Consider the following 228775-nt stretch of genomic DNA (forward strand, 5'->3'; position numbering starts at 1 on the left):
TGTTTGTGTTGTGTCATCAGTTGTTTGTGTAGTATGTTCTGTAGAATATTCAAAGAAATATTGTGCATCAGTTTCAGCATAATGTGCTTTTATCGAATATGTTCCTTCAGCTTTAAAGTTTACGCCATCTTTAACCAAAAAGCTTGTAGAAAACTCTAAGTCATTGTTTATGTTTCCAAAATAAAATCCAGCAGGAGTTCCAAACGGATCATGAATACCAATTAAGACAGTAGGCGAATCTAAAGTAGATACACTTCCAAAAATTTTGATTGTGTCGCCATCAAAATAATGGTCCCTTTCAGTATAGAAAGATGTGATTTCAGGAACTATTACTTCTTGAGGAACAATTTCAGGTTCAGATTCAACAGAATTCGCCTGAATTACAAAGTTATGTTCTTCAGTTACTTGTCCATAGTCCAATTTTATGAGATAGTTACCAGGTATTTCATAAAATGGTGATTCCAAAGAAATTGTTTTTGAGAAGCTTCCATCAGATGCAAGTTCCAAATTATTTGCAGATAATATTTTCGCATCAGGATCAAATATACTCATAGCAATTACAGGCATTCCAAAATCAATTACCTGTCCAGAAATTACTAATGTTTCACCAGTTTGATAGATACTCTTGTTAAAACTTACATTAAACGAATCCGCAAAAATATCATTGAATGCAAGTGGTGCAAAAGCTGTTAACACTAGAGTTATCCCTAGGATGAATCGCATCACAATAAAAAACACGTAATTTTCTATTTAATAATCACGTATAATTGATACTTTTTCATTCTACGGAAATGGATCTTGTGATCGAATCAGATAATGCAGTTGGATCTTTTAGTGAAGTCCAAACAAATGTTTCAACGGTATAGTCTCCAGGATTTTTTGGAATCCATGATTGAGAAACATCAAGACTTTGTCCAGGAGATAACTGACCTTGAATCCACGAAAGAGATTCAACATGGTTTTGAGAATTTCTCACTTGAAAGAGATAAACAAATTTTTGATCATAATCTTGCAAATTTGACAAACTACCAACAATCTGAACTTGTCGTTCAGAAGAAATGGTTGTAAGATGATTTCCAAAACTATCAGAGATATTGATTTCAGAATTTTCTAATCGTTGAGTTGAAGGAACGGATGATTCTACTCTTGATTGAGCCTGAATTTCCAAATTATCAGATTCAGAATATGGTTTTGGAAGAGTATAATCACGGTATTTGGCAGAAATTGTGTCACCAGGAATTGCATAAAGTCTATTTCCACTTGATGCAGAATTTTGAGTAAGAGATATTGTAGAAACAAAAGATCCAGAGTCTTCAGATGTTTCTATTGCATTTGCAGTGATTCCACCAACATCAGAGTCTGAAAAAACTTCAACTTCAATTTGATCAATTGCCTCAGGGTTTAGATTCATGTCAAGATCAATAACTCTAACCATCACAGAATCATCATTAAAGAAAACATCATTAACAAATGCTATAGTTCCAAGATTCCAGGATATTGGTACAGACTCAGATAGCACTACACCATCAGCGAACTCAAAGGATACTGTAACTGCAGAATCTCTTTCAACTTCCAAGAATCCACTTGTAGGACCAGTTCCAACAGTCCTAGGTGTTGTATCATAATCACCATCACCATCTACATCATGTAAGAATCCAGTGAGAATTATTTCACCAGTAAATATCCCACTAGATACACTTGTTTCAGTCAGTTTGTATGGTTCTAATGAATGACTTCGTGTTGAAATTTTAATTGGGTTTTCATTGTCATCACCAATTGAATCAATCAAGTCTTTGTCAGTATTCCAACTAGGGGCAATTATTTTGATTTGAATTTTGTCAGTCCAAGAATAAATCGGTCTGTCAAAAAATATTGGAGCATATGGTTTATCATAATCTGGAATCTCTTGAGCAGTTGCAAACGGCAAAATAAAAATTAAAAATAAAAAATCAAGCAATTATTTTTCTTAAAGAACATTAAGATTTATGAGTTGTTAGTTTGATTCCTCTTCAGGAAGAGATATTGCCAAAATATTGTCTCCACGAAGCAAAACCTTGCCTAGTTGTTTTTTATTGTCTTCAGAAACATCTTCAGCGTTTTCTAGTGTAAGATTCATGTGAATATCAAAGTCTTTGAGAACTCCTTGGATTGTCTTGTTGTTTCTTAATCTAAGTAATACAACTTTATCTTTGGAGTTTGTCATTAATGTTGAAATTTCATCGGCCATAATTATCATCCAGTTATTTCTTCTTGCTTACTTGCATGTACAAGTCAACAGTTCCACTTCCAATTGGAATGTTGCTTCCAACAATTACGTTTTCAGTAATACCTTTGAGTTGTTCAATTTCTCCGCCAAGTGCAGCATGTGCAATTGTTGGAACGGTAATCTCAAATGCTGCTCTTGCCAAGACACTATCTTTAGTTCCAGCAATTCCGTGTCTTCCAATTTGTTGCATGTAACCACGAGAACACATCAAATCGGCTACTAACATGATGTATCTGTTGTCAACTTCAAGTCCTTGGTCTTCCAGAGTGCTGTTAAGTTCATTGATTAATGCATTTCTTGCAGCTTCAATACCAAGTGTTCCTGCAATTTCAAAGACGTTGTTTGTTCTAACGTTTCTCTTATCAATTCCTTTAACCTCCAAGACTTTGGCAACATTAGAACCAGTTGTTTGGATAACCCACTCATCATCTTTTTGGACAAGTGTTACACGTTCAATGTCAGGTACGCCCTTGACAGTAGTGTTGAGAACCTTGTTTCTAATTGCAATTACTGTTGCAGTATCAGATTCCTCAACTAGTTTTAGAGTGATTAGTTCACCAGTTGTCTCCATCTTGAATTTCTTGTTAGAAGACAATGCTGCTTCTACTTCTGCAATAGAACAGCCTCTTTCTTTGAGTCTATTTTCACTTAAAATTAGTTTAATTTCAGTTGCATAATCAGTTTCACTGTCTGCAATCAAAGCACTTACTTTGGTTTGCAAAACATTTCTTGCAACTTCAATTGCTTTTTCTCTTGATTTCTTTGATTCCTCATCAAGATAGATATCCATAGTTGGTGTTACTGGTTTCTTTCTTGCATCAACAAGTTCAATTAATCTTGGAAGACCCAATGTAACGTTTCTTTCTTTAATTCCTGCAAAGTGGAATGTTCTTAAGGTCATCTGAGTACCAGGTTCACCAATTGATTGTGCAGTGATAATTCCTACTGCTTGTCCTGGTTCTACTTTGGCTTTGTTGTAAAGTAGCAATCCCTTCTTACATACTGCTTCAATACCATCTTTACTTAATTCTGAATTTAGTAATGTCTCAGTTACAAGAGAAGTTAATCTAGGATTGAATGTCTTTGTGTATTTTTTGGCTAGTGTTTCAATTTCGTCTTTTGTTGCCTTTTTACCAGAGTCAACAATTTTTTGAGATTCAATTAATCTACTAGGGTTAAATGCTTCACCATGATCACTCTTTTGCACATCAATTCCATCTTCACCATAAAGGAATTGTACAATGTGTCCGTGAGGATCTCTAACTGTTCCATCATATTCTAATCTAATGTGTTCTAATGCGTTGATTAATCTACGCTGCATGTAACCACTTTGTTGTGTTCTAACTGCAGTATCTACAAGTCCTTCACGACCTCCCATTGCGTGGAAGAAGAATTCAAGTGCAGATAGACCTTCTCTATAATTGGATTTTACAAATCCATGTGCGTCTGGATTATTGTCATGTTCTTGATAATGGGTTAATGCTCTGTTGTTGTAACCGTCATGTAGTCTGTTACCTCTTCTTGACTGTTGTCCAAGTGCTCCGGCCATCTGACCTACGTTAAGTGATGAACCTCTTGCACCAGTGGTAGCCATTATTTTTCCTGCATTATCTGCTGGAAGACAATCATTTGCAGTGGAGCCTGCTTTGTCTCTTGCTTTACCTAATTCATTTACAATGTATGCTTCTAGTGCTTCTTCAGGTCTCATACCTCTTGTTAGTTTCAATGTACCTTTGTTGAATTGATCAGTCAAGTCATCTACTATATCATAAGTTTCTTGAATGTCATCGAGAATCTGTTGTTTGTCTTTATCAGGTACGATAAGGTCGCCATAACCATAACTGAAACCATAGTGAGTGATGAATTGTTTTACCATGATGAGAATAGAGTTGAGGAAACTTTTTCCTACAGCATTACCATAATCTTTTGCAATTCTGTGAAGTACACTTTCAGGTTCTTCTGCACCAATTGAAGATTTATCAATTACGCCGCTGATTAATTCACCGTTTTTAATTACAACATCTTTTGCTTGGCCTTTGGTTCCCTTTGACCACTTTGATGTAATGACATAGTTGAAGTCTTTTGGTAGGAATAACGAGAATAGTTGTTTGCCAGTATAAGCTGGACCATCTTTAGTTTTAGTTGCAGGTTTTGGCAAAGGATCTGTATATCCACCAAGCATTGCAAGGTTTGAGAATTCTTGAACTGATAATGTTGTATCATCTTTAGTTAGAAGATATGCACCAGTTACAAAGTCTCTTAGTGCACCAATAATTGGGCCACCATATCTTGGTGAGATTAATTGATCTTGAACTCTCATCAAGAGAATTGCTTCTGCTCTTGCTTCCTCACTTTGAGGAACATGAAGGTTCATCTCATCACCATCAAAGTCTGCGTTATACGGAGGACAAACTGATGGATGGAGTCTGAATGTTTTTCCTGGAAGTACACGTACATAATGTGCCATAATTGACATTTGGTGAAGTGATGGTTGTCTGTTGAACATGACAATGTCACCATCTGCAAGGTGCCTTTCTACCAAGTATCCAATTTCAAGGGTTTCAGCAATTGTAGAACGATCTTCTACGAAATCAAGTCTAATCTTTACACCATCTGGTCTAACGATATAGTTTACACCTGGGAATTTCTCAGGTCCATTAATTACAAGTTTTCTCATTCTCTCAATATTCCATTCTGTAACAATTTCAGGAATGGTTAGTTTCATGGCAACTGCTTCTGGAACACCAACCTCACTCAAGTCTAAATTAGGATCAGGTGAGATTACAGTTCTACTTGAAAAGTCAACTCTCTTTCCAGATAGTGAACCTCTGAATCTTCCTTCTTTTCCTTTGAGCCTTTGAGTTAAGGTTTTGAGAGGACGTCCAGAACGATGATGAGCTTGTGGGATTCCAGATACCTCGTTATCAAAGTATGTGGTTGTATGATATTGTAATAGATCTACCAAGTCTTGAACGATAAGAGGAGGAGTTCCTGCATCTTTACTTTCTTTTAGTCTCTGATTAACTCTGATGATATCTACCATTTTGTGAGTCAAGTCGTCTTCTGATCTAATTCCAGTTTCTAAAATAATTGAAGGTCTTACAGTTACTGGTGGAACAGGGAATGCTTGTAATACAAACCATTCAGGTCTTGCAGTAATCGGATCATAGGATAATAGTTCTAGATCTTCATCAATGATTTGTGAGAATCTTTCTCTAATTGTAATTGGAAGTAATCTGTGTTCTCCGATTTCTGTTTTTTCTACAAAGATAGTTGGTTTTGTGAATATTAGTTCGTATTGTGTTTTACCGCAATGAGGACATTCTTTTGCTTTCTTTGCTTTTTCAATAATTTGTTCTGGAATGCGTTTTTGAGAAATTACAGTATAAGCTGCATGTTTTTCTTTGATAGTTTTGAAAACGTTAAGATCTTCTTGCGGAACTTTGAGTCTAGCACAAGAACGACATGTTGATTGTAACAGTTTGTAGATATTATCAATAAATGCAATGTGTAAAACTGGTTCTGCTAATTCCAAATGTCCAAAGTGTCCAGGACATCTTGCTGCAGTATTTCCACAGGTTAGGCATTTTTGTCCAGGCTCTAATGTTCCTAGTCTGCCATCCATCAAACCTCCTTGAACAGGCATTCCATCCTCATCATAGGTTTCTGGAGCAGTGATTTCTGCAACAGAATATTTTCTGATTTCAGTTGGAGACCAAACAGAGAATCTAATTCCGTCGATTGCTTTTACTGCTTGAATGGACATTATAGTTTCTCCTTGATTAACAATCTTGGTGCAACATTGAGACTCTGCATCTCTTGTAAGAGTAGTTTAAAGGCATATGCAACTGAAACAGATGAGACTTTGGCTTTGTCACCACAGACTCTACAAACATATTTTCTTTGTTTAACATCATGATAAGCTACAAGACCACATCTCTCACAAACAAAGATATCAGATTTATCAGATTCGTCAAGTAATCTGTCTTTAAGAATCATAGAAGCACCATAAGCAATCAAACAGTCTCTCTCCATTTCACCGAATCTAAGACCACCGCCTCTTGCTCTTCCTTCTGTTGGTTGTTTAGTTAACATCTGAACTTGTCCACGTGCTCTTGCATGAATCTTGTCTGCAACCATGTGGTGCAGTTTTTGATAATATACAACTCCAATGAATACCTCAACTGGGAATGACTTTCCAGTTCTTCCATCATACATTATTTCTTTACCAGAATATTCAAAGCCATGTGCATCCATTACTTCTCTTACTTCATCCATCTTTTCTCCAACAAATGCAGAACCATCAAATCTCTTTCCACGTAATGCGGCAGATTTTCCACAGATAGATTCCATCATCATACCTACTGTCATTCTAGATGGGAAGGCGTGTGGATTAATCAAAACATCAGGAGACATTCCACTTGCAGTATATGGCAAGTCTTCTGCTTTAGCTAAAATTCCTAAAATTCCTTTTTGTCCATGTCTTGATGCAAATTTATCACCAATCTCTGGAATTCTCATATCTCTTGCTCTAATCTTGTACATCTTTCCACCTTCGTTTGATTGAGTCATAACTACAGTATCAACAACTCCAGTTTCTGAGGGTCTAACACCAATTGATGTATCCCGTCTGTAAGGTCCAGATGATTCAAACTCTCTATATTCTTCCATGAATCTTGGAGGACTAGTTTTTCCAATTAAGATATCTCCACCTTTAACTGGTGCTTCTGCTGCAACAACACCGTCTTCTTCCAGTAATCTGTATGCACGTTCTCCTTTGTAGCCTCGGATGTTATCTTCAGCATTTGGAATTTCAAACGCATCACGCATTCCACCAGGATATTGTTTTGCTTCAGCATCATAAATTCTAAAGAAGAATGTTCTTCCAAGACCTCTATCAACTGATGCTTTACTAAGAACAATTGCATCTTCAATGTTGTAACCATCAAATGGCAATACTGCAACTACACAATTCTGACCTGCAGGTCTGTCTTCCAATCCCAAAAGTTTCATTGCTTTTGTATTAACAATTGGAACTTGAGGATATAGCATAAAGTGTTGTCTAACATAGGTACTGGTATTCATCATAGGTGTTGAGAATCCTAAACTCTGTTTTGCCATTGCAGATTCGTATGTGTTTCTTGGAGATTGATTGTGTTCAGGATATGGAATGATTGATGCACCTGCTCCAAGGATTGCGGGTGGGAAAACTTCAAGGTGAGTGTGTTTCTTTGTGTCTTTTTCATCTAGTGTTACATAGCAGTTCTCTTCTTCATTTGCGTCAATCATTTCTAAGACACCCATTCTCAAAAGATCAGTCCATGAGATGAGTTTCTTTGAAATTTTATCTAGTAAATCAGCAGTAAGTAATGGTTTGTTATCTTTGATTATGATTAACGGTCTTAAGACACGTCCTGCATTACAATTAACATAAAGTCTTCTTGTAGAACCTTCAATTTCAGATTTATGAAATGATACACCCACATGTGGATGAATCTTTGAGTTTCTTCTCAAGTCTCTAAGGGATTCTGCTAGTTGTTCACCATCTTTGTAATATCCAATTAGTCTACCATCAACAAAGATTCTAGTTCCATCTTTCTTCAAATCTTCTTTTGCATCAAAGAAGTGAACAGTTCCAAGATCATAGAGTTTCTCTACAATTTCTTCAGATGGAACGTTTACAGAAATGATTCCAGATAATGCCAGATTCTTTACAAGACCACAGTTTGAACCTTCAGGAGTTTCACTTGGACAAATTCTTCCAAAGTGTGTTGCATGCAAATCTCTTGCTTCAAAGTTTGGCTGAGTTCTACTAAGTGGAGATTGAATTCTTCTAAGGTGACTGATTGTTGAAAGATAGTTTGTTCTGTCAAGTAGTTGAGTAACACCTACTCTACCTCTACCCCAGTTTCCTGTGGCAATTGCATTGTTTAATTTATCAGTAATAATTCCTGGACGGATGGCAGCAGCTACTGCATTAATTCCACGTTTTTGTCCAGAACGTTCTAGTTGGTATTTCATATCACGAACAAGATTTCTAAATGCAGTTCTAAACAAGTCTGCAAGCATCTGTCCTGCGAATTTAATGACTTTGTTTCCATAGTGGTCTTTGTCATCAGGTTTAATCCAACCAAGTTTTAGTTCTAATAATTTACAAGCTGCTTCTCCTAAGAATTGTGCTTTTTCTTTTCTGTTTTCAGGATGTTTTCCCAAGTGAGGTAACAGACCCCAATCAAGTAAAGTTTCAGCACGTTTAATCTGGAATTCCTCTAGCATTCCCGGAGCAATTCTCTTACTGATGTAAACAATAGCATCTTTTGCAGTTGGAACATCTCCTGCTTTTTCAAAAGAGCCTTCTAATTCATCTTGGAGTTCATCTACCAAAGAAACTGCGGCTGCAATCTCTCTATCAGATTCTAATCCAAGTGCTCTCATCAAAGTAACTACTGGAATGTCAACTGGAGAACCTGGAATTCTGGCAACAATTAATCCGTCATTTTTCATGACAAGTTCTAATTTTGCACGATAACCAACAATGGAAGAATATACTTTGGCTTTATGGACAATGTTTCCACCAACTGTCTCTCTGTCAACTATAATTTTGTTGTAAGAGAGATCCTCTAATCCAACAATGACTCTCTCAGAACCATTGATGATAAAGTAACCACCAGGATCATTTGGATCTTCGCCGTGTTCAACTAATTTTTGAGTAGAGAAATTATGTAAGATACATGCATTTGATTTTGCCATAACTGGGACATCACCAATGTGTACAAATCTTGATTCCAGTATTTTCCCATCTTCAACAACACTTGCTTCCATCATTACAGGTGCAGAGTAAGACACATTTCTCAATCTAGCTTCTGCAGGAGTGATATGTGTAATAGAACCATCAAGCTCCATCATTCTTGGTTGTTGAAGTTTAACTTTACCTAGTTGAATTTTGTAAGGATATTCAGCATTTTCAATATCAATCTGACCAACTTCGTTGATTATACTTTGTAATCCTCTCTCTAAAAATTCATCAAATGAGTTTAGATGTTGACGTGCAATACCTTCTCTCTTCAAGATGTCTTGAATTACTGGCCAACGTTTGGTTGAAGGATCTGCCATCTAAACTTCCACCACGTATCTATAATACAGACTTTCACCAGCAGTTGGACTTTTTCTTGTGATTTTTATCATATCACCAGGTTTTACACCAAGCCCCAAGATTGCGGGATCGTTTACAAAGATTAATGGTAATTCAGTTGGCTTACAGTTGTATTTTTTTAAAACTTCCTCAGCTTCTTGTTTTGAAATGATTTCATGTTTTGGAACATAGATATGATCAGGTACAAGAATCTGGTTTTTCTTAGTTGCCAATTACAAAGCCCCCACGTTGAACATTAAATGTAACAGTAATGAATACACACAAACTGTCAAAATCTCACGCTCAGGTTAATATATATCTAATCTGAAATTCGTCAAGAAAATAGTGTTTTTTCTATTTTGTCAATTAATCTTTTCACAACCTTAAATAGGATAAATTTAGGCGTAAAATCAATGAAATCACAATTGATGGTGTTTGCATTATCTGCAATTCTAGTTGCAGGTATTGGTATGGCACCAGCATTTGGACAAATACAAAATACGATTGTTGTTACTACAGATAAAACATCCTATTCAGAGGGTGAAGTTATTATGGTAACAGGTGAAGTCAGAGATCTTTATTCAGGAACTCCTGTAAGTGTCATTGTTAAAGCCCCAAACGGTAACTTGGTATCAATTGCTCAAGTAACAGTTGGTGCAGACAAAAAATTCAGTACTGAAATAACTGCAGGAGGTTCATTGATGAGAGCAGAGGGATCATACACAATTACTGTTCAATATGGTAATGAAAATAGATCTGCTACAACATCATTTGAGTATGGAGGATCTACAGTAGTTACACCACCAACAAACATGGGTAAGGTAACAAACACAACTGTTGAAATTGAAGGCTCATCAGACTTGATTGGATATAAGATCACAGGTGCAAAATTACTTGGAATTATACCTGATGTTGATGCAAATTCATTGATCATCTCAATTGATGCCATGGAAGATGGTTCACTCACTTTAACAATCCCTAGATCAGTATTAGATGCTACAATTAATGGTGCAGATGATGACTTTTTCGTTCTAGTTGACGGAGAAGAAGTAGACTTTGATGAAACAGCCACATCATCAGATAGAACACTCACCATAGCATTCCCGGCAGGGGCTGAAGAGATTGAAATAATCGGTACCTTTGTAGTCCCAGAATTTGGTACAATTGCAGCAATGATTCTAGCAGTAGCAATTATCTCAATAATTGCAGTATCTGCAAAATCAAGACTTAGCATTATGCCAAGAATCTAAAATTTCATCTTTTTTCTCTTTTTAAATATACATAAATACCAAGGTAACTTGGGGAAAATTAGGATGAATTTTAAACGTTCTACAACATCGATGGCAATAGCCCTTTTGGCAGTGTCATTAATTTCAGTGACCTCAATTCAACAAGATGCATTTGCTCAAACACAGGGAATGACCCTAACAGCTATGGCAGACAAAGGTTCGAAAACAATTACTGTAACAGGTAAAACAGTTTCAGGATATACTGATGTTTCATTTACTGTTAAGTCTCCAAGTGGAAATAACTTAGTTGCAGCTTGGCAAACAACACCAGATGCTAATGGAGAATTTGCTACAGAATTCAAAATAGGTCCAACATGGACTGAAAATGGATTCTATGAAATCAAAGCACAACAAGGCAACACAGCATTGTACACAATGGCAGTTCTTGTTGAAGTAAATGGTGGAATGGCAGAAAAAACTTCTGTAACTGAATCCAATTTCTCTTCAGATGTGTTTGAACCAATCGAACCAAATGTTGCAAGAGATGCAGGAATTGAAATTAGTACCGCCGAAACCGAAATGGGATCCGATACAATTGTAGTTACTGGAAGTACAGATAGAGTAAGTGCCGACATCACATTAACCGTAACTGCTCCAAATGGAAATGTAGTATCAATTGATCAAGTATCACCAATGCTTGATGGAGAGTTTACAGCAACCATCACAACAGGTGGACCATTATGGACACAAGATGGTATTTACACTGTTACAGCACAACAATTTAACGATCCAAAATATACTGCTTCAGCTGAAGTAGATATTCAAGACGGAGTGGTAGTGCCAGAATTTGGTACAATTGCAGCAATGATTCTAGCAGTAGCAATTATCTCAATAATTGCAGTATCTGCAAAATCAAGACTTAGCATTATGCCAAGATACTAAAATCACATCTTTTTTCATTTTTTAAATATACATAAATAGAGACAGATTCAATTCGCAACAAGATGAACAACCGTACGTCGTTCGCGCTACTAGCCGTTTTGACTGCAGTCGGTACTTTAACCATGTCATCAGCATATGCAGATGAAATTCCACAAGCATGTGTTGGGTGTACTATGGATGATGCAAGAGCAACAGCAAACAAAATGTTGCTTGGAGACATCCCAATATCTGTTTGGACAGATAAGACAAGTTACAAACAAGGTGACATGATTAGGGTAAATGGGCAAGTAGCAAATGTAGCATCTGGATTTCCAGTTACAATTACTGTTGTGAGTCCTCTAAACTCCATTATTGCAGTTGATCAATTCGCTGTAGCAAATGATGGTAGTTTTGAGACAACTATAAACACATCAGGTAACATGTGGAAATACGACGGTACTTACACCATTAAGGCAAACTATGGCAGTGCTGATAAAAAGAACAGTGTCAAAGTTGAATTAACTGGTGGAGTTGCATACAAACCAACCTATGAAACACCAACAACGTCCAAACAATGTGGTTCAAATGAAATTACTGCAAATGGTCATTGTGTACCATTTAGTATTTCAGGCGGTTCAATTACAAGTGCAACTCTCAATACAGACGATAACTCAATTGTTATCAACATCAGTGCCACTAATGATGGAACATTAACTGTAACTCCATCAAAGACAGTCCAAGACGGTATCTTCATGGTACTAGTTGACGGAGAAGAATGGGATGATGTTGAGATTGTTGCAAACAAAGTAACAGTCATGTTCCCAGCAGGAACTGAACAAATTGAAATAATCGGTACCTTTGTAGTTCCAGAATTTGGTACAATTGCAGCAATGATTCTAGCAGTAGCAATTATCTCAATAATTGCAGTATCTGCAAAATCAAGACTTAGCATTATGCCAAGATACTAAAATCACATCTTTTTTCATTTTTTCATTTTTGATAGTAAAAGAAATATACAAACATGTCATTCAAAATTTGTGGATTCTAGAATATTATACGGAGTGATTTCTTTATTAATAATTTCTACAGTACCTGCTTTTGCTCAAGAGTCATTGATTTCAGTTCAAACAGATGATAAAAATTATGATGAAGGAGATACAATAGTAATATCAGGACAAGTTTCAACGATAGTTGGTGAAACACCAGTAACACTTCAATTATTCACAGAGGGGAATTTAGTAGATATAGCGCAAATTACAGTAGCCCAAGATGGAACATATTCACACACAGTTATTGCAGAAGGTCCATTATGGAACAAAGCAGGAGATTATCTAGTTAGAGTGTTATATGGGGAAGGCAATATTGCTGAATCTGAATTTAGTTACACACCAAAATCAGATGTAGTTGAAACCACAACTAATTTTGAAGTTGATGCTGGAAGTCACGGAACATTTGATGTGGAATACACAATCAAAGGAGGAGTAGTCAAAGACATGATAGTTGATTCAGATATTTTTGCATTAATAGTTCAAATTGATTCAACAGATGAGGGGAAAATTGATTTGGACTTGCCAAGAGAATTCATAGGAGCTGAAAAACAAGATGGGAAAGATGATACTTTTATTGTTTTAATTGATGGAGTAGAGGTAGCATATCAAGAATCAGTTGTACATTCAGATTCAAGAGTAATTACAATCAATTTTGAGCAAGGAGATTCAGATATTGAAATTATTGGAACCTATATTGTTCCAGAGTTTGGAACAATTGCAATGATGATTCTGATAGTTGGAATTATGGCAACAGTAGTCTTAACAAGAAACAGATTTCAAATGAAAATTTAGTTTTTTGAAAAAGAATACTTTTCTTTAAACGGTGATACAGATCTCAATTCATCTACAACTTTTTTTAGAATTTCCACAGTTTGTTCAATTTCTTTTTGATCATTAAATATTCCAGTTGTCAATCTTAGCGAACCAGTAATTTGCTCATGAGAAAATCCCATAGCCTGTAAAACATGAGACGCTTTTTGAGTGTGAACAGAACATGCTGAACCAGTAGATGCGGCAATACCATACTCATCAAGTTTGATTATTAGATCTTCACCATTTACACCAAGAAAAGTAAAATGAGCATTATTTGGCAAATGGGATTCAGGATGACCATTAACAGTTACCTGAGAAATTTCATTGGACACATTTTGAACCAAAGTATCTCTAAGTTTTTTCATATGGGAAATATTCTCATTTAGATTAGTTTTTGCAATATCACACGCCTTACCAAAACCAACAATATTTGCCACGTTTTCAGTACCAGAACGCAAACCATGTTCTTGTCCACCACCTAAAATCATAGGATTGAGCATGACCCCTTTTTTGATATACAACGCACCAATGCCCTTTGGACCATATAGTTTATGAGATGAAATAGACAACAAATCCACATTCAATTCATGAATGTCAATTGGTATTTTTCCTACGGCTTGTACAGCATCAGTGTGAAATACAACACCATGTTCATTACAAAGTTTAGCGATTTCTGAAATTGGTTGAATTGTACCAACTTCATTATTTCCAAACATAACTGAAACGATTCTAGTGTTTTCAGAAAGATATTTTTTTAGATCAGATAGACTAATCATACCAAACTTGTCAACTGGAAGATAAATCACATCAAAACCATCTTGAGATAATTTTTTACAGGGTTCTAAAATTGCATCATGTTCAATTGAAGAAGTTATAATTTGACCAGAGGAGTGTTTAGTTGCAATCCCTCTTAATGCAGTATTATTTGATTCAGTACCCCCAGAAGTGATAAAAATTTCAGAGGGGTCAGCATTGATTAAAGATGCAATTTGTTTTCTTGCTTTTTCAACTGCCTTACGAGATAATCGCCCATAACGGTGAATGGACGAGGGATTTCCATATTGTTCTTTGAGATATGGAAGCATTGATTCTAAGACATCTTCATGAATTTGAGTGGAGGCAGCATTATCAAGATAAATCAATCTGCAATCACATTAATTTTTCCTGGTTTATACCCTTCTTGATCAATTTCAACTGAAGTAAATCCTATCATCTTTAATTTTTCTGTGATTTTATCTAATACAGCATCATTGAATTCAGAAATATCATTTTTTTCTACTTCGATTTTTGCAGAGCCATTTAGATCACGAACACGAACTTGTTTAATTTTGGTTAATTGTTTAACAACAGTTTCACCAAATTCAATTCTAGTAAGTTTCTCAGCAGTCACTCTTTGGCCCCAAGGAATTCGAGATGCCAGACAAGAATTAGAAGGTTTATCATGAACAGATAATCCAACTGATTTTGCGATTTGTCTAATTTGAGATTTTGAGAGATTTGTTTCAACAAGAGGACTCAGAATGCCATTTTGCCGTAATGCATCAATTCCAGGCCTATAATCACCTAAATCATCCAAATTTGTTCCATCAACAATCACATCTATATGATGTTCTTTTGCCAATTTTAGTAGATGATCTCCTAATTCAAGCCTACAATGAAAACATCTAGTAGAATCATTTTTTGTAAACTCTTCATTTTCAAGTTCATCATAATCTAAGAAAAGTTGTGTTATTCCTATTTCAGAACAGATTTTTTTGGCTGTTTGTAGTTCCTCCTCAGAGAGGGTTTTGTAATCAGCAGTTACTGCAATTGCAGAATCACCTAGTTTTTGATATGCAGCATACGCAACAAGTGCACTATCCACACCGCCAGATAATGCAATCATAACTTTATCTTTATTAGCAAACCAATTTTCTAGTTCATCTAATTTTGTCATTTAGTTCTCCAATTTTTCAATCTCTTTTCGAAGTAAAGAGTCTGTTTCTTTAATTGACTTCTCAATAGTGTTTGAGATATACTTTAAATCATCAAACTCTATTTTGAAATCAGTTTTTCCTTTGAATGAGGATTTTTTGTATCTTACATCAAATGATTTTCCATTAATTGTCAATGAAGTATTTTCACTAGTTCTAGGTACAATAAATCTACTAGATTCAGATATTCTAACACCTAATGTACCAGTTTCAAGGACCAACGTATCAACAATTTCATCAATATTTTGATCATCACATAGTACAGAAATTAGATTTGTAGGTCTTCCTTTTTTTGTAATCCCGTGATAGATTGAGACATCTTTAGCACCTTTTTGCATAATTTTTTCAATAAGATTTCCAAGTATTTCACCTGAAACATCATCAACATTAGTTTCGATAATTTTTACAGAGTCACTTTCTAAATTATTTGTGGAGCCTCGAACTACCTTTAACACATTTGAAAAATTTTGAAAATCTTTTTGTCCTGCACCATAACCAATTGAATCAATTTTCATGGTAGGATAATAATCCATACAAGTATTAGTCAAATTAGCCAAAATGCAGGCACCAGTAGGAGTTGTCAATTCCTCATTAGCATCATTGCCTTTAATTTTGAGATAAGAGTTTTTGAAAATCTCAAGAATGGCACTTGCAGGATTAGACATTGTTCCATGTGAAAAAGTTACACTTCCACCACCTACAGAAACAGGCATGGAAATAATTTTTTCATCAAATAACTTCAAATCATCTAAAGCAATTGTAATTCCAACAATATCAATTAGTGTATCAATACTAGATGCTTCATGAAAATGAACAGAATCTTCCGAGACCCCATGTATTTTGGATTCTGAAGAAATTAGTGAATTAATACAGGATTCAGCAAAGGTCTTTGCCTTCTCTGAAAGACCCAAGTTTTGTGTAGAGTCATTAATTGCTTTTTTAATTTCAGATCCTTTTCTTTCATGAGAATTCTCATCAACATCTAAAATTAGTTGAAGAGCTTCAATTCCTCGTTTTTTGGTTTTTTGAAAATCAATTTCTTTAATGGTAGAATCTGAAAAAAATTTTTCAGATTTTTTGATTCCATCAATTACCTTTTCTTTATTGGCCCCCAAATCAATTAAAGATGAAAGAAGCATATCTCCAGATATTCCAGCAATTTGCGGATCAATTACCAAAACCATTGATTAAAAATTATCAAAAATGCTTATAAATTCGTCTGATCGGTATGAAATTTCACTAGATTTAATTATTGAAAATTAACAGCGAATTTTATGATTACTATAATTGGTTCAGGCAAAGTAGGCGGAGATGCTGCATTATTTTCAGCACTAAAACGACTAGATGATCAAATTTTGTTATTAGATGTTGCAGAAGGCCTACCTCAAGGAGAGGCAATGGACATCAACCATATGCTATCAGAACAAGGAATTGATGTCGAGGTTAAAGGTTCCAATAATTTTGAAGACATGAAAGGTTCCAATATTGTTGTAGTAGTTGCAGGTTCTGGAAGAAAACCAGGAATGACCCGTATGGACCTTTTGAAAATTAATGCATCAATTGTAAAAAGTGTAGTAGAAAATGTCAAAAAGTATGCAGATGACTCCATGATTATTCCAGTAACTAATCCATTAGACCCAATGGCATACATCACATACAAGGTATCAGGATTTGATAGAAGCAGAGTATTTGGAATGGGAGGTATGCTTGATTTATCAAGATTTAGACAGTTTATTCATGAAGCAACAGGACACTCTCGTGATTCTATTAGAGCACTTGTAATTGGAGAACATGGTGAAAACATGTTACCTTTACCAAGATTTTCATCTGTTTCAGGAATCCCTCTATCATCATTTCTACCAAAAGAAAAATTAGACGAGTTAGTTCAGAACACAAAACAAGTTGCAGCAAAAGTAATTGAATTAAAAGGTGCAACAGTACATGCACCAGGAAATGCAATTTCTGCAATTGTTGAATCTGTTGTAAGAGATAGAAAACAAGTGATTCCAGTAGCAACTTATCTTGATGGGGAATATGGTCATTCAGATGTAACAATTGGGGTTCCAGCAGTAATAGGAAAGAAAGGCGTAGAGAAAATTATCGAACTAGATCTTAATGATGATGAAAAACAGGTCTTTAACAAAGCAGTTGAGAGTGTTAAAGGTGCAATTTCAGGTATTGAAATCTAAGCCTTTTTTTATCGATAAAAAGAAAAACCATCAATGGAAACTCATGAGATTCTAAAAGCTGTAAAATCAGGAAAGATTTCAGTTAATGATGCAAAAAGACTACTATCATTATATTCTATAGAAGAGATAGAAGGAATTGCCAAGATTGATATCAATAGGAGAAAACGAAGAGGAATCCCAGAGATAGTTTTTGCAGAGACAAAAGAACTAGATGAAATTAAAAAAATCATAAAAAGAATTTTAGAAAAATCAAATTCTGTAATTGTTTCAAGGTTAAAGAAAGCAGACTATCCAAAAATCCAGGCATTTGCAAAGAAACTAAAAGTCAAAGTCAAAACAGGAAAGAAATCATCTACATTATTGTTGTTTAAAAAACCAATTAAATTTCAAGGAGGCAAAGTAGGAATTCTTACTGCAGGAACTTCAGATATTGGAGTGGCGGAGGAAGCAAGAATTGTCTGTGAAGCAATGAATTGTAAATGCATCACAAGTTACGATGTGGGAGTAGCAGGAATTCAAAGAATTTTTCCAATTTTAAAAGAAATGGTAGAAGAGGATGTGGATTGCATTATAGTTGCTGCAGGGATGGAAGGAGCACTTGCAACACTAGTTTCCACACTAGTAGATATTCCAGTTATTGGAATTCCAACATCAGTAGGATATGGTTATGGTGAAAAAGGAATTGCAGCTCTTGCTTCGATGCTTCAAAGTTGTTCATTAGGACTATCAGTTGTAAACATAGATAACGGCATTGCAGCTGGTGGAATTGCAGCCAATATCGCAAATAGAACAATAAGAAAAAGAGAATAAGTGAAAAATACAATTCAAGAGGCAAATTAACCTCGTAAATGATATATAACATAGTTAAACGAAATGTGATAGTTGGCTGGCAAACGTGTTGTACTTACTGCTGATCGTAGTTTAATGACAAATTATAGAGGAAATTTTCTTTATGGATTTATTGCATGTGGACCATATGAGGTTCTTCCTGAATGGGTTTTTGATAAGGTATTTTGTCCATCAGTTGAGACAGACCCAATCACAGGAGAGGCAAAGGTTGCACAAATTGGATTAAGAAGAATTGAAAGTTCATTGATTCAAGGTGGTTATAAGAGAGAAGACGTGTTCATCGGACATCCAGACATGTTACACAAATCAATTGGACCAGATACCAAAGTTGTAGGTATCAACGTAATGGATCCATTAGGAATGGCACCAGTTACTACAACAATGTCACCAGAAAAATTGTCATATGTTGCAATGAAATTTAAAAAAATGTGTGCAAGTATTATCCAACTCAAAAAGAAATATGATTTTAAAGTTGTTGTTGGTGGAAATGGAGCATGGGAATTAGCAAAATCAGATAGAATGAAAATTCATGGAATTGACACAGTAGTAGTTGGCGAAGCAGATGAACTAGCAGTTGATCTATTCCAAGATTTAGAGAAAAATGACGCACCAGAATTAATGCATTGTTTTGTAAGAAACCTTGAAAACATTCCAGTTATCGAAGGACCTACAATCAATTCTTTGATCGAGGCGATGAGAGGATGTGGAAGAGGTTGTGACTTTTGTGATGTAAATAAAAGATCAAAAAAAGATCTTCCTATAGAAAGACTACAACATGAGGCAAAAACCAATTTAGATTACGGTTTTGATTCAATTTGGTTACATTCTGATGAAATGTTACTTTATGGATGTGACAATAGAGACTTTGTTCCAAACAGAGATGCAATTACAGATTTGTGGAAGTCATTAAAAGGACTTGGTGCAAACTTTATTGGAACAACACATATGACATTTTCTGCAGTTGCAGCAGATCCTACATTGATGCAACAAATTTCACACATTAACGGTCAAGATAAATCAGGAAGATGGCTTGCAACTAATTTAGGAATTGAAACAGTTGCACCAGACATGGTAAAGAAACATCTTGGTGTAAAAACAAGACCATTTTCAACAGAAGAGTGGGGTAGTGTAGTTAGAGAAGGCGCAAAAATTCTTAATGAAAATCACTGGTTCCCAGCTGCTACAATCATTATTGGTTGGCCAGATGAAACACCAGATGATATTCAATATACGATTGATATGATGAGTGACTTTAGAGAGATGGACTTTAGAGGATTGGTAGCCCCATTGTTGTATCAAGATTTTAGTGAAAAGAATTCAATGCATTTTGGAAACTTGAATGAGGCTCAATTTACTCTGTTTTGGAAGTGTTGGGAGAATAATCTACGAGTAATCAATGATATTATTCCAATTATTCTTAGAAACAAGACATATGGTCCACCAATGAAAGTTTTCATGTACGGAATTTTGAAAGCAGGAACTTGGGCAATTATGAGGTATCTAAGAGGATTGTGTAAAGATCTCTTTAATGGAAGAACCCCTGATGAAATAATTGACAAATATGCCAGAAGTAGATCAGTATCTGCTCCTAAAATTCAAACAAAGAAACTATAGTTTTTCTAGTGCTACATCTGCAATAGTATTTCTTTTCGGTGTTAAAGAAACAAAGTAAACTTTGTCTGCCCTTTCAATATTATCTACTTTTTTGTAAGATTTTGAGTGAACATCAAATTCATAGATTCCAGGTTCCAATGAACCTTTTACATATAACATCAGATATGTTTCCCCAGTAGAAGGACTAAGTGGAATAAAGGACATCACATGATCCTTGTAAGAGTTAATCGGAATAGTGTTCTTCATTGGAGGTGCAGCTGATGCCAAATACATGAAAATATCTTCAATTGAATCAAATTCTTCATATTCAATATGCATGAAATAAGATAAAGTGCTTCAGTATAATAACCTAGAGTAATTCTAGAAGATTATTTTCTAGATTTTAGAGATTTGTGAACTTTGAATCCAATTAATGCAGGTGCTGCAATATACATTGCCAAGTTAAGTGCAATAACAGAAATTCCTAATCCTAAAACTTCAACTTCTGAACCATCATCAGCCAATGTCATGATAGACAGTGTTGAAATCATTGGTGTGATGAATGCTCTAACTGCTTCTTGGAACATTGGGTTCTCTCTTTCCCAATCAGCAATTGTTGGGGAGAATGAATAGTATAATTGGTTAAATCCAGTCATAAATGATGCACCAGATGCAGTATTCATTACAGTATTATCTCTAATTTCTCTTAAGAATTGAACTTGTGGTGCCAATTCAGTTCCATATGCGGCAGTTGCAATAAGACATCCACCACCACTTGACTCTGGCTCATCAGTTTTGATTACTTGACACATTCCGTTTACTAATTCTGTTCCAGGTCCACATGTTGGTTCTGGTTCTGGCTCAGGTTCTGGCTCAGGTTCTGGCTCAGGTTCTGGCTCTGGCTCAGGTTCTGGTGTTGGTTCTGGTGTTGGTTCTGGTGTTGGTTCTGGTGTGGGAGTAGATTTTCCACCAGTATATTCTACAGAAACATCACCTTTAGTTGGACCATAGTAAAATTCGATTGTGTAATCTCCAGAACTTTTCCACAGAGGACCACCTGCGATTAAAGTGGTAGTAAATGAACCATCAGAATTAACAGCATTTACAAGTTGATTTACGTATACAATACTATTATCAGGAGATACGATTTTTAGAACAAGTCCATTTCCTGAATCTTCATAATCTACAATTGTACCAGATAATGCAATAGTTCCACCATTAGCAACAGTACTAGATGCAGTTGAAACATCAATGTAAGAATTGGCTGCAAAAGCAGGACCTGTCATTCCAAAAGTCATAATTGAGACAGCTAATAATGTAAATGCATAGATACTTGCAGACCTCATTTTCATTTTGATTCATGGGTTGTGAGTATTTATGTATTTGATGAAAGAAAAATTGACCAGATTATATTCGAATTATACCTTTTTTGACCAAGTATTGGATTGACTTTAGGAATTCACCTTCTGGAATTTGATCGTCTGTCCACCACTTTGCAGTGTTTTTGATCCAATCAGGGATTTCTTGTTTTGCTGAACTTCTTTCTGAGGGTTCAATAGAAATTACACCAGTTTCAATCAGATGTTCTATTCCATCGATAAATTCGCCATCAGAGATATTGTCAGAAGACCACCAACGTGCATTATTTTTTACCCAATCAGGAACATTTTCAGAAACTACATCAAAAGAAAGAATTCCAATGTTTTTCCCATCATAGGAAAGATAAACAAAGTATGTTCCAGGCAAAGTGTTTGCATGAACAGTAAACATAGAACGATAACCTCCACTATTACTCAGAGATGCAGCAAAGTTTTGTTTTGTACCATCAGGATTTGTTAGTTCTATTGATAATGGAATACCTCGTTTATGATTTTCAATACTTCCTGTCAAAATGATTTCTTTAGAACCAATTATTGGAATTGTCACTTTTTCTGAGCTTAATTTAGCAGGAACATAATATGATACAGAAGATTTTGAATCAAGTAAACTGAAAATATTTGCATTTCCAGAAGCATCACGAGAATCATAATAACGAACATCAAGACTTCCACCAGAAGTGTAGATTAGTTTTGAGCCTGTTTTATCACAAATCTGAGATGGCATTTTGAAGACTCCTGTAAAAATTCCTGTACCAGGTCCTGTTTCTATAAGTGTAAATCCAGTAGAAGCCAAACCTCCATGTTCAACTCCATTTATAGTGCATCGTTTGTAACGAACATCTTTGATTTTTATCTCTAACAAAATTTCTCCATCTTTTCCTATAGTATCTACATTGTCAGAGTTAGGATCATTGATCACTTGATAAATTTCAACTGTGTCACTTTTCAAATTAAGATCAGAATCACTTAGGGTAATTGTCACAGGTTGACCAAATCGAAATGTTGTTGAAGTTGTAGAAACTTTTCCAGAGTTTGTTGCAACATCAGTTTTACTTGTTGTTGTAGTTGTTACCCCAACAGAATCTAAATCAGCATAAGATATTGCAACTCCTTCTTCATCAATTAATCTATCAGTAATGATAATTTTTATTTCATCATCAATTGTTTGTGCAATTCGAATAAAATCAGGATCAAGAATGTTTAATTGATTTGTAACTGCATATTCAAAAGTACCTTCAAAAATAGATGAGTTATCTTGAGTCTCTTCTAATTCAAAACGATAAATAGAATTGTTTATACTATCACTGTTTTCCAATCCAAATGAAAAGAAGTCAAAAACGATTGGAAGTTTATTTGATTCATTAGAAACTTTAACTGTATCAGAAGAATCAAAATCAATTATTAGAAATACACTACCAGTTTTAGTCTTAATATCCTCTACATCATTATTATCAATTTGAATAAATCCTTGAGATGAAGACACATCACCATCATCAGCAATTACAATTTGAGGAGTGGAATCACGAGAACCAAATGCAAGAGCAAATGTGGTACTACTAAAATCAGAAATTTCTAGTTCATTTTCAAGGGATCTTAAATCATAATTGATCCAATTTGTACCTTCAACGTTAGATTCTGAAGAATCAAGAAGAGATGATGCTAAAGATGAGGCAGAAATACCTAGATTAATTGAAATCATCTCATAGGAAGCATTTGAAACATTTGAGGTATCAATTAGTAAGATGTCAGAATTTGAGTCAGGAACAGAAGATTTGGAATCATCACCTCCAGATAGAGAAGGAGATAATGAGTGAAATTCAACGCTATGTGCATGCTCTAATGTGATAGGATTTCCAATGGTGATTGTAGGAATAATTGCAGAATCCCTAAAGACATCAAGATCATCTCTAGCACCAGTGTTCAAGTTTTGATCAGGATCAATCAATAGTATTGGATATTCAGTACCAGGTCTAAGAGAACCACCAGTTCCAATTGTTAGAACAGGATCTCCATCAAAAGACACAGAAGCAGTGGAGGATCCGGTAACAACAGAGATAGATTCTTTATTGTATGTTATTTGTCCAGTTTGTCCTCTAGGTGCGTTATCCAAAATACCAATTATAGATTGATCATTTGAATCAGAGCTAGAGAAAACTCCAGAGTTTGGTTCTTGTTCAGTTAAAGTAACTATGTTGGAGTAAGTGTTTGGAACTGCATCAGATACTGATAGATGGGGTTGATCATTATTTGTTTTTAATTCCATAATATTACCAAGATTTAGAGATAATTTTCCATTATCTTCAAATCCCAAATTTGAAAGATGAGGAATCAGATTGACTAACCCTGCATTTCCATTTGCATCGTTATTACCAGAATTATCAAATGCTTGGTAAAATGTACTTGAAGTTGAATTAATATTAAATGTCCAAGAATCTTCATCAGTTGGATCTTGATTTAATTGAATATCATTAAGAGTCAGAAAAACTTCAGAATTTTCAGGATAAAGTTCCCTATCAAGTTCTAAAGAAATATTTTGAATTTCATCATAATCAAGATATACTTGTTGAGAAGGCCCACCAGGGTTGTATTGTATTGTTACATCATCAAAAGAATAAAGTTGGATTAATGGCCATGCATCAGCATCTAATCCAATTTGCCCAGAGGGGATATTGGAGTTTGTGTTGATAGATTTTGCATTTCTAACGACATTATTATGATTAGAAGTGTTTGTAGGACTAGAAGTGCATTGAGAGAAAGATGAATCACCATTAGTAGAACCAGAAACAGAATCAGGCCTAGGAATTGCAAAACCATCAGTTTCACTAAGAGAAATTCCAAAAACAGATGTTGCAGTATCACGGCTGCAAAACTCCCCAAAGTCTAATCCTTTTCCTGCTAAACCAACAGTTGCATCAGCAATTTTTGCCTTGTCAACATTTGCAAAATAAGCATACCAATTTCCATCTGTTGCTTGTACCATACGAAGGGTTTTTCCATTGAGGGTAACATCAGGTTCACCTTTTCCTTCGTCAGTATCAGAAATATTGGAATCACGGATAACTACTTCAATTACCATAGAACCTGCAAAAACATTACCAAATTCTGAATTTTCAGCAGATACGGATAGATTAGGATTTGAGGCATGAGCATCCATTAACGGGATAAGCATAATTGAGAAAAAGATTAGCAAAAATAACCAATTTTTGTCCAATATTGAAAATGAGGTCTCTTTCCAAATAACGTTATCGCACGATTCATCCTTAGAAACTTGTAATACATGATAGAAATTATTAGAAAATAAGAAAATGTTTGTACAAAGAACCAAGGTTTTACAGATTTCGCTTTTAGCGATTTTTTCGGCATTTTTGGTAGAGTTAATTTTTGGTCTTGTTTCAAATAGTTTGGCACTAATTACAGACAGTATTCATGCATTACTAGATAGTGTAGTAACTTTGGTATTACTCTTAGCTGCTAGAATGGCAATAAAACCACCAGATGCAGAACATACCTACGGTCATGGAAAAATTGAATCATTAGGAGGGCTAATTGGAGGAATTGCAATTTTTCTGATTGCATGCTTTTTCATTTATGAGTCCATTAACAGAATACAAAGTCCTCCACCAAACATATTGCCTGGAATATTTGCAATAATTGGCGGATTATACACAATAGGAATTGATATTTTTAGAATAATTCTTTTGAGAAGATCAATTCAAAGAATTGGCGGAACGACTCTCAAAGCAGATTTTTATCATGCATTCATGGATCTTGGTTCAACACTAGTAGCAATTATTGGAATTGTTTTAGCATCTTACGGCGTGTATCAAGGTGACTTTGTTGCAGCATTGATTTTAGGAGGTTTGTTAGCAGCACTTAGTGTTAAACTGGTTTACAAAACAGCTCTTGATTTGACAGATATTATTTCACCAGATCTTGTCAAAAATGTAAGAGGTATTGCTGAATCAACAGAAGGGGTAATTGGTGCAGACTCGGTATTAATGAGACGTTCTGGAGATACAATTTTTGCAGATGTTACAATATCATTAAGAGGAGACACCAGTTTTGATAGAGCACATGAGATAAGCAATAATGTTGAGAAAAATATCAAAAATGAAATTCCAAATGCTTCAATTACAATTCATTTTGAGCCGGATTGGGAAGATGTTCCTTTAGATGCAAAAATTCTAGATATTGCCAAAAGTGTAGAAGGAGTAAAAGGAGTACATAATGTTAGTACACATAAAACCAAAGGAAAGACATTTTCTAACTTGCATGTGATGGTCGACAGAGAGAAAAATCTATCATCAGCTCACAAAATTTCAGAAGTTATAGAACAAAGAATTCGAGAAAACATTCCTGAAATAGAGCATGCCACAATTCACCTAGAGCCATTTGTTACAATGCCAGAAAATTTTAATCTAGAAGATAAGGTCACTGAAGAAAAGATCAAGAGGATTTTGGAAAAATATCCTGAAATTAAAAAAATTGGAAGAATTGTATCTTTGAATTTTGAGAACATACTCAAAATTGACATTGATTGTTCATTTGACAAAGAATCATCAATTGAAAAAGTTCATGATTTGACATCAGAAATAGAACATATCATAAGAGCAGAAATTAAAAATTCAGTAATTACGATTCATCCAGAACCAAACTAAACCAAAATACTTGTCAAATACATTACAAGCATTCCTACAGCAAATCCAGATGCGACAGATGCACTAGATAGGTTTCTGTCACCTTCTTCTCTTAACCATTTCATCAATACCACAATTACTTGAAAGATAGCACCGGCCCCTATTGCCAGAAATATCACAGAAGTGAATGGGGAATAAACAAAGCCTCCAATCCAAGCACCAAAAATTGCAGGAGCTCCTGCAATCATTCCCATAGCAGCAAGTTTTCCAATCATCAATTTACCCCTAGACATAGGTGCAGCAATTGCAATTCCTTCAGTAGTATTATGAAGTGCAAATCCAACAATCAAAAATGTACTAAATGCAATGGAGCCCATGCCTACTGCAGCCCCTATTGCCAGTCCTTCACCAAAATTATGCAATCCAATTCCAATAGAAATCATCAAAGCTATCGCAACGGGTTTTGCAAGTTTTGAGGAATTTGCCCTTTGGACTAATTTTTCGCCAGAATAATAGAGTCCTAAGAAAGAAAGAACAACAGCAGTTGCAACTAACAATGATCCATTAAAACTTCCAGCTAAACTTTCGTCAGAAACTTCAATTGCTTCTTCTATAGAATCAAAAGCTAAGAAGAGTAGCAATCCAGCAGTTAATGCCAAAAAGAAATGATATTTTGATTTACTAATTTTTTTGATAAAAGGTAGCCAAAGAAGGCCAATCATAACAGGAATTATTCCAACATACGTTCCAATAATTGCAAAAAATACTGCAAGATCTAAAGTGGGTTGTAATGCAGGTGCAGCAGCTTCAATCTCTTTTTCAAATCTAGTTCCATCACCAACAGTAATTCCAATAATGTATGGTTCTGCTTCATTCCATTCAAATGGAATTCTAACAAGTGCTGCCTCATATCGTTCTAGAAATCCATCAGGTTCTACAGCTGCAGGATGAATCCTATCATTAACATCAGCCATTACAACTTCAACAGGAATAGGGCCAGTATTCCTCACAGTTGCTTGAATTTCAGAATCAACAAAATCTATCTTTTCAATAGTTATTTCGGGTAATGGGATTCCGAAATCAAGCAAGTCAGATCCAGGTCCAAAAATATAGGCCATCATGATAATGACAAAAGCAAAAGGAATGATTCCACTTGCGATTACTTTTACTCTAGATGTGTTATTGTTAAGTTCCATAGTCTAGTTCCTGAGAATTATTTGGATTGTCTTGTACAAGGAAAATTCCAACCCATCCCTTTTCAGAAAATTCTACTTTATGTGCGTGAAACAGATATTTTCCAGGATATTCATACTCAAATTCCATGATTCCACGCTCAGTTTGAGATAAAGTTATCATATCAGTGTAAAATGATGGAACTACGTCAGTTCCTGTTGGATAGTATTTGTACAGATTTCCATGTAAGTGTAGATTGTTTATAGGATCAAATTCCACCATATTAACAACGTAAACTCGAATTAATTCATGAGTGTTGATTTGAATTGGATGGTGTTGATAATAGAATGGAATAGTGTTAGCTGCATAGAAATTATTTTCAGTATCAAAATCAGTATCAAGACCATTTAGAACCATAACCATTTCATCAGCTGGTGCGCGACCTTCTTTTGGATCTACAATAAAGACACCATACAAACCGTGTACAATGTGTTCTTCAAGAGGCATAACATGGCAGTGATAAGGATGTACACCTACAGGGCCTGCCTCAAATTCATAAACAAATTGTCCACCATTTCCACCTACAGGTTCAAAGACACCATCCATTCCTGCAGGATGTATTCCATGAAAATGCATAGTGTGTTCCTTTGAACCATTATTGATAAAGTGAATTCTAAGAAGATCTCCTTCAGTTGCTCTTATTGTTGGCCCAGGAACAGTTCCATTAAAGGTCCAAACATTGTAAAATACACCTGGAGAAATTTCTTGTATTTTATCATCTTCTGCAATTATGGTATATTCTCTAATGGTTTGACCAGTTTCAGAAGTAGACACTCGACCGTATTCAAAATTTCGTAAAAATTCATCAGGATCAAAGTCTACAGTTGAAACAGTGTAAAGCGGATCAATTACGTCACCAGAAGTTGTGATAACTGCACCTGAATGTGTGACAAATGTTTTTTGTTCTGATTGAGCTTCAGAAATTGTTGGAAATACTGCAATCAAAGAAAGCCCAACAGTAATTGAAACAAGCAAAATCATTGTATTTGAACGAGTAATTTTCATAAATCAACAAGGGAAATTCTTTATTTAAATTTAACCTAAGCTAACTTTTTTAGCCTAATCTAACTTTGTTAAATTGGGTTAAATTAGCAAATAAGGAAAAACTAGGTTTAAAGTAAAGAAAAAAAGTTCAAAATTATGCAAAAAGCTGGAATCATCCTAGTTGTTTCAGGGGCATTAATTGCAATAGGATTAATCTTACTTGCAGTTGGAAATCAAGTAATTCTAGATGGCGTATTTCAAGGAAATGGAAAAATTAGTTCAAACCAAGATTTGATCATCTCAGGAAAATTTAACTCAGAAGAATCATCCAGAGGTGTTTTTGCAGTACAAGTAATGGAGTTTAAGGAAAATAGAATTTCGGCTAAAATATTAGATCCGTTTGAAAATGAAATAGTTTCAAAAAATATAGATGATGAAACTATTGAAGAGGAATTTGATATTTTCGACACAGGAGAATACAAACTGATCATTCAAAGTGATTCTAGTGAAGAAACACAAGTGTTTGGTGCAATAGGACCACTTCCAGATGCAGGAAAAAAATCACTTAGTTTTGTTTCAGCATATATTTTGATAATCGGAATGGTTGGTTTGGTAGGTTCTGGAATTTACAGAATTAAAAGTAAGAAAAAATCAGTTTAGATAGCTATCCATTTTTTCAAGACCACTGATGGTTTGATCAAAATTATCACTGCTTTCAACAATACTACTAAGTTTGTCAGAATTTGCAGAAAGGGTAATTTCACCATCAGTGTTTTTTAGGATAAATCCATGTTCTATCAAATAAGACAATCTTTCTAAAACTTCAGATTCAGGAATGGAGGCTTGCTTAGCCAAAAAAGAACTTGTTTTTTCACCATCTTCTAATTCTGCCAAAATCGAAGAGGTTATTGGATCAAACATACAATCTACAACCTTTTCACGATCAAACGTTTCTGCCATTTCAATAGAAATGAAGATGGGGAAAGTTATAACTTTTCAAAATCCAATAAGATAATTAAGAAAAAAACCCACAAGAGACTATGCAAAAGCTTTGTGGAAATGACCCATCTGGAAAGGGAGAACATTGTTTCTGTATAGATATTGATGCCCAACGAGGTGTCAAAAAATGCTGTCAATGCAATCAATGGAACGTTCAAGGTAACGATTGGACAAAGGATGAAGACTTTAGATAATCAAAACGATCAAGCCTACATACAAGAATACAATGTAAAAACATCAAAATTCACTCAAAATAGTGCCTAGCATGGTTTTTATCGGGGTTTCTTTGAATTTTGGAATACTTGAGCACTCAAGAATATAGACACATTGTTAGGATTGTGGGTAATGATATCCCAGGAGAGAGAAAAATGCTCGTGGGGCTAACTCAGATCAAAGGTATCGGATATAATTTCGCTACAGCAATTCTTGATACATTAAAAATTGATTCAAATTCCAACATAGGCCATCTTACTGATGAAAATGTTCAAGCAATTGAGAAACTAATCTCAAATCCTGTTGAAGGTAATTTTCCAACATGGTTCCTTAACAGAAGAAAAGATATTGAAACTGGTAGCGATTTACATTTACTAACATCAGATATTCCATTCACATTAAGAAATGATATTGAAAGAGAGAGAATTACTGCAAGTTGGAGAGGTTATCGTCATCTCAGTGGTCTCAAAGTAAGAGGACAAAGAACAAGAACATCTGGAAGAAAAGGAGGAGCAGTTGGTGTTGCAAAAGGCGGCATGGCAGCTCCTGCAAAGAAATCATCTTCTGATGCTCCAGCAGCAGTCGCAGCCCCAACAGCAGCCGCAGCTCCAGCAGCAGAAGCACCAGCTCCAGCAGCAGAGGAGAAAAAAGAATAGGTGTTTTGAATGGGAGATCCAAAATATCCACGTAGAGTTTGGAGAAAACCAAAGAGACCTCTTAATTATGAATTAAAAATGGAAGAGTTGAAAACTCTTGGAACATTTGGATTAAGAACTAAAAGAGAATTATGGAAAGCACATACAGAATTATCTAGAGTAAGACAACAAGCAAGATCATTACTTTCCTTAAGACAAGAAGTCAGAGCAGAAAAAGAACCAGTTCTAATGAATTCTCTTGCAAGAATTGGATTAGTTAGTGGTGATGCAACATTAGATGATGTACTCAACCTGACTCCAAATGATTTGCTTTCAAGAAGATTACAAACTATTGTTACAAAAAAATTAGGATTCAAAACACCATATCAAGCAAGACAAGCAGTAATTCATGGTCACATTATGATTGGTGAAAGAAAAGTGGATATTCCATCATATACAGTTACAGTAGAGGAAGAAGATAGTATTCATTTTGCCCCAGAATCAAAAATTCCAGCAATGCTAGAAAAGACAAAAACAGAAACACCTGCTGAAACAACAACAGAAGACTCTGCTGAAGAGAAAGTTGAGGCTCCTGCTGAAGAGAAAAAAGATGAAAGTTCTTCAACAGAACAATAGAATAATTAGGCTTATCAGTAAATAACCCCCAATTATCAGGTAGAATAGTTATGTGTTCAATTATCGGTTATTACGGAAAAGGAGTCGCAGCCCCCATTATTGTGAAGGGTCTAAAGAGAATGGAATATCGAGGATATGATAGCGTGGGAGTTGCAACAGAATCAGAAAACCAAATTGAATTAAAAAAAGGAACAGGTAAAGTACAAGAAGTTAATTCAAAAGTGCAATTAGAGACACTTCCTGGAAAGATTGGAATTGGTCATACCAGATGGGCAACTCATGGAAAAGTAACGGATGCAAATGCACATCCACATCCTAGCAATTCAGGAAAAATTGCAATTGTACATAATGGAATCATAGAAAATTTTGAAGAATTGAAAAAACAACTAGAAGATGAAGGGTATGTTTTCAAAAGTGAAACTGACAGTGAAATTATTGCAAATTTACTTCAAAAGAATTTTGAACAAACAAACGATGTTAAAGAAACAATTCTAAAAACAGTTTCAGTGTTAAAAGGGCATTATGCATTTGTTGCAATGTTTGAAAACGAACAATTAGCAGCTGCAAGATTTCATGAACCACTAATTATAGGAGTAGGAGAAAGTGATTTCTTTTTGTCAAGTGATGTTTTAGGTTTTATCGAATATACAGATAATGCAATTTACATGGAAAATGGAACTTTTGTGATATTAGACAAAAACAAATTCGAAATTTTGGATTTTGATGGAGAGAAAACAGGGTATGGAGTTACCAAAGTTTCAAAAGAATTTGGAGATGCATACAAAGGAGATTATGCACATTTTACATTAAAAGAGATTTACGAGCAACCCGATACAATTTTGAAAGCAGGAGAAAAAACAATTTCCGATATTGAAAGGGCAACAGATTACATTAGACATTCAAAGAACATCTACATTACAGGAAGCGGGACTAGCTATAATTCAGCATTAATTGCAAAGCAAATTTTGTCAAAATATGTAAAAATCAAGGCGGAACCAATCATGTCGAGTGAACTACAATTTGCTCCAAACGCTATTGAAGAGAATTCCATTCTAATTGCAATATCGCAAAGTGGAGAAAGTGCAGATGTTTTAGAAGCAGTTAAAATTGCAAAAAATTCAAATTGTAAGATTATTGCGATTGTTAATCTATTAACATCATCACTTGCACGAGAAGCAGATGTTGTAATTGGTTTGAATTGTGGTCCAGAAATAGGTGTAGCAGCAACAAAAAGTTTCACATCACAACTTGTAATATTATACAAAATCGTACAGAAATTAAGTAACAATGACATAACAATTGATTTTGAAAATTTTTCAAAATCAATTTCAAAAACATTAGACAATCCAAAAAGCATTCAAGAAATTGCAAAAGAATTGAAAGATGTTTCAGATATTTACATTCTAGGACGTGGAATAAATTATCCAATTGCAACAGAATCAGCATTAAAACTCAAAGAATTGACATACATCCATGCAGAAGGAATCGCAGGAGGGGAATTAAAACACGGACCTCTTGCCCTAATGGATTCCAAAGTATTTGTAATAATTCTAAATCCAAATGATTCAACATATTCAGATACTCTTACTAGTGCAAGAGAAATCAAAGCTCGTGGTGCAAAAATCATCGGAGTGTCAGATGTGAAAAGTGATGTTTATGATTACTGGATAGAAATGCCAAAAATCAGCGAAGTGTTGTATCCAATTTCAGAGATAATTCCAATTCAATTGTTATCATATTATGCAGCACTAGAAAAAGATGCAGACCCTGATTATCCAAGAAATCTTGCAAAATCAGTCACAGTCAAGTAAACAATCTTTGATATTCTTTTTCAACTAAACTCAAGAAATGTTCAGAATTATTACCAGTTTTTAGCATTGAAGAAATAATACTACCACCAGCACCAACTCCTTCTTTTACAAATCCTTCAGAAAATGCCTTTAGACCAGAAAATTGGGAATTTTTCATGCCTGGATCTACAGAGATAACAGGAATGTCTGCAATATCATGAACCAATTCTTTGAAGTTTGCAGTCTTGTCATTTGTGATATAAGATGTAGTTCCAATTGCAGTGTTTTCTTCATTGAATCCAATTTTTGATGCAAATGCTAAAACTGCAGCCATCTGCGTTCCACCTGCCAACATTACTTTAGACACACTAGAAGCAGAGCTTAGCATTCCAGCAACAAAGGGAATCATAGGATCACCTATTTTTGCAACAATACTGTATGGATGTTCAGAATCAATTCTCTTAAGTGCAGAATTTACAATTTGATTTTTTAATTCAACAGGATTATCAGGTATGCTTGAACTAACCTTTGCATCATAATCTAATGCTTTTAACAATGCCAAAGCAGTAGTTGTTCCACCAGGGACACATTCGCCAATTATCAGACAATCGGTTAATGACGCTAAACTTCTTCCAATAATTTGTCCATATTCAACTGCATGAGAAACTACAGTGTCAGTCATTGCATCTTGAATTGATATATTTTTTCCAAAAGGCAGACCAGATTCAATAAACGGTAATTGAGGAGCAATTTTACTTCCAGCATTAATTGTTAAATGAGAAATACTTGCAGATTCTAGAGCAGTTTTAGTTAATACACCAGGAGTTGGTTTTCCATCAGGAGTCATTGGAATTTTATCAATAGTCTTACAATATCCATAATGAAGATATTCTGCATCAGCTGGAGGAGTAAATTGAATGGAATCCTTATCAGATCCAGCAAAAGTTATTCCAGGAATTTCAGAGGTTTCAGTATACGAAATAACAAATGAAAAAAGAAATCTACCGGATTTTACAGAATCAATGAAACTTTGAGCCAGATCAATATTTCCATGTAATTCAAAATCTTCCAAAAAATCACTAACCCATCATATCAAGAAACTGTTGTTCAGTCCTTTTTTGCATTACCATGTTTGTAATTTTTTCTTGCCCTATTGTAGATGTCTCTTTATGACCATAATTATGTCCAGGATATAGAACCAGATCATCATCTAATTGGTAAAGAACATCAAACAGACTATGATAGAGTTCTTTTGCACTGCCACCAGGCAAATCAATACGACCACAATTTCCAACAAATAAGGTATCACCTGAAAAAATTTTCCCATCACCTATCAAACAAATGCTATCTTTTGAATGACCAGGAGTGTGGAGAACTTTTAATTTTGAATTACCAAATTTAATAACATCCCCATCTTTTACAGCAACGTCATGTTTTAATTCTGAATTTTCATGTTGAATGATTGGAGCTTTGGTAGATTCTACCATTGCTTCATTTCCAAGAGTATGATCAAAGTGGTGATGAGTGTTAACAATGTATTTGATTTTCAAATTATTTTTTTTAATTATCATCTCTAACTCAATAAGATCCCATGATGGATCAATTATGATAGATTCACGAGTATCTTCATCCTCAACAATGTAACAGAAATTTTGCATGTTTCCAACTTGGATTTGATGAACTATCATAAAATTCCCTCCTCTGCTTCTGGTGGAATTCCAATTTTTTCTGCAAATAATTCACCTGTCAAATCTTTTCGTTTTGGAATTCCTTGTTTCATTTTGTGAAATGTTACAGTCATATTACATTTTGTGAAAATGTTTGCAGTTTCGCCTGTCTGAGGATCCAATCCAGATGGGACATCAACAGCAAATTTGTAACAATCAGTTTGATTGATATAATTAATTGCAGATGCATATGGTTCTCGTATTTCTCCAGAAATACCAGTACCTAAAATCCCATCAACGATTACATCAGGTTTAAAATTAAAATCAGTAGAACCACCGGTCATTAGTTTTACAGAAGGCATTTTTTTCAAAATAGACCAATTCCAATTACTCTCCTCAGTTTTGATATTTTCAGGATTTCCAAGAAGCATTACAGTAACTTTTGCACCATATCCAGCAAGATGTCTTGCCATAACTAATCCATCACCACCATTATTTCCCATTCCAGCAAAAATCAAGATATTTTTTGAATCTACGTTTCCAAGTTTTCCAACTAATCTTTTGACTGCAGCAGCACCTGCATTTTCCATCATGAATTTTTTTAAAAATCCCATATCATGACCTTTATTTTCAATATTGTACATTTGTTCAACAGTAATTTCCATAATTTACCTGAGAATCATATCCAAAATAAGAGCTTTGAAAATACGAAATATGGCTAAAATAGGCTAATTTTTGTAAATTTTCCTAATCTCATTCTAAGGGTTACTGGAGTACAGTTACAGGTTTTTTGAATACTTGTTTGTAATTTCTCTTTTGGCCATCTTTGAAAACAGTTTTTGGATAATGTTTCATGGAAAATGCAGCCATTTGATCTATAATTCCTTGGAGATCTTTTCCTTTTTTTGTTAATGTATACTCTATTCGTATAGGGGTTTCATCATAGACAGTTCTTTCAATAAGATTTGTTTCTTCTAATTCCTTTAATCTCAAAGAAAGTGTTTTAGGATTGATATTTTCTATTCCCAAAAATTCATTGAATCTAGTTTGATTTCTCATGGCCATATTTCTAATAATATGAAATGTGAATTTTTTTCCAATTATTTTAAAAGTATTATCCACTGGACAGTTTTTTATCATGTGTTCTAAAGTGGCATTAGTCATGATTATGAAATTATCAAAAGTGTATTAATACTTACCTTAGTATAGTTACTAATAAAGAGTAACTAACCTTATAGTAATCAAGTATAGAGTTGTTCCCTTTCTGCTATAAATATAGTATTGATAGTAACTAACCTTAGGTAAGTAAGGTGAGAACAACTCAAACAAAAATTGCAGAAAAATCATTTGATGAATTGATTGAAATTTGTAAAGAATATTCATCAATGGTCGAAGTTATCACAAAAACGTCCCCTACATCAGTTGTTCAAAATCTAACTTCCTTTGAAAATATAGGAGGTGAAACATAGTATGGCATTATTTGGAATATACGGAAGACATGAAATTGACGCTTGCCCAATCAACAACTCCAAAAATAGAGAGATGATGGTAAAAATTGGAAAACGAGATATGAAAGCAGTCTGCTCTAATTACAAAATCAACAAGATAATTGGCAGATTCCATTCTGCACTAGAACACACATTCTTGTGGATAGTTGATGCAGAAGATCCTCATTTAATTCAAAAACTAGCAATGGAAGGAGGAGTTGCAAGCTTCAATGAAGTCAAAATCGTACCACTAATCGAATTTGAAAACGTGGTAGAAATGTTAGAAAAAATGGACAAATAGACAGGATTTTTTTCCTTCTTTTTCTTTTTTTAGATTTGAATCAGTTGAGGTTAAAAATACAATTTTAGGAATAGAGTGTATAGTATTCCTAAGAGCTTTGAAAGTAGTAATTATGGCTAAAATATCAATTTCAGACTTGCAAATCAGATACAGAATTTTATGGTAAAAATCATTATTGTGTATAATGGCCTTTGAATTTGATGTTGTTCCTACAATTATAGGAGTATTGTTTTTGGTCTTACCTGCACTTCTTTTAGGAAGACTATGCGCTCGTTTTAGAATATCCGAAGTGATCGGATTCGTATTTGCAGGAATTATTTTAGGTCCTACTGCATTAGGAGGAGTAATTCCAATTTTTGAAAAACCCATTGTAGAACTGAACGAAGTGATGTTAGGATTATGGCAGATTTCTGGAATCATAATTTTGTTTTCTGCGGGATTACACTTTACATTTCATGATCTAATTAAAGCAGGGCCAAAAGCTGCAATAATTGGGATATTTGGAGTCATTGTTCCTCTAGTGTCAGGATACTTTGTTGTTTTATTGATGGGATATGATTGGACTGTTGCTGTATTGATTGGTGCAACACTTAGTGCTACAAGCATTGCAGTGTCTGTTGTAATTTTAGAAGAACTTGGAAAAGAAAAAACCAAAGAAGGAAATATTTTGGTAAATTCTGCCGTATTAGATGATGTACTAGGACTTGCGATACTTTCAGCAGTAATTTCTATTGTTGTGATGAAGACAATTCCAACCATAGAATCAGTTGTAATAACTACAATTACTGAAATTGGATTTTGGGTATTGATATTGTTAGGGGCAGTATATCTATTACCTAAGATAGTACATGTGGTTTCAAAAACACATCCATCAACGTTAGAAGATAGAGGAACAAGACAAGGAGTTGCTTTGGGTTCAGCATTTGGTTTAGCTGCAATTGCAGCTAGTGTTGGATTGAATCCTATTGTTGGAGCATTTGCAGCTGGAATGGGTTTGGCAGATTCTAAACTAGCAATTCAGGTTCGTGAGTTTGTTGGAAGATTAAAGGTGATTGTAGCTCCTTTATTTTTTGCAGTAATTGGGGCACATGTAGATATTACACAGATTTCTTTAATCAATTGGTTTTTGTTCATAGTGATTTTAGTTGTTGCAATATTTTCCAAAGTTCTAGGATGTGGAATTCCTGCATCAATTTTACTAAAAAGCAAGAAAAGCGGTTTTCTAATTGGATATGGAATGATATCTAGGGGAGAAGTTGCGTTTATTGTTGCAGGAATTGGATTAGCATTTCAGGTTCTTTCAGATGAGATTTACTCTACAATTATCTTTGTGATTTTAGCAACAATTTTCATTGCGCCAATATTGCTTAGAAAGTCATTCAAATCAATTGAATAATTTTCTGAACTGTTTTTCAGAAATAGAACAAACATTCTTCCTAAGAGTTTAGAAAACGGCTTTATCCGGGTTATTACAAACATCAGATATGACATTAAAAAATGTAAAACCATCACTTAACAAAATTGCAAAGTCTTTAGGCGATGTTCAAGATTCAAGAGAATTTTTATTAAAAAATACCAGAGAAATTATTGTTCTTTGTAGCAGATCAATAATTGCAGTTCATAAAAATGACACAAAGACAGGAAAAAGTAATCTAAAAAAAGCAGACATATTATTAAAAAAATACAAGAAAAAAGCAACAGGAGATCTTAGAAGATATATCATTACATCTGAACAGGAATTTGTAGAGGCAGCATGTCTAATTGCAGTTGTAGAGAAAAAAGAAATCCCATCAGATAAAAAATTAGATGTCATGCCAGAATCATACGTTTTAGGATTACTGGATTGTGTTGGAGAGCTAAAGAGAATGACATTTGACAAGATAAGAATTGGTGAAATTGAAGAAGCCACAAGAATTTTTGAAATAATGGAAAACTTGTATCTTCAACTTTACACTTTCTCAATGTACGATAAAGTTGTAAAAGAAGCTAGAAGAAAAATTGATGTGAATAGGATTTTAGTCGAGGATGTTAGATCTGCAATTACTGAAGAAAAGAGAAGAACAGAATTAATCAAAACATTACAAAAATTTCAAAAATAGTTTTCAAATTTGTATGCGGGCGATGGGATTTGAACCCACGAACTCCTGAGAGACTAGCCCCTCAAGCTAGCGCCTTTGGCCAGGCTGGGCGACGCCCGCAAAGAAATTTCCATGTATGGTTTTTATAATCCTTGATTACTTTTTCGTTCGTATGTTAATTCCTGTTAGATGTTTTACGTGTGGAAATCTGATTGCTGACAAATATGATGATTATCAAAATAAAATCAAAGCTGGAGAAGATCCAGAGAAAACTCTAGATTCCGTTGGAGTTGAGAGATATTGTTGTAGAAGGATGTTACTAACTACTGTTGAAACAATTCAACAAGTAATTCCATTCTATGAAGCAATTCAGAGAAGAAAGCAAGAAGTTCAATCTGAGTTAGAATAACTTGGCCAAGATCACTTCAATTGAAGGACGTATTCTATACAATAGTAGAGGAAGTAAAACAATAGAAGTAGATGTTGAATCTGATGGAAAATACTTGGGAAGAGTTTGCGCTCCATCAGGTGCAAGCGTTGGAAAATATGAGGCAGTAAGTTTTCGTAATGGAAAACCTGAAGAGAGCCTTCAAATCTTAAAAGAAAATTCTCAAAAATTTATTGGTTTAGAGTCATCAGATCTAAAAGGAATCCACGATACTCTGAAAAGTTTTGATAATTCATCAAACTATTCTGAAATCGGAGGAGCACTTGCTTTTGCAGTAACAATTGCATCCATGGAATCAGCCTCAAAAGCACTCGAACAGCCACTATTCAAAACACTATCAAATGAATCATCATTCAAATTTCCATTTCCTTTAGGAAACATCTTAGGAGGAGGAGCTCATGCAGGACCAGGTACACCAGATATTCAAGAAATTTTGATTTGTGCAACAGGTGCAAAAAATATTGAAGAGGCAATTGAAACAAACTTAGCAGTACATAAAGAATTACGTAGTGTTTTAGAAAAAGAGGATCCTAACTTTACAAATGGAAGAGGAGATGAAGGAGGATGGGCACCGAAATTAGAAAATCAAAAAGCATTAGAAGTTTCGGCAAAAGCTTGCGAAAACTTGGGATTTACTTTAGGAAAAGAAGTATCATTAGGAGTTGATTTTGCATCATCAACACAATGGAATGAAGAAAAATCAAAATATGTTTATGATAGAGCAGGTTTTGAAAATACAACATCAGAACAAATTGATTTTGCAGCAGACATTATTGAAAAATTCAAATTAATTTATGCAGAAGATGCAGTTCATGAAGAAGCATTTGAAGACATGTCAGAATTAACAGCTAAATTTCCAAATACTTTGATTACAGGAGATGACCTGACAGTTACAAACAAAGGTATTCTTTCAAAAGCCATTGAGATGAAATCATGTAATGCTGCAATTTTAAAAGTTAATCAAGCAGGAAGTCTTTTTGATGCTCTAGAATTTGCAAATCTAGCAAATGAGAACAATATCAGATTAATCACATCACACAGATCAGGCGAATCTACAGATTCACAAATTTCCCATATTGGTCTTGCAACAAAGTCAAAAATGCTCAAAGTTGGCGTTGTAGGAGGGGAAAGAGTGGCAAAATTAAACGAATTATTACGCCTATCAGAGCATGATTTAATACGCGGTATGGCAGAGATTTAAAATCGCTATGAGTCAACAAGCAGAAACAACAGACATCAAGAAGAAGATCCTATCTACAGGAATCAGAGTAGGTACTCAAGTTAAAACAAAATTCATGAAACCATTCATCACCAAGGCCAGTCCAGAGGGACTCTACATGCTTGATTTAGATATTACACTAGACAAGATTAAGACTGCAGCCAAATTCATCAACAGATTAGGGGTAGAAAATCTCATTGTTTGTTCAGGCAGACAATATGCAGAAACACCAATTGAAAAATTCTGTGAAACATTAGGTTCTAAAAAATTACTGGGAAGATTTATGCCAGGAACCTTGACAAATCCATCACTGCCATATTACATTGAACCAAAATTAGTTTTAATTTCAGATCCTCAAGTTGACGAACAAGCAATAACTGAGGCAACTAATGCAGGCATTCCAGTAATTGGAATTGCAAATACAGACAACATAACATCAAATATCGATGTAATCATTCCAGCAAATAACAGAGGAAGAAAAGCATTAGCTACAGTTTATTGGTTATTGGTACGTCAAATTCTCATTGAAAAAGGAGAATTAAAAGAAGATGATCCAATGAACATTGAAATTGATGATTTTGAAACAAAGATTACCGAAGAGGAAATCGAATAAATAAATCAAAAACTTAAAGTGTTTAGTTGAAATCAAAAGCATCTGCTCCAGGAAAAGTTATTCTTTTTGGAGAACATTTTGTTGTGTATGGAGTAAAAGCAATTCTTTGTGCAATTAACAAAAGAATTACAGTTACTGCAGAAGAGATTAGTGAAAGAAAAATTTCAATCAAATCCAATATAGGTGAACTTGAATTAGAACCAAACAAAGAAATTTTAGAAATTGATTCACCACTAAAACCATTTTATTATTTAGCAGATAAAATAATTCAGAATAAAAATTCTGGAATCAAGATAGAGGTAGAATCAGATATTCCATTAGGAGTTGGCTTAGGTTCATCATCTGCTTGTTGTGTAGCAGGGGCAGCCGCAATTTCAAAATTGTTTAAAGATATTTCAAGGGAAGAGATTTTAAAACTTGCAATAGAGGCTGAAAAAACAATTTTTCAAAACACTTCAGGTGCAGATTGTACCGTTTGTACTTTTGGAGGATTAATGGAATATGACAAGAAAAATGGATTTTCCAAAATTGAATCTGAGGCTAATTTTCATCTAGTTATTGCAAATTCAAATGTTGAACACTCAACAGAAAGTGTTGTGGCAGAAGTAAGAAAATTCAAAGAGAATAATGAAAATGAATTTTCAAAATTATGTGAAGATGAATCAGATCTAATAGAAGATGTATTAGGATTGCTCAAAGAGAATAATGTTAAAGATTTAGGTCAAAAAGCAATTCAAAATCAAGAATATCTGGAGAGAATTGGAGTTTCAAATGATAAACTCAGAAACATGATTCAGATTGGACAAAAAGCATCATTTGGAGCAAAAATCACAGGGGCTGGTGGAGGAGGTTGTATTTTTGCCCTCACGGATGAATCAAATTTAGAAAACACCATAAAAGAATTCAATGAAAAAAAATACGAATGTTTTTCTGTAAAAATTGATTTCAAAGGACTGGATACTTTTTAATTATATAGATAATTTGGAACAACATGATTCTCATAAAATTAGGCGGCTCAATTATTACAAATAAAGAAAAACCACTATCTGCAAGAAGAAAAACAATAGACAGTCTGGCAAAGAGCCTCAAAAAGATCAATGAGTCAATAGCAATAGTTCACGGCGGAGGGTCTTATGGACATTATTGGTCTGTCAAATACGACATGCATACTAAAGAAAGAAAATATGATTTGAGAGGAGTTTCAATTGTAAAAAATTCCATGATAGAACTAAATAAAATAATTCTAGATTCATTTCTAAAAAATAAATTAAATCCATATTGTCTACCACCTACAGATTTTATGACAGGAAACAAACCAATAACAAAAAAAGTAAAAGAAGTCGAAAAAATTTCAAAATCAGGCTTGATTCCAGTGACTTTTGGAGATGCATTATGGTATGGACAAAATAAGACATTCATTTTATCAGGAGATAAAATAATGACTCATTTTGCGAAAATCCTAAAACCCAAACTTTGTATTTTTGCTTTAAATGAAGATGGGGTATATTCTGATCTTAAATCAAAAAAACTAATTTACGAATTAAAAGGAGAACTCCCATTGATTTCTGAAAATAAAATGGATGTGACAGGAGGAATGACAAGAAAAATTGAAGAAGCATCAAAAATTTCAAGGATGGGAATGAATGTATTTTTTGTAAATGGAAACAAACCTGAAAGAATCGTGAAAGCGATTAAAAATAGGAAATTCGAAGGAACACTGTTTAGAGGAAAATAATGACTGAAGAATTTGTTATATTGGTTGATGAAAATGACAATCCGATTGGAAAAGAAGAAAAAGTGAAATGTCATTTACCTAACGGAAAACTCCATAGAGCATTTACTGCATTATTGTTTGATGAAAGTGGAAGATTGGTTTTAACAAGAAGAGCAAAAGAAAAAATGTTGTGGCCAGGAGATTGGGATGGCACATTTGCAAGTCATCCCAGAGAATCAGAAACTTATGTTTCATCAGGGGAAAGAAGAATGCCTGAAGAATTAGGAATTAAAGGAAAGTTGGATTATTTACATAAATTTGAATATCATGTACCCTACAAAGATGTAGGTTCAGAAAATGAAATTTGTGGGACGCTAATTGGAGTCATTGACAAATCTACAGAGTTAAAAGAGATCGAAGGAGAAATAGATGAAATTAAATGGATTTCAGCCAATGAATTGATTTCAGAAATCAAAACAAACCCTCAGATCTATTGTCCATGGATGCTAATTGCATTAGAACTACTAGATAAATCAGAAAAGTCCATGTTAGAAAAACATGCAAATATCTTATCTACATGGATGACCAGTGAGATTCATGAAGGATTGCAAAATGCAATCAAAACACATTTGCCACAAGAAAAATGGAGATTAGTAAATGAAAAAAACTAAACAAATTGAAAAAAATGCAAAAATTGTAAACAAGTATCTTAAATCAAAATTAAAAGGGAATCCAAAAAAACTCTATGATGCTGCCGGTCATCTTATCGTTCACGGAGGAAAAAGACTTAGACCATATATGGTGATTAGAAGTTGTCAAATTTTAGATGGGAAGGTTTCCAATGCAATGCCAGCTGCAAGTGCAGTTGAAATGGTTCATAATTTTACTTTAGTCCATGATGACATCATGGATAATGATGAGATGCGTCACGGAGTTCCAACTACACATAGGAAATATGGCATGCCAATTGCAATTCTTGCAGGAGACGTATTATTTTCAAAAGCATATCAAGTAATTTCAGATACTAAATTATCACCAACTGCAACAACACATCTTATTTCAAGACTTGCAAAAGCATGTGTAGATGTTTGTGAAGGACAATTATTGGATGTCAAAATGGCAGAAGAGAAGAAAATTCCAACACAATCACAATACATTACAATGATTGGAAAGAAAACTGCAGCGTTATTTGATGTATCATGCGCAATGGGAGCTATATGTGCAACAAACAAGACCAAAGACATTTCAAATCTTTCTTCATTTGGAAGAAATCTAGGAATTGCATTTCAAATTACTGATGATTTGATCGGAGTAATGGGAGATCCTAAAATTACAAAAAAACCAGTGGGTAATGATCTTCGAGAAGGTAAAAAATCACTTCCAATTTTAATGGCAATAAAGCTCGCAAAAGGTAAAGACAAAAAAATTATTTTGAAGGCATTTGGAAATCCAAAAATTTCAAGAGGTGAACTAAACAAAGCAGTAGGTGTAATTCGTTCCTTAGGCATAGAAGACAGTGTTAGAAAACAGGCACTAAAATATGCTGAAAAAGCTGAAAAATCACTCTCAAAATATTCAGGCTCGGCAAAAACCGAACTTATTGCATTATTAGATTTTGTAGTTAAGAGAAGTGTCTAGATATCACCAGGTAAATCATAATGGATGAAGAAATAAAAAAAGAAATTAGAAAAATGGCTCTTCAAAATGCTTTTGAGCATGGAGGCCAAACTCAAGATAAAATTATTTTAGGAAAAATTCTTGGAACAAAACCAGAATTTAGAACAAAAGTAAAAGAAATCTCAGGAGAAATTTCAGAAATTGTTGCATCAGTAAATCAGTTATCGTTAGAAGAACAACAAAAAGAAATGGAAGAGAAATTTCCCGAAGCATTAGCTCCTAAAGAAAAGATTGAAGAAAGAGAAGGGTTACCAGAATTAAAAAATGCAGAGCATGGAAAAGTTGTTACACGATTTCCCCCAGAACCAAACGGTTATCCGCATATAGGACATGCAAAAGCTGCAATAATTAATTCAGAATATGCAAAGATGTATGGAGGGAAATTCATACTTAGAATGGATGATACAAATCCGGAAGCTGAAAGAATGGAGTATCATGCTGCAATCAAAGTAGGACTAGAGTGGTTAGGAATAGAATTTGATCTAGTAAAAAATACTTCAGACGATATGGAATTATTTTATGAAAAAGGAATGGAATTAATTAATTCTGGAAAAGCATACATTTGTACTTGTAAAAGAGAAGACATCAGCAAGAACAGAAGAGAAAGAAAATCTTGCAAATGCAGCATGGAAGATATTGAAAAAAATAATAAAAATTGGGAAAAGATGCAAAATAAATTCAAACCAGGAGAAGCAATAGTTAGATTTCGAGGAGATATGAAAGCAGATAATGCAGTTATGAGGGATCCTGTGTTATTACGAATTATAGATGAAAAGCATTACACTGTAGGGGACAAATATAGAATTTGGCCTAGTTATGATTTTGCAGTAGCGATTGAAGATAGTATAGATGGCGTAACACACGCATTTCGTTCAAAAGAATTTGAATTGAGAAAAGAGCTTATCGATGCAATTTTAGATGCACTAGGCATGAGGAAACCTCAACAGGGCTTTTTCTCTAGGCTTGAATTCAAAGGAATGCCCATATCAAAGAGAGTGATCAAGCCTTTGATTGAGGAGGGAAAAGTTTCATGGTATGATGATCCCAGACTCCCAACTTTAGAGGCACTGAGACGAAGAGGAATAAAGCCCGAGGCAATTAGAAAGTTCATCATGTCTTTAGGATTAACTAAAGCAAATACACTTGCCCCATTTGATGCACTTGAAGCATTTAATCGAAAATTCGTGGATGCAGATAGTATGAGATTATTCATGGTAAAAAATGCTAGAAAATTAAAAATAAAAAATTTACCAACATCAGTAGTTGAGATTCCTAATCATCCAGTAAATGATATGGGAAAAAGAAAAATCGAGATTACTGAAGATTTTTACATTTCTGGAGATGATGCAGAATTAATTAAAGAACAATCATCAATTAGACTTCTAGGATTAGGCAATGTCAAGATTACAAAAGTTAGTGATGAGTTTGAGGGGGAATTTATAGAAGAAGGAGAGTCATCCAACATACCAAAAATTCAGTGGGTACCTCAAAAAACAGCTCATGAAATCAAAATGATTATTCCAAATATTTTGTTCAATGGTGAAGAATTTAATGAAAATAGTCTAGAAGAATTAGACGTTTATACAGAACCCCAATATTTACAATTAAAAGAAGGAGAAGAGATTCAGTTTGTTAGGTTTGGATATTGTAGAAAAGATTCACAAAATCAAGCAATTTTTACACACAAGTGATTGATATGAAAATTGCACGATTATCATATGAAAATAATGAAACGTATGGATTTGTTAAAGGAGATAAAGTTGCAACAAAAGATGAAATAACTTATCTTACTGGAGTTCCAATCCCATACAATGTAAAAGATTTTCTTTTTGATGGGTGGTTTGATGAAATCAAAAATAAAATACAAGATTTACCTTATGAAAAAAATCTCTCCGAGTTCAAACTACTAGCACCAATCCCAAATCCAAACAAAATAATTTGTTTGGCATTCAACTATGTAGATCATGCAAAAGAGCAAGGATTAACAGCACCCGAAGATCCTGCAATTGTTATTAAACCCAGAACAGCTCTTAATGGAAATAATTCTAATATTGAATGCCCAGATTTTGTCACACAATTGGATTATGAGGTTGAATTAGCCTTGATTATTGGAAAAAATTGTAAAAATATCAGTCCCGATGAAGCCAAAAATGTAATTTTTGGATATATGGTATTCAATGATGTTTCAGCCAGAGACATTCAGTTTAAAGATAAACAATTCACAAGAGGGAAAAGTTTTGATTCATTTGCTCCATGTGGGCCATGGATCACAACTGCAGATGAAATTCAAGATGCACAGAATCTAAAATTGACAACTAAAATCAACGGAGAGATTAGACAAAACTCTTCCACTAGTAACATGTTTATCAAAATACCTGAAATAATCTCAAAAATTTCCAAAGTTATGACATTAGAAAAGGGAGATGTTATTTCAACAGGTACACCTGCAGGAGTTATGTTAAACAAACCAAATGCAGTGTTCTTAAAAGATGGAGATAAAGTTGAAATGGAGATTGAAGGTCTAGGAATTTTAAACAACACAATAAAAGTTGTAAAATCAACATAGATTTTTTCTTAACAAGTGAAAGGAAAGTTTATGCTCTAAAAGATCTGAATTCTGTAATTTTTCTTTAGTTAAAATTTGAATGCGAGTATAATTATTTTGTATAGCATGATTCTGTAAAAACAACATTATTTGCGAGGTAGTTTTGTGAGAACTTGAAAACAATGTTACAATTAGAGTTTTTTCAAAATGTTCAGAATCAGAAAGAATTGCAGTAGAAGTTACATTATTAATTTTTGATTGAATTATTTTGTTTTGTTGAATAAATTCAGATATGATTGTATCATCTATTGGAAGCCATCTCCAAGATTTGACATAATGAGTACAAGTAGGATCATCTAAGAAGTTTGCAAAAGTAATATGAAAGTTTGAGTTTTTTTTAGGCTCAAGAGAATAAAAATTCCAGGTTTGAAAAATTTCATAGTTTAATGATTTTGCCATAGAAAGAGAAATAGAATTTTCAACATCAATTAGCATAAATGAAAATAATGCACCATCTCTTTTTCCTAATAATTCAATATGGTTAACTAACTCAGATGCAATTTTTTGTTTACGAAAATTTGAGTCCACCCTAATTCCCTCAATCCATATTTGGTTTTCTGAAAAAAATGCATGACAAAGTCCAACAGGAAATTGTTTCTCGTAAACAAATAACAAATCTTCATTTAGCCAAAAATCCCAAACATGTTCAACATAATCACCCCAGGAAAAAGTATTTTGACAAAATTTTAAAACTTGAAGTTTATCAGAAGGTTTTGCATTTCTAATCATATATACGAAAAAATATTAAGTCTTGTAAGATAAAAACTTCGATGGGGAAAATTATTGCAGGAAAAACATCAGATATTCCTCCTGGAAAAATGATCAAAGTATCCATTGATGGAAGAGACATACTAGTTGCAAATGTTGATGGAGAATATTGTGCAACAGATGATTCATGCACTCATTCTGGTGCAAGTCTTTCAGAAGGAAAATTAGATGGATGTGTTGTCACATGTGGGTGGCATGCAGCAGAATTTGATTGCAAAACAGGAAAACTAGTAAAATTCCCAGCAAAAATTAGAGATTTAACATCATACAACGTTACAGTTGAATCTGATAGTGTATTTGTAGAGATGTAACTATATACTTCTAATTTTTAATAAAAGGTGGAAAAATGGCTGACGAACAACAAAACAAAGAATCAATGAAAGAAGCAATTGAAACATTAAATCAGATTGTGGGTAGCAGTTCAACCCCAAAAACCATAAAAAAATCCATTACAGATTTGATTGCAGATTTGAATAATGATGAATATTCATTGTCAGTAAGAGCTGCAAACACAATCAGTTTGCTTGATGATGTAACACAAGATCCCAATATGCCATCATATGTCAGAACCCAATTATGGCAGGCAGTTTCCAAATTAGAAAGCATAAGAGAATAAATTCTCGTTTTTAAAACAATGAGTATTGAAAATTGATGAATATCTAGATACTCTTCCTGAAAATCTACTAAGCGGAGAAGATGTACAATTATCAGAAAAATCCCTAAGAGATATTTTCAAATTTGTAGGACTAAAGAAAGGGGATGTTTTTTATCATTTAGGATGTGGGAATGAAAAAGGAATTGAGATTGCAGTAAAGGAATTCCATGTAGAAAAAGCTGTAGGAATAGATAATAATTGTGAAAAAATTGAAACCGCCAAAAAAAATCTTGAAGAAAAACAAATTCTATCTGAATTAAGATGTCAGGATGTGTTAGATTCAGAAATTTCTGATGCCACAGTTATTTTGTTTTGGTTTACAGATGAAAATATTACAAATCAGATGTTTAAAAAATTTGAATCTCTAAAGCCAGATACAAGAATAGTTACTATTTGGGGACCATTACCAGATTGTATTCCAAGTGAAGTAGACTTTCCATACATCATTAACAAAGTACCATTTACAAAAGCAAAAAGCATGCAAGAGCAATTACTAACAATATTTGGCGTAAAATGTGTGGATTTTGTTACGGCTTGGGAGTTTGCAGAGAGATATACAAAAGCGATAGGATCACCTGAGATCAAAAATGATCGATTTCTTACAATTATTCAGACATTAGTAATATGGATCAATGCAAAAAAGTTGGGAGTTGCTTGTGGAGAGGATATTCCGGAATCGATTCAGACATACATTAAACTCATGAAAATGAATTTTGACATAGATTTTGAACCCATGTTAAAGGAATAATTCGTGTAATCCTTTTATTTTGTTTTTACTTAAACCATTCATGGATGAAAGAATGCACATTAATGTATCAGCAGTAGATTATGACAAAACAAGTAAAGCATTAACCAGACAATTATCATTATTAGAAGAGATGGTTCATGGTGAGGAAGATTTTGTTATGACAGATTCGGAATTTGCCTTTGGATGGCATTTTTTTGTTCTAAGTGTGAACAAATCACTCATTCAGAAATTAGTAGATATGATGGGGCCTGACTTTGAAAAATTAAGGGGTAAAGGTACCGAAAAGAAATTTCTAACCTGGTTAACCAATAATTTAGAGAATAAGTCGCCCAGATTCAAGCTTGCTATAAAAGAAGAAATGGAATCAAGCAAATTTGGAATATTTTAAAAAAGATTAGAGTTAAAATTCTAATAAACGTTGAGAGGACATTTCACAGTAATTTCTTCTAGAAACAAAAGAGCAGTTCAATTTTAGAGAAATCGGTTTAGAAATAACATAAATCATAAAATGAAAGGAGGGCCCTCGAGGGGAATCGAACTCCTGTCCGAGGATCCACAATCCTCTATACTAACCACTGTACTACGAAGGCCACAAATTAGAAAAAGAGATTATCCAGTAATAATCTTTGATTTTTTATGAAAATCAGACTGTAGATTTATTATTAACTAGGTGAAATTTCTATTATGAGATTTTGGTGGGTTGCAATGGCCATTACAATCGGACTAACATATTACGGCGGAATGTACTTACTTCCATACAAGTAGAGAGAGCCTAAAATTTTAGTAATATTCTTTATTTCATTATCAATCACGGATTTTGTCTAGGCTCTTAACGATCGCTTTAAATTTGTTGTATCAGGGTATTTTTCGACATGAAAAAAGGATTCATATCCAATAGATTACGTTCAGGTAGAAAACCACTAGAGAGTTCTATTGAGAAGAAAATTGAAACCATACATGCAGAGAAATTTGTATGGATTGACTTACAGAATCCAGATAGAAATGATGTTGAAGATCTTGCTAAAAAGTACAATTTCAATGATTTGAACATCGAAGACTGTGTGACAAAATTTGAGCTTCCAAAATTAGATAGTTATGACGATCATTTCTTTGTAATTCTTCATTTTCCGCCACTTACTCAGAAGGTAGGGATTTCAAAAAATAGTCAGCTGTCCATATTCATGGGTAAAGATTTCTTAGTAACAGTTCATCAGGGAGATCTTAAACCACTAGTAGAATTAGTAAACATATGCAAATCAAATTCAGATGAACAGAGAAAAAACAAAATATTACAAAAATCTTCAGGATTATTGCTTCACGAGATCATAGATGTGTTAGTAGATGACCTTTTACATACTTCAAGAAAAATTATTGCAAATTTAGATGAAATAGAAGATAGGGTGTTTGATGAAACAAAACCAGTAGCAAGAAGTATTGCATTACTTAGAAGAGAAATTAACAGACTAAGAAGAATAGCCACTCCATTAAAGAGATTTGTTTTAGAAATTACAAAAAATGTTAAGAAATTCTCTGAAAGAGATGAAGAAGATCTTTCATTATATTTTGATGACGTAATTGACCATATTGACAAGGTAATTGAAACATTGGAAGAGTCAAGAGAGACAATGGAAATTTACAAAGATACAGATTTTGTGCTAAGTACAGAAAAAACAAACAAGGTGCTTGCAGTTTTGACGATCATATTTACATTAGCTATTCCAGCAACAGTAATTGGGACATTTTATGGAATGAATGTAAATTTGCCAGGAGGTGTTGGGGAAAATCCAACTTTCTTAGGACCATTCACAACTTTCATAGTTGTGATTCTTGCATCAGCAATTCCAGCAATTATGATGTTTACGTATTTCAAAAAATTAGGCTGGATAAATAACTAAAGATACAAAAATCTGATCTTATTCAAAAAGGAGATTAGATAAATACCAGATAATTTAACTAATTTTATGGGCAAAATCAGAATACGAACTGGAAGAGGAACAGGAACCATTGAAGTTGACGATGATCCCAAAAAATGGTCAGGAGATGAATTTAGAAAAATTCAAGAGGCAAGGAAAAAAGCTGCCGCAAATAGGATGGTACATACAGGTAGAGGAACAGGCTCTAGAAAACTTGGAGATATGCCAGATCCAAAATCAAGACCATCAACAGAAGGAATGACCAGAATTACAGGTAGAGGAACAGGTTCTAGAAAAAGCAAGAACAAAGGTTCATCATAATATTTTTCCTCAAAATTTCATTTTTATGATTTTATTCTTTGTTAGATTTTTACATCAGGATTTTCAGCTTTAACCTTTTCCCAATCTTTTAGGAAATTTTCTAAACCAATTTTTGTCAAAGGGTGCTGTAGCATTTTATCTAATACACCAGGGGGCAAAGTCACCACATCTGCTCCAATCTTTGCAGCTTCTACCACATGCATTGGATGACGTACACTAGCAACTAGAATTTCAGTTTTTAGATGAGGGTAATTTTTGAAAATTTCTTTAATATCTTGAATTAAATTCATACCATCTTGACCAATATCATCTAATCGCCCAATAAATGGACTAACATATTTTGCGCCAGATTTTGCAGCAAGTAGAGCTTGATTTGGAGAGAAAACCAGTGTAACATTTACTGGGATTCCTTCTGAAGAAAGTGACTTACAGGCTTTTAATCCATCAGGAGTCATAGGAACTTTAACGACAACATTTTTTCCATATTCACGTAGTCGTTTTCCTTCTTCAACCATTCCAGAAAATTCAGTACTAACAACTTCTAGACTTACATCACCTTTGATAATTTTGGTAATCTCTTCCATTGCATCTTTAGGATTACCTTTTTCTTTTGACATAAGAGATGGATTTGTGGTAATTCCATCAAGTAATCCCATATCATTAAATTTTTTTATAGATTCTAAATTGGCAGTGTCAAGAAAGATTTTCATAATTTTTTACTCCTAATTTCTTTGACTTGTTTTACCATATTAAAAGATGTTATTCCGTGCTTTTCTAAAAGTAGAGGAATCTCGTCATCTCTAGCAGATTCACCAAACATGTCTTGAGCACCAATTCTCTTAATGGGCACAGGGTATGATTCTGAAACAGATTCAGCAACTGCAGAACCCATTCCACCGATAATATTATGTTCTTCAGTAGTAACAATACATCCAGTTTCACGAGCTGCTTTTTCTAAAATTTCATCATCAATTGGTTTTATAGAAAACATATCCAAGACTCTACAAGAAATTCCTTCTTGCTGGAGTGTTTCAGCAGCTTCTAATGCCATTCGTACAGTAATTCCACAGGCTGCAATTGTACAATCAGAACCATCTCTCAGAGTAATTGCTTTTCCAGTTTCAAAATTTTGAGAATCTGAATGAACCAAAGGTGTTTTAGATCTTGCCATTCGCATGTAAAATGGGCCATACTCGTTTGCCATTAAAGAGGTCAATTTAGAAACTGCTACAGTGTCTGCAGGAATAAAAACTCGGAAATTTGGAATCACTCTCATTATTGCAATATCTTCAATCTGCTGATGTGAACCACCATCAGGTCCAACTGAAAGCCCACCATGTGAAACTACAAATTTTACATTAAGACCTTTTTTGCCAGGTGGAGATGGATAAGCTACATTATTTCTTATTTGATCAACTGCTCTTCCAGGTAAAAATATTGCATAAGTACTTGCAAAAGGAATTTTTCCAGATACTGCTAATCCAGCAGAAGTTGTAACGAGGTTGGCCTCTGCAATTCCAACATTGAAAAATCTATTTGGGAATTCTTTTCCAAAACTAGATGTTTTTAGAGAATCAGTAGTATCAGCTCCCAAAACAACAACATTTGGGTTTTCTCTCCCAAGTCGAATTAAAGACTTTGAATATTCTGAACGCATGTCAGTCATTACGGGTTCATTCAAAGATATCCTCTCTCCTGTGCAATTTTTTTAATTTGTTCTTGTTTTTCACCAACAACATGCAACCCAATCCATTTGTTCACTAATTCTGTTCCACCTAGTTCATTTGCTTTATCAAGTAAAAGTTGTCTTCTAGAAGTTAATACTTCATTTCTGAAATCTCTAATTGCAGCGCGTACATCTTGTTGTCCAATAATAGCTCCTCCGCCAACAAATGCGCGAGCACCATCTGCAAAAACTGATCCAATGTTTTCAAGATTCACACCTCCATCAGCCTCAATATATCCTGAAAAATCATGTTCTTTTAGGATAGTATTCAATCTAGCCATTTTTGCATGTGTCTCTTCAATGTATTTTTGACCAGATTTTCCAGGAACCACAGACATTACAATAAGTTGATCAAGAGTAGACAAGAATTTGTAAGACCATTCAGGTAATTCAGTGTCAGGATTTATTGCAAAACCAACACCAACCTGATTTTGTCTTAATACATCATGAATTTCTCCAAAACTAGATTCGTCAGTTACTTCTGCATGCACAGTGACAATATCACTTCCTGCTTCAATGTAATCTCGAACATGTTTTACAGGATCATTAATCATTAAATGAGAATCAAAGGGGATTACAGTAAGTGGTCGTAATTCTTTGATTTTAACATGATCAAATGTTTTGTTTGGAACAAATTGACCATCCATTACATCTAGATGAATGTAATCAGCTCTACCAGAAACACATCTTTTAACTTCATTTTCAAGATTTGTCATATCACCTGCAATTATCGATGGCGCAATCATAAATTGAGAATCTAATTCCATATTGATAATCGGAACAACGTCAGAGTCAGGTGCTTTTCCATGCCAAGCAGGATTGTCTTCCATGTGTTCAACAGATTTTCCTTTGATTGTTCTTGAGATAATTATTGTTGGTACACCTTTGGTGGCATTTGCTTTTGCAATAGCTGAATCAATCTGTTCAACTCGATGACCATCAATTTCAATAACATTCCAACCAAAAGATCTCCATTTGTCACCAGTTTTCCATCTAGATGCATCTTTCCACATTTCAGAAAGATTGTCACTCTCCAGTTTTTTGTCAAGAGGCATAATTTTTTCAGTGTAAGAGTCCTGTTGGATAAAATTCCTATCAAGAAAAACAGTAAGATTATCAACCTTGTATTTTGCTGCAGTCATAGCAGCTTCCCAAACTTGCCCTTCATCAGATTCACCATCTCCAATAATTGTATAAACATGATAATCTTTAGAGTCAATTTTTCCTGCAAGTGCAATTCCAACAGAATAGGATAAACCAGTACCTAAAGAGCCACCACAAAATTCAACGCCAGGACATTTCAAGTCGGGATGACCTTGTAATTTACTTCCAAATTTTCTCAAAGTTTCAAGTTCAGATTCTGGGAAATATCCTGCAACAGCCATATTTGAAAACAAACCTGGTGCAGCGTGACCTTTTGACAACACTAATCGATCTCTATCTTCCCATTGAGGGTTTTTAGGATCAAATTTCAGATGTTTGTTAAACAAACAACCCAAAATCTCGGCCATTGAAAATGAACCACCAGGATGTCCCGAACCAGCAGTATTTGTGGCTTTGATAACTAATTTTCGAGCTCTTAGAACATTCTTTTTAATTTGATAATAATTGAGCCCCATATCGATCGTTTTGACTTCAAATTTAATAAAAATCTACTTCTAAAACACATTTACAAAAAATTCTAGAGAATCGAAAATTAGAAAAGATTACAAAATCTGATTTACAATGGTTTAATTACAGTATAATCTTTCAAAATTTTGATAGATATGTCCTTTGGTGAAGAAAGAGAGATGCACACAGCAACATGCGGTGATTGCGGAAATGAATGTCAAGTACCATTCAAACCTAAAGAGGACAGACCCGTTTATTGTAGAGAATGTTTCCCAAACCACAGACCTGAAAGACGTAGTGGGGATAGATTTGGAGGAAGATCAAGATTCAATAGACAAAGAGAGATGCATACAGCAACATGCGGTGATTGCGGAAATGAATGTCAAGTACCATTCAAACCTAAAGAGGACAGACCCGTTTATTGTAGAGAATGTTTCCCAAACCACAGACAAACCCCTAGTGTTTAGAATTAGGAAGTATTTTTTAATTAAATTCAATGTAAATACAATATGAGAAATGATATTGATTTTCCATTAGTTGTTTTTGATAATCAATGTTATTTGTGCGTAAAATTTGCAAAATTTGTAGATTTTTTTGCTAGAGGAAAAATGAGGATGGTAGGACATTATACAAAAGAAGGTGAAAGTATTCGAGAAAAAATTCTGGATGAATCTGCATTAGAGATGTTTTGGGTTATTGATGAAAAAAAAGCATACGGCGGGAGATCTGCATTACTGCCATTAATAAAAACAATTTTTTCAAACAAATCAAAAAAATTCCCGACAATGGGAATTGATGAACAATGTTCACAAGATTGTAAATCAGTTAAAGCAGTTTTTGTTAGATCAACTAGTTTGATTTCAAATAGTAAAATTATCAAAATTAGTGATTAAGTTCACATTTGATTACTAAAAATAGGTTTTAATAATTAAAAAAAATATTTCAAACAAATGGCAGAAAGAAGAACTATAATGATTGATGATGATGTAGCTAAAAAAGTTAGAAATATTCAAGCAAAGAAAATTAAAGAAACTGCTGGAACAGTAAGTTTTTCTTCAGTAATTAATGAAATGCTTAGAGAATGTAATAAATCATAAATCTAAATAATACTATGAAAATCATACATACGTATGAAGATCAAAATACAAAATACTCCAAAGAAAACACAACTTCTTTGTGGATTTGCATTAGAGAAATCAGATAAAGTTTTAGGATTACCAAAATTAGATGCCAAAACATCCTTTGCAGTAAATCAGTCACTCAAAGATATGGAAGGAAAGTTTGGCAAATTAACAATTATTCCAACTACAGGAAAAAATCAATTTCAAAGAATCCTAATTGCAGGTATAGGAAAAAAAGAAGCCATTACAAAAGATACTTTTAGACAGATTTCAGGTAAAATTGCTCAAAAATCGCGTGAATTAAAATTAAAAGAATTTTCAATTATCACACCCCCCACATTTGTTATTGATCAAATTTCTTCAACATCACAAATTGTGGAAGGAGTAAAAATGGCATTATACAAATTTGAAAAATTCAAGGCTGAAAAAGAAGAAAAATCTCCAGATATGACAATAATTGTTTCAAAATCAAACAAGGTTTTACAAGCAATAAAGACAGCAGAAATTGTTGCAGATGGAGCTATATTTACAAAAAGTATTGCTAATTTACCTCCAAACGAGTGTACGCCATCAACATTAGCAAATTTTGCAAAAACTATTTCCAAAAATAAAATGAAATGTAAAATTATTTCAAAACAAGAACTGAAAAAGAAAGGTTTTGGAGGGATTTCGGCAGTAGGGCAAGGAAGTAAGAATGAACCAAAACTAATCATCATGGAACACAGTAGGGGTTCAAGAAATGAAAAACCAATAGTACTTGTTGGAAAAGCTGTCACATTTGATACTGGAGGAATTTCATTGAAACCCGGAGCAAATATGGATGAAATGAAATTTGATAAATGTGGAGGTTGCACAGTGTTAGGAATTATGAAAGCAGTTTCAGAATTAAAATTACCAATTAATGTAATTGGAATTGTTCCATCTGTGGAAAATATGCCAGGTGGAGAATCATATAGACCAGGAGACATAATTAAACTATACAATGGAAAAACAGCAGAAATTCTCAATACAGATGCAGAAGGACGATTAATTTTAGCTGATGCATTAGCATATGGAGAAAAATATTATTCGCCAAAAGCAATTATTGATTTTGCTACATTAACAGGAGCTTGTATTATAGCATTAGGAACTAATGTAGCAGGAATGGTTTCAAATAATGAAAAATTATCAAAGAAAATTTTTGAATCATCAAAAAATACTACAGAACAAATTTGGGAGCTTCCATTAAATCAGGAATTCATGGACATGATAAAATCAGATGTAGCAGACATGAAAAATATTGGCATAGGAAGAGCAGCTGGAACAATAACTGCTGCTGCATTTTTGAGAAATGCAATAGAAGATACACCATGGACACATTTGGATATTGCAGGTGTAGCTTGGACACAAATTGCCACAAAAGAAAAATCATACAATCCAAAAGGAGCAACAGGTTTTGGAGTTAGATTGATTTTAGATTATTTACAAAAATTGTAAATCAGTAACCTCTGCTGTTTCTATCAGGTTTTCCAACATTGGGATTTCTCCAACCATGTTTTTCCATCATGTGATTCATCAATCGGATGTCATTATCACATATTTCTCCACAAACAGAACAATTTGGCATGTAATGTTTTGATAAATTTCATTATTAATAGATTGTAAATTAGAAAATGCCAGCACTGTTGCTTCCCAAGGGCTCTCGCATCTTAGTAGCACAACAGCGACGTCAGGTTTGACTTCCAAGTTCGGAAAGGGATTGGGTCGCACCCTAACGCTATGGCCGGCTTGAAAATTTGTATTAAAATCTCAATTATTAACGTAACGAAACCAGATAATCACTCCAAAATAGGTATAAAACAAAGAGATTACCGCTCTAGCACATGACGCATAGAGTCGGAGTTTTAGATCATGAGCTCTGTCAGCCTAAAAAATGCGGTTTAGAGTGCATAAAGTACTGTCCAGTTAACAAATCAGGCGCAGATTGTATTGTACTCAATGAGGAATCAAAAAAGGCCCAGATTGATGAGGATATTTGTAATGGGTGTGGAATATGTGTCAAGGTATGTCCATTTGATGCAATTACAATAGTAAATTTAGCAAGCGAGTTAGCTACTGATAAAATTCACCAATATGGTCCAAATTCATTTCGATTATACAAATTGCCAACTCCAAAGAAAGGAGAGGTAGTAGGTTTACTTGGAAGAAACGGTATGGGGAAAAGTACTGTTGTAAACATTCTATCAGGAAATCTAAAACCAAATCTTGGAAGATATGAAGACCCTCCTGAATGGGACGAGATTTTAAAATATTATAGTGGAACGGAATTAAAACAACATTTTGATAAAATTAAACAAAATCAAATACGTGCATCAATTAAACCACAACAAGTACACCATATCGCACAAGCATTTGATGGAACTGGAAAAGAGCTTATTGAAAAATATGATGAGAGAGGAGTATCTAGAGAGTTGATCAAAGAATTAGGATTACAAAATTCTGTTGATCAAAGCTTAAAGGAATTAAGTGGTGGAGAATTACAAAGAATTGCAGTAGCTGCTGCAGCTTCTAAGGATACAGAATTTTACTTTTTTGACGAACCATCATCTTACAATGATGTTTTTCAAAGAACAGGTGTTGCACGAGTAATTCAAAGTCTTGCAAAAATTGGGAAAAGCGTAATGGTTGTAGAACACGACTTGACATTACTTGATTTTCTTAGTGATTATATCGAAGTACTTTATGGGGAACCATCAGCTTATGGTATTGTATCAAATATTCTTTCAACCAAAGTCGGAATCAATGTTTTCCTTGATGGATATCTACCAAATGAAAATGTAAGATTTAGAGATAAAGCATTTTCATTTGATGTTTCATCTACATCTACAGATGAATTTCAAGAAGGAAGTGAAATTGTAAGCTATCCAAAATTAATAAGAAAATACCCTTCATTTTCAGTTGAAATCGAGCCTGGTCGGGTAAGGAAAGGAGAGGTCTTGGGAATTATGGGAGCAAATGCACTTGGAAAGACCACTATGATGAAGATGATTGCAGGTGTTGAAAAACCAGATTCCGGTGAAATTGATAAAAAAATTAAGATAGCATACAAACCACAATATCTTCAAAATGATATTGATGTAGAAGTTGTTGCATTACTTGACAAAGCAAATGGAAGTCCAGTTGAAGGAAGTCTTGAAGAAGAACAGATTCTTGATCCATTAAAGATCAAGAAACTCTACAACAAATCAGTAAAGAATCTCTCAGGAGGAGAACTACAAAAAGTAGCAGTGGCATCATGTCTTTTGCAAAAAGTAGATTTGTATGCACTTGATGAACCATCAGCATTTTTAGATGTTGAAGATAGAATTGCTGTTGCAAAATTTTTACAGAAATTTGTTCGCTCTTTTGGAAAGTCAGCGATTGTAATTGATCATGATTTACAGTTAATGGATTTAATTTCAGATACCATGGTAATCTTTGAAGGAGAATCAGGAGCTGCAGGAAAAGCTACATCACCATTACCAAAAGCAGATGCAATGAATAAATTCCTAAGATCATTGGACATGTCATTTAGACGAGATGAAAAGAGTCTTAGACCAAGAGTAAACAAATTAGAAAGCAGATTAGATAAAGACCAGAAATCATCTGGGAATTTCTATTACAAGAATTGACTCGAATGCTAAAAAAATCACTTGAAAGTATACTTTCTCCAGAAGAGAGCGAAGAATTAATTTCGGCATTCGATCAAATTGGAGAAATCATTATTGTAAGAATCCCAGATTCTCTCTTATCTAAGAAAAAGATTATTGGTGAAGCCCTATTGAATGATGTAAAGATTGTAAGGAGTGTCTTTTATCAAGCATCAGCTGTAGAAGGAGACTTTCGTACACGAAATCTAGAGATTATTGCAGGAGAGGACAATACAGAAACAGAATACAAGGAATTTGGATGTAAATTTATCGTAGATGTAGAAAATGCATTTTTTTCACCCAGATTATCTACTGAACGAGATAGAATCTCAAATCTGATTCAAGAAGGTGAGGTAATGACCAATATGTTTGCAGGAGTAGGAATGTTTTCAATAATAGCTGCAAAAAAGAAAAAATGTACAGTTTACAGTCTTGACATCAATCCAATTGCATCAGAATTATGTGAGAGAAATATCAAACTAAACAAACTTGCAGGAGAAGTCATTTCAATTAATGGGGATGCAACACAGATTATCAATGAGCAGTTGATAGATAAATCAGATAGAACACTAATGTTACTACCTGAAAGATCTGATGAATTTTTAGAATCTGCAATTAAAACAACTAAAGATGGAGGAGTGATTCATTACTATTCACATATACATGCAGATAAAAAATCAGATGCAGGGAAACTTTCAGAAGAACATTATTTGCAAGTTTCTCCAATAAAATCAGAAATATTGGGTTCAAAAATTGTTAGACCAGTTGGTCCAAGATATTATCAAACAGTTGTAGATGTTAAAATTTCCAAGTAAATTAATCATCTGAAGTAATTGATGCAGGTGAAGGTTTGGTTGTTGCCATGACATATCCTATCCATGCAACAACTCCAAGAATTCCACCTGCAATCATTAATACAGATAATTGTAAAACAATTGGACTCCATTCAGATAACATTAACAAATATGCATATAGAAAAAAACCACCAATACAAAGAACAAAAATTGTAATTCCCATTCCTTTACGTTTGTCCATGGCGAGAAACTTTTTGCGAGTTATTTATTGGTTTTATCTAAGTAAATTCAATGGCCATAAGATATGCATCTTCACCATCACGATAATAGGCGTTAAGCTGTTGTCTAATTACAAATCCGAGTTTTTCATACAATCGTACAGCCTCATTATTACTACATCTTACTTCCAAATAGAATTCATCACATTTTCTGGATTGTACTCCTTTTACAGATTCTTCAACTAGTGCTTTTCCAATTCCTTTCTTTCTATAATCATCAAGGACTGCAATTGATACAACATGACCCTTCTTGACAAAACCTAATTTCTTAAAATTTGAAAATCCATATTCAGTTTTGCACATTATGTATCCAACATGTTTTCCGCCTATCTCTGCTACAATGAATGCCTCTGGAAGGTCTGCAAGTAAACTTTCATAGAAATAATCAGAATAATGTTCTGGCAGGGTTTTTAGATTAATTTCCATTACAGGAATGAGATCGCTGGGTTCAGCACGTCGGATATTACAATCACCTAATTGTCTTAGAATTACTTGCATACTTAGAGATAAGACTATCAATATTTAATTTTAAACCAAAAGACCATTTAATGGAAAGAATGAATCATAAAGAATGGAAGAGCATTCTCAAGAAGACATTATTTCTTTAGTAAATTCCATATTTGATGTAAGTGATTTTATAAAAACAGAATTTTCCATGGAATTTAGAATTGAAGATTTAGAGTTCAAATCAAAATTTGAGCAGTTAGCAAGAAAATTAGAGGGTATGAGCTTTGTATGTAAGTTAGAACAAAAAGATGGTGGAAAATTTGTCATTATTCAAAAATTTGCAATAAAAAAACAAAGAAGATGGATGAAAACCGCATGGACTCCTAGAGCTTTATTTGGAATTGTAATTGCATTTGTTATGATTGACGGATACTACAGAACATCTGGAACAAATTCAATTGTAGAGATTGGAGAACCTCTTGAAATGGCAGCAGTCTACACATTATCGCTGCTGGGAATTTTAGGAATTCATGAATTAGGACACATCATTGCAGCAAAAACCCACAAACTAAAAACAACTTGGCCATACTTTATTCCAGGTTTACCAGTCATAGGGATTCCAACGTTTGGAGCATTTATTCAGTCTAGAGGATTAACCATCAATAGAGAAATTTTATTTGATGTTGCTATAGCAGGGCCTATTGCAGGATTAGTTATTGCAGTTATTGTTTCAATTTATGGAGCATATACAGCACCCATTTTAGATTCTGAAATGGCAGCAGGATTATTTGAAGAATCAAGATTGATGGAGTGGGAACAAGGAGAACCACTACTAATGACTGCAAGTCTTGCGATGTTTGGTAAAGGAGGTCCCGGACAGGAGGTAATCATGACTCCAATAATGTTTGCAGCGTGGATTGGATTTCTAATCACATTTTTGAATTTACTTCCAGCATGGCAATTAGACGGAGGCCACATGGCTAGAACATTACTTGGTCCAAAATTACACAGATATGCAACTTTTGGCAGTATGGCAATTCTAGTTTTGTTAAATTATTGGTTAATGGCAATTTTAATTCTAATAATGAGTTCAAGGAATCCTAGTGCAATGCCTTTGGATGATATTTCACCGCTTTCAAGAAATAGAAAATTAGCATACATTGGAATTATTGGATTGGCAATTTTATGCGCACCATTGCCATCAGGTTTTTTGCCTAATTTTCTACCTTAGTAATAGTCTAGCACCATCTGCAACTACAGCAACCTTTTGTCTTGCACCTTGAGTCTTTAAGATATAATCCATAGAATATTTTATTCCAGGTAATGAAATCATGTTTAGTTTCTTTGCATAGAATTCAGGTAAAATGGAAACAAGCCCAATTTGAAAATTCTTTTGCACCTCTGAAAGGAATAGAAGATCTTCCATACCGCTAATGTATTTTGTAGGATTTCGCAATTGTTCCAAAGTCAATCGATCTTCAATATACTGTTGAATTGCATCAGAACCTAATCCCCCTTTACATTCAGCAACTAAAATTGCAAGACCATCTTTTTTGATTGCATTAGAACAATTCCATAAAGATGAAAAAGATTTTCCAAGATTATCATTACTTGCATCTTTACCAGTACTGATTATCATTGTTTTATGCTGACCAACATCTTTGATTGAGTTTGACTCCAGAATCTTTGTGTTAGAGATAGTTTCTGATGGATGTCCAACTGAAAAATCAATTATACCATGAGAATTTGCAACAATTTCAATTCCTTGAATTTCAAAGTTATCAGAAAATTTCTTTGCTTCTTGAAAACTTTCAGGATATTGGCCAGGAACGGGTAGATTCCCTTGTCTTTTGGCATATGCTGAAAGCATAGATTCTAGACCAAATTTTTTGAGAAGGCGTGTAGAAATAGTTTCATAACCAAAGAGACCATCAAATTCCATTTCACCCATAAATACAAGATTCGAGGTTGGGTTTTCCATATTATCAAACTCATTAATTGAGCTACCTTCTGGAAGTCCAGCTTTAACTTGATTTAGGATTTTTTTATCAGTAAGAATTTTTGGAAAGGGTTTTGATTTTTGTTCGCATAATGTAAACAAGGATGAAATTATTTTCTGAATAGATTTTGAGTTATGTAAAACCACCAGTTCCATAGGTTTTGACAAATCTAAGGTACTCAATTTTTCATTGATCGCTGAGTCATCTAAAACTTTACCATCAGAATCGATTTTTTGCTCTAAATTTTCGGCTCTTATATCCAAAACAACGTCTGTAATACCATAATTTAACCAAATTTCAGGCATAATTCATTCATAATACAAACCAAAATAAATCCAGTGTAGTTAATTTTGGTATGGAATTTGTAAAAGAGTTTGCAACCTTTTTGCATCAAAAAGGCATCATAAAATTTGGAGATTTTACACTAGCCAGTGGAAAAAAGAGTTCGTACTATGTAGATTTAAGACTAGTTCCAAGTTATCCCCATGAATTTAGAAAGATGGTAAAATATCTAGAAAATGAAATTGCTCAAGATATAGGATTAGACAAGTTTGATTCAATTGTTTCAGTGCCCACAGGAGGCTTGGTAATTGCGTCAGCATTAGCAATTGAAACGGTAAAACCGTTAATCTATGTTAGAAGCAAACCTAAAGACTATGGAACTTCAAAATCAGTTGAAGGTAAAATTCATGATGGCATGCAAGTAGTAATGATAGATGATGTTGCAACAACTGGAGGTTCTGTTGTAAATGCAATCAAGTCATTAAAAGAAGTTAACATATCGATAAAAGATGCATATGTGATTGTTAATAGAATGGAAGGAGCTGAAGAAGCATTAGAAGAATTAGGAGTTAAAATGCACTCAATTCTAGACATTTTACAAATTACAAAATCTTTAAACGAACAAAATCTAGTAGATAATGAAATTTTAGAAAAAGTGAAAAATCAAATTGGCAAATGAGTTTGGCAGCTCAGACAAATGCCTTCCAATCATCATTCAGATATAACTCTGATTCTTCATTGCAGCCAGTAAAATTTGATTGTGCTTATTTTAAAACTAACTGAAAATAATGGGCCCGAAGGGCTTCGATCCCTTGGCTCACCGGTTATGAGCCGGTTACTCTACCAAGCTGAGTTACGGGCCCTAAGCAGATGAATTTTTTCTCAGGTATAAAATGTTATGAGATTAACAGTATTCTTCAAAGCAACTGTCCAATAACAAATTTTGTGCAGAAATAGATTTTTCAGCAACCTCAATTAATTTGTCATAATCAGTTGAAGACTTTTCCAGAATATTTCTCCATGAAGCTGCATGTCTAATGTCAGCTTCTGTGTGTAGTTTGAAGTATTCAGTTGCTTCTTCACTAGTCATACCATAGAATTCTGCTAAACCATCAAGTTTTGTTTGGCTGATTTTTGGAATTTCTTTTTCAAATGCATACATTGCACATGCACCACTTTCAAAAGTATTCATTAACTCATTCAAATCAGATACAGCTTTTCTTGTTTTTGGTAGACCTGAATAAGACAATAATTCTTCTTCAGAAATTCCAAGTTCGCCTGCAAAAGCAATCCATGGTTTAATATGATCAGATTCTTCTTGTTGATTTTCAACCAATTCTTTAACAACAGATTCTGGGGCTTTGTCTATAATTGGAGCCATGAAGGATGGGACCTCTTTTACTAATTGGAAATATTCCTTTGAATATCCTGCTAGAGATTCTTTAGTTAATTTTCCATCAGACCATGCTTGGTAAAATGGATGTTTTAGTAAACTTCTTTCTTCAATCATTTCATCGATTTTTTGAATTATGTTCATGGTTTGACTCCAAATCTGCCAATAAAAAAATCTTTGTGGTTTACAAAAGATTTTATGGTCAAAATACAGAATTTTCTTGGGTTCCAGTGGTGTAGACCGGTCAAGCATACTGCCCTTTCAAGGCAGTGATCCCGGGTTCAAAATCAATCGATGAAAATCCCGGCTGGAGCACCAAGATTTAATTAACAATGGGAAATTTTTTTTAATAGAGGCCAGCATCTTGGACAGAAAAAATATCGAGATTAATCCTTTACTTGAAACATATGGGGAATATATCAAAAAAATTGATCAGGCATTAGATAAAGAACTGGATCTTTATTCAGAATCAGAATTCATTGAACCTTTGAAATATTCATTAGAAGGAGGAAAACGTATCAGGCCAATTATCCTCACATTATCAGCTGAAAGTATAGGTAAAATTGACGAAAATACATTTGCAGCATCTTGTGCAGTTGAATTTTTACACATGGAATCCATAATTCATGATGATATTATTGATAATGAAACCATGAGAAGACAAAAAGATCCATTCCATATTAAATATGGATACAATACAAGTGTACTTACAGGAGATTTTGTTTTAGGATTAATTTTAGCAATATGTTCTAGATTGGATAATCCTAGAGTGACAAAAGACTTGGCAACTACTGCCATGTTAATGAGTGAAGGTGAAATGATTGAAAGTAGGCTGGAGACAAGTGAAGATGTTACATTTGATGATTATCTCAAAGTAATTGAATACAAAACTGCAACTGCGTTTGAAGTAGCAGCCAGAACAGGTGCAATTATTGCAAACGGAACAGAAGAACAAATTGAAGGATTAACTGAATACGGAAAAAATATTGGAATTGCTTATCAAATTAGAGATGATCTTTTAGATTGGAAAAATGAAGACAAGTTGTTTAACACGTTAATTAAGAAAAGTTCAGATCCAAGAGATGTTTTTAACAAAATGGAAGAATTGTTAAAAGAATATTCTGAAAAAGCAAGAACTAGTTTAAGAAAAATTCCAGACAACGATGCAAAAGTAAATCTAGATAATTTGATAAAATTTACTTCGTTTAAGGCATAAGTCCCATACTAACTACGGGGGTTGCAAATTCTACAAATTTGAGGAGGGGTTCTGGATAAACACCAAATCCTACTAAGAAGATTATAGAGAATATCATTACTGCTACAATGGATTTTGGTTCTGAAACTCTCTTTTCTGTTTCACCTTCAAAGTACATCTTTCGAGTAATCCAACCATAGTAAGCAAGTGATAATGCACTGTTAAGAACTCCTGCTATTGCAAGCCATGGAGCCCACCACAATGCAGAACTAGCATCTAATGCACTTCCAAATAGCATCAATTTACTCCAAAATCCTGAAAGTGGAGGAACACCTGCAAGTGCAAATAATGAAATTACCATACCTAAAGCAGTAATAGGCATTCTTCTTCCAAGTCCTTTCAATTTATCAATATGAGTGACTGCAAGAGTTGTTACAATTCCTGCAATTGCAATAAAGGCAGCACCTTTCATCACTGCATGATTAAATATTTGATACAAAGAACCTTGTAAACCAAGAGAGCTGTATGGAGCAACTGCCAATCCAATCAAAATGTATCCAGCATGTGCAATACTAGAATAAGCCAACATTCTTGAAAGATTCTTTTGCATAATTGCTGCAACGTTACCAATTGTCATGGTCATTACTGCGATAATTCCGAGAGCCAAAGTCCAATCAAGGTTAAGAGCAACCATTCCAAGTACTATAACCCTAATTGCAGCAGCAAATCCTGCTTTTTTGGTTGCAGCAGCAAGAAGTGCAGTTACTGGAGATGGTGCACCTTCATAGGTATCTGGAAGCCATTGATGGAATGGAACAAGTCCCATCTTGAATCCAAATCCTGCGATAAACATTCCGACTGAAAGTAATGCTAATGGTAATAGTGAAGGATCAAGTGTGGAATAGCCTTCAATAACTTCTCCAATGTTTGTAGAACCAGTTAATCCATAAGATATAGCAATTCCGTAAACGATTATTGCAGAAGATAATGCACCAAATAAGAAGTACTTTAGGGCAGCTTCATTTGAACTTGGATTCTTTTTCATAAATCCAACTAAGATGTAAGTTGGAATACTCATGAGTTCCCAAGCAACAAACAGCATTACAAGATCAGTAGAGTATGCAACAAGGATCATACCAATTGTTGCAAGTAAGATTAGTGAATAGTAAACAGCAGGAGAGTTGTGTTTTCTCATATAGTTGAAAGAGCCAACTGTTGTGAACAATGCAACAATTAACATTGCAATTGCAAAGAATCCACCAAATGCATCATCTACAAGTACATCATCAGAGAAGAGAGCAGATGCGGCAACATTCTCATTGATGAACTCATAACCAACATATGCCATAGAGACAATTAGGGCAGCAAATGCAATTACAGCATAAAATGAGTTAGAACCTTTTTCTTTTCTAGCAATACTGATTATTGGAAGAATAACTCCAACAGTTCCTAAAATTGCAATTAGTATTAATGGCGTGGAAGTAATTTCTAACATTTCATATCTCTCCTACATCAACAATATCAGAACTACGAATAGTAATCCTGCTCCAAATACGAATAGATATGATTGAGAAACACCAGTTTGAGTTCCTTGGACGACTTTTGCACCCCATCCAACTGCTTTCTGGAATCCATCATTCATACCGTAATCGATAGCTGTCTTTTCAAAGTATCTGAATACACCTCTTGCTAACCATAATGGGGCCACTACAAAGCACCAATACACTATTGCGTTGAGATACCATCTGCTTAAGATGACTTTGTGAATTGCGTAAAAGAAAATGTTAGAGTTTACAAATTTGACAGGATCAACCCATCTACCAATATAGAATATGTATCCCAATCCAATACCAATTGCAAATGCAACAAGTGATGAACCAAGTGCTACAGGGTTAAGACCTTGTAAGAATTCTGGCAATATTGATGATTCAGCTTTTGCATGTTCACTGTGAATACCAAATGAATCCTCAAGATATACTTCAAACATATGATGCAATCCTTGTTCAGTAGATAATCCAATTAATCCAATTCCGATTGTTAATACTGCTAAAATTCCATATGGAACCCACATTGATAATGATGCTTCATGAATATGATGTCCTTCTTCTTCCATTTTTTGGATGTGTTTGCTCTTGTTTCCAAAGAAAACCATTCCAATCATTCTTGTAGTATAGAATGCTGTAATTATTGCAGTCAATACTGCGATTGCATATAGAGGTAGTGCCCATTCATTTCCAGATGTGTAAACTGCTGCAAAGATTGCATCTTTACTCCAGAAACCTGTTGTGATGAATGGTGCGCCCATTAAACCAAGACCTGCGGCCCACATGAAAGCATATGTCTTTTTCATATGTTTTCTTAGACCACCCATATCAGTCATAAATCGAGAGCCAACAATATGCAATAAAGATCCTGCTGCCATGAATAATGATGCCTTGAACATAGCGTGAGAGATTAAGTGGAAGAATCCAGCAGTGTAACCATCAACATATTGATGAGACAGTCCTGCAACACCTAATGCCATCATCATGTAACCAATTTGTGAACCAGTAGAATATGCAAGAACTTTCTTAATTTCTGGATTAACCATACCTTGTGTTGCAAGTAATAATGCAGTTATTGCACCAACCCATGCAACGATCTCAAAGAATTGATCTGCCATAATTCCTGCAGCACCTAATGCAAAGACAATTGGTCCTATTCTTGCAACCAAGAATACACCAGCTTTAACCATTGTTGCGGCGTGAATCAATGCAGAAACTGCAGTTGGACCAGTCATTGCTTCTAAGAGCCATTCGTTTAATGGGAATTGTGCAGATTTACCTACTGCACCGCCAAATAACAATACAAAGGCAGGAACCAAGAGACCTTGAGCATTCATAGCAATAGCCCATCCATGATCTCCCATGAGTTCTTTGAAGCCAAATGTTCCAGCAAACAGGAATATCAAAAGCATACCAGCAATCATCATTACATCGCCGACTTTGGTCATGATGAATGCCTTCATACCAGCATGTGTTGGTGCATAGTAATCTAGCAGACCAAGAACAGTACGTCCTTCTTGTCCAACATGATCCTTCTTTTTATCACGATACCAGAAACTGATCAATGCATAGGATGCAAGACCCACACCTTCCCAACCAAAGAAGACTTGGAGTAAGTTATCAGATAGAACAATTATTTGCATTGAACCAATAAAGAACATCATCCAGAACCAGAATCTTGTGATGTCTTTATCACCTTTCATGTAACCTGTACTGTAAATCATAATGAGAAATGAAATCCAGCCAACAACGTTTGCCATAATTACAGATAACGGATCAGCAAGGACACCTCCTTTCAGACCAATTGCTTCAATCCACATAATCTGATGGTGAATTTCGGATCCTTCAACTGCGAGAGGTAACAGAGATGCTGCAGATAATGCACTCATCAATGCAAATCCGACTGCGACATAACCTGTTGCTCTTTTTGAAATCTTGCCAACACCAGGCATGATCATTGCAGCTGCAAATGGTAAAATCCAAACGAGCCATGCTGCAGCAGATGTTGCTTCAAATGGTAAACCAATTGCTTCAGTTGCCATATTAGATTCCCAACACTCCGTTCATGTAAGGCAAAATTGTTTTCAAGAAGATATCTGGGTAGATTCCAAGTACAACAGTAAATCCAGCTAGAACCATCATGGGTGCTGTCATATACCAACTTCCTTCTTTGACATTTTCTAGGTGTTCTGGAGTCTTTCCAAAGAACACTCGTTTTAGCATCCATAACATGTAAGACATGGTAAGAGCAGTTGCAATTAGTCCGAGACCAAATGTTACTGCTCTAATTGTAGAACCTTCTTCAATTGCAGTTTCTAATGCTCCATAAAATAGAATCCATTCACCCATAAATCCACTAGTTGGAGGCACACCCATAATTGTAAGTGCACCAATGACTGCACATACAGCAGTGATTGGCATTTTTCCTGCTAATCCACCAAGTTTAGAAATACTACGTGTACCTACTTTAACAATAATAATTCCAGCCATCATGAAGAGAATACCTTTTCCAAGTCCGTGAGTGACATACATCATCTCGGCACCAGCAAGACCCATTGCAGACATTGAGCCTATACCAAACAACAAGTATCCCATCTGACTTATACTAGAATACGCAAGTAGTCGTTTCAGATCATCTTGCATTAAGGCCATTGCACCACCATAAATCATTGTAACAAGACCCCAGATGTGGAACCAAATTGAGAGTTCTGCAAATGTAGATGGTAAGAATTCAACAATTAATCTAAAAATACCATATGCACCAATTCCGATCATTGCAGGAGACAAAAGTGCACTAATTGGTGTAGGTGCCGAACCGTGAACATAAGGTAACCAGACGTGGAACATAAAGACGGCTAATTTTACTCCGAGACCAATCGCAATTGCAATCGCCGAGATCATTACAATATCTTGAGGAATTTCAGATTCTTTGATATCAGCAAAGTCAAAGCTACCAATGGTCAACCCAATCATCAAGAATCCCAATAGTAAAACAACTGCACCAGCGTGAGTCCAAAAGAGGAACATTAAACCAATCTTTCTTCTTGGACCATCACCCCAAAGAGCAACTAAGAAGAAACCAGGAATCAACATTACTTCGAAGAATATGTAAAATTCTATCAGATTTGTTGAAAGAACTGTTCCAAGCATTCCCATTGCAAATACAAGATAAAGTGCAAAGTAAAGACCAGATTTTGCATTAACATAGTTAGAAAGAGAGGATGATTCAACAACAGAACTTTGTCCACTTGAAGAAGAATTGATTTTTTGTTCTTCTTCAAATTGTTCATGGAATTTGTGAATCATGTATGGTTTTGAATAAAGTACCAAAATTGTGGACAGTACATAGATGATTATTGCAAATGGAGATGCTAAACCATCAAGTAAGAAACCGAATTCACCAAATTGTTCAGTCCATGGATAGTGTTCTTCAACAGTTCCAGATAATGCGGCATTAATTACAAGAATGGTGGTATAAAGTAAGATTGCAAATGTAAACCACATAGCAGGAGTTGGTCCTACTTTTCTTCCTAAAATGTAGGCTATTGGAGATAAGAGTAGTGGCAAGAAAACTGCCTGTAACAATGCGTATTCCATTATCCTTTCAAACTCCTGAAGTCTGCAATGTCGACATTTTGATACATACGATATGCTACAATAATTAACGATAATCCAACTGCTACTTCAGCAGCAGCAATTGCTATAGAGAACAATGCTAATGTTTGTCCACCGCTATGTGGTAAGAATCTGCCAAAGGCAACTAAACTAAGATTAGCAGCATTAATGATGATTTCAACTGCAAATAACATTCTGATAAAATTACGTTTTACAGCAAGGCCATAGATTCCTATTCCTAATAGGGCTACAGATACAAGTGTAAAATCAATTAGTTCGTTGGTCATTCTCCACATCCTCTCGTTTTGCTAATACAAGTGCACCAGTTACAGAACCAGCTAAAATCAATCCCATCAAAATTAATGCAGGCCAATAATAGGTTACAAAGTCTGTACCAATATCTCTAAAGTCAACAGGTGGCTCATCAGTTGTAATTGTTTTAATTCCAGAATCTAAAAAGACAGCACCTAATCCAACCATTACAACCATCATCAAACCGATTCCGGCAAACTTTCTTCTTTTATCTTCAATTTTTTTGAAGATAAGTTCTCTTTTTACCAACATCACAGTAAACAAAATTAAAACTGCAATTGAACCAACATAAACTGCAAGTTGGAACAATGCAACAAATGGAGCATCTAGTAAAAAGAAGAATCCAGCAATACCACCAAGAGTCCCCATTAATGCAATGGAGCCATAAATTAATGACCTTAACTCAAGTGCTGCGATTGCAGAACCAATTGTAATTACCGTAAGAGCTAAGAATGCAGCATCAGCCATGAGTTGCACCTCTATCAGTGATTTGGATTTCACTATCTTGTGTAAGATAGGGTTTTACTGCAAGTTGTGCAGGAGTGTAAATTAGACCTTCTTTAGTAAATGAAGATAATTCATAATCATTTGTCATGTAGAGTGCATAAAATGGACATGCATCAACACAAAGACCACAGAAAACACATTTTCCATAATCAATTTGTGGCATGATGGATTTTTTATTTTGTTTTTGCTCTTCAGGAACTTTTACCATTGCTATTGCTTCAGCAACACCTTCACAAGCAATTGAACATAATTGGCATCCAGTACAGTGATCATGAAATAGCATATGTCTTCCTTTTAATCCAGCTATACCAACACCAGTTGAAGGATCAAATTGATATCCATCACCTACAAACTTTAGTTTCTCTTCAGGATAACGAAGTGTAAATCGTTTAATTGCAATGTGTTTTATTCCTGAGTTTAATGCACGAATAATTCCAGTTGCAGTTCCCATTATTGTAATCCTCCAGGTCCCAAGACTCCAGCGTAAAGCAAGCCTAGTGCAATAAAGATGTTAACGAATGCCAATCCAATTAATTTAGTCCAACCAAGACTCAACAACATATCAATTCTGATTCTTGGGAAGACTCCTCTAGGTAACAGTATGAAGAAAATCACACCAACTGTTTTTAGAACAAACCAGAGAGTTCCATTTAGCATTTCTTGATCAAATAATGGCAATCCAGGGAATGGACCTACAGTAAGAGGACCCATTTCAACTCCAGTGAGTAATTCTTCTGGGAATGGAGGAACAATCATGGGGCCATTCCAACCACCTAAGAACAAAACAACAAACAATCCTGCAAATGCATAAAGTTTCAGATAGGTTCCTAATTGGACTAGGCCATACATCATTCCAGAAAATTCAGTCAACCAACCAGCAACAATTTCACTCTCTGCTTCCGGTAAGTCGAATGGAATTCTTTCTAATTCGGCTAGCATTGTGATGAAGAATACAATTGCTCCTACAGGCAAAAAGATAATCCATGGGAAGTTAGATTGACTTGCTGCAATTTCAGATAAGTTAAGAGTACCAGTAAGAATCACAACTCCTAACAAAGACAAAATTAACGGAATTTCAAATGAAACCATTTGGAATAGAGCTCTAATTCCACCAATGAATGGGAATTTACTGTTAGCAGACCATGCTGAAAGAATTGTTATGATTGGGAAGAATCCAATTACTGCAAAAACACCAAGTAATCCCAAGTCTACATCTGCAACTACCCAACCAGGAGCTACCGGAATTAATGCAACAAATGCAGCAGCTGTTGCAACAAATATCACAGGAGCTGCCCAAAATATTGGCTTGTCAGCTTTTGCGGGAATAATAATTTCTTTAGAAATTAATTTGAGACCATCACCCATTAATTGCAGAATACCTTCAATTTTTCCACAATAGAAAGGACCAACTCTTAACTGTAATTTAGCAAGCATCTTTCTTTCAACAAAAATAGTTCCAGCTGCAATTAGTGCAGCAAATCCAAATCCGGGAAATGCCATCACTCTAAAAATGTCTGTTGCCATGAATGCTTTGAGAATTGGAAGACTTCGTGAAGGATCTGCCAACCAAGTCATTGCAAGGAATGGTGTAAGTAATTCACCATTAATTACAGGCATTTCGATATAGAACAAAATTACCTGAATTGCAGGTAATCCAATTAGAGCCACAAGAAGTATTATCCAAAATATATTATCAAGAAGTGATTTGATGAATTCACTTAGTTTGAATTTTGGTGCTATAGCTGACATTTATCTATCTGCCTCCACTGGCCAGTAATTGAGACTCCAATAAACAGAAGGCATGTTTCCAAGTTTTTCACCAATCAGAAGATTAGGTAATGCAAGTAAGTTTCTAAATGAAGGAACACTCATCTTTACTCTATAAGGTTCAGTTTTACCATCAGATACAATATAACAACCAAGAGAACCTCTTCCAGATTCAACTCGTTTGTATACAGTAGCAGGACCTTTTGTCTTAGGATTTGGCTTTAGTTTTGTTCTGACAGAACCAGACTTTGGCATTTTCTGTAATGCTTGTCTAATGATATTGCAACTTTCCATCATGTCAAGCCATGGTACTTTAGATCTTGCGTAAGAATCTCCTTCTTTCATTACGTTAGTATGAACATCTAGTTCATCATAGACATCATATGGTGCTTTTACCCTTAAGTCATAATCTACACCACTTGCTCTAAGTACAGAACCAGTTGTTCCATATCTAATTGCATTTTCACGTGACAATACACCAGTATCTTGTGTTCTTGAAATCAAGATAGGATTATCATAAAATACTGCAGCATATTCTTTGATACGTTTTTCAAAGTAATTCACTTGACGCAAGCATACATCCTCAAAGTTTGCAGGTAAATCATTTCGTACTCCACCCGGAATAAAGTGTGCATGTGTTACTCTAGCTCCAGATACTTTTTCCATAAGATCAATCAAGAGTTCTCTGTCACCTGCTGGCCACATGAACATTGTAGAATGACCTAAGAAAATACCATAAATTGCAAGCCAATACATGGTATAGATACAACGGTTTAATTCTGAACAAATTACTCTAACATATTTTGCACGTTCTGGAACTTCGATTCCAAGAATTTCTTCTGCACCTAAAACGTATGGGTAAAGAACATTACAAGAATCATGAATTACTGGTCTTTCCAAGTGAGGAACGTTTGTGATGTAGTTTCTATATTCTGCCATCTTTTCTTCTCCACGATGCACATATCCTGGATCAGGATCACATGCAACAATATAATCACCATCAATTTGAACAACAATTCTCATGTGTCCAGAACCGGGATGCTGTGGTCCTACATTGAGAGTCATAATTCTCTCATCTACTTTTTTGAGTGCTAATCCAGGGGGCATTATATCAGTCATTATCATCTACCTTTTATTGCAAAGTCCTTTCGAAGTGGTGGCAAGTCTGCCCAATCTTCAGGCAAAAGTAATCGTCTATTATCTGGATGACCATCAAAGTAAACACCTAACATTTCAAAAACTTCTCTTTCACCAAATTCTACACTGTAGAATACATCTCTAAGAGTAGGAAGTTTTGTGGAATCTTGTCCAGGAATTGGGTTTGATTCTCTAGGAGCACGTGTTGCCAGTGTCAGAACTTGTCTTGCAAGAGACGATTCAGTGTAAGAGCCAAGATGGTAGACTACTTCAATTTCATTGTCTGCAGGGTAATCTACGCCTGAAACAGATTCAGCATGATCATAATGCAAGTCATCGCGAATGAATTGGGCCACATCATGAACATTTTCCTTACTTGTTTTAATTCCAATTCTGTCTTCTTTTACAAAATCTACTTCTACTTTATCTCCAAATTTTTCAACTAGTTTATCTGAAATACTTTTTTCAAATGCTGGAAGTTCTGCGGGTTTTTCTTCAGTTTTTGCTGCGGGTTTTGGTGCAGGTTTAGGAGGAGTTGATTTCTCTTCAGGTGTTGCGACTGCTGGTTTTTCAGAATCACTACTCATTATACAAACTTCCTAGCCTTCATTCTCTTAATTTTTTCTTGTAACAAAATACATCCTTGTATGAGAGTTTCAGGTCTAGGTGGACAACCTGGAACATAGACATCAACTGGAATTACTCCGTCAATTCCTGGAAGTACATTGTATGAATCAAAATACAATCCTCCAGTAATTGCACAAGCTCCCATAGCAATTACATACTTTGGTTCTGGCATTTGATCATAAACTAATCTGAGACGTGGTGCCATCTTTCTTGTAATAGTTCCTTGAACAACAACTAGATCACATTGTCTAAGTGATCCAAATGCTTCGATGATACCAAATCTTTCAACATCATATCTTGGACTTGATGCTGCACCAAATTCTACACTGCAACAAGCTGTTTCAATGTGTACAGGCCAGAGTGACCAAATTCTACCCCAATTGATGGCGTAGCCCAATGGTTTGTCGATTGCTTTTTCTAAAATATCCCCAAGTTTTCCTACAAAAACATTTGCGTTTTCTGGTGTTACTAAGTCTTTAAGCAATCTTATCTCCTATCCCCGTTAATTTGATTTGTATAAAAAACTACCATATTCTTCGTCTCCCTGATTGATACAATGCAAACGCCATTGCACCAAACATAATAGCTAAAAATCCCATCATTGGTAAGGTTGCACTTTTTGGAAGTTCTAAAAGAGCACTTCCCCATGCATACAAGAAAATTGCCATTACATCAAATACTACAAACATGAGAATGTACGGATAATATTGCATCATAAAATGCGTTCGTCCTTCTCCAGATGGAACTTGACCACATTCCATTGGCAAAAATTTTACAGGATTACTACGTTTTCGGGGAGAAACCATTCGTGAAATTATCAATGCAGGTGCCATTGCTGCTATACCAAAGGCAAACATCAATACCACAGTACTGTAATTGCCCGCTAATTCCCCGACCAATTTAGCTTTTCACCCTGATTTTTGTATAAAAAGGTATGTTTCAGATTTTGAGACTTTGATCAAAAAAAATATTTTTTTCTAAACTACTTTATAGAACATTGGCAAAATGCGATCATGTCATTGAATATCGGAGATACTGCTCCAAATTTTGAGCTTCCAGATACAGAACTAAAATTGCGGACTTTGGATGAATTCAAAGGAAAAAAGATCGTTCTTACATTCATTGTTGCAGCAAGTTCTCCTGTATGTGAGACAGAACTATGCACACTTAGGGATTCTTGGCAAGAAATTGCAGATACGGGTGCACAAATAGTCGCAATTAGTAATGATGGTCCTTTTGCAAATAAAGCATTTGCAGAAAAACATAACTTCAATTTTCCATTATTGGGAGATTACAATAGCAAAACAATTAGTGATTATGATGTTTTGATGAAAGACTTGCTTCATATTAAAGACTACAACGCAGCAAAACGTTCTGTATTCATAATTATGGAAGACGGAAAAATTGGTTACAAATGGGTTTCAGAAGATCCATTAAAAGAGCCAAACTACGAAGAGATTAAAAATTTCCTCAAGTAGGAAAATTTTCTTTTTTATTCTAAATCTGCAATAACGTCGCCTTTTGCGACAGTTGCACCGTCTTTAATTTTGAGATTTTTAACAGCACCGTCTTTGTGAGCCTTTACGGCAACCTGCATCTTCATTGATTCTAGAGTACATACAACGTCACCTTTCTTAACTGAATCACCTTCAGTTACTGCAATGGATACAACTTTTCCTGGAATTTGACTTTTGAGTGCTAATTGAGCACCACCGCCACCACCGCCACCAGAGTTTTTGAAAACAATTTCATCAAAGTGAGTGTTCATGTTTAGTGTGATTGGAACATTATCAATAACGAGATTCATTTCATTGGTTGCAGTTTCAAGGTATTTTGCTTTATGATATTGTTGATCTAAAATGAATTCAATTCCTTTTGCATCCATAGTGAGAATTCTTAGTTGGTGCTCTTTGTCATTTATCTTAATTACATAATCATTATTGCCCAAGTTTTCAACAATTTTTCCTTCAAATGATTTTTCAATATCAGATATCTTATAGTCCATTAATCATCAATCCAATTTATTTTTCCAAGTTGCGCTGGTTGTGCTATTGTTTTGAACTCTGTTCTTAAAGTATTCAGAATGAATGATAGCTGCAGCTAAAGCTGCTTCGCTCTTGTTTTCTTTTTCTTTCTTAAGATCTTCAGTTAATTTATCAATCATACCATAACGTTTCAAAAAGTCAGTGGATAGTTCTCCTTTTTTGTATTCTTCAGAATTTAGAATTGTTTTGTATAGTGGAATTGATGTTTCTACACCTTGAACATACATATCATTTAATGCAGTAAGCATTCTAGTTCTAGATTCTTCAAATGTTGGTCCCCAAGTACAAAGCTTTGCCATTAATGAATCATAAAATGGAGATACTGTACATCCAGGATAAAGATAGGTATCACATCTAACATTAGGTCCTGCAGGAATTGTTACATCTGGAACAGGACCAGTTGAAGGTGCAAAGTCCAAAAATGTATCTTCAGCATTAATTCTACATTCAATAGCATAACCATTCATCTTCAGATCTTTTTGTTTGAATGGAAGTGGTTCTCCATTTGCAATATCAATTTGCAGTTTAACAAAGTCTAATCCTGAAACCATTTCGCTGATAGGATGTTCTACTTGAAGTCTTGCGTTAATCTCAATAAAATAAAATTCACCATTATCAGCTCTTAGAAATTCTGCTGTACCAAGATTAGTGTAATCAACAGCTTCTGCTGCTTTAACAACTAATTCACCAATTTCTTCTCTTTTTGCATCATCTACAACAGGAGAAGGGGTTTGTTCAATTAGTTTTTGATTTCTTCTTTGAATAGAACATTCTCTTTCAAAGAGATGTACTGCATTACCATGATGATCTCTACACATCTGGTATTCAATGTGTCTGGTTTTTTCTAGGAATTTTTCAACAATAATTGCAGATTTTCCAACTGCTGAAATAGATTCGGAGGTTACTGTTTCAAAACCTTCACGTAATTCTTTATCATTAGTAACTAATCTAATTCCACGACCTCCACCACCATAAACTGATTTCAAAAGTACAGGGTATCCAATTTCGTTTGCAATTTTTTCTGCTTCATTTGCATCAGATACTAATCCTGGACTTCCAGGTACTGTTGGAACTTTAGCTTTTAGCATTGCAGCTTTGCATTCCATCTTATCACCACATAGGTTCATGGAATCAGCAGATGGTCCAATGAAAGTAATTTTATTTTTTTCACATAATCTTGCGAAGTCATCATTTTCAGAAAGGAATCCATAACCAGGATGTACAGCATCTGCACCTGAAGACAACATCACTTCAAGGATTTTTTCTTGATTAAGATATGATTTTGCAGGAGCTGCTTCTCCAATATGATAGGATTCATCAGCTTTCTTTACATGTAAAGAATTGTAATCTTCATCAGAATATACTGCAACAGTCTTTATGCCTAATGCATTACATGTTCTGATTACTCTAAGAGCAATTTCTCCTCTGTTAGCAATTAGTACTTTCTTAATCATTTTAATCACAAATTGATGTTTCCATGTTTTCTTGGAAGTTGTTTTTCTCTTTTGTTTGCAAGCATTTTGAGGGCTTTAATCAACATAGGTCTTGTTTCTGCAGGATCAATCACATTATCAACAGTTCCATGGGATGCAGCAACATATGGATTTTCAAATTTTTCTGTAAATTCATGGATTAATTCTTTCTTTAGAACTTCAGGATCTTTTGCTTCTGCCAATTCTTTTCTATTCATGATTTTTACAGCAGCTTCACCACCTAAAACAGCACAACGTGCAGTTGGCCATGCATAATTAATATCAGTTCTAAGATTTTTGCTTCCCATTGCAATGTATGCACCACCATATGCCTTTCCAATCACAAGTGTAATTCTTGGAACAGTTGCCTCACAATATGCATAAAGTAATTTACTTCCATGTCTAATGATACCGTTATGTTCTTGGTTAGAACCTGGCATGTAACCTGGTGTATCCACTAGTGTGATAATTGGAATGTTAAATGCATCACAGAACCTAATGAAACGTGCAGATTTGTTTGATGAATCAATATCAAGTGCACCTGCAAGATGCATTGGATTATTTGCAATAATTCCAACTACTTGTCCATCCATTCTACCATAGCCTACTACGATGTTTGGTGCAAATAACTCATGAACTTCAAAGAACTCATGGTTATCTACAATAGAGTTGATAATTTCTTTCATATCATAAGGTTGTAATGGATTTTCAGGGATTACATTAATGAGATTATGATCTAATCTGTTTGGATCATCATCAGTTTTTATTTTTGGAGGTTCTTCAGAATTATTTTGTGGAATGTAAGAGATTAATTTCTTGATATAATCCATACATTCGTATTCGTTTTGTGCAACAAAATGTGCAACTCCACTTTTTGAACCATGTGTCATAGCTCCACCAAGATCATCCATTGAAATTTCTTCACCTAATACTGTCTTAACAACATCAGGACCAGTGACAAACATTGATCCTGCCTTTTCTACCATTACGACAAAGTCTGTCATAGCTGGTGAATATACTGAACCTCCAGCAGAGGGACCAATACTTGCTGTGATTTGAGGAACAACTCCTGAAGCTAATTGATTATGATAAAAGATATCTGCAAATCCATCAAGACTCATTATTCCTTCTTGAATTCTTGCACCACCAGAATCCATGATTCCAATAACTGGACATCCAGTTCTAACTGCATGATCCATTAGTTTAGTAATTTTTTTGGCACCCATTTGACTAAGTGTACCACCAAGAACTGTGAAATCATAAGCAAATACGAAGATTTGTCTACCGTTAACATTTCCATAACCTCCAACTACACCATCAGTAAAGAACTTCTTTTTCTGCATATCATATTCATGATAATGATGAGTTACCATTGGATCTATTTCGGTAAAGCTTCCCTCATCTAACAGAAGATCGATTCTTTCTCGTGCAGTTAATTTACCTTTATCATGCTGTGCTTTGATTCTATCCTGACCGCCACCTTGTTGAGAAGTTTTATGTTTATTGTGATAGTTTTCGAGTTTTTCTGAATGCATGGCGTGATCTAATGCAAAACGGTTTCCTATATTAATTTAGTTTACAGGAATTTGTTTTGAAATTTTTTAGAAAATAACATACAGATTTGGGGGAAAAATTGAAAATTATGAGTTAATAATTGGGAATTTTTTGTTAGTTGATTTTTGATAGGAATCAAAGACATTTTTTTGTTCACTGCAATTTTTACACACACAAAATTGAGATACATTTGCAATATCGCAGACATCCTGAAACTCACATTCTAAACACCCAGCAGGGCCACCACATACGATACACTGTAATTCATTAACTTCAGCACATTTTTCATGTTTGACCCCAAGGCCTTTTGCCCAAAGGCCAATTTCATTGATCTCTATTTTTTCATTACATACAATACAAGTTCCTGGAAATTTCATTGGGATTTTTCTCCAACTCATTGTATCAATTCAATCTCCTTATCAATAATATCTCCAAAAGTTTCTTCTAATTCTAATTCTAGCGTTTTATTTTTTATACAGAATAAAACAAAAGGCAAACCAAATGTAACAAATGCACTAGAAGACAAATGTAATTTTTTTGCCATAACAGAGGCAAGTGATTTTATTTTTGCACCATCCCAACGGATTCTATTAAGTAAAGGCCACGAGAGATTGTATTGTGCATACCTAATTCTATCATCATTTTGATATAGTTTAATCAAAATATCATTAAGATATCTCAATAATCGCCAATTTTGTGTTCTGACAATTTTTCCATAAAGCATGTCAGCCTCAGAAATTACTTCTAAATACTTTGCAAATGAATCAGCATCTAAATTACTTGTAACAATACTTGAATAAAATGCATTGATTTTTTCTCTAGGATCAATTTGCATAGAATACAAAACACTTCTGGCTTCTTCAACAGATTTTGATTTAAAAAATGCATTGACTCCATTTTCAACATCAATGTTTTCAAAGCTAGTTTCTGTTTGTGGATTAAATCCAGTAACCAAAGATTGTGTTAAGTTAATCATTGAACGGATGTCACCTCTAGATTTATCGATTACTTTGATTATTGAACCAGGACTAAGTTTTGCGCTTTCTTTTTTTAAAATATTTTCTAAATAAACTCGAAGAAGTCGTGGAGGAATTTTTTTAAAAGATATAATTTTTACAACTTTTTTGATACTTTTCATTTTATCAGATGAATCATCATTTGCAGCAAGTATAATCGGGACAGTTGGTTCTTTCAAGATATCAACAAGTGCTGCAACACCACCATAATCTCCGCGACCATGAATTCCATCTACTTCATCAACAAATATCATCGGAGTTCCAAGAACGCTTACGTTTCCCAATACAGGAGTAAGGATCTCATTAATTCTTGATTTACTTCTAACATCACTTGCATTAAGTCCAATCATATCATAACCAAATTGTTTGGCTACCAGAAACGCCATAGTAGTTTTTCCGATTCCAGGAGGACCAACCAAAAGTAGAGGTTTTGTGCCTTTTTTCCATTTTGCAAACCATTCCATTATTGCAGCACGAGAATCTTCATTTCCAACCATATCAGAAATATTCTGAGGTCGATATTTTTCAGACCACATCAATGTAATCACTTAGGGAGTTTTGATTCAAATTCAGACCATTTATTGGCCTTTTGTAATTGATTATACCAATATTGGTTGTAATGATCTACAGTCAAAAATAAAAATTCCAGGAATTCTTTATGAGAAAAGCCATCAGGGAGTAGTTCTATTGCAAGTCTTGCGTCTTGAAGATACAAATTACTTTTTTCTAAAGTTATTTCAAATCCTTTTTTCACATCATTTGCCAATAATGAATAATATAATGGCCATGAAGGAATTTTTACAAATCCGTTTTTTATAGAATCTTCAATTTCATTTCCACAACCAACACCTTCAGCAGCTCTTGCCATTCCCAAATAGAAAATTTCTCCAAGAGGTCTTTCAGCTAATGCCATGTTTCTTCCTGCAGTACCCATTACTGCACGATATTTTTTGTAAGAAAGTGTCATTTCTTCTTCAGTAATTTTTGTGGGTTTTGATTTTAATTTCTCATCAAGATATTGTCCAATTCTTGCATCTTTGAAACCTTCTTCAAATTCTTTGAGAACTTCATCTCCGCCTTTAGAAATTTTATCGCGAGCTAATTTCAAAATATAGGGATTCATCAATTTGTAATCATCAAGATATTCTAAATCTTCATCTTTGTCTACAATTCTGTCCATAGGTTCACTAAGATCAATTGCCAAAATATGACCTTCAACCATATCTTGTCTCAGTTGAGGATCATTTCTACCAGAATATTCTGCAGCTCCATCAAAAAGTGCATTGAAAACAGGAAAGGTCATTTTAACAAAATTTGAATTCAAGATTCGAAGTACTCTATCTTTTAAGATATCAGGACTTTCTAATTTTGATTTTATAGGCTCAATTTCAGAAGCATTTAGAATAATTTCAGTCGAACCAACTTCATCAGCAAATGCTTGTTGTGTAGAATTAGGATTATTATCAGATTTGATTTCATTAAGAAGGCCTTTTGCAAATCTCTCTGCAAAGTTAGGAAATTCGTTTTCTGTTTCTTCTTTGTATTTGTTAAATAATTTGTAACCTTTTGACTTAAACAAACCTTGCTTCATAATTTGTTTGCCAGGTTTAGTGCTCATCAAAGCTTCTTTACTTACAACAGACTGATCTTTACCACTCACAAACTTTAGCTCCTGTATTGTTATTTATGCTTTCAAGACAAATATTTTCTTCACTTAAATTACGAATCAAGTATATTTTGTTATGGAAGTAATTGAAATTCTTCGTGAAGTTTCAAACAAAATTTACGAAAACGTAAAAGATGTTGCAGGAACAGAACACGCTGCAGGAGATTTTGGAAGAGGGGCAGGCGGAGATATTTCAAGAAACATAGACATTATTGCTGAAAAAACAGTTCTTGATTATCTAAAAGAAATTAATTTTCCATGTGTTGTTTTAGGTGAAGAGTGTGGAAGAGTAGAATTATCAAAAGATCCAAAAGGCTTTGTGATCATGGATGCAATTGATGGTTCTGCAAATGCAGTAAGAGGGGTACCTTTCTTTTGCAGTTCATTGGCCTTTGCAACAGAAAATAAACTTAGTTCCATAACAGATGGAGTTATCACAAATCTTGACAATGGAGAAATGTATTGGGCATCAAAAAACAGAGGTTCATTTTTCAATCAAGAACAAATGAAAGTACACAATGAAGATCCAGTTTACAAAATTGTGGGAATAAACACATCTGGAGCATCAACAGAACTAATGAAGAAACTTCATCCAATATTTGAAAATTATAATCATACAAGACATTTTGGCGCTAATGCTCTTGAGATGGCATTGTTTGCAAGAGGGTTAATGGATATTTTTATTGATTTACGAGATAAAATTAGGATTCAAGATATTGCAGCAGGTTATTTGATTGTCAAAGAAGCTGGTGGATTGTTGTTAGATGCAAATTTGAATCCACTGGATGCGGATCTAAGCTATGATACAAGAGTTTCTTTTATTGCAGCTGCAAATCAGAAAATTCTTGATGAAATAATATCACAGATCAATGAATAAAATTTCAAATTTTCGTTAAGAAATTAATTTTTTATCAGATATAACAGAAATATATTTATCCAAAGTAGCGAAAAAACTTGTGGTATGGTTAGTGAGACAAAGGCTAAGATCATTTATAGAGAATTATTAAAAGAAGATCTTGTAATCATCAGACTACTTCCAGAAGGAGGAATGCCAGAATACAAAACAGGTCAATTTTTGACAATAGGGGTTCCAATACCAGCAGAAAAAAAGATTGTTAGAAGAGCATATTCAATTGCATCACATGCAGAAAACAGAGATTATTTTGAATTTGTAATTAGATGGGTAAGAAAACCACTTCCAGGTAGGGTCACTACAGAGTTATTCTATGCAAGTGTTGGTGATGAAGTTTGGTTAGGAGATCCTAGTGGAACTGCATTACAAATTAGTGATGTGCTTCCAAATGGACAAGAAGATAAAAGAAGAGTAATTTGTGTTGGTGGAGGTACAGGTATTGCACCATTTGTTGCATTTGCAAAACATTTTCACGATACAAATGACAAAAGAGAAGTTGTTGTCTTACATGGTGCAAGTTATGTCGATGAGTTAAGCTACAAACGTCTCTTTACAGATTTAGAGTTAGAAAGTGAAAAAAGAGGAAGAGATCAATGGAATTTTAGATATAGAGCAGCTATTAGTAGACCAAAAGAATTTTTCAACAGATCATGGAATGGTCATGTAGGCAGGGTTGAATCATTCTTTGCACCGGATAAAAAAACAGGATTATCACCAGTAGAAGAAATGGTGGGTGAAAAGATTACCCCTGAAAACACAATCATCTACATTTGTGGTTATCAAGGAACGATTGACGGAGTAATTGAGTCACTAGGTCCTCAAGGCTTTGTTACAGAACATGAAAAGAAACCAGACGGAAGTTTTGGTATCAAATTTGAATCCTACGGATAAAAGTATTCAAGTTTCATTTTTAGGATCTACTATCCATATATGATTACTACCTGTGGATTTTTATAGTGAGACTTTTTTTTCAAAAGCATGGCAGAATTAAAGTGTCGAGATTACGGATTTGAATGTGATTTTGTAGCTAGTGGAGATATGGAAGAAGTTATTGAAAATTTTAGAAACCATACAGAAGAAGAACATGGGATTGACTACTCTAAAGAAGCCATTATGCAGTTTCTATTAAGAAAACAAGGTCTTTAAGAAAATTAATTTTCTAATTTTTGCATTCTAATTGATAATACAGGTAATTCTTTTTCTATAATTTTTTCAACTGCAGGAATAATGCCTTTTCTAGATTTTACACTTTCATCATAGATTTCTGCGATTTGATCTCTAAACAATAATTTAATTCCCGGAAGAGATGTGATATCTTCATTTACAGCTCTTGGTTCTGAAATATCCATGATAAGAGTACCTTTCTTCTTTTCTTCCATAACTAATCGAATTCTTTCATGTGTGATAATGAAATAGTCTGCAGTAGTTGCAACAAATACAATATCATATTTGTCTAAACCAGCCAATGCATCTTCAAAGTTTACAGGAGTTCCACCTACCACCATTGAAAAACCAGTAGCTCTATCGAGAGTTCTACTTGCAACATCATATGGAATTTCTTTCTTATTGAGAGTCTTTGCAACTTGTGCTGCAGACTCACCAGTTCCCAACAACAATACCTTCTTTTTAGCATCTAAACCTGCTTTTTCATCAACTAGTTTCACTGCAATATCACCAAGAGAAACAACATCTTTTTCAATTCCAGTAGCATCTCTCATTTTTGTGGCTAATCGAATAACACTATCAAATAATTTGTTCAAAATCTTGCCTGAAGTTCCTGCTTGTTTTGCTTTTTCAAGAGATTGAGTAATTTCATCATACACTTCTCGCTTTCCTACAACAAAGGAATCAAGTCCTGCAGCTAAACGTAATAGATTACGATAAACATCATTACCTTTGTAAACCTCGATTGTTTGATCAAAATGATCAATATCTATTTGTTCTAAAGAAGATAATGATACCCAGGTGTCTTTAACTTGATTTAGGATGAGGCCTTTTGCTTCGTCTCTTCTAGCATCAGGTGAATCTTCATCTTCAACATTACTTACTGTAAAGATTTCAACTCTACTTGCAGTTTGAATAATTACACATTCATCAACACCAGGAATTTTTTTGAATTCCTCACATGCAGCAGATACATCTTTGAATTCAAATTTAGATAAAGAATGAATTGGAACATTTTTGAAAGTCACTCGTGCATTCATCACATCAAAACTTACGTTACCCAAATCACATCATCCTCATTTAGCTTTTATCTTTTCTCGTCCACCATGAGCTGTTCTAAATACATTCATACCAATAAAATAATTTTCATGCAATGATTCCAAGTAAATAATTTCATCTTCTGCATCTTTAATTTCTTTTTCAGTTGCATCAGGATCATTCTTTAATGTTTCAAGTTTCAATTTTGCAACTTCTAAAATTTCACCTATACCTCGCTCATAGTTTGATTTCCCTTCAAATTCTGGACTAAGAACATGTTGAGGAATATATGCAGGGGTTTGATCTTGTGGAGTTTCTGCCTGTCTAGTAAGTGAATCTTGTTGTTCTGCAGTAAGAATTGGTCGTGGGAAACGTTCTTCTTTATCTAACCAAAACTCAGGTTCTCCCATTTCACGTCGAAAGATCTCTTCACCTTGTCGTTTAAACGTATAATCAGGTGCTTTGGCTGCATCTGCTTTTACTTCAGCAGCAATTACTTTGTATTCTTCTTCGGCTGCGGCTTCTGCTTTTGCTTTAGCAGCTTCAGCTCTCTCGATTGCAGCTTTAGCTGCGGCTTCTGCGGCTTGTGCGGCTTCTGCTGCAAGTTCAGCCTCTTTTATTGCAGATGCAGTAATATTAGAAACATTTACTGAGTTATTTTCATCATTATTTTGAGTATCTTTTTGTTCGTCCACAGAGGTCTCAGTAGTTTTTGCTTCTACTTCAGATTCTTTTTTCTCTTCAGACAACAAAATAATCACAAATTTGCCTGAATTTTAATATTCTTGTGATAAAGACTGCAAATTATTAGTTTTAGAACAATAAATTACGAAAAAACAATTTTGATCGGTTTTAAGATGATATTCAAATGAATAAATGAAAATAATGGCGCCCTCGGCGGGATTTGAACACGCGTCTCAGCCGTGACAGGGCCGAATTCTAGACCGGGCTATACTACAAGGGCACAAGTTCAATGAATCAAATTGCCAGATTAAAAGTTTCTGTCATAACAATAAATTTTGTAAAAGACTAAATTATACACGTAAAGCATTTTTCGTGAGGGTCTATGGCGCAGCCAGGTAGCGCACCGGACTTTTAATCCGGTTGTCAAGGGTCCGAATCCCTTTAGACCCGCTACTTTTCTTTTTTCATTAAATTATTTCGTCGATTTGTTTTTTCAAATCTTCAAGGGAAGAAGTGATTTTGTTTTCTCTATGAGTAATATCAGTTCTAAAATCATTAATTTTCTTAAGTCTATCAGAAATCATTCGTTTTTGTTCATCGTATCCCGAAGAACCAAAAGATTTCCTCTCTTTCAAAGAGGATACAACAGTTGTAGAAGAAATAATTTTTGAGACTAATTTAGGATCAACTTTTGTATCAGCCACAGATTTTTTGATGTCAGATGGAGTTAATTTCGAAATGGGTTTTTTTGAAAAATGTGCGAATTGAACTAGTGAGCCAGCAATCTTATGAGTTACACGGAATGGAATTCCTTCTTGAACTAATTTTTCTGCAATATCTAAAGCAATTAGATTACTAGATTCTGTTACTTTTTTCATTTGTTTTTCATTTACTTTCAAAGTAAGAAGCATTGATTTCAAAATTAAGAGTGCATTGATTGAAATTTTTGATGTAGACCAGATTGAAGATTTTATCTGTTGTAAATCACGTCCATAACCAGATGCTAGACCTTTAATTGTAGATAAAATTGCAGTAAGATTTCCAATAACTTCAGCTGTTTTTCCACGAGTCAATTCCAAAATGTCAGGATTTTTCTTTTGTGGCATTACACTTGAAGGAGATGTAAATTCATCAGATAACTCAATAAAAGAAAATTCAGAGGTAGACCAAATTACAAAATCTTCAGCAATTTTACTTAGATTAGTCATTAAGATTGCAACCATTGATACATACTCTGCTACAAAGTCCCGGGTACTTGTTGCATCAATTGAATTTTCAACCACATCCTCAAATCCCAACATTTTTGCGGTGCTATGTCTATCAATTGGAATACTTGTTCCACCAACAGGTCCTGCTCCCAATGGACTTTGGTTTATTCTTTCAAATGTTCCATAGAGTCTTTGAAAATCTCTTGTCAAGACATCGGCATGTGCAAGAAGATAGTGAGAGAATAAACCAGCTTGAGCTTGTTGAAGATGAGTATAAAGGGGCATAATCGTTTTTTGGTGATTTTTAGCCACAGAAACTAGTGCTTCAATAGCATCCAAGAGACAATTACAGATAATGTTAATGTCATCTCTAATCTTCATTCGTATATCTAAAACAACTTGATCATTTCTTGAACGTGCAGTATGCATTTTCCCTCCACTTTCCATTCCAGCTCTTTTGATTACTAGTGTCTCGATTAATTCATGAATATCTTCAGCACCTGATGATGAATCAAATGTTTCATCTTTCAAACTCTCCAGAGATGAGAGAATTTTTTTTGCATCATTTTTTGTTATGATATTTTGTTGATATAACATCAAAACATGAGCTTGACTTCCCAGAATATCATAAAAAGCAATTGCAGAGTCATCATCAATAGATGACACATAATCTAAAGTAATATCACTCAAATCATTTCCAAGACGTGAACGATACATTACCTAAGGTTCTAGAATGGTTATATATAGCATCGACGCTTTTGCCCACATGAGTCAAGATATCAAACAACTTCGGGTAAAACTCTTCGATGAGCTATCAAAGATTGTAGATCCAGAAATCAACACATCAATTGTAGAACTAGAATTAATTGATGAAGTTGATATCAACGATAGTAATGTCAAAGTTGATTTGCATTTAACAAGTCCATTCTGTCCAGCAGTATTTGGTTTTAAGATTTGTCAAGACATACATGACAATCTTTTGAAAGTGGATGGAGTTAAAGACGTTAAAGTAAATGTCTCAAATCACTTTATGGCAGAGCAGATTAACAATCAAGTTAACAATAGCCCAAATCCAAAAAAACTTGGTTAACTTCTAAAACCAAGCATATATCCTCTAAGAAGTTGAATTCCCATTGCAGGATCAACACCTTTAGGACATACTTGGCTACAAGAGCCAGCAAAATGACATCTCCAAATACCATGAGAATCATCAATAATTTTTAGTCTAGAGTCTTTTCCTTTATCTCTACTATCTGCAACATAGCGATATGCCTGAGCAAGAGCTTGTGGTCCAACAAATGAAGAATCAGTAGCCATAGTAGGACATGCTGAATTACATAATCCACATTTGATACAATTTGCAAATTGTATGTATTGTTCTAATTCTTCTGGAGATTGCAAGAATTCTTTTGCATCAGATTCTAACTCAGTATCATCTCTATCCAGATAAGGTTTGATTTTATGATGAGTATCAAACAATCTTTCGAACTTTACTGCTAAATCTCGAATGATTGGGAAATTGTTCATTGGTTCAACAGTTACAACATCAGAGTCCAATTCACTAACTTTGGTAAAGCATGCTAATCTTGGTTTTCCATTAATTATCATTCCACATGAGCCACATGTTGCTTGTCTGCATGAATAACGAACTCCAACTGAATGATCATGATGTTGCTTGACATCAAGGATTGTTTCTAAAACAGTAGTCCATTTTTCAACCGGAACAGAAAATTCCATGAATTGCTTTTCATTATCCTTTGTTGGATTGAATCTTGCAATTCGTAGTGTTTTTGTTCGTGGAGGTTGATTGTCTGCAACATCAGAAACTTGTGCCATCTCTATACCATCCCCATGTTAGTCATAATAATTGTTCGTGAACCATATGCAATTAGAGCAAACATTGCTGCAAGACAGCCATAAGAAACTGCCTTTTCATATGCACGTCCTTGTTTGAGTTCCAATAAGATCACTCTTAGTCCGTTAAATCCATGTATTGAAAGCAAGACTAGGATTAATTCCAACATTATTGCGTAAGGAATGAACTTGTAGTTTGCAAGTACGGTTTCATATTCTAAAGAGTCAGCAAAATTCATTGTCATACGCATCAATATGTGAACAGCTACTAAGGCAACAGCTGCTAAAGCAGTTCCATAGTGGATTTTCATAATTGTACTTTCTCTCATTTTATTCACCAAACATTACGGCTAATCCGTACATCATAGCAATTGCAGCAAGAATTATTGCAGAATAGATTCCAATCTTGTGTCTGTAATTTTGAGATGCAGGATCATATGGATAATCAGGTCTTGCAGGTTTTCCAACACCAACTCCACCATGTCCTAACATTACTCTAATACCATTAACAGTATGAAATACACACATTGCAATTACAATTGCCAAAACAATGTGTCCTTCAGTAGTTTGAGTTAATTCTAAAAACTCATTCCATCCTACTCGTCCTCGTAAAATGTTACTAGTTTCATAAATGTGACCGATAAAATATGCTAATAGTCCTAAGCCACTTAATCGCATTAACCAATAAGCTACTCTTTCAATTCCATAACGACCAGGATTAGCCATTCCTTTGATGCCTTCTTTGTGTTCGTCTTGAGCCATCTAGTATTTTCTCTCCACAGGCTGATACTTAGTGATTGTTACTGGGTGTGTTTTCATGATTGGTTCATTTGGATCATAATAGGCAAGTGTGTGATGCAAAAAGTTTGCATCATCTCTTTTAGTGTAATCAGTTCTTGCATGTGCACCACGAGATTCTTTTCTATTAATTGCACCAATTAATACAATTTCAGCTACTCGGAACATAGAATCAAGTTCCATAACATTTGAAAAGTTGGTATTGTATTCTTTTGCTTTATCATCAACGTGTTTCCAAGTTTGTGCTTTTAGTTCACGAATTCTCTTTAGACCTGCAACAAGATCTGTTTCATTTCTGTAAACGTATGCTTTCTCATTCATAGTATCAGTTAATTCTTGTCTAATTTCATAGGGATTTGCATCTCCATTTCCTCTAAAGATTCCATCATAGATTCTCTTCTCTTCTGCTGCAACTAAGTGATGTGGCCATTGATCTGCAGTAGTGTTTTTCATAGCATATTCTGCTGCCAATTCGCCTGTAATTTTTCCCCAAACAATACATTCAGAGGTAGAGTTTGCACCAAGTCTGTTTGAACCATGAACACTATTACATGCAGCCTCACCTGCAGCCCAAACGCCTTGGATTTCTGTTGCACCATCAATATCAGTATGAAGCCCACCCATCATGTAATGGCAAACAGGTCTAATGTCAAGTAATTCTTCAGCAGGATCAATTCCTGAGAATTTGATAGATATCTCTCTGATTCCACCTAATTTCTCTTTGATCTTTTCATCACCAAGATGTCTCAAATCAAGCTTCATACAATCAACTCCAGTTTCATGTTTGAAACCACGACCTTCCTGAATCTCTGTCATGATTGAACGAGAAACAATATCACGTGGAGCTAACTCCATTTTTCCAGCAGCATAAGTCTTCATGAATCGTTCACCTTTGTTGTTTAGAAGATAACCACCTTCTCCTCTTGCACCTTCAGTAATCAAAATACCAGATGGTAAAATTCCAGTAGGATGAAATTGTACAAATTCCATATCTTTGAGTGCCATACCTGCACGCAACCCCATATCCAAACCATCAGGAGTTGAAGATAACGCATAAGTTGAAAAACTATACAGTCTTCCAGCCCCACCAGTTGCAATGATGAGAGCTTTTCCTTTAATTGTATAAAATGTTCCAGAACCTAATTCAATTGCAGTAAGACCCATGAACTTTTTTCCATCATGAATAATGGATGTTGCAAACCATTCGTTAAGATATTCTATATTTTCAAATTTTTGACATGTATCATACAGTGTCTGCATTTCAAAGAAACCAACTTTATCTGATGCATAAGTTGCTCTTGGAAAACTATAACCACCAAAGTTTCTTTGATCAATCCTTCCATCCTCTTTTCGAGACCAAGGCATTCCCCAATGATCTAACTGATGAATTTCTTGTGGCATTTCAACACAAAGTCTTTCTGCAACATCTTGGTCTGCAAGAAAGTCACTACCTTTTACAGTGTCATATACATGGGATTCAATTGTATCACCTGCATCTTCTTGAATTACTGCAGCAGTTCCACCTTCTGCAGAAACAGAGTGAGAACGCATTACTTGTAATTTTGAAACAATACCGATTTTCAGATTAGGGCCTTTTTTTGCAGCTGCAATTGCGGCTCTAAGACCAGCTAATCCAGAACCACAAATTATCAAATCAAACTCAATTGAATCGACCATTTTAAGACAAACTTGCTTAGGGCGGGATAAATATGTAGTAATTGTAGGCATGATCCAAAATATTCATATATATCACTAGTGATATCACTAGTGATGATTTCTGAATGGTTCCAAAGAGTAGGAAGTTCAGTCCCTAGGGGATTTTCAAGATATTTCATCTTAGAATTATTGAAGAAAAAAGAACGAACTGGAAAAGAGATTATCGATTATGCAGTTGAACAAAGTAACGGGATTTGGAAACCATCACCAGGTTTGATCTATCCTTTGTTAGGAAGACTGCTAGATGAAGGATTAATTCAAGAAACAAAAGATGGAAAATATCAACTAACAGAAAAAGGTGCAGAAACTGCACAGGATGTAGACAAAGTTAATGATATTGTAAAAAAACAATTAGATGTTCTTTTCAGGTTAGGAAATGTTGGAAGGTTTGTAGCAATGGATTTGCTTGAAAAAATTTCTTCGATGGGATCAATTTTAAGCTCAAATGTTGCAAATATGACTAACGAGGAAACTGAAAAATATAGAAAATTTCTTCAAGAAGAACTTAAGAAGATAGATGCAAAAAATGTTGAAAAGAAAGGCAAAGAGATCAAAATAGAATAATATTTTTTGAAAAGTAAAAATTAATCTAATTTTTAGAAAAATTATGACAGGACTTACAAGACAACAAAAGTCTATAGTTTTTGGTTCATGGGCACCATTAATTTCAGTAACGATGTAATCAAAAGGTACAGAGTTAATTCCAATTTTACTTGGAGTTAATGTAATAGTTGATTCAATTATCATTTTGATTGGAGCAAAGATTAATCCTGAAACAAGAGATGTGGATATCGCTCAATAATTTTAAAATGATAAATAACTCGTAGAGACAACAAATTTATGAAAAATTTACGTAGTATGCTAAAATCTAACAAACCATTAGTTATTCCCGGAGTTTATGATGCAATTGGTGCAAAGATTGCAGAAAAAGTAGGATTTGATGCAATGTTTCAAACTGGGTATGGTACATCAGCTACTCTTTTTGGAATGCCAGATTATGGATTCATAGGTGCAACTGAAACAATTGATAATGCAAGAAGGATTTGTAGAGCAGTAAAAGTTCCAGTAATTGTTGATTCAGATACAGGTTATGGAAATGCATTAAGTGTCTGGAAGCTTGTAAAAGAATTAGAGTCTGCAGGAGCATCAGGAATTTTTCTAGAAGATCAAAGATGGCCAAAGAGATGCGGACATATGCAAGGAAAAGAAGTTGTCACGCAAGAAGAGTATACAGAAAAACTTGGTGCAGCAATTGATGCAAGAGAAAGTAAAGATTTCATAATTGTTGCAAGAACTGACGCAAGAGCAACCGAAGGATTAGATGCTGCAATAGAAAGAGGATTACAAAATAAAAAAACAGGTGCTGATGCAGTATTTGTCGAAGCACCAAGATCAATTGAAGAGATGAAAAAAATTGGAAAATCAATAAAAGCACCACTTGTTGCAAATATGATTGAAGGGGGAGCCACTCCAATTAGTTCAGCTAAAGAATTGCATAAAATGGGATTCAAAATTATTTTGTATCCATTATCAGTATTGTTTGCAAATACTTTTGCTACAATGAATATACTTCAAGAATTAAAGAAAACAGGAACAACTTCCAAATACAAAAACAAAGTAGTTAATTTTGATCAATTCAACGAACTAGTAGAGCTTTCAAAGTTCAGAAAGATGGAAAAGAAGTATGGATTTTCAAAAAGAGAATAAAATAAAAAATTACAAGTAAAGTCAGTTATGCCTGATTTCTCTTTACTTCAATTTCTATTGTTGAAACGTTTCTTGTTCTACCGTCTTGTGACTCTAAAGATTCTGAGCCTATCTTGATTTCTCCGATAGAGTATCCTGCATTTTCTGTTTTTCGTGCAATGATTTGAGCTACATCTACAGCACGTCCAATGCTGAGTCCTCTAGCTTTGATGTTGACGGATGGTAAGTTTGCCAATTGAATTAGTGTTGATGTAACATATGCCATCAATGGTTTCTTACCAATGAATATGGTGTCTCTTGCTTCGGTCGACATGGAAAATTTGGTATTTAAGGATAATTTAAAGCTAAAAGTGTTTTTTCTAGTCTGAGCAAATTTTTTTGAAAGATTTAAACCATTATTAGCTAGAAATCAAGATTTTATTTAGAATTTGGAAAATATTGTAAAAGTTTTAGAATCAGGAAGTAGTGAAGAGAAAATCAAAATTTTAGAAACTCTAGACAAAACAGAGAATCCCGAAATTTTAGAAAAAATTATTTCAAAATTAGATGATGAAGATATTCAAGTAAGAGGAGAAGCATTTAGTTCACTTTTACTAAATAAAAATAAAATTTCAGATTTATTGATTCGAAATTTGAATTCAACTAGTAAAAATGTTAGAGGTTTTGCAGCACTAGCATTAGCAAATAGAAATGAAACAGATGCAATTCCCAAAATAGCAAAACTTGCAAAAGATGAACGTTCTATGGTAAGATCATGTGCAATTGGTGCGTTGGGTCATCTAAAAGCAAAAGAGGAAAAAGAAATTTTTCTAGATTCAGTTTTAGATACAAATGTAGAAGTAAGAAAAAGTGCATTACAAGCAATAATTAATCTAAAATTTCCAATTTCAGAAGAAAAAATTAAAGAAATTTCTAAAGATGCGGATTCTGAATTATTAAAATTACTTTCTAAATTAAAGAAATAGTGGACCGGAAGGGATTTGAACCCTTGATCCGATGCATGCCATGCACCTATCCTACCAGACTAGACGACCGGCCCATATTCAGAATTCTGAATCAATTACATTTTTCAAATTGGTTATTAACGTTTAGCGGTCTAATAGAAAATCGATGTATGAAATTAACACAATATATTTAACCGTCAATATTATGATTGAATCGTTATGGTAGTAGATAACAAAGCAACTATCACATATGTTCAGTTATTAAAAGAGGATCTTGTAATTATTAGATTAGTTCCAAAAGAAGGTCCAGTTCCAGAATACAAAGCTGGTCAATTCATAACATTAGGATTACCGAATCCTGTTGAAGGAGGAAAAATTGTTAGAAGGGCATACTCAATTGCATCACATCCAGAAAACAGAGATTACATTGAGCTTGTAATTAGATGGGTAAGAAAACCACTTCCAGGAAGATTAACTACACAATTGTTTAACGCAAAAGAAGGAGATGAAATTCTTTGGCTCAAACCAACTGGAAGAGCATTATTAATCAATGAAGAGCTTCCAAATGGAGAGAAAGATAACAGAAGAATCATCTGTATCGGCGGGGGAACAGGTTTAGCACCTTTTGTTAGTTTTGCACAACATCTACATGATTCAGGTGATAAACGAGAGATTGTTGTATTACATGGTGCCAGTTACGTAGATGAATTAAGTTACAAAGATCTGTTAACTGAATTAGAGAATGAAAGTATTCGAAGAGGAAAGAATGAATGGAATTTCAAATATAGAGCAGCAATTAGTAGACCTCAAGAATGGTTTAACAGATCATGGGCAGGTCAAATCGGCAGAGTTGAAACATTCCTAAGACCAAGAGATAATGGAATGTCACCATTAGAAGAATTAATTGGAGATAAAATTACTAAAGAAAATACAATATTCTATGTTTGTGGTTGGCAAGGAACAATAGATGGAGTAATGGATTTCTTAAAACCAAAAGGCTTTGTTACTGAACATGATAAACGTGAAGACGGAAGTTTTGAAGTCAAATACGAATCATACGGATAGAATTTTTAAAAAATCAATCATTGAAATATGAGATTTGTTTAGTGAATCTAATTGATTACTGCACTATATCTTGCACATCTAAATCCAGTAACAAAAGCTCATGTAGAAATTATTGAGGAGTTAAAAAAAGATGCAGATGTTGTAAAAGTAATGCCTGTTGTTTTCAAAGATGATGAAAAAGAGATTAACAGCAAGAGCTTTCCATTTAATTTTGAAACTAGAAAAAAAATGTTAGAATCAGTATTTGGAGACTCTATTCAAATTACTGATGATTATGCATTTTTTGCACCATTTAAGAAATACATGCCACCATTACTCTCACCAAAATCATGGAAATTAAGAAAGCAAATTCTACGTGGAGTTGAAGGGGATTTTTTCTCATATACAGGAGACAAAGCTGAAGGATACATGCTGAAAATTTACAGATTAAAACCCAAGATAGGTGAAAGAAAGTCACTTTCTGCAGCGTCTGTTAAAGAAAAATTGTATGATGCAGCACTTGGAAAAGAATCATCATGGAAAGATGATGTTCCTGAAAAAATAGCCAAGGTAATAGAAGATGATTGGAAAACGGTTGAAAAATTTGCAGAGTTGGAAGATATGACGACAAGAGTAGCTGGAATGAAATTCCCTAAAGAAGGCTGGTCAAAATAAATAGAGATTAATACACTATAGATAAAAATTTTCTATGAAACTTCCACTTTCAAAATATGTTTGGTTTGATGGAAAATATGTTCTGACAGAAAAAGCACAAGTTCCAATTACAACACATGCAATACATTATGGAACATCTATCTTTGAAGGTATTAGAGCATATTGGAATGGAAAAAATCTACATGTGTTTAGACTAGATGAACATGTAAAACGATTTAGAAGATCAGGACAATTTTATAATATTTCATTAAATTTTTCAGATAAAGAGATTACAGATGCAATAACAGGAATATGTAAAAAAAACAAACTCAAAAAATCATGTTACATTAGGCCATTTTATTTTGTTGGAGATTATGGAATAAACCTACATGTTACTGAGAAAGCTCCAACAAATGTTGCAATCTTCACATTTCCTTTTGGAGATTTATTTAACAAGAACGGTATTTCAGCAGGAATTGTATCTTGGAGAAAATTCTCAGACATATCAACCCCACCACAAGCAAAGATGGGAGGGAACTATCTAAATTCAATCATAGCAACACAAGAAGCAAAAAGAAATGGCTTCGACGAAGCTATTTTACTTGATCACAACGGAAATGTTAGTGAGGCGCCTGGAGAAAATATTTTTATCGTTAGAGAAGGTCAAATTGCAACACCATCTTTAGCATCAGCCGCATTAGAAGGCATTACTCGTGATGCAATAATCAAAATTGCAAAAGATTTGGATATTGAGATAGTTGAAAGGGACATTACAAGAAGTGAACTTGCAATATCTGACGAGATATTTTTAACAGGAACTGCAGCTGAAATCACTCCCATAATTGCACTTGATGGAAAAAAGATGAGTAATGGAAAACCAGGAGACATTACAAAGAAGATGATGGATGAGTATACAGACATAGTAATGAACAAAAATGAGGATTATTCTCATTGGTTGACTGCGGTGTATTAGATGAGAATAGTACAAATTGGCACAGGAGGTTGGGGAAAGAACCATGCTAGAGTTTTATCAGAATTAGGAGTACTCACTGCAATTTGTGATAATGATTCAGAGCGCAGTAAAGAATATGGAGAAAAATATTTAGTTAATCATTATGAATCAGTTGAAAATATGATTTCATCTGAAGAGTTTGACGGAGCATTTGTTGTTACGCCAACATCAACTCATGCAAGTATAGCAAAAAAATTACTTGAGGCAAAAAAACATGTATTTGTTGAAAAACCTCTCACATACAAAACTCAAGAAGGGGAAGAACTTGCAAAATTAGCAGAAAAAAACAAGGTAATTCTAACTTGTGGATATATTGAGAGATTCAATCCTGCAGTAGAAGTTGTAAAAAAAATTGTTAAAGAAAAAAAATATGGCGACTTGATTATGCTTGAATTTCATCGAGAAAATAGAATGCCATTACATATCAAAGATGTAGGAATAATTTACGATACATCAGTACACGATATTGATACTGCAAATTGGTTATTTGATGAAATGCCAAATGTTGTATTTGCAAGATCAGGACAAATCAAGCACGAGCATGAAGATTTTGCAACAATCATGTTAGGATACAAAGATAACAAAGTTGCAATCATTACATCAAATTGGATTACACCTAAAAGAATTAGAAAATTTTATGCAATTTGTAATGATGCAAGAATTTCATCAGACTTTATCACACAAGAGATCAAAATAGAAAAACAAGAAGAGATTGAAAACATAGAAAATGAAAAACAAGAACCTTTGTTAATAGAAATTCAAAGTTTTCTTGATGCTATTAAAGGTAAAGATGAACATATTGTTAAAGCACAACAAGCAGTAAATGTTACAAAGATTGCCGAAGCTGCACTTTTATCTAGTCAGAAAGGAGTTCCAATATACTTAGATCTGAAATGAACAAAACTATGATGGACATACTAGCATGTCCAATTGATAAAAACCATCCTTTAGAATTGTTCGAGATTAAAGAAAAAGACAATCTAGTATCAGAAGGAGTTTTGTTTTGTACTAAATGTTCAAGATTTTACCCAATAATTGAAGAAATTCCAATTATGCTTCCTGATGAACTGCGAGATAAAAAACAAGAGATTGAATTTTTAGAGAATTTCAAAGATAAATTGCCTGAAAAAATTATTACAAAGGCAAACCCATGGCATTTGTAGAAAAATGGTTACAAATTTTATTTCAGATAAAGCAAAAATTGGTCAAAACGTATCAATTTGGCATTTTACCTATGTTGGAGATAACGTGGAGATTGGAGACAATGTCAAAATTGGTTCCCTTGTTCATATTGATTACGATGTAAAGATTGGAGAGAACACAAAAATTGAAGGTTCAGCATATATTCCTCCACTTTCAAGAATTGGAAAAAATGCTTTCATTGGTCCTGCTGCAGTATTAACAAATGATCCTTATCCAATGTGTGATAAAATGGTAGGAGTAACAATAGAAGATGGTGCAATAATTGGAGCACGGGCTGTGATAAAAGCAGGAGTCACTGTTGGAAAGAATAGTGTTGTTGCAATGGGAGCAGTTGTAACAAGAGATGTTCCTGAAAATGTCGTTGTGATGGGTTCCCCTGCAACAATTAGAAAGACCAGAGAAGAGTACGATAAAAAACAAAAAAAATGGTTAGAAAATTAAGATTTTATATCTTTTTTAAAAATCCAATTTTTCATTTTTGATAGAATTAAAATCCAAATAATTACAAGAATTATTGCAATCACTGCTTTAATTACTGATGCAATAAACCAGTTTGCATCACCATATCCCGTAACTTCTATAGGTCCAAGAAGTGTTACTACGATTCCTCCACCAATTAGGATCAAGATCCACATTGAAAACAAAAATCCATAAATTCCAGATTTCAAAGAGAACCACCCATCATAAATGCAGTAATTACGGCCAAGATACCTGAAAATATTGCTAGTTTGAATATTGCAAGGCCTACTTGTTTTTCAGACAGTGGGCCTCCAGCTAGAATTAATCTTACCAAAGTCACAGGTGCAGTCTTATCATTGGTTGCTTTTAGTTTGAAATCTTCAGTGTGTTCTACAGGTTTTCCCTTGATTTGTCTATGTTCTACTATTTTTTTTACGCTTGAGAGGAACAAGAATGAGTTAATCACTGCAGGAAGCAATGCAACTGCTGCAATAATTTCTACACCTCCAACAATTGCAATAGAGCCATACATTGCACCCAAAGTCAAAGCTCCCGAATCACCTGGGAAAATTTTACTTGGTATTTTATGGTATTTATAAAATGCTAATGAAACAAATCCTAATGGTAAACTAACAATTGCAATCTCATAGTTTTGTACAATAAACAAACAGATAGACAATGAAAAACTTGCTATTACCATAAAGCCACTTGCTACACCATTTAGAACATCAATAGAGTTTATTGTGTTTCCAGTAATTGGAATCATCAATAGTATTAATCCAAGATATAAAGCTGGAATTTGCACTTCGCCAAATAATGGAAATGCAAGATCAGTATCATATGCACCAAATACAATTATTGGAATTGCTGCAATAGCAAGAGTTACAGGTTTAAACCATCCTCCCATAACTTTTCTATCATCTACATATCCTATTGCAAATGCAGCACTAGTTGTAATAATTATTGCAATGATTTCATTTAGTTGTAAAAATGCATACAAAACAATTTCTGAAGCAATAATTCCTAAAATAATAGATGGCCCACCAGGTCTGACAATCATAACATTTTCTTTTTTGTTCATATCTTTTACCGCCATGTTTCGTTTTTGTAAGAATTTGATTAGTGGAGGGATGGTTACAAAAACAACAAAAAATGCAACAATACAGGAAACAAATGCTGGGATCACTAAATCAATCAATATCTAACCCTTCGTAACTCTGTCTTGATGTTATCCGCAATGGTTGAACCAATTTTATCTATTTCTGCTAATTTATTCACAGGAATCTTTGCCAAATCATCAAGATTTTTGATTCCATGTTTGAATAGAATTCTTGCTCGAATTCTACCAATTCCTTTTACCTTAACTAGATCAAGCAATTCTTCTCTAATTCCATAAGATATTCTTCTACGTAAATCGCCTAATTCTTCAAGCAAATCTGCTCGTTCAACATGCTTTGCAATCTCCCTTAGGCAGTAACAAAGCCAATCTCCAGTCTCAGTCATCCTGTGCATGTCTCCAGATTCTATTCCAAGCCTATCTGAGAGACTAAGTTCGGTGGATTCTGTAATCCAAAACTGAAGAGCCAATAGACTTCTAGAACAATCATATTCAGAAATAGGCTCTAAGAGTTCTGAAGAATTATTTTCTATCATAAGACTTGCCGTTTCATAGTCTTTTTGTCTAAGCGAAAATTTTGGAAAAAATTCCTCACAATTTGAAATCAGATGCAAGAATCCAAACGTGTGTTTTCTTTCTTCAGATACATTTTCAAGTGCATCTCTAAAATAAGTGGCAGTAAGTGGATCAATGTAAAGCATTGATGTTTTTTTACCAAATTCAGTCGCAGCGTATCGTTCACCTTTTTTCACAATCAGATATTGACTAGAAAGAAAACGTAATGAAATATCAATTGCAAATTTTATAGTGGGTTTACGTGATTGCATACCACCAAGTGTTTTTAAAAAGAATTCTAAAATTTCTTCTTTTTTTATTCCAGGATGAGTTACAATAACACTGAGTATATGAGTTCTCAAGGATTTATCATCAGTAATTTTTGATTCAATAGGTTCAGGTTCACCATTAATGTAATAATCAATTAGATCATCAGTATTACCATTTCCAACAATGATTGATTCTCCATAATCATCATATTGAGGCCTTCCTGCTCGGCCACAAAGTTGTTTGTATTCAAGAATGCTAATCGGTCTATTTGCACCAACTTTTGCATTGTATCTATTAACGTTAGAAATTACAACTCTTCTTGCAGGCAAGTTAACACCTGCAGCTAAAGTAGGAGTTGAGGATAATAATTTGATAGTGCCATTTCTAAATTCTGTCTCTATTGTTTCTCTACATTTTTGATTTAGTCCAGCATGGTGAAACGCAACTCCTTTTTTTACTAAAAGAGCCAATGTTTTTACTAATTCTGTATGTTCGTTTTCAGAAAGAATTTTTTTTGAAGTTTTCTCTAATTGAGACATTTCTTTTTTTTCTAAAATTTGAGATATTACATCAGCAGCTTTTGTTGCAAGGGATTTTGAACGAGTTCTAGTTTCAGCAAAAACTAATGACTGACCACCATCTTTGACTGATTGTACGCCTAAATCAATGGGTGTTCCACGTATACTACGCTCAACTTCAAATGTTGTACCATCAGCCATGGTTACTTCTCCGGCATCACAAACACCTTCAGAAAGGGGAACAGGTCTCCAAGTATTTTCAACTAGAGTACATTCAAGCCAATCTGCAAGTTCATCAGAATTTGTAATGGTTGCACTAAGACCAACAATTTGTGGTTTTGTTTCTAAGAGTTTTAGTTGAGTTAATATCATCTCTAATGTTGGACCTCTACTTTCATCACCAATTAGATGAACTTCATCTGCAATCACTAAACCAATTTCATCAATCCATTCAGCACCATGTCGGATTATTGAATCCATTTTTTCATTTGTTAAAATCAACACGTTATTTTTTTCCAGATTTTTTTCAATATTTTCAAAATCACCAGTAGAGATTCCAACTTTGATTTTATTTCCCAATCCAACTTTTTCTAATTTTTTAAACTCTGAAAATTTTTCAGCAGCCAAAGCTCTCAAAGGACTAAGATAGATTACTTTGCCTTTATTTTTTGAAAGATAACTCATCATTGCAAGCATTGCAATCAGAGTTTTTCCACTTGCAGTAGGAGCAGAAACAAGTATACTTTTGCCATCAAGTAATCCAGATTTTACACTGTCAGCTTGTGGAGGATATAATTTTTCAAAACCTTGTGATTTTAAAAATTTAATTGCAGATTCTGGAAGTTCTAATTTTTCTATTTTCATACTCGGTTATAATGACCGGGTTTTGATTCATAAATAGATGCTTCTCTAAGCATTCTTCTAATGTAGTTTCTTGCTTCTTCTTCTGTGAATTTTTCGCTTTTTTCAAGTTCTCTAACAAATGCTTTTTCTTCAACAGGAATCTTGTTGTCACCTTCCAACCCCTTAAGTACATCCATGAATAGTTGCATCTTTGATACCTCACTTCTTGGCTTTCCTTGAAGTACACCAAGATCAACCTTTCCAGTATTGACATCAACACCAGCATCTTGAAGCATGCTTTGAATTAGGAATATTGCACGCTCAGCATCTTCTTCTTCAACCTTGTCTTTCATGAGTAATCTGGCTCTAGCAGTAGAGAGTCGGATAATACCCTCAAGTTGTCTAGGAGTAACTGTAATCATTTCTTCAGATTCGACATTTCTCATTTGTAGGTAATAATCAAGAATTTTTTGTTCTGCCTCCTTTGTTAGATCAGGGGCTCCACGTTTTGCGTATGAAAGATATTTTGTAAGTAAATCAACATCAACGACAGATTTTTTGTCAGTTCCTTGAGGAGTATGCAATTCTATAATGTGTCTTGCAATCTTCTCATCTCTTTCTTTGGTTGGGATATCTCTAACAACAAAAATCAAGTCAAATCTTGTTAAAAGAGGAATTGGTAAATTGACATTTTCTGTAATGTTTTTGAATGGATCATATTTTCCATACATTGGGTTTGCTGCGGCTAAGATAGATGTTCTTGCATTTAGTGTTGCAACAATACCACCTTTTGCAATACTTGCTGATTGTTGTTCCATAACTTCGTGTAATGCACTTCTATCTTCAGGTTTCATTTTATCAAATTCGTCTATACTTACGAGACCTTGATCACCAAGTACAACTGCACCAGCTTCTAACATCATAATTCCTGTCTTATCCCTTACAACAGCAGCAGTAAGTCCTGCAGCAGTAGAACCTCTACCAGAAGTATACAAACCACGAGGAGCAATTCTAGAACAAAACTTTAGCATTTCACTTTTTGCAGTACCAGGATCACCAACAAGAAATACGTTAATGTCTCCTCTAATTTTACTGCCATCACCTAACGATCTTTGATTAGAACCGACAATTAGTAACAGAATTGCTTCTTTGATTAATGATTGCCCTTGAATATGAGGAGCAAATGAATCAATTAGTCTTTGATAAACATCCGGGCTAGCAGCTAGGGCTCTGATCATTTTTTCTTCTTCAGGAGAAATTTCTTCTCTTTCAATTTTTCTTGATGTTTTAGATCCACGTCCGCCCAAAAATTCAATATTATTTCCCTCAATTCTCAATCTATACAATCCACTATGACCACGTGTAACTCCAGTTACAGATTCCTGTTCGACACGAACTACTCCAGTAAGGACAATTCTATCTCCAGGCCTGGCATTATCTACCAGATCCTGCCTAATTGTGACATCAATATAGTGAGGAAGTTGTCCGGGAGGAAGATCTTCAGGAAGTTCTTGTAATCTTAAAATTTGAAAGTCAATGAATTTGCTTGCTTCAGGTTTTAGATCAAATTCCCGATGTTTACAATTTGGATTATCACATACAACTGGAACTTTAACATCCATTCCCTTGATCTGAATAACTTTAGTTTGATGTTCATCAGGACAAACAAAGATCAATTCTTTTGCAAGGGGTTTTACTTCAGAAGCTCTAACTACCATTCCTGAGACACTAGTAATAGAACCAATAGTTTCAGCATTGATTTGTCTGAGACTTCGCTCAGAAGGATAATTGATTAATCTAACACGAACTTCATCTTTAATTTTTTCAGCATAATCAGGAAATCTTGTTTGCAATGCTTCTTTGATTGCCCTAGAAAACGCATCAAATATTCTATCAGGATTTTCTGAAAAAATTGATATGATTTCTGGTTCAATAATCAAATCATTGTAATCAACAATAATGAATTTAGAATTCTTAGGCATCATTTCATCGATTGCCTGTACATACTTGTACTCACCAGTACCATCTTTGAATCTAGTCAAAAATTCTTTTACTTTATCAGATAATGCAGAATCAGTAAAGGTACTAGTTTGAGCACTACTCATCTTTTTCACCTTTTATTTGATTTTCAAATTCTACACTATTTTCATAGATAGTTTTATAAAAAATTACTTCTTCAACAGTTAGTTTGTTGTACAAATCTGAATTTAGTTTTATAGAATCAGCTAATTTTACTAGTTTTCCTCGTCTCATCCTAAACAATTCTAACATCATACTTTCAACTTTATCAAAATCATCTCGATTCAGTTCTTTCATGGATTGTTTTAGTTTAATGTAAAAGTGAGGATCAAGTGTAGAGATTTGGTATTCCCCAACCATTTTTTCTTTTGATAATGCTTGTTTAAGTTCAGTAATCATATCAGGAGAATCAAGAATTCCTAAATTATTGTCAGCAAGGATTTTGCCTACCCATTGAGGCATATTATTTACCTCGCCTTGTTTTCCTTCAGTTTTTAGGCCTGCAACATTGAATTTGTAGTCTTGATTTATGGTCACTTTAGCATCCTTTAGGCGGTATCCAATCGAGTGTACTTTTTCTATTTTGTCTATTTCCATGTGAGATCACTTTTTGTCTTTTAGATCCTCAAGTATCGGATCGATCAATTCTGTTAACAATTTAGTGAGATCAATTGATCCTAATTAATTGCAGGCTGATCGCTCATTATTTTATGCTCAAAGGGATTTTAATTAGCGGTATGTGACAATAACCAATTCGGATTTATTAGTGGGAATTGCCTCCATGTTCTCATATGGCTGCAACTGGAATGTGGGTAGAAAAATATCGACCAATGAAACTTTCTGAAGTAGTCAATCAAACAGAGATAATTGGTAGTCTTGAAGCTTTGATCAAAGATCCAACAGATATGCCTCACCTATTATTCTCGGGTTCAGCAGGGGTTGGCAAAACAACTACTGCATTATGCATTTCAAGACAGATTTTAGGAGATTACGCTAAAGATTACACCTTAGAATTGAATGCATCTGACGAGAGAGGAATCGGAATGGTTAGAGAAAAAGTAAAAAAGTTTTCAAGATATGCAGGTATGGCAGATGTTCCATTCAAAATTATCATTTTAGATGAAGCAGATGAAATGACTTCTGATGCGCAAACGGCGCTTAGAAGAATTATAGAAGACACTGCAAAAATTTGCCGATTTATCTTAATTGCAAACAACATCTCAAAAATTATTGATCCTATTCAAAGTAGATGTGCAACTTTCAAATTTACATCAGTTCCAGAAGAAGATGTCATAAAAAGACTTGAAGAAATCGCTAAAAAAGAGAAAGTAAAGGCGGACAAAAAGGGGTTAAAAGCAATTTATGATTATTCTGAAGGAGATTTAAGACATGCAATTAATCTCATGCAAGCTACTGCCAGTTTGGGTTCAATTTCTGAAGAAAATGTAAAGTCGTCAGCAGGATTAACAAAAACAACAGATGTTGATGAAGTTCTAAAAATTGCATTATCTGGAAAGATTTTAGAGGCAAGAGAAAAGATGATTGAATTAATCAAAGTTTATGGAATGTCAGAATCAGACTTTTTGAAATATTTGAATTCTGCAGTATTCAAGTCAAAACATGAAAAATTATCAGATATTTTAGAGGTAATTGCAAAATACGATTACAGAATTTTAGTTGGGTCTAATTCAGAAATTCAATTATCTGCAATGCTAGCAGAACTTGCAAAAATAGAAAATTAAAAACGCAGAGAGAGGGATTTGAACCCCCGTATGCTTGCGCACACAGGCTCTCAAGGCCCGCGCCCTACCGAGCTAGGCGACCTCTGCAAAAAATTATGGATTATAGACATTAAAATTTGTTGAGGATGGGTTAATTTGTAAAAATAAGAAAAAAGAAAAAATTTCTTTAATCGTGTGCGTGTGGATTTACAGAGCTTGATTCCATTTTTACATAAGAGCCATCAGCTTTTTCGTGAAACTCTTGGTAAGATGGTTCAATCAGGATTGCGTGTGTTGGACATGCTTCTTGGCAAGCCATACATTGTGTACAATCATGTTCTCTGATTGGCATTGATTTATCTGTGTAATCTAGACGTTCATCTTGTTCTGTTAAACCAGTTCCGTCAAAAGTTGCACCAACTACATCTTTTGCTGGGATATCTTTTTCAGTTCTATACCATTGGAAGGTTTGAACAGGACAGACACTCATGCAAGAACCTGCTGCAACACAAGAGTCCCAGTCAACTGCTACAGTTGTACCGTGAATTCCAAGAGGAACTTGTTCTTCGCCTCTTGCTTCATATGCTGCTTTGACATCATCGTTTGAAAATGCCTCACCATCAGTTCTGCCGTTACCCCAGATGAAGTGTTTATTTTCACCATCTGAGTGCAATGTCTTTCCAGTGACTTCTAGATTTTCAACAAATTTCTCATCTATTGGCATGAAATATTTTATTTTAAAATATTATTTAAAGCTAGATAAAATTAGTCGTGACTAAACTAGAATAGATCGGTAAAAATCAACAAAAATAAAAATTCTAAAAATAGTTTTAGAGTCTATAGAGTTTTTGCAGCATTTTCATGTTTTTCAACATTTGATTGATCTACTTTGATTGCTTGTGGAGGACAAACAGAAACACATGCCATACACCAGATACAATCATGCTCTCTAATTGGGTCTGCCTTGTCAGTCATATCTTTTCTTTCATCTTTGACAGAACTGCCAGTTCCATCAAAAGTTTGACCAACGACATCTTTTGCGGGGATATCTTTTTCAGTTCTATACCATTGGAAAACTTGTACAGGACATGCTTCAATACATGCACCATCTGCAACACAAGAGTCCCAATCAACTGCTACCATTGTTCCACTTACACCAAGAGGAACTTGTTCTTCGCCTCTTGCTTCATATGCTGCTTTGACATCAGCATCTGAAAATGCTTCAGCGTCTGATCTTCCAGGACCCCACATAATGTGAAAGTGTCCTTCACCGTCTGAAATTTTTCCTAATGGTTTTAGTCCTTCAGGGAAATTTTCTGCTATTGGCATGATGAGGTTTTCATTCAGTTATTATTTAAAGCTAGACTAGCTTAATTTTGTAATTCTAGTCACGAATAGATCCCTTACGTTCATAACGCTGTACGATCAATTTTTTGGATATGGATATTATCAAATTTGATGTATACCGTGGCCCAAACATCGGAGTTTACATTAGTGTTAATGATAAAACAATTTTGCTTCCAATGGGATTTGCAAAAACTAAAGCAGAAAAACTGGCAAAATATCTTGGAGTAGATTATCTTTTTACATCAATTGCAAATACTAGATTAATTGGTGCATTATGCATAATGAATAACAAGGGAATTTTGTTACCTAAAACTGCATATCAAAATGAATATGACTTTCTCAAAAAAGAGTTGGATTTAGAAGTTGGAGTATTAGATTCAAAATTAACCGCATTAGGAAATGTAATTTGTGCTAATGACAAAGGTGCAGTTGTATCACCATGGCTATCAAAAGAAGATTGTCAAACTATTTCAGACGTATTAGGCGTTGAAACAATTCAGAAAAAAATTGCTGGATTCAATCAAACAGGAGTTGTAATGGTGGCAAATAATTCAGGAGCAGCAATCCATCCTGAGGCAGATGAGGAAGATATGAAGATATTTTCCAATTTATTAGGCGTAAAAATAGAGCAAAGTTCTATCAATAATGGGATTCCATATGTATCATCAGGAATTTTAGCAAACAATAATTGCATTGTAGTAGGTTCGTTGACTACAGGTCCAGAGATTATGATGTTAACTAGAGCTTTTCTAAATTAAGAACAGAGTTAGGATCCTCAGTTAATTTTTCTAGAGAAATAGTTCCTTCTTTTCCATCTTTCATATCATGTAATACAACATTTCCATTTTCAAGTTCTTGTGGTCCAACAATTATAGAATATCTTGCATTTCCAGCATTATCCATTTGTTTTTTTAGATTACGTCCTGCAAGATCAATATCAGCTGGAATATTGTTTAGTCTCAATAATGATGTGATAGAATGAGCAACTTTTTGCATCTCTTCATTTATGTAAACAACTGCAACTCTATTTTGCAAAACTTCAGGGATTATTTTTTGTTCTTGCATTGTTAGAATAATTCGTTCTACACCACCTGCAACACCAGTAGCACCAATGTCATCTCTTCCAAATGCTTTTGTTAATGTATCATATCTTCCCCCACCAGCTAATGCACCAAGTTTTGAGTTTTTATCAAATACTTCAAAAACCATTCCAGAATAGTAATCCAAACCACGAACTATACCAAAATTAATTCGGACATTAGAGACTCCTCTGTTTTCTAATGAATCAAATAGTTGTTTTAGTTCATCCCATGATTCTAGTTGCGTAGTATCAAAAAATTTTTCAACTTCAGAAATGGTTCCCTTTACTTGAGAAAATTCCAGAATTTTTTCTAGTTTTGTAGCATCATATCCTTTTTTTGTAAATTCAGTTAGAATTTCATCTTTTGATTTTTTTGCAATCTTATCAATTGCTCTTAGAATATCTGCTACTTTATCAGTATCACGGGTTTCAAAGATTTTGTTGATATAAGATTCAACAAGATTCCTGTGATTAATGTCAATTACAATATCTTTGAGCAATAATGAATCAAACAAACGCGACGTTAATTCGATGATTTCAGCCTCAGATTCTAGAGTTTTCTTACCATAAACTTCAACATCCCATTGATGAAAATATCGATATCTTCCTTTTTGAGGTTCATCATATCGAAATACTCCACCAAATGCAGAAATTTTTGCTGGGAGTTTCATTGATTTTTGAGCAGTAGCATACCTTGTCAAACCCATTGTAAAGTCAAAACGTAAAGCAACCTCACGATCTCCTTTGTCTTTAAAATAATAGATTTCATCTCTTATTGCAGGACCAGATTTTGTTTCTAGTGTTGATAGGGATTCTAAAACAGATGGTTCCATAAATGAAAAGCCATACAAATTAGATAATTTTTTGAAATGATTTCTTATATGCTCAATGTTTGAGTTTTCATTAGCCTCAAAATCTTTCATCCCTCGTGGAAGTTCCATGATGATTATTTCATAAGGTGTTATGATTTAGATATTTCTTTATTGTAAAATCAGATAAATATCTCTAAAAATTATCAAAATTATGACAAAAAGCATTAGTTGTTCAGATGCAGGCAAAGATTGTGGATGGTCAGCATCAGCAGATACTGAAGAAGAATTGATGACAAAAGTTACAGAGCATGTATTAGCAGAACATAAAGAGGTTGAACTTAATGCAGAGAGTATCTCCAGTATCAAATCTCTAATTAAAGAAACTAGCTGACACGACTATACAAGACTAGACAGTTTTCAAATTTTTTTAAGAAAATGAACAATTGATTAGTAATTTCTTTTATCTAATTATTCTATTATAATTCATGTTTACACAAGAAGACAATAAATTTATTGAAAAATTAGCCAAATGGGCCGAATTGATTGGAGTGAATTTAGACAGGGATCTAGAACAAGTCTAAATCTGACTAGTTGCAAGTCCCATCGCTTCTCCGAAATAATATCCAGATAAAATGGTTCCAGTAGACCAAATGCAAGAGCCTGCAAAGGTATACAAAAAAAACTTTGGAATGTTCATTTTCAGCAGACCCGCAGGAACTGAAATCATTTCACGCATTACAGGAACCATTCTCCCAAAGAAAACTGCCTTATCACCATATTTTTCAAACCAATCTTCAACACGTATTAATTTTTTTTCAGATATTTTGAAATATTTTAGATAACGTAGTAAAACAACTCTCCCAAGTTTTAGAGCAATAAAGTAAATAGATGAAGTGCCAATAGTAGCACCAATAGCACCTAAAAGTATCATAGGAATTACACCAACTAGTGGAATTCCTTGTTGAGATGCCAAGAATCCTGCTGTTGGAAAAACAACTAAAGTTGGAATTGGAGGAACCAAAGTTTCGATTAAAGATGCTAAAAATATTCCTTGATAGAGATGATCTCCAAGAAAATCAGTAATAAATACAAGAAACGAATCAAATGGTTCCATTTGATTCTCAAAATAAAATCGTACTAAATTACTTTACGAGTAAATGATTAAATTAGAAATTATTTTATGACTAGAAATTTAGAGAAAAATATGCCACGAGTTTCACATTTTGATATTCCATCTGACAATCCAGAGAGAGCCCAGAAATTCTATAAAGAAGTTTTTAATTGGAAATTTGAAAAATGGGATGGGCCAATGGATTATTGGATGATCAATACAGGTTCTGAAGAAGAGCCAGGAATTAATGGAGGGTTGTCAAAGAGAATCCCAGGTCAAATTGGCATAACAAATACAATTACAGTTCCATCAATTGATGAATTTTCAAAGAAAATTATTGATAAAGGAGGACAAATAATTGTGCCAAAAATGGCAATTCCAAAAGTTGGATGGTTTTCACAATGTACAGATACTGAAATGAATACATTTGGAATTATTGAAATGGATTCTAAAGCAGAATAATATCAACTAGATTAATAATTAGAAAGAAATCAAAACAAACAATTGAGTTACAAGTTTTTAGATCATGCAACAGATGCAATAATTGAAGTAAAAGCAAAAGATCTTCATGAAGCATTTTCAGTTACAGCAGATGCTGTAATCAACTTGACACTTGATCAAGATAAAGTGGAAGAAAAAGAAGAGAAAAAATTTTCTGCTCAGGGAAAAGACTTGAGATATTTGCTGTTTAGTTGGCTAGAAGAGATTCCTTTCTTGCTAATTACAGAGGGGTTTGCAATTAAAAAAATAGAATTTGACATCATTCAAGATCAAGATTACAGGATAAATGCAATTGCATATGGCGAACCACTTGATTTTAAAAAACACAATTTCAAAGTGGAAATTAAAGCTCCAACATTTTACGATATGGAAATCAAGCAAAATGGAGGAGTTTTTATGAGATTTCTGCTTGATTTGTAATTTTTGTAAATATTTCTTTGCAATTCTTTAGAAGAAATTATACGTGTTTTTTAAAAGGCTCAAAAACTAAGGAATTTTGTTGAGCACAAAATTAGGAATATTTGCAGTATTTTCATTATCTTTACTAATGTTAACGCCTGCTTATGCAAGCATCACTTCATTATCATTAGACAAGAGTTTTTTCACTAATGATGAGTTCTTTAGTTTTAGTGGAGAACAAGAAGGAAAGGAGATTGTATATGTGATAATACGTGGTCCTAATGGAGACTTTAAAGGAATGTTATCCGATGCCCAACCAGAACAAGGTAAATTTTCCGTTATACCCAGACCAGTAGAAAATTTCTTTCCAATTCAAGGTATCTATAATGCAACAGCATTTACATATTCTGAAAAGGAAGTTAATGGAACTACAATAAAAATTGAATATGATGGAAAGAAAATTTTTGAGATTCCAGATTTTGTTTTGGAATTAAAACCTATTCCAGATAAAGAAGTTGATGAATTGAAAACAGTATCATTTACTGTTGAAATAACTGACAGTTCTGTTGAAGATGAAGTGTATAGTTTAGGATCAGGTGCTCCTAAAGATGCAACAATTAATTCCAGTACAGGTAAATTTACATGGACCCCATCAGGATCTCATGGAAATAATCCAGGAGCAGAATATACTTTTGATATTGTTGTAACAAAAGGCAGTCAAACTGATAGAGAGACAATCACAATTACGGTAAATGAAGTTGATGCAAAAAATCCAGAACCTGAACCAGAAGATAAAACAGAAACAAAACAAACAACATCAGAACCTAAAGAATTAGAAATTCCAGCACCATTTGTGGATGAAACAAAAGATCCTCAAAGTTATGTAGATAGATACAATGAAGAAGCAGGTTACAAAAAGTGGTTTGATGACAATTATCCTGAATATGCTTCAATTTATCAAGCTGTAGGGCTGGAAGAGCCTTTAGAAATTCCAGCACCATTTGTGGATGAAACAAAAGATCCTCAAAGTTATGTAGATAGATACAATGAAGAAGCAGGTTACAAAAAGTGGTTTGATGACAATTATCCTGAATATGCTTCAATTTATCAAGCTGTAGGGCTGGAAGAGCCAAAAATGTTAGCACCATTTGTGGATCCAAATCTTGATCCACAATACTATGTGGACAGATACAATAATGAAATTACATACAAGGACTGGTTTGATAAAACATATCCTGAAATGACAATTTATGAAGCAGTAGGATTAGAAGAGCCGGAAGTTATAGAGCCAGAGTTTGGAGAATGTGGTGAAGGAACAAAATTAGTAGATGGAAAATGTACAGTTATTCCATCAAAAAGTAAAGGTGGAGGTTGCTTAATTGCAACTGCAGCATATGGCTCTGAGATGGCACCACAAGTTCAATTTCTAAGAGAAATTCGTGATAATCAATTAATGAATACTAGTTCAGGAACATCATTTATGACAGGATTCAATCAAGTTTACTATTCATTCTCACCATACATTGCAGACATGCAAAGAGAAAATCCAATGTTCAAAGAAATGGTAAAGATCGGAATTACACCATTGTTATCATCTTTATCAATTATGGAATATGCTGAATCAGAATCAGAAGTTCTTGGATATGGAATTGGCGTGATATTGATAAACATTGGAATGTATTTTGCAATACCAGCAATGTTGTTTTTTGGAATAAGAAAAGTAAGACGAGTTAGGTTTTAATCATAATACTTTTTGATAAATAACATGGGAAAATTAAGTAGAAATCTTCGGATTTGCGGAGATTGTGGAATTGCATACACATCTGTTAGTTTTACAAAATATATCGATCAATGTCCAATTTGTAAATCAAGAAGATTTGAAGCAATTCCAGTAAAATCTGCTGATGAATAATTTTTCAATATAGATTTTTTAGTAGAATAGATTTTGATATCATATTGTCCGAAGACCCAGAAATTGAAAAAATCAAGCAGAGAAAATTAGAAGAAATGCTAAAACAACAAAACCAGCCTAAAGTTGAGCCTGGAATTATTGATTTGAATGACTCAAATTTTGAGCAGACTGTTTTGGCTGAAAATCCAACCTTGGTTGATTTTTGGGCAGATTGGTGTGGACCATGTAAAATGATGCATCCAGTATTTGAGAGTCTATCAAAAAAATATCCCAAAATAAAATTTGCAAGAGTTAATGTAGATAATAATCAAAATATTGCAATGAAATTTGCGGTACAATCTATTCCAACATTTATTATGTTCAAATCAGGACAAATTGTCGATAAGATGATGGGGGCAGTAGGTGCTCCCGGAATCAATATGATTTGCCAGAAACATTCGCAAGAAAATTAGTAAGCATAAGCTGGTTCTTTTTTTCTTTGAATTTCTACTATTTCATTTAGTACTTCCTGTTCTTCAGTACTTAGTTTATGCATGAATTTGTTGAGGAGCTGTTTTGCTTCATGAGATGGAGGGAATGTGTAAAATACTTCTTCTTCAAAAATTTGTCTTCCAATAGTTATATCCTGAACCGAACAAGCAACTTCATCACCTGCTTTAGCTGAAGTTACTGTCTTTTTATCATGTTGAAGTTGGTGTATATTTCCAATTTTACGTCCATCAGAATTCATAAATGGAATTTTATGTTTTAAGGTTCCAACATCTATTCTAATTCCAAAAACTGCAGGATTATTATTTCTAAATACCATTCCTTTGAGAAAAGTAAATTTAGAGACAGGAGTTAATTCAGAAAATATTGCGTCTTCTTCATGGGCAGTATCTTCTTCAACCCAAGCATTGTAATTATCAATTAAACTATAGATTACTTTGTCTTCAAAGACTTTGATATGGCTAAGTTCTGATTCTTCTTTTGCATCAGGTAAAACTTTAACATTAAATGCCAAAACAATTCCCAAATGTCTGTCTTTTTCTTTTATTGCCTTTGCTTCAATTACATCACGTCTATTTACAGGACCAATATCGGCTTTGGCTACAGGTACTTGGGAGCGTCTAAGCATCTCAACTATGGCTTCAAGTGAACCAATAGTATCACATTTTAGAATAATTCCATTAGTTTCAGTATCTACAAACATGGATTTCATTTCAGATTCTATGAGATTGGTGTATTTTGTAATCTCATCATCATTTCTTGCAACATAGAGTGTACTTCCTGGAAGAACACCTTCGAGTTCGGGTGAGGCAATCTTTAGTCCAGCTGCCGCATCTACCTGAGGAGTTGGTTTAAACTTGTCACGAGGATCACGCATCTCATCAAGGGCTTTTGGCAGTAACAATGCTTTTGGTTTTGTTACAATTACACCATCACGTTTTGCAACAACAATACTGTCTTCCTTTTTGATAGAACCATCAATTAAGATAATATTTGCAGTTTGTCCCAATCCAACTTCATCTTTTACCTCTAAAACAATTCCTCGTGGATCTTTTTCTTCTTGATTCAGTCTTTTTTGTAGATATTGTTGAGTCAACCCTACTAAAACACTAAGAAGTTCAGGAATTCCAACGCCAGAACGAGCAGAGATTGGAACAATTGCAATTTCAGATTTAAAGTCCTTTACACGATAAAATGCCTCAGACTGATATCCCAAAACAGAAAGTGTTCCTACAACATCATAGATTTTTTGATCAAGATCAGATTGAATGGACGCATCTTGTTCTTTAATTGCTTGTGAAATAAAAGTAGTGTCAGATTTTCTCCATCCAGAAATTTGATCACATTTGTTTAAAGCTACAACAAATGGTACTTTTCTACTCTGTAAAATTTTGAGACTTTCGTTTGTTTGTGGTTGAAATCCACGATTAACATCAACAACCAAAATTGCAATATCAGCAGCAGAACCTCCACGAGATCTAAGATTTGTAAATACTTCGTGTCCAGGAGTATCAATAACTAAAATTCCAGGAACTTTGTTTTCTGATTGTTCAAGTTTCTTGTATAATGGACCACAAGTTTCTTTGATTGTTTCGGTGGGTAAAAAACTTGCACCAATGTGTTGTGTGATTCCTCCAGCTTCTCTACCTTGAACACCAGTTCCACGAATTCTATCTAAAAGTGATGTTTTACCAGAGTCTACGTGACCAAGAACTGCCACTATGGGCTGACGAATTTGCAAATCAGATCACTCAAATGCTACCCTCGATTCGTGATCAAAACTTTCTTGTGAATCTGATGCATGAATAATATTTTCACTGAATCCTAATCCAAAGTCACCTCTAATAGAACCAGGTGCGGCTTCAAAAGATTTTGTTGCGCCAATCATTATTCTAGTAGTTGCAATTGCATTATTACCTTCAATAATTGCAGCAACCACAGGTCCTGATGTGATAAATGATGTTAGTTCACCAAAGAATGGTTTGTCTTTATGAACACCATAGAAGTTTTCTGCTTGTTCTTGAGTAAATGTAAACATCTTTAATTTCAAAATTTTGAATCCTTTTCTTTCAAATCTAGAGATAACTTCACCAACTAGATTTCTAGCGACTGCATCTGGCTTTACAATAAATAATGATTTTTCAGTCAATTCTACTTCTTTCTAATTCCGCCTTTAACGTATTTTTTTGTCCACTTGAATTTTCTTGGATCACGTTTAAGATCTAGTGCATTTTTTTTGCATTTTGCTGAACAAAACCACAATACGGTTCCATCATTTTTTGCAAGCATTGTACCAGAACCTTTCGCAACTGGTCTGTTACAGAAATTACATGGTTTAACTAAAAGACTCATTCAATTCACCTATTTGATCTTCTTTGCTTCTCTCTCAGTTTCTCGTAGCATTAGAATTTCTCCTAATCTAACAGAACCTTTGACGTTTCTAGTAAGAATTCTACCTTTATCTTTTCCAGTAAGAACTTTAACTCTAACTTGAATTACTTCACCGGCAATACCAGTTCGTCCAACAATTTGAATAATTTCAGAGTGAACTACTTCATCAGTTGTAGCGCTCATTGATCAGTCTTTCCACCTTTAATTTTAGCAATTGATGAGACAACTTGGTCTACAATGTGTTGTGCGTCACCAGCATCCAAAATTGCTGCAGCGGCAGAAGTAATGTCAATACCTAATGATTTGCCTAATTCTTGTTTGCTTGGAACAAATGCAAATGCTGCTCCTTGTTCTTCACAGAGAATTGGAAGATGTGCAACTACCTCAGGAGGTTCTACATCTTCAGCAATGACAATTAATTTGCTAGTACCACGTTCGATTGCCTTAGTTGCTTCGTTAGTTCCTTTCTTGACTTTACCACTGGTAGATGCAACTCTAACAGCCTCCAAGATTGGATTTACGAGGTCCTCTGGCGTCTCAAATTTAACATAATATGCTTTTCCCATACTTCGTCACCCTTAGGGTTCATTCTCCATTCTCATCATCGTTACGTTTGGTTTTAAAAGTGTTATCTGGAAATGATTGTCTTAACTTTTTGGAGATATTCAGACATTAAATCGTCTAATTTTTCTTGACTTTGAGCTTCAGCATATATTCTAACAATTGGTTCTGTTCCACTAGGTCGGATCATCACCCAATTTCTGGAATCTATATTGATCTTGATGCCATCAGAGGTATCAGAATTTGGGAATTCATCTTTTAGAGATGAGATTAGTTTTGGTACATTTTCAGGGGAACAAGATACCTTGTCTTTCGTAGTAAAAGATGGAGGGAGATTAGATATTTCATCAAATAGAGAATTAGGAGATGCAGCGAGTAGATCAAGCATTAATGCCAAAGTCATACAACCATCCCGAACTTGATTATGTTTTCCAAACATAAACCCACCATTTTCTTCAAATCCAATTATTGCATTAGTAGGAACCATTTTTCTTGAGACTTCAACACTTCCAACTTTTGTACGAATTACTTTAGAACCAAATTGTTCTGCTAAAACTTCAATATTAGAACCAGAATTCAAACAAGTAACAACTAATGAGTTTGGATTGTTTGTTAAGATGTGTTTAGTTAACAAGAGTGCAGATTTATCACCAGTTAAAATATTTCCTTGGTTATCACAGAAAATACTTCGATCACCATCACCATCAAATGCTATTCCTAGATCAGCATTGTTTTGAATTACAGTTTTTGACAGTTCTGAAAGATTTTGAGGAGTTGGTTCTGAACCACGTCCTGGAAATGTACCATCAATATTTTCATTTACAAGAAAAGTTTCACAGTTAATCAAGTTACAAAAAGCAGGTGCTGATACTGCCTGAGCACCGTTCCCAAGATCTAAAACAACTTTGAAATGTTTTGATTCTATTAGTTTAGAATTAACTTGAGAGACAATTCCATTTAGATAAACATCAATTGCACGCTCTTCTTTTTTTGTAGTTCCATAATTTTTAGAATTTTTAATCCAGTTTTTTTGAAGGTAGATATCTTCAATAGATAATTCATCTTCACGAGAGATTTCCACTCCATCACATGCAGCAGGTTTGATTCCATTGTATTGTGGAGGATTATGAGAAGCAGTAATCATAATACCGCCCGAATATCCCAATTTCTTTACTGCAAATTCAAGACAAGGTGTTGGAACAATTCCTGCAACATTGCAATCAATACCTATAGAGTTAAGAGTAGAAGTTACAACTTTACAAATTGTAGGACTAGAATCTCGACCATCATACCCTATCAATATAGGTCCTTTTTGAAAAAAAGTTCCAATTGCCAAAGTCATATCATGAATAAATTCTAAAGTAAAATCTTCATCAAAGACACCACGAATTCCATTTGTACCAAAAAATTTTGCCATGGTGTTATTCAATAATAGATAAATTTGTGTTTAATGGCAAGTCCGTTGCGGGAGTCGCCCAGCCTGGTCAAAGGCGTAGGGCTTAGGACCCTATCTCTTAGGAGTTCGTGGGTTCAAATCCCACCTCCCGCACCACATTAATTTCTGTGAATGATTAATAATGAGAAAATCTTCAACAAACAAAGTCATGAAAAAAACTGTGGTTGGAATAACAGTTGTTGGTAAGGACAGAGAAGGAATTGTAGCTTCATTTACAAATTTTGCATTCTCAAAAGGTGGAAACATTGAGAAAGTAAATCAAAATGTAATCAAAGGTCTTTTTGGAATGTATTTGGAAGTTTCTTTTGCAAAAGCAGTTAATGTAAAAAAATTTGATTCAGAGATTCAGACTTTAGCTAAAAAAGAAAAGATGGATGTAAGTACCCATCATGAAACAAATTCTCAAAAGAATATTGCAGTTTTTGTAACAAAAGAACCACTATGTCTACAAACAATTCTGTCAAAATCAAAATCACTCAAAGGAAAAATTTTAGTAATTATAGGTACTGAAAAGACACTCGAACCACTAGCAAAGAAAGCAAAGATCCCATTTGTTGCAGTTGAAGAAAAAAATCAACAAAAAGCAGAAGAGGAAATTATTCAGATTTGTAAAAAATACAATATTGACTTGATCTCACTTGCAAGATACATGAGAATTCTCAGTCCTAACTTTGTTTGGAGATATCCAAATAGAATTATCAATATTCATCCATCATTGTTGCCTGCATTTCCCGGTGCACTAGCATATGCACAAGCTTATGAAAGGGGAACAAAGATTGTTGGAGTTACTTCACATTACGTAACAGAAAACTTAGATCAAGGACCTATAATTTTTCAAGATTCTTTTAAAGTGGATCCAAACGATACGCTTGAGAAAATAAAATCAAAGGGACAGAAATTAGAGGCAGATACATTGTTCAAAGCAATGAAGATGCACCTAGAAAACAAACTAGATGTTCGTTGGAGAAAGGTTCACATCAAATCAAAGTGAATCAAATGGTAGAAATAAAAGCACAGTTTGATCCCAATCTCAGAAATTCTATTAAAAGAAAAAAACAAGTTGCAGTCATTCCAATAGGCTCAATAGAGCAACACGGACCACATCTTCCCATCTCAACGGATACAGATATTGTAACAGCAGTAGCAAAAGAAATTTGTGAAAAAAATGGTTACCTCTTGCTTCCAACTTTATCCTATGGGGTGTCATTTGAACATGCACCATTTTTTAATTTAAGTATCAAGAAGACTACCTTACAGACTGTTTTAATTGACATATGCGCTTCTCTTTTAGAAAATAATATCAAAACGGTTTTCATAATTAATGGCCATCATGGGAATCAAAATTCAATAAAAAACATTGATGGAAAGATGAAAAAAATATCAAAAAACAAACTTAAGGTATTCCCATTTTCTTACTGGCATTTTATGGGAAGGGATTTTGATCATGCAGGATTTGTTGAAACATCACTGATGTTAGCAATTTCAAAAAATGTCAAAATGAAATCAGCTAGAAAAGGCCTCATAACAGAAAAAATGACAAAACAAGAAATCAAGAGTCTTGGAAAATTAGCAAACAAATCATTTCCAAAAGCAACTAAAAACGGTGTTTGGGGAGATCCTACAAAAGCTACAAAAAGAGATGGAAGGTTGATTTTAGCTGAAATCGTCAGAAATCTTGGAAAAAAGTGTCAAACTTGCCTTACTGGGCATAGCTCATAGTTTCACCAATGAAATTTTAATATAATCCCTCGATATCAAAGCCAATAAGTGAAATAGATGTCCGTTGATATGGCAGTAAAAGTATTGGATGAGAGTATCAATCAAGTTGTATTGATAAAACTCAAAGGAAACAAAACCATTAGAGGTAATTTACTTGGTTTTGATCAACACATGAACCTGCTACTCGATTCTTCAGAGGAGATTCCCTCTGAAGGCGATTCAAAAAGCCTTGGAACCATTGTAGTTAGAGGAGACAATGTAGTTATGATTTCTCCTCCACCAGCACAAAATTAGGTGATATGGAATGGTAAAAGGCACAACTTCTATGGGTGGTTTTACAAAGAAGAAAGTACACATCAGATGCAGAAGATGTGGAAAGAACTCACTTCACAAACGTCATCACCAATGTGCAAGTTGTGGATTCCCAGAGGCCAAAAGAAGAAAATATTCTTGGATTAAATGGTATACATAGATGCAAGAAATTGCCCTTATTCTTAGTTCATTAGCAGGTGTTGCTACAGCTGCTGCTGTACGAAAAATGCCAAGAGACAAAAATCAATTATTAAGCCTTGGTGCCAGCTCACACATCAAAAGTCAGATCAGTTCATTAAAAATTGAAAAGGATATTCTAACAAAAACAATTTCAAGATTATACCAAGCAGATTCAGAATTTTCAAAAATTCAAAAAGACAAGTTGTTACTAAAATATCAACATCAGCTTGGAATTGTTTTAGCAAAGTTAGAAAAACTTGAACAAGCAAGTAAGCATCCAGACTTAGGTCCAGTTGGAGACGGGTTAATTACCTTAATGGATCAAAAGTTATCAAAACTAGATGATAGATTGTATGAATTATCATCAAAGATGATTACCGCAAAAGTTGAAACACCAAAGGTAAAAGAATCAGAAGTTAAGAAAGAAGTAAAACAATCTGTAAATTCATTTAAGAACACATTTAATTTTGAAAAACCAAAAGAAGCAAAAACAGAACCAGTAACAATTCCTGCCACAAAATCACGACAATCATTTGAATTAACCACATTAACAAATATTTCAAGAAAAGAACCAAAATTCCCATTATTTGAAAAAGAAGAAAAACACATCCCAAAACCAATGCCACAACCAAAAATAATTCAAACAGAATTAATCAAGCCAAAAGAAGAGATTGTAAATGAGATTGTTCAGCCAAAACCAATAGTTGAAGACAAAATTGAGATTATTCAAGAAGTTACAGCAAAGCCTGAGCCTAAATTAGAAACAAAACCAGACATTAACAAAGAAGTTTCCAAAATCACAGAACATAAAGCACTTCCAGAACCAGAAACCCAAAAACCAGAACCAACATCAGCAGATGATGTTGATGATGACATTGATGATTTAGATAAAATCAAAGGTGACATTATGAAAGTTCTATCAAAGCTTGACCAAGCAGAGGTAGAGTAATTGTCTTACGATGATGCCATTACGGCATTATCAAATAATGCATTAAAATTTGTAAAAGATGATTATGTTATTGGTTTAGGTAGTGGTAGAGCAGCTACTGCACTTGTAAAATCACTTGGAAAATTGATCAAATTAAAGAAATACAATATCAAAGGAGTTCCAACATCATTACAAATCAAACTCACTGCAGAAAAAGTTGGAATTCCATTGATAGAAGCTGATCAGGTAAACCATATTGATGTAGTATTTGATGGTGCAGATCAAATAGATTCTCAAAAATTTGTGATCAAAGGTGGCGGAGGAGCTTTGTTAAGAGAAAATATTTTGTTTAGCATTGCGAAAAAAGTTGTAATAATGGCAGACAAGACAAAATTTGTGAAAAACTTTACAAGAACAGTCCCAGTGGAAGTACATCCACTTGCTAGAAATTCAGTAGCAAATTCAATCAAAAAATTAGGAGGAAAATCACAATTACGTTCACTGGATAGAGGTTATCCATTTTTTACAGAAAATGGAAATATCATACTAGATTGTGATTTCGGTACAATAAAAAATCCAAAATCATTAACACAAAAAATCAAAGGAACCACAGGCGTTTTAGAGTCAGGAATTTTCCTTAGAAAACCAGATGTGATCTATAGAGCAAAAACTGGTGGAAAGTTCGATATTTTATAGATGAAATTCTTAAATCTAAAAATCACATACATTATGCCTGAAAACAAGCAAGGATCTCAGAAACGATTTCTAAGATACAAATTGAAAACGATCTTCTTTGTATCCTTCCTGTAATTTTCCTTCTATTGGAATTTTATTTCCACAGAACTTGCAACAATTGTTTTTATCAAGATTCCATTCCCGGATACTGAATCCATAGCGGTTTACAACAATTTTATTACATTCAGAACAATACGTATGTTCCCACTTATGACCAGGAACATTTCCTAAATACACATACTTTAACCCAACCTCTTTTGCAATATGATAATGTTTTTCTAATGTTTGAATAGGAGTGCTCGGATAATCCATCATCTTATAATCTGGATGAAATCGTAGAAAATGTATTGGCATTTCTGGTCCAAACTCATCTAGAATAAACTTTGAAAGTTTTTTTGCATGTTCTAAATCATCTCCAACCTTTGGAACAATTAAATCAGTAATTTCAATATGAATATTGGTTTTATCTCGAATTTCTAACAAAGTATCAAATATTGGTTGAGGATCAGGAACCCCAATAAATTTTCGTGTAAATTCTTTTTCGGCACTTCCTTTGAAATCAACAGTTATTCCATCAAGGAATTGATTCATCATTGAAACGGATTCAGGCGTATCATATCCATTTGAAACAAAGACATTAAACAATCCTTTTTTTCTTGCAGCAATTCCACAATCTTTTGCAAATTCTATGAAGATAGAAGGTTCATTGTAGGTATATGCAATTCCATGAGCACCATATTTTATTGCAGTGTTGACAACTTCATCAGGAGTCATATCAATTCCTTGAACTTCACGTCGTTGACTAATGTCTGAATTTTGACAATATTTGCAAAGCCAATTACATCCGGTTGTAGCAATAGAGTAAACTTTGCTTCCAGGATAATAATGAATTAGAGGTTTTTTTTCAATTGGATCAACATGCCCAGAAATTACCTTTCCATACGCATAAAGTTGTAGTTTTCCGTTTTCATTTCCACGAATCCCACATAACCCGATTTGGCCTTTGCCAATTTCGCAATATCTTGCACATGCAGTACATTTGACTTTTTCATCTGCAAGTTTTTCATATAATTCAGCTTCTTTACCAATAATTGTAGACACACTTTTTATGTTTATTTTACATATTTAACACGTATGACAAATTTCCAATTTTCAGATTCAGATGGAGTAGAATTAGTTAAGATGGCAAGAAAAGTTGTAACAGAATTTTTAAAAAATAATTCAAAAATTTCTGATTCAGAATTTGATTCAAAATTTAATTTTAGTTCAGGGGTTTTTGTCACACTAAACAAAGAAGACGATTTAAGGGGATGTATAGGATTTCCAACTCCAATAAAGAAATTATCTGAGGGGTTAGTTGACGCTGCAATTTCAGCTGCTACAAGAGATCCAAGATTTAATCCAGTAACTACTGACGAATTAAATAAAATAACATTTGAAGTAACTGTTTTGACACCTCCTAAGGAAATTAAAGTAAAAGAATATTCAGAGTATTTATCACAAATCAAAGTTGGAAGAGATGGGTTGATTGTAGAAAATAATTTTTCTTCAGGACTATTATTACCTCAAGTTCCTACAGAATATGGATGGAGCGAGGAAGAATTTTTAGAACATACATGTCAAAAAGCAGGATTAAGAAAAGATGCATGGAAGGAAAAATCAACAATCGTTTCAAAATTTCAAGGAGTAATTTTCAAAGAAAACAAACCCAACGGAAATATTATCAGAGAATCATCTAATGATCTTTTATAAAATAATGTCTAAGATAAGATATGATTAGAAAACCAGTTGTTGCAGGACAATTCTATCCTGGAACAAAAAATGAACTTGAAGAAATGATAGATTATTGTGTTCAACACAAGTATGGACCGGGAAATCAAACACAAAAAGATGAGGAAATTTATGGAATTATTTGTCCTCATGCAGGCTATGTCTATTCAGGGCCTACCGCATGCCATTCCTACAAGGCAATTTCATCTAAAAACCCCGAACTAGTAATCATTCTGGGACCCAATCATTTTGGGGTTGGAAAAGATGTCGCAACAATGACTAACGCACAATGGGAAACACCATTAGGACTAGTAGAAGTGGATTCAGAAGCTGCACAAAAAATAGCAAACGAGTCAGAATATATCGAGATTGATGAGTTTTCTCATTCAAAAGATCATAGTTTAGAAGTTCAAATTCCGATGCTGCAATCAATGCTTTCTAACAAATTCAAGATTCTTCCAATAATTTTACGAGACCAAAGCTTAGAAATGGCAAAAGATGTAGGAAATGCAGTTGCTCAAATTGCCAAATCAAAAAATACAATGATTGTGGCATCTTCTGATTTTACACATTATGAGGAAAATTCTTTTGCACATTCTCAAGACAAATCTTTGATAGAACCAATATTGGAAATGAATGTTGAAAAATTTTACAATGTTTTAATTGAGAAAAGAGTTACTGCATGTGGGTACGGAGCTATAGGATCAGTATTGATTGCATGTAAAAAACTTGGTGCCACCAAAGGTGAATTGCTAAGCTATTCAACAAGTGGAGATGTCATGGGAGATACATCATCAGTAGTGGGATATGGTGCAATCAAGTTTATTTAATTAAAAAAATTATTCAGAATTACCATGACGAATTGAGTTCATAAAGTCTCGATTTTCTAACATTAGATCTATCATTCGTTCCCGAAGTTCTGGATCATCCATCATAAACCCCAGCATAGGCCCCATCATCTGATCTGACATGCGTACCATATGTCCAGGGTTTTCTAACATAAATTCATGCATGTCCTGAGATAATTCATCGTCGATCCACATATGATGCATCATATTCATCATTCTATCAGAATTAGTAAAATCAATATGTGTTTCAAATTGTGCATGGCGCTCATATTCAGGACACCAAGGACATAATCCAACATTCATTCCTTGATTCATACCATGGCCCATTCCAGAGCCCATCATAGAGTCATGAACAGATTCCATCCATCTAGAATGTTCTTTTAACGATTGTTCCATTACAGGATGATCTTTCATATGTTGAATCATTTCTTGTCTTAATTCAGCATCAGATGTAATGGGTCCCAAAATATTTTTCAAAAATTCAGGATTATCTTTCATCTTTAAAACCCAATCTTGCATAGTGTTTTTCATCATAGTAGGATTATTTTCCATCATTTCACGCCAATGATTCATTATGGAAGAGTCAGATGCTAAATTTTCCATCAAGTTATTCATCATAGTTGGACGATTCTTCATGATTTTAGAATCAAATTCACCATATCCCCTATCAACTAATTTCAAATATGCTGTAGGTGATACACATGCAGGTGCACCATTATTTTTTTGTAACAATACAAGACCTTCTTTACATGAAAGTTGTTCAATGTCATTGAGTTGTTTCCATTGATGGCGTGGAGGAATTATAGATTCTGCAAATGAGTCTTGTAATGGAATAAATAAAATTCCAATAATAGCTGAAAATACAAAAAATAAAGACAAGTTTTTCATAAAACAAATTAAATTTTTTGACATAAATAGGATTCTAAGAATTTTTACCAATGTTTCTTTTTACAAGGTGGCCATGTCCAAGTTTTCCTATCACTTCAAAGTCTTCAGATACTAGTTCGCCCCGTACAATTGTTTTAACAGGCCATCCTTTCAGATTTCTACCCTCATAAACTATGTAATCAGAAAATCCACCAAACAGTTCAGATGTGACCTTTTTTTCTTTTTTCAAATCAATCATAGTAACATCTGCATCAGAATTTTTTTCAAGAGTGCCTTTCTGAGGGAACATTCCAAAGATTTTAGCTGCGTTTTGACTTGTAAATCGGACGAATTGCTCTAAAGTAATTCTATTTTGATTGATTCCATCATTAAGCAATATAGGAAGGACAGTTCCAATTCCTGGGAATCCAGCTAATGCAGACCAAACATCATCACCACCCAATTTGAGTTTGAGTTGATTTGCAACGTGGTCGGTACCTATGGTATCAATTTGATTAGTAGATAGTGCACTCCATACAGCTTTTTGATCATTTTCAGTTCTTATTGGAGGCATTACTTTAGCAAGATATCCATCTTGTTTTTCATAAGATAGTGTCAAGTAATGAGGACATGTTTCAACAAAGATTTTTGTTCCAAGATTTCTTTCTTCTTGAATTTGTTTAAGAGCTCGTTGAGAACCAATGTGAACAAAATAGATAACACAATCATAATCACGTCCAAACTTTGATACGGTTTTGATTGCTTTTGCTTCAAATTCAGGAGAACGGCTCTCAGACCATGCAGACAATCCATCTTGTTTTTTCTCTCTCGCAGTTTGTATTCCACATCCACATGATTCATAATCTTCTGCATGAACCAAAACAGGGCAACCAAGAGAAGCTGCAGTTTTTACGGTCTGTTCAACAATTTCATCAGTTACATCAACATTGGCTGCAACAAGTTCGGAAGAATCAGGAGGCATATCCATGTAAACATGACCAATTTCTCCCCCAAGATTCATGTAAATTTTGAATGATGTGATTCCCTTATCCACACAAAAATTCATTTCGTTAATTTGTTGGGGAGTAAAGATGGATGCATGTATTGCATAATCTACATAATGATTTTGAGATGCAGCATCCAACTGAGCTTGTAGTGAACTAGAAAATGGATCTTCCAATCTAAGCATTCTCATCATAGTTGTAATACCACCAATTGCAGCTGCATGAGATTCTGTTTTTGCTGCCTCGTTTATTGGAGAATAAACACCATAGTGAACATGAGTGTCAATAGGACCAGGAACAGAGATTAATCCATTTCCATTGATTTTGGTATCACATGCAGGAAGATCATGTGTGAGACCAACTATCTTTCCATCATCAATTATGATGTTTTTATCAACCATTCCTTGCGGTAGTATAACGTGTGAATCAACAATCACGGTATCATACGTCATCTGGAAATTTTATTGCCTGCAGTCTATTATGCGTTGAGATAGTCAATCTTTTCAAATATATTGATTCAAAAACCACATACGACAATAGATATGACAGAAGATGTATGCGACTTTTGCAAAGGGGTCGGTTCTAGTGGGTCAAATGTATGTGTATATTGTAATGGTACAGGAGAATGGAATCAAGCTGCACAAGCATATGTAAAAAATCACATCTGTCAATGCATAGTAATGGACAGAAAATTTTGTCCAGTTTGTAACAAACCATGTCATCACGATACATCACTTAATCCAAAACAAAAGATTGATCCGGGTTATGGTGGAATGTCAGAAAAAGAAGTTACTGTTATGACATAATCATTAAGAATTTATTTTCTCAACAAAGTGTTTACCATCAACAGTCCTACATTGTCGTGGATGGGATTCCATTACAGGATTACCAGCAGAAACACATTTTTCAAAACTATCAATTATAGAATATTGTTTTTGAAATGATTCAAAAATAGTGATTTTTGGCATTTCGCAAGGTGTAGTAATACAATTAAAAGTTTCAAATTCATCTATTAATGGAACAAAGAATATCACAATAGATACAAAAATTACACTAGCTATAGTTATCACTATATTTTTGATCACATGGTTGCGTTGAATAGCAGAACAAATATTGTTTTTGATTAATTTATAGAAGACAAAGTAGAATATTAAGAAACTACCAAAAAAGATTTAGTAAAAAGTGATTCTTTTTGACTATGATTTTTTAACAAAGACAAGATAGTATGATGTTCATTGAGTCAGAGACATCTCGCGGTGTTAGCTGGGGGCCCAAAAGCTCACATAAACTAGTTAATACATTACAGAGTCTCCATAGTAAAGGAGACTGTTTTTTTCTCTGAGAGAGTCAATCTTTAGCCAAGTCTAGATCCTAAAGTAATTAATATTCCAAAAATTGAAGCACAGTATGTCATTTGGTGAAGTTGATACACTAAACATGCTATTTGATAAACTGCAAAGTTTGTTTGATGAGTCACAAGGATACTATGAATCATTTCTTGATACTAATAACATGTACAAAAAAGGTCAACTTAGCGACAAGGAATTCTTTCAAAAATTAGGAGATTATACAGTAGCATATTCGGCATTAGAGTTTCTAGCAATCAAAGTAATTTTTGAGTTAAAAAAATCAATAGGTTCAGGTTCCGGAGGTACACAATCACCGGGGTTAATGCCAGGTATGGGACAACCAGGAATGATGGCAGGAGGAATGCCACCAAGAGCAGGAACTGCACAAAATCCAGTAGGGGGAGGCCCACCAGGAATTGTATCAGCACAAGAAGCATTCAATGATGTCGGTACACTACCATCGCCAGATCCGGCATTAATGCCAAGACAAACAGCACCACAAAATAATGGAAACGGATGTTCATCATGTGGTTCAGAATTAAGACCAAACGCAAAATTCTGCACAAAGTGCGGAGCTAAAGCATAAAATTAAAAAATTAAATTATTCTTGAGTAGTTCCACATTCTGGACAAAACTTTGCCGTTGCAGAAAGACTAGTACCACATTCTGAACAAAACTTTCCATCAGTTTTTTGTTCAGTGTAAGCATTTCCAATCAATCCAGAGCTCTTAACTGCTCCAGAGGGTTCATATTTTTCGTCATCAATCAAAACAGGTTCAAAGTCTTGTTCTGTTAGAAAAGTCATCATTCTCGGAATACCTTTTCCATCATTGTTAGGATCTGGGACAGAGTCTCCTAACCAAAATGCAAACCTCATCAGAGTTAATTCTGGAGTCGAAAAAGCCAAAGTATGTTTTGACATGTATTCTTGTGCTGCTTTTTTGCCATCAAATACTTCCATGAATATAATATTCAGTGTTTATGTATAATAGTTTCTGGAAAAGTGGACCGGGAGGGAATCGAACCCTCGACATCCTCGTTGCGAACGAGGCATTATACCCCTAAACCACCGGCCCCTAAACTACTCTCAGAGTTGAGTTTTTATTCATTTATCAAATTGAGTAAACAAAAGATTTAGAATTGTAAATTGCAAAATTGATGAAAAAATAAGAAAAACGTATTTTTTGAGAATTTATGCTAGGGCTCTATCAATCATATTTTTGTATGATTCTTTAGAAGCAGCACCTACTTGTTGGCTAACTATTTCGCCCTTGTTAAGGAGAATTAAGGTTGGAATACTAAAGACATTGTATTTTGATGCCAATTCATTAGCCTCATCAACATTAACCTTGACAAATTTTACTTTGCCATCATAGTCATTTGCCAGTTCTTCAACTACTGGACCCACCATTCTACATGGACCACACCATTCAGCCCAAAAGTCTACAAATACAGGAATGTCAGAGTTTATCACATCGACTTCCCAAGACTTTGCATCAGAGATTTGTGTTATTCCCATTGTATTGATAATTTATTATTCATACCTAAAAACGTTCACCAGAATTACACCATATTTTTTGGGTGGAAAATTAATTCTGATATATACTTAAATGACGTTTTGATAAATCCCAGTTATGAGTTCGGAGCTTAGGATAAAAAAATTAAGAGGTTCTGGCGGCTATGTAATGGCCCGTGTAACAGATGAACAACAGATGAAAGGAAATTTGGGGGGTCCAGATCTATTTTTGGCACCAATTGGTAGATTAGATGCCGATAAAATTTCTAAACATTTTTGCAATACTTGTGAAAAAGAATTTGAAGGAGCTCCAAAAATTGAATTTGAGAATCCAAATGAGGAAGTTGCAGAAAATTTAATTCTTGCAGAACGAGGACAATACATCTGCAACACATGTGAATCATCAATTGCAGAATATAGAGAATTTAAAAAACAAGATGAAGCAGGAGATGTTGGAAATGCAAAACCAATAGAGCCACAAACAGAGACAGCACCACAAGTTGAACAACCACAGCAAGTAACAGAGAGCATTCCACAACCAGTTGAACAACCAAAAATAGAATCATCACAAGAAACAGCTACTCGACCAAGTCCTGCAACATCAGTAAGTTCAATCGAAGGCAGATCAGTGTATGATGAAAATGCTAACAAAATTGGAATTGCAAAGCAAGTTGGAATTGATTCAACACAATCAATGGTTCTAGTAATTACTCAAAATGATGGAACAGAAGGCAGCATCCCATGGAAAAATATCAAAAAAGTGGGAGAAGTCATCTTATTAGGAAATCCAGAAGAAATTGCCCCTCCAGGAAAATGCTCAAACTGTGGATTTTCAAACAAAGAAGGTTCCAAATTCTGTGAAGAATGCGGGACACCACTTCAATAGTTAGTAAATTTAATCAAGGGCACTATAGGCGATTAGGTAATTGGGAAAAAAGTCTATTTCAAAAGGAGTTATCAAAGATATTGTTATTGTTGCAGTTGGAGTATTGGTAATTTGGATTGGCCTACAAATTGCATTTGGAACACAAAATCCATTTTATGTAGTTGCAAGCGGAAGTATGATTCCCGTTTTAGAAGTTTATGATGTTTTGATTGTTTCAGGACATGAACCATTTGAGGAACTTGAAGTAGGAGATATTATCGTATTTGATCGTCCTTCGGATCATAATAGAGTGATTGTTCACAGAGTTGCGTCTATCTTAGATGAAGATCCCAGAACAATTAGAACAAAAGGAGATGCAAATCCAGCTTCAATTCCAGGAACAGATTTTCCAATTACTGAAGAAGAGTATATCGGAAAAGTGGCATACACACTTCCACAAGTAGGATATATCACACAATTACTGAAACCTCCCATTAACTATGTCATAATTGCAATTGTGATTGGGATAATGATTGTTAAACAATTCACAAAAAGGAAAAATGAAAAAGAATTATCATTTACAGATCCTATGGATTCAAAAGATCCGAACACAATTGAAGAATTATCAGATATCAATGAAATTGAAGATGATAAGGAATATTCTGATCCTACAGAATTAGATAATGTAAAAAATAATGAGAAATCATCTGAAGTTATATCAGATGAGCCTACAGAATCCACTAAATCTAAAGAAGAGAAGAAAGAATAAGTCATTAATTTCAGGCAAACAGGTTCACATTATGCCCAAAGGACACAAGATCGTCCTGTTTGCTTGGTAGTATAACTATGTGAAAATTACTAAAAAAGGATCCTAAGTATTGTTAAGTTTCAAAAGAGTAGGATCACTTAATTAGTAATTTTTAATTTTGAAAAAAAAAGAAAAAGAATTAGTTATTTCGACTAATTTCTCCACATAAACCAGGTGCATTAGGATTACAGCCAGGAGAATATCCTTCTATTTCTGTAATCTTTGCATTACCATTACTATCTCTTGTAAGTTCAAATTTCATCCAAGATAGGTTATTTGTTTCATCTTCATCAATGAAACTTCCAGCTGGATTCCATTCGTTTGTTAGATAGTATTCACCAGGTGCAAGGTTTGTGATAGGTACTTCATTTCCTTCAGTAGATTGATGGTATTGATCCATCCATCCAGATTGAATTCCTTGTTCAGTTACTTCACAATCCCAGTAAGATCTTTGTGATGTAGGAGAATTATCACCATTGATTTTGTATACATCAATTATGCAAAATCCCACTTTGATTGATGATGCAGTAACTCCATCAGGCAATATGATTATATCACCAGGACCATTTGGTGTTGATTCTCTAACTGCAAATTCACCAATATCAGCAATATGCCAATGGTTATGTACGTCATGGAATTCAAATTCGCTAACAACTTCTGCCCAAACAAGACTACCATTTTCATCATAAAGTCTTTGTAAGGAATCCTGTGTTTCTGTTTCTGGAGAATCAACTCCAGGGATTATTGGAAAGAATTCTAAATTCCCGATTCCGGTGTTTCCCCAGGCATTAGTAAATCTCAAAGTTTCAGTTTGTTGAGTATTCTGTACTTGAAGATGTTTTGGGATTGATGGAATTATGTCTGGCAAAAGAGCAGAATCAGGAACTCCATTACCATTACCATTACCTCCAGGAGCTGCTGCAACATCCAAAAGCATTGGAGTTGTAAACATGAATCCTATTGCCAATAGAACAGGAAAGATCGTTGTTTTACGAAAAATCTTTTTCGTGTATGTCATTGTTCATACCTTAAGAAATTAAGGTTAATATGTATGATCTTCAAAAAAATTCAAGCAAAAATGGTCTCACAACAAAATGTCGCAGATAATTTTTAGAGAACAGAATCTTTTGTTTTGAAGACTCGTTTAAAATATTCTGAAGATTCTTTAGGTTCTTCGATATCATTTGTAATTCCAGCAAGATTCTTTGCCAGATTCTTTTTGTAACCTACTTGCATCTGTCTTTGAATTTGAATTCTCTGAGCCTGTGGAGAGCCTGCTCCATGCATTGATTCAGTAAGATATCCAACAGCATTTCTACCCATAGTCATATTCTCAATTAATCTTAGAATTCTCATTCTGTTTTCAACATCAACACCTTTTCTACCAGCAAGATATTTCTTAAGTAATGGACCTGCTTCTGGATGTCTAAAGTCTTTTTCAGATGGAAGTGTAACTACCAAACCACCTGCAATATCTTGTGCAAGTCTACTGATCTCATATGGGAATCTAGTAACATTATGTTTGCAAACTTGTGCAAGCATATCGTCATTAAGATAAACACCAGATTTCATCTTCTGTCCTTGATGAGAAGATGCAATACCTGCTGCAAAAATTGTTTCATTAAGATGAGTCATTTCGATGATTTTATCTTTAATGTGTGAAACTTTTGGTATACCATTATAATCGGCAATTGTTGCTGCAGCTCCAATTAATACATCGCCAAGTCCTGTTTTACAAACATAACTTCGTCTATGATAACATGTAAAACGTTCTACAAGCATTGATGCAAATTCATATTCACCATGCATGAAGACTTTGTCCCACGGAATGAATACTCTATCTAAGATGATTAGTGCTTCTTGTCCACCAAATTTTGCATTACCATCATCAATATCACCTTCTTCCATACTTCTGGTATCACAGGATTGTCTACCGTAAATGTAAGTGACACCTTTTGCATCTGCAGGGATTGCACCTACAATTGCCCAATCTTTATCATCTTCTGTAAGTCTGATAGTTGGCATCAAAATAATCCAGTGAGAGTTAATACAACCAGTTTGATGTGCTTTGGCACCAGAAACGTAAACTCCTTTTTCATCAGTATCAACAACACGAGTAAACAAATCAGGATCGTCTTGTTCTGAAGGACCTTTACTCCTGTCGCCTTTAGGATCAGTCATAGCACCACCAATGACAAAATTTTCTTTTTGAACCATCTTTACAAATTCTAAAAATCTTTTATGGTAATCAGTTCCATGTTTTTCATCAATCTCAAAAGTAGTAGAATGTAAAGCATTCATGGCATCCATACCAACACATCTTTGGAAACATGTTCCAGTGTTTTGACCCAATTTTCTTTGCATTTTATTTTGTAAAACTAAATCTTCAGCACTTTCTGCAATATGTAAAAATCGGTTAACTTTCAATCCAGAAAGAGATGAGTCAGCTGATGCTAGTGCTTCTTCACGAACCGCTAAATCATAAGTTTCTGCAACTGCATTAATCGAGGGTCTAATAATTGGATGATCAACATAATTTTCGATTAATTCGCCAAAGAGGTAAATTTTGAGATCACGTCCTCTAAGGCTTTCAATATAATCAGCACCAGTCTTAATTTCAGACATGTAACAATAATGATTTTGATGTTGTATAAATATTCTAAATCAATATGAGTAAAATTTTAGGAATAAATTCCGATCAGAGGCCTATTCGGACATCGAGGATTTTGCACCCTTTACCTTTTTCCATAACAAGTACGGGATTCATATCTAATTCTTTGATCTCTTTAAAGTCAGAAACTAGTTGAGATAGCCTTTGAATGCATTCAGAGAGTTTTGTAATATCGGATGGTTTTTCTCCTCTAACACCTTGAAGAAGTTTTTGGGTTTTAATTGATGCAATCATATCATCTGCTTCTTTGTCAGTAACTGGAGCAAGTTTGAAGGTTACATCTTTAAGGACTTCAACATAGATTCCACCCATACCAAGCATAATCACTGGACCAAATCCAGGTTCTAGTTTAGAACCAATGATCAATTCTTTACCACCTTTAACCATCTCTACAATCAAAACACCTTTAATCTCAGCTTTTTTGTTGTATTTTTTTGCATTCTTTACAATAGTTTTGAATGCATCCTTAATCTCAGCATCGTTTGTTAAATTGACTTTAACACCACCTGCATCAGATTTATGAATAATTTGAGGTGATGCAATTTTCATTACTACAGGATAACCAATTTTCTTTGCAATCTTTACTGCTTCTGCTTCATTTTTAGCAAGTGCACTTTGAGGTAGTGGTAAACCATATGCTTTGAGAACTTCTTGACCTTCTTCTTCCAACAAATTTGGTCTTTTCTCTTTTTTTACTTTATCAAAGATCTTCTTTGCTTTAGCTTTGTTAACTTTGAATTTTGTAATTTTTCCTTCTTTTGTATTTACCCAAATTGCAAACTTTATCATTGCAGCTAAAGTTCTAATTGCACCTTCAGCATATGTGTAATAAGGAACATCCCCTTTGGATAAAATTTCTCTATTTGTAATACCTTCATCCAATCCCATTAAACTTGCAAGCATTGTTTTTTTGTATTTTTTTGACATTGCAACTATAACTTCAGCTAGTTTATCATAATTGAGAGTTCCAGATGGAGTACACATCGAAATCACAGAACCGACTTTAGGATGTTTTAGTACACGATCTAAAACATTATGGAATCGATTGAAATCAGCATCACCTACAATGTCAACAGGATTTCTAGAGCTTCCCCAAGGAGGAATTACTTCATCAATCTTAGAACGAATGCTGTCAATTTTAGCCATTCTAATTCCTGCTTTAGAGCAAGCATCAGTAGAAATGATTGCAGGTCCACCTGCATTTGATACAATTACTAAACCCCCTGCTGTTGGTAGAGGTTGTTTTGAAAATGCTGTTGCATAATCAAAGAGTTCTTCCATTGTATCAACTCTAATTGCACCAGATTGTTTGAGTAATGCATCATAAATTTCATCAGAACCCATTAATGCTCCAGTATGAGACATTGCAGCCTTTGCACCTTCAGGACTACGTCCAGATTTCAGAACAAGAACTGGTTTTTTGAGTTTTTTTGTAATATTTTTACAAACTTTAAGGAATTCTTGGCCATCACCCATATCTTCAAGATACATAACAATAACTTTGGTCTGTTTGTGGTTTGCAAGAATTTTCAGAACGTCAACTTCGCTCATTGCAGCTTTGTTTCCAAGACTGACAACTGCAGAAAAACCAATTCCTTGTGCACTGGCATCTTCAACTAAAGCAGCACAAATTGCACCACTTTGAGAAACTAGTGCAATTTTTCCTGACTTTGGTGTGACTTTAAGAAAAGTAGAATTCATCATTGTCTTTGGATCAAGATTCATCACACCTAGACAGTTGGGTCCAACAACTTGGATTTTGTATTTTTTAGCAATGTCTTTGATTTCTTGTTCACGTTTTGCCCCTTCTTCATCAACTTCTTTGAATCCAGCTGTGATGATAATTACTCCTTTGATCTTTTTCTTACCACATTCTTCTAGAACAGGTGCAACCAATGTATTTTTAATAACAATTACAGCAAGATCAATTGATTTTGGAACATCTAAAACACTCTTGTATGCTTTTTTGTAAAATACAGTTTCTCTTGTAGGACTGATTGGGTAAACAGTTCCTTTGAAACCATTCATAATATTTGATGTGATAGTAGCTCCAACACTTCCTCTTTTATCAGATGCACCAATAACTGCAATTGATTTTGGTGATAAGATAACAGATTCAGCCATAGATATGTTGATTCTAAAGAATTTGTATAATAAAGTTATTCATAGAAATTTCTGATCTCTGGTTTTTAGCTTCCCAACATTTTTCCTGCCAAGTTCTCTTTTCTAGGAATCCATACAATTGAAAGATTAGAAAATTTTCCAATTACCCCCCAAGCTTCTCTTGCCAGATTACGTAGTTCTTCATTATTTATCGCAAATTCATGATTGAGTTGGTTTACAGTGTTTTTTGAATCACTGTAAATTGTAATTTCTTCGTCACTATCAGCAAATTTTTTTAATGCAGAAATTATTGCTAAATATTCAGCCTGATTATTAGTAATTTCAGGTTTTTTTTCATAAAATGATTCTCCGGTTTCTTTTACAAAAAAACCATATCCTCCATTAGATCCTCCCGAACCATCAACATAAACACTAATTCCCATCTTTGTACAACCTCGTTATCTTCACACTTAGATTTACTACTATCATGTAAATGATTGTAGATAATCCTTGTGATACAATTGATGCCAAATATGGATCATAGTTTAGTACAAGGAAATAGTATTGTAAACCCCATCTAACTATAGTGTAAACAATTTCGCCAATACCTAAGGAGGTAACTAATTTTTTTAGATCATGTTTTAGTTTCTCTGTATCAGTTTTACCAGTTTTCAGACGATATTTTTTTCGATTATCAAGATAAAACAATCCACTAAAGACAGAAAAGTAAATGACATAATCAGCAATAGTAGTATAAGTTGTGTTTAGATAATCAGCTTGATCAGATAAAATTTGTGCAATAATTGCAGAAATTATAATTGATGCTGCAAATGCAATTAGGATATTCTTGTTAAGTTTCAGATATTCTTGTAACATGTATTTTAACAGATTTTGTTACAATTAAACTAAGATTAATCCAAAGTGATTTTTAAGAAAATTATCAATCCCACTAATTCAGCAACACCAACTCCTAACATGTAGGGGAATATTTCATTAGAGAAAAGATGCTCCATTGAAAAATATGCCATTGCACCAACTACATTATGTAAAAACAACATAGCTGCAACAACAATCATTCCAAGTGGAAGTTGAGCTCTTGTTTTTCCATACATATTTCCAAATATAGCAATCAAAATTCCCAATATTCCCATATTGATAATTGAGACAACTGACAAAATCAGAGAGGTAGGCTCCATTTAGAGAAAAACACCTATTGAGCTTTTATTTACTTTTATCCAATTTTCCTTCAATTTCTTCAAATGTCTCCATATTTACTTCAAGAAAAGTAGAAATGAAAAACATGATACCATATTTTTCACCTGCTTTTGTTATCAAATTATTTTTTTCAAGAACTTTAATGTGATGTTGAATTGCTTTGTAATCAAGGCCCAACTCATTTGCTAATTGGTTAGTGTTTAATGGATTTTCTTTTAATTTTGAAATAATTTTTAATCTAGTCAGTCCTCCTCGAGAACCAGCAAAAATGAACCAGAGTAATCTTTTTGCATCAGGATCATTTGCCATACGAATGCAAAATCTTCTCGCCTACTACTAAAAGGTATTTTGTGTTAGGATAATGAAAGTATAAAAAACATGATTTGCCAAAAACAGATGAAATAAAAAATGATGTTAAATTATGATGCTCCTCTATACAGACCGCCTTCAGAAGCAAGATCATTAATTTTTCAGGTTACATTAGGTTGTTCATTTAACGAATGTTCTTTTTGTGACATGTACAGATCAAAAGAATATTCAGAAAGACCATGGGATGAAGTAAAATCAGAAATCGACATGATGGCAAAATATTTACCAGATACTAGAAGAGTTTTTCTTGCAGATGGAGATGCATTAAATCTTGATTCTGAATATATGATTAAAATTGTAAAATACATTAAAGAAAAATTTTCAAAGATTGAAAGAATTTCTTGTTATGCGATGCCCATGAACATTCTAAAGAAAACTTCTGAAGAATTAAAAAAAATGAATGAAGCTGGTCTTGACATGCTTTACTTGGGAATTGAAAGTGGTTCGGATATTGTTTTAAAAAAAGTGACAAAAGGAGCAATTGGAAAAACCATCATTAAAGCAGTTAACAAAGCAAAAGATGCAGGTTATGTAATGTCATGTATGGTGATTTTAGGTTTGGGCGGTAGAAAATATTCAAAAGAACATATCAAAGGCACTGCTGAAGTGATTAGTGCTTGTTCCCCAAATTATGTAGGTGCACTAACTCTTTATTTAGAAAATGGAATTAAACAAGAATTTCTTGACAAATATGACGGAGAATTTGTAAGAATCAATGATGATGAATCATTAGAAGAATTACAAAGTTTGATTAAACAAATTGACACAAAAGATGAGATTGTATTTAGAGCAAATCATGGCTCAAATGCATATACCATAAAGGGTACTTTCCCCCAAGACAAACAAGAAATGTTAGATAAGATAGAATGGATGAAGCAACATCCAGAGATTATGCGTCCTCAAGGATTAAGAGGATTCTAGACAAAATTTTCTTGATTCAGATACACTACTTTGAAAATATTTACTGAGTAATCTCCATCAAAGATCTTCTTTGTATTGCCATTTTCAGAATGCAATACTCTGAATTTGTATTCGTATTTTCCATCTTCTCCGACATCAGTCTGAGCAAAGTGAACGGCATCATTATTTTGAAAAATCTGAATTATTACTGGATATCCTTCAACATGGTTTGCAATTTTTCCTTCTACAAATCCCCATGGAAAAGCATTATCTTCAGGTGCATGAAAAAGAACAGTTGACTTTTCAAGACCAATCATTCCATTTAATGGGATAATTTCTGTTTGAGATTCATGTGTATGACCATTAATCAGGATTTGACCCAAGTGAGGGTGTGCAAAAACAGAATCCATAGAAAAGGGTAAAAACATTGCAATAACAAAAACACTTGAAAATAAAATAATTTTATTCATATCAAAAACTCACTATAGTCCAATTTAAGATTTTTACTTTACAAATTATCAATTACAAATTTGAGATTATCAGGTAATTCAGGTAATTCAGTATGACTCTCATTATTTTGGAGAATTTCAGGACCAATTCTTCGTACTTTCTGAGTCCCTATCAAAGTGTCAATACTCATTTGGATATCTTTTTCTGATAAAATGGATTTTAGATTTTCAATAAGATTTTCTTCATTTTCATATTTTTTTATTCCATATTGAACAATAATCATTTTTTCATTCATTGAAAAATCTGTCATTGTAAACTACAGATTTTTGCAGTGTAAAAACATTACTTGATATTTTGAAGTTTTTTTTCTAGTTCTTCAAATTTTGGAATTCCAATAAATTCTAATTTTTCATTAATGACCAAACCAGGAGCAGTAAATATTGGGTATTTTTTTAAAAATTCAGGTTTTTCAGTAACATCAATAATTTCATATTCAATTTTAATTTCATTCAACATTTTTTCTAAAACATTACAATTAGAGCAACCAGGAGTAGTAAGAATTTGTACTTTCATGATTTTGTAAATTGGTCAGGGTTTTGCTCAAAGGCCCATCTACAAGATGCACAACAAAATCGATATTCTTTTCCATTATGAGTAAATATTTCTCCTTTTTCTCCTACTTCCATTCCACATACTGGATCTTTCATGCTACAACTTGGTTCTGGTTTCTCATATTAATCAAATACCAAATTACAGCAAATCCTATCAAACTAACTAGAATCAAAGGGGTAATCTCTTTTGAGAGATCGCCTTCAACATGTTCATGATCATGCATATGCTCATCCATCTCAAATTCAGAGGGAATAGGAGTTAACTCAACTAATCTATTCCATCCTTCATGAATGAAAGTTTCTTCATACCACTCATGTCCCTCCGGTAATCCATTAATAATTAAAAATGAACCAATTATAATTAACATCCAACCTGTTGTTTTTTCAATTTTTATCTGATTTGTTGTCAAACCTTTTGTTGCATTAATTCCAATGATTGCAAGCACAGACATTAAGATCAAAGGAATTGCTCTGCCAATTCCATGTACAGCACCTAAGCTAGCACCAATTTCAACACTACCAGTTCCGGCAATGTAAATTAACAGCCAATAAAATAAAGGATTAGGACAACCAACACCAGCATTTCCTAATAACAATCCCATGAAAAATGATTTTGAATAGTCTCCACGTTTTTGAATAAATGTTGGAGTTCCAGAATAAGATGGAAGTTTTAATTTTAATAGTTTTAATTGAGATAAACCAAAAATAAATGCTGCAATTCCAGCAACTAAAAACATGTATGTTGAAATTTGATCAAGTTCTGCTGTTTGGCCAAGTATTCCAACACCTACGCCATAAGCTGTTATTGTAAGTGTTAATCCAACCCCAAATAATAATGCCATATAGAGTCCTTTTTTGTGGCCTTTGCCCATACTCAATGGAACAATAATGAAAACCAATGGAAGAGTGCACGGAAGTACAATCATAGATAATCCTGAGACATATGAGATAGCAATCCATGACGGATAGGATGGTTCTTGTCCTATATCAACAGCAATTTCGTTAGTTCCAGCATACATTATTCCTAAAAAAACTAAAGAAAATAGAATAAAACTAGACATTACAAGAATTTTCTTTGGAAAATATGTATCCATAGATATAGGCTATTTTTGTAAATATTAAACTCATGGAATTTTTGTTTACATACTTGATTTCAGATTAAAAAATTTGTAGTTAATTTTTATCTTGATTTTCATAATATAATCGAATGACTTCATCCACTACAGTATTAGTATCGTTATCTTTTTCAGAACTTACAAGAAGTAGGTGATCATCGCCAAGATAAAATGAGAATCGTTTGACCTTATCATATTCACCTAGAGTGTAGATAGTTTTTCCAAGCCATTTGGACATATCTTTGCGTGCTTTCCAATCCAATATTGATAGATTTACCAGTTCTTTTTCTGCATGATCTGAAAGCAAATTTTTTACCCCTTCTCTCATACCGCCACCTACACGAACTGCCCATTCATCATATACTGTAGCAAATCGAATTTTGGGATCAGTATCTAAAATCTGAGAACAGAATTTTTCATAATCCATTACTGATCTATAAAACAGGAATTATTAAAGTAAAAAAATCAAATCAGGCATATTTTTTAAAAAAATGTTCAAAATCAATATTTTAAGGTAGTTTAGAAAATCTTTATCATCTAGAATGAGTTCTAACAATTATGGAAATTCAAGATGCTGTTGAAAAAATTTTGAAAGTCAGTCCTTCTGTAAGAGTAGTAAGTGTCTGTGATCTCAAAGGTAAGTTACTATTCTCAGCACGTTCGAAGAAGGTAAATCTTTTGGTGTCAAAGAAACAAAGTTTGGCATCATTAAAGGCTGCAGCAAAAGATTGGAAGCAACGAAAAAAATTGATGAGAACTCTTGGACCATGCAAATATGTTGTTGCAGAATATGACAAAGTCAAAAGACTAGTAATTCCTGCAGGAAAAAATCATATTCTGTATATCACTACAACTGCGTCTCTAGATCATAACAAAGTTGTTAGAAAGGTACGTTCTTTCAAGTAGCTTACAATCAAAATTTTTTTAATTAGTTTTGTATTTCAATATGTTTAACAAAATCATTTAGGTAATGTACATTCATTGATTAATCGATATAGATTATCAGAGTTTTCTTTTTCCAGTTCCTCGTCCTGAACTTACCCACATACCTTTGGTGGATCTTGTTGGTGTACTTCCAATATCACCGAATTTGATTTTGCTAGTTCCACGACCTACAGTGATATACTTGTCTGAAGATGCTTTTTTTCTTGCATCTTGAAGTTTTTTGAAATCATTTCCTGCCCAAGCTGAATCTTTGTCATCAACTTCAATTACTCTTGTACCTCTACCAGTTCGTATTCTTCTTTTTGCCAAAATGACCACATATTGATATCAATTATCATTAATAAGATTTTGAAAAGCATGGGCCCACGGGGATTTGAACCCCGGATCTTCGCCGTGTAAGGGCGACGTCATAACCGACCTGGACTATGAGCCCAGAAACCAACGTAGTTAAAAACCATTTAAACTTTGAGAAAGGTCAGAATCTAAAAATTTGATAAAAAAATAACAAATTCATGGTTACTGTAAATTTTTTTTCCAGCCCCATAGGACTAGGTCACATAACAAGAGATATTGCAATTAAGAATAACTTCCAAAATATTACAACAAATTTTGTTACAGGTAGCGGAGCTGCAAAAATTCTAAAAAAATTAGAGGTTCAAGTGGATGATGTATACAATCCACCTTCATTTATTGTTAAAAATGGAACGCTGCAGAATCCTGCAAAATGGCTTTGGAATTATTATCAATATTATAAAGATTGTAAAAATATATCACATGAAATTTTGCAAAAATATAATCCAAGAGTAGTAATTAGTGATGAAGATTTTGCATCATTATCAGTAGCTCAAAAGATAAAAATTCCAACTATTTTAATCACTGATATTTTAGAGACGCATTTTACAAAAGGATTGGCTTCATTAATTGAGAAAAAGATGAATAAATCGATGTTTGAAATTATAAAGAAATGTGAAGTTGTAATATTGCCAGAAATTGGAAATTCAGAAAATAATATTCAAAGAGTGGGTCCAATAGTACGACGAACAGATTATACTAGAGAGCAATTACGAGAAAAATTTTTGTTTAATAAAAAAACTATTGTTATTTCAATTGGAGGAACTGATGCAGGTTATTTTCTAATTGAAAAAGCACTAGATGCAATTAAGAAAATCAATCAAGATATTCAAGTTGTGCTAGTATCAGGACCATCAGTTCAAAAAAAATATGAAAATGTAAAAAATTTAGGATTCGTAGAAAATTTACACGAGATAATTTATGCAGCTGATGTTTTAATTTCACTTGCAGGAAAATCAACAATAGACGAGGCTAATGCGTATGGGACACCTGCAATATTCATTCCAATCAAAGGTCATTTTGAACAAGAAGATAATGCTAGAGAGCAAGGGTTTGTTTTTGAGGATATAGAAAGACTTGACAAGTTAATTATGTCCAAATTAGAAGAAAAAAGAAATCAAATCAATACTGAAGGGGCAAAGAAAGCTGCTAAAATTATTCAAAGCTTAATAGATAACTATTGATTTTTGTTAGAGTACCATGACAAAATTAGTAGTAGCAAAATTTGGAGGTAGTGCAATTGGTCCAGATGGAGCATCCATTCCAGAAATAATCCAAAGAATTACTAATTTAAAAAAAGATTCCAAAGTTATTGCAGTTTTTTCGGCTCCATTAACAATGGATAAGGGAGAAAAACGTTCACTTACAGATGTGATGTTAGAGCAAGGAAGAAATGCTGAAAATGGAGTATCGCCATCATTAGACATCATCAAATCAACATATGAAAAAATTTTGGAGTTAGTCAATGCCGAAAACAAAGAAAAATGCAGAGCGGTGATTGAACAAAATCTTGAGAAGGCTAGAAAAGCACTAGATGAAGCATTTGAGAGTAAAGAATTCATTGATGAGATACGTTCACGTGCATTGGCATTCTCAGGTGAAATATTGATGTCACATGTAATGAACTACATTCTGCGAAGCAATAAAATCAAAACAGAGACAGTTGACTTTGAAGATTGGCCTATCATTACAGATAACAACATAGAATCAACAAATTTCCTCGCATCAGAATCTCGATCAAGAATGGATAAAACTGCAGAATTGTTAGAACAAAGTGAAGTCGTTACCATAGGAGGATTCATTGGAAAAACAGTAGACAATATCACAACTACATATGAGCGTGGAGGCTCTGATCGTACTGCGGCAGATCTAGGAATTTTGTTTCATAAAAATTATGAAACCAGTATTGATTTTGAGAAAGATAGTGCAGTGGTTTCAGCTGATCCAAAAATAATAGAATCAGGATTAAGAGAAGTTCATCAATTATCATATAATGAAGCAAGACTTGCGGGAATGTTTGGAATGAAGATTTTAGATCCAATTGCAATTAAAGAAATTGTTGAAAACGGGGTGGATATGCCAATTACAGTTACAAATATGAAAAGTCCAGACAAAGTCACCACAATAAAGAGGACATTAGATGAACAAAAGGGGCATCCCATCAAAATTGTTACAGGAAAGGAAAATTGTGCAATTTTCAGAATAGAAACAACATCAATACAAAAATTATTGACATCATTGGAGAAAGACAAACGTTACAGTGAGTTTGTTATTTTGTCTCCATTTACTAAAGACGGAATAGAATTTTCAAGAATATTGTTTTTAGATGGAGACTATGTAAAGAGAAATGAGAAATATCTGTTAGGGTTTGATTCTCTTGCAACAATAACATACAACAGAGGAGTTATCACGTTAATTGGAGATGAAATGTGGAGAGTTCAACAAGTTGCATCTAGAACAAGTGCAAAGATTGGAGAAGCAGGATTAAATATTTTGAACATGGATGCACAAGAAGAGACCTCAAGAATAATTATTGTTGTAGAAGATACAAAAGACAATATTAGAAAAGCAATTAGTGCAATACACCAAGAAATTTCAGAAATTAATTTTATTTAGTGAAAGTGTGGCGTACGGGTTTTTACACCTGTAGCGCCATCAAGGGTTTGTTCTTGGACCATTATCTAGATTCAGTCCGGCGTTACCCTAAACACGCGATACTATACTTTGTATTCGCTACTATTTAGAGCTGATCTATATAGATCAGATTACATACGCTCAGCTGCATACCACAAAATAATTCCCACTCCAAGAATTGCATACCACTTGAGGTTTCTTTTGTTTGTAAAAATATTGACGGAACCCATTTCCTCATCTCTGTAAGTTGTCTGACGAATCTTTCTCATCTCAAATGCTTGTCCAATCAAGCCTATTGTTAGAAGAGCAATAGCAATAAAGCCAAAAGTCCATTCCATATGATTTATGCCCAATCGCAGGATATGTAGTTTGATGTTAAAAACTGCATCAAAAAATAATTCTTTAAATTAGCATAGTTTTTTTCCTCTCCTATGAAAGAAGTTGGAAAAATATGGATGAATGGGAAATTAGTGCCATTTAAAGATGCCAAAGTTCATGTTCTAACTCACGCATTACATTATTCTACATCAATCTTTGAAGGAATCAGATGCTATAATACGCCAAATGGTTCTGCCATTTTTAGACTCCCAGAGCATGTAGACAGATTCTTCAAATCAGCAAAATTGTATTCTATGAAAATGCAATTTTCCAAAAAAGAAATTTCTGATGGAATTATCAAGACAGTAAAAGCAAGTGGACTCAAAGAGTGTTACATTAGACCATTAGCCTATTACGGATATGGAACAATGGGTTTAACCCCAACACAAAACAAAGTGGATGCCTCTATTTCATGTTGGGAATGGAAAATGGGAGAGTCAAAAGCAGGAAAGTTCTCAGGAGCGAAATGCAAAGTATCTAGTTGGATAAAAATTGATTCTAGATCTCAACCTACACAAGCAAAAGCAGCATCAAACTATGCAAATGCAGCATTAGCTAGAATGGAAGCATTAGAGAATGGGTACGATGAGGCAATTATGCTAAATTGGCATGGAAAAGTTGCTGAAGGTAGTGCTGAAAATATCTTTGTTGTAAAAGATGACATTATTCAAACACCTCCATTATCTGCAGGAGGACTAGAAGGAATTACAAGAGATAGTGTAATCCAGATCATTGAAGAAAATGGCGGATTTGTTATTGAACGGGATCTAGAAAGAGACGACCTTTATGCTGCTGACGAAATTTTCATGACAGGTACTGCTGCTGAAGTGAAATCCGTAACACAGATTGACAAAGTAAAAATCGGTAATGGAAAAATGGGCCAAGTTACTAAAGCACTACAAAAATCATTTACAGATGTAGTAATGGGCAAAGATGAAAGATTCTTGCCTTGGTTAACATACATCTAAGATTCCACGAAGTTTTTTACCCACAAAAAATCATAGAAATTATGGATTCATGTGCCACTGGAGATACACAAGAAATCTGTTGGTTTTGTAGAAAGGGTCGTCATGAAGATTGCATGAAAGAGATTCCAACTCAAGGAAAATCTGACGGTCCTCACGACTGTACATTTGATACAAAACTCATTCCATGCAAATGTGACCACTAACAATTAGTATCAAATACAGCTATATCTCAAAAAATTCATGGATTACAAAGATGATTTTTGGAAAAAGTATGCAGATGAAAATGAATCAAGATATAATGAAGAATTTGCAAAATTCACAAAAGATCTGGCAATATCATTACGATGTACAAGTGTTTTAGAAATTGGATGTGGTACTGGGATTGATTTAAGATTATTTCCAGACACCTTTCAAATTCACGGGATTGATCTTAATGAATATGCATTAGATATCGCAAAAGAAAAATTTTCAGCAGCTAATTTCAAAAAAGGAAGCATCATAGATTTACCATACGAGGATTCATCAATAGATTTTGTTTTTACTCATGGATTATTGAATTATCTAGATGAAGATACATTAGAAAAAGGGATTTCAGAAATGTACAGAGTGTCAGGAAAATACATCATGAATTGTGAGAAATATAACAACATAGAGGAGAGAATTGATGAAAATCAAACATCTCGAAACATGGCAAAACGTTGGATGGATTACAAGGTGAGAATTGTGAGTGATGTAGACATGCACGAAGACATTGAACCTGAGAAAAAACGATTTGTGTTATTAAAAAAACTCTAGTTATGGAGTTTCAATTTTTACTTCTTGAGTAAGTAATTTTGGCATCTCTATAGTAAAGGTAGTTGGATTGTTCTTTACAGAAATAATTCCCTGATGCTGTTCAATAATATTTTTACAACTTGCCAAACCTAAGCCAGTACCTTTTTGTTTAGTAGTAAATAGAGGTTCAAAGATTTTATCAATAATATGTTCAGGAATTCCATCACCCGAATCGGAGAATTCTAATTTTACATTATCTTTGTTTTCACTTATGTTTATGTTAATTTGACCACCACTATCAGGCATTGCTTGAATTGAATTTACTATGAGATTAATGAAAACAGCATCAATTTTTACAGGATCGCAATTGATGCTTGTATCTTTATCAGAAATAATGATTTCAACATTAGATGGTACGTTAATTTTGTCTATAGAAGTTTTTAGAAGGTCATGAACTGAAAGAGTAGATAATTTCAAAGGAGAGTTTCGAACATATCCCAAGACATCATCAACTTGGTGAGAAATTCTAGTGATGCTTTTATCAATTAAATCAATTCGTTTAACGACATCAGGATCAGAGATTTTTTTATCGGCAGGTTGTTGGGCCAACAAATCTACAGACATTTTCATTACAGATAGAGGATTTCTAAGATCATGTGCAAGGCGTCCAGATAATTCACCAATTGCAGAGAGGCGTTCTTGTTTTAGTAATTCATGTGTTTTTTCTTCAACAAGGTTTTCTAGATTGTTTTTTTGTTCTTGAAGTTCTTCAGTACGCATATGAACAAGTTTTGTAAGATTTTTGTTAATTGTTACAATTAATACAATAAAGACACCCAACAACGCAACGATTCCAAGCATAAAGTTTTGCAGGGAAAATGTTTCTTCATCTTCAAAATATACAGAATGAATCATGGAGATGATAACGACCATAGACACAATTACTAGTGTTAGTGGGACTCCGAATTTTCCAATAGTTTCAAATTTAATTTTTTCAGAATAAAATATTGTCTGCCTACTATCTGTTTTTTCATTAATGGACTTTAGCCTATTAGATAATGAAAATATGAACAAAAGAAAACTGTATAGATACACAAGATCGGTTGGATGGCCATCATAGTAACTACCATCAACTATCACAAACAAGAAGAAAGTATCAGCTATAATGTACGAGATAAATCCAAACAACATCAACATCCAAGAATAATTCGTCTCTAGTTTGAAGAGGAACATGATTCCAATAATCGCAGGAACTAACAAAACAGAGCTAGCAATAGGATATGCCAAAGCAACTGCTGTATCAAAAGGTAATTCACCTTCCATATCGGAGAAAGTAATTGAAAATGAAGGGATCAAAAATGCTGCAGATAGTGCTATTGCAAAGAATAGGACATTTTTAGAGATTGATTTTCTAGCAGGTTTTAGACTAATCATTAAAAATGCAAATAGGAAAGGATATGCTGCAATGTAAAATGCATCAGCTTCTGATGGAAATGGTTCACCTTCCCAAACATGGTCATATGCTGCCCAAAGTTGTTCTGCAACAAACCAACATGCAACTCCAATTGCAAATAGAAAATATGCTTTAGCTTGATAATGATTCATTCTTTTTAGTTTGATTGCAAGAACAGTTGCAAAAACTACCAAAGTTCCAGGGATTATAGAATAAGATGGAACAGAAATCCATGCAAATTGAGCATCATCAAGAAATGGTCTTAATTGATAGATTAGAGTAATCCCAACTAGAGCAATTAATACAAAGGTTAATGATCTATGGTCATTAGTTTTTAATTGTGATTGACTCATTTCTAGTCCCTGTTAGTCATTTACGTGCTATGTTTTATAGATTTTCAATTACAATATATTAAGAAGTTCATATATTAATATTATTTTCATAATATATGAATAACGTACTATTAATTTATGACCAATGTATCTATGTATATAGAAATGAAAAAAACTATTCTAGTAGTTGAAGATGACGATGATCTTCTCATGATTTACAAAGAAATTTTGGAATTGAACAAATTTGATGTACATACCGCAGTAAATGGACAAGAAGGGGTAGAAAAATTCAAAGAAGTACAACCCTCTCTTGTAATAATGGATGGAGATATGCCAGTCTTAGATGGATATGAGGCCTTTAATCAAATTAAAAAATTAGACAATAACGCAAATGTTGTAATAGTTACTGGAATGGCAGAATATGAAAAAAAGAATCAAGAAGCAATCAAAAGAGGATTAATCAAAGTTATTACAAAACCATTAGGAATAGACCAGCTTGTTGATTTGGCACGGAAATATTCTGAAATAAAATTAGAAAAATAATTTTAATTAAGAATTGAAAAGCGGGTCTAGAGGGATTCGAACCCACGACAGCAGGATTAAGAGTCCTGTGCGCTACCTGGCTGCGCCATAGACCCACCAAAAATACTAAGCCTAGAGTTGTTATTAATCTTAAGATTTTAAAATAAAGGAAAATTATGTTTTATGCTTTAGCTTCAATCTCATTGTATTTTTCAATGATTGCAGTTAGTGCAGTTGAAACTGGAACATCATTCATCTTTTTCTTTTCGGCAAGAAGTTTTTGGTATGCTTCTAGTGTGATGTATACTGGAATTGAACCATTTCCTTCTAACAAACCTCTAACGTTGTAAAGGGCAGTTTCCATTCCTCTCTCAGCAGATTTTGCAAATTTTGCTTTATCCATAATGGCTCCTAATGGACCAAATGGCATTTCATAATCTACTGACATTGTAACTCTTGTGAGGTTATTTCCTAATGACTTGAATTCATTGGTAATTTGCCATTTCTTGAATGGACCTTCAATTTGTTTTGCAGTGATTTTCTCATTTCTAACAAATTCGGTTGTCTCACAATCCCACTCTAAACGTTTACCGCTAAAGTCACCGATAATTCTAAAGGTTGTACCTACACCCATTCCTTCCTTGATATCCATAGGAACGACTGTCATGCCTACTGCATCAGTTTTGATTTGATCAGAAACATGTTCTGGTCTTGCAAAGTAGGTAAAGACATTCTCAACAGGTGTCTTAATATCGATTGATTTTGTTACGAGGGTCAACGATTCAATGTCTTGCCAATAAGGATTTAAAGGTTTTGAAGATTTCCGAAGGAATCTAGTTACAATATATTCATCTAATTCTAGTATTATTCCATATGACAAAAAAGCGATCAGTTTTGATTCTATCTTTTTTGGTTCTTTTCGCAATTCCAGGACTAAATAACGCGTTTGGACATTCTATGTTTAATTCTGCTGAGCAGTTTAATGCAGGATATAGGGTTCAAGTTGCAACTGCTCCAGAATTTCCACAAATTGATGAGCCATCTCAGTTTTTGATTAAAGTAACTGAGGGATTTGATTATGAAGAAGTCGACAGATTTACAATGGGAATGAAAATATTCTATAATGGTAAACAAGTCGACACCATTCCACCTACAGCAGTAGAAGGATCTCATTGGGATTTTGATTATGTTTGGAGAAATTCAGGAAATCACATTGTTGAAGTGTTCTTGTATAATACACCAAATAACGCCGAACCGCTTTCATTCAAATTTAACATGGGGACTCAGAGCCCATTTGGACAAATTTTCATCATAGCGATTACTATAGGAGCACTATCAATGACAGGGGTGTTTTTGTATATCTATGTACCAAAAATTTTCAAAAAGTCTAAACTTTAGTTTCTAAAGATTTACTTGAAATTCTAAATGCAAATATTGCAGTCAACAATACCATTGAGAACAACAATATTCCAATTCCCAAGTGAATTGCAACTAAAACGGCATGAAGTTTTGTATCAATTACTAGAGCACCAAGGGTAATTTGCGTAATAACAAATACGGTTGCAAGAGTACTTGTGATTTTGATTTTTGTGTCAGCTCGTTTGTTGAGAAAGCTTGCAACCATGGTTGCAATAACCAAAGTACCAGTGGTAGCAGCTGCTAATCTATGAATCCATTCAATAAGATATTCTTCAGATGGCATCACACCATTTGGACATAACGGCCATTCAGGACAAGTTAATCCCAATCCAGCTGCTGAAATATATCCACCTAAGAACATAAGTGAGTACAAAACTATCATTGTTGCTAATGCAAGATATTGTATTGCCAAAATTATTCTACTATGAAGTTGCCTACCATGCCTTGTAATGCATGTCCAGGAACTGTACAGATGTAATAGTAACTACCAGGAGCACCAGCAGTAAATGTAGTACTACCACTTTCACCAGGTTTTAGAGGATTAGATGCTGCTGCGATTTCAGAGCCCCAGATTACATTGTTAAAGTCTTCAGGATTTGCAACAACTCCAAATGCATGGAAAGATTTACCGTTATTTGAAGAAGTAATAGTAACTTCATCACCAGAGTTTACACGAATTTCAGGATTATTTCCATCCTCTCCAGGTAATGCGTTAAATGCTAAAGTTCTAAAATCATCAGATTCTACAAAGTCTAAAGTAAAGTCATGAGATACTCCTGTTGGGGCTGCTGCAACTCCAGAACTACCTCCTTGTGCGGGACCTACAATGATCTCACCAACCATTCCTTGTTCTCTGTGACCTGGAACTGTACAGATGTAATAGTAAGTTCCTTCTTCACCAGCAACAAATTCCGAAGTTCCACTTTCACCTGCCTTTAGAGGATTAGATGCAGATGCAACTTCACTACCAGGAATAATTCCACCAAATCCTTCAGCGTCTTTAGTGACACCAAATGCGTGGAAAGATTTTCCATCATTAACTACGTTAAAAATTACTTTATCACCAACATTCATCTCAATTGTTGGGTTGGCTCCAGGTTCACCTATTAATGCATTAAATGTTAAAGACCTAAAGTCAGCTGATTCAAGAAATGAAAGATCTTGGGTGATTGTCTTTCCTGTTTGAGCAACAGGAGCAGCATGATCATCCCCACCTGCCATCATTGCAACAACTGGAGCAGGTTCTGAAATCCAATAATCCCAAAGTGAAAAGAAGATTACTCCACCTACAATACAAATTCCCAACATGATTGCCATCATCTTTCCGGTTCTGGCAGGTGTTGTTAGATAGTATTGATTCTCAGTCATTTCATTTATCTCCTAATGTGATGGGTTCTTTGCCTCAAATGGATAATAGTATTTGCCTCCAACGCCAAATGGATCCTCTGTGTTTGCAGGTTCTCCTTTTCCAGCGCTGTAAATCATGTTAACCAAAAAGACCACCATACCTACGCCAATTACCATTGCACCAACTGATGCAATTTGGTTCATTGCAATCCATTCTGGGATTGGAGGATAGTCAAAGATTCTTCTTGGCATTCCATACAATCCAAGTACGTGTTGGGTGAAGAATACCAAAATTGTTCCTATGAAAGATAGAATAAAGTGAATCTTACCCATTGTTTCATTGTACATTCTTCCTGTAACATATGGATACATGTAGTAAAGGAATCCAATTGAACCAAATGCAATGGTTCCCATGACAAATAGATGGAAGTGTCCAACTACCCAGTAAGTGTCGTGAGTTGTAAAGTCTAATGGCATAGCGGCATTTGCAACACCACCTGCACCTGCTGAGAAGAATAATGCTATTCCACCAACTGACCACATCATTGGAGTTAAGAATTTGATTCTACCATTCCACATTGTTGCAATAAAGTTGTAGACGTGCATTGCAGATGCGGGAACGGCTGCAAGAGTTCCTACCATGAATACAGTCTTTTCGGTAAAAGACATTCCAGTTGCATACATGTGATGTGCCCATGATGAGAAGCCAACAATAGATAATAGCACAAATGCAAAGATACCAGAATTGAAACTGTAGATTGGTTTTCTAGAGAATCTTGGAATAATTTCATACATCATACCAATAGCTGGAATGACAAGAACGTATACTTCGGGATGGAATGTAAACCAGAACAAGTGTGCATATGCAATTGGATCACCACCCATTGCAGGGTTAAAGAATCCAGTTACACCAAGTCTGTCAGTTAAGAGCATCAACAATGCGGCTGCAAATGTTGGAATTGCAACAAGGATGATTAATGATGATGACAAGAATGACCAAGCCAATAATGGAACTTGACCAATTGACATGTCAGGGTGTTTACATTTGAGAATTGTAACGATAAAATTGATTGCACCAAGAACGGATGACACACCTAAAATCTTTAATCCAAATATCCACATGTCAGCAGCTGGACCTGGAGCACTGATAATAGAGTATGGAGGTGTTGCATACCAAGTAAAGTCTGCAAAGCCTAACCAGATGAGAGCGCCTGCAGGAGGAATCATCCAAAATGCGATTGCATTAAGTTTTGGATAAGCCATATCTTTGTATCTAACCATAATTGGAACAAAGTAGTTACCAACAGAAGATGCAAATGGTATGATAAACAAGAAGATCAAAGTGGTTCCGTGAACTGTAAAGATTCTGTTAAAGGTCATTGCATCACCAATGATTTGTGCTCCTGGCAAGAACAATTCAGCTCTAATTGCAAGTGCTAATGCACCACCTAAGAACAAGAATCCTAGAGATGTGATAAGATAAAGTAAACCAACATCAGTATGATGGGTTGAGAACATTATTTGCCAAATTGGACGTGGTTTTTGTAATTCTAGAACCATTAGTTAATTCCCTCCAGTGATTCGGATAAAAGCGTTATCAAGAGTGTGGTTCCTCCACAATTAATGTTCCACGCATGTTATAGTGAATTAATCCACAGTATTCTCTGCATTGAATATCATGTTCGCCAACTGCATCAGGTGCAAACCATACAGTGTTAACTCTACCTGGAATTGCATCCATCAAAACCACATAATCGTGAATGTTAAAAGAGTGGTTTACATCAGTTGAATGAATTTCAAATTTGTAGGCTTTGCCTTTTTCTACATGTAATTCACCAATTTCTTTAGTACCATCTTCATGTTCAAAAGTCCAGAACCATTGTTGTCCTGTTACTTTGATAATTTCAGCACCTTCAGGAACATGTTCAACTAGTCTTTCTGCTTCCCATGCTTCTGCACCTACCCAACACATGATAGCGACTACTACGCCAACGTAAATCCATTCAGGCCAGTTAGAATGTCCACCCATTTCTACCACTCAGTCCCCTCATATGGTGTTGGTTTTGCTTTAGGATGAGATTCTCTAAATCTCCAAACTTGCCAAATCATAGTACCTGATACAACTGCACCTACAACAAATGCAATTGTCATCATTCTAAAGAATAAGTTCCAAATAATCACTCTACGATCTAAATATTCACCTGGCTCTGAAGGTTCAGCAAATGCATACTCTACAGCTGGAACTATTACCATAACGGCCAATACCAAGAATAACCCGACTATTCCCTTCATAGTGAATGACTGACGTGACCTTTGATTTCTATTTAAGGGTTTTCAAGATTATTAGCTACCAACCTTGATCGAAGCGAGTTGGATGCATTACATTAAGTCCGGAAATCGAGAACTTTCGTTTGTTCTCCCTAAAGAGATTCAAGGACGCGTTTGCAATGATTAATTCAAAGAGGTTTGTAGGGGACAAGTCTACAACTGTTGAAAGCATTGCCTTGATCGGATCCATATGAGTTACCAGTACAACATTTTCATCAGGATGGTTTTCAATGACGTGATCAACAATTCCTAAAACTCTTTTTTTGACTTCATCAAAAGTTTCTACACCATTGTGAGCAATTTCAAGATCACCTTGATAGAATTTCATAAAAACATTTCCATGATCATTGAAAATTTCATCATAGGCCATACCAGTGAATTTTCCCATATCAAGTTCAATTAATCGATCATCAATTGTAACATCAAGAGAATTGTGTTTTCCAACAATTTCTGCAGTATGTTTTGCTCTTTGAATAGGGCTAGAATAAATTGCAGAGATATTCATGTGTTCTAGTAATTCAGCAGTGTGTTGTGCTTGTTGTCTGCCAACATCAGTCAAAGGTACACCTTCTGTTCTACCTGCCAATATTCGATCAGTGTTATTTTTTGCCTGACCATGTCTTAGGAAAATTATTTGACCCAATCTAATCGAAATTCAAATAGAGATAATAATAACATTGTCTGTAGTTATTTCATGAAAGTAGGAATTATTGGTGGAACTGGTGGAATGGGTAAAGGATTTGCATTAAGATGGTCTCAAAATCATGATGTAATAGTTGGCTCTAGAGATGCAGCAAGAGCATCAGAATCAGCTACAGAATACACAAACTTGGCAAAAGAAGCATTTGGAGAAATTAAAGGAAGTATTTCTGGAAATGATAATGTTTCAGTTGCAAAAGAAAGTGATGTTTTGATTTTATCAATTCCATATGAGAACATTGATTCTGTGTGTTCAGGAATACTGCCAGAAGTTAAAGACAGCTGTGTTGTAGTATCCCCAATTGTTCCAATGACTAAAACAGATGTTGGATTTGAGTGTGTTTCAATTAAAGATAACAAACCATTCTCATACAAACTTGTATCAAACCATATGAAGAATAAATCAAAATTAGTATCTGCTTTTCATGTAATTTCTGAAAAGAAACTTGTCAATCCAACTCTAGAGTTAGATTATGATATTTTTGTTTGTGGAGATGACAAAGAAGCAGTAGGTGTGGTAAATACACTAATTGATGAGATAAAGGGATTAAGATCAATTTACTTGGGACCAATAGAGTTGTCATATTTGGCAGAAATGTCAACTCCATTGTTACTTAATGCAATGATTCAAAACAAGATAAAAAATCCTGGAATCAAAATTATCTAAGTCTGTTCTTTTATCATGAGCCACGAGTATTATAGGCGAGGTAGAAATTGGTATACTGCCATAGGAGTTTTATTTTCTGTTATGGCAGGAATTGTTTTAGTCAGACAATTACTGATATGGGGGCCAGAATTTGTTGAAGAATTTTTGTTCAATGGTGAAATCACTAATGAAAAAGTATCTATGGCAATGTTAGCATTTGGTGTTTTTATGATAGCATTGGGATTTAGAAAACATGAGCAAAAAAGATGAGTTTCTAAAAACGCAAAAGATTTTGCATCTATCTACTATTGGAAAAAATAAAACTCCACATATTGTTCCTGTATGGTACAGATATAGTGGAAAAAAATTCTATATCGGAACAAACACCAAAACTCAAAAGGCAAAAAATCTAAAGAAAAACAACAGGGTTTCTTTTTGTGTAGATACAGGAGTCAATGCACCAAATATCTATGGGGTTATGGGACAAGGAAAATCAAATTTAATCCTAGAAGAAAAAAAGGTGAAAATTATTGCAAAAAAGATTCTTTTACGATATTTCAAGACATTGGAGAACAAATCTGCAAAAGAATTACTTGATGACACTAATTGTGTTATAGAAATTATTCCTGAAAAAATTTCTGTCTGGAGTTATTGACTAACAAATTCTTCAATTTTGTTCATTGCAGAGTCTAAAACTTGAAGGCTAGGAAGATAAACTAGTCTGAAATGACCACTACCATATTGTTCTCCAAAACCAGAACCGTGTACAGTTAGCACACCTTTTGATTCTAAGAGTTTTGTAACAAATTCCTTGTCTGTTCCAAATCTATTATCTTCAATTTTTGGAAATGCATAAAATGCACCTTTTGGATTGGGGCAAGAGAGTCCTGGCATTTCATTTAGTCGTTTTACAACCAAGTCTCTGCGTTTTTTAATTTCAGATACAAAATTAGAGATATAGTCTTGAGGTCCTCGCAGTGATTCCAAAGCAGCATGTTGTACTGGAAGGCTTGTTGCAATTCTTACTCGGGCCAATTTGGGTAGATTTTCTCGTATTGCATCAAGTTTTGGAGAATTGTTAAATGCAATATACCCAATTCTCCAACCAGACATTAGGTGAACTTTGGAAAAACCATTTAGAACAATTACTGGAGAATCCCCTGCAACTTTACCAATCCCAACAAATTTTTCATCAAAAATAATTTGATCATAAATTTCATCACAAATTATGTAGAGATTATGTTGATTTGCAATATCTACTAGTTCTTGAAGTGATTTTTCATTAAACACGACACCAGTAGGATTGTTGGGACTAATCAGACATATGGCAACAGTTTTTGAAGTAATTTTTGATTTTATATCATCAATATCAGGAGTAGAATTATCCAAATCAACTGCAAACTCTACAGGGACTCCACCATGCAATCTAACATAGGAGGCATATGGAGGATAATATGGGCCTGGAAGTAGTACTTCATCTCCCTCTTCAACAATTGAGGATATTACCATGTCCAGTCCTTCAGATACACCATTTGTAACTAGAATCTCATCAGCAGAAATTGACAATCCTTTGGTATTTTCTTTTTTAGCAATCTCTTGTCTTAATTCTAATAGTCCTTCAGAAGTAGAATAGTAATTCTCACCATTGTTAATTGCGTCAATCAAAGCTTGTTTGACATTATCAGGGGGTTGAAAACCAAATTGAACAGGATCACCAATATTTAGATAATCTACTTGCATTCCTTGTTGTTGTACTTTTCTTGCTGCAAGAACAATATCTCTAATTGCATACTCTACACCTGCTACTTTTTTTGATACCTTCAAAGTATCTAGACAGATATTTAGGCCCGTTAAATTCTTACTTGTTTGGACTCGTTGCACAGCCTGGATAGTGCGGGCGGCTTCGAACCGCCAGGTCGAGGGATCGAAGCCCTCCGAGCCCTTTAGTTTATCTTATTAAGTAAAAAAATTTCCACAAGAACGAAATGAAAATATCATTATTCAAAATTGGGCTGGTTTTGGTAATTGTTGGGATGGGGTGGATATCAGTAGTTTTTACAGATGTTGAAAAAAATCAGGAACAAACTATTCTAAAACAATCAAGTTCTTTTGAAATGAAATCACAATTTACAGGTACAGATATTGGATTTTACAAAGTCTACATGTCAGAGTTTTCAGGGGAGGAGATATTCATTCAGATTCTAGATGTAAAAGACAATGTGATTCAAGAACAAATCATTCAAACAAAAATGTCAGTAGGATATTTTGATTTTAGTGGAGATGGGTCATACACTGTCAAAGTAACAAACTTGGCAAAAAATCAAGTGAATTTAGAAGTAGAATTTGGAAACACCAATTCAAAAGAAATGATCCCACCAGGAATAATGATTCTAGTTGGAACTATTTCTATGATAGTGATGGCATATCTTAAAATTAAAAATTACAAAATGGCACAGCCTGATGAGAATATCTCATAGACGGGGATACATTGTATTGTGTGTCCAAAAATTAGAATTAGATTGAACCCCAACCATATTGTAAAGAACAAAAATGTTACAATTGAAAAAGGCAATAAAAATTTGAGTTTAGTGTGTTCTCTATTTTTTAAAATTAATAATCCACCAAGGGAGCCTAGGACTAGTCCCAATTCTAGAGGTTGATGAGACCAAGAAATTAATCCATCAATACCAAATACTTCATGAGATAAAGAATCCCCAAAGCCAGAAATTATTTGAATTACAGAGCCAATCATTACTAGTTTAACCCCGGTCTTTAGAGAGCGATGAATAGATTTTCGAATTATTAACATGCCACCTAGTATTGAAGCTACTACAGTCATTGAGACTCCAGAGTATACAATCATGTGAGATGGACTCCAGAAAAATTCAGGTTCTTTTTGAAGATGAGATATTGCATCCCAAAATCCTGCTGAAACTGTAATGACAGGACCAATAACAGATAGAATGCATATGATATGTACAAGATTATCAGATTTTACAAGTGTCGAGTTTGAAATTCGTTGAATTAATCTCATTTATTCGCACTATATGAAAGGAGTATTTGAAATCTTGTAAAAATATCAAGTTGGAAAAATTTACTTTGTGGCTAATTTTTAGAATTAACTATATTAGATAAAACAATCTAGGAATTTCATGAGTCCTGGAATTGGATTAATGAAAAGAAGACTAGAAAAAGAGAAAGATGCCATTGCACTTGCAATGTCAGGTATTGCAAAAAAATACAATGTAGTTCCAGATACAATTGAAACTTTAGAAACAAAATATCATGATGATGCAGGAGATTGGTATGTGGCATTAGGATGGGAAGATAAAAAAGCCATAATTCAGATGGATTCTGTTCAAGGAACAATAACTGAGATTAAAGAAATTTAATTATCAAAGAATATTTCAAAATATTATGACTAGTGCAATTGTTTTAGGAGGATCTAGAGGCATAGGAAAAGCAATATCAGAATCACTAAAATCATTAGAAATTGATGTTTTTGCTGCATCAAAAAATGATATTGATACTTCAAATTTAGACAGCGTTAAAGAATTTGTCAAAAATCATAATCAAACAGATATTTTGGTTCTAAATACAGGAGGACCTGCTCCAAAGCCATTTCCAACAATCACAGAAGAAGATTGGAAATTATATCACAATCAATTATTTTTAGGATTTGTCACAATTTTACAAAATATCAAAATTAATGATGGAGGATACATTTTTCTGATCAGTTCTAATGTGATTAAAGAACCAAATTCAAAATTAATAATTTCATCAGCATATCGAGCAGCTTTTGCTGAAATTTTCAAAGTGCTGAGCAAAGAATATGCTGAAAATCAAATTAGTTGTATCAATATTGCTCCAGGACCAATCAACACTGATAGGACTCAAAAATTAATAGAAAATGTTGAAGAATACAAAAAATCATTACCTATGAAAAGATTAGGAGAGCCCGAAGAGATTGGAAATTTTGTAAAATCAATAATTCAAAATAAAATAAAGTATTTGTCAGGGGTTACAATAAACTTTGATGGTGCAAACTCAAATTATGTTTTCTAAAATTATTTTTTAAATTCAACGTTTGGTGTGTCAGGTTGACCTGCAATTGCAATTAATCCACCATCACGTAATTGTTGTAGTAATTGCATAACTTCTTTTTCAACTTGATTTCTTTGTAGTCCTGTTTGTTGTGCAAAAATTTCAACCAAGTCTGTAACTTTACGTTGTCCATTACAAGATTTCCAGAAATCAACAATTGCTTGATTAACCATGAAACCTTGATCATGTTCATTTGCCAATACCATAGAGCCATCTTCTTGTTGAACTAGTTTTCCAACACCTTGAGGTAATGCAGTTTCATAATTAATTGGAGCGGGAGTGTTCATTCCAGCGCCCATGTTTTTGATTTTGATTTTTGCCTCTTCAGACATTTTATCCATTGACCAAGGAGGATCCCATACAATGTCAATATTGACATTATTTACACCAGGAACTTTTTTCACAAATCTTGTTGCATCAGAAACTAGAGTTTCATGAAGGGGGCAACCCTGAGTAGTCATTGTCATTTTGATATTTACATCATTATTTTCTGCCACATCAATTCCATAGATTAACCCCATCTCAACAATGTTTAGAGGGACTTCAGGATCCATACACTGTTTTAATGAATCTTCAATTGTTTGTGGAGAAATTGTACTCATATTTTTAGAAACAATTTGAAAAACAATAAAAACTTTCTATTAATTAGCTGCAAATAATTTTGGAATAGACTCTTCATAGGGTGCTGTAGCCACGCCTTTTTCAGTAATTATTCCAGAAATTAGTTCGGGAGGAGTCATATCGAATGCAGGATTTATCACTCCTATATCATCAGGAGCAGTTTTTTTATCACCAATTCCAGTTACTTCAGAACCTTTACGCATTTCAATAATTACATCTTCAGCCTTTGTTTCTAGATCAATTGTGGATAATGGTGCTGCAACATAAAATGGAATACCATGTTGTTTGGCCATTGTGGCTACTTGATAGGTTCCAATTTTGTTAAAGACATGACCTGTTTTTACAATTCTATCTGCTCCAACTACGACTTTGTTTACCAAACCATTTGCCATAGAATAACCTACTGCAGTATCAGGAACTAGACGTACATCAAAACCATCATGTTTTAACTCAAATGCAGTTAATCTTGATCCTTGTTGTATGGGTCTGGTTTCAGTTGCGATTACTTTGACATTTTTTCCGCTCTCCCTTGTAGCTCTGATTACACCTAATGCAGTTCCATATGCAACAGTTGCCAAAGCACCAGCATTACAATGAGTCATTATGGTATCATTATCATCAAAAAGGACAGAACCATTTTTTCCCATAGTTTTGTTTATTTCGATATCTTCATCTGCCATTTTTTTTGCTTCAGAAATTACTAATTCACGTATTTGTTCAACAGAATCTCCGGTTTTTGCAACATTCATTATTTTTTCCAATCCCCAGCCAAGATTTACTGCAGTAGGTCTGGTTGCAAATAGAATATTTCTTGCTTTGTCTAGATCAGAAATAAGTTCATCTTTTGTGGTTGCTTTACTTTGTAATACTGCTAATGCCAAACCAAATGCACCTGAGACCCCAATAGCTGGTGCACCCCTAACGATCAAAGTTTTGATAGCATTAGCAACTTGATTAAAATCATCATATTCTACAAACACGAGTTGATTTGGTAATTTTGTCTGATCAATCATCACTACTTTGTTATCTCTCCATTCTACAGTTCTGAGAGAGGAATCCATTACATCTTCAGTCATGTATAATCTCAAAAATAGGCTTTTTAAAAACCAATTGTAATTAATCATAAAATATAGCCCATTTTCTTTCATAATTTATGAAAGTTTTAGTTACTGGAGGACAGATTGTATAGGAAATATCTTGTAGGTTGACTTTTAGCAAAAGTATACAATGTTGGATTCTCACCAAAGTTTGGTTTAGATAAAATAAGAGAAATGTTATAGAAGATAGACATTTTATTATTGATCATTTTATCAATTTATGTAATGCTAAAACATTCTACACTAGAAAAATATGATTCTCTAAAAATGTATGAAGTTTATGACAAGTGGCCAGAAATTGCATTAAAATCATTTGAATCTGAACAAAATCCCATAAATTTTGATAAGATTAATCATATTGTTTTTGCTGGAATGGGAGGTTCAGGAGCTATAGGAGACTTGTTTGCAGCTATTTTATCTAAAACTAAAATTCACGTAAATGTTGTTAAAGGATATCACTTACCAAAAACTGTTGATCCTAATTCGCTTGTAATTACTATAAGTGTTTCAGGAAATACAAAAGAAACTATTTCAGTATTAGATTCTGCTTTCAATCTTGGGAGTAAAATTATTGCTTTTTCTTCCGGAGGAGAAATGGAAGAATATTGTAAAAAAAATAAAATAGAACATAGGAGAATTCCACAAAATCATTCTCCAAGAGCTTCATTTACTTCATTTTTATATTCTATTTTGAAAGTTTTACATTCTACTCTTGAAATTAAACAAGAAGATATTCTAGAATCAATTGCAGAAATGAAGAAAATGCAAAAGAAAATTAATTCAAGAAATTTGACAGAAAAAAATCCAGCACTTAATTTAGCAAAATGGATTGACAATGTTCCCATAATTTACTATCCTTTTGGACTAGAATCAGCTACAATTAGATTTAAGAATTCACTTCAAGAAAATACAAAATTACATGTTATGACAGAAGATGTGATTGAAGCTTGTCATAATGGCATTGTTTCATGGGAAAGAAAGTCAAGTATTCAACCTATTTTGATTGAAGGTCAAAATGATCATATCAAAACTAAAGAAAGATGGATTATTTTAAAAGAATTTTTTAAAAAACGCAATATAGAATACAAAGAAATCAAATCAATTAACGGAAGCATATTAACAAAATTAGTAAATTTAATTTATCTTTTAGATTATGCTTCAATATACCTAGCAGTTTTGAATAAAATTGATCCTTCACCGGTCAAATCTATAGATTTTATTAAGGAAAGATTAGAAAAGCAGAATTAATCAATCTAAAATTAATTTATCAATTGAATTCGCAAGGAATTCAGATGCAGTGCCATGATTTGCAAGATATTGTTTCACAAATTCATTTCCTTTATTTATGAAATGTTCAGATGTTTCACGAACATAAAGAATTTGATGTAATGTTTTTTCAAATTTTTCTTGTTCATTAGAATTAAAAAACATAGTATTTCCAGAGCTTGAAGCACTCAGACGTTCTTGCGGATCTGATAAAATTGTCATAGTTGGTTTATTGAAAATATTTGCTTCTAAAAGAACAGTTGTTAAACCAACTGAAATAACGACAGAAGAGGATTGAATTAGTCTTGGAAGGTTTGCATCAACCATAATTTGAACTTCAGGGTCATATTTGTTAATAAGTGGTTCAACCATTACCGATTTCCATTTCATATCACCTGGATGTAATTTTATGATTTTTTTTCTATCAGTTATTTTTTTTAGGGTTTTACAAATTACTTTTATTGCTTCTTCATATTGAATATAGGTATTGGTTAACTGACTGCCAGCATTTTTTTTATCTAGTTGTCCCAGAACCACAAGAATTAATCCATCATCATCAGATTTTTGTTTTTTGAGATTAAAATATGAATCATGTCGAGGGCTTCCAGAAACTATTATGTTATTTTTTTGTATCCCATGTTCTATAGCATATTTTTCCATAATTGGTCCCCATACTGCAATTTTTTTGTCATTATAGATAGGAATAGTTCCATGAATCGAATTCATTTCAGAAAAATTTGGAAAGGATACATGTGGAGTTCCATGTTGAAGAACCATAGATAAAATATTTTGTTTTCGGGCATGATAGATCAGAATTTTTTCTTGTAATGCAACTTCATAAAAATGAATTATTAGTAAAGGTTTAATTTTTGAAAGGAATTTTTTTGAAGATATTATTTCATAAATTGCTTCAGAAAATCGATCCTTACAGAAATTTTTAAAATATTGAGAAAAATAGTTCCAAAATGAAATTCCATCTATAGAAAAAATTTTTGAGAACAATTGATCATTGGAAAATAATTTTTCTAATTTTTTATTTATTAACACAGATTCGTTTTGGATGAATTCATGATCTGTTTTTTTAAGATATTGTTCATAAGAACCAAGAATGCATTCATTATTTTTTACAATTTTAAAAGAATTAAAATTCCATACTGCAGCACGTTTTCTATTTAATAAGAAAATATTTCTTTTTTGAGAGGATATTTTTTTAAAAAACACATCATACAAAGAAGGATTAAAATCTACTAATAATACAGAATCATTTTTTTTATCAAATTTTGAAAAAATATTGTTAAAAAATGGAATAAAAAATTGTTCATAAAGTTTTCTAATTTTAAAAAATGCTTTTCTTGGTAAACGTAATGTAATAGGAATTGGTCCAAGATTATATTTTATGGGAAAGACATCAAAATTCCAATACTCTTTTTCAGATTTTTCATCTTCAATTATTGAAATGATAGAATTTGAAAATATTGTCAAAACTAGTTTTGATATAGAATTTGAAACTAAAATGGAATTAGGGTTTAATTTTTTATGAATTTTAATTAACGAAAAAAATATGATCATTGTTTGAATTAATGATGGGTATAATTCTTGTTCAAGTAGCCAACCAAGATTTATGTTTTCAAATAATAATTCCTTTTCAATAGTAGGATCTGTGTACCAAGTAGTTGAAATATTCAAAATGGTTTTATTGAGTTGAGATAAATCAGATGTAGTTAGATATGAATCTAGAATTTCATGCTTAATTTCCATATCATCAAGTTGTTTATGAGAATAATAATCCAAAGCAAAAATAACGGAATTTGGATCATTGAGATTTTCAAGTAATTCATCATTTATGTGAAATCTTTCAAATAGCAATACAAGATTAGTACTCATAAAAATATCAAATCCCAGACATATTAGAATTTAGTTTATTTCTGTTTGATTTGAAATGAAAAAAATCAATTAGTAATGAAACAAATCCTTCAATTTGTAATTGTAAGAAATAATCAAAATTTTTCAAAAATGATGTTAATCCTAGGTTTTTTAGACACCACCGTGTTAATGGAAACCATGGAAAAATAATACCAGTTTTACCTAGATTATATTGTTTTGATATTGCAATAATTCCTTTTCCACTTGCTCCTTGTTCATATTCATGCATCAAGATCTCGTCATTTACATACAGATCACCAAATTTTAACACATTTAGAAAAATTGCCCAGTCATTTCCAAGAAATGAATCCCTGACAAGACTGTTTCTTAAAATGTCTGTTTTAAATATACTGTAAATAGATTGACATGAACATTTTTTGAGGTATAGACGTGTTTTAGTGTTAAAATTACCAGTAATAGATATTATTTCTCTAGGTCTAAAAAAATTTCTTATTTTTTTCATCAGTTGAGAATATTGTAAATCATCTTTGTTTATTTGAGATTCTTTGTCTTTTGGTACATATGGTTCTATTTTACATATACTTGCAACACAATTAGTATTTTTTTCAAGGGTTTTTAGGTTTTTTTCAATAAATTGTGGGAAAATAAAATCATCAACTGCTGTCCACATGAAGTATTCATAATTAGCTTTCTCTAAAACAAAATTGAAATTCCAGGTTATGCCATTATTCTGAGAGTGACGAAAATATTTAATTCTGTCATCTTTTTGAACAAATTCTTTGCAAATTGATTCAGTGTTATCCGTAGAACCGTTATCAGAAATAATTAATTCAAAATGCCTATGAGATTGATTAAGAATAGACTTTAGCTTAGATCTTAGAAATCTTTCTCCATTATACACAGGCAATCCAATACTAATTTTTGAAATTTTACTTTGCATTTTAAACAGGTTGGATTTTCCTCATTTTCTTTAAACCATCAATTGAATTAGACATTGCCATTCCTGTTTTCTCAAATGCTTTTTTATTTTCAAGTTTCACGTTTACTCTTTTAGCAGGTAACTTTAGAACTGAAGAATTTATGGCTTTAATTTTATTTTTATCAAGTCCAAAAATATCTGCCACAATAAGAGCAAAATCAAATCTATTTTTAAAATCGGAGCCAACAAGGTGAAAAATTCCAGTATGGTCATCATTTACTAATTTTTGTGTACAAGCCACAAAGTCCGGAACATATGTAGGAGTATTGTACCAATCAGAAATCTCTAAATGTTCTTCATTAGAATTCAGGTGTTCAATTACTCTAAGAACAGAATTTGTATGGTGCCAGTTTTTTTTCCATGAATAGGGTTGATCAGTTCGAATTATCAAGTAGGGTAAATTGGAATTTAGAACTAATTCTTCACCCATAGATTTTGTCAAACCGTATGATGAGATTGGATTGGTTTTTTCTGCTTCAGAATAAGATTTTTTTGAACCATCAAATACTGCAGATGTTGAAATGTAGATAATTTTACTATGAAAAGAGGCAGCTGCATCTATAGTAAATTTTAATCCAGTTACATTGATTGCTTTGGCCAAATTTTTATCTGTTTCACACAAGTCTACATTTGTAATGGCTGATGCATAAATGATTACATCAGGTTTGATTTTTTGAATTATGGTATGAATATTTTTTTTATCAGTTACATCAAGATAATGAAAATATTCTTCATTAATTCTATGTTTAAAATAAGTTGAATTTACTTTTTGTCCATTTTTGATAAAATTATGATGTAAGTAATATCCAAGAAATCCACTTCCTCCAATTATAAGAATCATATCAATTGTTTATGGTATAGGTTTTTTGTTAAATCTATTTCTTAACACATTTAAGATATCCATCAGGGGCAGCAGTGATTAGTAACTTATTAGTGATATTTTTATCAATTTTAAAGCGATTTGTTGTTTTTAAAAACTCACGAATTGCAGATTTTGGGTTTTTAGTTTTTGTCCAAGGGCGATTTTTGAAGAAATTATTTGGCAAGAATTCAATTAATGTATCAAAAACTATCAAATAACTTCCTTTAGTAATTAGCTGAGAATATGCTTTTAATTCAGACAAAACGTGTTTGTGAGTATGATTAGAATCAAGTATAACCATAATACATTTTTTGTTTTTTGATAATTGGTTTATTTTATTGATGGTTTTTTTATTTATAGATGATCCTTCAATCAACGTTATTCTTTTGAACATTGGATGTTTTTCTATTGCTTTCTTATTTTGTTGATGAATTTTTATATCAATTCCAATGATTTCGCCTTTTCCAATTATTTCTAACATTGAAGCAAGAAAAGTTACTGAGCCTCCTCTAGCAACTCCAGTCTCAATAATAAGATCAGGTTTGAGTTTCCAGATGATTTCTTGCAATGCAATAATATCTTGAGGATATTGAATTATGGGCAATCCAAGCCATTTAAAATGATAAGAATATTCATATTGATAACTATCAGAAATCCATTTTTTTGAAAGAGCATCAAGTGATGTATCTTCTTTCATCTGAAGGATTTTTTTCTTATTTCTTTTTTCAAAAATAGAATTATCCATTTTCATTCACCTTTTTTTCAGTAAAAAACTTGTACGATAAGTCTTTCTTTGATATAATTGAAATTTCTAAAGGAAGTTTTATCTTAAAAGAAGGATCATTCCATTTGAATCCACGTGAATAGTCAGGCATATAATCTTGAGAGATTTGATAAGTCACTTCAGTATTATCGACTAAAGTTTGAAATCCATGTGCAAAGCCTTTTGGTATATACAACATTTTATTATTCTCAGATGAAAGATCAAATCCCTCCCATTGTTTATAAGTTGAAGAGGAAGGTCTAATGTCAACTATGATATCAAAAATTTTGCCTTTACTACATCTAATTAATTTATCCTCATCATAAGGAGGGATTTGATAATGCATTCCACGAAAAGTTCCTTTTTTCAGATTAAATGAAATGCTTCCTTGAGAAATGTTTGGGTTTAATCCTTTTTCTTCAAAAAGGTTTTTGTCCCAAATTCGTGCAAAAAAACCACGTTCATCTTGAAATTTTTCGAGTTCTACGATAAATGATCCTTTAAGTTTTGTTTCTGTAAAAATCAAAGTATTTTTACCTCCGGTATAGGAACCACAAATCTTCCTCCCCATTCTTTGATAAAATCCATTTGTTTGACAACCTCTTCTTGTAAATTCCAAGGCAAAATTATTACATAGTCAGGTTTAGTTTTTTGAATTTCATCAGGAGATTTTATTAAAATATGTGTACCTGGTAGGTATAATCCTTGTTTGTAGGGACTACGATCAACTACATAATCAATATAATCTAATCCTATTTTACAATAATTTAACATAGTATTACCTTTTGCAGCAGCACCATAACAAACAATTTTTTTGTTTCTATTCTTTACAGAAGATACAAAATCTAATAATTGTTTTTTTATTTTTTCAATTTTTTTTTGAAAATTTGTATAGGTAGAAATTTTTGTGATGCCAAATTCTATTTCTTTGTCCAAAAGTTTTTTTACATTATTATTGATAATATGGTTTGAATTTTCAATATGGGTGGCATAAATTCTTAAGGACCCACCATGTGTATTTAATTCATCAACATCAAATATTTTCAAATTGTGTTTCTCAAAAATTTTGACTGCAGTATAAAGTGAAATATATGAAAAGTGTTCATGATAAATGGTATCAAATTGGTTTTTATCTATTAATTGCATTAAGTGTGGAAATTCCATAGTAATAATTCCATTTGGTTTAAGTAAGATTTTCATTCCTTCAACAAAATTATTAATATTTGGAACATGAGCTAAAACATTATTCCCAAGTAAAAGATCAGCTTTTTGATTTTTGGCAGATAATTCTTTTGCAACATCTATATCAAAGAATTTTACCATAGTTTGAATACCTTTTTGTTTTGCTATATTTGCAATATTTTCTGCAGGTTCTATTCCCATACAAGGAATATTTTTATTTTTAAAATTTTGAAGTAAATAGCCATCATTACTTGCAATTTCTATAACAAAACTATTCTCATCAAGTTCAAATCTATCTGTAATTTGCTCAACATATTCTAGTGCATGTTTCATCCAAGTTTCTGAATAAGATGAGAAATATGCATAATCACTAAAAATTTTATCTGGACTGTTAAATTCCTCTAATTGTACTAAAAAACAATTTTTGCATACATATGCATGTAAAGGAAATATTGGTTCTTTCTCAGTTAATCTAGATTTCTTTAAAAAAGAATTTGAGAGTGGGGATGTACCAAGATCTGCAAAGGTTACTTCCAAATATTCATTACAAAATCTACATTTTTTTTCCATAATAATTACATCGAATCAAAATCATCTATTTGTTTTTCTGAAATTTGTTTCATGTCACTTTGTTTTTTGTATTCTTTATACCAATCTACAGTCAATTGAAGCATTTTTTCTATGTCAATTTTTGGTTTCCAACCTAGAATTGTTTGTGATTTGGTACAATCTAATTTCAGAGTCTTTGCCTCATGAGGATTCTCAGATTTTTCTAAAGATATCTTACATTTTTTTCCATATATTTCTGAGATTTTATCTATTATCCAAGAAACTTTTTTTCCTTGTTCATTTGGGCCAAAATTCCAAGCTTGTGCAAACCTAGGACCATCCAACCACATTTTTTCAGCAAGTAAAAGATATCCACTTAAAGGTTCAAAAACATGTTGCCACGGTCTAACAGCATGAAGATTACGAATTTTTACTTCCTTGTTATTGAGAAGTGATTGCATTAGATCGGGAATTAATCGATCTTTTGCCCAATCACCTCCACCAATTACATTACCTGCTCTAACTGATGCCAAAGCGATTTTATGATTATCTGATTGAAAAAAGGAATTCCTAAATGCTGTTGTAACTAGTTCTGAACATCCTTTACTACTGCTATATGGATCATACCCTCCTAAAGCATCTTCTTCTGTATAGCCTCTATCAAATTCTTTGTTGTCATAACATTTGTCACTGGTAACATTAATGATTAATCGGGTTTTTTTATTCTCTCGTAGTGCATCGAACAAATTTACAGTTCCCATCACATTAGTTTCATACGTTTCTCTTGGATTTGTATATGACATTCTAACTAGAGACTGTGCTGCCATATGAAAAATGATCTCAGGATTTGTTTTTTTTATGACATTACTAACTTCGTCAAAATTTCTTATATCGCCTTCAATAGAATTTATTCCATTTTTAACATCAGCTAATTCAAATAAGCTAGGGGTTGTTGGAATATCATTTGAAAATCCAGTTATTTTTGCACCCATTTTTTTTAGCCATAATGTTAACCAGCTACCCTTGAATCCTGTATGTCCTGTTAAAAGAACAGTTTTTTCTTTCCAAAATTCTTTATTCATTACCAATTCTTCCAAGGAGCTTTTCCGGAATTCCATAAATTTTCCAGATGAGTTTTATCACGTAAGGTATCAAGTGGTTGCCAAAATGTATTATGTCTATACGCAGATAATTGTCCTTCTTCTGCTAGTTTCTCTAAAGGTTGTCTTTCCCAAATGGTTAGATCATCATCAATATAATCAAAAATTTTAGGTTCTAAAACAAAAAATCCCCCATTAATCCAATTTCCATCCCCAGCAGGTTTTTCTTTAAAATTAGTAATTTTATTTCCGCTAATATCTAAAGTTCCAAATCGTCCTGGTGGTTGTACAGCGGTCACAGTTGCAGAGGTTTTAGAATTATTATGAAAATCAATTAATTTTGAGAGATCAATATCACTTACTCCATCACCATAAGTGAAACAGAATGTTTCGTTATTTACAAAATCTTTTACTCTTTTTAGACGGCCTCCTGTCATAGTTTCTAGACCAGTATCAACTAGAGTTACTAACCAAGGTTCTGCTGATTTACGATGTACCTCCATTTTATTATTTTTCATATCAAAAGTAACATCAGAGGTATGCAAAAAATAATTGGCAAAATATTCTTTTACCATGTATCCTTTATAACCACAACAAATTACGAAATCATTCAGTCCATATGACGAATACATTTTCATTATATGCCATAGAATTGGTTTCCCTCCAATTTCGATCATGGGTTTTGGTTTTAAGTGAGTTTCTTCACTTATTCTTGTTCCCAAACCTCCAGCTAAAATTACTACTTTCATAGAATACACTTTTGTAATTCTTTATGTATTAATTCATTTATTAAATTTAATAATTTATCAAGAATTTAAAAATAGATACAGGTATAAATCAATTTTTTTCAGTAATTACTACTTTTTTGCCTTTTTTGCTACTTAATTCAATTGCATCTAAAACATTAAGAATTTGAAGATCTTGTTCCAAACTAAATGGATATTTCTGTTTTCGTTTAACAGCTAACAAAAAATTTTTCATTTCTTTTTCATATATATTTTCAGGAGGAGTATTTCCTAGATAACCAGAAGCTACTTTACCCGTATCTAATTTCTTTATGTTCCATTTTTTTCCAGTATTAACTTGAATAGTTCCTTTCTTGAAATCACACAAAATTACACCTTTTTCACCTATTAATCTTGTTTCACGAAAACTTGGTTCTGATATCACATCGAAAATAAAATTTCCAATAATTCCATTTTTAAAATTTGCATGAATTTGATAGATATCATCAATATCAACATCCAAATTAGAAACTTTTTGTACACTAGATGACACAGAGATTATTTTAGAAAAAAGATAAAACAACCAATTTAATTCAAATGGAACGAGTTCTTTTGCACCACCAGTTTCTTTTTTAGAAACAAAGAAATTTTTGTAATTTTCCCAAGGGTGCCAAGATTTTAAATTTTGACCATTATAGTGATGAATTTCAAATATTTTTCCAATTTTTTTCTTTTTCAAAAGTTTTTCTAATTCAGAAACTATTGGGTGATATCGCATTGTACATGATGGTGCAGCAATAATTTTTTTTCCTTTAATTTTTTTGATAATTTGTTTGACATGAGATGATGAGTGATTCAATTCCATAAAAAAATCAATATTATTTTTTATTGCTAACAATGCATATTTCAAATGTAAATCGGGTGGTGTTGAAATTATTATGGCATTTGGATGTTGAGAAATAGCATGATCAATATTATCAAAAGTTTCAATTTTGTATTTTTTAAAAGATTCATCACGTCTAATTTTCTGTGGATCATAGCCTAATATGCCAAAATTACCTAATTTTTTTAAATTTCTGATTCTTCGTTTTCCCATAGAACCAAGACCAACGATTAGGATTTTCAAATTATTTTTGCACTCCTGTTTGTTTTAATGTCAAATCAGTCATTTTGGCTCCAAAATTTTTTTTCCATCTTTCATCAACTCCATCAATAATTTTTATTAAATCTGGATGTTTCTCAAATAAAATCAGAATATCATTTAAATGAAAATCGTTTCCCAAATAACCAAAAATTCTTTTGGCTAATTCATAATCTTCCTCATAGTCAAGAGTCAAACGAAGTTTTTTATTAAAAACCAAATTTTTGTCAGGTTGAAGATATCGACAATTAAAAATATTAGTTTTGGTAAAAAATTCTCTATAACCAGTTTCAGTATTTTTAGAGATTTTTATTCTACAAATTTTTTCTAATGCATCTCTAGCAACACCAACAGGAATGAATCCATGTGGAAATCCAGTATCAGTGATAAAATCAGCATTTGTTTTTTCAAATTCTTCAATCACCTTATCTACAAAATGAGGATCAGTGTAAATATCATCACCATCTACAACCACAGCAAAATCAGTTTCAAAAAAAATTGCAGCATCTCGTAAACGTATTAAAATATCGTGTTCACTACCTCTAAAATATTTGATATTTTTTTCATCTAAGAATGATACTAAAGGATCATCACTTTTTTTTTCAGTAGTACAAACAACTAGATTTTGTGTTTTTGTAGATTTTTGAAGACGATTCAATAGATATTGGATGATTGGTTGGTTGTCAATTAATTTCATAGCTTTTTTGGGTAATCGAGAACTATCTAATCTAACTAACAAAAATATACCGTAATTCATTATTAATCATCATAAATAGTTAATAAAAAAATTATTCTTAAAAACCTCAAAACACATGTTCATTAATTAGTTTGATGTCACTATCAACCATCATTTCGATTAGTTTTTTAAAAGTTATAGATGGTTTCCAGCCTAATTCTTTTTCAGCTTTAGTTGCATCTCCAACCAAATCATCAATATCCTGAGGTCTGAAATATTTTTTATCAATCTCAACAAAGTCTTTCCAATCACCTAAGCCAGAATAATCAAAGGCATAGTCTAAAAAATCTTTTACAGAATGAGATTCTCCTGTAGCAACTACATAATCAGATGATTTATCTTGTTGTAACATTTGCCACATAGCTTTGACATAATCACCTGCAAAACCCCAATCTCTTTTAGCATCAATATTGCCTAAAAATAATTTTTTGTCATACCCTAATTTGATTCGAGCAATGTTATGTGTAATCTTTCTTGTAACAAATTCTAATCCTCTTAATGGACTCTCATGATTGAATAAAATTCCACAAGTAGCAAAAAGACCATATGCTTCTCTATAGTGTTGCGCAGTTTTATGAGCAAAGACTTTGGAAACACCATAAGGACTAGCAGGATTCATCCTTGAAAATTCATTTTTTATTTCATTAGAATTTCCAAACATTTCACTAGATGATGCTTGATATATCTTAGTATGATTACTTGATTCTTTAACAGTTTCAAAAACACTCAACGCACCAGTAGCATTTACATTTGTTGTAAGAATAGGTTGATCAAATGAAATTCCAACAAAGGATTGTGCAGCAAGATTATACAATTCATCAGGTTGAGTTTCTTTAATTACTTTATTGATGGATATTGGATCTGTCAAATCTAATTTAACAAGATTGATTTTATCTAAAATATCAAAATATTCTAATCGTTCAAACAAGCGATGACTAGTTCGACGAAAACTTCCATATACATTATAGCCTTTTTTAAGTAAAAAATCTGCTAAATAACTTCCATCTTGTCCTGTTACTCCTAAAATAAGTGCAGATTTCATTGTACTAACAATCCATTTTCAATTAGCTTATCTAAAAAGTATCTGAACCCTTTTCCACCTTGTTCATGTCCTTTCCACACTTCTATAGCAAAACTTCTATTCTCAAGTTTATTCAGTATAGGAATTACTTTATCAAATGGTAAATCACCTTCACCAAATTGTAATCCTTCACCTTCAGGTCCCTCAGCATCTGAAAGATGATAATGCATTGCAAAATCCTTAATTTTGTTTAATTCATCTATTAAAGATAAACCCACTTTATTACAATATAATTGAGAATGGCATAAATCGAAACAAACGTTAAGGTTTGTTTCAGTACAATATTTTATTAAATCTTCAGACTCTAAAAAGATATTACTATTCCATCTACCTCCATAAAACCATCCATATGGAGGCATATTTTCAAGTAGGAAATTTACTCCAGAGATTTCTAATTGCTTAACTGAATCAACAACCATATTTTTCATTTTTTGAATATTATCTGTGGAAAGATTTTCAAGAGAATACCCACCAGGATGTACAATAATGCTTGGTTTACCTTTAAAATTTTCCCCTAACTGAATTGTTTTGTCAATCGCTTTTTGAACTAACTGAATACTAGTTTCTTTTGAATGAATTTGGTTTGTTTCCTCTAAAGCAACCAAATCAACAATTTTTCTATTAAAATATTCATAACAATGTACGATTAATTGTTGATCAAAATTTGAATCCAATTCAAGTTCTAAATCACTATCAGAAAAATGAAATTCCAATATTTTTGGATCGAATTTTAACATATCCATAACATCATGTTTACGAACTTTCATGCCTAGAATCATTTTAACAAAAATACTTTAAACTACATTTTATTGAATGTTATCAAAAAAATAACTAATGTTCAGAAATACATAGTTAAAATAGCGTAAAAAATTTTTATGAGGATAAATCAGGCAAATAAACATGGAAATTATAAAAATTAAACCAGCTTTTGAAGATGAACGGGGTTCAATTTGGGACTTTTTAACGGATGAAACTGTGCACCATATAGGATTTTTAATTAGTAAAAAAGGTTCAATTAGAGGAAAGCATTTTCACAAAGAGCAAAAACAATACACACTTGTACAAAATGGAAAAATCAAAGTTACCATAAAAAATCTTCAAGACAATAATTCAGAGGTAGAAACAAAAGAATTGAATAAGATGGACATGGTTTTCTTTCCACCATACATGTACCATTCTATTGAAGCACTTGAAGATTCTGAATGTTTGATCTTTACATCTAAAAGTAGAAAAGGTTCTGGTTACGAAGAAGATACGTTTAGAATTGAAGATATCAATTCATTTAAGATTTAATCAAATTGATTCAATTGATATAGTAATAATTCATAACGGATTATGAAAGTAAAATGAATTCTAAAATACGATTCGGAGTTATTGGATGCTCATCTATTGCAATGAAATCAGCCATTCCAGCAATTATTGATGGAAAAAATTCAACATTGAAAATGATTGGTAGTAGATCAATTACAAAAGCTAGAAAATTTGCAAAAAAATTTTCTTGTTCAGAATTTGGGAATTATGAAGATGTATTAAAAAATGATAATGTTGATGCAGTATACATTTCATTACCAATGAATTTGCATGAAAAGTGGGCAATAAAAGCGGCCAAATCAGGAAAACATGTACTATGCGAAAAATCAGCAGTTTTATCACATAATTCTGCTAAAAAAGTCATAGCTGAATGTAAAAAGAATAATGTTAGAATTATGGAAAATTTTATTTTTAAATTTCATCCTCAACATAAAAAAATTTTAGAACTTATTGCAAAAAATACTATTGGTGATATTCATACTATTTCTGCAAAATATGGATTTAATTTTTCACATATCACAAAAAATTTTAGATTTAATAAAAAACTTGGAGGGGGCTCATTAAATGATGTTGGATGTTATTTAATTTCAGCATGTATCTTTATCTTTAAAGATATTCCAGTATCAGTATGCTGTAATTTAGATATTGATAAAAAATCAAAAATCGATATTAGAGGTAACATATTGTTAACTTTTCCAAATAATAAAACTGGATTATTATCATTTGGTTACGATAATTATTTTCAATCTACATATGAGATATGGGGAACAAAGGGAATCATAAAATCTGAACGGGCATTTAATGTTACAAAAAATATGAAAACAGTAATTAATTTATTCCAAAATGACAAAATTAAAAAAATTACAATTCCTCCAGCAAATCAATTTCAGTTAGCAATTGAACATTTCTGTACTACAATACAAAAGAATGTAATCACAGATAATTTTGAAAAGGATATTCTTGATCAGGCATTAATAATGGATGTAATTAGAAAAGCGTCAGCAAGAAATTCATTTATGAAAATAAAAAGTTAAACAATTTTTGGTTCGGGTGTAGGAATGATAAATTTACCTCCATTTTCTTGAAAATTAGAATTATTTTTTATAATCTCATCTGAAAAATTCCAGGCTAAGATCAAAGCATAATCAGGTTGATCCTCCAATAATTTTTCATCAGAATATACAGGAATATGCATTCCTGGAGTAAATGTACCTATTTTGAGAGGATTTCTCTCAGTAACATAAGATAAAATTTCAGAATCTATTTTACAATAATTCAAGAGTGTATTTCCTTTAGCTGGTGCGCTAATTGCAACAATTTTTTTCCCATCTTTTTTAAGATCATGTAATAATTCCATCAGTATTTTGCGATGATGTTTTACTGAATTTGCAAAATTTTCAAGTCTTTTTCTTGAGTAAATTTCCTTTTTAGTTTCAAGTTCTAGGTAATTAGAAACATTATTTGTAATCTTTCTTTTATTTTTTCTACCAATAAAATATCTCAAAGTACCACCATGAATAGATTGTTCTTCAATATCAAAAATTTCAAAGTCAAATTTTTGACAAAATTTTATCATGGGTTTTACTGAAAGATATGAAAGATGTTCATGATAGATTGTATCATATTCTAAATTTTCTAATAAATTTACTAAATATGGTGCTTCAATCACAATTAATCCATCTTCAACTAAAAGTGAATCAGCAGTTTTCATAAAATCATCAAGATCATCAATATGAGCAAAAACATTGGTACCAGTAATAACAGAAACTTTACCATATTCATTAAGAATTTTTTTTATCAATTTTCCTGAAAAGAAATCTATGATACTATCTATCCCTTTTTTGATTGCAATATTTGCTAATTTGGAAGATGGTTCGATTCCTAAAACTCTCATTTTTTTTGATTTGAATGCATCTAAAAGGACTCCAGCATTACTCCCTACATCTATAATTAGTGAATTTTGCTCTAATTCAAATTTTTCACAAATTTCAATGCCCATTTTTGTAAAATGATCTCTACCGGTTTTGGTGGTAGATGAATCATAAGGATAATCCTGATTAAACATAAGCTCGGGAGGAACTACATAACCAAGTTGGCACAAACCACAGTTTTGGCAGGTATTTACTGTTAATGGAAAAAATGTTTCAGATTCTTCTAATTGTTTAAGAGTTAGAAAATTATCAGCAAGAGCAGAAAAACCTAAATCTAAAAATTTTTGAATATTACTACTTTTACACATTCGACAATTAGTTTTTTTCATATCTTTACACTTTTTTTGTACTTCCTAATCTTTTTTCATTCATTTCATATCATCTTCCAACAAATATTCTCCAATCTGGATTTTTCTAGGGGATTTTTTCCCAATTATGTCGAAAAAATATTGTGCAGATAAGCCTTTTTCAGGTCCTTTTACCTCAATATTTTCTTCTGAAAAAATTTCCCCCTCATCAATATCAGACATACAGACAATACTCTTAGATACCACCTCTCTCTGAAGAACTTCTGCTCGAGTCATTTTTTTTATTGGTTTACCTTTAGCTTTTTCAGATAACCTAATCATAGTTACTAATTCTTTGAATTCATTTGGTTCTAATGAAGATGAATGATCTAATCCTTTCATTTTTTTATCAAGTGTGATATGTCTTTCTATAACTACAGCACCAATATTTGCAGCAGTTAGACTACCTATAATTCCTATTTCGTGATCACTGAAGCCTATTGGAACATTGAATTTTTTTGCATATTCTGGAATTAAACTTACATTCAAAGATTCTATAGGAGATGGATATGTACTATTTGCATGAAGCAAAATAAATGGAATTTCTAGTTTTTTGACAAAATTAACCATTTTTTCAATTTCTTCTATTTTGGACATACCTGTAGATATGATCATGGGTTTTCGTGTTTTTGAAATATATTTGATAAGAGGAAAATTAGTCATGTCACCAGATGCAATTTTGTATGCGGGTGTGTTAATTTGTTCTAAAAAATCTACGCTAGGAATATCCCAGGGAGTACACAAAAATGTAATTTTTTTTTCTTTACAATAATTTACAATATCAAAATAATCTTCTTTGCTTAATTCCACTTCTTTAAGTTCAGCAAGTAAAATTTCAAATCCCTGACTTTCAATATTTGGATTTTCTAATGCTTCTTTTCTATACAAACTTTGAAGATTTCTTTTTTGAAATTTTACTGCATTCGCTCCTGCATCAACTGCCACATCAATTAACTTTTTTGCAAGAGTTAAATCACCATTATGATTCACACCTATTTCTGCAATAATATAACATGGATAATCAGCACCAATTATTTTATTTTCAATATTAATTTCACTTTGATGACTCAATTTTCTCCCTATGATCACTTAATTTTTAAGAATTTTTTGTTTAATTATGTTTTTTGATTGAAGGTAGTTTCATTGACCAAATTGTTTTAGGCAAAGAACCATCCATATGTTTTTGATAGTCATCATTTTCAATTTTTGTGTTAATTATGTCACATACATTTTCAAAGGATTGAAGTGTTTTTTCAACATCTTGTTCTGAATGAGAATAACAAATGTATGATGCACCTAAAATAGACATGAAAACATTTTGTTTAACCATTTCTTGTAAAATAAAAGACTTCATAGATAAAGATTCACTACCAGAATTATTAAAACATCTAAGATCCATACGTATTGGATAACCTGTCATTTTTGCATTAATATTATTTTTTTCAGAAATTTTATTCCAACCATCAAACAAAATTTTTCCAATTTTCCAGCAATGTTGAATGGTGTTTTTTTCTTTCATTTCATTGATCACTGCTTTTGTTCCAGCCATAGACAATGTTTCACTATTATTTGTAGAAGAAACCCACAAGTCATCAAAAGTTTTCATAAATTCAGACGTACCTGTGACTGCAGAAAGAGGCAATCCATTTGACATTCCTTTTCCAAAGCATACTAAATCACCTTTAATTCCAAAGTATTTCTGTGCACCAGCCAAATCAAATCTAAAACCAGTAACTATTTCATCTAAAATTAATAATGAATCATTTTGATCTGCTAGTTTTCTTACTTTTTGCAAAAAATTATTTTTAGGTTCTTCAAATTGTGTAGGTTCTAACACTATTGCTGCAATTTTATTTGGATTATCATCAAATATCTGTTCTAATCCATCTGAATCATTATAATCAAAAATTTTGATCAAGTCTTCATTAAATTTAGGAACACCTCCATCTCTGCTAACCATTGCAGCTTGCCAATCATGCCAGACGCCGCCAGTTCCACAATATGCAATCATATCTTTTTGTGTAAATGCTCTTGCAGCTCTAACTGCTGCAGTAACAGCATTAGAACCTGATTTTTCAAATTTTACCATGTCAGCAAATGGAATAGTCTTACAAACTAATTCTGATAATTCAACCTCAATTGTATGAGGTAATGAAAATAAAATTCCTTTATCTAATTGATCTTTTATTGCTTGGTTTACAATACCATAGTTATAACCCAAGGTAATTGGTCCTAAAGCCATCAAATAGTCCAGATATTCATTTCCATCAACATCTGTAAAGTGAGAACCATTTCCAGATTGTATGTATAGGGGATAAACATTCTCTATGAATGAAGTTGCAGCTCGACTAAATGTACCGGTTAAATGCGGAATCACTTTTTCAGCACGTTTCTTGTATTGAGCAGAAATATTCAGATTTATTTTTTCATCAGTCAAAAAAGACACCTTATTAATTTGAAGAAATTTTTAGGGATACTTCATCCTTTGCAATACAAACTGGACAAATTTTATTCCATTGTTCATCATGATTCCATTGTTCAAGACCGGTTTGCTCATATCTCTGATGAGCCATTTGTAACATTCTTCGAGTATCATGTTTATACATAAAGCGTTTAAGTGCAATTAATTCAGGAATTGTGAAATATTTACTAATTGTGGCAGTATACAATGTTGCATCACCACATTCTTTCATAAATTTATCTAATGCATTGAATTTCCATTCATCGATAGTAGATTTTTCTATTGAGGGATTATTTTGAGCAAATTTCAATCTCTCATCGTATTGTTGTAAAACAAAATCTTTGTTGTTAAAATAGATAGGACTTCCAACATAAGGAGTGCAAATGAAGGGATCTACTTCAATATTATTTTTAATCCAAAAAGTTACTGTTTCTAATAAATCGTTTATGTCTTCATGAGGATTTCCTATCATAAAAGTTGTAAGAGGTCGTAAGTTTATTTTTTTAATTTCATCAATTGTTTTTTGGAGATGCATTTGTGTTTGACCTTTTTGAATATCAACTTTCAAAACTTTGTTTGAAGCAGATTCAAACCCAAATGAAATATAACTACATCCAGCATCTTTCATAGTTTTTAGTAGATCAGGATTAGTTGCTACACTTGGAGCATCACCAAGAGTTCCCCATTTAACAGATTCTGCTAAACCTTCTTTAATGTACAAATCACAGAATTCTTGAGTCCATTTTCTATTGCTAGTCATATTTTCATCTAAAATACTAAGAAAATCAATGTCAAATTTTTCTTTAAGGAGTTTAACATTATCTACAGCATATTTTGGGGAAGGCCATCTTGCTGGTAGTTGGAAAGTATCGTTTGCTTTATCAGTGATTCTAACAATTTTTTCACCTTCAATTCGATCACCTTTTCCATAGATATTTTGTAAATCAATACGAGACATTCCATTATGAGAACAAAATGTGCATCCTCTCGGACAACCTCTTTCCCAAACTGCAGTAGCTCTCTTTTTAGAATTAAAAGCTTCTTTTGAATAAGGATATGATGAATATCGAAAATAAATATCCATTTCAAATAAATCATAATTTGGGTAAGGAACTACATCTAAATTAGGAATTAATGCTCTTGGCTCAGTAAATTTGATTTCATTTTTATCTCTTAAACATAATCCTTTGACATTTTCAAAATCTCGAGTTCCATTTTTAATTTGATCATAAACCTCTGAAAATGTTTCTTCACCTTCACCAATGCAAATCATATCAATATCTGGAACTAACTTTAAAATTTCATCTGGATTGTAAGTAGCCCAACCACCACCAGTAATTATGGTAGAATTAGGACAAATTTTTCGTATAAATGGAATTAATTGTTTTAATCTACTATACATTGTTGTCAATCCTCCAATGCCAATCAGATCCCAATCAGCCAAGAGAAGTTCTTTTTTTATAAAATTAGAAGAAAGATAATTTCCACCATTATTCATTCTTAATGCATTAAGATCTAGTATTGCTACTTGTCCACCTTTTTGTTCAACAATTGATGCAAAAATTCCAGCCCAGAAAGGAAAATCAAATGGTTTATCATCTAAACGAATTTCTGGATGAATTAGAAGAACATTCATTTGAAATAAGATTAGAAGTCTTTAGTTAAATACATTTGTAGAATTTAAAATTTTTTTATATTATTGATCAAAATTTTTTAAAAAATCTGTGAATGGCATACAATGAATTTTTTCACCAAATAAAGAACCACCCTCTGTTGCGTTAATTGTTCTAATCTCAGAAGGTGCACGGGAAATGAATTCCTTAAGTGCAGAACTGTAATATTGGAAAATAGGGTCTAAGATACATGTTGAATTAAATTCAGGATTATGAACTTTAGGAAATAATTTTTTAAAAAGTTCACTTTGTTTGTCGATTTTTGGAGCTTCAAACATCTGACCATGAGACATAATTGTTTCAATTGGATCATCTTCTTCCCACCCATGATTCATACCAATCAATGAAATTGTTGAACATCCAAGAATTTTCCAACCAACAAACCAACAAGAAGTACCAACATTACCACCAGTTTGAATAGCAGGTAAGCCTTTGTTTTTTTTAGTTCTAACCATTAATGAGGTAATATTATTAATTGATTTTTTTCCTTCATTATAATCAAATAATGTATGCAACCAATGAATTTTAATTCCATTTTTTCTAGCTTTAGAAACTGCATCTGGATGTGTTAATGTTGAAAATATTCCTTTAATTTTAGTACCAAATTTTTCAATAATTGGATCATCATATAATGTAGCTTGAATTTTATAAGGTTCAATTGTAACAACGAAAAAATTAGGAAACAGATCAGGGGTTACACCAGATTTTAAGACATTAATTAATGCACCATCTGTACAAATAATTGTTCCAGAATAATTACTTTCAATTAATTTTTGTAAATGATTGTTCTTTTTTAATGATGGACCTTTACCGATAACAATTGCAGAATGATTTGTCATGTCATAAGATTCATCATTAGTAGGATCTAAATCACGTGCAGAAGGTTCATTCCAAATATCATTTAGATTTAATGCAAAATTTCCAATCCATTCATCAAAGTCATTTTTATGAAAGAAATCATAGACAACTTTTTCCATGATTTGTTGCGAATCAGTTTTTGATTTTGAGCCAAAAACCCATCCAAGCCATTCATCCCAGCTTTTATTCTCAAATCCAGAATTCTTTTTTTCTTCAAGCAATTTGAGTAATGTAGATTCATTTATTGAGAATTCATTATTTTTTGACATAGAAAACCACGCATAATTAACAAAACGAAATCAAAGCTCATCAAATCCTAATTCATCGTCTTTTTTAGAGGATCTGAATACCATGAAAGAGCCTGCAGCACCTGCTTTTACAATAAAATCTTCAAATTCTTCTTCGGTAATTTCTTTATTTGATGAAGAGTCATCAGGTTGGTTTATTTTATTTTCCGAGTCATTGTTTTTTTCAATTTTAAAATTAGCTTTCAACTAAAAATAACATGTATTATTTCTATATAAAATTATTTTACTAAATTAATTGTGAAGGTTTTTTGAAGAACGGATAGACCACAAATTCCATCCTTTGGGAAGTGATTCTAATTTATCTTCATATGATGAAGTAGCGTTTTCAATTTCTAAATCTTTTTTAATTGAATCATCATCTTTAATAGAAAAATTTGCTTTCACAATAAGAAAATTGTATTTTTATATTTAAAGATTGATTTAGAGTTTTCTAAATATTGCGTTTAATTTTATACCCATTCCTAATTCACAGATTTTCTTTGGATCAAATAATTCAAACATTAGTTTGGCGTTTCCAAATTCCGGATTTTGAAAATTTAGCCAGTTTGAAATCCAGTTTAATTCTGATACGTAAGATTCGCTTTCTAATGGTTCATAACCAATCATTAATCTTTTCAGTTGTTCAATTCCATAGTGCATTGTATGATGAGGGCCTATGAAAATAGGTGAGCTGCCATGCATTATTCTAGCTGATAAACAATCACGATTATTAATTGCGAAGAAAAAAAGTCCACCTTTTTTTAGATATTTACTGAGATTGTCAATCACTTTTCGTGGCTCTAAAACATGATCAATGTAATCCCAACATGTTATAAGATCAAATTCACCTTCAAGTTTTATCGATTCTAAATTATCATCTAATACTTTATGGCCTTTTTTTTCTGCAAGTTTTCTTAGGGGGGTATGATATTCATGCCCAACACAATCATATTTTTCACTTGCCCAATCTAGAAATGTTCCTGATTGACTTCCAAAGTCAAAAATTCTTTTAATTTCAGAATGTTTGGATAAAGATTCAAAAACTATTTCGAATTTCTTTCTATCCATTTCATTGACTTGAATGTTTTCTTTATACTCACCGTATTGATCTCCTTCACCACCTTCTTCTAAATGTCCAAGTTTGTCATTATCTAAAATTTGAAGAGTAAAAATAAGATTACAAGAATTACATAACATGTGATCAAAACCATGTTTAAGAAACAAAAACTCAAAATTTTCAGAATCACATAAAGGGCATTTTTTTCTGAAAATAGTATATTCAGATTGGGCTTTACCAGTAAATGGATCAATGTATTTATTCAGCTCTAAAACTAATTTTCGATTTGCGTCTGCAGAGCCAGGCATAGAATCCCACATTTCTTTGCAAGTAAGCTTGCTAGAAAGTGAATAAATTTCATCCAATCTGGATCGTTGCATAAGGTTTAGTTCTACAAGGGTTTATTTAATTATAAATGTAAATTTCAAAAATAGAAATGGTTCAATTTGAGAAAATTCCATTAGAAAAAAGATACATAATAAAAGCACTGAAATTTGCTTTTAGACATCCTAAAACAGCATTTTTCTCGGCAATTTTAGGTATCGGTCCATATATGACACTAAATGAATATAAAATTGCAAAGACATGTTTTTCACCTAAAAATCCAGTTGAGGAAAGAATGATATCGTATAGTGATACATGGCAACACTTACCTACACTGTATCTCCTTTGTACATTAAAAAAACCAAAAGTTGTTTTAGAATTAGGATGTAGAACAGGAAATACAACATTGCCTTTGCTATATGCTGCAAGTCAATATGGGGGACATGTGCATAGTATAGATATTGAAACATGGCCTGAGTTAAAGTATTTTTTAGAAAATAACAAAGAATTGAAAAAGTTTTGGACCTTCATTGAATCTGACGATATCAGCCTCGAATGGAAACAAAATATTGATTTTTTGTATATAGATACTTCTCATACATATGAACACACATTAAATGAATTAGAAAAATATGAGCCGCTAGTAAATTCTGGAGGAACAATAGTTTTTCATGATATCTTTGAAGAAGATGTGAGTAAAGCAATATCTGATTATTTTAAAGACAGAAAAGATTTTAGATATATCAGATATTTTAATAATAATAGTTTGGGGATAATTCTTAAAGAATGAAATTCTTAAAAAATAATAAAATTTTATGTCTGTTTGAAGAGTAAGATGAAAAAATTATTTATTTTTGGTATGGGTGGCTTAGTTGGTTACAGAATTTCCATATTGGCAAAAAATAAATTTGAAATCTATGGAAGTTATAATGAACGTAATCCTCAATTTACTTTTGCGAGTGCTCAAAAAATAAACATACTCGAAGAAAATAAAGTAAAAAAAGCACTAAATTCCATTAATCCGGATTATGTAGTAATTACCTCTGCTTTAACTAATGTAGATTATTGTGAATCTCATAGTAAAGAAGCAAAAAAAGTTAATGTTGATGCAGTAAAAAACATTTTTGAAATATGTGAACAATTGAATTGCAAGGTAATTTACATATCATCGGATTCTGTATTTGATGGTACAAAAAAGTCACCATATCTAGAAAATGATAAACCTGAACCAATTAATTATTATGGAAAAACAAAATTAGATAGTGAAAAAATTATTTTGAAAAATCCAAATAATCTAGTCGTTAGAGCTAGTGTACTTTATGGTTGGCTCCCAAGTTATTTGTCAAATATTCCATCAAGTTCAATGAAAGACAAAAATTTTGCTCAGTGGCTTATACAAAAATTAATGAATGAAGAGAGTGTAAATATTATTACTGATGAAATTAGCTCACCAATATTAGCTGATGATTTGGCAAAATCTATTATTCATTTAATTCGTGAAGGACATCAAGGATTATTTCATTCTGCACCATCTATTCAAATCTCTAGATTTGATTTTAGTATAAAAATGGCAAAACATTTGAGTTTGAATGAAAACCTTATTCATCCTGTTTCAAATAAAGAATTGGGAAGAGATGTAACAACAGGAAACAACAAGTGTTTAGACTCAAAAAAAATTCAAAAAGAAACAGGTTTTACATTTTTAGATCTTGATGAATCATTTAATAAATTAAAAAATAACATTGAACAAGATTTTTAAAAATAAAAATTAAGAATTAGATTTTTCCCATTTTTTCCAGTCATAGTCATCAAAGGAAATATTTTTCATTTCATTGTCATTAGGTCTCCATGCGACATCAGCTAAAACAAGTACAGATGAAGTATTTGAACTCAAATTAATGTGAGCAGATGCAATATTTTTCGGAACCTGAACTAGTATTGGATTATCTTCTCCAGATTCTATTTCTTGATATGTGCCATCATTTTTTCTAATGATAAATGCTATTTTTCCCTTAATACACACAAAATATGTTGTTCTTTTTGTATGTAAGTGAGGACCTTTAATTTCTCCTGGTTCTACATTAGTCACATATATCATCTTAGGCTCATATGGGATAATTTTGTCCCAATCTCTCCAAATTACCATTAAGGAACCATTTACATGACTGTCTTGTATGTCACGAGTTTTGTATTCTTCCAATTTTATACTATCAATATTCTCAGGATTCATCTATCAAAATACAGACATTAGTCATATTTAGTTTTGGTAAATTTAGTATATCAAGAATAGAAAATTAGTTACGAATTTTAACATAAAACAATTCTTTTAAATTCATTGAATTTTAAAATAGAATCAACAGAAAGAGAATGAGACTATTAGTAACTGGAGGATTAGGTTTTATTGGAAGTAACTTTATTTTATATACATTAAACAAATATCCAGATTTTAAAATAATTAATTTAGATGCAGAATTAGTAGGATCAAACAAAAGAAATTTAGAAAGTGTAAAAAAACTAAAAAATTATCATTTTGTTAAAGGTAATATTAATGACATACAAGTAATGAATAGATTAGTAAAAAAATGTGATAATGTAATTAATTTTGCAGCAGAATCACATGTTGATAGAAGTATCTCAGGTCCAAAGCCATTTCTTGATTCTAATGTTATGGGATTACAGACTTTGTTAGAATCAATACGCAAATATGATAAAAAATTAATTCAAATTTCGACTGATGAAGTATTTGGAAGTTTAAAGAAAGGTAGTGCAAAAGAATATGATTCGTTTAATCCTGCAAGTCCATATGCTGCATCAAAAGCTGCAGCAGAGATGTTAGCAAAATCATATGTTAAAACATATGGTTGTGACATAATGATTACTAGATGTACAAATAACTATGGACCACGTCAATTTGAAGAAAAACTAATTCCAAAAGTAATACTTTATGCTAAAAAAAATAAAAAAATTCCAATCTATGGAAATGGTAAGAATATCAGGGATTGGATTTATGTTGATGATCATTGTAATGCTCTGCTTAAAGTATTTTTTAAGGGGAAGAAAGGAGAATCATATAATATTTCAGCATCAAATGAATTATCAAATATCCAAATTATCAAGAGAATTTTACGAATTATGAAAAAATCAACAGATTTAATGAAATTTGTGCCGGATAGATTAGGTCATGATTTTAGATATAGTTTAGATTCAACGAAAACTAGACAAAAATTAAAGTGGGTACCTAAAGTAAGTTTTGATATAGGTTTAGAAAATACAATTAAATGGTATTTGAACAGAAAATGGTGAATTGAAAGGGATAATTTTACATGGCGGATATGGAACAAGATTAGGACCACTAACGCTTTCGGGACCAAAACAGCTTTTAAAAATTGCAAACAAACCAATGTCGCAATTTGCTCTTGAGGATATTAAAAATTCAGGAATTAATGAAATTGCAATTGTAATTGGAGATGTATATCCAGAAAAAGTCAAAAAGTATTATGGAGATGGAACTAACTTTGGAGTAAAGATAACATATGTATTTCAAGATAAGCCAAGAGGCATTTCACATGCAGTAGGATTATGTAAAGAATTCGTAGGAGATGAAAAATTTGTTGTGTATTTGGGAGATAATATTATGAGAAAAAATCTAAATGAATTTGTTAATAAATTTTCTAGTTCATCTCACGATTGTATGATATTATTATCAGAAGTTGATGATCCATCTAGATTTGGTATTGCTGAATTCAAAGATAATAAAATTCATAAAATTATTGAAAAACCCAAAAATACTGATTCAAATTTTGCAGTGATTGGAGTATATTTTTTTACAAAAAAAATTTTTGATATTATCGAAAAACTGAAACCATCATGGAGAGGAGAGTTAGAAATAACAGATGCAATACAACGATTGTTAGAAGAAGGATACAGTATTGATTATGAAAGAGTTACAGGATGGTGGAAGGACACAGGCACTCCAAAAGATATAATTCATGCAAATAAATTAATTTTAGAAAATCAAGAAAAACAGAATCAAACAGAGATAAACAAAAATTTTCATGGAAATGTAGTAGTTGGAGAGAATTCATCATTAAGTAAAGATTCTTTAATTTTTGGTCCAGTGAAAATTGGAGAAGGTTGTGAAATTGGACCAGATGTTATTTTAGGTCCAAATACAAGTATTGGAAATAACGTAATTCTAAAAAAATGTAGAGTTGAGAATTCAATAATTATGGATGATTGTAAAATTGATGGAAAAATTTCATTGATAGACAGTATAATTGCACAAAATTGTGAAATTATTAAAGACAATAAACAAGAAAGGCAGTTATTATTAGGAGAATTTTCTAAATTAAAGTTATAATGAGAAGTATAATTAATGACATTAATTTTTACATATTCAAAAATTTTCTAAGATGGTAAAATGAATCTAACAAGTATTATTATTTTAAACTATAATGGAGGGGAACATCTTTTAGAATGTGTAGAATCGGTTTTTAAAACTAAAGATATCCCATTAGAAATAATTCTAGTAGATAATAATTCTCAGGATGGAAGCCAGATGGAATGTAAAAAAAAATTTCCAGAAATAGAATTAATCCAAAATCAAACTAATGAAGGGTTATCAGCAAGGAATTTGGGCATAGAAAAATCAAGAGGAGAATTTATAGTCTTTTTAGATTCAGATACAATTGTAGATACAAATTGGTTGAATATTTTATTTGATAGTTATAAAAAAAATGGTCCAGGGTTTTACCAACCAAAATTATTGTATAAGACTAAAAAAAACGTAATTAACAGTGCTGGAAATATGATAAATATTTTCGGATTAGGATATTCAAGAGGCAAGGATGAAACAGACAGAGGGCAGTATGAAGAATTCGAAATGGTAAGTTATACATCAGGTGCATGTACTTTTTCATCTTCAGAAATTATTAAAAAAGTTGGCAAGATTGATGAAATATTTTTTGCTTACCATGATGATTTAGATTATGGATGGAGAGGGTGGCTTTTAGGAATTCCATCCTATTATGAACCAAAATCAACAGTATATCATTTAGGGAGCCCAACCTTGAAATGGTCTGGGAAAAAATTTTTTTATTTAGAACGTAATAGATGGATTTGTATTTTAACATTATATTCAATTAAAACACAGCTCAAAATTTTTCCATTTTTAATAGTTTTAGAAATTGGAATATTTTTTTATTTGTTATCAAAAGGTCTTGGAAAAAGTAAGATATCATCATTTATTTCGTTAATCAAGCTATGGAATAAAATCAGAAAAAGAAGAGAAAAATTTTCAAAGATAAGAAGAAAAGATGACAATTATGTAATAGAAAAATTTGTAAGTGATTATCAAATACCAACAACAATACAAAACAATGAATCACAAAACATGCAAAGAAAAATGATCAATGGGTTAAGTAATCTAGCAAAAAAAATTATTTAATTAAAAATTAAATTAATATAATTAAAAATCGTTTATATGTTAAATTTTACATCAACGATTAGATGAAACCCAATATTTTGTTTTTTGTTATTGATTCATTTAGAGCAGACAAATGCTTTGGATCACGAAAAAATTCTAAGATACCAAACATTGAACATCTAATAAAGAATGGAGTTTATTTTAAAAATGCAATTTCTTCCTCAAATAGTAGTAGTCCAGCATGGCTAAGTTGGTTTACTGGCTTATATCCATTTAATACTAAAAAAAACGAAACTTATCAAAAAATTTCTGAATCAACTCATAGTTACATAAAGGATTTAAAAAAATCAGGATATCATGTTTATTCTACCATGCCAAAACCAGCTGAATATTTAGGATTTACAAAAGATTTTGAAAATGATGATTCATCATTTCCCATACATTCAAGATTACATAATGGTCTTGGAGATTTGATTTTTGGAAAAATTCATAAAAAAGAAATACAAGAACCATGGTTTTATTTTGTTCATATTTTAGATTTACATTCACCCATAAATCCACCAAAAGAATTTGATGATGATAAATTTGGAAGAGATTCGTATGAACGTACAATTTCATCAATTGATTCATGGATTGGAAAAATTATCAAACATATTGATTTGGAAAAAACTCTAGTGATTGTTACAGCTGATCATGGAAATTTCATTCCAATAAATGCTAATGTGAATAATTTAGAAATTAATAGAAATGAAATGGATGTTAAACTATGGCAATTAGAAGACAAAATTCCTAAATCATTAAGAAGTGTAACTAGAAATTTTGCGAGATTTATTGAAAAAAGAAGACAGATAAAACGTCAATCAAAAATAAAAAATTTAGATATGAAACCATTTGAAAAAAGAAACTTGTTGTATTCAGATTTATTTACAATGTTTAATCCCAATTCAGAACACAATTTTCTATTTGATGATATTGTAAAAGTTCCACTGATAATGGCAGGATATGGGATCAAAGATCATAAACAAGTAGATGTACAAATTAGAAATAGTTTAGATATTTTTCCTACTATTTTTGAACTAATAGGAATAAAACTAAATGAAAAAGTAGATGGAAATAGCCTTATTCCAATTATAGATGGAACAGAAGTAAAAGAAAATCCAGTATATATCGAGGGACATACAAATGCAAAAGATAATTCAAAAAATGTGATTGGTGTAAGGACTTCTAGATACAAATATTTTAGAATAAGAGATGAAACGTTGGAAGATGCATATTTGTATGATTTAGAGTCAGATCCATTAGAAGAAACAAATGTAATTAACACTAGTAGAAATATTGCAGAAAAAATGGAAGAAGTTTTAGTACAAATACAAAAAAATTCAAGTGACATTATAGAATTTGAAGAAATTAGTGATCAAGAAGCTAAGGATGTTGAAGACGAGTTAAAGAAGCTAGGATATCTTTAAGAAAATTTGAAATAACAAAAATCAGTTATCATAGTTGATTAATACTAATTCATACAATGAAATAAAAGGTTCCATACTCTAGATAATTTATTGGTTAAAAAAAGTGTAAGAGTTGGAATTTCATTAAGAGTTGTTGATGCACCAAATTACAATGAAAAGAGAGATGCACTAAGTCAGGACTGGATTTTTTTTCTTGAAAAATTAGGTGTAATTCCTGTTTTTATTCCAAATAACATGTCGGATGTAAAGGATTTTCTTAAGGAAATGAATATTGATGGATTAATTCTCTCCGGTGGAGATAATATCGGGGATCATCCAGAGCGTGACAAAACAGAAAGAAATGTTATTGAGTTTGCCATAGAATCAAAAACGCCTCTCTTGGGAATATGTAGAGGAATGCAAGTCATAAACAAATTTTTTGATGGAAATGTTGTCAAAAATAAAAATTCTAAACACGTTGGTAATGTTCATCAAATAAAAATTTTAAATCTAATTTCAAAATTGTTTGATGGTGAAAAAATTCTGGTGAATTCTTTTCATAATAATATAATTCCAAAAGATATGCTTGGTAGTGAACTTAATTCGTTTGCAATCTCTACAGAGGATAACACAGTAGAAGGTTTCTTTCATAAAAAATTACCATTTAGTGGAATTATGTGGCATCCCGAAAGAGATCAGAATGAAAATAATTTGTTAATAGTAAAACAACTTCTAAAACTTCAATCAAACAAATCATGAAATCTATTATTCTAGCGGCAGGAGAGGGGAAAAGACTTAGACCGTTAACTGAAAATATTCCAAAATGCTTAGTGAAACTTTTTGGTAAAAGTTTGTTAGAACAGCAAATTGATACTTTTAAGAAATGTAATATTTTTGATATATCTGTAGTTACGGGTTACAAAGCTGATTCAATAAAAATTCCTGGCTTGAAAATTTACAAAAATAGTGATTATTCATCTACAAATATGGTAGAGACTTTATTTTGTGCAAAAAATGAGATGGTGAGTGAAGTAATTGTATCATATGGAGATATAATTTTTGAGTCTAGAGTATTGGAAAAGTTGATCGATTCTGAAGATGATGTTTCTATAATAATTGATAAAGAATGGGAAAAATATTGGAAAATTAGATTTGATGATCCTCTCGAAGATGTAGAAACATTACTACTTGACAAAAATAACTATATTCTAGACTTGGGGCAAAAACCAAAATCACTTGATGAAATTCAAGGTCAATATATAGGGTTGATGAAGTTCCAAGGCAAAGGACTTGAATTTATGCTAAAGTACTATGATGATGTAAAAGGAGAATTTGAGAATACAGGAAAAAATTGTCTTAATCCTAATTTAGAATTTAGAAAATCTTACATGACAGATTTTTTGCGTGGGATGATTTCTGAAGGATGTAAAATAAAAGGAATTCCAATCAATAATGGTTGGCTTGAAGTTGATTCAGTTAAAGATTTTCAAACGTACTCAAGAATGTATGATGACAAAACATTAAACCCGTTTTTTTCTATAAATTCTTGATTTGAAGCCAAACATTATCTTTGTACTTTTGGATGGTTCCAGATGGGATCGCTTTCATATTAGTCCCGAATTAACGGAACTACAAAAAAGAGGGACTTTACTAAATAATGTAATTACAGCAATTCCTTATACGTTTGGTTCTATGAATGTAATATTCACAGGACTATATGGAAAAGAAAATGGTGTTGATGCTTATTACAAAATGTTTAAGCTTAAAGATTCTGTTGACTTTTTACCCGAATTACTAAAAAAAAATGGATACTATACATGCTGTGATGTTATTACCGATAAAGTAATTTCAAAACGTGGATTTGATGTTCATCAAGCACATGATGAATACAATGACGATCTTACAAAGAAACATCCGGATCTCATTCGAGAAGCATTTAATTCTTCCAAGGGAAAACCTGTTTTTTGCTTTTTACAATTTAGTCGTATACATACTATTACAGTATCAGAAATTCTCAAAAAATACAAGTGGGATAACAAAGAATTCTACGAAAAAAAATCTGAAAACATAAAAACATATGATAATGTTTTTACTGAAGCAGGAATATATGCAAAAAAAATCTATGAAACAGTAGATGATTTGGGTAAACTAAATGAAACAATTTTGATATTTTTTGCTGATCATGGAACTGGTGTCGGGGAACGATTTGGAGAGAGAAATTATGGTGTTTTTACATATGAAGAAACAATAAGAACACCTTACTTGTTTATTGGTCCTCATATTCCCAAAAACCGAATTTCTGAAGGTCTTGTAAGTACCATTAACATTTTTCCCACATTGTTAGAATTAGCTAGTATTAATTATAATTCCACTAATATTGGAAAAAGTTTTGCATCCTATCTCCTTGGAAAAAATGATTTGGAAGAAGATGAATTTGCTTTTTCTGAAACTGGAGGACTTCAAGGTCCATTTCCTTCCCCAAAAGAACCAAATGTATTTTGTGTAAAAACAAAAAGAAACAAGTTAATTTTCTTTAAAGCAACTAACGAATGGAAACTTTTTGATCTACAAAATGATCCTTTAGAACAAAATGATGTTTTTGAAAAAGAAATTCAAACTTCTCAAAAATTAAAGAATACTCTATTAAAATGGATTCAAAGATAGAAATTTTTCAAGTTTTGAATTAATTTTTAATACATCTTAAAATTGCAATATGCTTTAAAACAGGGTGAATGATGTGAAACGTTTCACCATCATCAGGATTTTGTTTTCTAATTTCACCTTTTTGAATCAAATTATTTTGTAAGACTTTAACAAGTGTTTCAGATCTTATGTGCGCATCATATACTTCATCAATAAATGGATAGTCGGGTTTTGAAAATTTTTTTTGGAAAATTATGTTTCCAGTATCTATATTTTTATCCATAAAATATGCTGTAACTCCTGCAGAGTCTTCATTGATTATGCTATAGTAAAAACACGTACTACCCCTATAATTTGGCACAATTCCAGGATGCAGATGAACAAACTTTGGACCCGATTTTAGAATGTCTTCCCTTAAAATGCCCCCTCCTGTAAAAATAAAAACATCCGTATTTGATTTTGACAAGTATTCTACAAGAAGAGGATGGTTGATATCAACAAAATTAAATTCATAAAAATTTAGATTATGCTTTTTCAATGTGGATTTTACTGATTTGGAGATATCAAATCCTAATTCTTTTGATTTGGTAACAATTTCACTAGAAAAGTGAGGTTCAATTCTATCATCATTCATAAATAAAATTTCATCAATAAAAATTTGATTTTTTAAAATTTTTTGTAGATATGCCTTTGATCTTTCATCAGGAGTCAAAATAATTCCTAACTTCATATGTTTATTCCTCTCCCTTTACAAAGTTTATCAATGTATTCTATTTCTTTTGTAATAAGATAACAAAAGAGATTTTGATCTTCCTCTAGAATTTTTGATACTTGTGAACATAAAATGTCATTAATTTTCAAAAAAGTATTAAGATATTTTAATGAATAATTTTTTTCATAATGATCTATGCAGAGCAATCCGAATAACATATAATTTTTTAAATTTTGAAAATTTTCTGATAATTCTTTAAATTCTGAATTATACTCAGTGTACAACTTCTTTTTAATTTCAAATTTCTTTAATAATCTATCAAACTGAATTTTTTGATCATCTTTATTTGATTGGGATAAGAGAACAGACAGAAAGTCAAACAGTTTAAATTTTTTAGGATTTGGCCATTCTAAATTTTTAAAATCTATAAAAAAATCATTAAGCTTAAAATCCTCAAAATTTTCTTTTTCTAACAAATCCAATCTACTTTTTTTGTAAACCTTGAGAAATTCTATTCCTTCAAAAGGGGTTTTTTGATATTTTTGTGGTTTACTCAAAAGATCATTTTTTGAGTAAACATATTCTGTAATCATATTTCTAGACTATTTGATATATCCTAATGATTTTAGAACTTTTTTTTCTTCTAAAAATTCGTTATTATTCTTGGTTTTTATAATGATAATCTGTTTTTGATCACAATCAAGTATTATTTTGCTACTTTCAAGAAGGGTCTCATACAAAATTTCTCCACATCCTATAGCTGCAGGAATTCCTAATTCTGCACACCTAATTGCCATATGGGATGCAACACCACCATATTTTGTTATCAGACCTGTAATGTCATTCATAAATATCCAATCAAAACCTGGATCTGCATTTTCAATTACAACAATTTTTTTTGAGACATCATAAGATGAAATTTTTTTATCTAAAACAATAATGTTTGAGGTAATCTTTTTTCTTGTAATAAAATTTGGCTTTGAAGCAAAATAAGAAAACATTTCAAAATTCTCATCAGAATTAATAATTGGCGGAAGTTGTATAAAATCTGTTATAGTTTTGTTATTTTTTTGAATAAGTATTTTCTCTTTCCATTTTTTTTCTAATTCACGCTTTGTTAATTTTTTATAAGACAGTATTGATTCAAAATTTAAATTAGAAATATCTTCTCTTGAGAATCCTAAAATTTGTCCAGATTTTGCAATTAATTCTAATGCATCACTTAGATTACGTGTGAATTCAAATTTGATGTGTTCTCTCATTGAGATAGAAGATTTTGCAAAAGAAAAAAATTCTGAAGGGTTGAACTTTAATCCATGTTTTGAAAATGTTTTTGACAATTTAGGTTCAATAAATTTTTTATTTGAATTTGGATATTTTATGAAGTGAAAATTTGAAATTAATTCAGGATTCTCATCATATCTTGGTGCAGTAATATCATATGTTCCTGATCTCAAATGACCATATTTTTCCATAAGTTGCTTTAATGAGATTTTTTCTCGAGAGTAAAGCGAAAAATCTTTTCGTAAATTTGTTAATGGTGATTGGATCGACTCCAAGAAAATTTCATATTCTGAAGATGAAATTGATCCATTTTTTACCAGACTTTTTAACAAGATGGATGCAATAAAGGCGGTTCTGGCAATAGATGAAAAATGCGCGGTGCCATATAATCTACAATCTCTCAATAGTCTAACTGCTGCATCCAACAGTTTACCATAATCCTTAGAATTGTTTACCGTTTTGAGAATTTCTGTTCTATTTTGAATCATTGTAGAATAATCTAGTTCTGCTTTTTTCTTTATTTTTGAAAAATTGATTATAATATCATTTGTAAAATCTATCAATTTATTTTTTATTTGTTCAATCTCTTTTTGTTCAAATTTAGAATTTTTTAATTCTGATAATCTCTTTGAAAGTGAAAAATCATAACAAGTAAACAAAATTTCGAATTCAACTTTATCATGTAGTTCTGGATGAAGTTGTAATTTTGATATGTAAAAATTCATCAATTTCTTTCTGAGCTTTTTTGGGATATTATCTGGAATTAGTGAATTGAAACTTGCTTGTATATCGACATAGGGTTTGTTTCCAAATTTTTTCATAAGTGGGCATGGATTGACATCTTGATATCCCAATAGTTTTCGTCCCTGATGCCATGATTTTTTCATTATAAGATAATCATAAAGAGAATAATCTAATAGATTTGGATTAGGTCCAATAATTTCTGAAGGATTCCAATCTGCCATGTCTGAAAAAATCATCTTTTTTCCAGCAATATTTTTTGAAAATTTCATAGTTGAAAACTGTTTTTTACATTTTAAAATGGCTTTTCCAACCAATCTTTCAATATTAGGAATGGAAGTTTTTTCAATAAATGTAATTGGTCTAACTTGAAAAATTATTATTTTATCATTTTTATCAATTCCAAATTCGATATCAAGTTGTGAAGATTTGGTAATTGTTTCAATTTCTTTTATTGCAGTTAGTAAATTTTTCCAAGTTTTGGGTAATGAATTTAAGGGTTTTTTTCTGAAAATTGCTATACTTTTTGTATGTTTACCTGAAGTTACAGATGTTGTTGAAGAACCTAAATCATAATTTATCAAATAATATGGGGAGCCTTTATTACCTGTTTTTGTAAAAATGACTCCACTTAATTTAATATTTGTTGTTTGCTTTTGTGCAAAAATTTGATTTGTTTCTTTAGAATTGTTTTTTTCCAGATATGAACGAATTACTGAGTTTATTGCATTTTTAACATTATTTTTATCAGTTGGAAAAACATCTAATATGCTGAGAAAACTTCCTGCTTCAGATTTTTCAAAAGAATCTTCTCCTTCAGCAGAACTTCTAATAATTATTTTTTTGTTTTTAAATTTTGTAGAAATATAATCAAGTAGTTTATTTTGATTATTAGTCCAATCTGAAATTGTAAAATCAACAAATGGTTCAATTCTAGATTTAGATAATTTGTTTTGTAGAAATTTTAAGGTGTTAACTTTGGTTGTAAAAAGTGGAGATGTTTTGTTCATAAAAATTCCTTATTCAATTATTAGAAAATTTTTTACATTTAAAACTGTTTGAACCCAACTTTGAAAGTTTTTGATTAGAATCTTCATTAAGTGGTTTTATATTATAAATTGAAATTTTTAGGAATAAGAATTTGGCAACAATTGCTGAAAATGGATATTTTAATGTCAAATAAACTGAATTTTCAAATTAATTATTTTCATAATTGCCTTGAATTCTATTAATTGACAGGAAAAATCCTGCTTGGATAGTTTCTGCGATAACTAGAGCAGCAGCAATACCATAGACGCTAAAAAGATCTCCTAAAAGGAAAATCAATGGTATTTGAGTAGCAAGATAAAGGATTATACCTATAATTACAAATTTGCTTTTTTCAATTCCTAAAAATTTTGAAATAAACATTGAACTAATAGATCTAGGAATTATGGCAATACTAATTATCTGAATTATTATTACAGCCTCAACATATTGTGGGAAGAAATATGGTACAATTATTGGAGAAAGAATAATTCCAATGACTCCAAATATTACACTAATTAATACAGTAATTTTTTTTAATTGTGGTTTAAAGGATCCACTAGCGTCTTGAGGCAATGTATATTGAAGAACGATACTTGGAAGTATTGATAACAACATCAAAAATTGAAGTCCTAATTGATAATTTCCTAATATTGCAAATCCCAACATAGGTGCAATAATTAATTTATCAATATTTCCTGCAAGTGATTTTGTTATATCTACACCATAACTATTCATCATAAATCCAATTCTAGGTTTTATTACTGAAAAGTCAACTTTGTTTTGCTGTATTTTTTGAATTAAAATAAAAAGAAATGGGAAAAAGGATAATGCTAATCCTAGAATAATTCCAAATGTATCCATTACAAAATAAATCGGTATTGCAAACGATACAAGAAGGAATTTTTGTAAAATTGCAATTTTAGAATATTTTTGATATTTTTTTTCACCAAGCAATTCTGCCTGAACGATATTAAAAATTACATAGCCTATAACATAAAGACTTACTGCAATATTTTCTAGAATTAAATAAATAACAACTGCACTAACTAAACTGATTGTAATGGAAAGAACAGATAATACAGGAACTATGTTTACTTTCTTGGCAGTATAAACGGTGGTTGTATAACCAGAACCAATTGAAGAGAAAACTCCAGCAATAATTCCAATTGCTAGTAAATAACTCACTTCTCCGTATTTTTCTTCACCTAATAATGAAGCAACATAAAACCAAAAAATTGCTGAAATGCCACTTCCTATTACATTTGCTGCACCTAAGGATGAAAGATCTTTTAGTCCTGAAAAATTTTTAATTTTATCAAATACCATATGTAACTAAAAGGAATATTTGTTATTGATAAAGTTCTAGATTCCATTATATGACAAATTTGATAATTTTTCCTAGATAGTTTTAATTTAGTATTCAATAGTAACTTCATTAACAATTTAAAATACTACAATTAGGGTTCTGTCAACTTGGCATCATATATTCTAAGTGTCAAAATTTGTCGGGTGAAAAATTAGGCAGCACCGTACTAAATTTTTCTTATATGTGGAATTAAAGTCATATCTATTTTCAAGTCATGTTCCTCACAAAATTCATTGGTCGCTATTGTTTCACCGGAGTAAGGATTATTCGTATCTTCATACTCATCAAATAACACCAATCCATTATTACTTAATCTTGGATATGAAAACTCTAAACTGATCTTTGTACTTTTGTATATATTACAATCAATAAAGACAATCGAAAATTTTCTATCTGACAATTTTTGGTTAAGTGTATCTTCAAACTTTCCTTGAATTAATTCAACCTTGTCAACAACATCATATTTTTTTATTCTATTTTGTACGTCCTCAAAGTTAAGATCCTTGTATCTACCAACTCTTTTTTCTCCAACAGTTGCCTTTAGTTCTATATCTTCATATGGATAACCGTAAAAAGTATCACATGATATTACTTTCCGTTTTGATTTTATTTGTTTTAAAAAATGCCCCAACACTGTACTAAATCCACCATATTCTGCACCAAGTTCTAAAATATCCCCCTCAATATCTTCAGTATCTAAAATGAATTTACAAAAACATGCAACATCAATTGCCTCCTGTGAGTCCCTCAAATCATAATGATTCAGGTTGTACCATTCCAACAGTTTTTGAATTTCAGGATCAAAATTTGACGCTATTACTTTTGTTTTGAGTCGGAACAGTTGTTTTTTGATTAACGGTACTGATCCTAGTGGGCTTGTGGGAAGAAATTTGAAGTATTTTTTTCTTAGAGAATGGTAAATGGGTTCAGATTTTTTTAATATGATAATAACTAGTTTGGAAATCACCATCAGTTTTCTTACCTTATCTAATTCTTATTTTAATAATAATATTTTCTAACATCATATTAAATTAAATCAGATAATCCACTACTGTTAGGACTACTTTGACTCCGTCAGAGCAATTTGCACCAATAATTAGTATTATTTTCCTATTTGTCCTCTTTCGTAGGGGGCAATTAAATATGAGCTTGGGTATTTTTTGTACATTTAGATACCATGATCAACGTTTTTTGACGTTGAAAATTTCTGACGAAAATTTGACAGTTCCACAACTAGTAATATTTATTCACCCATGTGTTAGTACTGATATGAATTTGAAAATTGCTATAGGAATACCAGCATTTAATGAGGAAAAAAATATTGGGAGAATAATTTCAGCATTGGAAGAATTTGATTATGAAATAATAGTTTGTGATGATGGATCTTTGGATCAAACAGGAAATATCGCTGAAAAGATGGGCGCAATTGTAGTAAAACATGAAAAAAATAAAGGATATGGTGCGGCCATAAGAAGTATCTTCACTAAAGCAAAAACAATTGATAGTGATATCTTGATTACATTTGATGGAGACGGACAACATAATGTATCAGAAATTAAAGATGTGTTAGAACCATTAATTTCAAAAAAAGCTGACATTGTGATTGGCTCAAGATTTTTGGGCGAAGGAGAAAATAAAATTCCAAAATATAGAAAAATTGGAATAAAAGCTATAACGAAAGTTTCGTCATTATCACAAAATTTAAACATTAAAGATACTCAAAGTGGGTTCCGTGGGTATAACAGAAAAGCTTTAGATGAAATTAACGTTACAGAAAATGGAATGGGAATTTCAACTGAAATTCTTATGAAAGCATCGAAAAAAGATCTTAAAATTATTGAGGTTCCAATTATTATAAATTATGAAGGAGAAACATCTACACACAATCCTGCAAGTCATGGCATATCAGTAATTATTAGCACAATGAAATTTACAGCACTAGATCATCCTCTAAAATTTTATGGGATTCCAGGAACAATTTTTTTGATTATAGGTTTATTTTTTATAGTTTGGACATTACATGAATTTTCATTACATAGAGTGATTATCACAAACATAGCACTAATTGCAGCTGGGACAACAATTATAGGCATAATTTTCTTGTTGACATCGATAATTTTGTATTCAATGGTTAGTTTGATAAGAGAGCAGAAATGAAAATCTTTTTCGATATTATTTTAATAAAAATTTAGAAAAATCAGAAATGTGATGTAAAAGTTGTCTAAAAAAAATAATTCAGAAAATGGAATAGCACAAGATTTTAAAAAAAATAATTTTACAAAATATCAGTGGGCTGTGGTCATAACAGCTATATCTATAACAGGATTTTTTCTCAGAATGTATTATTCACCATTTGAAATTCCAATTATATTAGATGGGCTTTTATTTTTTTGGTATGCAAATGATATTTCAATTTTAGGAACATTACCATTAGACTATTCTCCAGCAAATAATGGATGGCCAATATTTTTATCATTATTTTTCCATGTATTAGATTCAAATAATTTTATGGATTATATGGTAATACAAAGACTTGTTAGTATAATATTATCAGTTTTAACAATAATTCCAATTTATTACCTTGGAAGAAAATTTTTTTCACAAAAATATGCTTTTGTAGGTTCTGCAATATTTGCATTTGAACCTAGAATTATTCAAAATTCATTTCTAGGAGTTTCAGAGTCATTATTCATTCTTTTAGTAACTGTATCAATTGTATGTTTTTTATCTAAACGAAAAGAGATAGTTTTTCTTTCTTTTCCAATCATATCACTTGCTACAATAGTACGTTCCGAAGCAATTGTCATGATAATTCCTTTTACAGTTATGTATATCATTAAATTCAAAAATTCAAAAAAAGCAGTATTACAGACTCCCATTCTGATATTTGTTTTTATTTTGATAATATTGCCTATTTCAACCTACAAAGTAGAAGTAAATGGCAGTGATGGAATATTATCAAGAATTCCAGATTTGAATTTAGATGCAAGTAAATCAATAACAATACAAAAAGAATCTCAAACAGAAGAACTACAAAATATCTTTACTTTAATTGGATTGGCATCTATTCCAATTTTTATATTTCTTGTACCATATGGATTTTTTAGAATTTTTCAAAAGAAAAAATTTGAGAGTGTTGAAATCATGGTAATTTTGTTTTTTCTCTCGATCCCTGCAATTTATTCAATTTCATTTTTACCAGATACAAAATATTTGTACGTACTTTATCCTATTTTATGTATAATTTCAATATTTTCGATCAAGAAATTTTCTCAATATTTTTCACACAAAAATTTAGTGATAGTAGTTATTCTAAGTCTTATTTTAATTTCTTCAATTTCTTTTCTAGAAATAAAAAAGACGGATAAACAACATATAGTAGAAGTTTTAGAAATTGCAGAAATTATTTCAGGAAATACAAAAATAACTAATCAGTTTCCTCCAGAATCAGGATATTTACCAATTTTAGGTATGAAAGAATTAGAAGAATTTCCAATTTTAAGAAGTGAGTTTGTAAATAGCGGAGACAATATGAAATATTGTTTTAATATTCATAATTGTGACTATTTTGTCGGAATAATGCAGGATGAAAAGCTTGGAATAAAAGAATTTTTAATTAAATATGAACAACAGGGAATAAGTCACCTTGTAGTTGACGATAAAGAGGAAAGAAGGGCAAAATTCATAGAAAAAATTTTTCAAAATGAGAATGAATTTAAATATTTAACAAAAATTTATGATTCTAAAGAACATAATTTTGAATATAATGTAAAAATTTTTGAGATAGATTATGAAGAATTCAAAGAGGGTTTAAGATAGTTTAAGACTTAAACATATAACATATGAAAAGAATTTATGAAATATCTTGTTACTGGGGGATTAGGTTTCATAGGTAGCAATATTGTAAAATTACTTGTAAAAAAGGGAAATAATGTAGATGTTATAGATAATTTACACACGGGGAAACGAGATAATATCAAAGAAGTTTTTGATAAAGTCAAATTTGTTAAAATGGATATAAGAGATAAAGAGAGTCTAGACAGAATTGATAAAGATTATGATGGAGTTTTTCATGAAGCAGCATTGACTGCAGTTCCAGAATCATTTGAGAAACCTAAAGAGTATTATGAAGTAAATGTAATTGGAACAAAAAATATTTTTGAATTTGCAAAAAAAGAAAATATTCGTGTGGTTTTTGCAAGTAGTTCAAGCATATATGGTAATCCAAAAAATATTTCCATAAAAGAAGATACAGTAAAAAAACCAATTAACCCATATGGACAAACAAAAGCAGAAGTTGAAAATCTTGCAACAAAATTTTCGAAAGAAAATCTACCAATAATTGGTTTACGATACTTTAATGTATATGGAATTGGTCAAACAGGTTCTTATGCAGGAGTAATTACCAAATTTCTTGAAAATATTAAAAATAAAAAACAATTTGTAATTAATGGAAATGGAGAACAAATAAGAGATTTTATTCATGTTAATGATGTTGCTAAGATAAATTTAGTTGCAATGGAGAGTAGGGTTAAACATGGATTTTTTAATGTAGGGACAGAAATTCCAACATCCATTAATGATTTAGCTGAATTAATGATTGAATTATCTGGTCACGACCAAGGAATTATACATGGGCCCACACTTGAGGGAGATGTTAATTTTAGTCAAGCAAATATGGAATTAACTAAAACGTTACTTAATTGGAATCATGAAATAAATCTTAGAGATGGATTAAAAAAATTAATTCAGAGTTACTTATCAAAATAAAAAACTAGTATACAGTTTTTAAAAATTTAATTATTTCTTGCTTAGAAATGGGTTTTTGGTTTTTAAAGTATGTTGAAATATTTTTTGGTTTTTTAGAACCAACATATTTTTTCGGATCTATTGATTCAAACATTTTAGGAATTATAAAGAAATTTTTTGTTTCTAACGCATGATTCATTTCAAAATCTGTGAGAAGGTACTCAGTTAATTTTTCTCCAGGTCTAATTCCTATTTTTTTAGTTTTAATTTGATTAGGTTTGAATCCATATTTTGGACCTACAATTTCTTTCATAGCATCAAAAAGATCATTTAGCCTTAAAAGAGGCATTTTAAGAACAAAAGTTTCTCCACCCCTAGCTATTTTTGTTGCATTAATAATCAAATTTACAGCATCTTCTTTAGTCATGAAATATCTATTCATATGTTCATCCGTTAATGTTAGCGGTCCACCTTTTTGGATTTGTTTTTCTATTCGTGGTAAAATAGAGCCTCTAGTATGAAAAACATTTCCAAATCTAACAGATGCAAAAATGGTTTTTGATTGCGAATGAAAAGATTCAGCAGAAAATAATTTTTCAGATAGTAATTTTGTTGCGCCCATTACGCCTATAGGATTTACAGCCTTATCAGTACTAATACATATTACATTTTTCACATTTTCATGAATAGCTGCTTTAGCAACATTGTTTGTTCCTAAAATATTTACAGTTATAGTTTCTAACGGATGAAGTTCACATCTATCTACATGTTTAAGTGCAGCTGCATGGAAAATTATATCACAATTTTTTACTATATTATTGATTTTTTCACTGTCTCTAATATCACCAATTATGTATTCAATATTCTTGAATTTTTCAAATTCTAACTCCATTTCATATAATGCATTTTCATCATTACTGAATACTTTGATATGCTTTGCACCATCAGAAATAGATCTCTTAACTAGAGCCTGTCCTATAGAACCTGTTCCACCAGTTACAAGAATATTTTTTTTATTTAGAATTGATTGCAATTATTTTTTACAATAATTTTGAATTAATAACTATTGTTCTTTTTTGGTTTTTATGAAGAAAGTAATTTTTCATAAATTTCTACATATTTTGGCCCTACAACTGACCAATCATGATTTTTAATTTCATCTAAAGCATTATTCTTCAGTTCTTCCCTTTGTTTTGGATTATTCATTAATTGAATAATAGCATTCTCTAATTCTTTGGAATTTTCAGGTTTTATAATAAATGCATTTTTCATATGAGATAAAGTATCTTTAGCACCACCAACATTAGTACATATAATCGGAGTTCCACATGCCATAGATTCCAACAGAGTATAACTTAATCCACCTTCCATTCTAGATGGTTGTATTAACAAGTCAGAGCCACGAATTATAGATAAGGTGTTTTCTCTGTTTTGATATCCCAAAAAATGGATGTTTTTTTGTCGCCTTGATAATTCTTTTACTTTATTCTCTTCCACACCTGATCCTAAAATTAAAAGATGAATGTCTTGAGGTAATTTTTCTGCCATCTCCAATACTTCAAGAATACCTTTTTCTTTTGATAATCTAGCAGCGTAAACAATTTGCCTCTCAAATTTTCGATTAGATGTTTTTGAGATTGCTTGCAAATCCAATGCATTCGGAAGAAAAAATGTATCTATTCCTTTTTGGGAATAATAATCAAGCATTTCTTTAGAAGAAACTGTTATTGCATCAACCCAGTTTAATGCTTTTCCTTCATAATCTTTTGCTGCATCTCCAGCAGTTTTTCCATGAAGAACATTTACTTGTTCATGATGAATTCCGTGTATTGCCAATAATTTTTTTCCTGAGACATTTTTCATTGCAAACGCAGATACAACATTTTGAGCATGTACTAGATCATATTTTTTAGAAAATTTTGTTTTTAAAAAAGAAGATATCATAAAGCTAGGATTTTTTAATTTTCGTATAGGAATGGTAAATGTATTTTCAGAAGATATTATGTCTACTTCATGTCCATGATTTTTTAAAAATTTTGTAAGACCTTGCACATGTCTGGCAACACCACCAATCCCTTCTTGAGTTGGAGAAATGATCAGAATTTTCATTGTTCAAAAATTAAGTTTGAACTTATTAAGGTCTTGGATTAAAAAATTCTATTACATTGTAGCTTGTGCTGCTTGGTGGAACATCTCACTCTTAGCACACCCTGCTGCAAGTTCATCACCTGCACCACGTCTCATAAGACCTCTGTATAGACCATCTTCGAGTTTTACGCCTTCTCTCTCTTCCCATTCTTCAACAGTAATAGAGTACTTCTTTTGAATTCTATCTCTATACCATTCAGGAATTACATTAAATGCACAAAATGGTACAATTCTAAGATCAGGAGTAACATAGTGAATATCACATCTTTGTAGTCTTTCTAGATCTTCATTGTATTTATCTTGGAAGTGCATCATACCAAGGAACAATCCTTTGACGTGCCAGGAACCAACTGAATCAAATGATCTCTTCATCAAAATGTTACCAAACATCTTTGCCAAGTCTAATCCTGCTGGTTGCTTCTTTGAATCAACAAATCCTTTGAGTTTTCTTACAACTTCAAGCATTGTAAAGTACTTGTTTTTACCAGAACGAATTTCTTCGGCTTTATCTTCAAATAATTCTAACATTCCTTGAATATCACAGAATTTTGTTAATGGAACAAACTTCTTGGTCTCTTCATCTTCAAAGATGTATGTTCCTGCACCACAAGCAAAGTGAATTGATAATTCGTATTTTGGTTTGCTTGAGAATGCTTCAATTACATTTGTTAATGGCATGCAACTTGGTACTGGGAACCAATCATCAACAGTTACCTCACCATTTGTTTGCTCTTCAATTCTTTGAATACAATCAGGAACTGTGATTCTATATTTTTCACGTTCACTTTTACCCATTCTACCAGTTAATGATACTGGTTGGAAGTTTACAGCATGAACTACATCCATGTTCTTTTGAGCATATCTAATAATTCCACCTAATTCGTGATCATTGATTGATTTGATTACTGTTGGAACAAATACGACAGTTGTTCCTGTCTTTCTACAACTATCAAGTGCATATGGGATTTCCCAGTGATTCTTTGGGTTTGTTCTTGCAGTTACACCATCAAATGAAAGATACAAGTTGTTACATCCTGCAAGTCTTACTTCACGTGCTGCTTCTGGATCCATTGCATGTCTAATTCCATTGGTGTTCATCTGAATATGATCAACACCTTCTTCTTTCATAATTTTGATAACATCAGCAATATCTTCTCTAAGCATTGGTTCACCACCAGTAATTTGCATAGAATTTCCTGGAATTGGTCTTTCTGCTCTTAGAGTTTTCATCATACCTCTGATTTGAGTATGATCTGGTTCGTACATGTAAGCACCTTCTAGACCTTTCTTTACATAAAAGAAACAATACCAACATGTCAAATCACATCTGTTAGTTACGATCATGTTTGCTAGTCCACTGTGAGACAAGTGATTTGAACACAATCCACAGTTATTTGGACAAGAACATTTGTCAATCATTACGTTTGGAGCATGAGCACCTTTGCCATCCATCCAGTATGTACTAAATTTTTTGTATAATTCGTAAGAGCCAAAGTATAATTCCTCACATTCGCCGTGAGTTGGACAAACTTTAGACATGAAAACTTTGTTATCTCTCTCAAAGACCTCTGCATCCAAAATCATGTTACAGTCAGGGCATATACTTTGAGTGAATCGAATTGTAGATTTTTTACCTAAATTCTTGGTAGTTTGATTAGATATTTGAATCAGAGCCATGTCTACTATGGGCATTTTTCTGAAATGGTATATAATGCATTTCATACTTGGCCTCGGGTGGAATTTAGGAAGCAGGCATACGTGATTTAAATATCAAAACTGATCGATTAGATCGGATGAGCATATCAGATAAGACTAGAAAAGCATTAGAAAAAATAGGTCTGACAAGTTATGAGATTAGAACATTTTCTGCATTACTAAAATCAGGAGAATTAACAGCATCAGAGCTCAGTCAAAAATCAGGAGTGCCATATTCAAAAATTTATGAAGTTCTAGGAACTCTAGAAGAAAAAGGTTGGATTGGAACAGACGATTCAAGACCAACTAAATATTTTGCAAAATCACCATCAACAGGATTAGAAACTACAAAGCAAAAAATGGAAAATGATTTTTCAGAGAATCAAAGTGTTATTCTAAATGAACTAGTTCCATTGTATGAGAAAAGCGGAACCAGTGAGAAACCAGATATTTGGGTATTATCAGGTGCAATAAACATTGCAGCAAAAATTCTAGAGATGGTTGAAACGTGTAGAAACGAGGTGATGATTGCATTACCTGAAGCTGGTGAAGAACTGGTAAAGCAAGCATTACCAAAATTAAGATCACTACATGACAAGGGAGTAGAAATCACAATTCTTACATCAGATAAGATGGACAAAGAATACATCAAAGCAATAAAACGAGTTGCAACAGTAAAAATCAAGAAAGGTTTGTTTGGCGGAGGAATAATTTCAGATAAAAAATATGTTGTAATATTATTGGGTCCAGCAGTTGCTGCTGAAAATTCTTCAGATGTGGTTGCAATTTGGGCAGATCATGCAGGATTAGCAGGATTTGCACGTCAATATTTCGAATATTTATTAAAAGATTCAAAGAAGGTATGAATATGGATACATTAAATGATGAAGAGACTCTATTTGTAGGAACAGCAGAAGCTGAACACGTAGAGATGTATCTCAAAGCAATTTGGCACATCAAAGAAAGAGGTGAAGATGTCAAAATTAGCACCATTGCAAAAATGCTCAATGTCAGACAACCAAGTGTAGTCCAAATGCTAAAAAAACTAAACAGTAAGAATTTGGTAACTTACAATAAAGCAGGAGTCAAACTTACAAATGAAGGTCAAGCAATTGGTTCTAGCATGATGAGAAACAGCAGATTATTAGAAGTTCTAATGGATAGTGCACTAAAAGTGGATATTGATGAGGAAATGGTATGCGGTATTGAACACCATATGAATAAACAATTCACAGATGCATTATGTACAATGTTAAAGCATCCAAGAAAATGCCCTCATGATCATGATATTCCAGTTGGAGAATGTTGTAAATCAGCTTCTTCACAGTAACATCCCAAAAGATATATCATCTTAGGAATTAGATTAAACATGGCATGTTTTTGTGGATGTGAAACATATGAAAAAAATGATAATGGATTCAAAATTGCATGTGTAAAGTGTGGACATGGACCTCAAAATCATGATGAGGAATTTAGAGCCGCAGCAAGAAAGAATGAATCACAAAGTCAGAAACGTGATGCAGATTTCGGATAGAAAATTATTCACCGATTATTTTTACTAAAACTCTTTTTGGTCGTTTTCCATCAAATTCTCCATAGAAAATTTGCTCCCACGGACCAAAATCTAGTTCACCATTTGTAATTGCAACAACTACCTCTCTTCCCATGACTTGTCTTTTTAGATGAGCATCTGCATTATCTTCTCCAGTATCATTGTGTCTGTATTGATCAACTGGAGTATGCGGTGCTAGTTCTTCAAGCCATTTTTCATAGTCATGAAGTAATCCACCTTCATTGTCATTGATAAAAACACTAGCAGTAATATGCATCGCATTGACAAGGCACAAACCTTCTTTGACCTTGCTTTTGTTTACTAGTTCTCTAATTTCAGGGGTAATATTGAGAAATCCTCTACGAGATTGTACATTAAAGGTAAGATATTCAGTTAGTGAGTTCATAATTTACCTAAGTGAAGCACCAATTAAAATCATAGGCAGGCTCAGAACTCAAGATCCTCATCATCATTTCAAAGGGATAGGTTCATCACCACCTGCAAGTCATATTTGAGGCAGATTCCTATTGAGTCTTTCAAGAAGCTTGATAAATGGCCAATAGATCATTCATTCAAAATGGTTGCAATTGACACTCCAGCATCAGTAGAAAGTTTTAGAAGATTTATCATCTCTAGCACATGCAAATCTTATGCTCCAAGAAGTTATTTGGATGATTCAGAAGTATTTGCTGAAAGAGAAGACAGTTTAGGTGCAATTTATGTCGAAGCAGCTGATAAAGTAACATTGAAAAAAATTAGAGATATCACATTTGTTAATGCAAGAGATATTCTAGGAATTATTTATAATTCAAAAAGTGGTAATACATCTCTCAAATGGCGTCAATTAAAAAGAAACCATGGTAAAGTAACCGGAGAAGCATCTGCAAACTCTTTAACAAATTTAGCAGAATCAGGAGTTCTTACTTTGGATTGGGTTGAAAGTTATCTAAAGAAAAAATCTGAAGAAAAAACTAACGAAGTAGCAAACTAAACTGTTTTCTCTTTAGACTGGAATAACAATATGATTACAAAGAATATTGATGAGAATTTAATTTCTGTCATCCCAGAAGATTCAGATGATCTTTTGAATTTACGTAGAATAATTAAACAAAATGATAAAGTGATTGGAGATACAACGAGAGTACTAAAACAGGATAAAGACTATTCAAGACCAGATAAAGGAGAACGAGTTAAAGTCAGAATTGCATTAACTGTAGAAAAAATTTCACTTGATGATGTGTTAGATAGATTAAGAATCGGAGGAATAATTACTGAATCAAGTAATGAATCAGTACCACATGGTTCTCATCATTCATTTATCTTAAAAATTAATGATGGAATTACAATCTCAAAGAAAAAATGGTTACCATTTGAAAAAAATCTTTTAGAATCAAGTAACAACCAAGTTGGATTTGTGTTAGTAGCAATAGACACAGGAGATAGTGGAATCGCAAGATTACGAGGAACACATTTAGAATTTATGCCAAATATCTATTCAGGCTCTGGTGGAAAGAGATACAAAACTAATTTTAACATTGAAAAATTCTTTGAACAAGTACAACAAGCAGTTTCAACTATTCTCAAAGAAGGAGACACAATAGTAATTTTTGGTCCAGGAGAAACAAAAAAGCGATTTGCTAATTTTATTCAAAAATCTCAAAATTTACAAAAATTCAAAATTCAAGTGGTTGAAGGAATAGATTCTGGAGGCGAAGATGGAATTTACACGTTTACAAAATCAAATACAATGAAAGAGATAATGTCAGACAGTAAATTGGCAAAAGTATCATCAATTATTGACGAAGTAATGCTTCTTGCAAACAAAAAAAGCAAGAAATTCACAATGGGTTTTGATGAGACATTTAATGCAAATCAAATGGGTGCAGTTGAATCTCTCATTTTTTCAGATAAAGCAATTCAAGATGACGAACAAAAAATGATAGATTTTCTAAATGATGTTGAGAGTAAAGGAGTGAAGATGTATGGTGTTGACTCTTCTACAGACATAGGTTTGAGAGTAACAGGTTTGGGCGGAATTGTTTCCTTGTTACGATATTCAATAGAATCCTAAGTTGTAGAGTCTATTAACCAATCAAGATAGGGTTTGTTAATTGAAGTCACATCTATTTCAGCAATTTCTGGAACATCATATGGATGAGTTTCCTTAATTTTTTCTTTAAGTAATTTCTTATTTTTTGATGTTGTTTTAAAGATGGCAATGTATTCAGAGGTATTTTCTATTTTTTTATTCCAAGAATAGATTGAAGATATTTTAGAAATATTTACACATGCAACTGTCTTATTTTTTACAAACATTTTTGCAATTTTTGTAATTGATTTTTTATCAGGATAAGTTGAGATGATTACTGTTGGTTTCATAGTAACCGATAAATGTCCGTACCTTAAAAAAATTACAATTAATTTGGAACTTGATTTTATTACTCAAAATTCGATTATCTATGTATTAATGGCATGGGTAATTATCGTCATTGTTGCCAAGGGATTAAAGTTAGAAAAACATGGTTTTGAAATAAAGGCATATAGTCTAACTTACAAAAATAAACAAGTCAATTCAGTATTGTTAAAACTTCTTAGTCGGACAAGAAGAGGAATTAGAGTTTTTGCAGATGTAAGTGTAATTTCAGGTTTCATTATGATGGGTTTTGCATTTTGGTTTTTGCTAAATAATGTTGCAAATTTTTTTGTTGCACAAACAGAATTTTCAGAATTAACTGTTCTTATTCCAGGAGTTACATTAACTTCAGCAGCATCAATTACATACTTTTTACTATCAATTCCAGTTGTACTAGTAATACATGAAGGAGCACATGGTATTGTTGCAGCATTAGAAAAAATTAAGATCAAAACAGGAGGCTTTGCAATATTTATTGCAATGTTTGCAGGTTTTGTTGAACCTGATGAAGAAGAATTTAACAAAGCAAAAAAGATTTCAAAACTTAGAGTTATTGGAGCAGGGGCAACATCAAATGTAATTTTTGCATTTGTTTTAGGAGCAATTTTACTTACAAATCCATTTTTTGCAATGGTTTTACCTGAACCACTCTTGAGTGTATTTTATGAATTACCGGAAGGAGTTCTAATTCTCTCAATCATTGAAAATTCAGGAGCAGAACAAGCAGGACTACTTGCAAATGACATCATTACGTCAATCAATGATAAACCGATTCTGAGTCCGGTTGATTTCCCCAGTTTGAATCCAGGAGATACAGCAAGTGTTTCCATACTTAGAGAAGGTCAACCATTAGAATTTAGTCTTGAAGTAATGCCAGCACCAGACGATCCAGAAAGAGGATTAATTGGAATTATGAGAGACAATTCATTTGCATACAAACCAGTAATGAATTTCATTGAATGGAACGACCCAAATGTTTCAATGTTCCTTCTATGGCTTTGGATGATATCATTTTTCATCGGAATAATCAACATGCTACCACTACCTATCTTAGATGGTGGAAAATTCATTCATACAATTATTGATAAAAGAATTTCAGAAAAAGCAGTTAATGGTGTAATGTGGGGAATCTATGCATTCACTTTTGCATTATTTGGTCTGAATATTGCCCTGTCATATGTAAAATCTGGTTGGTTCACAATATAGAAAATACCTAAAGAATCATTAATGAAAAAAATTATCCAAACTCATGAAATGTGATGGATGTGAAAATTCAGCAGTTTATACTAGAAAATATTCTGGGCAAAAACTCTGTTCAGAATGTTTCTCAAATTCCATTGTAAGAAAGACTGCAAAAACCATTTCCAAACACAAAATGATCAAAAATAATGAATTAGTAGCTGTTGCCGTGTCTGGAGGAAAAGATTCTCTTGCACTATTGAAAATAATTCACGAAATGTCATCGACTCATAATTTTAGAATTAAAGCAATTACTATTGATGAAGGCATTCCAGGATATAGAAATGAAGCATTAGAAATTGTTGAAAAATTTTGTGGAGAGTTAGGTGTTGAACACAAAGTTTACTCTTACAAAGATCTCTTTGAATTAACACTTGATGAAGCATTGGATTTGAGAGAAAATGAAAAAACATCATCATGTTCAATTTGCGGAACTTTAAGAAGAAGAGCAATCGATCATGCTGCAAAAAATATTGGTGCAGATGTTATTGCAACGGGACACAATCTAGATGACACATTACAAACATTTGTCATAAACATGCTTTCAGGAGATACTAATAAAATTGGATGGATGGATCCTGATACATCTTCAAATTCGTTAAGAAAAATCAAACCATTTTGCGAGATATATGAATCTGAGATAGTGTTTTATGCATTTACAAATGATATTCCATTCCAATCAGAACCTTGTCCTCACATGAATGAAGGAATAAGAACAGAGATTCGTGAATTTCTAAATTCGTTAGAAAAACAACACAGTGGAATTAAAAATAATTTGTATCAATCAATTCTCAGAGTATCAAGTATAGTAAAAGAAACAAACTACAAAGAAAAAACGATTTGTGAGAAATGTGGTAGTGACTGTACAGGAAATGTATGCTCAGTTTGCAACATGGTGTTGAAGTTAAAAGAGAATCAAACCTAATGCAAATATAACATACTTTGTTTTAGAAAAATTGGTAGTAGGTAGGATCAGGGTGCCAGCCGTGCCCTATTCTGAAACCGGCTATATGCAGAGATCAGTAACTGTTGGGTAAATCTCTAGATGGGTAATTCCCGCTTGGTGTGCGGAAATGAAATCACGCCGAGGCGGGTGGTTGCAGGACTAGAATTATCCGAAGGGATGACTTCTAAGACCGAACCATCGAAAGGGATGAGGTCCGGGAGGGAGCAATCCTAAGGTGGAGCATCCACGCTTCCTCGTCAACGTGGCGGATCTTGTACGCCTTGAAATGGGGCTATTCGTCTAGACTGGAACCAACAGATCTGCTACCATTTATTATTAAACACAAATTTACAAGATCATGGAAGGAATAATTTCATTTGGAAACAAAAGAAGTTATGAGGATTTTAAAAAGCAAATTCCTCCTCAAGTAATACCATTGTTTAATTCAATTCGAGAATTTTGTTTTGATTTAGGAGAAAATGTGGTTGAAGATGTTAGAATGCACAGAGTTGTTTTTTGTAAATCCATAACATTTCGATGGTTTACAGATGTAGAACCCCAAAAAGAAGGAGTTGTGATAAAAATTCAAAAAAACAGAAAAGACCCTATAGAAATTATTCAAATCAATAAAAACCAGCAAATTTCTGAATTTGGAGATTTAATTAAAGAAGCATATGAGCAAATTCGCTAATACAAAACATCAAACTTTGAGAATTCGCCAGAAAATTTTTCATTTCGGATTTCTACATCCCCAACTATTGCATTTGCAGGTCCAGCATGAGCCCATTCAACTAATCGACTAACATTTTCTTCATTACCTTCTAAAACGGCTTCAACACGACCATCTTTGAGATTTTTTACCCATCCAAAAACATCGTTTTGTATTGCTTTTGTTTTTAAGGTCTGGCGAAAAAAAACACCCTGAACTCTACCTGTTACAAAAAGCCTAATTCGTTGATTTGACATTCAACAAAGATTTCAGAGAGCTATTAATCAATTTTAGGTTAAAGAAAAAACTACTTTCTTTCTTTAATTCTAGCTCTACCAGTTTTTCTTGCAGCAATACTTCCGACTTTAGCTCCTGGAGGAGCGTCTCTAGAAACAGTAGAACTTTGTCCAACATGTTGATGACGACCACCACCGTGTGGGTGAACATAAGCTGCTTGAGCAACACCTCTGACTATTGGGTATTTCTTTCCTTTAGCTTTGAAGTTTCTCCATTTTCCACCTGCACTCATAAATGGTCTTTCACTAGCTCCACCACCAGCAAGAGTTCCAATCATGGCTCTATTTTTTGGATTTAGAGTAGTAAATTTTCCAGAAGGAAGTTTAACAGTAACGCCCTCATCACCGTGAGAAAAAACAGTTGCATCAGTTCCGGCAGATTTTACAATTGCACCGCCATCACCAAAGTGTTTTTCAATATTACATACAATAGTTCCATCAGGAATATTTTGAATACTAATTACATTTCCTTTTTCAATTTTTGATTTTAATCCAAATTGTAAAGTTTCACCAACTTTTGCACCAAGAACTGCCGGAACAAAAGATACCGAACCATCTTCAAATCTAACTTTAGCTAAAGGTGCTTCTCTGCCACGTTCATGAACAAGGTCAATAATCTTGCCTTCATGTTGTTCAGATAGTGGGAAACGAGGATAGTTTGCTTTAACACCTACTTTACCAGTAGAAGTAGATCTGAATTGATTGCCTCCACGGCCACGTCTTCTTACTAATGGTCTCTTACCCAAAGTTGATCGTTTCCTACGTAAAGAGGATTTTAAGCTTGTGATTTTTACCTGTCATTTGAAGAAATTACCACAAAGGTATAAAAATTAGACAGAGGGCATTTGTGTATGAGTCAAAATGCTCTTTCTCTCAAAGTTCTAGAGGCATATACTAGAGATGTTGGAAGAGGAGTAGCAAGAATTGATTATGATTCAATGGACACATTAAATGCATCAACAGGTGATGTTATAGAAATTAAGGGTAAAAGACGAACAGTTGCAAAATGTCTTCCATTATATCCATCTGATGAAGGAAAGGGAATTATCAGAATTGATGGGCTAGGAAGAAATAATTCAGGAATTGCAATTGGAGATACAATTTCAGTAAGAAAAATCAAAGCAGTTGCTGCAGAAAAGGTTGTAGTTGCTCCATTAGAAGCAATTCCTCCAATTGATGAAAGATATCTTGCAGATGCTTTAGAAAGTGTTCCTTTGATAAAAGGAGATAATGTTATGGTTCCATACTTTGGGGGACGTTTAACTTTCCAAGTAATTGGCGTTACCCCAGCTGCTGATGCAGTTTTGATTACTCAAAAAACAGTTTTCCATATTGCAGAAAAAGGAGAGACATTACGTGGAGTTCCACAAGTAACCTATGAAGACATTGGAGGTTTAACTGATGAAATAAAGAAAGTAAGAGAAATGATTGAACTTCCATTAAGACATCCTGAAATTTTTGAAAAATTAGGAATTGAAGCTCCAAAGGGTGTTTTATTGTATGGTCCACCGGGAACAGGTAAAACATTGCTTGCAAAAGCTGTTGCAAATGAAAGTAATGCACATTTTATCAGCATTTCAGGTCCAGAAATTATGAGTAAGTTTTATGGTGAAAGTGAAGCTAGGTTAAGAGAAATTTTCAAAGAAGCAAGAGAAAAAGCTCCTTCAATTATCTTCGTTGATGAAATTGATTCTATTGCACCAAAAAGAGAAGAAGTTACTGGAGAAGTTGAAAGAAGAGTTGTATCTCAAATGTTATCATTAATGGACGGATTAGAAGCCAGAGGCAAAGTAATTGTAATTTCTGCAACAAACAGACCAAACGCAATCGATCCTGCTCTTAGACGACCTGGTAGATTTGATAGAGAAATTGAAATCAAAGTGCCAGATAAAAAAGGAAGAAAAGACATTCTTGCAATTCACAGTAGAAACATGCCGTTATCAGATGATGTCAACATAGATAAAATTTCATCAGTTAGTCACGGATATGTCGGTGCAGATTTGGAATATCTATGTAAAGAAGCAGCAATGAAATGTTTGAGAAGATTATTACCCATTCTAAATCTTGAAGAAGAAAAGATTCCACCTGAGACATTAGATAAATTAATTGTAAATCATGAAGACTTTACCAAAGCTTTGATTGAGGTAACACCATCTGGAATGAGAGAAGTATTCATTGAAAATCCAGATGTGAAATGGGATGAAGTTGGTGGTTTAGAAGATGTTAAACGAGAATTACAAGAAGCAGTTGAATGGCCAATGAAATATCCAGGTCTTTATGATAAATTAGGACACAGTATGCCTAGAGGAATATTACTTCACGGTCCAAGTGGTACAGGTAAAACATTGCTTGCAAAAGCTGTTGCAACACAAAGCGAAGCAAACTTTGTTTCTGTTAGAGGTCCTGAATTATTATCTAAATGGGTAGGGGAATCAGAAAGAGGAATTAGAGAAATTTTCAAAAGAGCAAGACAGTCTGCACCATGTGTAGTTTTCTTTGACGAAATAGACTCTATCGCACCAATTAGAGGAGCAGGTGGTGAAACTGCAGTAACTGAAAGAGTTGTCAGTCAATTACTTACAGAGTTAGATGGAATGGAGAATATGCATGGAGTTGTTGTTTTAGCTGCAACAAACAGAGCAGATATGATTGATCCAGCATTATTGAGACCAGGCAGATTTGATAAAATTATTCAAGTACCAAATCCAGATAAAGATAGTAGAAAGCGTATTCTGGAAATTAATGCCGAAAAGATTCCTATGGGAGATGACGTAGATTTAGATAAGATTGCAGAAGCTACAGATGGAATGAGTGGAGCTGATACTTCATCTATTGCAAATACAGCAGTTTCATTAGTTATTCATGAATATCTAGACAAACACCCAGATGTCAAAGATGTTGAAAAAAGTAGTATTGATGCCAAAGTTACCATGAAACACTTTGAAGAAGCAGTAAAGAAAGTAAGAGAACAAAAAGACCTCAAGATGGGCGAAAAACTGGTAGCATCTTACTACAGATAGAACTAAAAATCACATAATAATAACAGATATTTTTAAAAAATATCATAATTGAGTAGATAAAATAATGAAAGTCACATCTTTGAACTCTGCATCAGTTTTGATAGAAGATGAAAATGTCAAAATTCTTTGTGATCCATGGCTAATTGGAGAAGAATATTTTGGGTCCTGGGGTATCTACCCACCATATGAATTCAAATCAGATATGTTTGAAGGTGTTGATTTTATCTACATTAGCCACATACATCCTGACCATTGTAGCAAAAAAACTCTTCAGAATCTTGACAAGAAAATTCCAGTTTTAATTCACAGATTTGTTGAAAAATCATTAAAATTCAAAATTGAAGAATTAGGATTCAAAGTAATTGAGCTTGAACATAATCTTAGAATTAGATTAAAAAATAACGTTTTCATAAATATTCTAGCAGCAGATAATTGCGATCCAAACATTTGTGGAAAATTAATGGGTTGTGGCTTATTAGAAACAAAATTTGGCACCACCCAAATTGACACGATGTCAATTATTGATAATGAAAAAGAAGTGATAGTAAATACAAATGATTGTCCATTACAAATTGCAAAAAATACAGCCAAATTAGTAAAAACACTATATCCAAAAATTGATCTGTTACTTGTAGGTTATGTTAAAGCATCTTCATACCCACAAACATTTGAACTTGAAATTGAAGATAAGGTGATAGAATCAGAAAAGAAGCAAGAGCAAAAATTGGAAACTACAAAAGATTTTATTAATTTGTTTGAGCCTAAATTCTACATCCCATTTGCAGGAAGATATACACTAACAGGTAAATTTAGTGAATTAAATAAATACAGAGGAGAACCAGAATTAGAATATGCATTTGAATGGTTAAGAAAAAATATTCCAGAAGAAAAACATAAAGGAATTATTTTAAATCATAATGAATTTTTTGATATTAGTAAAAATCAAATTTCAAAAAAATACGAACCAATAAACATAAAAGAAAAAGAAAATTTTGTAAAACATAATTTTTTGAAAAAATCATTTGATTACGAACAAGAACAAATTCCAGATATATCAGAATTATTAGAATTAATTCCAAAAGCTTATGAAAATTTTGAATTAGTTAGAAAAAAGATCGGGTGGATATCAAATACTGTGATTATTTTGCGATTGGATGTAAATAACAGTAGAAAAGATAATGATCCTATTGCCGTTGCCATATCATGTAACGGGGATGGAATTCAAACAATAAAGGATGAGAAAGATATTTTAAAATTTGAAAAATATTTACAAATGTCACTTGATTTAAGATTACTAAAATGGTTATTGTTAGGTCCAAAAAAAGCACATTGGAGTTTAGTAGATATTGGTTGTCATATAAAATACAAAAGAGTTCCAAATACATATGAGCGTGCATTGTACTATTGTTGGAATAGATTTTTTGTGTCTAAAAATGAGAAAAAGGCAGAGATAGCTAGTTTTAATTAAATAACAAATCTAATTCTCGTAAATGTCAGAATACAGGGGATATGAAGGAAATTCATTAGAATTTCTAAAGAAAAATCAAGTAATAGTTGGAGATTTTGTAAAAATTCTATCAGATATTACATATTCAGGCATAATTATGCCTAGATATGAGCATAGTGACGATAAACATATTGTTTTGAAATTAAAAAGCGGATATAATGTTGGATTAGAAATTGAAAAGATAGAAAAGATAGAGAAAATTCAATCTTCAGAAAATACTGTTGATGAACCTAAAAAAATAAACAAAGTTGAAGGATTGCCAAAAGTATTACTGCTTTCAACTGGAGGAACAATTGCAAGTAAAATAGACTATAGAACAGGGGCAGTCACACCAGTATTAACCGCTGAAGAATTAAACTCATCAGTTCCAGAACTTTCTAAAATTGCAAATATTGATGCAGAAGTTTTGTTGTCAGAATATTCTGAAAATATAATGCCAGAAAATTGGTTAGAGATCGCAAAAAAAATTAGTAATTATTCAGATTCAGATTACTCAGGAATCATTATTGCTCATGGAACTGATACAATGCATTACACATCATCGTTTCTTTCATTTGCATTAGCAGGGTTTCCAATTCCTATTGTTTTAGTTGGATCACAAAGATCATCAGACAGAGCATCATCGGATGCAGCACTAAATTTGATAGGAGCAACAAGATTCATCACAGAAAGCAAAACAAAAGGAGTGTACATTGTTATGCATAATGATGAAAATGATAACACAGTTGCATGTCATATTGGAACAAGAGTTAGAAAAAATCATACAAGTAAACGAGGGGCATTTCAAACAATAGGGGATAATCCAGCATTCATAATTGTAGAAGAAAAAATTCAAAAAAATATTTCTAAAGAATTCTATAAAACTCAAAAATTCCAACCAAAAATTAATCTAGATACAAAAATTGCTTTAGTAAAATATTATCCAGGATACGATCCTAAACTAATTGAACATATTATCGATGGCGGATACAAAGGAATAATCTTTGAAGGAACAGGATTAGGACATGTTGGAAGAGTAATGTATGATTCTATAAAAAAAGCTAATGAAAAAGGGATGTTTCTAGGTATGACATCACAATGCATTGATGGAAGAGTAAGAATGACAGTGTATGAAAGTGGCAGAGATCTTCTAAATTTAGGCATAATTCCACTAGAAAATATGCTTCCAGAGGTGGCTCTAGTAAAAGCAATGTGGGCACTTGGAAATACTCAGAATATAGAAGAGGTAAAAGAAATTATGCTTGATAACATTGCATCAGAAATGTCAATCTAGGAGAAAAAATGTCAGAATTTTCAATAGATGAGTTAGGAGTTAAAGTAGGACTGGAAATTCATCAGCAACTAGCTACAAATAAAAAATTATTTTGTAATTGTCCACCTATTGATACAGATGAATATTCTATAAAATTTCAAAGAAAGTTACGTGCTGCTAAGAGTGAATTAGGAGAATATGATCCTGCGGCATTATTTGAAAAATCAAAATCAAAAACTATAATGTATTTTGCAAATCCAGAAAGTAGTTGTCTTGTTGAACAAGATGAAGAACCACCACATGAGTTAGATGAAGATGCAAAGAAAATTTCTTTGGTAATCGCATCAGCACTACAATCAAAGATATTTAGAGAAATATATCCAATGAGAAAAACAGTGGTGGATGGATCAAATACTACAGGATTTCAACGAACAATGTTAATTTCACAAGGGGGTTCTTTTAATGTAGATAATAAAAAAATTGGAATTCAATCCATTTGTTTAGAAGAAGATGCAGCAAAGATTTTGGGAGAAGAGGGTTCAATTAAAAAATACGGTTTAGAACGCTTAGGAGTTCCTCTAGTTGAAATTGCTACTGAACCATTTGAAGTAAAACCACATGAAATTAAAAAAATTGCATTAGCATTAGGGAGAATTTTAAGGAGTACTAAAAAAGTAAAAAGAGGATTAGGTTCAATTCGACAAGATGTTAATGTTTCAATTAAAGATGGAAATGTTGTAATTGAGGTCAAAGGAGTTCAGCAGCTTGATCAATTAGAAAAAGTGGTAGAATATGAGGCTAAAAGACAACACGGATTACTAAAAATCTCAAAAAAATTACAGGGTATTGATTGGACTCATGATAATAAAGATCGTAAAGATGTAACAGATCTATTCAAAAAATGTAAATCAAAAATTATCCAAAATGCTATAAATAAAAATCAGAAAATATTTGGAATTTCATTTAGAAATATGGCAGACATGTTTGGATATTCACCATATGAAGGAATTAGATTAGGAAAAGAAGTAGCAGAACTAGTACGATTTTTTGGAATAGGAGGAGTTTTTCATTCTGATGAGTTACCAAATTACGGTGTTGAAAATAAAGACATTAATGATTTGAAAGAAACGTTGGAAATTAACGATAATGATGGATTTTTAATTTTGGCAGCTCCAGACGAGAAAATGGAGGTAGTTATAGATCAGATAGTTTTGAGAATTGAATACATCAGAAATGAAGGAATCCCAATCGACACACGATTAGCAACTCAAAGTGGAGAGACTAAATTTCTGAGACCAAGACCAGGTGCAGCAAGAATGTATCCTGAAACAGACATTCCCCCAATAATAATTTCAAAAACAGAATTAAGTAATGCAATAGAAAACATTCCCAAATCATGGGACGATTCAATTAAAGAATTACAAACAAAATATCAACTAAATCTTCAATTATCAGAACAACTTTTTGATTCAAATTATTTTGAGTTATTTGAAAATGTAGTTGTAAAAACCAAAGTGAATCCAACGTTTGTTGCATCAGTATTATGTTCAACTATAACAAATTTAGAGAGAAATGGATTAGATTCAAAATTATTAAAAGATGAAGAAATAACAAAAACATTTCAATTTTTAGAGGAAGGAAAAATTACTAAAGAATCAGTTGAAATTATTTTTGAGAATATTATGAATGGAAAGTCTCAAACAATAGAAGAGGCAATGAAAAATGCTTCAATTGAGGCGGTAGATGAATCAGAATTAGAGAGAATCTGTTACCAAGTTGTTGAAAATAACCAGGAAATTATAAAAAATCAAAAAGAAAGAGCAATCGGACCTCTAATGGGAATTGCAATGAAGGAGTTAAGAGGCAAAGCATCTGGAGAAACGATCAACAAACTTCTTTTAAAAAATATCAAAAATAAATTAGAAAATAACTAATTATGCGGGAAGTGGGATTTGAACCCACGAACTCCTAAAAGATAAGGATCTGAACCTTACGCCGTTGACCAGGCTGGGCGACTCCCGCATTGTAAATTTTTGAAATCTAGAATAAGTTTCTTTATTATACTGAAAGTGTAACATCTATCAATCCAAAATGAAAACTGAATTCAAAGAAGTTTATTGTATGAATTGTAAAAAAGTGTTAGGACGTTATAATGTTAAATTTTATGATGATGATAAAATTTCAGAGTTGTTTAAGACAACTCATTCTACTCATGTCAGAAAGGGGCATCAGATAAATATCAAAAAATTTGTAAAAGATTAATTTAGTTTTTGAATTACTTCTGAAAGATTTGAAATTCGGTAAATATTATTTTCAGTAAGGTGTTGATTCCAGGGTTGAGAGTATAGAATTACACTTTTGTTATTTTCTAGAAATTTTAATGCATTTAAAGGCGAATCGTCAATAAAAACATCATAATCTAAATCAGCTTTCATAGGACCATCAATTACTGAAACATAATTATCATAAGAGATATCGTGATATTCCAACCAATTCTTTACAAAAGAATCAGTGGAACGTTCTCTTGCAGTTACAATATCTACTTGACCAATATCAGAGAGATTTTTTGTAACTGATGATAGGTTTTCTTCAGTAGGAGGGATTGAAGTCCAATTTTTCCAACATGAGCTTAATTCAGAATAAAAGTCATAACGATTAATTTTAAATTTTTTCCAAAAATTCCAATCAGTAATTTCATGTTTTTGAATTTCCCGTCTAATTGAATTATTATAATTCAACCATGATTGAATAACATCAGCAAGTACACCATCAACATCTAAGGCGATCTTCATAGTTCATTAATCACTAGTTTGTTTAAATTCATCAAGTAGATTTTTTTGATGTTTGTTGAGTTTTTTAGGAATGTTTACTACAATTCGGACATATTGATCGCCCCTACCTCTGGAATTGATATGAGGTACACCTTTTCCTTTTAATTTGATAATTGTGTTTGGTTGACTTCCAGAATCAACTTTGATTTTTTCAGTTCCTTCCAAAGTTGGAACAACAACCTCACATCCTAATGCTGCATCAACCATTGAAACATCTTGATCATAGAAAATATCTTTCCCATCTCTGTTGAATTTTGAATGAGGTTGTACTCTAACTCTAACGATTAGATCACCATTAGAACCTCCAGGCACTTCATTTCCTTCATTTGGTACAGTATAATCACCTGAATCAATTCCAGGTGGAATATCAAATGTAACTTTTTTTGAGCCTTTTTTCTTTCCTTGACCGTTACAAACACTACAAGGAGTTTCAATAATTGAGCCTTGGCCCCTACACGAGGAACATGGTGCAGCAGTTACAAATGAAGCAAATCCCATGTTACGTGTTTGTCTTACTTGACCTTGTCCATTACACGAGGAACATGTCTTTTTATTGGTACCAGGTTTACAACCAGAACCACTACATGTATCACATTGGATTTGTTTTTGTAATTCAATTTCCATTTGTTTGCCATGTAAAACATCTTCTAATGTTACTGTTGTTTGATAAAGAATATCAGAGCCTCGTTCTTGACTAAATCCAAATCCTCCACCTCCACGACCAAAGATGGATTCAAAAATAGAATCAAATCCTCCACCTCCACGACCAAAAATATCACTAAAGTCACCACGTGCACCCTGAAAGATATCTTCACTGGAATATCTTCCATCTACACCTGCATGCCCATGTTGATCATATAGTTGTCTTTTTTCAGTATCAGAAAGAACGGCATATGCTTCAGAAATTTCTTTAAAATGTTCTCCAGCCTCAGCAGATTGATTTCTATCAGGATGAAACTTTAATGCTAATTTTCTATATTGTTTTTTAATTTCATCATTAGAAGATGATTTAGACACCCCTAAAACTTCATAATAATCTCGTTTTGCAGACATGAATCATTCCTTTATTCTAATTACTGTATAAATGGTTGAATTTTGGAAGTTAGTTAGTTTTTGTTTCGTCATTTGAAGAGGATTCTGTTGTTTGTCCATCAGCACCTTGTTGTCCATCAGCACCTTGTTGTCCATCAGCACCTTGTTGTCCATCAGCACCTTGTTGTCCATCAGCACCTGGGGGAGGAGTAGCATTTTTGTAAAGTTCTGTAGTTACTTCATTTACAATAGATTGTAATGCATCAAGTTTTGGCTTTAATTCTTCAGGTTCTTTATCTAAAACTTCTTTTACTTCTTTTACAGCATCAGTAATTTTAATTCCTTGTTCTTGAGAGATTTTATCTTTAAGATCATGATTGACTAATTTCTCAGTAGTGTAGATGTAACTTTCTGCTTCATTTTTAAGATCAATTTTTTCTTTCTTCTTTTTATCTTCCTCAGAGAATTTTTCTGCATCTTCTTTTAATTTTTCAATCTCTTCTTCAGATAGTTTTGTTTTTGTTTCAATAGTTATTTTTGCTTCTTTTTGAGTTCCAAGGTCTTTTGCAGTTACATTAATGATTCCATTTGCATCAATATCGAATTTTACTTCAATTTGAGGAACACCTCTTGGAGCAGGAGGTAAATCAGTAAGATTAAAGCTGCCCAAGGAGACATTATCTGTTGCCATAGGTCTTTCTCCTTGAACAACATGTATTGTTACAGCTGTTTGATTGTCAGCTGCAGTTGTAAACACCTTACTCTTTGAAGTTGGAATAGTCGTGTTTCTTTCAATAAGAGGTTCACGAACTCCTCCAAGTGTTTCGATACCCAGAGTTAATGGGGTTACATCAAGTAGAACAATATCACTTGTAACATCACCAGCAATAATTCCTGCTTGGATTGCTGCTCCCATGGCCACTGCTTCCATAGGATCAACTCCGGATTCAACCTCTTTTCCTATAACTTCACTAACAAATTTTTTGACTAATGGAATTCTTGTTGGACCACCAATCATTACTATTTTGTTAATATCAGAATTTGAGAGTTTTGCATCCTCAAGTGCTTTTTGAATAGAAGGTTTACAGCGTTCAACAATAGGTCCAATTAATTCATCAAGTTTAGATCTGGTTAATCTCAATTCAAGGTTCTTTGCACCTGATGATGGATCATGTGCAATAAAGGGTAGATTAACATCAGTCTCCATTACAGTAGATAATTCAATTTTTGCTTTTTCTGCGGCTTCTCTTATTCTTGTCATCGCAGTTGTGTCTTGAGAAAGATCAACTCCTTCTTTTTTCTTGAAATCATCAACAATGTAATCAATCAGAACTTTATCCATATCAGTTCCACCTAGTTGAGTATCACCTGAAGTACTCATTACTTCAAAAACACCACCACCCATTTCCATGATAGTGACATCTAAAGTACCACCACCAAAATCAAAAACAAGTATCTTCATGTCTTCTTTTGCTTTATCTAATCCAAATGCCAAAGATGCAGCAGTTGGTTCATTAATTATTCTAACAACTTCAAGACCTGCAATTGTTCCTGCGTCCTTTGTTGCTTGACGTTGGTTGTCATCAAAATATGCTGGAACTGTAATAACTGCTTTTTCTACAGATTCACCTACAAACGCTTCGGCATCTTTTTTTATTTTTTGTAGAATGAATGAGGAAATTTGTTGAGGTTTGTATTCTTTATCCTGAATTTTAAATGTATAGTCAGAACCCATTTTTCGTTTTGCGGCAATGATTGTGTTATCTGGATTTGTAACTGCTTGTCTTCTAGCAGGCTCACCAACTAGTAATTCTCCTTCTTTAGAGAAAGCGACTACTGATGGAAATGCCTTTCCAGCTGCAGTTTGACCTTCAGCTGCAGGAATAATTGTTGGTTTTCCACCCATCATGACTGCTGCTGCAGAGTTACTTGTTCCTAAATCGATACCTATTACTTTAGTCATTTTTAATTATCATCCTTTCTTTGAAATTTCTACTAATGTCGGTCTTATAACCCTCTTTTGAGAAATATATCCCTTCCTGATCTCTTTGGTAATTGTATTGTCATCTAAATCAGGATCAGTGATGACAGATATTGCTTCATGAAGATTTGGATCAAAGATTTCTCCTAATGCATTAATTGGAGACACATCATATTTTTTTAGTAATGAATCCATATTTTTTAAAATTGAATCAAGACCTTCAGTATTGATTTTGTTTTCAGAAAAAACATCTCTTGCACGAATGTAATCATCGTATATTTTTAGAAAATCCAATAGAAATTCATCTACTTTAGCATTGACACCGTTTTGAATATCAGACTGTGTTTTTCTAGAAAGATTTTGAAAATCTGCTAAAATGTGTTTTAATTTTTCTTCACATTCTGAAGTTTTTTGTTTTTCTGCATCTAATAATTCAGATAAGTTTTCTTTCATATGTTCTGACGATTCCAATTCCTCAACAGGCTTATCAGTTTCATTATCAGAAACAACATTTACAGGAATTTCATCAGATTCATTATCACGAGACAATTCAAACAGAATACTGGTTTAGCTAATTTATACCATTATTGTATTGTTTCACACAAAGGATTTGCTTTGACAATAATTAAATCAGAATCTTGTTTGGTTTTTTCAATATTTGTGAAATCAGATTTTGAACAAGTCACAACAATTGTTGTCTTATCACTATGAAATAGATCAAAGTTTGGATCTTCATATGCTTCTACATCACCAATGTAATCACGTAATCGTGAAGTCAAATTTTGAAGCATTTCAATTTTATCCCCACGCATTGAATGCTGATCAAGCGTCCAAGATAATGCAATTTTAGTTCTGCTAGCTTTAAGATCGTTTTTCTTTAATGTTGCACGTATTTCATCTATCAATCGTTTTATGTAACCATCAATTCCCTTAACACTTCCATTAATCAGATACATCAGTGTATTTGCTCCCTCAAAAGATGATCCTAAAGATTTTAGATCTAACAAACCACCAACCATATCATCAAGGAATATTTCTTGAAAATCATCTGAAGATAAATCATTCTTAGTAATTTCATCTTGTGCGTACTTACAAACTTCTAACACACTACACAAACTTGAAAATCTTGAGAGAATGTTAATTGCATGAAAATGCTCTGAAGATGAAATTGCAACAAAGTTTTTCTCTTTTTTCCCAGTAGTTAATAAATCAGACAATGTTGAATCTTTTTTGCCATTAAAAGAACCAACAATTTTTGGTTGCTGATCAGTACCCTCTAAAGGATAATAAAAATATGAAATATCTTTTCCAACTTCAAGTCCTGTAACATGTTCAAGTAAAGAAATATTTTCATTATTTCCACCAAACCCTGTCGGCAGTGTAAAAACAACAGAACTTTTTTTCTTTAAAGATGCCACTGCATCTTTAAATTTTGAATGAATTTCAGTTTTAATATCTTGACCAGTTTTTCTGATTCTAGGAGTGAAGAATAGGTATTGTGCTTTAGATATTGCCACATCAATTGGTTCCATAGCTAATAATGGTTCATCTTCTTTCAAGGATGAAACATTAGGATAAGTTTTAGCAATTTCTGCTTTTAGCGAAATTGCAGATGGTGTTGATTCATCAATTATGTAAACATCAGCTCCTTTAATGGCCATTTGTGATGCAATTGCATACCCCTCTGTACTTAGACCATAAACAACAACTTTTGTTCCCCCCATTCCACTAAAGCTTAGGATTAGACTAAGAAAAACTTATTGAACTAACTTCAGTTATGGAAATTACTTGAAAATATGGATAGATATTCTTACACCAAAACAATTATTGTTTTCTGAAGCAATTATTGAGAAATTAGGTAAAAAACACGAAATTCTTTGTACATCTAGAGAGTACGATGAAGTCACAAAATTAGCCAAAATACGTGGTTTTAGACTTGTTTTAGTTGGAAAACATGGAGGAGGAGAAAGAGGAACTAAGCTTAAGGCAAGTATTGACAGAATGGAAAAATTATCTAGTAAAATAAAGTCATTTTCACCAGATCTAGTGATTAGTTTTTGTTCACCGGAGGCAGCCAGGATTTCATTTGGGTTGGGAATTAAACATATTGCATTTTGTGATTCTCCACAAGCTAATGCAGTAATGCGATTAACACTACCATTAATTCAAAAATTACTTATTCCAAAAACCATATCTAAAGATGACTTTACAAAATTTGGAATAGATAAGAAAAACATTATTTCTTATAACGCAATAGATGCAGCTACAACTATCAAAAGGAAAATCAAAGGGAAGAAACAATTACCATTTGAAAATAAAAACAAAAATAATATTTTAATTAGAGTTGAAGAACAAGAAGCAGCTTATGTTTTAAAATCAAATAAAATAATTTCAATAATTAAAAACATCATTAATGATTATTCAGATCAGAATATTGTAATTTTGGGCAGATATTCACATCAGATAAAAAAAATACAAAAGATTGTAGGTAAAAAAGCCAAAGTCATAAAGATGTCATTTGATGGAAAAATATTATTAAACAACACAGATGTTTTCATCGGTTCTGGAGGAACAATGACAGCAGAATCAGCTTTAATGGGAGTTCCAACAATTTCATATAATGCAGTTCCAAATCCAATTGAAAGTTATTTAGTAAAAAAAGCATTAGTCAAAAGAGAAACAGATCCCAAAAAAATTAATAGACATATTTCTAGAATTTTTAAATCATCAAATAAAGTAAACCAGAACAGGGCAAAAAAAATTACAAATCAAATGGAAGACCCGGTTGAAAAATTAGTCAAGGTAATTAAAGATTGATCATTGTCATGTTGAAATAAAAAGTTCATTAAGGGAGTTAGCGTGCTCGATTTAGCAGCCCGATAGTGTAGAGGTCAAGCATATGGGCCTTTGGAGCCCGTGACGGCAGTTCGAATCTGCCTCGGGCTATTCTAAAAAACAACAAACTGTAACACGAATATAGCATGAAGTGTTTTTCTGAAAATAGGTACAATGTCAGATATAGTATTAGGCATGGGAGAAGTGGGGGAAACTCTATTTGGGTTACTGGATGAAAGAAATTTTGATTGTATTGGTATTGATATAGAATCTGCAAAATGTAAAAATTATTCACAAAATGATACAATTGAAAATCCAGAATATCTTCATGTTTGCTTACCAGGAGAATTAACAGATTTTGTAGAAATCACTATAAGTTGGATTCCAAAGTTAAAGGGTCTAAAAGCAATAGTTATCCATTCTACCGTAAGACCAGGAACTAC

General features: G+C 32.9%; 259 protein-coding genes, 15 tRNA genes, 1 rRNA gene and 1 other RNA gene (2 of these 276 only partly in view). 126 read left to right on the forward strand and 150 right to left on the reverse strand.

Features of this window, described 5'->3' with window-relative positions; all coding sequences use genetic code 11:
• From Nisw_RS03150 to Nisw_RS03175, 6 genes are all read right to left on the reverse strand, one after another.
• Positions 1–696, reverse strand: partial view of a tetratricopeptide repeat protein gene (locus tag Nisw_RS03150; RefSeq protein WP_255430844.1) — the 5' end (the start) only. The gene continues 951 nt to the left of window position 1, outside the view; the window shows 696 of its 1647 coding nt (coding positions 1–696); it begins with the start codon at positions 694–696; its stop codon lies off the left edge, out of view.
• Between the two features lie 82 nt (positions 697–778).
• Positions 779–1957, reverse strand: a complete 1179-nt coding sequence (locus Nisw_RS03155) for a hypothetical protein (RefSeq protein WP_141976450.1) — start codon at positions 1955–1957, stop codon at positions 779–781.
• Positions 1958–1993: 36 nt separating this feature from the next.
• A complete protein-coding gene (locus tag Nisw_RS03160) occupies positions 1994–2227 on the reverse strand; it encodes an LSM domain-containing protein (RefSeq protein WP_141976452.1) in 234 nt (77 codons plus the stop codon).
• Between the two features lie 13 nt (positions 2228–2240).
• On the reverse strand, positions 2241–6032 hold the full coding sequence (locus Nisw_RS03165; protein ID WP_141976454.1) for a DNA-directed RNA polymerase subunit A': 3792 nt from the start codon (positions 6030–6032) through the stop codon (positions 2241–2243).
• The gene (locus Nisw_RS03170) at positions 6032–9379 is read right to left on the reverse strand and encodes a DNA-directed RNA polymerase subunit B (RefSeq protein ID WP_141976456.1); all 3348 of its coding nucleotides are present in this window, start codon (positions 9377–9379) and stop codon (positions 6032–6034) included. Before Nisw_RS03170 ends, Nisw_RS03165 begins: the two co-directional genes overlap by 1 nt.
• Positions 9380–9631 carry a DNA-directed RNA polymerase subunit H gene (locus tag Nisw_RS03175; protein WP_014962612.1) on the reverse strand — a complete coding sequence of 84 codons (252 nt, stop codon included), beginning with the start codon at positions 9629–9631 and terminating at the stop codon, positions 9380–9382.
• Between the two features lie 180 nt (positions 9632–9811).
• On the opposite strand from Nisw_RS03175, the gene Nisw_RS03180 reads away from it, so the two are divergent.
• The 4 genes from Nisw_RS03180 (at position 9812) to Nisw_RS03195 (ending at position 13389) form a co-directional block, all read left to right on the forward strand.
• Positions 9812–10648, forward strand: coding sequence for a PEFG-CTERM sorting domain-containing protein (locus Nisw_RS03180; protein ID WP_141976458.1), 837 nt, complete (start codon positions 9812–9814; stop codon positions 10646–10648).
• Between the two features lie 63 nt (positions 10649–10711).
• Positions 10712–11569 carry a PEFG-CTERM sorting domain-containing protein gene (locus Nisw_RS03185; RefSeq protein ID WP_141976460.1) on the forward strand — a complete coding sequence of 286 codons (858 nt, stop codon included), beginning with the start codon at positions 10712–10714 and terminating at the stop codon, positions 11567–11569.
• 122 nt (positions 11570–11691) lie between these two features.
• A complete protein-coding gene (locus Nisw_RS03190) occupies positions 11692–12516 on the forward strand; it encodes a PEFG-CTERM sorting domain-containing protein (protein ID WP_141978468.1) in 825 nt (274 codons plus the stop codon).
• Positions 12517–12585: 69 nt separating this feature from the next.
• Positions 12586–13389, forward strand: coding sequence for a PEFG-CTERM sorting domain-containing protein (locus Nisw_RS03195; protein WP_141976462.1), 804 nt, complete (start codon positions 12586–12588; stop codon positions 13387–13389).
• Here the strand turns inward: Nisw_RS03195 and Nisw_RS03200 are convergent.
• The 3 genes from Nisw_RS03200 to larC are packed head-to-tail and all read right to left on the reverse strand — an operon-like array spanning position 13386 to position 16567.
• Positions 13386–14552, reverse strand: a complete 1167-nt coding sequence (locus tag Nisw_RS03200) for a cysteine desulfurase family protein (RefSeq protein ID WP_141976464.1) — start codon at positions 14550–14552, stop codon at positions 13386–13388. The two genes, Nisw_RS03195 and Nisw_RS03200, sit on opposite strands and share 4 nt — an antisense overlap.
• On the reverse strand, positions 14549–15346 hold the full coding sequence (larE, locus tag Nisw_RS03205; RefSeq protein ID WP_141976466.1) for an ATP-dependent sacrificial sulfur transferase LarE: 798 nt from the start codon (positions 15344–15346) through the stop codon (positions 14549–14551). Before larE ends, Nisw_RS03200 begins: the two co-directional genes overlap by 4 nt.
• On the reverse strand, positions 15347–16567 hold the full coding sequence (gene larC / locus Nisw_RS03210; RefSeq protein ID WP_141976468.1) for a nickel pincer cofactor biosynthesis protein LarC: 1221 nt from the start codon (positions 16565–16567) through the stop codon (positions 15347–15349).
• Between the two features lie 90 nt (positions 16568–16657).
• On the opposite strand from larC, the gene Nisw_RS03215 reads away from it, so the two are divergent.
• The 3 genes from Nisw_RS03215 (at position 16658) to Nisw_RS03225 (ending at position 20035) form a co-directional block, all read left to right on the forward strand.
• The gene (locus Nisw_RS03215; RefSeq protein ID WP_141976470.1) at positions 16658–17572 is read left to right on the forward strand and encodes a malate dehydrogenase; all 915 of its coding nucleotides are present in this window, start codon (positions 16658–16660) and stop codon (positions 17570–17572) included.
• 33 nt (positions 17573–17605) lie between these two features.
• Positions 17606–18382 (forward strand): nickel pincer cofactor biosynthesis protein LarB, encoded by a 777-nt coding sequence (gene larB / locus Nisw_RS03220; protein WP_141976472.1) that lies wholly within the window; start codon positions 17606–17608, stop codon positions 18380–18382.
• A gap of 72 nt (positions 18383–18454) precedes the next feature.
• A complete protein-coding gene (locus Nisw_RS03225) occupies positions 18455–20035 on the forward strand; it encodes a radical SAM protein (RefSeq protein WP_185736661.1) in 1581 nt (526 codons plus the stop codon).
• Here the strand turns inward: Nisw_RS03225 and Nisw_RS03230 are convergent.
• From Nisw_RS03230 to Nisw_RS03240, 3 genes are read right to left on the reverse strand one after another with little or no spacing between them, the layout of a single operon-like run.
• Complete coding sequence (locus Nisw_RS03230) at positions 20030–20353, reverse strand: hypothetical protein (RefSeq protein WP_141976473.1); 324 nt, start codon at positions 20351–20353, stop codon at positions 20030–20032. The genes Nisw_RS03225 and Nisw_RS03230 overlap by 6 nt on opposite strands.
• Before the next feature lie 50 nt (positions 20354–20403).
• Positions 20404–21366 (reverse strand): CFI-box-CTERM domain-containing protein, encoded by a 963-nt coding sequence (locus tag Nisw_RS03235; RefSeq protein ID WP_141976475.1) that lies wholly within the window; start codon positions 21364–21366, stop codon positions 20404–20406.
• A gap of 55 nt (positions 21367–21421) precedes the next feature.
• Positions 21422–24604 carry a peptidase gene (locus tag Nisw_RS03240; RefSeq protein ID WP_141976477.1) on the reverse strand — a complete coding sequence of 1061 codons (3183 nt, stop codon included), beginning with the start codon at positions 24602–24604 and terminating at the stop codon, positions 21422–21424.
• Positions 24605–24698: 94 nt separating this feature from the next.
• Here Nisw_RS03240 and Nisw_RS03245 point away from each other — a divergent pair, with 94 nt between their 5' ends.
• The gene (locus tag Nisw_RS03245; RefSeq protein ID WP_141976479.1) at positions 24699–26051 is read left to right on the forward strand and encodes a cation diffusion facilitator family transporter; all 1353 of its coding nucleotides are present in this window, start codon (positions 24699–24701) and stop codon (positions 26049–26051) included.
• Here the strand turns inward: Nisw_RS03245 and Nisw_RS03250 are convergent.
• Positions 26048–27226, reverse strand: a complete 1179-nt coding sequence (locus Nisw_RS03250) for a ZIP family metal transporter (protein WP_141976481.1) — start codon at positions 27224–27226, stop codon at positions 26048–26050. The two genes, Nisw_RS03245 and Nisw_RS03250, sit on opposite strands and share 4 nt — an antisense overlap.
• Positions 27216–28244 carry a multicopper oxidase domain-containing protein gene (locus Nisw_RS03255; protein ID WP_141978472.1) on the reverse strand — a complete coding sequence of 343 codons (1029 nt, stop codon included), beginning with the start codon at positions 28242–28244 and terminating at the stop codon, positions 27216–27218. Before Nisw_RS03255 ends, Nisw_RS03250 begins: the two co-directional genes overlap by 11 nt.
• A 159-nt stretch (positions 28245–28403) precedes the next feature.
• On the opposite strand from Nisw_RS03255, the gene Nisw_RS03260 reads away from it, so the two are divergent.
• Positions 28404–28907: a hypothetical protein gene (locus tag Nisw_RS03260; RefSeq protein WP_141976482.1), complete on the forward strand. Its 504-nt coding sequence runs from the start codon at positions 28404–28406 to the stop codon at positions 28905–28907.
• Here Nisw_RS03260 and Nisw_RS03265 read toward each other — a convergent pair.
• Positions 28899–29207 carry a hypothetical protein gene (locus Nisw_RS03265; RefSeq protein ID WP_141976484.1) on the reverse strand — a complete coding sequence of 103 codons (309 nt, stop codon included), beginning with the start codon at positions 29205–29207 and terminating at the stop codon, positions 28899–28901. The genes Nisw_RS03260 and Nisw_RS03265 overlap by 9 nt on opposite strands.
• A gap of 80 nt (positions 29208–29287) precedes the next feature.
• On the opposite strand from Nisw_RS03265, the gene Nisw_RS09110 reads away from it, so the two are divergent.
• The 4 genes from Nisw_RS09110 (at position 29288) to glmS (ending at position 32541) form a co-directional block, all read left to right on the forward strand.
• Positions 29288–29440, forward strand: a complete 153-nt coding sequence (locus tag Nisw_RS09110; protein ID WP_185736662.1) for a hypothetical protein — start codon at positions 29288–29290, stop codon at positions 29438–29440.
• A gap of 108 nt (positions 29441–29548) precedes the next feature.
• Positions 29549–30115 (forward strand): 30S ribosomal protein S13, encoded by a 567-nt coding sequence (locus tag Nisw_RS03270; RefSeq protein ID WP_141976486.1) that lies wholly within the window; start codon positions 29549–29551, stop codon positions 30113–30115.
• A 9-nt stretch (positions 30116–30124) separates the two neighbouring features.
• On the forward strand, positions 30125–30730 hold the full coding sequence (locus Nisw_RS03275) for a 30S ribosomal protein S4 (protein WP_141976487.1): 606 nt from the start codon (positions 30125–30127) through the stop codon (positions 30728–30730).
• 50 nt (positions 30731–30780) lie between these two features.
• Positions 30781–32541, forward strand: coding sequence for a glutamine--fructose-6-phosphate transaminase (isomerizing) (glmS, locus tag Nisw_RS03280; RefSeq protein ID WP_141976489.1), 1761 nt, complete (start codon positions 30781–30783; stop codon positions 32539–32541).
• Here the strand turns inward: glmS and cobT are convergent.
• The 4 genes from cobT to Nisw_RS03300 form a co-directional block, all read right to left on the reverse strand.
• Complete coding sequence (gene cobT / locus Nisw_RS03285; RefSeq protein ID WP_141976491.1) at positions 32534–33592, reverse strand: nicotinate mononucleotide-dependent phosphoribosyltransferase CobT; 1059 nt, start codon at positions 33590–33592, stop codon at positions 32534–32536. The two genes, glmS and cobT, sit on opposite strands and share 8 nt — an antisense overlap.
• Positions 33593–33599: 7 nt before the next feature.
• The gene (locus Nisw_RS03290; RefSeq protein ID WP_141976493.1) at positions 33600–34208 is read right to left on the reverse strand and encodes an MBL fold metallo-hydrolase; all 609 of its coding nucleotides are present in this window, start codon (positions 34206–34208) and stop codon (positions 33600–33602) included.
• Complete coding sequence (locus tag Nisw_RS03295; protein WP_141976495.1) at positions 34205–34852, reverse strand: NAD(P)H-hydrate epimerase; 648 nt, start codon at positions 34850–34852, stop codon at positions 34205–34207. The genes Nisw_RS03290 and Nisw_RS03295 overlap by 4 nt, the downstream gene beginning before the upstream one ends.
• A 100-nt stretch (positions 34853–34952) precedes the next feature.
• Positions 34953–35351: a helix-turn-helix domain-containing protein gene (locus Nisw_RS03300; protein ID WP_141976497.1), complete on the reverse strand. Its 399-nt coding sequence runs from the start codon at positions 35349–35351 to the stop codon at positions 34953–34955.
• Positions 35352–35497: 146 nt separating this feature from the next.
• Here Nisw_RS03300 and Nisw_RS09115 point away from each other — a divergent pair, with 146 nt between their 5' ends.
• The 4 genes from Nisw_RS09115 (at position 35498) to Nisw_RS03315 (ending at position 38074) form a co-directional block, all read left to right on the forward strand.
• Positions 35498–35656: a hypothetical protein gene (locus tag Nisw_RS09115; protein WP_185736663.1), complete on the forward strand. Its 159-nt coding sequence runs from the start codon at positions 35498–35500 to the stop codon at positions 35654–35656.
• A 1-nt stretch (position 35657) separates the two neighbouring features.
• Positions 35658–35975 (forward strand): DUF3303 domain-containing protein, encoded by a 318-nt coding sequence (locus Nisw_RS03305; RefSeq protein WP_141976499.1) that lies wholly within the window; start codon positions 35658–35660, stop codon positions 35973–35975.
• A gap of 184 nt (positions 35976–36159) precedes the next feature.
• Positions 36160–37371, forward strand: a complete 1212-nt coding sequence (locus tag Nisw_RS03310; RefSeq protein ID WP_141976501.1) for a cation:proton antiporter — start codon at positions 36160–36162, stop codon at positions 37369–37371.
• An 88-nt stretch (positions 37372–37459) separates the two neighbouring features.
• Positions 37460–38074, forward strand: coding sequence for an RNA-binding protein (locus Nisw_RS03315; protein WP_141976503.1), 615 nt, complete (start codon positions 37460–37462; stop codon positions 38072–38074).
• A 14-nt stretch (positions 38075–38088) separates the two neighbouring features.
• Here Nisw_RS03315 and Nisw_RS03320 read toward each other — a convergent pair.
• Positions 38089–38173, reverse strand: a tRNA-Leu gene (locus Nisw_RS03320).
• A 52-nt stretch (positions 38174–38225) separates the two neighbouring features.
• Here Nisw_RS03320 and Nisw_RS03325 point away from each other — a divergent pair.
• Genes Nisw_RS03325 through Nisw_RS03365 form a run of 9 tightly spaced genes read left to right on the forward strand, consistent with a single transcriptional unit; the run spans position 38226 to position 46290 of the window.
• Complete coding sequence (locus Nisw_RS03325) at positions 38226–38462, forward strand: DNA-directed RNA polymerase subunit N (protein ID WP_014962586.1); 237 nt, start codon at positions 38226–38228, stop codon at positions 38460–38462.
• Between the two features lies 1 nt (position 38463).
• Positions 38464–39702 carry an enolase gene (locus Nisw_RS03330; RefSeq protein WP_141976505.1) on the forward strand — a complete coding sequence of 413 codons (1239 nt, stop codon included), beginning with the start codon at positions 38464–38466 and terminating at the stop codon, positions 39700–39702.
• Positions 39703–39709: 7 nt separating this feature from the next.
• Entirely contained in the window at positions 39710–40333 is a 624-nt protein-coding gene (rpsB, locus tag Nisw_RS03335; RefSeq protein ID WP_141976507.1) for a 30S ribosomal protein S2, read from the forward strand.
• 26 nt (positions 40334–40359) lie between these two features.
• A complete protein-coding gene (gene mvk / locus Nisw_RS03340; protein ID WP_141976509.1) occupies positions 40360–41301 on the forward strand; it encodes a mevalonate kinase in 942 nt (313 codons plus the stop codon).
• Between the two features lie 23 nt (positions 41302–41324).
• Positions 41325–42068 (forward strand): isopentenyl phosphate kinase, encoded by a 744-nt coding sequence (locus Nisw_RS03345; RefSeq protein WP_141976511.1) that lies wholly within the window; start codon positions 41325–41327, stop codon positions 42066–42068.
• The gene (gene idi, locus Nisw_RS03350) at positions 42068–42718 is read left to right on the forward strand and encodes an isopentenyl-diphosphate Delta-isomerase (RefSeq protein WP_141976513.1); all 651 of its coding nucleotides are present in this window, start codon (positions 42068–42070) and stop codon (positions 42716–42718) included. Before Nisw_RS03345 ends, idi begins: the two co-directional genes overlap by 1 nt.
• Positions 42705–43685 (forward strand): polyprenyl synthetase family protein, encoded by a 981-nt coding sequence (locus Nisw_RS03355; RefSeq protein ID WP_141976515.1) that lies wholly within the window; start codon positions 42705–42707, stop codon positions 43683–43685. Before idi ends, Nisw_RS03355 begins: the two co-directional genes overlap by 14 nt.
• A gap of 20 nt (positions 43686–43705) precedes the next feature.
• The gene (locus Nisw_RS03360; protein WP_141976517.1) at positions 43706–45415 is read left to right on the forward strand and encodes a glutamate--tRNA ligase; all 1710 of its coding nucleotides are present in this window, start codon (positions 43706–43708) and stop codon (positions 45413–45415) included.
• A 5-nt stretch (positions 45416–45420) separates the two neighbouring features.
• The gene (locus Nisw_RS03365) at positions 45421–46290 is read left to right on the forward strand and encodes a fumarylacetoacetate hydrolase family protein (protein ID WP_141976519.1); all 870 of its coding nucleotides are present in this window, start codon (positions 45421–45423) and stop codon (positions 46288–46290) included.
• Here the strand turns inward: Nisw_RS03365 and Nisw_RS03370 are convergent.
• Positions 46282–47058 carry a GNAT family N-acetyltransferase gene (locus Nisw_RS03370; protein ID WP_141976521.1) on the reverse strand — a complete coding sequence of 259 codons (777 nt, stop codon included), beginning with the start codon at positions 47056–47058 and terminating at the stop codon, positions 46282–46284. The genes Nisw_RS03365 and Nisw_RS03370 overlap by 9 nt on opposite strands.
• Before the next feature lie 41 nt (positions 47059–47099).
• On the opposite strand from Nisw_RS03370, the gene Nisw_RS03375 reads away from it, so the two are divergent.
• Genes Nisw_RS03375 through Nisw_RS03390 form a run of 4 tightly spaced genes read left to right on the forward strand, consistent with a single transcriptional unit; the run spans position 47100 to position 48888 of the window.
• Positions 47100–47408: a non-heme iron oxygenase ferredoxin subunit gene (locus Nisw_RS03375; protein ID WP_141976523.1), complete on the forward strand. Its 309-nt coding sequence runs from the start codon at positions 47100–47102 to the stop codon at positions 47406–47408.
• Positions 47409–47443: 35 nt separating this feature from the next.
• Complete coding sequence (locus tag Nisw_RS03380) at positions 47444–47713, forward strand: UPF0147 family protein (RefSeq protein WP_141976525.1); 270 nt, start codon at positions 47444–47446, stop codon at positions 47711–47713.
• 25 nt (positions 47714–47738) lie between these two features.
• On the forward strand, positions 47739–48500 hold the full coding sequence (locus Nisw_RS03385) for an SAM-dependent methyltransferase (protein ID WP_141976527.1): 762 nt from the start codon (positions 47739–47741) through the stop codon (positions 48498–48500).
• 40 nt (positions 48501–48540) lie between these two features.
• The gene (locus Nisw_RS03390; protein ID WP_141976529.1) at positions 48541–48888 is read left to right on the forward strand and encodes a hypothetical protein; all 348 of its coding nucleotides are present in this window, start codon (positions 48541–48543) and stop codon (positions 48886–48888) included.
• Between the two features lie 130 nt (positions 48889–49018).
• Here the strand turns inward: Nisw_RS03390 and Nisw_RS03395 are convergent.
• Positions 49019–49090 (reverse strand) — tRNA-His (locus tag Nisw_RS03395).
• 282 nt (positions 49091–49372) lie between these two features.
• Between Nisw_RS03395 and Nisw_RS03400 the strand changes: the two genes are divergently transcribed.
• Complete coding sequence (locus Nisw_RS03400) at positions 49373–50395, forward strand: magnesium transporter CorA family protein (protein WP_141976531.1); 1023 nt, start codon at positions 49373–49375, stop codon at positions 50393–50395.
• Positions 50396–50461: 66 nt separating this feature from the next.
• A complete protein-coding gene (locus Nisw_RS03405) occupies positions 50462–50734 on the forward strand; it encodes a hypothetical protein (protein ID WP_141976533.1) in 273 nt (90 codons plus the stop codon).
• Between the two features lie 41 nt (positions 50735–50775).
• Here Nisw_RS03405 and fsa read toward each other — a convergent pair whose 3' ends face one another.
• The 3 genes from fsa to Nisw_RS03420 are packed head-to-tail and all read right to left on the reverse strand — an operon-like array spanning position 50776 to position 54079.
• Positions 50776–51444, reverse strand: coding sequence for a fructose-6-phosphate aldolase (gene fsa / locus Nisw_RS03410; RefSeq protein WP_141976535.1), 669 nt, complete (start codon positions 51442–51444; stop codon positions 50776–50778).
• Positions 51441–52415: a transketolase family protein gene (locus Nisw_RS03415; protein WP_141976537.1), complete on the reverse strand. Its 975-nt coding sequence runs from the start codon at positions 52413–52415 to the stop codon at positions 51441–51443. Before Nisw_RS03415 ends, fsa begins: the two co-directional genes overlap by 4 nt.
• Positions 52412–54079 carry a ribulose-phosphate 3-epimerase gene (locus Nisw_RS03420; RefSeq protein WP_141976539.1) on the reverse strand — a complete coding sequence of 556 codons (1668 nt, stop codon included), beginning with the start codon at positions 54077–54079 and terminating at the stop codon, positions 52412–52414. Before Nisw_RS03420 ends, Nisw_RS03415 begins: the two co-directional genes overlap by 4 nt.
• A gap of 147 nt (positions 54080–54226) precedes the next feature.
• On the opposite strand from Nisw_RS03420, the gene Nisw_RS03425 reads away from it, so the two are divergent.
• From Nisw_RS03425 to Nisw_RS03435, 4 genes are read left to right on the forward strand one after another with little or no spacing between them, the layout of a single operon-like run.
• Positions 54227–54538, forward strand: a complete 312-nt coding sequence (locus tag Nisw_RS03425; RefSeq protein ID WP_141978474.1) for a CxxC-x17-CxxC domain-containing protein — start codon at positions 54227–54229, stop codon at positions 54536–54538.
• 42 nt (positions 54539–54580) lie between these two features.
• The gene (locus Nisw_RS03430) at positions 54581–54964 is read left to right on the forward strand and encodes a hypothetical protein (protein ID WP_185736664.1); all 384 of its coding nucleotides are present in this window, start codon (positions 54581–54583) and stop codon (positions 54962–54964) included.
• Between the two features lie 57 nt (positions 54965–55021).
• A complete protein-coding gene (locus Nisw_RS09120) occupies positions 55022–55168 on the forward strand; it encodes a hypothetical protein (RefSeq protein WP_185736665.1) in 147 nt (48 codons plus the stop codon).
• Positions 55169–55201: 33 nt separating this feature from the next.
• Entirely contained in the window at positions 55202–56668 is a 1467-nt protein-coding gene (locus Nisw_RS03435) for a leucyl aminopeptidase (RefSeq protein WP_141976541.1), read from the forward strand.
• Position 56669: 1 nt separating this feature from the next.
• Here Nisw_RS03435 and Nisw_RS09420 read toward each other — a convergent pair whose 3' ends face one another.
• Both Nisw_RS09420 and rrf read right to left on the reverse strand, forming a co-directional pair.
• On the reverse strand, positions 56670–56798 hold the full coding sequence (locus tag Nisw_RS09420; protein ID WP_255430846.1) for a hypothetical protein: 129 nt from the start codon (positions 56796–56798) through the stop codon (positions 56670–56672).
• 44 nt (positions 56799–56842) lie between these two features.
• Positions 56843–56962, reverse strand: a 5S ribosomal RNA gene (rrf, locus tag Nisw_RS03440).
• A 92-nt stretch (positions 56963–57054) separates the two neighbouring features.
• Here rrf and Nisw_RS03445 point away from each other — a divergent pair.
• A complete protein-coding gene (locus Nisw_RS03445) occupies positions 57055–58842 on the forward strand; it encodes a ribosome biogenesis/translation initiation ATPase RLI (RefSeq protein WP_141976543.1) in 1788 nt (595 codons plus the stop codon).
• 5 nt (positions 58843–58847) lie between these two features.
• On the forward strand, positions 58848–59675 hold the full coding sequence (locus Nisw_RS03450; protein ID WP_141978478.1) for a class I SAM-dependent methyltransferase family protein: 828 nt from the start codon (positions 58848–58850) through the stop codon (positions 59673–59675).
• A gap of 1 nt (position 59676) precedes the next feature.
• Here the strand turns inward: Nisw_RS03450 and Nisw_RS03455 are convergent, their stop codons facing one another.
• Positions 59677–59895 carry a hypothetical protein gene (locus Nisw_RS03455; protein WP_012214676.1) on the reverse strand — a complete coding sequence of 73 codons (219 nt, stop codon included), beginning with the start codon at positions 59893–59895 and terminating at the stop codon, positions 59677–59679.
• Positions 59896–59932: 37 nt separating this feature from the next.
• Positions 59933–60430 (reverse strand): ribosomal protein S18-alanine N-acetyltransferase, encoded by a 498-nt coding sequence (gene rimI / locus Nisw_RS03460; RefSeq protein ID WP_141976545.1) that lies wholly within the window; start codon positions 60428–60430, stop codon positions 59933–59935.
• Between the two features lie 73 nt (positions 60431–60503).
• Here rimI and Nisw_RS03465 point away from each other — a divergent pair, with 73 nt between their 5' ends.
• The gene (locus Nisw_RS03465; protein ID WP_141976547.1) at positions 60504–61610 is read left to right on the forward strand and encodes a site-2 protease family protein; all 1107 of its coding nucleotides are present in this window, start codon (positions 60504–60506) and stop codon (positions 61608–61610) included.
• Here the strand turns inward: Nisw_RS03465 and Nisw_RS03470 are convergent.
• Entirely contained in the window at positions 61602–62684 is a 1083-nt protein-coding gene (locus tag Nisw_RS03470) for a transcriptional regulator (protein ID WP_141976549.1), read from the reverse strand. The two genes, Nisw_RS03465 and Nisw_RS03470, sit on opposite strands and share 9 nt — an antisense overlap.
• 50 nt (positions 62685–62734) lie before the next feature.
• Here Nisw_RS03470 and pyrE point away from each other — a divergent pair, with 50 nt between their 5' ends.
• Positions 62735–63340 carry an orotate phosphoribosyltransferase gene (gene pyrE / locus Nisw_RS03475; protein ID WP_141976551.1) on the forward strand — a complete coding sequence of 202 codons (606 nt, stop codon included), beginning with the start codon at positions 62735–62737 and terminating at the stop codon, positions 63338–63340.
• A gap of 110 nt (positions 63341–63450) precedes the next feature.
• Here pyrE and Nisw_RS03480 read toward each other — a convergent pair.
• A tRNA-Ile gene (locus Nisw_RS03480) sits at positions 63451–63524 on the reverse strand.
• Between the two features lie 41 nt (positions 63525–63565).
• Positions 63566–64198 carry a TenA family transcriptional regulator gene (locus tag Nisw_RS03485; RefSeq protein WP_141976553.1) on the reverse strand — a complete coding sequence of 211 codons (633 nt, stop codon included), beginning with the start codon at positions 64196–64198 and terminating at the stop codon, positions 63566–63568.
• Between the two features lie 80 nt (positions 64199–64278).
• Here Nisw_RS03485 and Nisw_RS03490 point away from each other — a divergent pair.
• A tRNA-Glu gene (locus Nisw_RS03490) sits at positions 64279–64372 on the forward strand.
• A 46-nt stretch (positions 64373–64418) separates the two neighbouring features.
• Entirely contained in the window at positions 64419–65270 is an 852-nt protein-coding gene (locus Nisw_RS03495) for a polyprenyl synthetase family protein (RefSeq protein WP_141976555.1), read from the forward strand.
• On the opposite strand, the gene Nisw_RS03500 is transcribed toward Nisw_RS03495, so the two are convergent.
• From Nisw_RS03500 to Nisw_RS03550, 11 genes are read right to left on the reverse strand one after another with little or no spacing between them, the layout of a single operon-like run.
• Positions 65260–66744 (reverse strand): NADH-quinone oxidoreductase subunit N, encoded by a 1485-nt coding sequence (locus Nisw_RS03500; protein ID WP_141976557.1) that lies wholly within the window; start codon positions 66742–66744, stop codon positions 65260–65262. The two genes, Nisw_RS03495 and Nisw_RS03500, sit on opposite strands and share 11 nt — an antisense overlap.
• Before the next feature lie 12 nt (positions 66745–66756).
• On the reverse strand, positions 66757–68835 hold the full coding sequence (locus Nisw_RS03505; RefSeq protein WP_141976559.1) for an NADH-quinone oxidoreductase subunit L: 2079 nt from the start codon (positions 68833–68835) through the stop codon (positions 66757–66759).
• Position 68836: 1 nt separating this feature from the next.
• The gene (locus Nisw_RS03510) at positions 68837–70390 is read right to left on the reverse strand and encodes a NuoM family protein (RefSeq protein WP_141976561.1); all 1554 of its coding nucleotides are present in this window, start codon (positions 70388–70390) and stop codon (positions 68837–68839) included.
• Positions 70390–70695 (reverse strand): NADH-quinone oxidoreductase subunit NuoK, encoded by a 306-nt coding sequence (nuoK, locus tag Nisw_RS03515; RefSeq protein ID WP_141976563.1) that lies wholly within the window; start codon positions 70693–70695, stop codon positions 70390–70392. Before nuoK ends, Nisw_RS03510 begins: the two co-directional genes overlap by 1 nt.
• Positions 70676–71188, reverse strand: a complete 513-nt coding sequence (locus Nisw_RS03520; RefSeq protein ID WP_141976565.1) for an NADH-quinone oxidoreductase subunit J — start codon at positions 71186–71188, stop codon at positions 70676–70678. Before Nisw_RS03520 ends, nuoK begins: the two co-directional genes overlap by 20 nt.
• Positions 71181–71678, reverse strand: coding sequence for an NADH-quinone oxidoreductase subunit I (locus tag Nisw_RS03525; RefSeq protein WP_012214664.1), 498 nt, complete (start codon positions 71676–71678; stop codon positions 71181–71183). The genes Nisw_RS03520 and Nisw_RS03525 overlap by 8 nt, the downstream gene beginning before the upstream one ends.
• Entirely contained in the window at positions 71678–72976 is a 1299-nt protein-coding gene (nuoH, locus tag Nisw_RS03530) for an NADH-quinone oxidoreductase subunit NuoH (RefSeq protein ID WP_141976567.1), read from the reverse strand. Before nuoH ends, Nisw_RS03525 begins: the two co-directional genes overlap by 1 nt.
• Positions 72977–74113: an NADH-quinone oxidoreductase subunit D gene (locus Nisw_RS03535; protein WP_141976569.1), complete on the reverse strand. Its 1137-nt coding sequence runs from the start codon at positions 74111–74113 to the stop codon at positions 72977–72979.
• 2 nt (positions 74114–74115) lie between these two features.
• Positions 74116–74718 carry an NADH-quinone oxidoreductase subunit C gene (locus tag Nisw_RS03540; protein WP_141976571.1) on the reverse strand — a complete coding sequence of 201 codons (603 nt, stop codon included), beginning with the start codon at positions 74716–74718 and terminating at the stop codon, positions 74116–74118.
• Complete coding sequence (locus Nisw_RS03545) at positions 74718–75242, reverse strand: NADH-quinone oxidoreductase subunit B (protein WP_012214660.1); 525 nt, start codon at positions 75240–75242, stop codon at positions 74718–74720. Before Nisw_RS03545 ends, Nisw_RS03540 begins: the two co-directional genes overlap by 1 nt.
• A 40-nt stretch (positions 75243–75282) precedes the next feature.
• Positions 75283–75615 carry an NADH-quinone oxidoreductase subunit A gene (locus Nisw_RS03550; protein WP_048069033.1) on the reverse strand — a complete coding sequence of 111 codons (333 nt, stop codon included), beginning with the start codon at positions 75613–75615 and terminating at the stop codon, positions 75283–75285.
• A 156-nt stretch (positions 75616–75771) separates the two neighbouring features.
• Between Nisw_RS03550 and Nisw_RS03555 the strand changes: the two genes are divergently transcribed.
• Positions 75772–76236 carry a redoxin domain-containing protein gene (locus tag Nisw_RS03555; protein ID WP_141976573.1) on the forward strand — a complete coding sequence of 155 codons (465 nt, stop codon included), beginning with the start codon at positions 75772–75774 and terminating at the stop codon, positions 76234–76236.
• 14 nt (positions 76237–76250) lie between these two features.
• On the opposite strand, the gene Nisw_RS03560 is transcribed toward Nisw_RS03555, so the two are convergent.
• The 6 genes from Nisw_RS03560 to Nisw_RS09125 all read right to left on the reverse strand — a co-directional run bounded on the left by Nisw_RS03560 (position 76251) and on the right by Nisw_RS09125 (position 82505).
• Entirely contained in the window at positions 76251–76763 is a 513-nt protein-coding gene (locus Nisw_RS03560; RefSeq protein ID WP_141976575.1) for an acetyl-CoA carboxylase biotin carboxyl carrier protein subunit, read from the reverse strand.
• A 6-nt stretch (positions 76764–76769) separates the two neighbouring features.
• Positions 76770–78257: an acetyl/propionyl/methylcrotonyl-CoA carboxylase subunit alpha gene (locus Nisw_RS03565; protein ID WP_141976577.1), complete on the reverse strand. Its 1488-nt coding sequence runs from the start codon at positions 78255–78257 to the stop codon at positions 76770–76772.
• 5 nt (positions 78258–78262) lie between these two features.
• A complete protein-coding gene (locus Nisw_RS03570) occupies positions 78263–79810 on the reverse strand; it encodes an acyl-CoA carboxylase subunit beta (RefSeq protein ID WP_141976579.1) in 1548 nt (515 codons plus the stop codon).
• A 105-nt stretch (positions 79811–79915) separates the two neighbouring features.
• Positions 79916–80227, reverse strand: a complete 312-nt coding sequence (locus Nisw_RS03575) for a hypothetical protein (protein ID WP_185736666.1) — start codon at positions 80225–80227, stop codon at positions 79916–79918.
• Positions 80224–81381 carry an AAA family ATPase gene (locus Nisw_RS03580; protein WP_141976581.1) on the reverse strand — a complete coding sequence of 386 codons (1158 nt, stop codon included), beginning with the start codon at positions 81379–81381 and terminating at the stop codon, positions 80224–80226. The genes Nisw_RS03575 and Nisw_RS03580 overlap by 4 nt, the downstream gene beginning before the upstream one ends.
• An 8-nt stretch (positions 81382–81389) precedes the next feature.
• Positions 81390–82505, reverse strand: coding sequence for a hypothetical protein (locus Nisw_RS09125; RefSeq protein WP_185736667.1), 1116 nt, complete (start codon positions 82503–82505; stop codon positions 81390–81392).
• Between the two features lie 82 nt (positions 82506–82587).
• Here Nisw_RS09125 and Nisw_RS03590 point away from each other — a divergent pair, with 82 nt between their 5' ends.
• The 3 genes from Nisw_RS03590 (at position 82588) to Nisw_RS03600 (ending at position 84570) form a co-directional block, all read left to right on the forward strand.
• Entirely contained in the window at positions 82588–83388 is an 801-nt protein-coding gene (locus tag Nisw_RS03590) for an inositol monophosphatase family protein (protein ID WP_141976583.1), read from the forward strand.
• 84 nt (positions 83389–83472) lie between these two features.
• Positions 83473–84315 carry an FAD-binding oxidoreductase gene (locus tag Nisw_RS03595; RefSeq protein WP_141976585.1) on the forward strand — a complete coding sequence of 281 codons (843 nt, stop codon included), beginning with the start codon at positions 83473–83475 and terminating at the stop codon, positions 84313–84315.
• Between the two features lie 87 nt (positions 84316–84402).
• Positions 84403–84570: a DUF1059 domain-containing protein gene (locus Nisw_RS03600; RefSeq protein WP_141976587.1), complete on the forward strand. Its 168-nt coding sequence runs from the start codon at positions 84403–84405 to the stop codon at positions 84568–84570.
• Positions 84571–84575: 5 nt separating this feature from the next.
• On the opposite strand, the gene Nisw_RS03605 is transcribed toward Nisw_RS03600, so the two are convergent.
• From Nisw_RS03605 to Nisw_RS03615, 3 genes are all read right to left on the reverse strand, one after another.
• A complete protein-coding gene (locus tag Nisw_RS03605; protein WP_141976589.1) occupies positions 84576–85652 on the reverse strand; it encodes a glutamyl-tRNA reductase in 1077 nt (358 codons plus the stop codon).
• A 12-nt stretch (positions 85653–85664) separates the two neighbouring features.
• Positions 85665–86375 (reverse strand): hypothetical protein, encoded by a 711-nt coding sequence (locus Nisw_RS03610; protein WP_141976591.1) that lies wholly within the window; start codon positions 86373–86375, stop codon positions 85665–85667.
• Positions 86376–86512: 137 nt separating this feature from the next.
• Positions 86513–86590, reverse strand: a tRNA-Asp gene (locus Nisw_RS03615).
• A gap of 96 nt (positions 86591–86686) precedes the next feature.
• Here Nisw_RS03615 and Nisw_RS03620 point away from each other — a divergent pair.
• Positions 86687–86760 (forward strand) — tRNA-Lys (locus Nisw_RS03620).
• Between the two features lie 17 nt (positions 86761–86777).
• Here the strand turns inward: Nisw_RS03620 and argH are convergent.
• Positions 86778–88235: an argininosuccinate lyase gene (gene argH / locus Nisw_RS03625; protein ID WP_141976593.1), complete on the reverse strand. Its 1458-nt coding sequence runs from the start codon at positions 88233–88235 to the stop codon at positions 86778–86780.
• 49 nt (positions 88236–88284) lie between these two features.
• Between argH and Nisw_RS03630 the strand changes: the two genes are divergently transcribed.
• Complete coding sequence (locus tag Nisw_RS03630) at positions 88285–88608, forward strand: metal-sulfur cluster assembly factor (protein WP_141976595.1); 324 nt, start codon at positions 88285–88287, stop codon at positions 88606–88608.
• Here Nisw_RS03630 and Nisw_RS03635 read toward each other — a convergent pair.
• Genes Nisw_RS03635 through Nisw_RS03650 form a run of 4 tightly spaced genes read right to left on the reverse strand, consistent with a single transcriptional unit; the run spans position 88605 to position 91847 of the window.
• Positions 88605–89354 (reverse strand): succinate dehydrogenase/fumarate reductase iron-sulfur subunit, encoded by a 750-nt coding sequence (locus tag Nisw_RS03635; protein WP_141976597.1) that lies wholly within the window; start codon positions 89352–89354, stop codon positions 88605–88607. The genes Nisw_RS03630 and Nisw_RS03635 overlap by 4 nt on opposite strands.
• A 2-nt stretch (positions 89355–89356) precedes the next feature.
• Positions 89357–89701 (reverse strand): succinate dehydrogenase, encoded by a 345-nt coding sequence (locus tag Nisw_RS03640; protein ID WP_141976599.1) that lies wholly within the window; start codon positions 89699–89701, stop codon positions 89357–89359.
• A gap of 1 nt (position 89702) precedes the next feature.
• Positions 89703–90134 (reverse strand): succinate dehydrogenase, encoded by a 432-nt coding sequence (locus tag Nisw_RS03645; RefSeq protein ID WP_141976601.1) that lies wholly within the window; start codon positions 90132–90134, stop codon positions 89703–89705.
• A complete protein-coding gene (locus tag Nisw_RS03650) occupies positions 90135–91847 on the reverse strand; it encodes a succinate dehydrogenase/fumarate reductase flavoprotein subunit (RefSeq protein ID WP_141976602.1) in 1713 nt (570 codons plus the stop codon).
• Between the two features lie 93 nt (positions 91848–91940).
• On the opposite strand from Nisw_RS03650, the gene Nisw_RS03655 reads away from it, so the two are divergent.
• On the forward strand, positions 91941–92450 hold the full coding sequence (locus tag Nisw_RS03655) for a PadR family transcriptional regulator (protein WP_141976604.1): 510 nt from the start codon (positions 91941–91943) through the stop codon (positions 92448–92450).
• Between the two features lie 294 nt (positions 92451–92744).
• Complete coding sequence (locus Nisw_RS03665; RefSeq protein ID WP_141978484.1) at positions 92745–93593, forward strand: oxaloacetate decarboxylase; 849 nt, start codon at positions 92745–92747, stop codon at positions 93591–93593.
• 25 nt (positions 93594–93618) lie between these two features.
• On the opposite strand, the gene Nisw_RS03670 is transcribed toward Nisw_RS03665, so the two are convergent.
• Positions 93619–93906: a DNA-binding protein gene (locus Nisw_RS03670; protein ID WP_016939700.1), complete on the reverse strand. Its 288-nt coding sequence runs from the start codon at positions 93904–93906 to the stop codon at positions 93619–93621.
• Between the two features lie 115 nt (positions 93907–94021).
• On the opposite strand from Nisw_RS03670, the gene Nisw_RS03675 reads away from it, so the two are divergent.
• Positions 94022–94558: a HEAT repeat domain-containing protein gene (locus Nisw_RS03675; RefSeq protein ID WP_141976606.1), complete on the forward strand. Its 537-nt coding sequence runs from the start codon at positions 94022–94024 to the stop codon at positions 94556–94558.
• Here Nisw_RS03675 and Nisw_RS03680 read toward each other — a convergent pair.
• Positions 94559–94632, reverse strand: a tRNA-Ala gene (locus Nisw_RS03680).
• A 124-nt stretch (positions 94633–94756) separates the two neighbouring features.
• Here Nisw_RS03680 and Nisw_RS03685 point away from each other — a divergent pair.
• The 6 genes from Nisw_RS03685 to Nisw_RS03710 are packed head-to-tail and all read left to right on the forward strand — an operon-like array spanning position 94757 to position 98891.
• A complete protein-coding gene (locus Nisw_RS03685) occupies positions 94757–95602 on the forward strand; it encodes a ferredoxin--NADP reductase (protein WP_141976608.1) in 846 nt (281 codons plus the stop codon).
• 51 nt (positions 95603–95653) lie between these two features.
• Complete coding sequence (locus Nisw_RS03690; protein WP_141976610.1) at positions 95654–96256, forward strand: hypothetical protein; 603 nt, start codon at positions 95654–95656, stop codon at positions 96254–96256.
• A 34-nt stretch (positions 96257–96290) separates the two neighbouring features.
• Positions 96291–97208 carry a branched-chain amino acid transaminase gene (locus Nisw_RS03695; protein WP_141976612.1) on the forward strand — a complete coding sequence of 306 codons (918 nt, stop codon included), beginning with the start codon at positions 96291–96293 and terminating at the stop codon, positions 97206–97208.
• Complete coding sequence (locus Nisw_RS03700) at positions 97209–98144, forward strand: Gfo/Idh/MocA family protein (protein ID WP_141976613.1); 936 nt, start codon at positions 97209–97211, stop codon at positions 98142–98144.
• A complete protein-coding gene (locus Nisw_RS03705) occupies positions 98141–98410 on the forward strand; it encodes a Trm112 family protein (RefSeq protein WP_141976615.1) in 270 nt (89 codons plus the stop codon). The genes Nisw_RS03700 and Nisw_RS03705 overlap by 4 nt, the downstream gene beginning before the upstream one ends.
• 4 nt (positions 98411–98414) lie before the next feature.
• Positions 98415–98891 carry an acyltransferase gene (locus tag Nisw_RS03710; RefSeq protein WP_141976617.1) on the forward strand — a complete coding sequence of 159 codons (477 nt, stop codon included), beginning with the start codon at positions 98415–98417 and terminating at the stop codon, positions 98889–98891.
• Here Nisw_RS03710 and Nisw_RS03715 read toward each other — a convergent pair.
• From Nisw_RS03715 to Nisw_RS03735, 5 genes are read right to left on the reverse strand one after another with little or no spacing between them, the layout of a single operon-like run.
• Positions 98888–99118: a hypothetical protein gene (locus Nisw_RS03715; RefSeq protein WP_141976619.1), complete on the reverse strand. Its 231-nt coding sequence runs from the start codon at positions 99116–99118 to the stop codon at positions 98888–98890. The genes Nisw_RS03710 and Nisw_RS03715 overlap by 4 nt on opposite strands.
• On the reverse strand, positions 99115–100107 hold the full coding sequence (locus Nisw_RS03720) for a glycosyltransferase 4 family protein (RefSeq protein ID WP_141976621.1): 993 nt from the start codon (positions 100105–100107) through the stop codon (positions 99115–99117). Before Nisw_RS03720 ends, Nisw_RS03715 begins: the two co-directional genes overlap by 4 nt.
• Positions 100104–102233, reverse strand: coding sequence for a DEAD/DEAH box helicase (locus Nisw_RS03725; RefSeq protein WP_141976623.1), 2130 nt, complete (start codon positions 102231–102233; stop codon positions 100104–100106). The genes Nisw_RS03720 and Nisw_RS03725 overlap by 4 nt, the downstream gene beginning before the upstream one ends.
• Positions 102230–104317 (reverse strand): minichromosome maintenance protein MCM, encoded by a 2088-nt coding sequence (locus Nisw_RS03730; protein ID WP_141976625.1) that lies wholly within the window; start codon positions 104315–104317, stop codon positions 102230–102232. The genes Nisw_RS03725 and Nisw_RS03730 overlap by 4 nt, the downstream gene beginning before the upstream one ends.
• Positions 104310–104828, reverse strand: a complete 519-nt coding sequence (locus Nisw_RS03735) for a DNA replication complex GINS family protein (RefSeq protein ID WP_141976627.1) — start codon at positions 104826–104828, stop codon at positions 104310–104312. Before Nisw_RS03735 ends, Nisw_RS03730 begins: the two co-directional genes overlap by 8 nt.
• 194 nt (positions 104829–105022) lie before the next feature.
• Between Nisw_RS03735 and Nisw_RS03740 the strand changes: the two genes are divergently transcribed.
• Positions 105023–105973 carry a replication factor C small subunit gene (locus Nisw_RS03740; RefSeq protein WP_141976629.1) on the forward strand — a complete coding sequence of 317 codons (951 nt, stop codon included), beginning with the start codon at positions 105023–105025 and terminating at the stop codon, positions 105971–105973.
• A 3-nt stretch (positions 105974–105976) separates the two neighbouring features.
• On the opposite strand, the gene Nisw_RS03745 is transcribed toward Nisw_RS03740, so the two are convergent.
• The 3 genes from Nisw_RS03745 to Nisw_RS03755 all read right to left on the reverse strand — a co-directional run bounded on the left by Nisw_RS03745 (position 105977) and on the right by Nisw_RS03755 (position 107281).
• Positions 105977–106060 (reverse strand) — tRNA-Ser (locus tag Nisw_RS03745).
• 79 nt (positions 106061–106139) lie between these two features.
• Positions 106140–106676, reverse strand: coding sequence for a ferredoxin family protein (locus tag Nisw_RS03750; RefSeq protein WP_141976631.1), 537 nt, complete (start codon positions 106674–106676; stop codon positions 106140–106142).
• A gap of 113 nt (positions 106677–106789) precedes the next feature.
• Positions 106790–107281: a ferredoxin family protein gene (locus tag Nisw_RS03755; RefSeq protein ID WP_141976633.1), complete on the reverse strand. Its 492-nt coding sequence runs from the start codon at positions 107279–107281 to the stop codon at positions 106790–106792.
• Positions 107282–107391: 110 nt separating this feature from the next.
• Between Nisw_RS03755 and Nisw_RS03760 the strand changes: the two genes are divergently transcribed.
• On the forward strand, positions 107392–108057 hold the full coding sequence (locus Nisw_RS03760; protein WP_141976635.1) for a translation initiation factor IF-6: 666 nt from the start codon (positions 107392–107394) through the stop codon (positions 108055–108057).
• On the opposite strand, the gene hisS is transcribed toward Nisw_RS03760, so the two are convergent.
• Positions 108038–109321, reverse strand: coding sequence for a histidine--tRNA ligase (gene hisS / locus Nisw_RS03765; protein ID WP_141976637.1), 1284 nt, complete (start codon positions 109319–109321; stop codon positions 108038–108040). The genes Nisw_RS03760 and hisS overlap by 20 nt on opposite strands.
• Before the next feature lie 82 nt (positions 109322–109403).
• Between hisS and Nisw_RS03770 the strand changes: the two genes are divergently transcribed.
• Complete coding sequence (locus Nisw_RS03770) at positions 109404–109583, forward strand: DUF1059 domain-containing protein (RefSeq protein ID WP_141976639.1); 180 nt, start codon at positions 109404–109406, stop codon at positions 109581–109583.
• Positions 109584–109769: 186 nt separating this feature from the next.
• On the opposite strand, the gene Nisw_RS03775 is transcribed toward Nisw_RS03770, so the two are convergent.
• Positions 109770–110306, reverse strand: coding sequence for a DedA family protein (locus tag Nisw_RS03775; protein WP_141976641.1), 537 nt, complete (start codon positions 110304–110306; stop codon positions 109770–109772).
• Positions 110307–110396: 90 nt separating this feature from the next.
• On the opposite strand from Nisw_RS03775, the gene Nisw_RS03780 reads away from it, so the two are divergent.
• The 5 genes from Nisw_RS03780 (at position 110397) to trxA (Nisw_RS03795) (ending at position 113567) form a co-directional block, all read left to right on the forward strand.
• Entirely contained in the window at positions 110397–110765 is a 369-nt protein-coding gene (locus tag Nisw_RS03780; RefSeq protein WP_141976643.1) for a VOC family protein, read from the forward strand.
• Between the two features lie 42 nt (positions 110766–110807).
• Positions 110808–111224, forward strand: a complete 417-nt coding sequence (locus Nisw_RS03785) for an archease (protein ID WP_141976655.1) — start codon at positions 110808–110810, stop codon at positions 111222–111224.
• Positions 111225–111303: 79 nt separating this feature from the next.
• Positions 111304–112944, forward strand: a complete 1641-nt coding sequence (locus Nisw_RS03790) for an Ig domain-containing protein (protein ID WP_141976657.1) — start codon at positions 111304–111306, stop codon at positions 112942–112944.
• 24 nt (positions 112945–112968) lie between these two features.
• Positions 112969–113115 carry a hypothetical protein gene (locus Nisw_RS09130; RefSeq protein WP_182126384.1) on the forward strand — a complete coding sequence of 49 codons (147 nt, stop codon included), beginning with the start codon at positions 112969–112971 and terminating at the stop codon, positions 113113–113115.
• Positions 113116–113159: 44 nt separating this feature from the next.
• Positions 113160–113567, forward strand: coding sequence for a thioredoxin (gene trxA, locus Nisw_RS03795; RefSeq protein WP_141976659.1), 408 nt, complete (start codon positions 113160–113162; stop codon positions 113565–113567).
• Here trxA (Nisw_RS03795) and infB read toward each other — a convergent pair.
• From infB to glmM, 6 genes are all read right to left on the reverse strand, one after another.
• Positions 113564–115324 carry a translation initiation factor IF-2 gene (gene infB / locus Nisw_RS03800; protein WP_370510674.1) on the reverse strand — a complete coding sequence of 587 codons (1761 nt, stop codon included), beginning with the start codon at positions 115322–115324 and terminating at the stop codon, positions 113564–113566. The genes trxA (Nisw_RS03795) and infB overlap by 4 nt on opposite strands.
• 27 nt (positions 115325–115351) lie before the next feature.
• A complete protein-coding gene (gene ndk / locus Nisw_RS03805) occupies positions 115352–115753 on the reverse strand; it encodes a nucleoside-diphosphate kinase (protein ID WP_012214611.1) in 402 nt (133 codons plus the stop codon).
• Positions 115754–115755: 2 nt separating this feature from the next.
• Complete coding sequence (locus Nisw_RS03810; RefSeq protein ID WP_141976663.1) at positions 115756–115956, reverse strand: 50S ribosomal protein L24e; 201 nt, start codon at positions 115954–115956, stop codon at positions 115756–115758.
• A gap of 9 nt (positions 115957–115965) precedes the next feature.
• Positions 115966–116178: a 30S ribosomal protein S28e gene (locus Nisw_RS03815; protein WP_012214609.1), complete on the reverse strand. Its 213-nt coding sequence runs from the start codon at positions 116176–116178 to the stop codon at positions 115966–115968.
• The gene (rpl7ae, locus tag Nisw_RS03820) at positions 116175–116561 is read right to left on the reverse strand and encodes a 50S ribosomal protein L7Ae (protein WP_012214608.1); all 387 of its coding nucleotides are present in this window, start codon (positions 116559–116561) and stop codon (positions 116175–116177) included. The genes Nisw_RS03815 and rpl7ae overlap by 4 nt, the downstream gene beginning before the upstream one ends.
• 62 nt (positions 116562–116623) lie before the next feature.
• Positions 116624–117973, reverse strand: a complete 1350-nt coding sequence (gene glmM, locus Nisw_RS03825) for a phosphoglucosamine mutase (protein WP_141976665.1) — start codon at positions 117971–117973, stop codon at positions 116624–116626.
• Between the two features lie 47 nt (positions 117974–118020).
• Between glmM and Nisw_RS03830 the strand changes: the two genes are divergently transcribed.
• The 7 genes from Nisw_RS03830 to rpiA all read left to right on the forward strand — a co-directional run bounded on the left by Nisw_RS03830 (position 118021) and on the right by rpiA (position 121847).
• Positions 118021–118108: transfer RNA gene (locus Nisw_RS03830), tRNA-Leu, on the forward strand.
• 52 nt (positions 118109–118160) lie between these two features.
• Positions 118161–119003 (forward strand): formyltetrahydrofolate deformylase, encoded by an 843-nt coding sequence (locus Nisw_RS03835; RefSeq protein WP_141978486.1) that lies wholly within the window; start codon positions 118161–118163, stop codon positions 119001–119003.
• Between the two features lie 5 nt (positions 119004–119008).
• The gene (locus tag Nisw_RS03840) at positions 119009–119731 is read left to right on the forward strand and encodes a creatininase family protein (protein WP_141976666.1); all 723 of its coding nucleotides are present in this window, start codon (positions 119009–119011) and stop codon (positions 119729–119731) included.
• A gap of 57 nt (positions 119732–119788) precedes the next feature.
• Positions 119789–120025: an LSm family protein gene (locus tag Nisw_RS03845; RefSeq protein ID WP_141976668.1), complete on the forward strand. Its 237-nt coding sequence runs from the start codon at positions 119789–119791 to the stop codon at positions 120023–120025.
• Between the two features lie 10 nt (positions 120026–120035).
• Positions 120036–120203 (forward strand): 50S ribosomal protein L37e, encoded by a 168-nt coding sequence (locus Nisw_RS03850; RefSeq protein WP_012214603.1) that lies wholly within the window; start codon positions 120036–120038, stop codon positions 120201–120203.
• On the forward strand, positions 120204–121172 hold the full coding sequence (locus Nisw_RS03855; RefSeq protein ID WP_141976670.1) for a hypothetical protein: 969 nt from the start codon (positions 120204–120206) through the stop codon (positions 121170–121172). It begins immediately after the preceding gene.
• Positions 121173–121847 (forward strand): ribose-5-phosphate isomerase RpiA, encoded by a 675-nt coding sequence (gene rpiA, locus Nisw_RS03860; RefSeq protein ID WP_141976672.1) that lies wholly within the window; start codon positions 121173–121175, stop codon positions 121845–121847.
• Positions 121848–121916: 69 nt separating this feature from the next.
• Here rpiA and amrS read toward each other — a convergent pair whose 3' ends face one another.
• Positions 121917–122987: an AmmeMemoRadiSam system radical SAM enzyme gene (gene amrS, locus Nisw_RS03865; protein ID WP_141976674.1), complete on the reverse strand. Its 1071-nt coding sequence runs from the start codon at positions 122985–122987 to the stop codon at positions 121917–121919.
• Positions 122988–123020: 33 nt separating this feature from the next.
• On the opposite strand from amrS, the gene Nisw_RS03870 reads away from it, so the two are divergent.
• The gene (locus Nisw_RS03870) at positions 123021–123638 is read left to right on the forward strand and encodes a TIGR00296 family protein (RefSeq protein WP_141976676.1); all 618 of its coding nucleotides are present in this window, start codon (positions 123021–123023) and stop codon (positions 123636–123638) included.
• Positions 123639–123658: 20 nt separating this feature from the next.
• On the forward strand, positions 123659–124486 hold the full coding sequence (amrB, locus tag Nisw_RS03875) for an AmmeMemoRadiSam system protein B (RefSeq protein ID WP_141976678.1): 828 nt from the start codon (positions 123659–123661) through the stop codon (positions 124484–124486).
• A gap of 9 nt (positions 124487–124495) precedes the next feature.
• Here amrB and Nisw_RS03880 read toward each other — a convergent pair whose 3' ends face one another.
• Positions 124496–125392 (reverse strand): hypothetical protein, encoded by an 897-nt coding sequence (locus Nisw_RS03880; protein WP_141976680.1) that lies wholly within the window; start codon positions 125390–125392, stop codon positions 124496–124498.
• A 34-nt stretch (positions 125393–125426) separates the two neighbouring features.
• On the reverse strand, positions 125427–126827 hold the full coding sequence (locus Nisw_RS03885) for a dihydroorotase family protein (RefSeq protein ID WP_141976682.1): 1401 nt from the start codon (positions 126825–126827) through the stop codon (positions 125427–125429).
• A 90-nt stretch (positions 126828–126917) separates the two neighbouring features.
• On the opposite strand from Nisw_RS03885, the gene Nisw_RS03890 reads away from it, so the two are divergent.
• Positions 126918–127181 (forward strand): hypothetical protein, encoded by a 264-nt coding sequence (locus Nisw_RS03890; RefSeq protein WP_014962486.1) that lies wholly within the window; start codon positions 126918–126920, stop codon positions 127179–127181.
• A gap of 3 nt (positions 127182–127184) precedes the next feature.
• Here Nisw_RS03890 and Nisw_RS03895 read toward each other — a convergent pair whose 3' ends face one another.
• Complete coding sequence (locus Nisw_RS03895; RefSeq protein ID WP_255430850.1) at positions 127185–127343, reverse strand: hypothetical protein; 159 nt, start codon at positions 127341–127343, stop codon at positions 127185–127187.
• 439 nt (positions 127344–127782) lie between these two features.
• Here Nisw_RS03895 and Nisw_RS03900 point away from each other — a divergent pair, with 439 nt between their 5' ends.
• A complete protein-coding gene (locus Nisw_RS03900) occupies positions 127783–128310 on the forward strand; it encodes a zinc ribbon domain-containing protein (protein ID WP_141976684.1) in 528 nt (175 codons plus the stop codon).
• 15 nt (positions 128311–128325) lie between these two features.
• On the opposite strand, the gene Nisw_RS03905 is transcribed toward Nisw_RS03900, so the two are convergent.
• The 3 genes from Nisw_RS03905 to trxA (Nisw_RS03915) all read right to left on the reverse strand — a co-directional run bounded on the left by Nisw_RS03905 (position 128326) and on the right by trxA (Nisw_RS03915) (position 129243).
• A complete protein-coding gene (locus Nisw_RS03905; RefSeq protein WP_141976686.1) occupies positions 128326–128685 on the reverse strand; it encodes a zinc ribbon domain-containing protein in 360 nt (119 codons plus the stop codon).
• Positions 128686–128728: 43 nt separating this feature from the next.
• A tRNA-Ala gene (locus Nisw_RS03910) sits at positions 128729–128800 on the reverse strand.
• Positions 128801–128916: 116 nt separating this feature from the next.
• Positions 128917–129243: a thioredoxin gene (trxA, locus tag Nisw_RS03915; protein ID WP_008297771.1), complete on the reverse strand. Its 327-nt coding sequence runs from the start codon at positions 129241–129243 to the stop codon at positions 128917–128919.
• A 115-nt stretch (positions 129244–129358) separates the two neighbouring features.
• Here trxA (Nisw_RS03915) and Nisw_RS03920 point away from each other — a divergent pair, with 115 nt between their 5' ends.
• Positions 129359–130126 carry a zinc-ribbon domain-containing protein gene (locus Nisw_RS03920; protein WP_141976688.1) on the forward strand — a complete coding sequence of 256 codons (768 nt, stop codon included), beginning with the start codon at positions 129359–129361 and terminating at the stop codon, positions 130124–130126.
• A 40-nt stretch (positions 130127–130166) separates the two neighbouring features.
• Entirely contained in the window at positions 130167–130874 is a 708-nt protein-coding gene (locus Nisw_RS03925; RefSeq protein ID WP_141976690.1) for a signal peptidase I, read from the forward strand.
• Between the two features lie 178 nt (positions 130875–131052).
• Here the strand turns inward: Nisw_RS03925 and Nisw_RS03930 are convergent, their stop codons facing one another.
• The 7 genes from Nisw_RS03930 to Nisw_RS03960 all read right to left on the reverse strand — a co-directional run bounded on the left by Nisw_RS03930 (position 131053) and on the right by Nisw_RS03960 (position 137211).
• Positions 131053–131931: a lysyl oxidase family protein gene (locus tag Nisw_RS03930; protein ID WP_141976692.1), complete on the reverse strand. Its 879-nt coding sequence runs from the start codon at positions 131929–131931 to the stop codon at positions 131053–131055.
• 92 nt (positions 131932–132023) lie between these two features.
• Positions 132024–133538, reverse strand: a complete 1515-nt coding sequence (locus Nisw_RS03935; protein WP_141976693.1) for a 4-hydroxyphenylacetate 3-hydroxylase family protein — start codon at positions 133536–133538, stop codon at positions 132024–132026.
• Positions 133539–133611: 73 nt separating this feature from the next.
• Positions 133612–135708, reverse strand: a complete 2097-nt coding sequence (locus Nisw_RS03940; protein WP_141976695.1) for a 4-hydroxybutyrate--CoA ligase — start codon at positions 135706–135708, stop codon at positions 133612–133614.
• A gap of 65 nt (positions 135709–135773) precedes the next feature.
• Positions 135774–136130 carry a reverse transcriptase-like protein gene (locus Nisw_RS03945; RefSeq protein ID WP_141976696.1) on the reverse strand — a complete coding sequence of 119 codons (357 nt, stop codon included), beginning with the start codon at positions 136128–136130 and terminating at the stop codon, positions 135774–135776.
• The gene (locus Nisw_RS03950) at positions 136120–136563 is read right to left on the reverse strand and encodes a hypothetical protein (RefSeq protein WP_141976698.1); all 444 of its coding nucleotides are present in this window, start codon (positions 136561–136563) and stop codon (positions 136120–136122) included. Before Nisw_RS03950 ends, Nisw_RS03945 begins: the two co-directional genes overlap by 11 nt.
• A gap of 35 nt (positions 136564–136598) precedes the next feature.
• On the reverse strand, positions 136599–136883 hold the full coding sequence (locus Nisw_RS03955; protein WP_141976700.1) for a hypothetical protein: 285 nt from the start codon (positions 136881–136883) through the stop codon (positions 136599–136601).
• A gap of 25 nt (positions 136884–136908) precedes the next feature.
• Positions 136909–137211, reverse strand: coding sequence for a winged helix-turn-helix domain-containing protein (locus Nisw_RS03960; RefSeq protein ID WP_048068985.1), 303 nt, complete (start codon positions 137209–137211; stop codon positions 136909–136911).
• A 99-nt stretch (positions 137212–137310) separates the two neighbouring features.
• Between Nisw_RS03960 and Nisw_RS03965 the strand changes: the two genes are divergently transcribed.
• The gene (locus Nisw_RS03965) at positions 137311–138192 is read left to right on the forward strand and encodes a radical SAM protein (RefSeq protein WP_141976702.1); all 882 of its coding nucleotides are present in this window, start codon (positions 137311–137313) and stop codon (positions 138190–138192) included.
• Here the strand turns inward: Nisw_RS03965 and Nisw_RS03970 are convergent.
• The 6 genes from Nisw_RS03970 to Nisw_RS03995 form a co-directional block, all read right to left on the reverse strand.
• Positions 138189–138641: a hypothetical protein gene (locus tag Nisw_RS03970; RefSeq protein WP_141976704.1), complete on the reverse strand. Its 453-nt coding sequence runs from the start codon at positions 138639–138641 to the stop codon at positions 138189–138191. The two genes, Nisw_RS03965 and Nisw_RS03970, sit on opposite strands and share 4 nt — an antisense overlap.
• A gap of 38 nt (positions 138642–138679) precedes the next feature.
• Entirely contained in the window at positions 138680–138931 is a 252-nt protein-coding gene (locus Nisw_RS03975; RefSeq protein ID WP_141976706.1) for a hypothetical protein, read from the reverse strand.
• A gap of 32 nt (positions 138932–138963) precedes the next feature.
• Positions 138964–139194, reverse strand: coding sequence for a thioredoxin family protein (locus tag Nisw_RS03980; protein ID WP_141976708.1), 231 nt, complete (start codon positions 139192–139194; stop codon positions 138964–138966).
• Positions 139191–139328 carry a YHS domain-containing protein gene (locus tag Nisw_RS03985; protein ID WP_141976710.1) on the reverse strand — a complete coding sequence of 46 codons (138 nt, stop codon included), beginning with the start codon at positions 139326–139328 and terminating at the stop codon, positions 139191–139193. The genes Nisw_RS03980 and Nisw_RS03985 overlap by 4 nt, the downstream gene beginning before the upstream one ends.
• The gene (locus Nisw_RS03990; protein WP_141976712.1) at positions 139325–140326 is read right to left on the reverse strand and encodes a cytochrome c biogenesis CcdA family protein; all 1002 of its coding nucleotides are present in this window, start codon (positions 140324–140326) and stop codon (positions 139325–139327) included. Before Nisw_RS03990 ends, Nisw_RS03985 begins: the two co-directional genes overlap by 4 nt.
• Before the next feature lie 79 nt (positions 140327–140405).
• A complete protein-coding gene (locus Nisw_RS03995; RefSeq protein WP_141976713.1) occupies positions 140406–140774 on the reverse strand; it encodes a hypothetical protein in 369 nt (122 codons plus the stop codon).
• A gap of 131 nt (positions 140775–140905) precedes the next feature.
• Between Nisw_RS03995 and Nisw_RS04000 the strand changes: the two genes are divergently transcribed.
• A complete protein-coding gene (locus Nisw_RS04000) occupies positions 140906–141253 on the forward strand; it encodes a hypothetical protein (protein ID WP_141976715.1) in 348 nt (115 codons plus the stop codon).
• 96 nt (positions 141254–141349) lie between these two features.
• On the opposite strand, the gene Nisw_RS04005 is transcribed toward Nisw_RS04000, so the two are convergent.
• Together Nisw_RS04005 and Nisw_RS04010 are read right to left on the reverse strand one after the other, a co-directional pair.
• The gene (locus Nisw_RS04005; protein WP_185736668.1) at positions 141350–141601 is read right to left on the reverse strand and encodes a hypothetical protein; all 252 of its coding nucleotides are present in this window, start codon (positions 141599–141601) and stop codon (positions 141350–141352) included.
• A 49-nt stretch (positions 141602–141650) separates the two neighbouring features.
• Positions 141651–141725: transfer RNA gene (locus Nisw_RS04010), tRNA-Val, on the reverse strand.
• A 79-nt stretch (positions 141726–141804) separates the two neighbouring features.
• Between Nisw_RS04010 and Nisw_RS04015 the strand changes: the two genes are divergently transcribed.
• Together Nisw_RS04015 and Nisw_RS04020 are read left to right on the forward strand one after the other, a co-directional pair.
• Positions 141805–142827, forward strand: a complete 1023-nt coding sequence (locus Nisw_RS04015; RefSeq protein WP_141976719.1) for a glycosyltransferase — start codon at positions 141805–141807, stop codon at positions 142825–142827.
• A 16-nt stretch (positions 142828–142843) separates the two neighbouring features.
• Positions 142844–144259, forward strand: coding sequence for an aspartate kinase (locus Nisw_RS04020; protein ID WP_141976721.1), 1416 nt, complete (start codon positions 142844–142846; stop codon positions 144257–144259).
• Positions 144260–144408: 149 nt separating this feature from the next.
• Here Nisw_RS04020 and Nisw_RS04025 read toward each other — a convergent pair whose 3' ends face one another.
• Positions 144409–144615 carry a hypothetical protein gene (locus Nisw_RS04025; protein WP_141976723.1) on the reverse strand — a complete coding sequence of 69 codons (207 nt, stop codon included), beginning with the start codon at positions 144613–144615 and terminating at the stop codon, positions 144409–144411.
• Positions 144616–144708: 93 nt separating this feature from the next.
• Here Nisw_RS04025 and Nisw_RS04030 point away from each other — a divergent pair, with 93 nt between their 5' ends.
• The 3 genes from Nisw_RS04030 to Nisw_RS04035 are packed head-to-tail and all read left to right on the forward strand — an operon-like array spanning position 144709 to position 146418.
• On the forward strand, positions 144709–145623 hold the full coding sequence (locus Nisw_RS04030) for a branched-chain amino acid transaminase (protein ID WP_141976725.1): 915 nt from the start codon (positions 144709–144711) through the stop codon (positions 145621–145623).
• Between the two features lie 41 nt (positions 145624–145664).
• Positions 145665–145826 (forward strand): hypothetical protein, encoded by a 162-nt coding sequence (locus Nisw_RS09135; RefSeq protein ID WP_185736669.1) that lies wholly within the window; start codon positions 145665–145667, stop codon positions 145824–145826.
• A 37-nt stretch (positions 145827–145863) separates the two neighbouring features.
• On the forward strand, positions 145864–146418 hold the full coding sequence (locus tag Nisw_RS04035) for a class I SAM-dependent methyltransferase (protein ID WP_141976727.1): 555 nt from the start codon (positions 145864–145866) through the stop codon (positions 146416–146418).
• On the opposite strand, the gene Nisw_RS04040 is transcribed toward Nisw_RS04035, so the two are convergent.
• Complete coding sequence (locus tag Nisw_RS04040; RefSeq protein ID WP_141976729.1) at positions 146419–148203, reverse strand: sensor histidine kinase; 1785 nt, start codon at positions 148201–148203, stop codon at positions 146419–146421.
• A gap of 144 nt (positions 148204–148347) precedes the next feature.
• Here Nisw_RS04040 and Nisw_RS04045 point away from each other — a divergent pair, with 144 nt between their 5' ends.
• Entirely contained in the window at positions 148348–148725 is a 378-nt protein-coding gene (locus tag Nisw_RS04045) for a response regulator (RefSeq protein ID WP_141976731.1), read from the forward strand.
• Positions 148726–148746: 21 nt separating this feature from the next.
• Here the strand turns inward: Nisw_RS04045 and Nisw_RS04050 are convergent.
• Positions 148747–148820, reverse strand: a tRNA-Lys gene (locus tag Nisw_RS04050).
• A 65-nt stretch (positions 148821–148885) separates the two neighbouring features.
• Entirely contained in the window at positions 148886–149482 is a 597-nt protein-coding gene (locus Nisw_RS04055; protein WP_012214571.1) for an SRPBCC family protein, read from the reverse strand.
• A 95-nt stretch (positions 149483–149577) separates the two neighbouring features.
• Between Nisw_RS04055 and Nisw_RS04060 the strand changes: the two genes are divergently transcribed.
• Positions 149578–150102, forward strand: coding sequence for a hypothetical protein (locus Nisw_RS04060; RefSeq protein WP_141976733.1), 525 nt, complete (start codon positions 149578–149580; stop codon positions 150100–150102).
• Here Nisw_RS04060 and Nisw_RS04065 read toward each other — a convergent pair.
• The 6 genes from Nisw_RS04065 to Nisw_RS04090 are packed head-to-tail and all read right to left on the reverse strand — an operon-like array spanning position 150092 to position 154441.
• Positions 150092–150535: a heme A synthase gene (locus Nisw_RS04065; protein ID WP_141976735.1), complete on the reverse strand. Its 444-nt coding sequence runs from the start codon at positions 150533–150535 to the stop codon at positions 150092–150094. The genes Nisw_RS04060 and Nisw_RS04065 overlap by 11 nt on opposite strands.
• Positions 150536–150537: 2 nt before the next feature.
• Positions 150538–151491, reverse strand: coding sequence for a plastocyanin/azurin family copper-binding protein (locus tag Nisw_RS04070; protein ID WP_141976737.1), 954 nt, complete (start codon positions 151489–151491; stop codon positions 150538–150540).
• 12 nt (positions 151492–151503) lie between these two features.
• Entirely contained in the window at positions 151504–153030 is a 1527-nt protein-coding gene (locus Nisw_RS04075) for a cbb3-type cytochrome c oxidase subunit I (protein WP_141976739.1), read from the reverse strand.
• Between the two features lie 37 nt (positions 153031–153067).
• A complete protein-coding gene (locus tag Nisw_RS04080; protein WP_141978488.1) occupies positions 153068–153499 on the reverse strand; it encodes a cupredoxin domain-containing protein in 432 nt (143 codons plus the stop codon).
• Positions 153500–153501: 2 nt separating this feature from the next.
• Positions 153502–153762 carry a heme transporter CcmC gene (locus tag Nisw_RS04085; RefSeq protein WP_141976741.1) on the reverse strand — a complete coding sequence of 87 codons (261 nt, stop codon included), beginning with the start codon at positions 153760–153762 and terminating at the stop codon, positions 153502–153504.
• A 55-nt stretch (positions 153763–153817) separates the two neighbouring features.
• Positions 153818–154441 (reverse strand): histidine phosphatase family protein, encoded by a 624-nt coding sequence (locus Nisw_RS04090; RefSeq protein WP_141976743.1) that lies wholly within the window; start codon positions 154439–154441, stop codon positions 153818–153820.
• 51 nt (positions 154442–154492) lie between these two features.
• On the opposite strand from Nisw_RS04090, the gene npdG reads away from it, so the two are divergent.
• Genes npdG through Nisw_RS04105 form a run of 3 tightly spaced genes read left to right on the forward strand, consistent with a single transcriptional unit; the run spans position 154493 to position 155798 of the window.
• Complete coding sequence (gene npdG / locus Nisw_RS04095; RefSeq protein WP_141976745.1) at positions 154493–155164, forward strand: NADPH-dependent F420 reductase; 672 nt, start codon at positions 154493–154495, stop codon at positions 155162–155164.
• A 15-nt stretch (positions 155165–155179) separates the two neighbouring features.
• A complete protein-coding gene (locus Nisw_RS04100; RefSeq protein WP_048083272.1) occupies positions 155180–155413 on the forward strand; it encodes a hypothetical protein in 234 nt (77 codons plus the stop codon).
• Positions 155397–155798: a pyridoxamine 5'-phosphate oxidase family protein gene (locus tag Nisw_RS04105; protein ID WP_141976747.1), complete on the forward strand. Its 402-nt coding sequence runs from the start codon at positions 155397–155399 to the stop codon at positions 155796–155798. The genes Nisw_RS04100 and Nisw_RS04105 overlap by 17 nt, the downstream gene beginning before the upstream one ends.
• Here the strand turns inward: Nisw_RS04105 and Nisw_RS04110 are convergent.
• Positions 155792–156967: a pyridoxal phosphate-dependent aminotransferase gene (locus tag Nisw_RS04110; RefSeq protein ID WP_141976748.1), complete on the reverse strand. Its 1176-nt coding sequence runs from the start codon at positions 156965–156967 to the stop codon at positions 155792–155794. The genes Nisw_RS04105 and Nisw_RS04110 overlap by 7 nt on opposite strands.
• A gap of 44 nt (positions 156968–157011) precedes the next feature.
• Between Nisw_RS04110 and Nisw_RS04115 the strand changes: the two genes are divergently transcribed.
• Positions 157012–157086 (forward strand) — tRNA-Arg (locus tag Nisw_RS04115).
• Between the two features lie 42 nt (positions 157087–157128).
• On the forward strand, positions 157129–157620 hold the full coding sequence (locus Nisw_RS04120) for a hypothetical protein (RefSeq protein ID WP_141976750.1): 492 nt from the start codon (positions 157129–157131) through the stop codon (positions 157618–157620).
• Here the strand turns inward: Nisw_RS04120 and Nisw_RS04125 are convergent.
• Positions 157584–158177, reverse strand: a complete 594-nt coding sequence (locus Nisw_RS04125; protein ID WP_141976752.1) for a hypothetical protein — start codon at positions 158175–158177, stop codon at positions 157584–157586. The genes Nisw_RS04120 and Nisw_RS04125 overlap by 37 nt on opposite strands.
• A 118-nt stretch (positions 158178–158295) precedes the next feature.
• On the opposite strand from Nisw_RS04125, the gene Nisw_RS04130 reads away from it, so the two are divergent.
• Positions 158296–158535 (forward strand): hypothetical protein, encoded by a 240-nt coding sequence (locus Nisw_RS04130; RefSeq protein ID WP_141976754.1) that lies wholly within the window; start codon positions 158296–158298, stop codon positions 158533–158535.
• Between the two features lie 25 nt (positions 158536–158560).
• Positions 158561–159208, forward strand: coding sequence for an SDR family NAD(P)-dependent oxidoreductase (locus Nisw_RS04135; RefSeq protein ID WP_141976756.1), 648 nt, complete (start codon positions 158561–158563; stop codon positions 159206–159208).
• Between the two features lie 2 nt (positions 159209–159210).
• Here Nisw_RS04135 and Nisw_RS04140 read toward each other — a convergent pair whose 3' ends face one another.
• Both Nisw_RS04140 and mtnA read right to left on the reverse strand, forming a co-directional pair.
• Positions 159211–159849, reverse strand: coding sequence for a PqqD family peptide modification chaperone (locus tag Nisw_RS04140; RefSeq protein WP_141976758.1), 639 nt, complete (start codon positions 159847–159849; stop codon positions 159211–159213).
• Positions 159850–159888: 39 nt separating this feature from the next.
• The gene (gene mtnA, locus Nisw_RS04145; RefSeq protein ID WP_141976760.1) at positions 159889–160944 is read right to left on the reverse strand and encodes an S-methyl-5-thioribose-1-phosphate isomerase; all 1056 of its coding nucleotides are present in this window, start codon (positions 160942–160944) and stop codon (positions 159889–159891) included.
• Positions 160945–161190: 246 nt separating this feature from the next.
• Between mtnA and Nisw_RS04150 the strand changes: the two genes are divergently transcribed.
• Positions 161191–162213: an SIS domain-containing protein gene (locus Nisw_RS04150; protein ID WP_255430852.1), complete on the forward strand. Its 1023-nt coding sequence runs from the start codon at positions 161191–161193 to the stop codon at positions 162211–162213.
• Here the strand turns inward: Nisw_RS04150 and Nisw_RS04155 are convergent, their stop codons facing one another.
• The 12 genes from Nisw_RS04155 to Nisw_RS04210 form a co-directional block, all read right to left on the reverse strand.
• On the reverse strand, positions 162214–164115 hold the full coding sequence (locus Nisw_RS04155; protein WP_141976762.1) for a hypothetical protein: 1902 nt from the start codon (positions 164113–164115) through the stop codon (positions 162214–162216).
• A gap of 7 nt (positions 164116–164122) precedes the next feature.
• A complete protein-coding gene (locus Nisw_RS04160) occupies positions 164123–165055 on the reverse strand; it encodes a glycosyltransferase family 2 protein (RefSeq protein WP_141976764.1) in 933 nt (310 codons plus the stop codon).
• A 1-nt stretch (position 165056) separates the two neighbouring features.
• Positions 165057–165935 (reverse strand): SDR family oxidoreductase, encoded by an 879-nt coding sequence (locus Nisw_RS04165; protein ID WP_141976766.1) that lies wholly within the window; start codon positions 165933–165935, stop codon positions 165057–165059.
• Between the two features lie 34 nt (positions 165936–165969).
• Positions 165970–166701: a cephalosporin hydroxylase family protein gene (locus Nisw_RS04170; RefSeq protein WP_141976768.1), complete on the reverse strand. Its 732-nt coding sequence runs from the start codon at positions 166699–166701 to the stop codon at positions 165970–165972.
• Positions 166694–167245: a dTDP-4-dehydrorhamnose 3,5-epimerase gene (gene rfbC, locus Nisw_RS04175; protein ID WP_141976770.1), complete on the reverse strand. Its 552-nt coding sequence runs from the start codon at positions 167243–167245 to the stop codon at positions 166694–166696. Before rfbC ends, Nisw_RS04170 begins: the two co-directional genes overlap by 8 nt.
• Positions 167242–168471, reverse strand: a complete 1230-nt coding sequence (locus Nisw_RS04180; protein WP_141976772.1) for a class I SAM-dependent methyltransferase — start codon at positions 168469–168471, stop codon at positions 167242–167244. Before Nisw_RS04180 ends, rfbC begins: the two co-directional genes overlap by 4 nt.
• Before the next feature lie 5 nt (positions 168472–168476).
• Positions 168477–169532 carry a CDP-glucose 4,6-dehydratase gene (rfbG, locus tag Nisw_RS04185; RefSeq protein WP_141976774.1) on the reverse strand — a complete coding sequence of 352 codons (1056 nt, stop codon included), beginning with the start codon at positions 169530–169532 and terminating at the stop codon, positions 168477–168479.
• Positions 169532–170299 carry a glucose-1-phosphate cytidylyltransferase gene (gene rfbF / locus Nisw_RS04190; RefSeq protein ID WP_141976776.1) on the reverse strand — a complete coding sequence of 256 codons (768 nt, stop codon included), beginning with the start codon at positions 170297–170299 and terminating at the stop codon, positions 169532–169534. The genes rfbG and rfbF overlap by 1 nt, the downstream gene beginning before the upstream one ends.
• 88 nt (positions 170300–170387) lie before the next feature.
• Positions 170388–171401, reverse strand: coding sequence for a Gfo/Idh/MocA family oxidoreductase (locus Nisw_RS04195; RefSeq protein ID WP_141976778.1), 1014 nt, complete (start codon positions 171399–171401; stop codon positions 170388–170390).
• A gap of 1 nt (position 171402) precedes the next feature.
• Positions 171403–172173 (reverse strand): cytidylyltransferase domain-containing protein, encoded by a 771-nt coding sequence (locus tag Nisw_RS04200; RefSeq protein ID WP_141976780.1) that lies wholly within the window; start codon positions 172171–172173, stop codon positions 171403–171405.
• Positions 172174–172219: 46 nt separating this feature from the next.
• Positions 172220–173194: a GDP-mannose 4,6-dehydratase gene (locus Nisw_RS04205; RefSeq protein WP_141976782.1), complete on the reverse strand. Its 975-nt coding sequence runs from the start codon at positions 173192–173194 to the stop codon at positions 172220–172222.
• On the reverse strand, positions 173191–174000 hold the full coding sequence (locus tag Nisw_RS04210; RefSeq protein ID WP_185736670.1) for a TIM barrel protein: 810 nt from the start codon (positions 173998–174000) through the stop codon (positions 173191–173193). Before Nisw_RS04210 ends, Nisw_RS04205 begins: the two co-directional genes overlap by 4 nt.
• Before the next feature lie 133 nt (positions 174001–174133).
• On the opposite strand from Nisw_RS04210, the gene Nisw_RS04215 reads away from it, so the two are divergent.
• A complete protein-coding gene (locus Nisw_RS04215; RefSeq protein ID WP_141976786.1) occupies positions 174134–174526 on the forward strand; it encodes a WxcM-like domain-containing protein in 393 nt (130 codons plus the stop codon).
• A gap of 53 nt (positions 174527–174579) precedes the next feature.
• Positions 174580–175578: a Gfo/Idh/MocA family protein gene (locus Nisw_RS04220; RefSeq protein ID WP_141976788.1), complete on the forward strand. Its 999-nt coding sequence runs from the start codon at positions 174580–174582 to the stop codon at positions 175576–175578.
• On the opposite strand, the gene Nisw_RS04225 is transcribed toward Nisw_RS04220, so the two are convergent.
• Genes Nisw_RS04225 through Nisw_RS04255 form a run of 8 tightly spaced genes read right to left on the reverse strand, consistent with a single transcriptional unit; the run spans position 175575 to position 183538 of the window.
• Complete coding sequence (locus Nisw_RS04225) at positions 175575–176804, reverse strand: class I SAM-dependent methyltransferase (protein WP_141976790.1); 1230 nt, start codon at positions 176802–176804, stop codon at positions 175575–175577. The two genes, Nisw_RS04220 and Nisw_RS04225, sit on opposite strands and share 4 nt — an antisense overlap.
• A gap of 39 nt (positions 176805–176843) precedes the next feature.
• Complete coding sequence (locus Nisw_RS04230; protein ID WP_185736671.1) at positions 176844–177893, reverse strand: N-acetylneuraminate synthase family protein; 1050 nt, start codon at positions 177891–177893, stop codon at positions 176844–176846.
• Between the two features lie 40 nt (positions 177894–177933).
• Positions 177934–179259: an aminotransferase class III-fold pyridoxal phosphate-dependent enzyme gene (locus tag Nisw_RS04235; RefSeq protein ID WP_255430853.1), complete on the reverse strand. Its 1326-nt coding sequence runs from the start codon at positions 179257–179259 to the stop codon at positions 177934–177936.
• A gap of 13 nt (positions 179260–179272) precedes the next feature.
• Positions 179273–180919, reverse strand: coding sequence for a B12-binding domain-containing radical SAM protein (locus tag Nisw_RS04240; RefSeq protein ID WP_141976794.1), 1647 nt, complete (start codon positions 180917–180919; stop codon positions 179273–179275).
• Positions 180920–180979: 60 nt separating this feature from the next.
• On the reverse strand, positions 180980–182083 hold the full coding sequence (locus Nisw_RS04245; RefSeq protein ID WP_255430854.1) for a 6-hydroxymethylpterin diphosphokinase MptE-like protein: 1104 nt from the start codon (positions 182081–182083) through the stop codon (positions 180980–180982).
• A gap of 30 nt (positions 182084–182113) precedes the next feature.
• On the reverse strand, positions 182114–182308 hold the full coding sequence (locus Nisw_RS04250) for a hypothetical protein (RefSeq protein WP_141976796.1): 195 nt from the start codon (positions 182306–182308) through the stop codon (positions 182114–182116).
• Positions 182309–182353: 45 nt separating this feature from the next.
• Positions 182354–182506 (reverse strand): hypothetical protein, encoded by a 153-nt coding sequence (locus Nisw_RS09140; RefSeq protein WP_185736672.1) that lies wholly within the window; start codon positions 182504–182506, stop codon positions 182354–182356.
• A 36-nt stretch (positions 182507–182542) separates the two neighbouring features.
• Positions 182543–183538 (reverse strand): class I SAM-dependent methyltransferase, encoded by a 996-nt coding sequence (locus tag Nisw_RS04255; RefSeq protein WP_141976798.1) that lies wholly within the window; start codon positions 183536–183538, stop codon positions 182543–182545.
• A gap of 56 nt (positions 183539–183594) precedes the next feature.
• Here Nisw_RS04255 and Nisw_RS04260 point away from each other — a divergent pair, with 56 nt between their 5' ends.
• Together Nisw_RS04260 and Nisw_RS04265 are read left to right on the forward strand one after the other, a co-directional pair.
• Positions 183595–184272 carry a class I SAM-dependent methyltransferase gene (locus tag Nisw_RS04260; RefSeq protein WP_141976800.1) on the forward strand — a complete coding sequence of 226 codons (678 nt, stop codon included), beginning with the start codon at positions 183595–183597 and terminating at the stop codon, positions 184270–184272.
• 45 nt (positions 184273–184317) lie between these two features.
• On the forward strand, positions 184318–185241 hold the full coding sequence (locus tag Nisw_RS04265; RefSeq protein ID WP_141976802.1) for an SDR family oxidoreductase: 924 nt from the start codon (positions 184318–184320) through the stop codon (positions 185239–185241).
• Between the two features lie 9 nt (positions 185242–185250).
• On the opposite strand, the gene Nisw_RS04270 is transcribed toward Nisw_RS04265, so the two are convergent.
• Positions 185251–185712: a WxcM-like domain-containing protein gene (locus Nisw_RS04270; protein WP_141976804.1), complete on the reverse strand. Its 462-nt coding sequence runs from the start codon at positions 185710–185712 to the stop codon at positions 185251–185253.
• Positions 185713–185849: 137 nt separating this feature from the next.
• On the opposite strand from Nisw_RS04270, the gene rfbB reads away from it, so the two are divergent.
• The 7 genes from rfbB to Nisw_RS04305 all read left to right on the forward strand — a co-directional run bounded on the left by rfbB (position 185850) and on the right by Nisw_RS04305 (position 193016).
• On the forward strand, positions 185850–186785 hold the full coding sequence (rfbB, locus tag Nisw_RS04275) for a dTDP-glucose 4,6-dehydratase (protein WP_141976806.1): 936 nt from the start codon (positions 185850–185852) through the stop codon (positions 186783–186785).
• 1 nt (position 186786) lies between these two features.
• Entirely contained in the window at positions 186787–187842 is a 1056-nt protein-coding gene (locus Nisw_RS04280; RefSeq protein ID WP_141976808.1) for a glucose-1-phosphate thymidylyltransferase, read from the forward strand.
• A gap of 60 nt (positions 187843–187902) precedes the next feature.
• On the forward strand, positions 187903–188928 hold the full coding sequence (locus Nisw_RS04285; RefSeq protein WP_141976810.1) for a glycosyltransferase family 2 protein: 1026 nt from the start codon (positions 187903–187905) through the stop codon (positions 188926–188928).
• A 62-nt stretch (positions 188929–188990) separates the two neighbouring features.
• On the forward strand, positions 188991–190373 hold the full coding sequence (locus tag Nisw_RS04290) for a sulfatase (protein WP_141976812.1): 1383 nt from the start codon (positions 188991–188993) through the stop codon (positions 190371–190373).
• A gap of 90 nt (positions 190374–190463) precedes the next feature.
• Positions 190464–191111, forward strand: a complete 648-nt coding sequence (locus Nisw_RS04295; protein WP_141976814.1) for a gamma-glutamyl-gamma-aminobutyrate hydrolase family protein — start codon at positions 190464–190466, stop codon at positions 191109–191111.
• Positions 191108–191902 carry an NTP transferase domain-containing protein gene (locus Nisw_RS04300; protein ID WP_185736673.1) on the forward strand — a complete coding sequence of 265 codons (795 nt, stop codon included), beginning with the start codon at positions 191108–191110 and terminating at the stop codon, positions 191900–191902. The genes Nisw_RS04295 and Nisw_RS04300 overlap by 4 nt, the downstream gene beginning before the upstream one ends.
• 1 nt (position 191903) lies before the next feature.
• A complete protein-coding gene (locus Nisw_RS04305; protein ID WP_141976818.1) occupies positions 191904–193016 on the forward strand; it encodes a sulfatase in 1113 nt (370 codons plus the stop codon).
• A 19-nt stretch (positions 193017–193035) separates the two neighbouring features.
• Here the strand turns inward: Nisw_RS04305 and Nisw_RS04310 are convergent, their stop codons facing one another.
• The 5 genes from Nisw_RS04310 to Nisw_RS04330 all read right to left on the reverse strand — a co-directional run bounded on the left by Nisw_RS04310 (position 193036) and on the right by Nisw_RS04330 (position 199097).
• Positions 193036–193725, reverse strand: a complete 690-nt coding sequence (locus Nisw_RS04310) for a formyltransferase family protein (protein ID WP_141976820.1) — start codon at positions 193723–193725, stop codon at positions 193036–193038.
• Positions 193722–194300, reverse strand: coding sequence for a hypothetical protein (locus Nisw_RS04315; protein ID WP_141976822.1), 579 nt, complete (start codon positions 194298–194300; stop codon positions 193722–193724). The genes Nisw_RS04310 and Nisw_RS04315 overlap by 4 nt, the downstream gene beginning before the upstream one ends.
• A 9-nt stretch (positions 194301–194309) precedes the next feature.
• Positions 194310–196742 carry a PEP-utilizing enzyme gene (locus Nisw_RS04320; RefSeq protein ID WP_141976824.1) on the reverse strand — a complete coding sequence of 811 codons (2433 nt, stop codon included), beginning with the start codon at positions 196740–196742 and terminating at the stop codon, positions 194310–194312.
• Positions 196743–196929: 187 nt separating this feature from the next.
• Entirely contained in the window at positions 196930–198087 is a 1158-nt protein-coding gene (locus tag Nisw_RS04325) for a lipopolysaccharide biosynthesis protein (RefSeq protein WP_141976826.1), read from the reverse strand.
• A 206-nt stretch (positions 198088–198293) separates the two neighbouring features.
• Complete coding sequence (locus Nisw_RS04330) at positions 198294–199097, reverse strand: TylF/MycF/NovP-related O-methyltransferase (protein ID WP_141976828.1); 804 nt, start codon at positions 199095–199097, stop codon at positions 198294–198296.
• A 227-nt stretch (positions 199098–199324) separates the two neighbouring features.
• On the opposite strand from Nisw_RS04330, the gene Nisw_RS04335 reads away from it, so the two are divergent.
• From Nisw_RS04335 to Nisw_RS04345, 3 genes are read left to right on the forward strand one after another with little or no spacing between them, the layout of a single operon-like run.
• On the forward strand, positions 199325–200284 hold the full coding sequence (locus Nisw_RS04335; protein WP_255430855.1) for a glycosyltransferase family 2 protein: 960 nt from the start codon (positions 199325–199327) through the stop codon (positions 200282–200284).
• Positions 200285–200344: 60 nt separating this feature from the next.
• Positions 200345–201946, forward strand: coding sequence for a glycosyltransferase family 39 protein (locus Nisw_RS04340; RefSeq protein WP_141976830.1), 1602 nt, complete (start codon positions 200345–200347; stop codon positions 201944–201946).
• Positions 201947–201982: 36 nt separating this feature from the next.
• Positions 201983–202897 (forward strand): NAD-dependent epimerase/dehydratase family protein, encoded by a 915-nt coding sequence (locus Nisw_RS04345; protein ID WP_141976832.1) that lies wholly within the window; start codon positions 201983–201985, stop codon positions 202895–202897.
• A gap of 4 nt (positions 202898–202901) precedes the next feature.
• On the opposite strand, the gene Nisw_RS04350 is transcribed toward Nisw_RS04345, so the two are convergent.
• The 3 genes from Nisw_RS04350 to tes are packed head-to-tail and all read right to left on the reverse strand — an operon-like array spanning position 202902 to position 206701.
• Complete coding sequence (locus tag Nisw_RS04350; protein ID WP_141976834.1) at positions 202902–203909, reverse strand: SDR family NAD(P)-dependent oxidoreductase; 1008 nt, start codon at positions 203907–203909, stop codon at positions 202902–202904.
• A gap of 50 nt (positions 203910–203959) precedes the next feature.
• Positions 203960–204985: a glycosyltransferase family 4 protein gene (locus Nisw_RS04355; RefSeq protein WP_141976836.1), complete on the reverse strand. Its 1026-nt coding sequence runs from the start codon at positions 204983–204985 to the stop codon at positions 203960–203962.
• A 51-nt stretch (positions 204986–205036) separates the two neighbouring features.
• Entirely contained in the window at positions 205037–206701 is a 1665-nt protein-coding gene (gene tes / locus Nisw_RS04360) for a tetraether lipid synthase Tes (protein WP_185736683.1), read from the reverse strand.
• A 116-nt stretch (positions 206702–206817) separates the two neighbouring features.
• On the opposite strand from tes, the gene Nisw_RS04365 reads away from it, so the two are divergent.
• From Nisw_RS04365 to Nisw_RS09145, 3 genes are read left to right on the forward strand one after another with little or no spacing between them, the layout of a single operon-like run.
• Positions 206818–207585, forward strand: a complete 768-nt coding sequence (locus Nisw_RS04365) for a TrmB family transcriptional regulator (protein WP_048071334.1) — start codon at positions 206818–206820, stop codon at positions 207583–207585.
• Positions 207586–207587: 2 nt separating this feature from the next.
• Complete coding sequence (locus Nisw_RS04370) at positions 207588–208049, forward strand: metal-dependent transcriptional regulator (RefSeq protein ID WP_141976838.1); 462 nt, start codon at positions 207588–207590, stop codon at positions 208047–208049.
• A 39-nt stretch (positions 208050–208088) separates the two neighbouring features.
• Positions 208089–208253, forward strand: coding sequence for a hypothetical protein (locus Nisw_RS09145; RefSeq protein WP_185736674.1), 165 nt, complete (start codon positions 208089–208091; stop codon positions 208251–208253).
• A 4-nt stretch (positions 208254–208257) separates the two neighbouring features.
• Here the strand turns inward: Nisw_RS09145 and Nisw_RS04375 are convergent, their stop codons facing one another.
• Positions 208258–208677 (reverse strand): secondary thiamine-phosphate synthase enzyme YjbQ, encoded by a 420-nt coding sequence (locus Nisw_RS04375; protein WP_141976840.1) that lies wholly within the window; start codon positions 208675–208677, stop codon positions 208258–208260.
• Between the two features lie 171 nt (positions 208678–208848).
• On the opposite strand from Nisw_RS04375, the gene Nisw_RS04380 reads away from it, so the two are divergent.
• Positions 208849–209262 (forward strand): hypothetical protein, encoded by a 414-nt coding sequence (locus tag Nisw_RS04380; RefSeq protein WP_141976842.1) that lies wholly within the window; start codon positions 208849–208851, stop codon positions 209260–209262.
• 30 nt (positions 209263–209292) lie between these two features.
• On the forward strand, positions 209293–210342 hold the full coding sequence (locus Nisw_RS04385; protein ID WP_141976844.1) for an mRNA surveillance protein pelota: 1050 nt from the start codon (positions 209293–209295) through the stop codon (positions 210340–210342).
• Here the strand turns inward: Nisw_RS04385 and cutA are convergent.
• Entirely contained in the window at positions 210339–210650 is a 312-nt protein-coding gene (cutA, locus tag Nisw_RS04390) for a divalent cation tolerance protein CutA (RefSeq protein WP_141976846.1), read from the reverse strand. The two genes, Nisw_RS04385 and cutA, sit on opposite strands and share 4 nt — an antisense overlap.
• A gap of 88 nt (positions 210651–210738) precedes the next feature.
• On the opposite strand from cutA, the gene Nisw_RS04395 reads away from it, so the two are divergent.
• From Nisw_RS04395 to Nisw_RS04410, 4 genes are all read left to right on the forward strand, one after another.
• The gene (locus Nisw_RS04395) at positions 210739–211890 is read left to right on the forward strand and encodes a site-2 protease family protein (RefSeq protein ID WP_141978501.1); all 1152 of its coding nucleotides are present in this window, start codon (positions 210739–210741) and stop codon (positions 211888–211890) included.
• A gap of 43 nt (positions 211891–211933) precedes the next feature.
• Positions 211934–212848 (forward strand): TIGR00269 family protein, encoded by a 915-nt coding sequence (locus tag Nisw_RS04400; RefSeq protein WP_141976848.1) that lies wholly within the window; start codon positions 211934–211936, stop codon positions 212846–212848.
• A gap of 35 nt (positions 212849–212883) precedes the next feature.
• Positions 212884–213195, forward strand: an RNA gene (gene ffs / locus Nisw_RS04405) — signal recognition particle sRNA.
• Positions 213196–213227: 32 nt separating this feature from the next.
• Positions 213228–213560: a DUF5655 domain-containing protein gene (locus Nisw_RS04410; RefSeq protein WP_141976850.1), complete on the forward strand. Its 333-nt coding sequence runs from the start codon at positions 213228–213230 to the stop codon at positions 213558–213560.
• On the opposite strand, the gene Nisw_RS04415 is transcribed toward Nisw_RS04410, so the two are convergent.
• On the reverse strand, positions 213557–213835 hold the full coding sequence (locus tag Nisw_RS04415) for an acylphosphatase (RefSeq protein ID WP_141976852.1): 279 nt from the start codon (positions 213833–213835) through the stop codon (positions 213557–213559). The genes Nisw_RS04410 and Nisw_RS04415 overlap by 4 nt on opposite strands.
• Before the next feature lie 50 nt (positions 213836–213885).
• Positions 213886–214620, reverse strand: coding sequence for a 50S ribosomal protein L2 (locus tag Nisw_RS04420; RefSeq protein WP_141976854.1), 735 nt, complete (start codon positions 214618–214620; stop codon positions 213886–213888).
• A 105-nt stretch (positions 214621–214725) separates the two neighbouring features.
• On the opposite strand from Nisw_RS04420, the gene Nisw_RS04425 reads away from it, so the two are divergent.
• The 4 genes from Nisw_RS04425 to gatE all read left to right on the forward strand — a co-directional run bounded on the left by Nisw_RS04425 (position 214726) and on the right by gatE (position 221587).
• On the forward strand, positions 214726–216894 hold the full coding sequence (locus Nisw_RS04425; RefSeq protein ID WP_141976856.1) for a CDC48 family AAA ATPase: 2169 nt from the start codon (positions 214726–214728) through the stop codon (positions 216892–216894).
• Between the two features lie 64 nt (positions 216895–216958).
• Positions 216959–218362 (forward strand): MBL fold metallo-hydrolase, encoded by a 1404-nt coding sequence (locus Nisw_RS04430; RefSeq protein ID WP_141976857.1) that lies wholly within the window; start codon positions 216959–216961, stop codon positions 218360–218362.
• A gap of 22 nt (positions 218363–218384) precedes the next feature.
• The gene (gatD, locus tag Nisw_RS04435) at positions 218385–219674 is read left to right on the forward strand and encodes a Glu-tRNA(Gln) amidotransferase subunit GatD (RefSeq protein WP_141976859.1); all 1290 of its coding nucleotides are present in this window, start codon (positions 218385–218387) and stop codon (positions 219672–219674) included.
• 8 nt (positions 219675–219682) lie between these two features.
• The gene (gene gatE / locus Nisw_RS04440) at positions 219683–221587 is read left to right on the forward strand and encodes a Glu-tRNA(Gln) amidotransferase subunit GatE (protein WP_141976861.1); all 1905 of its coding nucleotides are present in this window, start codon (positions 219683–219685) and stop codon (positions 221585–221587) included.
• A gap of 3 nt (positions 221588–221590) precedes the next feature.
• Here the strand turns inward: gatE and Nisw_RS04445 are convergent.
• Positions 221591–221675 (reverse strand) — tRNA-Leu (locus Nisw_RS04445).
• A 99-nt stretch (positions 221676–221774) separates the two neighbouring features.
• Between Nisw_RS04445 and Nisw_RS09150 the strand changes: the two genes are divergently transcribed.
• Positions 221775–221915 carry a hypothetical protein gene (locus Nisw_RS09150; RefSeq protein WP_185736693.1) on the forward strand — a complete coding sequence of 47 codons (141 nt, stop codon included), beginning with the start codon at positions 221775–221777 and terminating at the stop codon, positions 221913–221915.
• Here the strand turns inward: Nisw_RS09150 and Nisw_RS04450 are convergent.
• The 5 genes from Nisw_RS04450 to Nisw_RS04470 are packed head-to-tail and all read right to left on the reverse strand — an operon-like array spanning position 221912 to position 227221.
• Positions 221912–222445 carry a hypothetical protein gene (locus tag Nisw_RS04450; protein WP_141976863.1) on the reverse strand — a complete coding sequence of 178 codons (534 nt, stop codon included), beginning with the start codon at positions 222443–222445 and terminating at the stop codon, positions 221912–221914. The two genes, Nisw_RS09150 and Nisw_RS04450, sit on opposite strands and share 4 nt — an antisense overlap.
• Positions 222446–222451: 6 nt before the next feature.
• Positions 222452–223537, reverse strand: a complete 1086-nt coding sequence (gene dnaJ / locus Nisw_RS04455; RefSeq protein ID WP_141976865.1) for a molecular chaperone DnaJ — start codon at positions 223535–223537, stop codon at positions 222452–222454.
• A gap of 49 nt (positions 223538–223586) precedes the next feature.
• Positions 223587–225479, reverse strand: coding sequence for a molecular chaperone DnaK (dnaK, locus tag Nisw_RS04460; protein ID WP_141976867.1), 1893 nt, complete (start codon positions 225477–225479; stop codon positions 223587–223589).
• A 9-nt stretch (positions 225480–225488) separates the two neighbouring features.
• On the reverse strand, positions 225489–226046 hold the full coding sequence (locus Nisw_RS04465) for a nucleotide exchange factor GrpE (RefSeq protein WP_141976869.1): 558 nt from the start codon (positions 226044–226046) through the stop codon (positions 225489–225491).
• A gap of 35 nt (positions 226047–226081) precedes the next feature.
• On the reverse strand, positions 226082–227221 hold the full coding sequence (locus Nisw_RS04470; RefSeq protein WP_141976871.1) for a hypothetical protein: 1140 nt from the start codon (positions 227219–227221) through the stop codon (positions 226082–226084).
• A gap of 64 nt (positions 227222–227285) precedes the next feature.
• Between Nisw_RS04470 and Nisw_RS04475 the strand changes: the two genes are divergently transcribed.
• The 3 genes from Nisw_RS04475 to Nisw_RS04485 form a co-directional block, all read left to right on the forward strand.
• Positions 227286–228314, forward strand: a complete 1029-nt coding sequence (locus tag Nisw_RS04475; RefSeq protein WP_141976873.1) for a DUF354 domain-containing protein — start codon at positions 227286–227288, stop codon at positions 228312–228314.
• A gap of 56 nt (positions 228315–228370) precedes the next feature.
• Positions 228371–228443, forward strand: a tRNA-Gln gene (locus Nisw_RS04480).
• A 63-nt stretch (positions 228444–228506) separates the two neighbouring features.
• Positions 228507–228775 carry the beginning of a GDP-mannose dehydrogenase gene (locus Nisw_RS04485; protein WP_141976875.1) on the forward strand. The gene runs 469 nt beyond the window's last position, so the window shows 269 of its 738 coding nt (coding positions 1–269); the start codon lies at positions 228507–228509; its stop codon lies beyond the right edge, outside the window.

The organism is Candidatus Nitrosopumilus sp. SW, from assembly GCF_006740685.1.
Lineage (GTDB): Archaea > Thermoproteota > Nitrososphaeria > Nitrososphaerales > Nitrosopumilaceae > Nitrosopumilus.

Excerpts from the sequence above, each read along its gene's own strand:
- Nisw_RS03160 (WP_141976452.1), bottom strand. The coding sequence starts at position 2,227 with ATGGCCGATGAAATTTCAACATTAATGACAAACTCCAAAGATAAAGTT.
- Nisw_RS03165 (WP_141976454.1), bottom strand. The coding sequence starts at position 6,032 with ATGTCCATTCAAGCAGTAAAAGCAATCGACGGAATTAGATTCTCTGTT.
- Nisw_RS03170 (WP_141976456.1), bottom strand. The coding sequence starts at position 9,379 with ATGGCAGATCCTTCAACCAAACGTTGGCCAGTAATTCAAGACATCTTG.
- Nisw_RS03180 (WP_141976458.1), top strand. The coding sequence starts at position 9,812 with ATGAAATCACAATTGATGGTGTTTGCATTATCTGCAATTCTAGTTGCA.
- Nisw_RS03185 (WP_141976460.1), top strand. The coding sequence starts at position 10,712 with ATGAATTTTAAACGTTCTACAACATCGATGGCAATAGCCCTTTTGGCA.
- Nisw_RS03190 (WP_141978468.1), top strand. The coding sequence starts at position 11,692 with ATGTCATCAGCATATGCAGATGAAATTCCACAAGCATGTGTTGGGTGT.
- larE (WP_141976466.1), bottom strand. The coding sequence starts at position 15,346 with ATGACAAAATTAGATGAACTAGAAAATTGGTTTGCTAATAAAGATAAA.
- larC (WP_141976468.1), bottom strand. The coding sequence starts at position 16,567 with ATGGTTTTGGTAATTGATCCGCAAATTGCTGGAATATCTGGAGATATG.
- Nisw_RS03215 (WP_141976470.1), top strand. The coding sequence starts at position 16,658 with ATGATTACTATAATTGGTTCAGGCAAAGTAGGCGGAGATGCTGCATTA.
- larB (WP_141976472.1), top strand. The coding sequence starts at position 17,606 with ATGGAAACTCATGAGATTCTAAAAGCTGTAAAATCAGGAAAGATTTCA.
- Nisw_RS03230 (WP_141976473.1), bottom strand. The coding sequence starts at position 20,353 with ATGCATATTGAATATGAAGAATTTGATTCAATTGAAGATATTTTCATG.
- Nisw_RS03235 (WP_141976475.1), bottom strand. The coding sequence starts at position 21,366 with ATGAAAATGAGGTCTGCAAGTATCTATGCATTTACATTATTAGCTGTC.
- Nisw_RS03245 (WP_141976479.1), top strand. The coding sequence starts at position 24,699 with ATGTTTGTACAAAGAACCAAGGTTTTACAGATTTCGCTTTTAGCGATT.
- Nisw_RS03250 (WP_141976481.1), bottom strand. The coding sequence starts at position 27,226 with ATGGAACTTAACAATAACACATCTAGAGTAAAAGTAATCGCAAGTGGA.
- Nisw_RS03255 (WP_141978472.1), bottom strand. The coding sequence starts at position 28,244 with ATGATTTTGCTTGTTTCAATTACTGTTGGGCTTTCTTTGATTGCAGTA.
- Nisw_RS03260 (WP_141976482.1), top strand. The coding sequence starts at position 28,404 with ATGCAAAAAGCTGGAATCATCCTAGTTGTTTCAGGGGCATTAATTGCA.
- Nisw_RS03265 (WP_141976484.1), bottom strand. The coding sequence starts at position 29,207 with ATGGCAGAAACGTTTGATCGTGAAAAGGTTGTAGATTGTATGTTTGAT.
- Nisw_RS09110 (WP_185736662.1), top strand. The coding sequence starts at position 29,288 with ATGCAAAAGCTTTGTGGAAATGACCCATCTGGAAAGGGAGAACATTGT.
- Nisw_RS03275 (WP_141976487.1), top strand. The coding sequence starts at position 30,125 with ATGGGAGATCCAAAATATCCACGTAGAGTTTGGAGAAAACCAAAGAGA.
- glmS (WP_141976489.1), top strand. The coding sequence starts at position 30,781 with ATGTGTTCAATTATCGGTTATTACGGAAAAGGAGTCGCAGCCCCCATT.
- Nisw_RS03290 (WP_141976493.1), bottom strand. The coding sequence starts at position 34,208 with ATGATAGTTCATCAAATCCAAGTTGGAAACATGCAAAATTTCTGTTAC.
- Nisw_RS03295 (WP_141976495.1), bottom strand. The coding sequence starts at position 34,852 with ATGGAAATTACTGTTGAACAAATGTACAATATTGAAAATAAAGGTCAT.
- Nisw_RS03300 (WP_141976497.1), bottom strand. The coding sequence starts at position 35,351 with ATGACTAATGCCACTTTAGAACACATGATAAAAAACTGTCCAGTGGAT.
- Nisw_RS03305 (WP_141976499.1), top strand. The coding sequence starts at position 35,658 with ATGGCATTATTTGGAATATACGGAAGACATGAAATTGACGCTTGCCCA.
- Nisw_RS03310 (WP_141976501.1), top strand. The coding sequence starts at position 36,160 with ATGGCCTTTGAATTTGATGTTGTTCCTACAATTATAGGAGTATTGTTT.
- Nisw_RS03315 (WP_141976503.1), top strand. The coding sequence starts at position 37,460 with ATGACATTAAAAAATGTAAAACCATCACTTAACAAAATTGCAAAGTCT.
- Nisw_RS03325 (WP_014962586.1), top strand. The coding sequence starts at position 38,226 with ATGTTAATTCCTGTTAGATGTTTTACGTGTGGAAATCTGATTGCTGAC.
- rpsB (WP_141976507.1), top strand. The coding sequence starts at position 39,710 with ATGAGTCAACAAGCAGAAACAACAGACATCAAGAAGAAGATCCTATCT.
- Nisw_RS03345 (WP_141976511.1), top strand. The coding sequence starts at position 41,325 with ATGATTCTCATAAAATTAGGCGGCTCAATTATTACAAATAAAGAAAAA.
- idi (WP_141976513.1), top strand. The coding sequence starts at position 42,068 with ATGACTGAAGAATTTGTTATATTGGTTGATGAAAATGACAATCCGATT.
- Nisw_RS03355 (WP_141976515.1), top strand. The coding sequence starts at position 42,705 with ATGAAAAAAACTAAACAAATTGAAAAAAATGCAAAAATTGTAAACAAG.
- Nisw_RS03360 (WP_141976517.1), top strand. The coding sequence starts at position 43,706 with ATGGATGAAGAAATAAAAAAAGAAATTAGAAAAATGGCTCTTCAAAAT.
- Nisw_RS03365 (WP_141976519.1), top strand. The coding sequence starts at position 45,421 with ATGAAAATTGCACGATTATCATATGAAAATAATGAAACGTATGGATTT.
- Nisw_RS03370 (WP_141976521.1), bottom strand. The coding sequence starts at position 47,058 with ATGATTAGAAATGCAAAACCTTCTGATAAACTTCAAGTTTTAAAATTT.
- Nisw_RS03375 (WP_141976523.1), top strand. The coding sequence starts at position 47,100 with ATGGGGAAAATTATTGCAGGAAAAACATCAGATATTCCTCCTGGAAAA.
- Nisw_RS03380 (WP_141976525.1), top strand. The coding sequence starts at position 47,444 with ATGGCTGACGAACAACAAAACAAAGAATCAATGAAAGAAGCAATTGAA.
- Nisw_RS03390 (WP_141976529.1), top strand. The coding sequence starts at position 48,541 with ATGGATGAAAGAATGCACATTAATGTATCAGCAGTAGATTATGACAAA.
- Nisw_RS03400 (WP_141976531.1), top strand. The coding sequence starts at position 49,373 with ATGAAAAAAGGATTCATATCCAATAGATTACGTTCAGGTAGAAAACCA.
- Nisw_RS03405 (WP_141976533.1), top strand. The coding sequence starts at position 50,462 with ATGGGCAAAATCAGAATACGAACTGGAAGAGGAACAGGAACCATTGAA.
- fsa (WP_141976535.1), bottom strand. The coding sequence starts at position 51,444 with ATGAAAATCTTTCTTGACACTGCCAATTTAGAATCTATAAAAAAATTT.
- Nisw_RS03420 (WP_141976539.1), bottom strand. The coding sequence starts at position 54,079 with ATGGGGCTCAATTATTATCAAATTAAAAAGAATGTTCTAAGAGCTCGA.
- Nisw_RS03425 (WP_141978474.1), top strand. The coding sequence starts at position 54,227 with ATGTCCTTTGGTGAAGAAAGAGAGATGCACACAGCAACATGCGGTGAT.
- Nisw_RS03430 (WP_185736664.1), top strand. The coding sequence starts at position 54,581 with ATGAGAAATGATATTGATTTTCCATTAGTTGTTTTTGATAATCAATGT.
- Nisw_RS09120 (WP_185736665.1), top strand. The coding sequence starts at position 55,022 with ATGGCAGAAAGAAGAACTATAATGATTGATGATGATGTAGCTAAAAAA.
- Nisw_RS03435 (WP_141976541.1), top strand. The coding sequence starts at position 55,202 with ATGAAGATCAAAATACAAAATACTCCAAAGAAAACACAACTTCTTTGT.
- Nisw_RS09420 (WP_255430846.1), bottom strand. The coding sequence starts at position 56,798 with ATGCCAAATTGTTCTGTTTGTGGAGAAATATGTGATAATGACATCCGA.
- Nisw_RS03445 (WP_141976543.1), top strand. The coding sequence starts at position 57,055 with ATGACGCATAGAGTCGGAGTTTTAGATCATGAGCTCTGTCAGCCTAAA.
- Nisw_RS03450 (WP_141978478.1), top strand. The coding sequence starts at position 58,848 with ATGCTAAAAAAATCACTTGAAAGTATACTTTCTCCAGAAGAGAGCGAA.
- Nisw_RS03455 (WP_012214676.1), bottom strand. The coding sequence starts at position 59,895 with ATGGACAAACGTAAAGGAATGGGAATTACAATTTTTGTTCTTTGTATT.
- rimI (WP_141976545.1), bottom strand. The coding sequence starts at position 60,430 with ATGCAAGTAATTCTAAGACAATTAGGTGATTGTAATATCCGACGTGCT.
- Nisw_RS03465 (WP_141976547.1), top strand. The coding sequence starts at position 60,504 with ATGGAAGAGCATTCTCAAGAAGACATTATTTCTTTAGTAAATTCCATA.
- Nisw_RS03470 (WP_141976549.1), bottom strand. The coding sequence starts at position 62,684 with ATGCCTGAAATTTGGTTAAATTATGGTATTACAGACGTTGTTTTGGAT.
- pyrE (WP_141976551.1), top strand. The coding sequence starts at position 62,735 with ATGGAATTTGTAAAAGAGTTTGCAACCTTTTTGCATCAAAAAGGCATC.
- Nisw_RS03485 (WP_141976553.1), bottom strand. The coding sequence starts at position 64,198 with ATGAACATAATTCAAAAAATCGATGAAATGATTGAAGAAAGAAGTTTA.
- Nisw_RS03500 (WP_141976557.1), bottom strand. The coding sequence starts at position 66,744 with ATGTTAGAAATTACTTCCACGCCATTAATACTAATTGCAATTTTAGGA.
- Nisw_RS03505 (WP_141976559.1), bottom strand. The coding sequence starts at position 68,835 with ATGGCAACTGAAGCAATTGGTTTACCATTTGAAGCAACATCTGCTGCA.
- Nisw_RS03510 (WP_141976561.1), bottom strand. The coding sequence starts at position 70,390 with ATGGAATACGCATTGTTACAGGCAGTTTTCTTGCCACTACTCTTATCT.
- nuoK (WP_141976563.1), bottom strand. The coding sequence starts at position 70,695 with ATGACCAACGAACTAATTGATTTTACACTTGTATCTGTAGCCCTATTA.
- Nisw_RS03520 (WP_141976565.1), bottom strand. The coding sequence starts at position 71,188 with ATGGCTGATGCTGCATTCTTAGCTCTTACGGTAATTACAATTGGTTCT.
- Nisw_RS03525 (WP_012214664.1), bottom strand. The coding sequence starts at position 71,678 with ATGGGAACTGCAACTGGAATTATTCGTGCATTAAACTCAGGAATAAAA.
- nuoH (WP_141976567.1), bottom strand. The coding sequence starts at position 72,976 with ATGTCAGCTATAGCACCAAAATTCAAACTAAGTGAATTCATCAAATCA.
- Nisw_RS03535 (WP_141976569.1), bottom strand. The coding sequence starts at position 74,113 with ATGACTGATATAATGCCCCCTGGATTAGCACTCAAAAAAGTAGATGAG.
- Nisw_RS03540 (WP_141976571.1), bottom strand. The coding sequence starts at position 74,718 with ATGAGTAGTGATTCTGAAAAACCAGCAGTCGCAACACCTGAAGAGAAA.
- Nisw_RS03550 (WP_048069033.1), bottom strand. The coding sequence starts at position 75,615 with ATGTTTGCCTTTGGTATAGCAGCAATGGCACCTGCATTGATAATTTCA.
- Nisw_RS03555 (WP_141976573.1), top strand. The coding sequence starts at position 75,772 with ATGTCATTGAATATCGGAGATACTGCTCCAAATTTTGAGCTTCCAGAT.
- Nisw_RS03560 (WP_141976575.1), bottom strand. The coding sequence starts at position 76,763 with ATGGACTATAAGATATCTGATATTGAAAAATCATTTGAAGGAAAAATT.
- Nisw_RS03565 (WP_141976577.1), bottom strand. The coding sequence starts at position 78,257 with ATGATTAAGAAAGTACTAATTGCTAACAGAGGAGAAATTGCTCTTAGA.
- Nisw_RS03570 (WP_141976579.1), bottom strand. The coding sequence starts at position 79,810 with ATGCATTCAGAAAAACTCGAAAACTATCACAATAAACATAAAACTTCT.
- Nisw_RS03575 (WP_185736666.1), bottom strand. The coding sequence starts at position 80,227 with ATGAGTTGGAGAAAAATCCCAATGAAATTTCCAGGAACTTGTATTGTA.
- Nisw_RS03580 (WP_141976581.1), bottom strand. The coding sequence starts at position 81,381 with ATGTGGTCTGAAAAATATCGACCTCAGAATATTTCTGATATGGTTGGA.
- Nisw_RS03590 (WP_141976583.1), top strand. The coding sequence starts at position 82,588 with ATGGAAGTAATTGAAATTCTTCGTGAAGTTTCAAACAAAATTTACGAA.
- Nisw_RS03595 (WP_141976585.1), top strand. The coding sequence starts at position 83,473 with ATGGTTAGTGAGACAAAGGCTAAGATCATTTATAGAGAATTATTAAAA.
- Nisw_RS03600 (WP_141976587.1), top strand. The coding sequence starts at position 84,403 with ATGGCAGAATTAAAGTGTCGAGATTACGGATTTGAATGTGATTTTGTA.
- argH (WP_141976593.1), bottom strand. The coding sequence starts at position 88,235 with ATGTATCGTTCACGTCTTGGAAATGATTTGAGTGATATTACTTTAGAT.
- Nisw_RS03630 (WP_141976595.1), top strand. The coding sequence starts at position 88,285 with ATGAGTCAAGATATCAAACAACTTCGGGTAAAACTCTTCGATGAGCTA.
- Nisw_RS03635 (WP_141976597.1), bottom strand. The coding sequence starts at position 89,354 with ATGGCACAAGTTTCTGATGTTGCAGACAATCAACCTCCACGAACAAAA.
- Nisw_RS03640 (WP_141976599.1), bottom strand. The coding sequence starts at position 89,701 with ATGAGAGAAAGTACAATTATGAAAATCCACTATGGAACTGCTTTAGCA.
- Nisw_RS03645 (WP_141976601.1), bottom strand. The coding sequence starts at position 90,134 with ATGGCTCAAGACGAACACAAAGAAGGCATCAAAGGAATGGCTAATCCT.
- Nisw_RS03650 (WP_141976602.1), bottom strand. The coding sequence starts at position 91,847 with ATGGTCGATTCAATTGAGTTTGATTTGATAATTTGTGGTTCTGGATTA.
- Nisw_RS03655 (WP_141976604.1), top strand. The coding sequence starts at position 91,941 with ATGATTTCTGAATGGTTCCAAAGAGTAGGAAGTTCAGTCCCTAGGGGA.
- Nisw_RS03665 (WP_141978484.1), top strand. The coding sequence starts at position 92,745 with ATGCTAAAATCTAACAAACCATTAGTTATTCCCGGAGTTTATGATGCA.
- Nisw_RS03670 (WP_016939700.1), bottom strand. The coding sequence starts at position 93,906 with ATGTCGACCGAAGCAAGAGACACCATATTCATTGGTAAGAAACCATTG.
- Nisw_RS03685 (WP_141976608.1), top strand. The coding sequence starts at position 94,757 with ATGGTAGTAGATAACAAAGCAACTATCACATATGTTCAGTTATTAAAA.
- Nisw_RS03695 (WP_141976612.1), top strand. The coding sequence starts at position 96,291 with ATGAAACTTCCACTTTCAAAATATGTTTGGTTTGATGGAAAATATGTT.
- Nisw_RS03700 (WP_141976613.1), top strand. The coding sequence starts at position 97,209 with ATGAGAATAGTACAAATTGGCACAGGAGGTTGGGGAAAGAACCATGCT.
- Nisw_RS03705 (WP_141976615.1), top strand. The coding sequence starts at position 98,141 with ATGAACAAAACTATGATGGACATACTAGCATGTCCAATTGATAAAAAC.
- Nisw_RS03710 (WP_141976617.1), top strand. The coding sequence starts at position 98,415 with ATGGTTACAAATTTTATTTCAGATAAAGCAAAAATTGGTCAAAACGTA.
- Nisw_RS03725 (WP_141976623.1), bottom strand. The coding sequence starts at position 102,233 with ATGAAAATAGAAAAATTAGAACTTCCAGAATCTGCAATTAAATTTTTA.
- Nisw_RS03730 (WP_141976625.1), bottom strand. The coding sequence starts at position 104,317 with ATGAGTAGTGCTCAAACTAGTACCTTTACTGATTCTGCATTATCTGAT.
- Nisw_RS03735 (WP_141976627.1), bottom strand. The coding sequence starts at position 104,828 with ATGGAAATAGACAAAATAGAAAAAGTACACTCGATTGGATACCGCCTA.
- Nisw_RS03740 (WP_141976629.1), top strand. The coding sequence starts at position 105,023 with ATGGCTGCAACTGGAATGTGGGTAGAAAAATATCGACCAATGAAACTT.
- Nisw_RS03750 (WP_141976631.1), bottom strand. The coding sequence starts at position 106,676 with ATGCCAATAGATGAGAAATTTGTTGAAAATCTAGAAGTCACTGGAAAG.
- Nisw_RS03755 (WP_141976633.1), bottom strand. The coding sequence starts at position 107,281 with ATGCCAATAGCAGAAAATTTCCCTGAAGGACTAAAACCATTAGGAAAA.
- Nisw_RS03760 (WP_141976635.1), top strand. The coding sequence starts at position 107,392 with ATGGATATTATCAAATTTGATGTATACCGTGGCCCAAACATCGGAGTT.
- hisS (WP_141976637.1), bottom strand. The coding sequence starts at position 109,321 with ATGGAACTTCCACGAGGGATGAAAGATTTTGAGGCTAATGAAAACTCA.
- Nisw_RS03770 (WP_141976639.1), top strand. The coding sequence starts at position 109,404 with ATGACAAAAAGCATTAGTTGTTCAGATGCAGGCAAAGATTGTGGATGG.
- Nisw_RS03775 (WP_141976641.1), bottom strand. The coding sequence starts at position 110,306 with ATGGAACCATTTGATTCGTTTCTTGTATTTATTACTGATTTTCTTGGA.
- Nisw_RS03780 (WP_141976643.1), top strand. The coding sequence starts at position 110,397 with ATGCCACGAGTTTCACATTTTGATATTCCATCTGACAATCCAGAGAGA.
- Nisw_RS09130 (WP_182126384.1), top strand. The coding sequence starts at position 112,969 with ATGGGAAAATTAAGTAGAAATCTTCGGATTTGCGGAGATTGTGGAATT.
- Nisw_RS03810 (WP_141976663.1), bottom strand. The coding sequence starts at position 115,956 with ATGAGTCTTTTAGTTAAACCATGTAATTTCTGTAACAGACCAGTTGCG.
- Nisw_RS03815 (WP_012214609.1), bottom strand. The coding sequence starts at position 116,178 with ATGAGCGCTACAACTGATGAAGTAGTTCACTCTGAAATTATTCAAATT.
- rpl7ae (WP_012214608.1), bottom strand. The coding sequence starts at position 116,561 with ATGGGAAAAGCATATTATGTTAAATTTGAGACGCCAGAGGACCTCGTA.
- glmM (WP_141976665.1), bottom strand. The coding sequence starts at position 117,973 with ATGGCAAAATTTTTTGGTACAAATGGAATTCGTGGTGTCTTTGATGAA.
- Nisw_RS03835 (WP_141978486.1), top strand. The coding sequence starts at position 118,161 with ATGAAAAAAACTGTGGTTGGAATAACAGTTGTTGGTAAGGACAGAGAA.
- Nisw_RS03840 (WP_141976666.1), top strand. The coding sequence starts at position 119,009 with ATGGTAGAAATAAAAGCACAGTTTGATCCCAATCTCAGAAATTCTATT.
- Nisw_RS03845 (WP_141976668.1), top strand. The coding sequence starts at position 119,789 with ATGTCCGTTGATATGGCAGTAAAAGTATTGGATGAGAGTATCAATCAA.
- Nisw_RS03850 (WP_012214603.1), top strand. The coding sequence starts at position 120,036 with ATGGTAAAAGGCACAACTTCTATGGGTGGTTTTACAAAGAAGAAAGTA.
- Nisw_RS03855 (WP_141976670.1), top strand. The coding sequence starts at position 120,204 with ATGCAAGAAATTGCCCTTATTCTTAGTTCATTAGCAGGTGTTGCTACA.
- Nisw_RS03870 (WP_141976676.1), top strand. The coding sequence starts at position 123,021 with ATGACAAATTTCCAATTTTCAGATTCAGATGGAGTAGAATTAGTTAAG.
- amrB (WP_141976678.1), top strand. The coding sequence starts at position 123,659 with ATGATTAGAAAACCAGTTGTTGCAGGACAATTCTATCCTGGAACAAAA.
- Nisw_RS03880 (WP_141976680.1), bottom strand. The coding sequence starts at position 125,392 with ATGAAAAACTTGTCTTTATTTTTTGTATTTTCAGCTATTATTGGAATT.
- Nisw_RS03885 (WP_141976682.1), bottom strand. The coding sequence starts at position 126,827 with ATGACGTATGATACCGTGATTGTTGATTCACACGTTATACTACCGCAA.
- Nisw_RS03890 (WP_014962486.1), top strand. The coding sequence starts at position 126,918 with ATGACAGAAGATGTATGCGACTTTTGCAAAGGGGTCGGTTCTAGTGGG.
- Nisw_RS03895 (WP_255430850.1), bottom strand. The coding sequence starts at position 127,343 with ATGCCAAAAATCACTATTTTTGAATCATTTCAAAAACAATATTCTATA.
- Nisw_RS03900 (WP_141976684.1), top strand. The coding sequence starts at position 127,783 with ATGTCATTTGGTGAAGTTGATACACTAAACATGCTATTTGATAAACTG.
- Nisw_RS03905 (WP_141976686.1), bottom strand. The coding sequence starts at position 128,685 with ATGGAAGTATTTGATGGCAAAAAAGCAGCACAAGAATACATGTCAAAA.
- trxA (WP_008297771.1), bottom strand. The coding sequence starts at position 129,243 with ATGGGAATAACACAAATCTCTGATGCAAAGTCTTGGGAAGTCGATGTG.
- Nisw_RS03920 (WP_141976688.1), top strand. The coding sequence starts at position 129,359 with ATGAGTTCGGAGCTTAGGATAAAAAAATTAAGAGGTTCTGGCGGCTAT.
- Nisw_RS03930 (WP_141976692.1), bottom strand. The coding sequence starts at position 131,931 with ATGACATACACGAAAAAGATTTTTCGTAAAACAACGATCTTTCCTGTT.
- Nisw_RS03935 (WP_141976693.1), bottom strand. The coding sequence starts at position 133,538 with ATGTCTGAAATTAAGACTGGTGCTGATTATATTGAAAGCCTTAGAGGA.
- Nisw_RS03940 (WP_141976695.1), bottom strand. The coding sequence starts at position 135,708 with ATGGCTGAATCTGTTATCTTATCACCAAAATCAATTGCAGTTATTGGT.
- Nisw_RS03945 (WP_141976696.1), bottom strand. The coding sequence starts at position 136,130 with ATGGGAATTAGTGTTTATGTTGATGGTTCGGGAGGATCTAATGGAGGA.
- Nisw_RS03950 (WP_141976698.1), bottom strand. The coding sequence starts at position 136,563 with ATGTTACAAGAATATCTGAAACTTAACAAGAATATCCTAATTGCATTT.
- Nisw_RS03955 (WP_141976700.1), bottom strand. The coding sequence starts at position 136,883 with ATGGAGCCTACCTCTCTGATTTTGTCAGTTGTCTCAATTATCAATATG.
- Nisw_RS03960 (WP_048068985.1), bottom strand. The coding sequence starts at position 137,211 with ATGGCAAATGATCCTGATGCAAAAAGATTACTCTGGTTCATTTTTGCT.
- Nisw_RS03965 (WP_141976702.1), top strand. The coding sequence starts at position 137,311 with ATGATGTTAAATTATGATGCTCCTCTATACAGACCGCCTTCAGAAGCA.
- Nisw_RS03970 (WP_141976704.1), bottom strand. The coding sequence starts at position 138,641 with ATGAATAAAATTATTTTATTTTCAAGTGTTTTTGTTATTGCAATGTTT.
- Nisw_RS03975 (WP_141976706.1), bottom strand. The coding sequence starts at position 138,931 with ATGACAGATTTTTCAATGAATGAAAAAATGATTATTGTTCAATATGGA.
- Nisw_RS03980 (WP_141976708.1), bottom strand. The coding sequence starts at position 139,194 with ATGAAAGTACAAATTCTTACTACTCCTGGTTGCTCTAATTGTAATGTT.
- Nisw_RS03985 (WP_141976710.1), bottom strand. The coding sequence starts at position 139,328 with ATGAAAGATCCAGTATGTGGAATGGAAGTAGGAGAAAAAGGAGAAATA.
- Nisw_RS03990 (WP_141976712.1), bottom strand. The coding sequence starts at position 140,326 with ATGGATACATATTTTCCAAAGAAAATTCTTGTAATGTCTAGTTTTATT.
- Nisw_RS03995 (WP_141976713.1), bottom strand. The coding sequence starts at position 140,774 with ATGGATTATGAAAAATTCTGTTCTCAGATTTTAGATACTGATCCCAAA.
- Nisw_RS04000 (WP_141976715.1), top strand. The coding sequence starts at position 140,906 with ATGGAAATTCAAGATGCTGTTGAAAAAATTTTGAAAGTCAGTCCTTCT.
- Nisw_RS04015 (WP_141976719.1), top strand. The coding sequence starts at position 141,805 with ATGGTTACTGTAAATTTTTTTTCCAGCCCCATAGGACTAGGTCACATA.
- Nisw_RS04020 (WP_141976721.1), top strand. The coding sequence starts at position 142,844 with ATGACAAAATTAGTAGTAGCAAAATTTGGAGGTAGTGCAATTGGTCCA.
- Nisw_RS04025 (WP_141976723.1), bottom strand. The coding sequence starts at position 144,615 with ATGGAATGGACTTTTGGCTTTATTGCTATTGCTCTTCTAACAATAGGC.
- Nisw_RS04030 (WP_141976725.1), top strand. The coding sequence starts at position 144,709 with ATGAAAGAAGTTGGAAAAATATGGATGAATGGGAAATTAGTGCCATTT.
- Nisw_RS09135 (WP_185736669.1), top strand. The coding sequence starts at position 145,665 with ATGGATTCATGTGCCACTGGAGATACACAAGAAATCTGTTGGTTTTGT.
- Nisw_RS04035 (WP_141976727.1), top strand. The coding sequence starts at position 145,864 with ATGGATTACAAAGATGATTTTTGGAAAAAGTATGCAGATGAAAATGAA.
- Nisw_RS04040 (WP_141976729.1), bottom strand. The coding sequence starts at position 148,203 with ATGAGTCAATCACAATTAAAAACTAATGACCATAGATCATTAACCTTT.
- Nisw_RS04045 (WP_141976731.1), top strand. The coding sequence starts at position 148,348 with ATGAAAAAAACTATTCTAGTAGTTGAAGATGACGATGATCTTCTCATG.
- Nisw_RS04060 (WP_141976733.1), top strand. The coding sequence starts at position 149,578 with ATGACAAAAAAGCGATCAGTTTTGATTCTATCTTTTTTGGTTCTTTTC.
- Nisw_RS04070 (WP_141976737.1), bottom strand. The coding sequence starts at position 151,491 with ATGACTGAGAATCAATACTATCTAACAACACCTGCCAGAACCGGAAAG.
- Nisw_RS04075 (WP_141976739.1), bottom strand. The coding sequence starts at position 153,030 with ATGGTTCTAGAATTACAAAAACCACGTCCAATTTGGCAAATAATGTTC.
- Nisw_RS04080 (WP_141978488.1), bottom strand. The coding sequence starts at position 153,499 with ATGGGTGGACATTCTAACTGGCCTGAATGGATTTACGTTGGCGTAGTA.
- Nisw_RS04085 (WP_141976741.1), bottom strand. The coding sequence starts at position 153,762 with ATGAAGGGAATAGTCGGGTTATTCTTGGTATTGGCCGTTATGGTAATA.
- npdG (WP_141976745.1), top strand. The coding sequence starts at position 154,493 with ATGAAAGTAGGAATTATTGGTGGAACTGGTGGAATGGGTAAAGGATTT.
- Nisw_RS04100 (WP_048083272.1), top strand. The coding sequence starts at position 155,180 with ATGAGCCACGAGTATTATAGGCGAGGTAGAAATTGGTATACTGCCATA.
- Nisw_RS04105 (WP_141976747.1), top strand. The coding sequence starts at position 155,397 with ATGAGCAAAAAAGATGAGTTTCTAAAAACGCAAAAGATTTTGCATCTA.
- Nisw_RS04120 (WP_141976750.1), top strand. The coding sequence starts at position 157,129 with ATGAAAATATCATTATTCAAAATTGGGCTGGTTTTGGTAATTGTTGGG.
- Nisw_RS04125 (WP_141976752.1), bottom strand. The coding sequence starts at position 158,177 with ATGAGATTAATTCAACGAATTTCAAACTCGACACTTGTAAAATCTGAT.
- Nisw_RS04130 (WP_141976754.1), top strand. The coding sequence starts at position 158,296 with ATGAGTCCTGGAATTGGATTAATGAAAAGAAGACTAGAAAAAGAGAAA.
- Nisw_RS04135 (WP_141976756.1), top strand. The coding sequence starts at position 158,561 with ATGACTAGTGCAATTGTTTTAGGAGGATCTAGAGGCATAGGAAAAGCA.
- Nisw_RS04140 (WP_141976758.1), bottom strand. The coding sequence starts at position 159,849 with ATGAGTACAATTTCTCCACAAACAATTGAAGATTCATTAAAACAGTGT.
- mtnA (WP_141976760.1), bottom strand. The coding sequence starts at position 160,944 with ATGACTGAAGATGTAATGGATTCCTCTCTCAGAACTGTAGAATGGAGA.
- Nisw_RS04150 (WP_255430852.1), top strand. The coding sequence starts at position 161,191 with ATGCTAAAACATTCTACACTAGAAAAATATGATTCTCTAAAAATGTAT.
- Nisw_RS04155 (WP_141976762.1), bottom strand. The coding sequence starts at position 164,115 with ATGAGTACTAATCTTGTATTGCTATTTGAAAGATTTCACATAAATGAT.
- Nisw_RS04160 (WP_141976764.1), bottom strand. The coding sequence starts at position 165,055 with ATGCAAAGTAAAATTTCAAAAATTAGTATTGGATTGCCTGTGTATAAT.
- Nisw_RS04165 (WP_141976766.1), bottom strand. The coding sequence starts at position 165,935 with ATGATTCTTATAATTGGAGGAAGTGGATTTCTTGGATATTACTTACAT.
- Nisw_RS04170 (WP_141976768.1), bottom strand. The coding sequence starts at position 166,701 with ATGGATAATTCTATTTTTGAAAAAAGAAATAAGAAAAAAATCCTTCAG.
- Nisw_RS04180 (WP_141976772.1), bottom strand. The coding sequence starts at position 168,471 with ATGGAAAAAAAATGTAGATTTTGTAATGAATATTTGGAAGTAACCTTT.
- rfbG (WP_141976774.1), bottom strand. The coding sequence starts at position 169,532 with ATGAATAAAGAATTTTGGAAAGAAAAAACTGTTCTTTTAACAGGACAT.
- rfbF (WP_141976776.1), bottom strand. The coding sequence starts at position 170,299 with ATGAAAGTAGTAATTTTAGCTGGAGGTTTGGGAACAAGAATAAGTGAA.
- Nisw_RS04200 (WP_141976780.1), bottom strand. The coding sequence starts at position 172,173 with ATGAATTACGGTATATTTTTGTTAGTTAGATTAGATAGTTCTCGATTA.
- Nisw_RS04205 (WP_141976782.1), bottom strand. The coding sequence starts at position 173,194 with ATGAAATCTGCACTTATTTTAGGAGTAACAGGACAAGATGGAAGTTAT.
- Nisw_RS04210 (WP_185736670.1), bottom strand. The coding sequence starts at position 174,000 with ATGAAAGTTCGTAAACATGATGTTATGGATATGTTAAAATTCGATCCA.
- Nisw_RS04215 (WP_141976786.1), top strand. The coding sequence starts at position 174,134 with ATGGAAATTATAAAAATTAAACCAGCTTTTGAAGATGAACGGGGTTCA.
- Nisw_RS04220 (WP_141976788.1), top strand. The coding sequence starts at position 174,580 with ATGAATTCTAAAATACGATTCGGAGTTATTGGATGCTCATCTATTGCA.
- Nisw_RS04225 (WP_141976790.1), bottom strand. The coding sequence starts at position 176,804 with ATGAAAAAAACTAATTGTCGAATGTGTAAAAGTAGTAATATTCAAAAA.
- Nisw_RS04240 (WP_141976794.1), bottom strand. The coding sequence starts at position 180,919 with ATGAATGTTCTTCTAATTCATCCAGAAATTCGTTTAGATGATAAACCA.
- Nisw_RS04245 (WP_255430854.1), bottom strand. The coding sequence starts at position 182,083 with ATGTCAAAAAATAATGAATTCTCAATAAATGAATCTACATTACTCAAA.
- Nisw_RS04255 (WP_141976798.1), bottom strand. The coding sequence starts at position 183,538 with ATGCAACGATCCAGATTGGATGAAATTTATTCACTTTCTAGCAAGCTT.
- Nisw_RS04260 (WP_141976800.1), top strand. The coding sequence starts at position 183,595 with ATGGTTCAATTTGAGAAAATTCCATTAGAAAAAAGATACATAATAAAA.
- Nisw_RS04265 (WP_141976802.1), top strand. The coding sequence starts at position 184,318 with ATGAAAAAATTATTTATTTTTGGTATGGGTGGCTTAGTTGGTTACAGA.
- Nisw_RS04270 (WP_141976804.1), bottom strand. The coding sequence starts at position 185,712 with ATGAATCCTGAGAATATTGATAGTATAAAATTGGAAGAATACAAAACT.
- rfbB (WP_141976806.1), top strand. The coding sequence starts at position 185,850 with ATGAGACTATTAGTAACTGGAGGATTAGGTTTTATTGGAAGTAACTTT.
- Nisw_RS04285 (WP_141976810.1), top strand. The coding sequence starts at position 187,903 with ATGAATCTAACAAGTATTATTATTTTAAACTATAATGGAGGGGAACAT.
- Nisw_RS04290 (WP_141976812.1), top strand. The coding sequence starts at position 188,991 with ATGAAACCCAATATTTTGTTTTTTGTTATTGATTCATTTAGAGCAGAC.
- Nisw_RS04300 (WP_185736673.1), top strand. The coding sequence starts at position 191,108 with ATGAAATCTATTATTCTAGCGGCAGGAGAGGGGAAAAGACTTAGACCG.
- Nisw_RS04310 (WP_141976820.1), bottom strand. The coding sequence starts at position 193,725 with ATGAAGTTAGGAATTATTTTGACTCCTGATGAAAGATCAAAGGCATAT.
- Nisw_RS04315 (WP_141976822.1), bottom strand. The coding sequence starts at position 194,300 with ATGATTACAGAATATGTTTACTCAAAAAATGATCTTTTGAGTAAACCA.
- Nisw_RS04320 (WP_141976824.1), bottom strand. The coding sequence starts at position 196,742 with ATGAACAAAACATCTCCACTTTTTACAACCAAAGTTAACACCTTAAAA.
- Nisw_RS04325 (WP_141976826.1), bottom strand. The coding sequence starts at position 198,087 with ATGGTATTTGATAAAATTAAAAATTTTTCAGGACTAAAAGATCTTTCA.
- Nisw_RS04330 (WP_141976828.1), bottom strand. The coding sequence starts at position 199,097 with ATGGTGATTTCCAAACTAGTTATTATCATATTAAAAAAATCTGAACCC.
- Nisw_RS04345 (WP_141976832.1), top strand. The coding sequence starts at position 201,983 with ATGAAATATCTTGTTACTGGGGGATTAGGTTTCATAGGTAGCAATATT.
- Nisw_RS04355 (WP_141976836.1), bottom strand. The coding sequence starts at position 204,985 with ATGAAAATTCTGATCATTTCTCCAACTCAAGAAGGGATTGGTGGTGTT.
- tes (WP_185736683.1), bottom strand. The coding sequence starts at position 206,701 with ATGGCTCTGATTCAAATATCTAATCAAACTACCAAGAATTTAGGTAAA.
- Nisw_RS04365 (WP_048071334.1), top strand. The coding sequence starts at position 206,818 with ATGAGCATATCAGATAAGACTAGAAAAGCATTAGAAAAAATAGGTCTG.
- Nisw_RS04370 (WP_141976838.1), top strand. The coding sequence starts at position 207,588 with ATGGATACATTAAATGATGAAGAGACTCTATTTGTAGGAACAGCAGAA.
- Nisw_RS09145 (WP_185736674.1), top strand. The coding sequence starts at position 208,089 with ATGGCATGTTTTTGTGGATGTGAAACATATGAAAAAAATGATAATGGA.
- Nisw_RS04375 (WP_141976840.1), bottom strand. The coding sequence starts at position 208,677 with ATGAACTCACTAACTGAATATCTTACCTTTAATGTACAATCTCGTAGA.
- Nisw_RS04380 (WP_141976842.1), top strand. The coding sequence starts at position 208,849 with ATGGTTGCAATTGACACTCCAGCATCAGTAGAAAGTTTTAGAAGATTT.
- Nisw_RS04385 (WP_141976844.1), top strand. The coding sequence starts at position 209,293 with ATGATTACAAAGAATATTGATGAGAATTTAATTTCTGTCATCCCAGAA.
- cutA (WP_141976846.1), bottom strand. The coding sequence starts at position 210,650 with ATGAAACCAACAGTAATCATCTCAACTTATCCTGATAAAAAATCAATT.
- Nisw_RS04395 (WP_141978501.1), top strand. The coding sequence starts at position 210,739 with ATGGCATGGGTAATTATCGTCATTGTTGCCAAGGGATTAAAGTTAGAA.
- Nisw_RS04400 (WP_141976848.1), top strand. The coding sequence starts at position 211,934 with ATGAAATGTGATGGATGTGAAAATTCAGCAGTTTATACTAGAAAATAT.
- Nisw_RS04410 (WP_141976850.1), top strand. The coding sequence starts at position 213,228 with ATGGAAGGAATAATTTCATTTGGAAACAAAAGAAGTTATGAGGATTTT.
- Nisw_RS04415 (WP_141976852.1), bottom strand. The coding sequence starts at position 213,835 with ATGTCAAATCAACGAATTAGGCTTTTTGTAACAGGTAGAGTTCAGGGT.
- Nisw_RS04425 (WP_141976856.1), top strand. The coding sequence starts at position 214,726 with ATGAGTCAAAATGCTCTTTCTCTCAAAGTTCTAGAGGCATATACTAGA.
- Nisw_RS04430 (WP_141976857.1), top strand. The coding sequence starts at position 216,959 with ATGAAAGTCACATCTTTGAACTCTGCATCAGTTTTGATAGAAGATGAA.
- gatD (WP_141976859.1), top strand. The coding sequence starts at position 218,385 with ATGTCAGAATACAGGGGATATGAAGGAAATTCATTAGAATTTCTAAAG.
- gatE (WP_141976861.1), top strand. The coding sequence starts at position 219,683 with ATGTCAGAATTTTCAATAGATGAGTTAGGAGTTAAAGTAGGACTGGAA.
- Nisw_RS09150 (WP_185736693.1), top strand. The coding sequence starts at position 221,775 with ATGAATTGTAAAAAAGTGTTAGGACGTTATAATGTTAAATTTTATGAT.
- Nisw_RS04450 (WP_141976863.1), bottom strand. The coding sequence starts at position 222,445 with ATGAAGATCGCCTTAGATGTTGATGGTGTACTTGCTGATGTTATTCAA.
- dnaJ (WP_141976865.1), bottom strand. The coding sequence starts at position 223,537 with ATGTCTGCAAAACGAGATTATTATGAAGTTTTAGGGGTGTCTAAATCA.
- dnaK (WP_141976867.1), bottom strand. The coding sequence starts at position 225,479 with ATGACTAAAGTAATAGGTATCGATTTAGGAACAAGTAACTCTGCAGCA.
- Nisw_RS04470 (WP_141976871.1), bottom strand. The coding sequence starts at position 227,221 with ATGGGGGGAACAAAAGTTGTTGTTTATGGTCTAAGTACAGAGGGGTAT.